Consider the following 230686-nt stretch of genomic DNA (forward strand, 5'->3'; position numbering starts at 1 on the left):
AAAATGATCTCGAGACATGGCTAAAAAAGCCACAGCCAACAGAGCGATAATTAACAAAATTCCGATAAATCCGTTCATGTGCCATGCATTTTTCTCTTTCAATTTTCGCTTCCCCTTCCTATTGGAATTTATATCAAAATGATATCATAATTTGAAATATATGTAAATCATAACAAATTTTCCGTAGAATGATTGAAATGAAAAAAGTCCTTATTTTATCAACGCCTTAAACTTTTTATCACGATAGGATGTCCACACCGCACCCGTTCATGATTGTGCGGTCTCATCCTTTTATTGTCACTGTCCTAACCATCCTGAGCAAGACAAACCATCTTCCATGAACAAAACACAAAAAATCGCCGCTTCATGGAAGCGGCGGCCTGTACGACGGCTGAATCAGCCTTTCTTTGTGATTGCATTTTTATTTAAATCACCTGTTCTTTTTCTTGCACGAATTCGATTTCAAAACCTAAATCGGCAATCATTTGATGGTCTGCGGTTGTTTCCTGGCCTTCCGTTGTCAAATAGTCTCCGATAAAAATCGAATTGGCCGGATAGAGTCCAAATGGCTGCAAACTGCGCAAGTTCACTTCTCTTCCGCCGGCGATGCGAATTTCCTTTGACGGATTGATATAACGGAATAAACATAGAACTTTTAAACAATAGAGCGGGTTCAACTCCCTTACTCCTTCGAGCGGCGTTCCCTCTATCGGATTTAAAAAGTTCACCGGTATCGAGTCTGCATCTAAAATATGCAAACTGCGGGCCATATGGATGACATCTTCTTTCGTTTCCTTCATTCCGACTATGACACCCGAACAAGGGGAAATTCCGCTTTCTTTCACCGTTTCAATGGTTTCTACGCGATCCTCGTACGTATGCGTTGTCGTGATGTTTTCATAGTGGCGCTCCGATGTATTGATATTATGGTTGTAACGGTCTACCCCCGCTTCTTTCAACCGCTTGGCTTGTTCCGGCTTCAATATCCCCAAGCAAGCACATATTTTCATTTGATATCGCTCTTTAATTTCTTCCACGGCGGCAGCAATGTGTTCCACTTCTTTATTGCTAGGTCCTCTTCCGCTCGCCACGATGCAGAATGTTCCGGCATTTAATTGCCGCGCCCTTTCTGCTCCTTTTAAAATCGTTTCTTTATCCATCATCCGATATTTTTCAATCGGTGCTGTGGATATGACGGATTGAGAGCAGTAGCTGCAGTTTTCCGGACAGAGTCCTGATTTTGTATTTAAAATCATATTTAATTTTACCTTGTTGCCGTAATAGTGGTGCCGTATCCGATAGGCTCCCTGAAGCAGTTCAAGCAATTCTGCATCGGGGCAATTCATTATATTCATCGCTTCCAAATCGCTTATTTCATAACCATTTAAAACGCTTTCAGCCAGTTCGATCCATCTAGACATTTTTTCCCTTCTTTCTATACATTTTGATTACGCAATTTGCTTTTGGAAAGTACAGTACGTTCTAACCGATAAGCAAGAAATCCGGCAAAAACAGATAAAAGGATATCTTTCGGAAGCGGGACTAACATCGTCAGCCAAGCGGCTTTATAAGAAAAAGCCGGCGGGGCATCTGCCCACAATTTCATCGCCATATACATCCAGTTCGTTCCGAAAAGATAATTGGCTGCCATACCGGCTAATGAGGCTATTACGCAGGCAGTCTGCGTTTTCTTTTTTTCGATTATCCAGCCTGTTATGTACGCAGCCAAAATAAAAGACAATATAAACCCAAATGTCGGGCTAAAAATCGTTTCGAAACCTCCTTTAAATTGGGCAAAAACCGGTACACCGATTATTCCGATAAGGGCATAAACAGTCATGGAGATAGCCCCTAGCCGTTTGCCGAGAACCGCACCAGCCAGAACGGCAAAGACCGTCTGCAACGTAATGGGCACCCCGTTAATGACCATAAAAGGTGCAAAAGAAGTAATATTTGCCCCGATCATCATCAATGCAGCAAACAACGCCATCATCGTCAAATCAATCGCCTTTATATTTCTTGGTTTCAACACCCTCTCCCCTCTCTGTTTTTATAAAATTAGCATAATCATAAAATTTCAAATTGTCAACTAATTTTATTTTTGGTTTACATAAAGTTTATCAAATGACTCCTTCTCTCCCAGATCCTTTAAGGTCCATCACAGGTTTATCGTCCGCACCGGATACATCATTTTATTTGAAAAACTCAAAGATTCAGTTATCTTTACCGCTCCAATTCAAACCATCCCATCTATCCCTTGTGACGATCATTTCTACAGGTTCAATAATTGAGTTTTAAGAAAAAATCCCCTTATAGCTGCTATAAGGGGACTTTCATGAAACGGAAGCTTCACTTTTTTACTGAGAGATGATCCGACTTCACAAATATTTCCGGGATCATGTTCTGAAGAGGTAAACATTAATACTAAACGAAATGGCCCTTTTTCTCAATAGATAAAAATAAAAACAGTTTTTGCGTACGACACTTTCTTCTTTCAGTTCTTCTTAAAACTTGAAAAAGCCAATAAGATATTAGCTTATGAAAGTGATTTTGGTAAATTTCCGTCCGGACTAATCAATGAAATGGCATATGGCTGCGAGAATAAGCGGTTTGCCAATTCATTGACCGACTGGATATCGACTTGATCAATTAGTTGGATGATTTCATCCAAAGAACGGTGCCGTCTCAACAATAATTCATTTTTGCCGTTTCGGCTCATACGACTGTTTGTGCTTTCCAGCCCTAGCATTAAATTGCCCTTTAGTTGTTCTTTACTGTTATGTAGCTCTTTCTCCGTGATACCCTGTTGCTTTAAGTGTTCCAGCGTTTCAAAAATCGTTCCAGTAAGTTGATCCAGCTGATCGGCCCCTGTACCGCCGTAGATGGCGATCATCCCGTTGTCACGGTAGGATGAATGATACGAAAAGACGGAATAAGCAAGCCCTCTTTGCTCTCTGACTTCTTGGAACAGTCTTGAAGACATGCTGCCGCCCAGCACATTGTTTAAAATGATGAGATTATAAATATCTTCATGTCCAACTTCCAATCCTTTGAAACCGATACATAAATGGGCTTGTTCGGTGTCTTTTGTTTTTGAAATCCGGTCAGCATGGAATGTGGGTTGAATGGATCCCCGATCACGTTTTCCACCTTCATAAGAGCCAAATCGTTTTTCCACTTCTTTTATAAACGTTTCATCGACGTTTCCTGCGATAGAGATCACAACACGATCCGGAGTATACATTTGATGCATATATTCTTTTAATTTTTGGCTAGTAAAGCTCTCCAAAGTCTCTTCCGTTCCAAGGATAGGATATCCTAAAGGATGCCGTCCGTATGCTGCTTTGCTTAACAAGTCGTGTACAAGATCGTCAGGAGTGTCTTCATACATTTTAATTTCTTCTAAAACGACATTTTTTTCTTTTTTTAATTCCTCTTCCTCAAATGTGGAATGGAAAAACATGTCGGCTAACAGTTCTAATGCATATGAGGCATGATTATCAAGAACTTTTGCATAATAGCACGTGTATTCTTTCGATGTGAACGCATTGACTTGTCCGCCTATGCTATCAAAACTCTCAGCAATTTCCTTTGCATTCTTGGATTCTGTCCCTTTAAAAAACATATGCTCTAAAAAGTGGGAAATGCCATTGTTTTCAGGGGATTCATCCCTCGAACCGGTTCCTACCCATATTCCGATGGCAACGGAGCGGACCGTAGGAATAGTTTCTAATACGATTCTTACTCCATTCTGACAAGTATAAGTTTTGATCAAATTGCATCCTCCTATCTTGCTGCTTCCATTATTAGTCATTTTTCTCATCTTCTATTGGAAAAATGCGTTCTTCGTTTAATAACTGCGACACCGTGTTGATCTTCAAATTCTTTTTTTGAATTTTTGTGATTAATCGTTCCAAAGAAGCTGCGGTGCTTTTTGTCGGATGCATGAGAACAATCGACCCCGGTCCGACATTGGAAATGACCCTATTAACCAATTCATCTGGGGCAGGATTTCTCCAATCAATGGTATCAACCGTCCACATGATTGTTTCCATCCCTAGACTGTCCGCAATTTTGACAACTTCATCGCGATAGCTTCCGCTTGGAGGCGCAAAGAGCGAAACGTTTTTTCCTGTCGTCGCCTCTATCACTTGATTCGTTTTGATCATCTCTTCCCTGATTCGGTCGGACGAGAGGGTTTTCATGTCAGGATGTGTGAAGGAATGATTCCCCACTTCATGTCCACCGTCTACAATCATTTTGGCTAAATCCGGATTTTTCTTTACCCATCGCCCCTCCAGAAAAAAAGTGGCATGAATATGATGCTTTTTTAAGACAGAAAGGATTTTGGGCAAATACTCATTTCCCCACGCCACGTTCACCGCAAAACTAACCATCGGCTTATTGGGATGACCGCGGTATATGGGAGCGGGAGGAAGATTATGTAAATGAACTTGGGGTTTCGTTTGATGAAAAACAAGTTTATCCTCATTAAACTTTCCGTCTTTTTTCATTCTTTCGTAAGAACGTTTCACATCCACTTTTATCCCATTATAACCGGGGATTTTCTTCCAAACCCGATCAATCACGGCATCTTGAGCTTTTCGGGAATATTTATGATCAGCTGCTTTAATTTGGTTATACAAAGATGTCTCAACTTTGGCATCTGCAGAAAGCGATTCTGTTTTCAAAGAAGATAAATATTGGGTCGTCATCGGGTTATCCACAATGAAAAAGGATAGCATACACAAAAACAGAATGCCAAAGATTCGTCTTAACTTAGCCACGGTTTTCCCTCCCCCTACACTACCATATGAAAAAAGGGGGACAGTTAGAACAGCGTTTCTTGAAAGCGTTCATGCAACAAAAAAGCCAGGGAACCCCTGACCTCTTTACTCATTATTTATAACATAGGATGAAAATCCGTTTCAATGGCTGGATGAAAATTATGCTTGTTCATTTTTTTTCTTTTGATCTCTTAACACCGCTTTTCGCGATAAATTGATCCGACCATGTTCATCAATATTGATGACTTTCACTAATATTTGGTCTCCTATCGACACGACATCTTCTACTTTTCGAATTCTTTCTTCCGCCAATTCAGAAATGTGGACTAAGCCGTCTTTTCCGTTGAAAATTTCCACGAAAGCACCGAATTTTTCAATCCGTTTAACAGTCCCAAGATAGATTTGCCCTGGTTCAACTTCTCGAACGATATCTTCAATGATCTTTTTGGCTTTATTATTCATTTCTTCATCTACTGAAGAAATAAAGATCGTTCCATCTTGTTCAATATCGATTTTAACTCCTGTTTCTTCGATGATTTTATTGATTTGTTTTCCGCTTGGTCCGATGACATCGCGGATTTTATCCGGATTAATGGTCATCGACAAAATTTTAGGAGCATACATCGATAAATGGGTGCGTGGTTTTGAAATGGTGCTCATCATATGTTCAAGGATTTTCAATCTTCCCCGTCTAGCTTGTTGGAGTGCTTCTTCCAAGATTTCACGATTTAGTCCTTTTATTTTAATATCCATTTGCAGAGCGGTAACGCCTTTTTCTGTACCGGCAACTTTAAAGTCCATATCGCCAAGATGATCTTCCATTCCTTGAATGTCTGTTAAGACCGTATAATGTTCTCCGGATTTCACTAATCCCATTGCAATTCCCGCAACCGGCGCTTTAATGGGCACACCGGCGTCCATCATCGCCAGCGTACTAGCACAAATACTAGCCTGAGATGTCGATCCGTTTGATTCCAAAACTTCAGAAACAAGACGAATGGTATAAGGGAATTCTTTCTCATTCGGAACAACAGGTTCCAGAGCTCTTTCTCCTAATGCACCATGCCCAATTTCCCGGCGTCCCGGTCCTCTCATTGGTCCAGTTTCCCCTACACTAAAAGGAGGAAAATTATAATGATGCATAAAACGTTTCGATTCTTCAATTCCGAGACCATCCAAGATTTGAACATCACCAAGCGCTCCTAATGTACATACGCTTAAAGCCTGTGTTTGTCCACGAGTAAACAATGCGGAACCATGTGTACGCGGCAATAAGCCAACAGCAGAAGAAAGCGGACGAATTTCATCGATTTTTCGTCCGTCCGGGCGAATTTTTTCGACTGTAATCAAACGACGGACTTCTTCTTTCACGATTTTATCCAGTATTTCTTTTACTTGTTTAATCGTTTCTTCCTCAATATCTTCTTTCTCTTCAAATTCCGCAACTACTCGGTCTTTTATCTCTTGGATGGCGTCATCCCTAGCATGCTTTTCTTTTACTTGAATGGCAGCCAACATTTCTTGTTCGCACATGGAACGAACTTGTTTTTCCAATTCAGGATCAATTTCATACAGCTGAACTTCCATTTTTTCTTTGCCAACTAATTTGACGATTTCTTCTTGGAAAGCGATCAACCGTTTGATTTCTTCATGACCGAACATTATCGCTTCTAACATGGTTTCTTCTGGTACTTCATTCGCTCCAGCTTCCACCATATTAATGGCATCTTTTGTACCGGCAACGGTTAAATGAATATCGCTTTTTTCCATTTGTTCCACTGTCGGGTTAATGACAAATTCACCGTCAACGCGCCCGACAATGACCCCGGCAATCGGTCCTTCAAAAGGAATATCCGAAATGCTGAGCGCAAGTGATGAACCAAGCATCGCTGCCATTTCCGATGAACAGTTTTGGTCAACGCTCATCACCATACTTACGACTTGAACTTCATTTCGAAATCCTTCCGCAAATAACGGACGGATCGGGCGGTCTATTAAACGACTTGCAAGAATGGCTTTTTCGCTGGGCCGGCCTTCCCTTTTAATAAATCCGCCTGGGATTTTACCAACCGCATACAATCTTTCTTCATAATTGACGGTAAGCGGAAAAAAGTCCACTGACTTCGGTTCTTTTGAAGCGGTTGCCGTACTTAAAACTACAGTATCACCATAATACACGAGCGCAGCGCCGTTCGCTTGTTTGGCAACCTGTCCAATTTCCACCGTCAGTTTGCGTCCAGCCCAATCTATAGAAAATGTTTGTTTCTCTTGCTCCATAAATGAACTCCTCTCTATTCAATCACATAGTTCCTAATGACGCACTCTTGCCTTTAAGAATATCATTGCTTTCAGGAAAAGTATAGACAAAAAATAATCTCCATGCTTTTCCATCGAGCCATGAAACACGAAACGGACAAACTAAGGGTGTCGTAAATGGAAGACCCATTAGAACAAAACTCTGTATTATGTATTTTTACCGAATTTAACATCTGTCATCCTGGAACATACAGGCTCAGCGCGGTCGACTTGCTTATATCACGCACTAAAAGCCACTTATTTTTCTGCTAACAAAAAAGCGGGAAAAATCCCGCTTTTTGCTGATTATCGGCGCAAACCAAGTTTTTGAATCAATTCACGGTAACGTTGCACGTCTTTTTTGCGTAGGTACGTCAATAAATTACGACGTTTCCCTACCATTTTCATAAGACCGCGACGTGAATGGTGGTCTTTTTTATGAACACGTAAATGATCATTCAATACATTGATTTGTTCAGTCAGGACAGCGATTTGAACTTCTGGAGAACCAGTGTCATTCTCGTGTGTTTTGAATTGATTGATGATCTCATTTTTGCGTTCTTGTGATAAAGCCATCCTTTTCACCTCCATTTTCTTTTCGATCCCCAATTACTGAGCAAGCGCCGGAGCAACGTCATGCCAAGTAATGGTTCTTTTTCATACGATAATTAGAATACTATGTTTTCAAACAAAAAGCAAGTCTATTCGGCTTCATTTTGAAAATATTTGATGGCCGATTGTTTATCTTTTTCAATTTGAGCGACCAATTCTTGAATACCGTTGAATTTGCGTTCTTGGCGAATGTGCTTGTACCATTCTACTGTCACTTCTTCGCCATAGATGGAGTGGTCAAATTCAAATAAATGAACCTCAATCGACATGAAACGTTCATCCGGGTGTTTAAAAGTAGGTCTATACCCAATATTGCATACACCATTCACCCATTTGTCTTTCACTTTCATTTTCACCGCATATACTCCCGTTTTCGGCAGATAATAGTCATCATCACATTCCACATTAGCTGTCGGGAATCCAATTTTTCTTCCCCGTTGGTCACCATGGACCACCGTCCCGGTAATTCGATAAGGTCGCCCTAAAAGACGATTGGCTTCTTCGATTTGCCCTTCCGTTAGTAAGCAACGAATTTTGGTGGAGCTGACTTTTTCTCCGTTATAAGCAAACTTATCCACTTTCGTGATCGTAAATAAACCACGAGAATGTTTTGAAAGCGTGTCCATCGTTCCATTTCCGCACCGGCCGTATGTAAAATCATAGCCTGCCACAACATGTTGGACATTTAAACCAATAATATATTGATCTATAAATTGCTGCGGCTCCAAGCGGGCAAAATCAGAAGTAAATCGAATGACAAACAAGTGATCGATACCTAACTGTTCTATCATTCGAATTTTTTCCTCAAGGGGAGTGATATACTGAATCTTTTCATGTTTTTTCCCCAACACGACGGAAGGATGGGGATCAAACGTCATCACTGCGCTTTTCCAGTTTCGCTCGTTCGCAATGTTTTTTGCTGTCTCAATGACTCGCTGGTGCCCCGCATGCACCCCGTCAAAAAATCCTAATGCCATTGCCATCGGGGGCAGTTCCTCTTTTTGGAAGGAATGCGGGTGATTCAACATCGTTACTTTCATTATTCTCACCTATCCCTCTTTCTTCCGCTTGTCTCTTCGCGGAATTGAACAGACGCGAAACAGTCTGTCCAGCCCTTGCCGACAATAGAGTCTGACATCTGTCCGTTATCTCATTCAGTCAAAACTTTCACTGGTTTTATGTATAGCTGTTTCGTAGGATGTGTTTGATAGATGGCCATCAGACGATTTTTGTAAAAAACCGCCACTTTCCCGTCATTTTCCGGCCAATCAATTGGTTTTTCCAATATTGCTCCGTTTTTTACTTTCTCCGCTACTTTATCACTAATATTCCATTTCGGCAAATGGGACACACCTTGTTCCAATGGAAAAAGGATTGTTTCCAGCTGATTTTTTTCAGCCAGCTTGGATAAATCTGAAAGCGTGACACAATCTGTTTTGGAAAAACCACCCGACGCTGTTCTCGTTAATTTGGACATATGGGCAGGATATCCAAGCTCTTGACCAATCATGACAGCAAGAGTACGAATGTATGTTCCTTTGCTGCAAACGACTCTAAATGGAATGGAGACAAATTCCCCAGAGAACCATTCACGGTCATCCAATAACTCCAGTTCATAAATGGTGACCGTTCTTTTAGGTCTTTCCACTTCCAACCCTTGTCTTGCATATTCGTATAGTCGCTTTCCATTCACTTTCACTGCCGAAAACATGGGCGGCGTTTGTTCAATGGTACCCGTCAACCGCTCGAACACTTCCAAAATTTCTTTCCGAGAAAAGGTTTTATCTACCTTTTTTACTTCTATGGTTTCTCCGTCAGCGTCCTCCGTTGTCGTGGAAAGTCCGATCGTTACTTCTCCTTCATATGTCTTTCCTGCATTCGTCATGTATTCGGCGATTTTAGTCGCTTTGCCTATACAGATAGGTAAAACACCGGACACATTCGGATCCAGCGTACCTGTATGGCCGACTCGTTTTGTTTTAAACAATTTTCGGATTTGAAAAACGCAGTCATGCGATGTCATTCCTCGTTCTTTCCAAAGTGCTACAATACCGTCCATCGATTCACATCCTTTTTTCTGTCACTAGACGGTTTCATTATCATTATGAAAATGATTTTTTACGAAAAGCTCTATATAGAAAAAGGGCTGATTACAGACCAATACAATAGAAATATCGATTTCCTTCGTTTGAATGGTTCAAAACTTTTTACACATCGTTTGAATAGTCATTTACATAATATGAACCTTTTTTAAGATCGTACAGAACCCTTAAAGAAAAAGGATAGACTTGTGGGTCTATCCCCTTCCTTTAATTCTCTTGATTGGATTCATTGCTGCTGATTTCTTTCAGCAGCGTTTCAATGCGATTGCCATAATCAATGGATTCATCAAATTCAAAAAGAAGATCGGGCGTTTTCCGCAGGCGAATTCGTTGGCCGATTTCAGAACGAATGAATCCTTTCGCTTTGGCAAGAGCTTTTAATGTATCCTTTTTTTGTTTTTCATCGCCTAACACAGAAATAAATACTTTTGCCTGCTGCAAGTCGCCTGTCAATTGCACATCCGTCACAGTGACAAAACCAATACGCGGATCTTTAATTTTTCTGCCGATGATATCCGACATCTCTTTTTTCATTTGTTCTCCGACTCGGTTTGCACGAAGGTTCACATTTATCACCTCTATCTCTATAACCATTCATAAGATGCGCTTAATCTTTCCCACTCAGGAAATGAATCCAAATAACGGAGGGCATTCTCCAATTGGCGTTCACAAGCTTGTCGTGACGATGCTACCGTCACAACCGCAATTCTTGTACGTTGCCAGACATCTTGATGGTCGATTTCAGCCACGGAAACATTCATTTTTTGCTTCAAACGTGTTAACACACGCTGAAGTACAGCCCGTTTTTCCTTTAATGACCGAGCATCCTGGATGAAAAATTCAACTTCCAGGCTGCCGATCGTCATTAACGTTCCACTTCTTTCATGACAAATGCTTCAATGACATCTCCTTCTTTAATGTCATTAAAGTTTTTAATGGTAATTCCGCATTCATATCCTTGATGGACTTCTTTTACATCGTCTTTAAAACGTTTCAAAGTATCAATCTCGCCTTCAAAGATGACGATGCCGTCACGAATGAGCCGAACTCCGCTATCACGGGTAATTTTTCCTTCCGTTACATAAGAACCGGCAATGGTACCAATTTTAGAAACTTTAAACGTTTGTCGAACCTCTGCTTGACCAATAATTTTTTCTTCATATTCCGGATCAAGCATTCCTTTCATTGCGGATTCAATTTCTTCAATCGCTTTGTAAATAATACGGTGCAGACGGATATCGACTTTTTCCGTCTCAGCCGCACGTTTAGCATTTACATCCGGACGAACATTAAAACCTATGACGATGGCATTGGAAGCACTTGCTAAAATAATATCTGATTCCGTAATTGCTCCAACACCCGTATGAATAATTTTTACATTTACGCCCTCTACATCAATTTTTTGTAAAGCAGCAGCCAGTGCCTCAACCGATCCTTGCACGTCGGCTTTTAAAATGATATTTAACTCTTTCATTTCCCCTTGTTTCATATGTTCAAACAAATTGTCGAGGCTGATCTTGGCTTTTTCGCTTCGTTGTGCCGCCAGTGCTTGTTGAGCCCTTGCCTCGCCAATTTGACGGGCTTTTTTCTCATCTTCAAATACAACAAAACGGTCACCAGCCTGAGGAACGTCGTTTAAACCAGTAATTTCTACCGGAGTAGACGGTCCAGCCGTTTTGACACGACGCCCTAGATCGTTTACCATCGCACGAACCCGACCGTAAGTATTTCCTACTACAATCGGATCTCCCACATGAAGAGTACCGTTTTGAACAAGCAATGTGGCTACAGGGCCACGGCCTTTATCTAGCTGCGCTTCAATCACCGTTCCGAGCGCCAGTCGATTCGGATTCGCTTTTAACTCCTCTACTTCGCTGACCAACAGGATCATTTCCAATAAATTATCGATGCCTTCTCCGGTTAAGGCCGATATTGGAACAAAGATCGTATCGCCGCCCCAATCCTCAGGAACCAATCCGTATTCCGTCAATTCTTGCATGACACGATCCGGATTGGCAGATGGTTTATCAATCTTATTGACCGCTACAATGATCGGTACATTAGCCGCTTTCGCATGATTGATGGCTTCAACCGTTTGCGGCATTACCCCGTCATCGGCAGCGACAACCAGCACAGTGATGTCCGTCACTTGTGCCCCACGTGCCCGCATCGTTGTAAAAGCAGCATGGCCCGGCGTATCCAAAAACGTGATTTTCTTTCCGTTCACTTCGACTTGGTAAGCACCAATATGTTGGGTAATTCCTCCTGCTTCTCCTTCCGTCACTTTTGTATGACGGATCGAATCCAGCAATGTCGTTTTCCCGTGGTCAACATGCCCCATAATCGTCACAACAGATGGCCGCTCTACTAAATCTTCCGGTTGATCTTCCGTAAAGTACACTTCCAGATCGGTTTCATCAATTTGGACTTCTTCTTCTACTGCCACACCGTATTCGTCCGCAATCAACTCAATGGCATCTTTATCTAATTCTTGGTTGATCGTGGCCATAATTCCTATCATAAATAATTTTTTAATGATTTCGGACGGCTCAACATGCAATTTTTTGGCAAATTCAGCAACTGTCATAGATCCTGAGAATGTTATTTTTTCAGGAAGTTCTCTTTTCTTGGCAGAAGGCTGTTGGGCATTGGATGGTTGATGCGCTTTCTTTCCTCTTTGATTTTTATGCTTGTTGTTTTTTGGCTTGTTTCCTTTACGGTCGAAGGCAGCAGTTTCTTTCGGACGGTGATCATGATGATCATGTTTTTTGCCTTCTCCGCCTTTTGATCCCGATCTTGGCTGTGATTTAACACGATTTTCTTTTGCGTTTTCCTCATTCGACTGCTTGAACTGAGGAGAAGCTTTCGATTGCGGCTTGTTTGACCTCTCCGGATTCTTCTCATGGCGATGGCCATGTTCTTTTTCTTTTTGTAATTGATCGAACGCTTTGTTCAGTTTTTGAATGGTTTCATCATTGATGGTCGTCATATGGTTGGAAACTTCAATATCTAATTCCTGAAGCTTAGAAATCACCTCTTTGCTAGACACATGCTTGGTCTTGGCATACTCATATATTCTCATTTTACTCATATGTTCACCCCCGTATAGTTTCGTCGAGCAGAAAATGCAGCTTTTTCGCAAAGCCTTCGTCCAGCACAGCCACCACGACTCTTTCCTTTTTTCCGATCGATTGCCCCAATAAATACCGGTTGGAAACTTCTTTTACAGGAACTTGATAATAAAGGCATTTATCTTTTATTTTTTTTATGGTGTTTTCCGAGGCGTCTTTCGACAAAAGGACGAGCTTTGCCCGACCCGTTCGAATTTCTTTCACTGCCAATTCTTCTCCGGAAATAATTTTCCCCGCTCTATTGGCCAATCCAAGAAGTGAAACCCACTTTTCCTGCTTCACTTACTTTTTCTCCTTTTCAATATACTCGATTAGTTCTGAGTATAAAGAATCGTCGATCTGAACATTTAAATGTCTGGAAAGCGCATTGGTTTTTTTGGCCAGAAGGACCGCTTCTTTATCTTTTGACAAATAGGCTCCTCTTCCGGATTTTTTGCCGGTTGGATCAATCGAAACCGTTCCTTCTTTCGAACGGACGATGCGAATCATTTCTTTTTTAGGTTTCATTTCACCCGTTGCAACACATTTACGCAATGGTATTTTTTTCTGAACAGCCATGATTCTCCACCCCTATTCGATTTTTTCAGATGAAAAATCAGTTGCTTCTGTACCCGTTTCTTGTGAATTCTCCACTTCCTTAAGCTGTATCATTTCTTCCGTCGTTTCAGATTCATCACTCTCGTTTATTTCTTCTTCCGAGTTTGCGGCAGCCCGAGGATAGATTCCAAGTTTTCTCGCTTCCGATTCACTTTTAATATCAATTTTCCATCCGGTTAGTTTAGCCGCAAGCCGAGCATTTTGACCTCTTTTGCCAATAGCCAGCGAAAGTTGATAATCCGGAACAACGACAGTCGTCGCTTTTCTTTCCTCATTCACCTGAACATCCAACACTTTGGAAGGGCTTAACGCATTGGCCACGAACACTACAGGATCGTCGGACCATTTGACAATATCGATTTTTTCTCCTTTTAGTTCGTTTACAACCGCCTGAACACGGGCGCCTTTAGGACCGACGCAAGCACCGACAGGATCGACATCCGGATTTTCCGCATACACCGAAATTTTTGAACGATCTCCCGCTTCACGAGCGACCGACTTAATTTCAACAGTGCCATCAAAAATTTCAGGAACTTCAATTTCAAATAGTCTTTTCAGCAAGCCAGGATGAGTACGCGATACATAGATTTGCGGTCCTTTTGTCGTTTTTTCTACTTTCGTAATATAGACTTTAATTCGATCATGCGGCTTGTACGTTTCATTCGGCATTTGCTCGTTTTGCGGAAGGAGCGCTTCAATCTTCCCTAGACTGACATAGATAAAACGAGAATCTTGCCGCTGCACAATCCCCGTCATGATATCTTCTTCCCGGTCAATAAACTCGGAATAAATAATTCCTCTTTCCGCTTCCCGAACTCTTTGCGTCACTACTTGCTTAGCGGTTTGGGCCGCAATTCTTCCAAAGTTTTTCGGTGTAACTTCCAATTCTACAATATCGCCGATTTCATAGGACGGGTTTATTTTTTTAGCCTCGTCCAGAGAAATTTCCAAACGAGAATCAAATACTTCTTCTACCACTTCTTTTCTGGCAAAAACTCTCATCGTTCCCGTTTCTACATTTAAGTCGACACGAACGTTTTGGGCTTGGTTAAAGTTCCGTTTATAAGCCGAAACAAGCGCGGCTTCAATGGCATCGACAATCACTTCTCTTGAAATCCCTTTTTCTTTTTCCAAAATAACAAGAGCATCTAAAAACTCTGTGCTCATTGTCGGTTCATCCCCCTTCAAGATCACAATTAAGCTCTATCATTATATGATAACGTTCATTCGAAAGCGGATCCCTCTCCACGGATTTTGTACAGTACAGACTGACTCGCTTTGAATAAAATCCGTTCTTAATTAAAAGAAGGAAACGGCTAAACGGGCTTTGGCCACTTTTTGGAACGGAATGATGACTTCTTTTTTCCGTGTTTTCACGCGGATTTCTAACACCAATTCATCATCACGAAACGATATCATTTTCCCTTCAAATTCTTTTTCGCCATCAATAGGTTCAAAAGTTTTAACATGAACGTGCTTTCCAACGGCTTTTTCGAAATCGCTCTTTTTTTTCAGCGGCCTCTCCGCTCCGGGCGATGAAACCTCCAAAAAATAATTATGGGAAATTGGATCCAATTCGTCTAATTTTTCGCTTAAACGTTCGCTGACCGTTCCGCACTCTTCTATGTCCACGCCTTCCTCTTTATCAATATAGACGCGAAGAAACCAATTTTTTCCTTCTTTTACATATTCGACATCGACTAAGTCGAGTTTCATATCGTCCAGTATGGGTTGGACTAGCCGCTCTACTAATTCTGTAATTTTACTCATAGAAACCTCCTGGCCGAAAAAAAATTTACCAAGAATGAAAAATAGGATAACAAACACGAAAGAGTGGGGACACCCCACTCTTTCAAAAGAGAGTTATTGTTAGTATTTCCACTAAAAATATACCATAACCATTAAAATTATGCAATAGTGCGGAATAATGGCTAAAACAAGGACAATTGATTTTGTTCAGGAAGAGCATCCAGGCAGCCATGTTGATCCAAATATTCCATGATCGTTTTCGAAACTTTTCCTCTTTGCTGCAAATCCTCTTTTGATAAAAACTCCCCTTCAGATCGTGCTTTCACAATATTTAAGGCCGCGCTTGTTCCAAGACCCGGGATGGCGTTAAACGGCGGAATGAGCGCATCGCCATCGATGATAAATTCAGAAGCGCTCGACCGTTCGAGATCAACCATTTTAAATTTGTAGCCTCTTTCACACATTTCAAGCGCCATTTCTAAAACCGTCAACAAGCTTTTCTCTTTTGGCGAGGCATCCAAACCTTTGGCATTGATTTCTTCGATTCGAGCACGGATAGCCTGAGAGCCGCGTACCATCGCATCAAGATCGAAGTCCTCCGCTCTTACCGTAAAATAGGCGGCATAGAATAATAGCGGATGATGAACCTTAAAATAAGCAATTCTGACAGCCATTAAAACGTAAGCGGTCGCGTGGGCTTTAGGGAACATATATTTTATTTTTTTGCAAGAATTGATATACCATTCCGGTACATCATGATTCCTCATTTCCGCTTCCATCTCTTCCGTCAACCCTTTACCTTTGCGGACGGATTCCATGATTTTAAAAGCAAAACTAGGCTCTAAGCCTTGATAAATCAAATAAACCATGATGTCGTCACGACAACCGATCACGTCGCTTAATTCGCACGTGCCATTTTGAATTAATTCTTCTGCATTTCCAAGCCATACATCCGTTCCGTGAGACAATCCGGAAATTTGCACAAGCTCCGAAAAAGTGGAAGGCTTTGTGTCTTCCAGCATTTGCCGAACAAATCGAGTACCGAACTCAGGAATGCCAAGCGTTCCTGTTTTACACATGATTTGCTCTTCTGTAACTCCCAACGGTTCAGGGCTTTGAAAAATTTTCATCACTTCCGGATCATCGGTCGGAATCGTCTTCGGATCAATTCCGCTCAAATCTTGAAGCATCCTGATAACGGTCGGATCATCGTGGCCGAGAATATCCATTTTCAGCACATTATCATGGATCGAGTGGAAATCAAAATGAGTCGTTCTCCATTCAGAAGACTGATCGTCAGCCGGATATTGGATCGGCGAAAAATCGTAAATATCCATATAATCCGGAACAATGATAATCCCTCCCGGATGTTGTCCCGTTGTCCTTTTTACACCTGTACATCCTTGAGCAAGGCGGTCGATTTCGGCCCCTCTCAATTGCAAATTGTGATCTTGGGCATATCCCTTCACATAGCCGTATGCCGTTTTATCAGCCACAGTGCCGATCGTTCCAGCTCGATACACATTATCTTCACCGAAAAGCACTTTTGTATAATTGTGGGCTCTAGGTTGATAATCTCCGGAAAAATTCAAATCGATATCCGGTACTTTGTCGCCTTTGAATCCCAAGAAAGTTTCAAAAGGAATATCATGTCCATCTTTTTTATATTTGGCTCCGCACTTAGGACAATTTTTGTCAGGCAAATCAAATCCTGATCCGACAGATCCATCGTTAAAAAACTCTGAGTGTTTGCAGTTTGGACAGACATAGTGCGGCGGAAGAGGATTCACTTCTGTAATTTCTGTCATCGTGGCGACAAAGGATGATCCTACAGATCCCCGCGACCCGACAAGATAGCCGTCGTCCAGCGATTTTTTTACGAGTTTATGGGAAATTAAATAAATAACGGCAAATCCGTGTCCGATAATACTTTGCAATTCTTTTTCCAAACGAGCTTCCACTATTTCCGGAAGTGGATCACCGTAAATTTGTTTTGCCCGATCATAGCTCATTCGCCGAATTTCTTCTTCTGCTCCCTCGATTTTCGGTGTGTACAGTTCATCTTTAATCGGCTTCACTTCTTCAATCAAATCAGCAATTTTATTGGTGTTTTCCACTACGATTTCTTTCGCTTTTTCTTCCCCTAAAAAGGAAAATTCTTCAAGCATTTCATCCGTCGTCCGAAAATGAACTTCAGGCAACTGATAACGATTCAGTGGATTAGCGCCGCTTTGTGACCGTACCAGTATTTCGCGATATATTTTATCGGTCGGATTCAAATAATGCACATTCCCGGTTGCTACTACAGGGATATGCAATTTTTCTCCGAGTTTCACGATATTGGCGATAATTTCCTCTAAGTCTTGTTCGTTCTTGATCAATCCTTGTTCAAGAAGCGGAGCATATACGGGTTTTGGATGAACTTCCAAATAATCATAAAATCGGGCCATCTCCTCTACTTCTTCAGGAGCTTTTTGCATCATTCCCACAAATACTTCGCCTTTATCGCAGCCGGATCCGACAATGATGCCTTCTCGGTATTGTTGCAACTTTGAGCGCGGAATCCGCGGAACCCGGTAGTAATAGTCGATATGGGCGATCGACACCAGTTTGAATAAGTTTTTTAATCCTTTTTGATTTTGCGCGAGCAGCGTGCAATGGAACGGACGGCTCCGCTTATAGGCCTCTCCTTCCCCCATATGCTCATTAAACTGGTGATGGTATTCAATTCCTTTTTCTTTGGCGTCCTTCAGCATTTTCAACAACAAATAACCGGTTGCTTCCGCGTCATAGATCGCTCTGTGATGCTGCGTCAATTCTACATCAAATCGTTTTGCCAACGTATTTAACCGGTGATTTTTCAACTCCGGATAGAGAAATCTGGCAAGTTCCAGAGTATCGATAACCGGATTTTTTGCTCGTTCCAGACTAATTTTTTGGAAACCGACATTTAAAAATCCCATGTCAAATGTAGCATTGTGGGCTACTAAAATCGAATCTCCTGCCCATTCAAAAAATTCTTTTAGAACGACCTCATCATCTGGTGCATTTTCCAGCATTTCATCCGTAATTCCCGTCAATTCGATCGTTTCCGCTGATAACGGGTGATGCGGATTGGCAAACCGTTCAAATCGATCAATAATTTCCCCATCACGAATTTTCACGGCAGCCAGTTCAATAATGGTGTCGTATACAGCTGAGAGTCCCGTCGTTTCCACGTCAAACACAACAAATGTATCATCAGCAAGCAGGCGATTTGCGTCGTTGTACGCGATGGGAACACCGTCATCCACTAAGTTTGCTTCCAATCCGTAGAGCACTTTGACGCCATGCTTTTTGCTGGCGCTGTATGCTTCCGGAAAAGCCTGTACGACGGCATGGTCTGTGACCGCAATCGCTTTATGACCCCATTTTTTTGCCTGAGCGATTAGGTCGGAAACACTGGTGACAGCGTCCATCTGACTCATTGGAGTATGAAGATGAAGTTCCACTCTCTTTTCATTTTCAGGAGCTTTGTCTTCCCGCACTACCGCTTTCACTTCATTAATATCATTGGCGATCATCACAAGGTCGCGGACAAACGTATCGTTTTGTACAGAACCGCGAACCCTGAGCCACATCCCTTTTTTCACCTTGTTTAACAGAGCAGCATCTTCTTTATCTCTTGAAAACATTTTGACTAAGATCGAACTAGTGTAGTCGGTGATTTTAAAAGTAAGAAGTGTTCTGCCGCTTCTCAACTCTTTTGTTTCCGCATCAAACACATAACCTTCGATCGTAACTCGACGTTCCTCATCTACGATATCTTCCAGCTTCCGGAAATCAGCATCATCTTTTATGGCATATCCGATCATTAGCGGACCATCATCTTCTGCACTTCCATTGGCCTCTTCATTCTTACGTTCTTCTCGTTTCCGCATTTTCGCAATGGCTTGCTTCGCTCTCTCTTCATCTTCTTTTTGTTTTTCCTGCAAAAATTGCGCATATTCTTGCATGTCTTGCTGCTGACTGATTTCGACATCCACCTGCAAAAGGGGGAATCCATAGTTTTGATAGTTTGCTTGAATGAAAGAACCATATTTTCTTTTGATCGTCAAAGCTTCCATTTCGCCGGGTGCTTGAATCAACAGTTTGTTTCCTTGAAGAACCGGTTCCTGGGTTTCAAGAATTTTTCTCACCGGCGGAGAGATTCCATCCATATTTCGAATACAATCTTGCCAGTATCCTCTTATCAAATCTTCTGTGAACGAAGGATCGAGCACTTTTGCAGAAAAGGTGACATTCGCGATTTCCCGAAAAGCAATGGATAGCTGCTGCTGCAGTTGTCTCCAAATGGCCGCCGGGATGATTCGCTCAAACGTAAAATGAAAATGCCACTTTTTTTCTTTCCTCAATACGGTTAATTTATCGATTTCAGCGTTGTAAAAATAGGTTTCAAGCTCTTGATTTTTCAAATTCAACTGCTCAAGAAGCAGCTGAAACCGTTGCTTTTTCCCTTCGGCCTTTTCATTCATTTGTGACCTCTCCCAATTTGTTTAAATTTCTTCATACTACTATCATCTTAAAAAAAGACCACTAGTCTTTCAATAGAAGGAAACTTTCCTTTCTATAAATTCCCCAATTCATTCCATTCAAAAGAGAAAAAGGCGCCTTTCAGGCACCTTATAGGTATCGACCGACTTGTCTAAAAGATTTTTTACAAGCGCTCAAAAATAGATGCAAGTTGAGAAACAATGTCAGATGCAGGGACTTCAAACGTTTCTTGTGTTTTACGCACTTTTACTTCGACAATGCCTTCAGAAGCTTTTTTTCCGACTGTTACACGAACAGGAAGCCCGATTAAATCAGCATCGGCAAATTTCACACCGGCACGTTCCGGACGATCATCAAACAACACTTCGTACCGCTCTTTTTGAAGCGATTGATAAAGTTGTTCCGCCAGTTCTCTTTGAACTTCATCTTTTGTATTGACCGCAATTAAATGTACATCGAACGGAGCAATTTGTTTAGGCCAAATAAAGCCTTTTTCATCATTAAATTGTTCTGCCACAGCTGAAACCGTTCTGGAGACTCCTATTCCATAGCATCCCATAATCATCGGTTGAGATTTTCCGTTTTCATCTAAATAGTAAGCCCCCATCGCTTCGCTATATCGCGTGCCAAGCTTAAACACGTGGCCGACTTCAATTCCTTTCGCAAATCGAATCGTTCCTTTTCCATCCGGAGAAGGGTCGCCTTCTTGAATAAAACGTAAATCTGTATAGGCTGTCACTTGAAAATCTCTTTCCGGATTCACATTGACAAAATGCCATCCATCTTCATTCGCACCACAAACTCCGTTGACAATAGCTTGGACTGCATGATCGGCAATCACTTGAATACCTTCTTTTACTTCTACAGGTCCGAGTGAACCAATAGGACAGCCTAAAACGGATTTCACTTCTTCGGGACTAGCCAATTCCACTACACTTGCCTGAAAATAATTTTTTACCTTGACGTCATTTACTTCGTGGTCTCCACGTACAAGCACAAGTACGTACTTATCATCCACTTTGAAAAGAAGCGTTTTAATGCAGCGTGTTTCTTCTACGTTTAACAACTTTGAAACTTCTTCAATCGTTTTGGCATTTGGTGTGGAAACTTTCTGCCTTTCTTTTAACGGTTCATCCGGTTTTTCGTATGTAGACACTACCGGCGCCATTTCTATGTTTGCTGCATAATCAGACGAGTCGGAGTAAGCAATAGTGTCTTCACCGATTTCAGAGAGCACCATAAATTCGTGCGTATCTTTTCCACCCATGGCCCCAGAATCGGCAATAACAGCACGAAAGTTCAATCCTAATCTCCTGAAAATATTAGAATAAGCTTGAAAAATACGATCATAGACTTCATCTAAACTTTGTGTATTAGAATGAAAAGAATAAGCGTCTTTCATGATAAATTCCCTGCCGCGAAGCAGTCCAAAACGAGGACGCTTTTCATCACGAAATTTCGTTTGAATTTGATAAACGATGAGCGGCAAGCGTTTATATGATTTGATTTCATCACGAACAATGCTTGTAACGACTTCTTCATGAGTCGGTCCTAGTGCGAATTCGCGGTCATGCCGATCTTTTAAACGCATAAGCTCCGGGCCATATGTATACCATCTTCCGGATTCTTGCCATAATTCAGCTTGTTGCAGGCTGGGCATCAACATTTCGACTGCTCCGGCTGCATCCATTTCTTGACGTACAATTTCTTCTACTTTCTTTAAAACTCTCTTCCCTAAAGGCAAAAAAGTATAAATTCCACTTGCTGTTTGGCGGATAAATCCCGCTCTAAGTAAAAGCTGATGGCTTTTTGTTTCCGCATCAGCAGGAATTTCTCTCATAGTTGGTATAAGCGTTTGACTTTGTCTCATCTTTAGCACCCCATCATTTCTAATACTTCTATCTTGTTTCAAATATCGCTGCTTCCTGCAGGGAGTCTCCTCATCAGGCAACAAACGATCGATCATTTTTTCATACATCCATGATTTTTCTATTGGTCGTGAATAAACTTTCAAACTTATTCTTTCGTTTCATCGCCTTTTGAGGAATTTTCATTTCGATTATGAAGCATTGATTTATAAAAAGAATCGTTGGATGTCATTCCATGTTACCACAATCATCAGCAGCATTAATAGAGCAAATCCGATAAAATGAACAAGTCCTTCTTTCTGTTGATCGATCGGTTTTCCTCTAACCGCTTCAATGGCAAAAAACATCAAACGGCCTCCATCCAACGCCGGAATGGGAAGCAAGTTCATAATGCCAATGTTAATACTTAGCACTCCCGCCCATTTGATCAAATAAATAATTCCTGATTTGGCGACGGTTTCGGTGGATGCGTAAATACCAACAGGTCCTGACAGCATGTTAATGGAAAAACCGCCCGTGATAAGTTTCCCTAACAAGTGAAAGATCTCAACGGTCCAAGAATACGTTTCTTCAGCCGCATAAGTAATAGTGCCGAACACTGACTTCTCAACAGGGTTATAAACGCCAATAACCCCAATCGTTTTCCCATCGATTTTCTTTGCTTCGGGAGTTACAGGAACTTCCAGCGTTTTCTTGCCTCGTTCTATGCTGAAACGAAGTTCTTGTTCCGGATGTTTTTGAATAATGGACACAATATCGTTCCAGCTGTTCGTTTCTTTTCCATTTATGCTCAGTACAACATCGCCTTCTTTTAAACCAGCTTGTTTTGCAGCGCCATTATCCGTTAATTTCCCCAATTCAGGTTGATTGGTTGGAACTCCTTGCAAGGCGGCAATTAACAAAAAGGCAATAAACGCTAAAACAAAATTCATCATAGGTCCGGCAAAAATCGTCATCGCTCTTTTGCCAAGAGACTTGGAAGCAAATTGACGGTCTAAAGGCGCAATTTGCGTTTCCATGCCATTTTCAACGATAACTGCTTCTCGATGGACAGGAAAAGTTTTTAACTCTTCTTCGCCGTCTTCATAGCCACGGATCACCAACTCTTTTTCCAAGTCAGCGTACTCTACTTCCACTACTTTTGCATTCGAATAGCGGTCTTTTCGATTTAATATGATTTTCACCGCTTCTCCTTTGTCATTAAGGATGAGACCGGCGCGATAACCAGGTTTTAATTCAACCGTTTCCGCATCTTCGCCGGCCATTCTGACATATCCGCCGATCGGCAATAAACGAATCGTATAGACGGTTTCCCCTTTTTTGTGTGCAAAAATCTTCGGACCAAATCCAATGGCGAATTCACGACAAAGGATACCTGCTCTTTTAGCAAAAATAAAATGGCCAAATTCATGGAAAAACACGAGAGCTCCAAAAATCACAACAAAGGCTAAAATTGTACTCAAATGAATAACCACCTTTTTATAATAGTGAGTCGATAAATCGGCGTGTTTCTCGATCGATGCATTGAATGGATTCTAAATCCGGGTCTTTTATTAGTGTATGCCATTCTAGCGCTTTTCCGATTAATTCTTCAATTTTCAGGAAAGAAATTTTTCCATCCAAAAAGGCTTTTACTGCCACTTCGTTTGCCGCATTCAACACAGTAGGCATGCTGCCTCCCGCTTTTCCTGCCTCATAAGCAAATGCAAGACAACGAAAACGGTCAAAATCCACTTCTTCAAAATGAAGAGACCCAATGGCTGCTAAATTGAGCCGCTTTGTAACAGGTAATGGAAGCCTTTCAGGATAAGTTAAAGCATATTGAATTGGAACACGCATATCAGGAGTTCCGAGCTGAGCAATGACAGAATGGTCCTGATATTCTACCATAGAATGAATAATACTTTCACGATGAAGTATAACATCGATTTGTTCATATGGCATTTGAAAAAGCCAGTGTGCTTCAATGACTTCCAATCCTTTATTCATCATGGTAGCCGAATCAATGGTGATCTTGGCACCCATCGACCAATTCGGATGGTTCAAAGCTTCTTCACGAGTAACGTGCCGCAGCTCTTCTCTCGTTCGATCACGAAAACTTCCTCCTGAAGCCGTTAATATGAGCCTAGCAACATTTTGGCTGTTTTCACCTTGAAGACATTGGAAAATAGCCGAATGTTCGCTGTCCACAGGCAATATATCGACATGATATTTTTGGGCAGCTCTCATCACCAAATGGCCAGCTGTAACGAGTGTTTCCTTATTGGCCAAAGCAATTGTTTTCCCCGCTTTGATCGCTTCCAACGTTGGAATCAGTCCAACGCTCCCCATGACTGCATTGACAACCGTATCCGATTCAGAAAAAAGGGCTGTCTCCGTTAAACCTTTTTCTCCGTATACGAATTGAACGAAAGGAAATTCTCCTTTCAGCCTTAAAGCATCATCTTTCTCCAATACGGACACAAGCTTTGGAGAAAATTCTTTAATAATTTTTCGCGTTTCCTCTATATTTCGTCCGGCTGAAAAAGACGATAATCGGAAATAGTCTGAATGCTGCCGGATAATATCCAATGTTTGCCTTCCGATAGAACCGGTTGCCCCCAATAGACTGATGTTCTTCAAAAAACTCATCTCCTTCATATTGTTCCGCCGTCTTATATGATGTGAAAAATATGTATCAACGGCAGAACAAACAGCCAGCTGTCACAGCGATCTAAAATTCCGCCATGTCCAGGCAAAATATTCCCCGAATCCTTAATATTATAATGCCGCTTCAGTGCGGATTCAACCAAATCGCCAATTTGTCCAAAAACAGCCATCACGAGAGCCGCTATCAAGAGCTTCGCTAAAGACACCTCCAAATGGATCGAGAACGCAAAGACAAAAGCGACTACACAGGCGGAAAGAATGCCGCCAAAAAAACCTTCGACTGTTTTTTTTGGACTGATTTCAGGCCACAATTTTTTCTTTCCAAACGATCTTCCTATTAAATAGGCGCCGATGTCAGTCGCCCAAATGATAAACAACGCCAAAAATACATAAGCCACTCCCGCATTTCTCGTTTCGATTAAATAATAGAACCCGAACCCTACATACAGTGCGGAAAGAACTCCAAACGCCACATCATCAAATGTAAAACGATTTTTGGTAACGACTGTATACATTAAATAAATCAACACCAAGAAAAGCAAAAGTTCAAGCTTATGATACCCCCATTTTTCTATGAGGTTCTCATACCGATTCGGAATGAGCAATAGCCATAACATAATGAAAGGGATCACGCTTTCAAGCGACAATAGCCGAATTTGTTTCATTTTCAGTGCTTCATAAAGCCCCACGGACGCCATTAAATACGTTAATATTAGAAACGGCCATCCTCCATAAAGAACAATAGGCAAAAAGATGGCTGCCGCTATGACACCAGTTATAAATCGCTGTTTCATACGATTGACTCCTCACTTTTCTCCATACCAACTTTGATTACATACGCAGCTATTTCATAAAAAAATCCCTTTATCACCGAATTCATCTTTCTACGTTATCTCAGACAATACCATTTTTAAAATGATTTCAAATGATTTTTTCAAGCTCTTCTATGATCTTCATTCCTTGATCGATGATCACGAATCTTTACAAACCGCTTTGCTTGATCATCCTCTTTAGTAAATGGACATTATCCTAATCCACCAAAGCGGCGTGACCGTTTTTGATAAGATTCCACCGCTTCAAGAAAATGGTGTTCTGAAAAATCCGGCCAAAGAGTATCTGTAAACCATAGTTCCGTGTAGGCCAGCTGCCAAAGCATAAAGTTGCTTAAACGGATTTCCCCGCTTGTACGAATCAACAAATCCGGATCAGGCAGCTGTTTCGTCATTAAATAGCGGGAAAAAGTTTCCTCATTTAAAAGCTTTTCGTTCATTACGCCGTTTTTAATGTCTTCCAGTACATGATGGACGGCTTCCATAATTTCTGCTCTGCTTCCATAATTCAAGGCAAAATTGAGAATAAGCCCGTTATTCTGTTTTGTATCATTGATCGCTTTTTTAATGGCATCTACCGTATAGGAAGGCAATTGCTGTTGGTTGCCCATCATTTGCACTTTTACATTTTCTTCAACCAGTTCTGGCAAAAACGTTCCAAGAAACTCTTGGGGAAGCTTCATTAAATAGTCCACTTCCTTTTTGGGACGTTTCCAATTTTCGGTTGAGAAAGCGTAAAGGGTTAATGCTTTCACGCCTAAACGATTGGCGAGCCGAGTGATTTTGCGAACGGTTTTCATTCCCTCGTGATGACCGGCAATTCTCGGTAAGGCGCGTTTTCTCGCCCATCTTCCATTTCCATCCATAATGATGGCGACGTGGCTGGGAATGGGGCCTTTTTTAACAATCTCCATTCGTTCTTCCAGTGAGAGATTGTTATGGGTTTTCCAAAGCTTGTTTTTATTAATCATATAACATCCTCCACTTCGCATCCTTACCAATCATTTATCGCGATAAGCGCTCATTGGTGTTTATTTTTCACACGGTGCAAATCTATAATACCAAAAACTTGTGACAGTATCTCTATTAATTACCGATCTTCCTCATTTTTTCGATGGAATTTCACAATCCATCCCAGCGATAGACACATCAATAAAAACGAAGTATGTATATAACGGAAAAACCCCCTTTTGGCAAGAGGGTTTTCACACGATCAAACTTCCATAATTTCTTTTTCTTTCTTTTTCGCCATGTCGTCAATCTTTTTCACATGTTCATCGGTAATCTTTTGGACATCTTCTGTATAGCCGCGTAAATCGTCCTCTGTAATTTCCCCGTTCTTCTCTAATTTTTTCAAATCTTCGTTTGCATCCCTGCGAACATTCCGTACTGCTACTTTCGCTTCTTCCGCTTCTTTTCGCACTAATTTCACTAATTCTTTGCGGCGTTCTTCGGTAAGCGGCGGAATCGTGATGCGAATGACGCTGCCATCGCTCGTAGGCGTCAATCCAAGATCCGATTTTAAAATCGCTTTTTCCACTTCTCCGACAACGGATTTGTCATAAGGCTGAATGACGAGCAATCTAGCCTCCGGAACTGAAATTGATGCCAGTTGATTCACCGGTGTAGGTGCTCCATAGTAATCCACTACTACTTTATCAAGCAGCGATGCGTTTGCACGCCCTGCCCGAATCGTCGCCAATTCCCTGGATAAAGCTTGAATTGCTTTTGACATTTTGTCTTTCGCTTGCTCAATCACTTGTTTTGTCATTCGGCTTTCCCCCTTATCATCGTTCCAATGGATTCTCCTAAAACAGCCTTTTTAATATTGCCTTTTTCCATAATAGAGAATACAATGAGCGGTATATCATTGTCCATACATAACGAGGAAGCAGTGGAGTCCATTACGGCCAGACCTTCTTTTAACATATCCAGATAGGAAATCTGATCGTATTTCACAGCCGATTTATCTACTTTTGGATCTGCAGAGTAAACACCATCCACATTATTTTTGGCCATTAAGATGACTTCTGCTTCAATTTCCGCCGCACGCAACGCAGCCGTCGTATCCGTAGAGAAATAAGGGTTTCCGGTGCCGGCGGCAAAAATCACAACCCGTTTCTTTTCCAAATGGCGAATGGCTCTTCTTCTTATATAAGGTTCCGCCACCTGTCTCATTTCAATGGAAGTTTGTACACGAGTTTCAATTCCAAGCTGCTCTAAGCTGTCTTGAAGCGCCATTGAATTCATAACCGTTGCCAACATTCCCATATAATCAGCGGTGGCACGATCCATTCCCATTTCGCTACCGGTTTTCCCGCGCCAAATATTTCCTCCCCCAACGACTACTGCCACTTCGACACCAAGTTCAGCAATTTCTTTCACTTGTTCCGCAATGGATTTCACGACTTCCGGGTGAATGCCAAAGCCCCGATCTCCAGCCAGCGCTTCACCGCTTAATTTTAATACAACACGTTTATATTTTGGAACGCTCATAAGAACCTCCGTATGTAAATCACTAGTTTTTTCGTTTAGCTGTGTACCCTCTTATTTAATGTCATGTCATTCTGAAAAAAAGGGAACACATTGTGTTCCCTCTATTCCCTCGATTTCCGAGAACAAAAAACATTCATCTTGTTTTCAAATAAGGCATAGTGAGTATCTTCTCACTCAGATATTCTTGGAAAGTTCGAAATTATTTTTTCATTTGATTCATTACTTCTTCAGCGAAGTTTTCTTGGCGTTTTTCAATTCCTTCTCCTACTTCGAAACGCACAAAATCTTTGACAGTTGCACCTTTAGATTCAACGAATTGGCGAACTTTTTGATCAGGGTTTTTAACAAAGGATTGTTCAAGCAGACAAATTTCTTCGAAGAATTTGTTAAGACGTCCTTCAACCATTTTTTCAACAATTTTTTCAGGTTTTCCTTCATTGAGAGCTTGCTGTTTTAAAACTTGACGTTCGTGCTCTACTTCTTCTTGCGGCACTTGGTCGCGAGAAACGTATTTTGGATTCAAGGCAGCAGCATGCATAGCTACATCTTTTGCTACACTTTCATCCGTCGTTCCACTTAAGAGCGCAAGAACGCCGATTCGTCCACCCATATGCAAATATTCACCAAAAACTTCATTTTCGCCTTTCGTCTTCACTTCGAAACGGCGAAGAGTTAATTTTTCACCGATTTTAGCGATGGCTTCATTGATGTATTCACTTACTTTTGCGCCATTTTCCATCGTTTGGTCAAGAGCTTCTTCGACAGTTTTTGGTTCATTTTTCAAAATATGTTGAGCCAATTCTCTTACGAGATTTTGGAAGCTTTCGTTTTTAGCCACGAAATCTGTTTCGGAGTTGACTTCTAAAATAACGGCTTTATTTCCTTCGCTTAACAGATAAGTTGTTCCTTCAGCTGCTACGCGGTCAGCTTTTTTGGCAGCTTTGGCCATTCCTTTTTCACGAAGAAAATCGATCGCTTTTTCCATATCGCCATTCGTTTCTGTCAGCGCTTTTTTGCAATCCATCATGCCGGCGCCCGTTTTTTCACGTAATTCTTTTACCATTTGCGCAGTAATTGCCATCTTTTTTTCCTCCTTAAGAATATATGTACTAAGCCGCAATAGCCGAAACAGCCATTCAGCTTTTGATTTCACCGTAAAATTTCTTAAAAAAAGGTGATAAGGGCCTTCCCTCTTATCACCTTTTCATTTTTATCTTGATTGGCGCTGGAGCTTATTCAGCAGCAACTTCTGCCGTTTCAGAAACTTCAGCTGTTTCTTCACCTTGTTTAGCTTCTAAAATAGCATCCGCCATTTTTGAAGTCAGAAGTTTAACAGCGCGAATCGCATCGTCATTCGCAGGAATGACATAATCAATTTCATCCGGATCACAGTTCGTATCAACAATACCGATAATCGGAATATTCAATTTCCGTGCTTCTGCTACTGCGATACGTTCTTTGCGTGGATCGATCACAAACAAAGCGTCAGGAAGTTCTTTCATATCTTTAATGCCGCCAAGAAATTTCACAAGGCGTTCATGTTCTTTTTTCAGCTGAACGACTTCTTTTTTAGGCAATACATCGAATGTGCCGTCTTCTTCCATTCTTTCGATGTCTTTCAGACGTTGAACACGTTTTTGAATCGTTTGGAAGTTGGTTAACGTTCCACCGAGCCAACGATGATTTACATAATACATCCCGGAACGCTCTGCTTCTTCTTTTACGGATTCTTGTGCTTGTTTTTTCGTACCAACAAAAAGAACTTTTCCGCCGTTAGCAGCCAATTCTTTAACGAATTGATAAGCTTCTTCTACTTTCTTCACGGTTTTTTGAAGATCGATAATATAGATGCCGTTGCGTTCTTGGAAAATGTATTTTTTCATTTTCGGATTCCAACGGCGTGTTTGGTGTCCAAAATGCACACCTGCTTCTAATAATTGTTTCATAGAAATAACAGACATTTTTTCTTTCCTCCTATGGGTTATTATCCTCCGTCCTCTTCATATTTAAACAGAGACTGACAAAAATCAGCACCCTCTGATTAAATCCGAGAACGTGTGTATTCACACCAAAAGTTACTATATCATAATCAAATCTAACTATCAAGCTTATCATTGCCCATTTGTTCGAAATTTTAAAAGCAGTTGTATTTCTGTTGTACCTTTATTTAATTTATGCGCAATTTCTTCAATCGTTAAACCCTTTTTTTGTAAAAACAATACATTTTCATATAAGTCGTCTTCCGTCCAATCCAATATGTCCATCTCCGTTTTGGATTCTTTAGGCCCAACGACCGACGGTTCTTGCTGGTATTTTTTCAACGCTTCTTTTTTCGAAACGATAGGCTGTTTGGACTGGGTCCATTTCCGTTCATCCTGTTTCGACTGAATCTCGAAACTTTCCTTTTTATGCTTATGATGCGGCTGTTTGGCCTCTATGGACGATATTTTTTTCAGAAATGCTTCATTTTCATCTTTCATTTGAAGAAGATAGGTTGATAACATTTCTTCCGTATCTTGAATCATTTTTTCTTGCTCCTCTTTTAATCCGAAAAGGCGGTTTTGTCTCATGTAAAGGAGCACAACAGCAAACAGTGTGATGACATTAAAAATAATGGATATGAAAAACAAAAAAGTTGACACCATGATTCCCACCTGAATTTCAATTCTTTTAGCAGCGAAAAGGGATGCCGCTGACTTTTTTTAGCTTGTTCCGCAATTTAAAAAGAGCTTTCGAATGGATCTGTGAAATTCGTGAAGTGGAAAGATTCAGAATCTCTCCAATTTCAGTCAATGTTAACTCCTCCTGATAAAATAGGCTCAGCACTAATTTTTCTTTCTCAGACAATCCCGCAATTTCACGGGATAACTCTTGGATTAACTCCTCTTTGACAACCTCTTCTTCAGGAGTAGAGATTCGGTCATCTTTGATATCGTAGCCTTTTCCATCCATTTCCTCTTGATCTTTTATTTGATCGTCCATCGATAATATGTTGGCCGTATAATATTCTGCCATGATTTGTTGAAGTTCCTCTTCGCTCATGTCTAGTTCGTTTGCGACTTCTTCCGCTGTGACATGTCTTAAAAATTGCTGCTCTAATTCTTCGATTTTGGCTTCGATTTTTTTCGCTTTTTCCCTCGTCCCTCTTGGAAGCCAGTCCTCTTTTCTGAGCCCATCTAATATCGCTCCTCTAATACGAAAAGAAGCGTATGTATCAAACTTTAAATCTCTGGACGGATCAAATTTTGTCAACGCATCCACCAAGCCTAAAAATCCGAGGCTTTTGAGTTCATCCCGGCTTACATTTTTCGGCATGTGAACAGAGAGGCGCTGAACATGATAACTGACAAGCGGAGTATATCGTTTGACAAGCAAATCCCCGGCATCCGGATCTCTTGATGTAAGCCATAAATCCCACCATTTTTTCTCCTCTACAAGTTGTACATCTATCATGATTCTCCTCCTCGAATGTTTCCCAGGGAAGTTTGTGATTCATAGCGAGGCTGATATTCGGTTTCGTACAACCATCATTTGTTTGCCTGAATGAATGCGGTAAAAATAGCAGAAAATAGATGATCTTTATTGCGACGGATGTGATTTCGAAACAAACAACAGTCGAGCGAAGCGAATGCAAAATCGTCTATTGCTCTTTGAGACAGTATCCGAGTATACGAAATGATAATACATCTAGTATTCTACTATTTTTTCGATCAGAAGTTTCCTTTTCCCGTCACACACATCTAAAATAACGAACCCTTTCGTCGCCCCTACACTTCGCTTAAAGACGGGCTTCTTTCGAAAAATGTTAAATGATGGACACGCCTTTATTCACGGTTCTGATTTCCAAAAGGCCAGTGGAAGGATCAAACTCAATGGTTCTTCCACTGTTTCCGCCAACGTCCTCGGCTACGATGGGAATATGTTCTCTGTTCAATTGTTTTTTCACTGCCTCGACATTTCTCGGTCCGATTCTCATTATTTCATTTTTGGACGAGAATTGGAACATTTGTGCTCCTCCGGCAATTTTTGCTTTTAATCGTTTACGCAGCGCACCTTCGTTGATTAACATATCCGTTAATTGGGGAATAGCTGTATCAGCAAATTTGGCTTTATTGAATGTTTCCGTCTTGGCAAGCGAAGAATCCGGCAGCATAATATGAGCCAACCCGCCAATTTTTGTTTTTTCATCAAATATGACAATTCCAACGCAAGAACCTAAACCAGCCGTTCGAATTCGATCGGGTGGGCGCACCACATTTAAATCAGCGATACCTACTTTAATGACTTTTACCGTCTCATTCATCTAGCGGCACTCCCAATGCATCCAAAACTTTCCAAAAGGAATTCGGGTCAGGCAAGAGAAAAAAATGTCCTTTCACGGAATCAGAGGCTTTTCCATCTGCTTCTTTCAAAGTCGTGTCAATAAAAATGGCATAATCGCTGTATTGGGATATTTCAAACAATCCATCACTCATTACGGCTCCCACCATATCAATGGCCAAGGCGGGTACGGACGGAAAAACATGCAGACCCGTAAAATCTCCCAAAGCAGACAAATACGAACCGGACAAAATATTTCCTAATTCTTGAAGCGCCGATAATGCCATTTCCGAATAGGGCGGATGGTCAAAAGAAAAAGATTGGTCGCCAGTCAGCTTTTGTATAAAAAGTGCTGCCTGTTCCAGCTGGAGGACGAAAAACATGCTTCCTTCAATATCTCCTTCAATCCGCAAAAAAACGCTTGCTACAATGTTGTCCGGTCCGCCCGCCATTTCCATCACTTCATTAAAGTGAAGAATTTGTACAGTGGGAACCACCATATTTATTTTTTTATTCATCAAAGTGGACAAAGCAGTGGCTGCATGGCCCGCCCCGATATTTCCAATTTCCTTGAACGTGTCTAAATGAGCGTTTTGTATCCGATCTAAGTAACTCATCAGCTTTCATCCTTATTTTTCTAGAATTTTTTCAAGACTTAATAAAATAAGAAGCCTTTTTTCCCATTTGGCAACACCCGTGATATATTCTGCTTCAATTTCCCCTACCATTTCAGGCTGGGGTTCGATGAACTCTTCGGAAATATCTAACACATCATTCGCTCCGTCCACAATGAACCCTACTTCCATTTCATTAAGCGTCGCAACAATAATTCTTGTACCATCATCAAACTCTTTTTCGGGAAGCCCAAATCGTGTTCTTAAATCAATGATCGGGGTGACCACTCCCCTTAAATTGATCACACCTTTGATAAACGGGACCGTCTTAGGGACTCGAGTAATAGGCATCAATCTTTCGATGGATTGGACTTGATGGATTGGCAGCGCATATTCGTTGTCGCCTAGTTGAAAGGCAATAACCTTCAAAACAGAAGGTGCTGATATTTTGCTCATTTTTTCTCTCCCCTTCCCTATTTGATCAGTGCGTTACAATCAATGATTAATGCTACTTGACCGTCTCCTAAAATAGTCGCTCCGGATATGGCAAATACGTTCGTTAGATAATTCCCGAGACTTTTCAATACCACTTCTTGCTGCCCAATAAAAGAATCCACGACCAATGCCGCCATTTTGTCGCCTTTTCGGACGATGACAACTGACAAGTAATCATCTTCCGCCTCTTCTTTCGGTACCTCGAAGAGCTTTTCCAAAAAGAGAAGAGGCACGACTTTCCCTCTAAAATCAATGACTTTTTTACTATGCGCACTTAAGATGTCTTCTTTTTTGATAATGGCTGTTTCGATGATGGAGGATAACGGGATGGCATATTTTTCATTTCCTACTTCGATCAGCATGACTGAAATAATAGAGAGTGTCAGCGGCAGCTGAATAGAAAAGACGGAACCTTTGCCTTCAACTGAGTTGATATTGATGGATCCGCCAATCGATTCAATCGTCGCCTTGACTACATCAAGTCCCACACCTCTTCCGGAAATATCCGTAATACGGTCGGCTGTCGAAAAACCGGATTCCATAATGAGGCCAAATACTTCACTGTCCGTTAATTTCTCCGCTTCCTCTTGAGATACAATTCCTTTATCAATGGCTTTTTTTAATACTTTCTCACGGTTGATTCCCGCTCCATCATCCTCCACTTCAATGAAAACATGGTTTCCGCTTGTATAGGCTTTTAACTTTACTGTACCTTCTATCGGTTTCCCCTTCGCTTTTCTTTCTTCTTTCGTTTCAATTCCATGATCAACAGCATTTCTGAGCAAGTGGACAAGCGGATCACCGATTTCATCTATAACCGTCCGGTCCAGCTCCGTTTCCGCCCCGATGATTTCTAAATTAATTTGTTTATCTAATTCGCGGGCTAGTTGACGAACCATCCGCGGGAAACGATTAAATACCGTTTCAACCGGAATCATCCGCATATTTAAAATAATATTTTGCAAGTCTCCGGAAATTCTGGACATCCGTTCCACTGTTTCAGTCAATTCAGGGTGATTTAACTCACGGGAGATTTGCTCAAGTCGTCCGCGGTCAATCACCAGTTCTTCAAATAAATTCATCAAGCTGTCCAAACGTTCGATGTTGACACGAATCGTTTTATTGGAAACATTTTTGGATTTTCTTTGTTTGCCTCCATCTGCTTGATGATCTTTCGCGTTTTTTTCTGCAGAGGCCTTTTTCTTTTCCTCCTTGTCGGAATGATCTGTTTCTTTTGAATGGTCGCTGGCTTGTTTTGGAGAATCTGCAAAAGGCTGAACGACCACTTTTTCTACTTCTGAAACTTTCATCACTTTCTTTTCAATCTCAGAAGCTTCGTCTTTCGTCACAATCGTTACCGTAAATCGATAATCAAAATGCTCTTCTTCCAACTCTTCTACTGCTGGAACAGATTTAATGATCTCTCCGCATTTTTCAAGAACTTCAAAAATCATATAAACCCGTGCCGCTTTTAACAGACAGTCTTCCTTTAATGTAACGATCACTTCGTAACAGGAAAATCCTTGTTCTTTTGACTGCTGAATAACGGTTGTTTCAAATTCGTCATATTGCACAGAATTCCCTTCACTTGAATGGCTTGGCTCCCGTACTTCACTTTTCTCCTTCTTTTCGACGTTCGATCCGCTTTCAATCGCTTTAAGCCGTGCCACTATCTCCTCTACATTTCTTTTGCCATCTCCACCAGAAGCAATATCTTGAATCATGGCCTCCAAATCATCCACCGAAGCAAAGACAACATCTAATACGTCTGGTGTAACTTTTATTTTATGGTTGCGGATGGCATCCAGAACATTTTCCATTTTATGAGTGAGGTTTGCTAAATCTTCAAATCCCATTGTGGCGGACATTCCCTTTAAAGTATGGGCAGACCGGAATACCTCATTGACGATCTCCATATCTTCCGGGTTTTTTTCAAGCTCAAGAAGATTTTCATTAATAGCTTGCAAATGCTCTTTGCTTTCTTCTATGAATATTTCAAGATATTGAGTCGTTTCCATCTGTTCCACCTCTTCCTAAGGCAAATATTTTAAGATTGATTGAGCGATATCTTGAATCGGTTTCACTTCATCAATGACATTCGCTTCAATTGCAGATTTTGGCATTCCAAATACAACGCATGAGTCTTTAGACTCAGCTATGGTATGTACATTGCCTTTTTCTTTTAATTTTATCAGACCATAAGTCCCATCTGAACCCATTCCAGTTAAAATAACGGCAATTTTTTTATAAAATTCCAATTTGCTAGCTGACTCAAAAAGAACATCTACAGAAGGCTTGTGACCATTCATTCGGGGAGATTGATCAAGCGAGATGGCAAGAGACCTTCCTACCTCCTTGATTTTCATATGAAAATTCCCGGGGGCAATATAGGCGACTCCTTTTTTCAACAGCTCACCGTCTTCCGCTTCTTTAACGTAGATGCGTGACAGTTGATTCAAACGATCAGCCAAGGATTTTGTAAATCCTGGAGGCATGTGTTGAACGATTAGAATAGGCGCTCCAATTTCCTTTGGCAGTTGCGGCAGCACTTCTTGAAGCGCTCTCGGTCCACCGGTGGAAGTGCCAATAAGCACTAAACTTTTTGCATATTCTTTCGTACTCCAATGGTTTAACTCCGACTCCCTATTGGACGTCATTAGGCCGCGATCCATCTCGTCTGTATGGACCCGCACGTTGCTTTTCATTCCCTTTTTTACCTTTGAAGCCAGTAAAAGTTTCGAGATCAATTCATTTTTTACCTTATCCAGATCCAGCGAAATCGGTCCGGACGGCTTTGCCACAAAATCAAAAGCTCCATTTTCAAGAGCTTTAATCGCATTTTCTGTTCCTTCCTTCGTCGTACTCGACAGCATTACAACCGGCAGCTGATATTGGCTAATGATCCATTTTAGCGCCTCGAGTCCGTTCATGACTGGCATTTCAATGTCCATCGTAACGACATCCGGACATAACGTCTTCACTTTTTCTATGGCATCTTTTCCATTTCTAGCTGTCCCGACCACTTCCAATTCAGGATGTTCGGAAACAAAGTCCGAGATCATTTTTCTCATGAATGCCGAATCATCTACTATGAGTACTTTCTTTTTACCCATCTCCAACACTGCCTTTCAGAAAAAACTGGCGAAGCTTCCCAATAAAACGACCCTTTTGGATGGTTCCCATTGCGTTCGATTGGGACAAATAAATTTCCACGATCGATTTTAATGAGCGGGAAATACTGGAATAAGGATTGTATCCTGAATCCGTGATGAATTGAAATCGACTTTGATTTTGTTGTAATTTTGATGGATTGATAATCCATAAAACCCTTTTTATGCTTATGACCTATGTCATCTCTATTTCCGAAAATGGAACAAATCTCTTTTTTAGGTATACGAACCAAAAAAATAGACAAAAAAGCACAGGGAGTGACGTTGGACATTAGTGCCCGAACATTCGTTCGTTATCTTACCTCTCTCCATTTCTGATAGACGTTCAGTAGGGGCTCGCTATAGCCACTCCTTCGCGTCAGTTTCATCCAGATCTGTCGTGATCGACGGACGAGTCGCCCTGCCATCGTGATCACCGTCTGAATAATCGTCTTGATGCGGCGGCGTTTCACTTTGTGGTGCAACGGATGTCTCGGATCGCTTAATAGATCTTGTCCAATCAGACGAAGAAGATTGTAAACGAAGGCTCCCATGACCAACACGAGCGCATTCGTTTTCATCTTCCCAGATGGAAGCCGCTCTAAATCTAAGTCGCTCTTCAGTTCGCTATGAAACTGTTCGCATGTCGCATGGTCATGATACAACGCGAGCACATCGCTCATTCGAACATGCTCGTATCCTTTGAGCCGCACCCAATAGCTTTCCACTTCATAATCAGGAACGAGCATCAGCTGTCCATTGCGTTCCATCGTCCGTTCCGTCACTTGGGTGACTTGAACGTACGTATACGTGTTTCCATCGATCGCTGCCTTCTGTGGAAGGCATAGCTCATAGGTTTGTACTCCTTCGCTTTGTCCATCATCGACACGTTTGCCCTTTTGCGAAGCGATCTGGAACCAAAGCGCTTTCGATTCTCGGCGTAAGTTTCGCTTGATGACAAAGTCCACGTCTTCCTTTAGGCATACGTGCACATTCGCTTCTGCATCGTTTCCTGCATCCATGCGAACAAGCAGACGAGATGAAGTCAGTTGACGAGCTCGACGGATAGCGGTGACTAAAAACGAGGGCATGTTGTCTTGCACATGTTGTTTCCCTGGACGCAACTCGGCATGAACGAGATACCCTTCCTTCCCTGCATACGCAAACAACGGTGTAAAACCGTCAAATCCTTTATACGTTCGACTGACTCCTTCTTTTTTCGTATCGGAGTTGTCAAATGGGGAACCATCTATATCAAGGGGAAGCCATGTCGTCTTTCCTTTGGTCCAACAAGGGGACAAAGTGGCATGTCGTTGAATCAACAGACGTATGGACTCCTCCCAAAGAATCGTTTCGGTCATCGGAAGACAAGCGAGCTGATCGAGTCGTTGTCGCAAGGTTGGAGAGGAAGGCACGTGCTGAATCCCCATCGATGCCGAAAAGATATCGTCCTGACGATACGCTTCGATATGATCGAAATCCGTTTTTCCTGTGGCAAGCAAGCCAATCATCGAGCGAATGACATCGCTATGGGAAATGTGCACTTCTCGACGAACCGTTGGAAGCCGAAGTGCGTTTACCCGTTTATCCAGTTTCGTTCGATGGAGTAAGTAGCCAACGAGAGCAAGCCCAGCACTTGGGGTAATCGCTTCATCTGTCAATACAAACCGAATCGGGAAATCTTTCATCACATCACCTACTTGATGAAAAATCGTCAACGTCGTTTTCCCTTATCGTATCAACGGTTTGCGACCATTGTAAAGATGTTTTGTCACGGATTCAGGTGTATAAAAAGAAAGGTGTCTGGCTTGCGACTGCATTCTTTACGATTTTATCTTCAGGCAATATTCCAAGTTTTGAAACCTCTTTATGCAAAAATTTCTCCATGGCCATCGATATACGTTCGAGCGTGACTTGTCCTTCTTGATTGGATTCAGCACGATTGCAAATCAAATAAAAATGTTTGTCTTGATCTCTCATTTGAATATATTTCATCATGGAATACGCGTCTGTCACAGCAGTCGGTTCAGGGGTCGTGATCACCAATAAATCATCAACAGACATCAACAGCTCCAAGCTTTCTTTTGATGCTCCGGCCCCCATATCAAACAAAATATAATCATATTCCCACTGCAATTTTGCTACGGACTCGATACAACGTTGAAAATCATTCTCAGACCATTCAAGAAGACGCCCAAGACCAGAACCGCCGAATATGTAGGAAAAGCCCCCCGGACCGGAAATGATCAGATCCTTCAATTCATATCCGTTTTCTATAAAATCTACAATCGAGCGATCCGCACTAATACCTGATAAAATATGAATATTCGCCATGCCAATATCCAAATCAAACAATAAAACTTTTTTTCCTAACTGCGCCAAAATGACAGCTATGTTCACAGAAATATTGGACTTTCCCACGCCCCCTTTACCGCTGATCACGGCAGCCGTTTTAGCAGGTGACTGATGCAACTCTCTCAATTTCAGCCTTAATCCTTCTGCTTGGTCTTTCATATGCTTACTCCCTCAATATTTCTTTCAAAATGATTTCAGGATTGCCAGTCAATAAATCGTCCGGGACGTTTTGTCCATTCGCCAGGAATCCTACTTTTTTCCTGTACTTGCAAACAAGATTGAACAATGAGCCTTTTCGCTTTGTTTCATCTAATTTCGTAAAAATAAATTGATCAAATGGAAGGTCTTGAAATTTTTCTATTATTTCTTCCAAATCTTCTGCTTTGGACGTAAGAGCCAGCACAAGATATGTCTCCATCTCTTCACGGACCGGAATGATTTCTTTTAATTGGTCGATATACTGATTTTCCCGATAATTACGTCCCGCCGTGTCAATCAAAACGAGGTCATAATCCAAAAATTTTTGCGTCGCCTTTTCAAAATCAGCAGAATTATAAACAACCTCTACAGGCACGTTCAGTAAATTGGCATAAGTTTTTAATTGTTCAATCGCGGCAATTCGGAAAGTATCCGTGGTGATAAAAGCGATTTTTTTCTTGTATTCCAGCACTGCTTTTGCCGCCAATTTCGCCAAAGTAGTCGTTTTTCCCACGCCGGTCGGCCCGACAACATTGATATATTTTTTAGCAAATAGCGGGTTGTCGGTTTGAACTGATTGAAGTTTTCTTTTTAAGTAATCAATGGCTCGTTTGCGTATTTCTGTTTCGCTCACTTCGCCCTTGGATTCAATATAAAACGCATATAGCTCGTCCCCGATGGTTCGCACATGGTCGGTTCCGATTTCTTTTTGCTCCAATTCTGACAGAATGGAATGAATCATTTCCGGGTATTTGGAACGATCCTCTTTTGATGTCAAAAGAGCGATCATCGACTTTAATTCTTCTAATTCCTGTTTGAGCTGTTGATTTTCGCCGTGGTCAGCTTGCTTTTGCCGTTCTGAAACATGGAGAGGCATTTTCGGCTGTTCCGCTTCCATCCTTTCCATCATTTCCAGTTCAGGATCCACAGCGGCAATCACTTCAAATTGTTTCTTTTTAAAAAAACCGAGAAAGCCTCCACCGTACGTAATCTTGGAATTCAGAATAACAGCGTGCTCGCCTAACTCCTTTCTAATTTTTTTCATGGCTTCCGGCATGGAAGGGGCTATAAATTTCTTCACTTTCATTCGATGGTCACCACCCCGACGCTTTGTACTTCCACATTTGGTTCAAGTTCGTTGAAAGATAGGATCGGTAATCGTGGAAAATATCTTTCCAACAGCTGCCTTACAAACATTCGAATTGCCGGAGAACATAAAATGACCGGCATTTGCTGCATGATAGAAACTTCTTCTACTTTTTTTGAAACGGCTTCTATTAATTTTTGCGAATTGACCGGGTCGATCGATAAATAATTTCCATGCTCTGTTTGTTGTACACTATCAGCGATCAATTTTTCCACCTGCGCTGACAAAGTGATCACTTTGATGGTTCCTTCATCGGCATATTGATTGGTAATTTGTCGTGATAAAGCTTGACGAACATACTCGGTTAACAAATCGGTGTCGGATGTTAATTTGCCGTAATCGGCTAGCGTTTCAAAAATGATCGGCAGATTGCGTATCGAAATATTTTCTTTTAACAGTTTTGCCAACACTTTTTGTATGTCTCCAACGGATAAAGGATTCGGTGTTACTTCTTCAACAAGAACAGGATACGTTTCTTTCATATGGTCAATCAATTGCTGAGTTTCTTGTCTTCCGAGCAAATCATGGGCATTTGCTTTCAATACTTCCGTTAAATGAGTGGAAACAACACTCGGTGGGTCGACGACAGTATAGCCCAGCATTTCTGCTTGATCTTTTACTTCTTCCGTAATCCATTTGGCAGGAAGACCGAATGAGGGCTCAATCGTATCAATTCCTTCAATCGAATCCTCTTCTTCGCCGGAATTCATGGCCAAATAGTGATCAAGAAACAACTCTCCTTTGGCCACTTCATTTCCTTTAATTTTAATTCTGTATTCATTCGGGGCTAATTGAATATTATCTCTGATGCGCACAACCGGAAGAATAATCCCTAATTCCATGGCCAGCTGTCTTCGGATCATCACAATCCGATCAAGCAAGTCGCCGCCTTGGTTTGCATCGGCAAGAGGGATAAGTCCATAGCCAAATTCAAATTCAATCGGGTCAATATTTAATAAATTGACGACATTTTCGGGCCGCCGCAATTCTTCTGCTTCGTTCTCTTCTTGAACCTCTTCCGTTTCCACCGGCTCATCCGGGACTTTTTGAAGCCTATATCCTCCGATCGCAAGCAGCGCCGCAACCGGAATCGTCAGCAAATCATTAATAGGCGTGGCAATTCCAAGCAAAAAAATGGTACCGGCCGTAACATATAACATTTTAGGATAGGATAACAATTGAGACATTACATCTTCGCCAAGATTGCTGTTTGAAGCGGTTCGAGTGACAATGATGCCAGTAGCGGTGGAAATTAATAATGCCGGTATCTGGCTGACAATTCCGTCCCCCACTGTCAACAATGAATAATGGCTGGCCGCATCTTGAAACCCCATACCTTGCTGGACCATGCCAATGACCATTCCAAAAATCAAGTTGATGATGACGATAATAATACCGGCGATCGCATCGCCTTTTACAAATTTAGTCGCACCATCCATCGCTCCGTAAAAATCTGCTTCCCGTGAAATATTTTCACGTCGTTCCCGCGCTTCCTGCTCCGATATCATTCCTGCATTTAAATCTGCGTCAATGGCCATCTGTTTACCCGGCATAGCATCTAAAGTAAAACGTGCTGCCACTTCAGAAACGCGTTCTGCTCCTCTCGTGATGACAACAAACTGAATAATGATTAATATGAGGAACACGACTAAACCAACAACCAAATTTCCGCCGACAACAAACGTTCCAAACGTTTCGACAACGCCTCCTGCCTCCCCTTTACTCAAAATAGAACGCGTTGTCGACACGTTTAAACCTAATCGGAATAAGGTTAATAGAAGCAGCAAAGACGGAAATACGGAAAATTGGAGCGCTTCTTTCATATTCATGGTTGTTAACAGCACCAATAACGCAAGAGATATGTTCAGGATAATCAAAATGCTTAATAGCCATGAAGGAAAAGGAATAATAAGCATTGCGACGATTAAAATGACTCCCAGTAACACCGAAAAATCTCTTACCTTCATGATGTTCTCTCCCAACTTTCAATAAGACCTACACTTTATTTTTTAATCGGTACACATACGCCAAAATTTCAGCGACCGCTTTGAAAAATTCTTCCGGTATCCTCTCTCCAATTTCCACCTGGGTGTACAGAGCCCTTGCCAACGGACGGTTTTCAACCGTTTCAACATGATTCTCTTTGGCGATGGCCTTAATCTTTTGCGCCAAATAATCTGCCCCTTTAGCGACTACAACCGGCGCATCCATTTTCTCCTCTTCATATTTCAGCGCAACGGCAAAATGAGTTGGGTTTGTGATTACGACGTCTGCGTTAGGCACTTCTTGCATCATTCTTCTCATCGCCATTTCCCGTTGTCTTTGCTTAATCCGTGATTTGATTTGCGGGTCGCCTTCTGAGTTTTTATATTCATCTTTAATGTCTTGCTTTGACATTCGGATGCTTTTTTCAAAATCGTATTTCTGATAAAGATAATCAAACAAGGCCAAAAACAACAGAGCGATCGAAGCAGAAATTCCCATTTGCACCGTTAACGTTCCTACCGTTTTCAATGAATCGGACAATGATTCAAAAGACAGGCCAAGTACTCTGTCCATATTCATCCACAAAATCACAAAGGTCACGGTTCCGACAATGGAAACTTTTAAAATGGACTTCAGTAACTCTACTAGTGCCTTAATCGAAAAAATCCTTTGAAATCCTTTCATAGGATCGATTTTTTCCAGCTTGGGAACCAACGTCTCCGTCGTAAACAAAAACCCAACTTGCAGATAATTGGCGGCTAAACTTCCCACTAAAGCGACAAACAGAAAAGGGCCGACCATATATGCAAAATCTTTCAATACATCTAAAACGATGGATTTTAAGTTTCCTTCCGTAATAGGCATGAGCATATAATCTTGAAAAGAACGTGAAAAGAGCCGCCTCACAATATTGCCAAGAAAAGAAGAAGCAAAATAGAGCGAGGAAAAAACAGCCAACAGATTGATTGCCGTAACGACCTCTTGGCTTTTTGCCACTTGACCTTTCTTCTTCGCTTCTTCCCTTCTTTTGGGTGTGGCTTTTTCCGTTTTCTCCCCCGCAAAAAACTGCAAATCAACGGTCAATAATCTCACTTTACGTCCCTCCGATGATTTTCATCACATCTCTCATCGCGTATAGCATCATTTCAAATAAATGTTGCACCACCGCGAAAATGGCACTCATCACCACGATCATGACAATAAAAGCCACGGCAATCTTCACAGGAAATCCGACAACAAAAATATTCATCTGCGGAACGGTGCGGGCAATAATCCCCAACGCGACGTCGACTAGAAATAGGGATGCAACCACCGGAACGGCCATTTGAAAGGCGATGACAAACATGGATTGGAAAGCATGAATCATATACTGCGCAAAAGAGCTGCTGCCAAGCGAAAACTTCCCTTGTTCCAGCGGTATGAGCTGATAACTGTAATAAATTCCGTCCAAGAGAAGATGATGCCCGTTTACAGAAAGCAAAAAAAGCAGAGCAAACATGTAAAAATATTGTCCCATGATCGGACTTTGCATTCCTGTGTGAGGATCAATGACATTGGCAATGGTAAACCCCATCTGAAAATCAATGAGAGCTCCGGCTACTTGAACCGCCGCCATCACCAACGCAGCTGTAAATCCAATCAACAGACCGACAAGCATCTCTTTTAATATTAATAAAAAGTAGGCGCCATCTATCGCGATCGGCGCAGTATTCATGGTATAGTACATCATCCAAGAAAGAACGAAAGAAACGCCCACCCGATGTATGGCCGGAATGGTCCGATACGAAAAAAGCGGCACGGTCACAAAAAAAGACGCTACCCGGACAAAAATGAGAAGAAACACGGAGAATTTCGGAACTAGCTGATCCATGCCATCATCCCACAAACTGTGTTAAATTCGATAAAATTTGCGAAGTATAAGAAATCATATGATGCAACATCCAAGGACCAAAAAATACCAATCCAACCAGCATCGCCACAATTTTAGGAATGAAAGCGAGTGTTTGTTCTTGAATTTGAGTCATTGCTTGAAAAATACTCACGACAAGTCCGACAATGAGCCCAATCAGCATGATCGGACCGGAGAGAATCAAAATCATATAAACTCCTTTTTCTGCGAGAGAAATGACCATTTCGGGATTCATGTACTCTTCACCTACTTATAACTTTGTAAAAGCGACTCAATCACTAAATGCCAGCCATCGACAAGAACGAATAATAATATTTTAAACGGCAATGAAATCATAATCGGAGGAAGCATCATCATCCCCATAGACATGAGTACACTGGACACCACCATATCGATGACAAGAAAAGGAATAAAAAGCATAAATCCCATTTGAAACGCCGTTTTCAATTCGCTGATCGCAAACGCCGGCACAAGCGCAGTTAACGGTATATCCTCTATGCTTTTTGGCCGTTTCGCATTCGAATATTGCAAAAATAAGTCCAAATCCTTTTCTCTAGTGTATCGACTCATAAAGTCTTTAAAAGGGACGCTCGCCCGATCATAAGCTTCTTCCAGATTGATTTCATTTTTAAAAAGAGGAGTCAAAGCTTCTTTATTGACCTGTTGAAACACCGGCGTCATGATAAAAAAAGTCAAAAACAAAGCAAGGCCCACCAATACTTGGTTCGGCGGCATCTGTTGCGTTCCCAAGGCAGTACGGACAAAAGACAGCACAATGATGATGCGCGTAAAACAAGTCATTAAAATCAAAATGCTCGGCGCCAGCGATAAAACGGTCAAAAGAAGAAGCAGTTTTACCGACAATGACACATTTTCCGGGGAGCTGTTATTAAAATAATGCATAAATTCATTCATCAGACTTCTTCTCCTTGGTTTCCAGCTGCTGGAGCGCTTGCTCCCTTGAAGTTTTTATTTCGTTTAACTGCTTTTCAAGCACACTTTTAAAAGGCGCTGAACCACCTTTTTTGACCGCTTTTTGTTTTCTCTCCTGCCATTTTCTCAAAGCGACCGTAAAAATATCTTTCGTATCCAGCAATAGATCCTTTTGTTGATTGTAAACTTGCAAAAGCTGTTTATATTCTTCTTGGTCGTTGATTTCTTTCAGCAATTCTATGTTTTCACCAACTCCCAAAATAAAAATGCGTTCTCCTATCTTTACCAATTGGATGGAGCGGTTTCCTCCAAGAGGAGAACCGCCCAAATGCTGAATCAGCTTCGAATCTTGAAAAGTTTGGCTTTTTTTATTGATAAATTTGATTAAAAAGTAGATTAATACAATCACAAAAAGGAGCGCGAACAGCATTCTTACATAATCCCAAGCACTGACTCCGGAAATGTCGTCCGTCGCAGCGCTTTTTTCTTTTTTAGATGTTCCTGAATCCTGACATTTATCAGGATGTTCGATACAATCTTTTACGTTTCCGCTCAAGGTTCCGGCGGCAGTGACGGATGTTCCGCCAATACCCAAGAGAAACAGGCTAGTGAATATGATCAAACACTTTTTGACTCGTTCCAGATTCAATCGAAAGCACCTTCTTAACATTAACCAAGCGTCTTTTTAATTGCTTCTATCACCCGATCCGCTTGGAAAGGCTTGACGATAAAGTCTTTTGCTCCAGCTTGAATCGCATCAATGACCATAGCCTGCTGTCCCATGGCCGAACACATAATGACTTTCGCATTGGCATCAATCGCTTTTATCGCTTTTAACGCTTCAATTCCATCCATCTCAGGCATCGTAATGTCCATCGTCACAAGGTCCGGCTGCAACTCTTTATATTTTTCCACCGCTTGATTTCCATCGGCCGCTTCACCGACCACTTCATAACCGTTTTTCGTTAAAATATCTTTGATCATCATTCTCATAAAAGCTGCATCATCTACGACTAAAATACGATTTCCCATTTTCATTCCTCCTCAAATGATTATTTTAATTGATGAATGCGTTCACTTTGGCTTTGTATTTCCGTTATACGAACACCGAAATTTTCATCTATAACCACAACTTCGCCCTTTGCTATCAACCTATTATTCACCAATATATCCACTGGTTCTCCTGCCAGTTTATCGAGCTCAATGATAGAGCCGGAGGAAAGTTCCAGAATATCCTTTACCGTGCGCACGGTTCTTCCGAGCTCGACAGTCACATTTAAAGGAATATCAAGCAATAAATCTAAATTTCTTGTTTCAACAGGAGGCGCGGTTGTCGGTTGAAACTCCGCAAAAGCGGCAGGCTCTACATGAACCATTGGTTCCGTTTTCCTGCTTTTTCCTACATTCTCTTCTTTCTGAACATCGGGTTGTGGTCGGTCGGTTTTCGACACAGTCTCTTTCCTTCCATCATCGATTGTTCCTTTTTGAACAGAACTTTTATCTGACACATTTTCTTCATTTGCCATTTGCGGCTCTTCCCCATTGGTTGAAGGGTTCACCAATTCTTCTACGAGACTTTTGGCAAATGAAATCGGCAATAATTGCATGATATTGGAATCAATTAAGTTTCCAATCGTTAAACGGAAGGAGATTTTGACGAACAGTTCGTGATCAGGTATAGCGTCAGTTCCTTCCCCGTTTTTTAAGTCCATTAAGACGAGCGAAGGCGGGGAAATATCTACCCGCTTTTGGAAGATGGTCGACATGGACGTGGCCGCCGAACCCATCATTTGGTTCATTGCTTCCTGGACGGCGCTTAGTTTGATGTCATCCAAAGTTTCGCTTGGATTCTCACCAGTTCCCCCTAGCATGAGATCCGCAATAATTGCGGCGTCTTGCTGTTTTATCACTAAAAGATTCACTCCGGCAAACCCATCGCGATATTCTACCAATATCGCAACGTACGGATGAGGAAATTCATCTTGAATTTTGCTCCGAGGGATAATCGAAACAGACGGTGTGGTAATATCTACTTTTTGGTTTAATAGACTGGACAAGGCTGTTGCCGAGCTGCCGAACGAGATATTGCCGATTTCACCTAAGGCATCTTCTTCAACCGGCGTTAAATAATCTTCCGTATGTATGATTGCCTGTTGTTCTTGTTTTCCTTGTTGAGTTTCCTCATCGGCTATCTCTTGATTCGGAGCGTCTGCGTCATTCAAAGTCCCTTTCAGCAAAGCGTCAATTTCATCCTGCGAGAGCATGTCATCATTTTTCATCGTTTTCTCCCCCCTCAATGGAATCTATAATTTGCACAGCCAGTTGTTTGTTGACTCTTCCCGGTTGGCCGATAAATTTAGGAACATCCCCTGTTTTGATTATCAATGGCTCGTCGATTTTTCTATCCAGTCTGATGACATCTCCCACATCCAACGTTAAAAATTCCTCAATCGTAATCTCAGAAGTTCCCAGTTCTGCCGTCACCGGAATTTGCGCATTTCGTAGATTCTTTTCTAAAATCTCCAATTCCCCGGGCTTGCGCTCTTTTTTTTCAGATGTTTGCATCCAATAGTGTACGGATAATTTCGGAAGAATAGGTTCCAACACTACATGAGGGATACAAATATTGATCATGCCCATCACTTCGCCAATGACCGTGTTCAAAGAAATGACAACGACGGTTTCATTGGGCGAAACCATTTGTAAAAACTGGGGATTTACTTCAAATTCAGTCAATGACGGATTGATTTCGACAATGTTTTCCCATGCTTCCCGATAATGATAAAAAGCTCGTTCAAACATATTCGACATAATATTCGTTTCGATTTCCGTCAATTTTTCAATTTTACTGGTCCCTGATCCTTTTCCACCCAGCAGACGGTCAACCAGCGCATAGGCGATATTCGGATTAATTTCCATAATAATCCTTCCGTCTAACGGCGGAACCTCAAATACGTTTAAAATCGTCAAATTGGGGATTGATCGTATAAATTCTTCATAAGGAATTTGGTCCGCTGAAGCAACAGATATTTGTACATAAGTTCGCAGCTGGGCAGAAAAAAACGTCGTCAATAACCGTGAAAAGTTTTCGTGCACCCGTGTTAAACTACGGATTTGATCTTTTGAAAACCGTAGCGCTCGTTTAAAGTCGTATACTTTTACCTTTTTTTCTTCCTCTTCTCTTTTTAATTCATCCGCATTCATTTCCCCGGCAGATAGAGCCGACAAAAGAGCATCTATTTCGCTTTGGGATAATACTTCCTCCGACAAAGAGCTTCACCTCCTTACGGTTCCATCAAGATTGTTGGATGATATAGGAGGTAATGTACACTTTGACGATTTTTCCTTCCTGCATCACCTCGTTTAATCTTGATTTCAACATTTCCGCCAGCTTTTCTTTTCCGGCTGCCCCTTTCAAATCTTCCGCTCTCATCCCAGATAATAATTCTATAATGATGTCCTTTGTTTGAAAATCACGTTTTTCGAGTTCTTGTTTTGCTTTTTTGCTGTCGGTTTGAATTTTAAAGGAAATGCGGATGAAGTCGTTTGAAGCCAAATTGGTTGTAATTTCCGGTACATCGACGGAACATTCCAGAACTTGATCAATATCCGGTTCTTTTCCTTGATGCCCGCTGTTCGACTTTAACATGATCACCAGCGCAACAGCACCGGCCAATGTGATGACGGTTAAAATAATAAGCATAATGGTCAGCAGTTTATTTCGACCTTGGCCAACCGCTTCATTTCCCATCGCCAGACACCTCCTTATCCAATTTTCCGAACAGTTGAATGCTCCGATAAAAATCCAGCACCAGCTTTTGCACCTGATCTTTGGATTCTTTCACTACATATTTGCGCCCATTCGTTAACGTAATTGTCGTATCCGGAAAAGCTTCGATCGTTTCTATGTAAAGTGCGTTTAACTGAAAGGGCCTTCCATTTAAGCGCGTTAATGTAATCATACTGTCAGAGGGCCGCTAAGAGCCATGCGGCCCCTCCCTCCTTTACTAAAATCTCAAACTCTATCGTTTTAAATTCACTAATTCTTCTAATATTTGGTCCGAAGTTGTTATGATTCGTGTATTGGCTTGAAATCCCCGTTGAGCAACTATCATTTCGGTAAACTCTTCCGATAAATCAACATTGGACATTTCCAAAGCACCAGGAACAATCGTACCGGCTCCATTTGTTCCCGGTGCAATGTTGTTCATTCCGCCCGAGTTGGTTGTGACTTGAAAAAGATTATTTCCGACTTTTTCTAACCCTTCAGGATTTTGTAACTTTGCTAATGCAATTTGTCCTGCTGTTTGCGGAGTGCTGTTTCCATCTACTACATAAGTTACTTTTCCATCCGCACCTATACTAATCGATTTAGCTGTATTGGGAATTTGAATTTTTCCGCCGCCTATTCCTATTACATAAAGTCCATCTTGATTGACAAGATAACCTTGGTTATCCAGATAGAAATTACCGGCTCTAGTTAAATAGTCATTATTTCCATCCCGTACAATAAAAAATCCATCACCGGAAATCGCCAAGTCTAGCGATCTGCCAGTTGTCTGCAAGCTTCCTTGCGTCTGAACCGTATCGATGGCGCCAAGCGTAGAACCTAAACCGACTTGTTTAGGGTTTGTTCCACCACGGGCTGCCGTCGCTGCACTTGCTCCGGAAATTTGCTGACTCACAAGGTCTTTAAAAATCGTACGTCCTTTTTTAAAGCCATAAGTGTTGACGTTGGCAATATTGTTCCCGATGACATCGAGTTTCGTTTGGAAATTTTTCATTCCGCCGATTCCCGAGTACATGGATCGAAGCATATCACATTTCCCCTTTCCGATTTTCTGCGACAGTTCATCGCTTGTCTCAAAGAGTCCCATAATAAGAGGCCGTTCTATTCATCATTTATTTCGTTTCCAGCTTCAAATGACGGCAGTTTCCGTCTTTATCGAGCCATGCACAGACTTTTTCAGGTTTTATCCGTACTAGGAGTTTCAGACGATGCTTGAATTTCTGAAATATTGGCAGGCTCCAATACTGTCCCATCCGTTAACACAAACTCAACGCTGTCTCCTGTAAATCGTACGGATGATACCACTCCATGTCCTTCCTGCACCACCGGGTCTCCATTTGGATCATCGCTGTCTTCCAGTTTGTGATAAGTGACGTTTTTCCCGACAAAAGAACTGTAAGCAATATATTGATTTTGCTGCTCCATATTCAAAAGTTTCTCTAAAGAAGAAGCCAAATTCGTGATTTGTTCCAACGTCGAAAATTGCGCCATTTGGCCGATCATCTCATTATTGTCCATCGGACTCAAAGGATCTTGATTTTGCATCTCGGCCATTAACAGTTTTAAGAAATCATCTTTTCCTAAAATCGAATTGTCTTTTCCATTCGTATTGGATTGATTATTAGTCGTCGGTAAATAAAGGCTTGGATCAATGGTATTTCCCATATTCTCACCTAAACTTCCATATTAATGAGTAGTTCTTCAAAGGAACGGTCGGATTCTTTTTCATCGTCCTTTTGTTTTTGCGGCTGCTGCCGCTGTTCTTGGCGCCCGCCTTCAGATGAATCGCGATGATATGTGTCTAATTCAGGCGGATGAAACACGATCTCCACTTTATCTACGGAAATATTTTGTTGAGTGAATGCCTGTTTTAAAGAAGCTATATTAGAATCAATCAATTCTTTAACGGTTTGAGCGGAAGCCAAAATTCGTGCTGTTACAACGCCATCTTTTTGCTGCAGCTCAATCCGCAGCGTCCCCAAATTCTCTGGATACAATTTAATCATTAAAGTATTCGCATTCGGTTGTTTAGCAAATTGCGACTTTTCTAAGATCTGTCTAAATTTATCAATAAACTGCTGCAAGTTCATCAGTTTCGGATTTGATTGCAACGGAACTGAAATCGTTTCCCCGGCCTTAGCCGTATTGGACTGCAATGAAGAATTAAAAGACGCTTCATGTTCATTCAACGGCTGAATTTCCTTTGCACTCTCTCCCCATTTAGCGACCGATTCAAGTCCTGACAGTTCCTTTTCTCCATCTGTCGTTTGCGTTTGCGGTTGAACATAATGGGAATAAGCCTTTTTCAAAATGGCCAGCTGCTGATTATCGGCTTCAACCGTTTCCGTCTCCGCTTTTTGGCTGATTTCACTTAAAAGCTTTTGAATCCAGTGCACAGACTCTGATACATTCGGTGATAACTGTGCTTTACTGTCGAGGTTCGTTAGCTGTTTTGCCGCTGCGAACAGTGGCACCATTACATTTGGATCTAGTTTTTTCCACTGATCGATGGGTAAAGCGACTAGCCCTTCTAACACTGCGATCAATTGTTCAACAGAATCCTTTTGTATCTTTGAATCGTTTTGTTCGATGTCAGGCGCTCCTGATCCCAGCCATTTGTGGAGGGCATCTGAAACCACAGCTTGAGCCTTTTGTAATAATTCAGACGGCAACACTAGATCTTTTAACGATTCGCCTTGCCACTCGATGGACGGTTTTTCCAAACCCTCCCCCGAGCCTTGACTGCCCTCAAGAATCTGCATAACACGAGCGATCCAGTCTTGCGAAGACGCATTGTTTTGCTGCGATGTGGTAACGGACTTTGATCCCTTTCCGCTTTCTTCCATAACTTGGCTGAACAAAGCAGCAAACGGTGCGCCTTCAGCCATTTGGAAATCAGGCAACTCTAATGCAGCCGTTGATTGGATCGCACCCAACAATGGCATTTTCATCATTCCTGCGTTTAAACTGGCCCCGTTTTTGCTCGAAAAGGGGATCATGCTCCCCAACAAGGGCATTTGTTTCATCCCTGCATTCAAACCCTCACCTCCTTTCCAGTTCCCATCGATACAGAAGAAATATCATTTACGGATTGGCCAACAATCTTGTGTATTTGGCGGCTGTATCTGGCGGGAGTTTTTCCAACACTTGAGCTTGTTGGTCCGTATTCAGCTGTGACAAAATGCTGACCGCTTGTTCATCCGTCATTTTCATTAATATGGCCGCTACATTTTGAGGCGACATCGTTTCGTACGTTTTCGCAACGTTTTTGCTCATTTGAGCTTTATTGGCTGCTTGTTTTTGCTTCGAGAGATTTTCCATCTCAATATTTAGTCGATCATTTTCTACTTGCAGATCCTCCATTTTTGAATTGGCAGAATCCAGCTGATTTTGCAATTGATCAATTTTCGATTGCTTTTTTTTCACTTCTTTCTCTAAGGAAGCAATTTTGTGCACATATTCATTCATCTTTTGCTTCTGCTCATGGGAAGCGGCCATTTGATCTAAAAACGGAATTTTGCCTCCCGCTTTTTTGATAGCATCAGCAAACGATACACCGGACACTGACATAACAAAATAAGCAATCACAGCAGCAAACACAAGCGGTATGATGCCAACAAATAATATCCATTGAAAAGCGCTATACCCTTTCTCTTCTTGGTCTTGTTTGCCGGATTTCTTGTTTTTTGCCATATGACTCACCTGTTTCTCCGATTCATAAACTGAATAACGGAAAGTTCATCCATTTCTTTGTTTTCCATTTGCCCTAACAACTTTTTATATTTCTGCCATTCTTTTTCTTTGATTTTTTCGTATTTTTTCACTTCTATGTTCTTTTCTTTCAGCTGGTTTTCAAACCAGAACATTCTATTTCGAGCGTTCATCACCAGTTGTTGCTGATAGTTAATCATCTTTTCCAAATTACTGATGAACAGCTGATAATGCTGGATTTCATACACCGGAAAGCCGGATGCCAATTGGGCCTCTTGAAAAGCCAGCAAATCTTCCTTTTTCTTTAATAACTCGTATAACTTCTCGGCGACTTGTTCAAATTGCCTTTTGGCGCGGTGATATCCCGATTGAATTTCTTCTTTTTCTCGTTCTTTTATTTGCAGGATTTTTTCGAACTTAAAATAGTATCCCATTACTGCCAGTCTCCTTTTTCACCTAATTGAATAAGCGAACGGATACTTTCTTCCATCGTCGACTTTTCATTCACATCTTGTTTCAAAAAGGAAACAATTTTTGGATAATAGTCAATCGCTTTGTCAATATCCTCGGATGAGCCTTTTTTATAGGCGCCGATATTAATTAAATCTTCGGCGTTTAAATATGTACTCATCATTTCTCTTATTTTTGCAGCAGCATGTTTATGGTCTTCGTCCGCCAACGTGTTCATCAAGCGGCTGATGCTTTTCAGTACATGAATGGCCGGGAATTGCCCTTTATTCGCAAGGTTCCGGTCCAAAACAATATGTCCGTCTAATATTCCACGAACGGTGTCTGCAATCGGTTCGTTCAAGTCATCACCATCTACAAGCACCGTGTAAAAAGCGGTGATGGTTCCTTTTTCGCTAGTACCGGTTCTCTCCAGCAATTTAGGCAAAATGGCAAAAACGCTTGGCGTATAACCCTTTGTCGCCGGCGGCTCTCCGGTAGCAAGCCCGATTTCCCGCTGAGCCATTGCCACGCGGGTGACAGAATCCATCAGCAGCATGACATTGAATCCTTTATCACGAAAATATTCTGCAATGCTTGTCGCCGTATAGGCCCCCTTGATCCTCATGAGGGCAGGCTGGTCGGAAGTTGCAGCCACTACAATGGAACGGGATAAACCTTCTGGCCCCAAATCTCGCTCAACAAATTCGCGCACTTCTCTTCCTCTTTCTCCTATGAGGCCGATCACGTTGAGATCCGCTTTCGTATTGCGGGCAATCATGCCAAGCAATGTGCTTTTGCCGACGCCGCTTCCTGCAAAAATACCGACACGCTGACCTTTTCCTACCGTAAGCAGGCTGTCGATTGCACGAACCCCTACTTCCAAGCGCTCCGATATAGGAGGGCGCTTTAAAGGATTGGGCGGTTCTTGATCGGTTGCGATAGACGAGAGACCTCTAGGCAACACCGAACCGTCCATCGGCATACCGAGCGGATCGACAATTTTGCCGATCAAAGCGGAGCCTACTTTAATTTCCAGCGGTTTCCCCTCAGATTCTACTAAACTTCCCGGCGCAATTTCACTCAAATGGGTATATGGCATTAAAATGACCATTTCATCGCGAAAACCGACAACTTCCGCCAGAATCTTCTTATTTGATTGTTTTTGTGAAGGGTAAATATAGCATATATCGCCTACCGAACAGTCGGGGCCTTGAGATTCGATCATAAGTCCGATTACCCGCTTGACTCGGCCATATTGCTGATAGGACGATATATTGGCGATTTTATGAATGAGATCAGCCGCTTTCAAGCAAGATCACCTTCAAACATTTCCATGAGCGTCTGCCTGATTTTAAACAATTGACTGTCAACGCTGGCGTCCAGCCTTCCATGTATAGTTTCGATAATGCAATCATTTATGTCTAAGTCTTCATCCGGATACAGATAAAGTTCAACGACAGCCGGAAAAATGGCCTCCAATTCTTCCTTTTGCGAAAGCAAAAACTCATAACGAGACGGATGAACGTGGATTTCAACTTCCCGTGAATCCTTAATTTCTTTAAAACTCCTTTTAACAAGAGACGAGAACAGTTCCTCATCTTTTTCTAAAACCGTCCCTAAAATCTTTTCCGCAGTTTTCATCGCCAGCTCCAAAATGACTTTTTCCGACTGAATAATATTCTTTTGAGCTTCCATTTTTGATTGTTCGACAACATTTTTCGCGGATTGAAGCAACGTTTTATATTCTTTGTAGCCATCCTGCCGTCCTTGTTCTATCCCTCGTTCATATCCTTCCTGATAAGCTTGCTCCATTAAAGATTCCTTTTCTTGTTTCCACGACAATTTTTCTTGTTCTAGTTGTTCCTTTAGCTTTTTTGCCTCGTATTCCGCTTTCTCCATGATTTCATCTGCTTCTTGCCTTGCCTTTACAAGTAGTTGCCCCTTGTCTAAGTCTGTGCCGGCAGCAGACTCTTCATTTAATTCGGTGGTGGAGACTTCTCTTATGTTGATCACTCTCGCGGATCGTTTTTGTTGGTAGCCCCACGAAGATTTCAATATTTTAGACAATAATATCATCTCCTCCGCCCCGGGCAATGATAATTTCTCCAGCATCTTCCAATTTCCGAATGACACCGACAATGCGCGACTGAGCTTCTTCGACATCACGAAGACGGACAGGACCCATATATTGCATTTCTTCTTTAAACGTTTCTGCCATTCTGGACGACATATTTCGAAAGACTACTTCTTTCACTTCCTCGCTGGCGACTTTTAATGCAAGCAACAAATCTTCATTTTCGCAATCGCGGATAACACGCTGGATCGAACGGTTATCTAATGTCACGATATCTTCAAATACAAACATCCTCTTTTTAATTTCTTCTGCCAGTTCCGGATCTTGAACTTCCAAAGTATCTAAAATCGTTTTTTCCGTCGAACGATCCACACCGTTTAACACTTCAACAACTGTTTCAATTCCTCCAGTTTGCGTGTAGTCTTGCGTAACGGTGGCACTTAATTTTCTTTCTAAAATCGCCTCAACTTCACTGATGATTTCCGGAGAAGTCCGATCCATTATCGCAATTCTACGCGCCACATCCGCTTGAACATCTTGAGGCAATTCTGACAGGATTTGCCCTGCTTGCTGCGGATCCAAATAAGAAAGTATTAACGCAATCGTTTGCGGGTGCTCATTTTGTATAAAATTTAAAATTTGACTTGGGTCCGCTCGCCGTGCAAAATCGAACGGACGGACTTGCAAGGAAGAAGTAAGCCGATTGATGATGTCCTGAGCTTGTTCTTTGCCAAGCGCTTTTTCAAGGATCGTTTTCGCGTAACCGATCCCTCCTTGAGAAATATAGTCTTGGGCCATGGCAAGTTGCTGAAATTCTTCCATCACTTCATCTTTTGCCTTTGAATCTACTTTTTTCACATTGGAAATCTCCAATGTTAACCGCTCAATCTCTTCTTCGGTCAAATGTTTGTAGACGGACGCCGAAACATCCGGCCCCATCGAAATAAGGAGAATGGCTGCTTTTTGTTTGCCTGTTAACTTGTTTTTCGTTCCGGCCAACCTTCACCCTCCTATTCCTCAGACAACCAAGTTCTGATTAGTTTTGCAAACTCTTCTGGCTTTTCTTTCGCCATTTTTTCTATCTGCTTCCTGCGCTCCAATTGCTCATTATTTTTTTCTTCTTCTTGTTGAATTTTTTCAGCTGCAAGTTCAGACTCCAACAGTTCTTCCTCTAATTCGTCCTCTCTTGCCATCCGCGAACGGATTAAGAAGAAAACAAGCAAGCCAATGATTAATAATAAGATCGCTCCGATCAAATAAGCCCACCACGGAAGGAGCGGCTGCTTTTGATCCTGAAACTTGATTTTGCCGTTAAACGGTTGAACAGAAACGGCAATTTTGTTTTGAATGTCATTATCCGTCAACTGTGTTCCTGTACTCTTGTCAATGGACGTGCTAACAACAGTTGACAATATTTTTTTATGTCGTCCACCCGGCTTTGCGGAAGAGACGCCGGATCATTCGCTTTTGGCGGCTCAACTAACACTTGAATACCTAAATCGCGAATTTTATAAGGGCTTTCTACAATTTGTCTATGAATGCGGTTGATCTCATAGTTAATCGTTTCTTCTTTATGTTCGGAATTTCCGCTGCCGGTTTGACCTTGAACATAAGTGGATCCTACTGTATCCGCTTGGTTTTGGGATTGAGGGGTTCCTCCTTGAGCAGCGTTTGTCCCAGTATATGTATCGGATATTCGTTGGGCGCTGATCTCAATTCCCTTCATATTTTCTTTATCAACAGGTTCTACCAATTTTTCGTCCCGTTTTTCTTTTGTAAAGTCGATATCGGCCGTAACAGATACGACTACTTTGTCTTGGCCCATCAAAGTACCGAGCATGGTTTGGACTTGCTGTTGGATGTCCCGTTCCACTTGCTTTCTCACATTCAATTGCTGTGCGAACTCATCGCCGGTTGTATCGTCATTATTTTGCAAATCATAGTACTCAAAATTTTGGTTCATAATGACAATATTATCTTCCGGCAAATTCGGAACGCTTTTGGAAACCAAATGATAAAGGGCTTTGATTTGTTTGTTATCAAATTGATATCCCGGCTCGGTTTGCAAAACGACAGACGCTGATGCTTCTTCGTTTTTATCACTGACAAACACACTTTTTTCCGGAAGATTGATCATGACTTTTGCATCTTTGACACCATCAATGCTTTTAATTAAGTTCGCAAGTTCGGTTTGCATGGCATCCAACTTCAATACGTTGAATTCATTGTCTGTCATTCCGAATTTTGCATTTTGGCTAAAAAAGCTGTAGTCAATCTGTCCCGTTTTAGGCAATCCTTCAGCCGCCAAGTCCACTTTCAAAGAATCCACCGAATCTGAAGGCACCAAGATGGTGGTTCCCCCGTCGGTAATTTCATACTTGACGCCGCGGGAATCCAAATCTTGCTTGATTGACCCGACTTCTTCCGGCGATAAATTGCTGTACAAAGGCTCCATTTTCGTTCTCGTTGCAAAAAAGGTGATAACACTCGCCAGTAGCACAATTAACGCTAAGCTGCTTAGAAAAATCGTTTTTTGTTTCTTTGAACGACTTTTCCAGAAATTTGATGCATTAGCAAAATATTGTTTTAATTTTTCGTTCATTATGATCCCCCGGTTATTTCTCTTAATCTCTCAACATAACCGTTTTATTAGACTTGCATTCTCATGATTTCCTGGTAAGCTTCGACCGCTTTATTTCTAACTTCTACCGCTAAATTCAGCGCTACTTGTGCTTTTTGGGAAGCAATCATGACTTCATGAAGATCTACATCATCACCAAGAGCCAGTTTTTGGCTAAGTTGATCGGCCTGCAATTGGCTGTCATTCAAGCTGTTTATGGAATCTTTTAATATATCACGAAAATTGGAGTCTTTTTGCTGGTTTGTATCAGCCTTTGTGAGTGTAGGGGCGGACGGCTTAAAAACGGACTCAACCGCGCCTATTGATTGAATCGCCATATTTGCAAAACTCCTTTCAGTGTGATTATAAGTTTATGAGCTTATTTTCCGATTTCCAAAGCTTTCATTAACATCCCCTTTGTGGCATTCAGTACGGTGACATTTGCTTCATACGAACGGGTTGATGACATTAAATCCACCATTTCTCTTAAAGGATCCACGTTGGGCATTTGTACATATCCGGCTGCATTGGCATCTGGATTTTCCGGATCATAAACAAGTTGAAAAGGTGTCGTCTGGTCTTCTACAATTTTCGTCACTTTTACGCCGCCGCCGGCAGTGGAGGCATTGCCGCCATTTATCGCTGCCTGCATGTAGGATGAAAAATTGGTCTGTTGCGGCTCTAAAACAACCATTTTTCTCCGATATGGCTCCCAATGTCCATTGACCATTTTCGCCCTTGTCGTATCCATATTCGCCATATTAGACGATATGACGTCCATTCTTACTCTGTCAGCAGTTAATGCAGAAGAGCTTATATTCAAGCTTTGAAAAATCGACATGACTATTTCCCACCTTTAATAACCGTATTTAAGGAAGAAAATTTTCCACTAATCAACTCGGCCATCGCATTATAATAAATTTGATTACTTGCAAGATCCGACATTTCTTTATCCATATCGACACTATTTCCATTCTCGTTATAGGAGGATGGACGGCTGAAAATGGCACTAGACAACGTATTTTCATTTGGAAACGGGAAATGTCTCCGATCCGTTCGATAGGCGGTTAATTGGTTGGACTTGGACGATTCCAGCAGTTTTTGAAAACTGACATCCTGGGCTTTGTAGTTGGGCGTGTCAACATTGGCGATATTATTGGCTATGACCTTTTGTTTTAATGCCGAATAGTTTAGCGCCTGTTCTAGCGTTGTGATTGAATTTGAAAAGAAATCCATTTTTTCACCCCCATCCCTTGAATTCTTTGTCTTAAAAACCGTCAAAATCCTCCCTCAATAAAGTTTATTTTTCTCCCGAATACTCGCTTTTTCTCAAAATTTCATAGACACTTAATAGAATACACACCTCATTTAATGGATATATGTTGAATTTTTTTAAATAATTTACATGGTAGGGGGCATCCTATCAACCAAATTGTATTTATTTGGTAAAAATAAGGTATAACCGTGCTTCATCATCTCCACATCACTCACGGTCGCTAACCCTCCCACATCTCTCCGGATTGAATTCCATACATTCCTTCGTCCTGCGTATCCATGAGGTGGAGGTTGGATATGCTCCTTTGCTGGGTCACATGCCCGTATGGAATAAATAAGCTCCAACTCTGCACTATTGGTGTTTGTCATTTGAGATAATTACGGTATTCTGAAATGATTTCATGAACTTAATAAAGCCTTAAGCTGCCTGTAATGAATCGATTTGAGGCAAACCTCTCAATAACTTTGAACCATCAAATTCACACTGTTTTTGACCAATGACAAATAAGACACGTAGTAATTTACAACACAAGGCAATCAGTGACTGCTGTTTCTTCAAAGGTCGATCAGGACGCTTTGTGTAGTATTGATGCAGGGCTTTAAACGTTGGATTATGGGCAACGAGTGGACGAATGGCCAAGTATAAAGCTCTTCGCAATCGACTTCGTCCTCGTTTTGTGATCTTGGTTTGCCCCTTAAACTTCCCGGAACTATGTTCACGTAATGACAGCCCTGCCAGATTTACTAATTGCTGGGGATGACTATACTTTGTTATATCCCCGACCTCAGCGAAGAATAGCGCGACTGTTGTAGGACCTAAGCCTTGAATATTGATCATTTCCTTCGCTCCAGGTATCGTTACTACAAGTGCTTCCAGATCCTTATCTAACTGTCCTAATTGCTCTTTGTATAGCTCATATTGATCGAGTAAATAATCCAATTCACGTTTAGCAAACTTGATACCAATTTGGATACCAATGCTCTTTTTCGCTGCTTCTATTAACTTTGTAGCTCGTTTGATTCCTACACCACGGTTTACTTCTTGTTTCCATTTCGCAAGAACTTCTTCTGATGTCATTTCTTTAATCTGAGAGGGGAATGGAAAGTTTCTTAATGTACAAAGAGCTGCCTTTCCTTCCCAGTCTTTAAATACATCGAAAAACTCCGGAAAGTAACGCTGGATGTGATTTTGAATACGACCTTCTGTGATCATAAGCTGCTGGATGAGCTGATCTCTTAATTTGACGCCTTCTCTTAGCTCTGCATAGATGCCATCTAAGAGATTTGGTACGGAGTATCGCCCATCTTTAATCAGCTGTGCAATCACACGTGCATCTTTCGTATCGTTTTTAGTTGGAGAGTTATCATCCAGCTCTTTAGTTTTTTTGACATGCATAGGATTGACCAAGACAAAGTCATAACCTTTAGCAGTCAAGAAATAGGCCAGACTCAGCCAGAAATGACCGGTCGGCTCAACACCAAAAATGACATGTGTTTTTTGGTGTTCCTTTTGATGCCTCGAAACCCAATCAAGCAGTTTTTGATAGCCATGTATGCGATTTTCAAAGATCAGTCTTTTTCCAAATTCGATTCCTCGATCATCCTGAGCTCGAGCGACGTGTTTGTCTTTGGCGATATCAATGCCTACAATTAATGTTGATGGTGTAATTTGCGAGATTTTACGATTTTGCGTATAATTCATCTTGAGTCCTCCTTGGTAATTATTAATTCGGGGTCAATGCATTGACACCCTGTACTATACCAAGAGGGCTCTTTTTGTTTCAAACCTCAAATTTCTTCATTACAGGAATAGCTTCTTTTTCGATAATTGATCATGTTTTTAGAATGATGGTGTCGCGGCCAATTCCAATGATGATGGACAAGACAAAAATCTCAACATCCTTTTACCAATAATAACCTATGGGACATATTTGTACCATGACCTATTAACTAAAAAATCCTACAATGTAAAATATATCATATTTTCCTTTGTCGAAACACTGGGACTTTTTGCTCTTAATATAGTTGTAATAATTCTGAATAGAAGGATAACGGCTATTATTTAGTATAACGCTTTTTTGTTGTACAAAAAATAATGTAGTTTTTTGTCGTTATCTCCTTTTCCTATCATACATTGGGCTTATACCGCTTTATATGAACGGATGAATCTTGTCATTTTTTGCACATCCACGTGAATACCGCCAGTTCCTTCATTGCATGACTGTTGTCAATGAAAGGAGAATTATACGACTTTTCCATTATGATAAAATCTGATTGTTCATTCATTTGAAATGTTACATTCGTCTTTTGTATTTATACTTATAAAAAAACCGCCGAAAAATCGGCGGTTGAACATGATTAATGAGATTTTAATTTTTCAAGTTCCACTAAAAATTTATCATTTAACACTTTAATATAAGTACCTTTCATTCCGAGAGAGCGTGATTCAATCACTCCGGCACTTTCCAGTTTGCGAAGGGCGTTGACAATAACAGAGCGGGTAATGCCGACACGATCAGCGATTTTCGAAGCCACTAACAGCCCTTCTTTACCGTCCAGTTCCTCAAATATATGTTCGATCGCTTCCAATTCACTGTAAGAGAGCGAACTGATAGCCATTTGAACAACCGCTTTGCTGCGGGCTTCTTCTTCAATTTCTTCCGTTTTTTCACGTAAAATTTCCATCCCGACTACAGTGGCTCCATATTCTGCCAAGATCAAGTCATCGTCTGAAAATTGTTCATTCAGGCGGGCAAGTATGAGAGTTCCAAGACGCTCTCCTCCGCCCACGATCGGCACGATTGTTGTTAAGCCGTTTCTGAACAAGTCTTTGTTTTCAACCGGAAAAGCTGTATATTCACTGTCGATATCCAAGTTTGGAGAAGTCTCTTTAATGTTGAACAAATTATTCGTATATTCTTCCGGAAAACGGCGTTCTTCCAGCATTTTTTTCATACGCTCATTTTCAATTTGCTGATGAACGGCAAATCCGAGCAATTTTCCTCGACGGCTTACCACAAACACGTTGGCCCCAATCACTTCGGCCATCGTGATCGCCATTTCTTTAAAATTCACAGGTTTTCCTGCAGCTTTTTGTAGCATCGCATTAATTTTTCTAGTTTTGGTTAATAGATCCATTACTGTTCCTCCTAATACTATTCAATTTTTATTTATGATATGAACGTTGCATTTTCCCTATTTTATAACTCTGTCAAGAAGATTCAAACTAGAGTATAAACTGGCTTAAATCCTTATCCTTTGAAATAGCTGCTAATTTTTCATCCACATATTGAGGAGTGATTTGGATCGTTTCCAAATTGATATCCGGTGCTTCAAAGGATAAGTCTTCCAACAATTTTTCCATGATCGTTTGAAGTCTTCTGGCTCCAATATTATCAGTATTTTGATTAACCTTAAATGCAAGTTCAGCGATTCTTTTTATAGCATCGTCAGAAAATTCTATTTTTATACCTTCCGTTTCCAATAATGCTTGATATTGTTTAATCAAAGCATTATCAGGCTCAACAAGAATGCGTTGAAAATCTTCTACAGACAACTTTTGCAGTTCTACCCTGATCGGAAAGCGGCCCTGAAGTTCCGGTATGAGATCAGACGGTTTTGCCATATGGAAAGCACCCGCTGCAATGAACAAAATATAATCCGTTTTAATTGAACCATATTTGGTCGTCACAGTCGAGCCTTCTACGATTGGCAAAATATCTCTTTGAACACCTTCTCTCGATACATCGGCAGAAGAAGAGGTTCCGTTTTTATTGGCGATTTTATCAATTTCATCAATGAAAATAATGCCAGTCTGTTCAGCACGATAGATGGCTTCTTGAACGACTTCGTCCATATCAATTAATTTTTGAGCTTCCTCATTGATGAGTACTTTCCGTGCTTCTTTCACCGGCATTTTTCGTTTTTTCTTTTTCTTTGGCATAAGGCTGCCAAGGGCCTCTTGGAAGTTTTGACCCATTTGTTCAATTCCGGACCCTTGCAGAAGGTCGAACATGGAAGGTTGTTGTTCTTCAATTTCAATGGTGACCAGTTCGTCTTCCAATTCCCCTTTTGCCAACCTTTCGGCAATTCTTTTACGCTTTTCGTGGATATTTTGATCATTATCCGTGTCGCCCGCTTGATTTGATTCCGATTCGGTGCTGCTGCCGAATATCATTTCAAATGGGTTTTTATAGTGATGGGAATTGTTTTTGCCGGGAACGAGCAGTTCAACAAGCCGTCTGTTTGCCGCTTCTTCTGCACGTTCTTTTACCCCCAGCATTTTTTCTTCTTTTACCATACGGACCGAAACTTCTGCCAGATCACGGACCATTGATTCAACATCACGTCCCACATATCCGACTTCCGTGAATTTTGTCGCTTCTACTTTAACAAATGGAGCTCCGACTATTCGGGCAATTCGTCGAGCGATTTCCGTTTTACCGACTCCTGTCGGTCCAATCATCAAAATATTTTTCGGAATAATTTCATCCCGAACATGATCCGGAAGCAAACTGCGGCGATATCGATTTCTCAGTGCCACCGCCACTGCTTTCTTCGCTTCCTTTTGCCCGATGATATATTGATCAAGCCGATCGACAATTTGTTTTGGCGTTAATTCCAGAGCGCTTTTTTTCAAGGAAACTCACCCCTTTACAGCTCTTCCACTATAATATGGTCATTCGTATAGACGCAAATTTCACCGGCAATTTCAAGAGCTGCTCTCGCAATTTCTTTCGCCGAGAGCTCATTACCGGAAAATCTTTTTAAGGCGCGGCCGGCAGCCAGTGCATAATTCCCTCCGGAACCAATCGCCAAAACACCGTCATCCGGTTCAATGACTTCCCCTGTTCCAGAGATGAGTAAAAGAACTTTTTGATCCATGACAATCAACATGGCCTCCAATTTTCGAAGCACTTTATCGCTTCGCCATTCTTTGGCGAGCTCCACAGCAGCCCTTTGCAGATTTCCATTATACTCTTGAAGCTTTCCTTCAAACATGTCGAATAAAGTAAAGGCATCCGCTACGCTTCCGGCAAAACCAGCAAGCACACGTCCGTTGAAAATTTTTCTGACTTTTCGAGCCGTGTGTTTCATGATTACGGCTTCGCCAAACGTGACTTGGCCATCCCCCGCCATTGCACATTGACCATTATGCTGTATGGCAAAAATGGTTGTCGCATGAAAATTGCTCACTGTCCTTCCTCCTTATCCGGACTAAGCCCGAGGATGATGATTTAAGTAACTCTTTCGCAAATGCTCATTCGTCACATGTGTGTACAACTGAGTAGACGATAAATGAGAATGGCCCAACAATTCCTGAACCGCTCGCAAATCCGCCCCATTATTCAACATATGCGTTGCAAAGGTGTGCCTTAACATATGAGGGTGAATTTTTCCTGATAATGATGCTTTTTTTATGATTTGATTTAAAATATGCCGTATGCCCCTGGGCGTTAATGGTCCACCGCGGGCATTCACAAATAAGGCGGAATGTTGATGGTCATTTTTTTGTATAAGTATGCTTCTAGATTTTTGTATGTAACGCTTGATGGCTTCTTCGGCAAAACTGCCAAAAGGGACATATCTTTCTTTTTTTCCCTTTCCTTTCACTAAAAGTGTACACAATTCGAAATCAATATCATTCATTTGAATATTAGCGCACTCGCTTACGCGAATTCCGGTGGCGTATAATAGTTCCAGCAACGCTTTATTTCGGATGGCAAGGGGTTCCTCGCCTTCACAAGCAGCAAATAAAGCTTGCATTTCTTCATCATAAAAAAAGTCAGGCAGCCTTTTTCCTTTTTTAGGCTGGGACACAAGTAAAAATGGATTTCCAGTAATCTTATTTTCTCTTTCTAAAAAGCGATAAAAACTTCTTAAACTGGATATTTTTCTAGAAACGGTCGTTCTAGCCATTTGCTCTTCATATAACTTCGTCAAAAAAAGCCGGGCATCTATATACTCCACATCCTCGACCTTTTTGATACTTTGCTCAATCATGAACTTATAAAACTGCTCGATATCACGGCGATAATTGTCAATTGTATATTCGGAGTAGTTTTTTTCTATTTGCAAATACTGCAAAAAGAACTTCAACTCATCTTCCATGTCGGACACCTCACAGGGCTACTAAATAGTAACATATATCAGCAGCCCTTGCAATGTTTCTACAAACTTTTCACAAAGTTATGAATTGTTTCTAATGCTCGACGTGCGTATTCCATATTTCTTTCTTTTTTATCACGAATTTTCTTCGGAAGTGCAGGAAACAATCCAAAGTTCGCATTCATCGGTTGAAAATGGTCCGGATTAGCAGTCGTAATATAATGTGCCATACTGCCAATCGCCGTAACAGCAGGAAATTCCACAGGGTCTAAGCCTTTCGCCAGTCTTGCAGCGTTTAATCCTGCCACTAATCCGCTGGCAGCTGATTCTACATATCCCTCTACCCCCGTCATTTGCCCGGCAAAGAATAAAGTGTCCCTATTTCGAAATTGATAGGTCGATTTTAGTACTTTTGGCGAGTTAATAAACGTATTTCGATGCATGACACCGTAACGGACAATTTCAGCATTTTCTAATCCGGGAATTAAACGGATCACTTCTTTTTGCGGCCCCCATTTCATATGCGTTTGAAAACCGACAATATTATACAATGTCCCGGCAGCGTCATCCTGTCTCAGCTGCACGACTGCAAATGGACGTTTATTGGTACGAGGATCTTCCAATCCAACTGGCTTTAGCGGCCCGAACAGAAGCGTCTTTTTCCCTCTTTGCGCCATTACTTCCACCGGCATGCATCCTTCAAAATATTTTTCTTCTTCAAACTCTCTTAATGGAACGGTTTCCGCCGCCAATAACGCTTCGTAAAAACGGTCAAATTCTTCTTCCGTCATCGGGCAGTTCAAGTATGCCGCTTCCCCTTTATCATAGCGGGATTTTAAATATACTTTGTCCATATCGATGCTTTCTTTCTCAATGATCGGCGCCGCGGCATCATAAAAATAAAGATAATCTTCGCCAGTCAGCTCTTTTAATTTTTCTGACAACGATGGGCTGGTCAGAGGACCGGTCGCAATAACCGTTATGCCTTCTGGTATTTCCGTCACTTCTTCCGTAATGACGGTAACATTCGGATGGTTTTTCACTCGATTTGTGACATTGGCTGCAAATTCATGTCGGTCGACCGCCAGAGCTCCCCCTGCAGGTACTCGGCAATCATCAGCAGAACGAATGATGACGGAGTTAAGTGTTCTCATTTCTTCTTTTAATACACCAACTGCATTAGTAAGAGTATCGGCACGCAATGAGTTGGAACATACCAGTTCCGCAAATTTATCGGTATGATGAGCCGGTGTTTGTTTGACCGGCCTCATTTCATAAAGATTGACCTTTATTCCCCGTTCTGCGATTTGGAACGCGGCTTCGCTTCCGGCAAGACCGGCTCCTACTACATTTACTGTTTGTGTCATATTTGTATTGCCTCCTGATAGATGAACCTTATCGTTTTACTGTCTCTTCTTTATCCCGTATGGATTTTACAACAGCTGAATCGTCAAAAAAAGCGTTTTGCTTACCACGAAGAAAGAGTGAGCGATTTTGCCCACCCTTCCGTGATCTTATTGGAATCTTAACATTCCTCACACGAGGCTGTTTTACGGACTGCTTTTGCTGCAGGCATTTTCGGAACGAAAGGACAAAGAACGCCCACATTCAATCATGCAGCCAAATTCCATTTATTGTTGCGGTTGTTCTTTATATTCACACTGTGTACATTGAACTTGCACACCTTTTTTTAATTTTTTTTCTACTAACAGTCCTTCGCATTTCGGGCATTTACGATCAATCGGTTTATCCCATGAAAGAAAATCGCATTCCGGATAACGGTCGCAGCCGTAAAAAATCCGGCTTTTTTTGCTTTTTCTTTCTATTATATTTCCTTTATGGCATTTCGGGCATTTCACTCCGATTTCTTTCACTATCGGCTTAGTGTTTCGGCATTCCGGAAAATTGCTGCAGGCCATAAACTTTCCGTATCTGCCCATTTTAAATACCATCGGGCTTCCGCATCGTTCGCAATCTTCCCCGGCATACTCATCTTTTATTTCTACTTTTTCCATTTCTTGTTCTGCTTTATCCAAATGTTTTTCAAAGCCTTTGTAAAAATCATCTATGACTTTGATCCACTCTACTTTTCCTTCTTCGATTTCATCCAATTCCTTTTCCATATTGGCCGTAAATTCCACATCTACAATTTCCGAGAAAAACTCAAGCAATAATTCATAGACAATTTCGCCAAGCTCTGTGGGAACAAAGCGTTTATTATCTAAAGACACATAGCCTCGTTTTTGTATCGTATCAAGAGTAGGAGCATAGGTGGACGGTCGTCCAATCCCAAGCTCCTCCAGCGTTTTCACTAAACGAGCTTCCGTATATCTTGGCGGTGGTTGTGTAAAATGCTGTACAGGTTCAATTTTTTCCGAATTTACTCTATCACCTTTTTGTAAATCAGGCAACCAATTTTCCTTTTCTTCTTTGTTATCGTCCGTTCCTTCCACATAAACTTTCATAAATCCCGGAAATTTTATTTTGGATCCATTTGCCCGAAACAGGACCCCATTTTGCAGAAGATCCACACTGATGGTATCCATGATCGCAGGAGCCATTTGACTAGCTACAAAACGCTCCCAAATCAGTTTATACAGTTTAAATTGGTCTCTGGTTAAATATTCTTTTATTTTCGCCGGCTCTCTAAATGTGCTGGTAGGCCGAATTGCTTCATGGGCATCTTGAGCATTTGTTTGCTTTCTTTCTTTTCGCTTTTCCGTTGGAGTATAGTTTTTTCCAAAATGTTCTTCTATATACTGTAAAGATTCTTTCTGAGCCACTTCCGATATACGTGTCGAATCGGTTCTCATGTACGTAATCAAACCGACCGTGCCTTCTTTTCCCAGATCAATCCCTTCATAAAGCTGCTGGGCGATCATCATTGTTTTCTTCGCACGGAAATTAAGCTTTCTGGCAGCTTCTTGCTGTAAAGAAGATGTGGTAAAAGGCGGAGCAGGGTTTCGTTTTCGTTCTTTTTTCGTAACGCTGTCAACCGTGAATTCTTCTCCGTTAAGTTTCGCTAAAATTTCCTTTACTTGCTCCTCTGATTTCACATCCTGTTTTTTTCCATCGATCCCGTAAAACGAAGCTTGAAAACGATCGCTATTTTTTCGAAAGACTGCTTCGATCGTCCAATATTCCTCCGGCTTAAAATTCTGAATTTCTTTTTCTCGATCGATGATAAGCCGAAGTGCAACCGATTGAACTCGGCCTGCGCTCAATCCTTTTTTTACTTTCTTCCAAAGCAGCGGGCTTATTTTATACCCTACGAGACGATCCAGCACCCTGCGCGCCTGCTGGGCATCGACCAAATCCATATTGATCGGCCGTGGATGTTTGAAAGATTCTTTAATGGCATCTTTTGTGATTTCATTGAAAACCACACGGCAGTCTGAGTCCATGTCGAGGTTTAGACTATGAGCCAGATGCCATGCAATGGCTTCTCCTTCACGGTCCGGGTCGGAGGCAAGATAAACTTTTTTCGCCTTTTTGGCTGCTGATTTCAGCTCTTTTAAGATGGCGCCTTTTCCGCGAATAGTAATATATTTTGGTTCAAAACGATTTTTTATATCAACTCCCATTTGGCTTTTAGGCAGATCGCGGACATGCCCCATGGAAGCCTTCACTTTATATTTTTTCCCCAAATATTTTTCAATGGTTTTTGCTTTTGCTGGGGATTCCACTATTACGAGATAATCTGACATGTGTAAACCTCCCCTAACGGGTAAAAATGGAAACATTTATACGAAAGATATACCCACTGATTAGAGGCATCTTCCGTTTGTAATGTTTTCTCTCGTTTTTCAGTTTTCATAATTTTGGAAACTTGTTTGCGAGTATTCTGTTGCACAATGTATAACAGAATGAAAAGAAATGCAACCTTTTTACATAAAAAATCTGTTTTTCATTCATAATCCGTTGTGGATGAAAAAATTCCTATTTTCATTTTTATGTTGAAATTTTTTTCTTTGCCTCCATTTAAAAAGCCTTTATAATATCTTCGGCGTTTCTAACAAGATGAGCTCCATCCGCAATTAAATCATGTGTGCCTTCGGAAAGGGGATCAAAAATGGCGCCGGGGACTGCAAACACTTCTTTTCCTTGCTCCAAAGCATGCTGAACGGTGATCAAAGATCCGCTCCGCTTTCCTGCCTGTATGACCACCGTACCAATCGTCATACCGCTAATAATTCGATTTCGTTCCGGAAAATGCCACTTTTTCGGTTTCCTATTTGGCGGATATTCTGAAATTAAAAGCCCTTTTTCCGCAATAAGTTTAGCTAAAGGAGCGTTTTCTTTCGGATAAAGATGAAAAAAGCCGCCGCCAAGTACAGCAATGGTTTTCCCGCCAGCTTGTAAGGCCGCTTGGTGGCTGAAGGAATCAATACCGGAAGCCAAACCGCTGACAATAATAAATTTTTCCTCTACCAACGGCGGTATAAACTCGGAGATGACTTTTTTTCCATAATCATTTCCTTTTCTGGATCCAACAAACGCAATCTTTTTCTCATCAGATAAAAGCCGGGAATCTCCTGCTGCATAAAGACCCCAAGGCGGGGTGGGGATTTGCTTTAACAAGCGAGGATAATTAGAATCATATATGGGAAAAAACTTAATTTGATAACGATTATATATATTCAACGATCGATGAATGTCAAAGGAATGGATTTCGTGATAAATCTGAAGAGATTTTTCCAAGGGGATGGACAAAACTTCACTGAAATGGCGGGCAGAATAAGAGTAGATATGTTTCAACGAAGGATCGGCCTTTAACAGGCGAAAGATTCTGTTCCAAGTCATCGACGGGCAATGAGATAAATGAAACAGTTTTTGCGACAATTCATCCATAAAAGTCCTCCTTTTTTGGTTCAACTAACCATCACCGGTCTCTTGACGGAAGTTTCCTTTATCGCACATGAACGGGCAGGAAGCCCCTTCTTCAATATTGGCAAGTCTGATATTGGTTCAATGGGGAAACTCTTCCGAATGTCTGATTGGTTCTTAATACAGCGTCCTTTTTACAAATTGGGGTCAATACATTGAGGCATCTAAAGGAACGGAACGGTAGAAAACGAACTTTTTACTAAATTAAGCACCGAAACAATCTTGTACTAAGAAATATTCTTACTCCTAGTTAAGCTTGATAAGCCGTTGGGACTTTTCAGCAATGGTTGGTTGCAGAACCACCGATTTCTTTTCCCAACGGCCGACTATTACAAGTATTTTGACAAAAAAAGATTGTCTGTTTAAACTTCATTTTGGTCAATGGGTCTTACATTGTTCGTACAGTCCTGCCTCTTTAATGGCTTCAATCAATGTTTCGCCTATTTTCGCCGGCGTATCCGCTATTTTAATGCCGCATTCTTTCATCACGCGGATTTTTTCATCCGCCGTCCCTTTGCCGCCTGAAATAATCGCGCCGGCATGACCCATACGTTTGCCCGGAGGAGCCGTCCTTCCGCCGATAAATCCGACAACCGGCTTTTTCATATTGGCCTTTATCCAACGGGCTGCTTCTTCCTCTGCGGTACCGCCGATTTCTCCAATCAGAATGACGGCATAAGTGTCGGGATCATGATTAAACTCTTTTAAAACATCAATAAAATTCGTTCCGTTGACAGGATCTCCTCCGATCCCGACAGCTGAAGATTGGCCAATACCGGCTTGTGACAATTGGTGCACAGCTTCATACGTTAAAGTTCCAGACCGGGAAACGACGCCGACATGGCCTTTTTTATGAATATATCCGGGCATAATGCCAATTTTGCATTCTTCCGGTGTAATAACGCCTGGACAGTTGGGACCAATTAACCGTGTTTTCTTTCCTTCCATAAATCGTTTTACTTGAACCATATCCAAAACGGGAATATGCTCCGAGATGCAGACGACCAATTCCAGTTCAGCATCTACTGCTTCCATAATCGCATCGGCAGCAAAAGGCGCAGGTACATAAATAACCGATGCGTTTGCCCCGGTGGTTTCGGCGGCTTCTTTCACAGTATTAAATACGGGAACCCCTTCTATTTCCGTTCCGCCTTTACCAGGAGAAGTACCGCCCACAATTTTCGTACCATATTCCAGCATTTGTTTTGTATGGAATCGAGCAGTAGATCCGGTAATTCCTTGAACAATGACTTTTGTTTCTCTATTCACATATACACTCATTTTTTCCCCGCCTTTCTTAACCTACTTGTTCCACTATTTTTTGTGCTCCATCCGCCATGGATTCTGCGGCTATAATATGAAGACCAGATTCATTTAAAATTTTCTTGCCTAGATCCACATTGGTTCCTTCGAGACGGACCACAAGCGGAACTTGCAAGCCAAGTTCTTTAGCGGCTTCGACAATACCCGTCGCGATGACGTCGCATTTCATAATGCCTCCAAAAATATTGACAAATATCCCTTTTACATTGGGATCAGATAATATAATCTTAAAAGCTTCCGTTACTTTCTCAGCTGTAGCGCCGCCCCCGACATCGAGGAAATTCGCCGGTTCACCGCCGTAATATTTAATGATATCCATGGTCGCCATCGCAAGACCAGCTCCATTTACCATGCAACCGATATTGCCTTCAAGAGAAATGTAGCTTAAATCATATTTAGAAGCTTCGATTTCTTTTGGATCTTCTTCGTCTAAATCGCGGTATTCAAGGATATCTTTATGACGATACAGAGCATTTGAGTCAAAGTTAAGCTTTGCATCCAACGCCATGACTTTTCCGTCTCCGGTCACAACAAGCGGATTAATTTCTGCTATGGAACAGTCTTTCTCAACAAATACTTTGTAAAGACCCAGCATGAAATTCGCCGCTTGATTCACCAGTTCATTTGGAATGTTGATATGGAAAGCAATCCTGCGGGCTTGGAAAGGTGTTAATCCCGTTAATGGATCTATCGTCTCTTTGAAAATTTTCTCAGGTGTCTTCGCAGCCACTTCTTCTATTTCCGTACCGCCTTCTTCTGAAGCCATTAATACAACGCGGGAAGCGGCACGGTCCAGCACGATCCCCACATAATATTCTTTCTTTATATCGCAGCCTTCTTCAATAAGTAATCGCTTTACTTCTTTGCCTTTTGGACCAGTTTGATGTGTGACAAGTGTTTTCCCCAACAATTCCTCCGCATATGTACGAACTTCATCTAAGTTTTTCGCAATTTTGACGCCGCCTGCTTTTCCACGTCCCCCAGCATGAATCTGCGCTTTCACAACCCAAACATCCGTCCCCAGTTCTTTAGCGGCTTCGACTGCTTCTTCCACAGAATAAGCCGCTTTGCCGTTTGGAACCGCCACCCCATACTTTCTGAGTATTTCTTTTCCTTGGTACTCATGGATATTCATTCATTCCATCCTCCTATTAACAACCAATAATGGACTGCGTATTTTTTATTTTATAAAAACTCTGACTATTTGTCTAGCTCTTCTCTCTTTTTATCAGCATTTATGTCTTTTTTTTGTATTTTATGTCCCTATTCTTCTCGTTTACTTTAATAATTGTACAAAAGAACCGGCGTTCCGCCGGTTCACTCATTATGCCCTTCTTCCTCTGCTTTATCCAACCGATAAATAAAGGCAAAAACTTCTGCAACTGCTTGATACAGTTCTTCCGGTATCGCTGTAGACAATTCCAGTTTGCAAAGCAATTCCACTAAATTACGGTCTTCTTGAATGGGAATATGGTTTTCTTTAGCTTTTTCAATAATCGCCTCAGCCGTTTTGCCCGACCCTTTAGCGATAAGAATTGGAGCTTGATGCTTATGAGGATCATAAGAAAGAGCAGCTGCTTGTTTTCGTTTTATTCCGTTTTCTTTTTTCATATCAAAATATTCACTCCGGTCGAAAATGGATCTTGCATCATTTCCCGAAGGATCATTTTCCCGTTTTTTTCATCTAAAGGTTTAAACTGGACAGAAGATAATTGGTAGCGAATCTGTTGCAATCCTTCTTTTAAGTTGGATAGAAGCGGAGAGGCAATCGTTTTTAATTCCGGGTTGTCGCTCATTATAAGGAGAGTGACGATACGGTTTTGAACTTGCATATCGACAACAACCTCCTTTAAATTTTTCAAATCCAAATAAAAAAGAATTCGGCAATAGTCCGGGTCAAGCTTTCCGTCTTTGTTCTTTTTTCCCGACCATTTTATGGTCAAATCTGTGTTGAGTCCGAAAAAAGAAAGAGGAAAATTCATGACAATGGTTTGAGCGGCTCCCAGATCGTTTGATAAAATCGGATATGCATTCAGCCTTGCCAACAGTTTTTCGGCGCTGTCTTTGATCTCTCCGGAAGCCTGGTCTTTTACAAGATCGGCCAGCTGTGGTTTTAAAACTTCTTTCCAATTTTCAGTGAAAGATAAAAGGTTGGATTCGTAATCGGCGCCCAATAATTTCATCATCGTTTTCAAGAGAGCAAAAGCATCCTTGCCTGTTAAATGATTTTCCGTCTCTTGTTTTACTTTTTCCCACAAGCCTTGAAACAGTTTTTCCCCTTCGCTTAAGCTATCTAAGGGAAGCTGTCTCGTACGGTCAGCCTCCTGTTCCACTAGTTTTAGCAGCCGGTCTTCCGAAACTGTCAGCAAAGCAGCTAGTTTCTTTAATGAGATTTCACCGTTTTCCGGAATGGATGCCGCCTCCTTCAGCAATGCCGAATAAACTTTTTCAGCCCATTCCGTTGTCTGCAACCGTTTCGATCCACTCTCACGCAAAATATCACGAACCAATTCTTGCTGGGCGGGATCCAGCCGGGATAAAAAGGATGAAAGCTGTTTTCTTCCAATCTCCCCCGATGAAAAAAGCCGTTGAAAGGAATCATCATCCGTTGAAGAAGAAAATAAAGAATTCAGCCATTTGATCGCCAAATCGGACAGACGAACACCGTTTTGTTCTTCTTTCGGCAAAAATCCCCACTTTTGAAGCAAATCAGCTGCGGCATCTTGTTCGGATGAACCGCCGCTTTCCAGAAGCGCAAGAAACTTTTGGAAAAACTTCATTGCCAATAATTTTGTGGAAGGATCCTTTATTTGATGAAGCGTGTTCATCAATGGGGGTACAAGATCTCCTTCAGGTGATGAAGACGCCATCTGTTCCCTTAATGCCGCCAACAATGAATGGGTGCTGTCCGTCTCCCCCATTACTGACATCAATGAATTAAAGACGCTTTTCGTAAATGGGAGGGAACGATCCATCATCAACTTTAAAATGTCAAGCCCTGCTTTTGTATCCGTCAGCTTCAGCCATTGGGCTGCATTTTCCATTTTTTCTTTTGTCAGCACCCATTGTTCAGCCGCCATTTTTTCTGCAATCGCCTTGATCTCCGGAGAAACGGGAAGAGAAAGTTTTTTCACAAGACTTTCGGCCGCAAGTTTAGGGTCTGTCCCCATTTCTGCTGCATTGGCAAGCACTTTTAAGTGCAAACCATTTTTCACCGTGGCTACTATAAACCAGTACCGTTCTCCGGCTTGGAGCGGAACTTCCATTTTAGCGAACATCTTTTGTCCTTTTATATTGATTTCTGCCATATTTTGCGGAAGCCACCGGACAATTTTGGCCGAAAACATTTCTCCTGTCTGAAAATGGACTTGTCTTTCCTGAGGGATTCCTTTTAGGGAAACAATACTTTGCAAAATATTCAATGAATCTTCTCCCCTTTTAGGCTCTCTACGATTTCTTTCACCGGAGAAAAGGATAGGCGATGGATGTCTGAAGGGCCGTATATTTTCAAACCATCGAGATGTTCCTTCGTTCCGTAGCCCATGTTTTGATCAAATCCGTAATAGGGGTACTTCCTTGCGAACTGTTCCATCATCCTGTCTCTTTCCACTTTCGCAACAATCGATGCGGCGGCAATCGAAGCGCTTTTACTGTCTCCTTTTATAATAGATTCTTGAGGAACAGAAAGCGGGAGAGTCATGGCATCGATCAGCAAATAATCCGGAGTTCGAGTGAGCGATTGTACAGCCATCTGCATTGCTTTTTTTGTCGCTTGATAGATGTTCAATTGGTCAATTTCCTTATGGTCCACGATCCCGATGCCTATATCTGCATGTTGTTTAATGTATGTATAATAGGATTCTCGTTTTGCTTTATTCAGTTTTTTAGAATCATTGAGACCCGGCAAATAAAAATCTTCCGACAAAATGACCGCCGCCGCTACAACGGGTCCGGCAAGCGGCCCTCTGCCAACTTCATCGATTCCGGCAATAATCGAATAACCCTTTTTTTTGGCTTTATTTTCATAAGTAAATAGTGATCGAAATTGTTCTTTTTCTCTCTGTTTCTTTTCTTGTTCTTTATACCAAGCCTGAATCAGTTTTTGCACTCCTTTTCGCTCATCACGCAGCCATTCCCGAAATAACGGGTCATCCTCAGACTCGATCTCTTTGATTTTTTCTTTGATTTCCCCAATTGTCAGGCTCATATACCGTCTCCTCCTTTTTGAAATGGAACGGAAATCTTTCAAAACTACTACTTCTATTCTAAGAATCCCTTTTCTTTCTATCCGGATAAAAGGACAGAATAAACATCCGAAACTTCGAATCGTCAGCTGAATTTCATCAGAAAATGCTCGATATTGGATAAGGGGCATGTCCCCTCTTTGTTTTATTATCGGCTTTTCACAATAAAAAATAAAGACCCGCTAAGAGGGTCTTGAGTCTGTCGTGGACATCGTCCGATTCATTTAACTTTGAAGAGTCCATATGGAAAAAATTCAGCAGTATTAAAAAGGCTTCGTCTTTATTCCTTCACAGGCCGGTTAAAAAAAGGGATTACGCCGCAAATATCTTTAAGAAAGGTGATTTTCCGGAAAATCAAATGTCAATTTCCCTAACTTTTCAGAACGGATATCGCGGATGATAATATCAGTTGTTTTATCGTAATCAATTTCTCCGCCTTTTAGCAGGCAGCCTCTCAGTTTTCCAATGGCATCAAACATTTCGATGATTTCCAAATGAGGGTCAATCTGGTATCGCTCTGTTAGACGCTCGGGATAATGCTCCTTTAAAAATCGCAGTCCATACGCTGCAACATCTTGCAAATTAATAATCGAATCTTTTATGGCCCCCGTTAGCGCCAATTTATAGCCTACTTCCTCATCTTCAAATTTAGGCCATAAAATACCTGGGGTATCTAAGAGTTCCAGTTCCTTCCCCACTTTTATCCATTGTTGGGCTTTCGTCACACCTGGGGTATTGCCTGTTTTGGCAATGTTTCGTTTAGCCAGCCGATTAATCAGAGTGGATTTCCCCACATTTGGAATACCGACAATCATCGCACGAACAGCTCGGGGTTTGATCCCCCTTGCTCTCATTCGATCAAATTTTTCTTTCAACAGCTCTTTTGTCTTATTCATTATTTGGGAAAGTCCCTGACCCTCTTGAGAGTTTATTGCAATGGCGGGCAATTGGCGACTCTTGAAGTAAGCGATCCATTCTTTCGTCCATTCCGAATCAGCCAAATCCGCTTTGTTCAATAAAACGATTCTAGGTTTTTGTTGGATGATTTCATCGATCATCGGATTTCGTGAAGACAGTGGCAAACGAGCATCTACCAGCTCAAAAACGATATCAATAAGTTTAAGTTTCTCGGTCACTTCTCTCCTCGCCTTTGCCATATGGCCAGGAAACCATTGTATCGTCATGATTTCACCTCCTATCTGAATGGTTTCTGATAAGCTTAGCTATTGAGATGAAGTGTTTTAATCAAGCCAAGCTTATTCCAACGAGAAATTCTAAGATTAATCCATGATTCGGGAAACAGGTGTTTAATGGAACGACAAAAAAAACATCCCTTTTGGTACAAAAAACGGGCTATTTGGCTATTCCGAAATCTTTAATCGGCCAATAAATAAACTTTGTCTCTCCTACTATTTTATCCATTTTGATCGTCCCGATATGGCGGCTGTCTTTGCTGAATCGGCGATTGTCCCCTAAGACAAAAATCTCTCCTTTTGGCACTGTATCGCGGCCAATAATTTCTTTCAAAGTAAAGTCTTGTGTTAAAGGGCCGTCCGTCACTTCTTTTTTGTATTTGTCTAAATAGGGTTCTTTATAATATTTTCCATTAATATACAATTTGTCGTTCTTATATTCGATTCTATCTCCCGGAAGCCCGATCACTCGTTTAATATAATCTTTTCCTTCCGGTGCGTGAAATACGACAATATCGAATCGTTTGGGTTTCGCAAGTTTATTGACAATCATACGGTCTCCGTTATGTAGTGTCGGCATCATCGAAAGTCCGTCAACCACAATAGGAGCAAAAACGAAGTAACGAATAATCGCCGCGAGAGCCACTGCGATTAAAAGAGCTTTTGTCCATTCCCATAATTCATTTTTCTGTTTTGCCAAATTGTCCACCACCCAATGCCTATATAGAATCAAAATTGCGCCTGCATGCTGTTTCCTCGGACCATTTGCCACACAAATTCCGAGGAAAAACGGCTTTTGTTTTTCTATTAATTCAAGCAGAGAAAACGGGAATATAATCTGATCGATACGTTTTCCTGCCGCAACTCTTACTATTTGTTGAAGCTTTATTCACACAGTGTACTTGGTCATCCTTAAAACGAAGCTTCGTCTGAAGAATCCATACATGGCATTTATTTTACTTCATTTAAACTATTTTTGCCACCATTTGGAACAGCATGTAGTATGTATTGGGACATAAAAAGGAGCTTGAATACAAGCTCCTTTTTGCAAAGATCGTTCTATTATCGAATTTCTTTAATACGAGCAGCTTTTCCTCGCAAGTTACGCAAATAGTAAAGTTTCGCACGACGAACTTTACCGCGACGCACAACTTCAATCTTCGCAATTTTTGGTGTGTGAAGAGGGAATGTACGTTCAACCCCTACACCGTAAGAAACTTTACGTACAGTAAAAGTTTCGCTGATTCCGCCGCCGCGGCGTTTGATTACAACACCTTCAAAAATTTGGATACGTTCGCGATTTCCTTCTACAACTTTAACGTGTACGCGTACAGTATCCCCTGGACGGAAATCAGGAATATCATTGCGAAGTTGTTCTTTTGTAATTTCATCAATTAAATGGTGCATCGTATTCAACTCCTTCCAACAGATGCTCTTGCAGATCGATCGTTTGCAGCGGAACATCGTTTTCAAACGAAAAGAACGAAATATTTCGTTCAAATCACAAGCTAAATCTTATCATATCGCCAACCGCAAATCAAGCAGCAATTAGAAATTTTGCCAGTACGTTTTTAAGAGTCGGAGGACGAGTAATTCCCCTTTTCCCATTCTTGCAGCCATTCCTTTTGCTCAGGAGTTAATGGAAAATTTTCTAACAAGTCAGGCCTTCTTTCCCAAGTTCTTCGCAGCGACTCCTTCATCCGCCATTGCTCAATCAATCGGTGATTTCCGGACAACAGCACGTCTGGAACTTTCAACCCACGAAAGTCGGCGGGCCTTGTATAATGAGGATGTTCCAGCAATCCAGAGGAAAAAGAGTCCATAATCGGTGAATTCTCATTGCCTAAAACTCCGGGAAGCAGTCTTACAACGCTGTCGACAACTGCCAACGCACCGATTTCGCCTCCAGTCAGCACAAAATCGCCAATGGAAATTTCATCGGTAACGATCGTCCGAATACGTTCATCATAGCCTTCATAATGTCCGCAAATCAAAATCAAATGGTCTTCTTCGGCAAGCTCTTCCGCTTTTTTTTGCGTATATCTCTCGCCTTGTGGGCACATAAGGATCACTCTTGGCTGAGTGTTTTCGCTTTTTTGTTTCAAATGGGCGACGGCGTCGAAAATGGGCTGTGGTTTTAATACCATCCCGGCACCGCCCCCGTATGGATAATCATCTACTGATTGATGCTTGTCATTCGAAAATTCTCTGAAATTGACTACATGATAGGTGACAATTTGCTTTTCTGCCGCTTTTTTTAGAATGGAAGATGACAAGACACCGTCAAACATTTCCGGAAACAATGTTAAAATATCAATCTTCATGACAGCAGTCCTTCCATTGGATGGATTATAATGATTTTTTCGTCAATATCTACTTTCTTCACGATGTCCTCAATATACGGAATATAATATTCTTTTCCATTGGAGTCTTTTACCACCCAGACATCATTGGCTCCCGGTGTAAGAATTTCCGTTACGATTCCCACCGGGTCGCCATCTTCCGTCTTTACTTGACAGCCAATGATTTGATGAAAGTAATATTCCCCTTCCTCCAATTCGTGTTGCTGGCTTTCAGGAATCTTTAACATCGCACCTTTAAACTTTTCCACATCGTTGATGCTTTCATAACCTTCAAATGAAAGAAGATCGAATGACTTATGAGTCCTATGACTATTCACCACGAGCGGAATTCCTTCCGTTTGTCCGGGGAGGAATAAATAGAGAGTATTGCCTTTTTTATAGCGTTCTTCCGGGAAGTCGGTACGGGAGAGCACCCGCACTTCTCCCTTGATTCCGTGTGTATTCACGATTTTACCGATATTGAACCATTTCTCCATTCTTTCACCCCTCACGAATGTCAATAATTATTCCGTCTTTCACGACAATCGTTTTCCCTTTTGCCACTTCATCCCAACGGTCTCCAATTTCCACTGTTACAATCGTCTCCAATTCCTGCTCTTTTATTTCGCTTCCAAGCGGCAATAAATCCAATTGTTGAAGTTGAAATTCATGTTGCTTGATTTTTTCTCTTCGTTTGTCGATTTCCTTTCCGAAATAGGCACGAACTTGCGCAAGGGAGAATTTTTTTTCTTTTTCTACCTTTTTTTGTTCAAATTGAAGCTGAGCACACTCCTTTTCCAGCTGCTCGATTTTTTCCGAGTATTTTTGGAGTAGCAACTCTTTGCTTTTTTCCGTTAATACTTGCTTAACGACCACTTTTTGGATAATTTCCATCGGGACACCTCCGAGATTGCCCCCAATAGGCTGACCACGAGTCCTATACAAAAAGGGAGGTTTCCCCTCCCTTTTTCGGCAATTTCCAAATATACTTTTTCCTTTATATCAGCACTAGCTGCCTAAAGAACAGTCCGAATGGTTTTCACCATACGTCCGTATTTTCCAACCACTTTTCCGGCATCAGCCGGTCCATTGGAAAGGCTAGAAACCTCTCTTCGCGGATCGACACGGAGCCTTTTCCGAGTGGTCCACGAAAGGTTGGTCAACGGCAAGAATGAATTCAATTATTCTTATTTGCCGTATTTAGCGTTGTGGAATTTTTCCATAATTCCTTTTTGAGAGAAAAGGTTGCGAACTGTGTCAGACGGTTTTGCACCGTTTTGCAACCATTTAAGCGCCAATTCTTCGTTAATTTCGACTTGAGCCGGTTGAGTCAACGGATTGTATGTTCCGATGGTTTCAATAGAACGGCCATCGCGAGGAAAACGAGAATCTGCCACTACAATACGATAGAACGGAGCTTTTTTTGCCCCCATACGTTTTAAACGAATTTTTACTGCCATGATTAATGCACCTCCGAATAGTTTCACACAAGATAGTATGTTATCAAAAAATCCTATTGCTTGTAAAGTGTTTTTTCTTAACACATGAATATTGCCTCAACAAACTTACTATTTAAAAGTGTTTAGATCAAGACCCGTAAAAGTAAAACATCATAGATCTCACATGAAAAGGGTGAAATAGTTACGGGCCGCTCATTGCTTTACATAAAAGGGAATTTGAAACCCTTTTTCTTTCCTTTTTGCATGCTGGTCATTTGTTTCATCATTTTTTTCATTTCTTCAAATTGTTTCAACAGCCGATTGACTTCTTGAATGGTTGTACCGCTTCCTTTTGCGATACGTTTTCTTCGACTGGAGTTGATAATTTCCGGATGCTCTTTCTCTTCTTTTGTCATTGAGCGAATAATCGCTTCCACATGGCTGATTTGCTTTTCATCGATTTGAATGTTGTTCAGCCCTTTGATCCTGTTCATTCCGGGGATCATTTTTAATAATTCATCGAGTGGACCCATCGAGCGGACTTGGCCCAATTGGTCAAGAAAATCATCGAGTGTAAATGACATCGTTCGGATTTTTTGTTCAAGCTGTTTTGCTTTCTCTTCGTCAACGGAAGCCTGCGCTTTTTCAATTAATGTCAGCACATCTCCCATTCCGAGAATGCGCGATGCCATTCGTTCCGGATGGAAAGGTTCAAGAGCATCCATTTTCTCGCCCATTCCGGCAAATTTGATGGGCTTACCTGTTACCGAACGAATCGATAAGGCTGCCCCTCCGCGTGTATCCCCGTCCAGCTTGGTTAAGATAACGCCGGTGATGCCAAGCTGTTCATCAAAGCTTTGAGCGACATTGACAGCATCCTGCCCTGTCATCGCATCAACGACAAGAAAAATTTCATCAGGCTTGGTCAAAGACTGGATTTGTTTTAATTCTTCCATCAAATTTTCATCAATATGGAGCCGGCCGGCGGTATCAATTAAAACATAGTCATAATGCTCTTCTTTTGCTTTTTCAATCGCCTTTTGGGCAATTTCCACCGGGCTGACTTGATCGCCGAGAGAAAAGACAGGCATATTCAGCTGTTTGCCGAGAGTTTCCAACTGCTTGATGGCGGCAGGACGGTAAATATCCGCAGCGACCAGTAACGGCTTGCGGTTGTATTTTTTCCTCAAAAGGTTAGCCAGCTTGCCTGTTGTCGTCGTTTTCCCCGCTCCTTGGAGACCGACCATCATTACAACAGTCGGAGGACGCTTCGCAACGGCTATTTGGCTCTGTTCACCGCCCATCAGCTCGGTCAATTCTTCCTTAACGACTTTGATGACTTGTTGGCCGGGAGTCAGACTCTTCATCACTTCTTGGCCAACGGCGCGTTCGCTCACTTTTTTAACAAATTCCTTTACAACTTTAAAGTTGACGTCTGCTTCCAAAAGCGCTAAACGAACTTCTCTCATCATCTCTTTCACATCCGCTTCGGATACTTTTCCTTTGCCGCGGATTTTTTGAATGGTGTTTTGCAAACGCTCGGCCAATCCTTCAAAAGCCAATGCTGCCGCCTCCTTTCTTTATAAAAAATCTACTCCAACTTCTCCAATTGTTCCACCAACTCGAGCAACTGCTCTTTTGAATGGTTGTCAGAAGAGATGGCATTCTTTAATTGTTGAAACAGTTCAGTCCTCATTTGAAACTTTTTGAATAAAGACAATTTTTCTTCATATTCTTCCAGCATGGCTTCTGTCCGTTTAATGTTATCATAAACCGCTTGACGGCTTATACCATATTCTTCTGCTATTTCCCCCAACGAGTAATCATCGAGGTAATAGAGGGCCATATAATTACGCTGCTTTGGAGTCAACAACGATTGATAAAAATCATACAAGAAATTCATTCTCGTTGTTTTTTCCAGCATGCCATTCCCCTCTTTTCGTTGTTAAGTGGAATTCCTTTACACTATTTCAGTGTACTTTGAATGACTTCAAATGTCAAGGAAATTCCCTTGCATGTGCCTGACGACAGAATATAAAGCGCTTTTTGGCGATAAAGGAACTCATGGAGCTCCCATTCCCCTTATTTCAAAAGTGAAAAACCGTTTGAGCCATAGACTGTTTATTTCCATCTGACCGGATAGTCCCAGCTGTGGCTCAAACGGTATTAGAAGAAGCCTTTATTCCTGCCTCTCCCCCAAAACGTCAGTTGGTGGAATCCTCTTTCATAAGGTCGGAAAATAATCCGTATACATACTTTTCAACATCAAACTCCTGCAAATCATCCATTTTTTCACCAAGTCCAACAAATTTTACCGGAATTTGCAATTCATTTCGTATCGCCAGCACGATGCCCCCTTTCGCCGTGCCATCCAGCTTGGTCAACACAATTCCTGTGACTTGGGTAGCTTCTTTAAAGGTTTTTGCTTGGATCAGTGCATTTTGGCCGGTTGTGGCATCTAAAACGAGAAGCACTTCATGAGGAGCCCCGGGCACTTCCCTTTCGATCACGCGTTTCACTTTTTCTAATTCTTTCATCAAGTTCACTTTATTTTGCAGGCGTCCAGCCGTATCGCAAAGGAGAACGTCCGCTTTTCTCGCTTTTGCTGCTTTGATGGCGTCAAACATGACAGCAGCGGGGTCCGAACCTTCAGTCTGTTTGATCACATCGACTCCGACCCTTTCCCCCCATACTTCCAATTGTTCAATGGCTCCGGCGCGGAACGTATCACCTGCAGCCAGAAGCACTGATTTTCCTTCATTTTTAAATTTATGGGCCAGCTTCCCTATCGTTGTCGTTTTGCCGACCCCGTTCACGCCGACAAATAAAATAACTGTCAGACTGTTTTCCTGGAGATTGAGTTCATGAAGGGTTTCATCTCCCCCTTGATAAATCTCCACGAGTTTTTCCACAATCACATCTTGCAATTCAGCAGAGTCTTGAATTTTCCGGCGTTTTGCCTCCATTTTCAGCTCTTCCACCAGTTCCATCACGGTTTGAACACCGACATCGGCACTGATCATAATTTCTTCCAATTCCTCAAAAAACTCCTCGTCCACTTTCCGATAGCGGGCGATCAAATCGTTGATTTTACTCGAAAATCCATTTCTTGTTTTCGACAAACCGCTCTTGAATTTTTCTGTTACAGTATCCGTTGATTTCGTAAATTTTGATTTTAGTTTTTGAAAAAAGCTCATCATTTCACTTCCTTTACTCATACTACCAGAGTCTTTGCGCTTCTTTTTACCTTCAAAACAAACCTTTGTATTCTGAATAAAAATCGAATTTGAACTTAAACAGAAGATTGCTTGATTCTTAAAAGAAAAAGTTCAAAATGAGACATTAAGAAAAAGTGTTTCTTACACTTTTAACAATTCCTTCGTTTCTTCCAACCGGACGGAAACCAGCTTTGATACTCCTGATTCTTGCATTGTGACTCCATACAGCACATCGGCTTCTTCCATTGTACCTTTTCGGTGAGTGATGACAATAAACTGTGTTTCTTCGCTGAATTGCTTTAAATAACGGCTGAAGCGATAGACATTGGCTTCGTCAAGCGCTGCTTCTACTTCGTCCATAATGCAAAATGGAACGGGACGTACTTTTAAAATCGAAAAGAGCAATGCAATGGCCGTAAGCGCCCGTTCTCCGCCGGAGAGAAGCCCCAAATTTTGCAGTTTTTTTCCTGGAGGCTGAGCAATTATTTCAATACCGGTAGTCAACATATGCTCAGGATCTGTTAATTTTAATTCAGCTCTTCCTCCACCAAACAATTGCGAAAAAACCGAGCCAAATTGTTTACGTACAGCAGTGAAGGTCTCTTCGAAACGTCGAGCCATTTCTTCATCCATCTCGGAGATCACACGATAGAGTGTTTCTTTCGCTTCTTGAAGATCATTTTTTTGTTCCAACAAAAAGGAATAACGTTCGGAAATCCGCTTATACTCATCTATCGCTCCCAAATTGACCGTCCCTAATTCCTCAATCGCCAATTTGATTAGTTTTAATTGCTTGCGAGCTTCTTCAATGGGAATCGTAAGCGGATAATGTTCTTTTGCCGCTTCAAATGTAAGCTTGTATTCTTGATTTAAAACGGAAAGACGGTTTTCTAGTTCGACATCCAAACGATTAATCTTTACTTCTTCATCTTGAACGACTTCGACAAGACCTTTATGAATTCGTTTTAATTCTTTTAATTCAAGTTCTTCATCTTCAATGATTTGCTGAAGCTTGAATCGTTCTTCCCTTCTCAATGAGATGAGACGTGCTGTCTCTTCCTTATCTTGGGATTTTTGCTTAGCAGCTGCTTCCACTTGAAATTCCCCGTCTTCACTGTTCACCATTTCGGACTGCAAATCGTTCAAATCGTTTTCCAATTGCTTTTGTTTGTTGGACGTTGCCTCAATCTCCGTTTCTACTCTTTGAAGTTCTTTTTTGCGTGCGTTAAGCTGCTCATTTTTAACCGCCAATAATGCTTTCAAATCGCTGATTTCACTTTGCAGTTTTTCTTTTGATTCTTTCTCATGATATTTCTGCTCTGTCAGACGTTCTAATTCAGCATTGATTTTCTTCAACGCAGATTCTGTATTTTCAAGAGATCGAAGCAAAGACTCTTTTCGCTCTGTCAACGCTTGTTTTTCCCGCTCGTATTCCGATTTTTCCAAATCGTACACGGCCAGCTTTTCATTTAGATTCTCAAAGGCCATTTCGTTTTCACGCCATTTGGCTTTCCATTCTTGCTGCTGCAAACGAAGCTTTTCCCCATCTTTTCGCATTTCTTCCAAATGAGCTTCGCGGGATTGGATTTCCGATTTTAATTCCTTTACCTTTTTTTCCGCCTCCGTTGTTTTTTGTTCCATGATTTCGATTTCCTGCTTTAAAGATTCCAGCTCATTTTTGCGACTTAAAATGGAAGCATTCTTTTGTTTAACTGCTCCTCCTGTCATGGAACCTCCGGGGTTGACGACATCGCCATCAAGCGTTACCATCCGCAATCGGTATCCAAGTTTTTTAGCCAGATCATTAGCTGCTTTTAAATCCGTTGTGATCACAACATTTCCTAACAAATTGGAAATGATGTCACGATATTTATCTTCACAACGAATCAATTCTGCCGCAATTCCGACAAAACGGCTATCCGATCGCAGCAAGGAAATCAGGTCATTGGAAATCGATTTGCCTTTTATGATATTCAACGGCAAAAAAGTCGCCCTGCCGTAATGATGCTTCTTTAAAAAACCAATAGCTTCACGGGCAGAACGCTCGTCCACCGTCACGATGTGCTGGGTAGCACTGCCGAGAGCTGTCTCGATAGCCTTTTCCAATTCTTTCGGGACTTCAATCAGTTCAGCCACCGCTCCTTCAATTCCATGAAGAACCGAATTTTTAGCTTTCAAAACTTCTTTTACGCCTTGGAAAAAGCCGGCATACTCTTCTTCCATCGTTTCGAGCATTTCTTTACGAGACTTGGCTTGCTGCAGAATTTTATAGGCTTGATATAAATTCGATTCCAATTTCGCATATTTTTGTTTCTGTGCTTCAATCGTTCGTTTTTCCGTTTGGAAAGACTGGATGTGCTGATTCAGCTCAAGTTCAATTCGTTTCAACTCGTTTTCTAAATTTTTTCTTTCGTTCTCAAATTCAGTACGAGTGCTTAAATATTTTTCGTTTTCCTTCGTCAGCCTTTGTTGGCGAGCTTCATATTGCTGCCATTGTTGTTCAATGTACTGCAGCTCATTTTTGATAGATGCTTGATTGTTTAAATGATCGATATAATCGGTTTTTAATGAATCAATCCGTTCGTCTACGTCGTCGGCCAGCTCGTTTAATTGTTTTTGTTTTTCAGCAAGTGATTGTTTTAAGGCGAGCGCTTCCTCTTTACAGTTTTCCGTTTCTTGTTTGAGAATCTCTTTTTCGTTTTGCAAAGATTGAAGACGTTCTGTAAGTTCGATAATATTTTGCCTTAATTGGCTTTCGTTTTGAGCCGCATTTTTCTTTCTTTCTATTAATACCTTTTTTTGCCCTTCCAGTTTCTCCAATTCTTCACTGGCCGCCAACAAGACATTTTGCAAATCACTGATGGATTCATCCAGTGCCGTCAGCTGATCTCTCAACTCCGCAAGCCTAGCTTCCTTTTTTTGAAGTTCGGCCGATCGAGCCATTTCCTCTTTTTTATGACTATCCAGCTCGCTGCTCAATTTTTCCCATCGCTTATGCAATTCTTCAATCTCATAAACGATGCAAGCCACTTCCACCTTTTCTAAATCCTCTTTTTTCTGAAGATAATCTTTGGCGATAGAAGCTTGAATTTTGAGCGGTTCTACTTGGTGTTCCAGTTCGTGCAAAATGTCATTGACCCTGTTTAGATTTTCTTCTGTTTCAGCCAATCTGGCCTCTGCCTTTTTTTTGCGCGTTTTGTATTTCAACACTCCCGCTGCTTCTTCAAAAATGCTTCGTCTGTCTTCCGGCTTGCTGTTCAAAATTTCTTCTACGCGGCCTTGTCCTATCATAGAAAAAGCTTCCCTGCCAAGACCGGAATCCATAAACAATTCGACAATGTCTCTCAATCGACATGGCTGTTTGTTAATAAAAAACTCGCTATCACCAGACCGAGTCACCCTTCTAGTGACACTGATTTCATTATATTCCAGCGGCAAAAATTCATCTTCATTATCGAGAACTAACGTAACTTCCGCAAAATTTAAAGCTTTGCGGGTATCACTCCCAGCAAAAATAACATCTTCCATCTTTGATCCGCGGAGCGACTTTGCAGAATGCTCTCCTAATACCCACCTGACGGCATCGGTAATATTGCTTTTCCCCGATCCGTTTGGCCCAACCACTGCTGTAATACCAGGAACAAAATCAATGGTGATTCTGTCAGCAAACGATTTAAAGCCAACGATCTCCAATCGTTTGAGGAACATTTATTTTCCCCCTGTCATTTCTGATTTTGTTTTAGTTTAGCCAATGCTTGTTCGGCGGCACGCTGCTCCGCTTCTTTCTTGGACCGCCCTGTCCCTACGCCGAGAACCTGACCGTTTAAGGCAACTTCAGAAACAAATTCCCGATGATGGGCCGGTCCTTTTTCTTGCAGTATACGATACGTTAAAATACCGTTTCCGTCCCTTTGAACCATTTCCTGAAGCTGAGTTTTAAAATCCATCACATGAGAAAAAGCACCGGCATCGATTTTAGGAAACACGATTTTTTCTAAAAACTGGACAACGACCTCTAATCCTTGATCAAGATAAAGAGCTCCTATGAACGCTTCAAACACATCAGCGAGCAAAGCAGGCCGCGTTCGTCCTCCAGTCAGCTCTTCTCCTTTTCCCAATCGAATGTATTGACCGAATTGCAGTTCGTTGGAGAATCCGACAAGGGAAGGTTCACATACAACCGCCGCACGCAGCTTTGTTAATTCACCTTCGCTCATGAAAGGATATTTGTTGAATAAATAATTGGATACCGTCAGTTCCAGCACTGCATCTCCTAAAAACTCCAACCTTTCGTTATCATCATTTGGCTTTTTTCGATGCTCATTCACATAAGATGAATGGGTAAAGGCTTGCATTAAAAGGCTTTGATCATGAAAATCAATTTCAAGCTTCTTTTGCAGCTGCCGAAATCGCTGCTCTTCTATTCTCTTGTCTTCTTTGGATTGTTTCCTCATTACAAAGTTCCTCCACTAGCATAAAATGAAAAACTTCTTAGTCTGAATGCCTCCATCTTCACTCACATAACAAGTTTAGACGAAATATCCTTTCAGCGCAAAATGTTTTCTCAATTTTCTTTTCGGCACAGAGCCTTCTGAAATAATTAGTGTAAAAGTGCAACTTTCATCAGAGTTAATGAAAAAAACTGATGACTAGTTGAACTTTTCGAGCATTATGGTCATGGACATTCAATCATTTGTTTTGGAAAGACGATCATCGTTGATCCTTCATGTGTTCTGACTAATGGAATGTGAAATGTCATTTCTTCCGTTAAACAATTGCCATTTGCGATATGTATACAGGAGGATTAGAAAAAATCGTATATGGGAATAAATGTGTTTGAAACAAAGATTCTTACAAAAAAAAGCAGCCGCCTCCTTTTGGAAGGACGAGCGACCGCTTTAAACTTCTGACGATTATTGTTTACTTTTTATGTAATTAACAGCATCACCGACTGTTACGATTTTTTCAGCTTCTTCGTCAGAAATTTCCATTTCAAATTCATCTTCCAATTCCATGACAAGTTCTACTACGTCAAGAGAATCAGCACCAAGGTCTTCTTTAAAAGAAGCATCAAGCGTCACTTGAGATGCTTCCACTCCTAGGCGGTCCACAACAATTTTAGTTACACGCTCTAAAACGTCGTCCATTCTACTCACCTCCCCTCAAATACTTCGACTTAACTCTTATATCACATGCCCATTCCACCGTCAACCCGCAATATTTGCCCAGTCATATAACTAGAATCAGGCGACGCCAAAAATAAGGCCACTCTTGCAATCTCTTTCGGCTCCCCTATTCGAGCAAGAGGAACTTGTTTGATCATGGCTTCTTTTACTTCTTCTGGCAGGTCTTCTGTCATATCAGTAGATATAAATCCAGGCGCGATCGCATTGACCGTAATTCCCCTCGAAGCAAACTCCTTCGCGGTGGTTTTGGTTAAACCGATTACCCCTGACTTGGCTGCCACATAATTCGCTTGACCTGGATTTCCAGTAATCCCGACAATAGAGGAAATATTGATAATGCGACCACTTCTTTTCTTCATCATGGCCCGTGCTGCTGCCTTTGTACATAAAAAGACACCTTTTAAGTTCGTGTTGATGACAGCATCCCATTCCTCTTCTTTCATTCTCAAAATCAAATTATCTCTCGTAATACCAGCGTTATTGACAAGGATATCTAAACCACCAAAGTAATCGACAACTGATTTTATCATATCTTGAACAGCTTGACTATCCGAAACATCACATTGAACAAGGAGTGCTTTTCTTCCCATTGCTTTAATTTCTTCGGCTACTTCACGGGCTTTTTCTTCACTGCCAGCGTAATTAACAGCTACATCGGCTCCTTCTCTTGCAAACTCAAGCGCTATTTCCCGGCCGATTCCTCTTGAAGCCCCTGTCACAAGGGCCACTTTTCCTTCTAATCTCACACTGTTCCCTCCTTCAGTTCTTGAACGGTGGACCGAATCGATTCTTCGTCCGAAACGGCGAATGTACGAACTCGGCGGTTCACTTTTTTAATCAAACCAGACAGTACTTTTCCCGGCCCAATTTCAATAAAAGTATCAACCCCCAGCTCCAAAAGTGTTTGAATGGTATCTTCCCACAATACAGGAGAATAAAGCTGTTCCAACAGCTTAGCACGAATATCGCTGGCAAGTTGAACCGGACGGGCGTCCACATTGGCGACTACCGGGACTTTGCAGTCATGAATCTCTATTTGATCCAACACTTTTTCCAGTTTTTCTGTAGCAGGCTTCATTAAACTAGAATGGAACGGCCCGCTCACTTGCAGTGGAATGACTCTTTTAGCTCCACGTTCCTTGGCCAGTTCTCCAGCTGTTTCGACGCCTTTTTTTGTCCCCGATATGACAATTTGCCCAGGACAGTTCAAATTGGCTAATTGGACACTATCCCCGCCTTGCGATACTTCTTCCGTCACTTTCAGCAGTTCTTCACGCTCCATGCCCAACACGGCAGCCATTGTCCCTACACCTGCCGGAACTGCTTCTTCCATATAACGTCCACGCATGTGCACAGTATAAACGGCATCTTCGAAACGGAGAGCTCCGGCATAAGTCAACGCAGAATATTCTCCCAGACTGTGTCCAGCGGCATAATCGGCATGAATTCCCTCTTTATTGAGCCTGTTCACTAGCGCCGAACTTACAGTCAATAAAGCCGGCTGAGCATTATACGTCAGTGTGAGCGTCTCTTGAGGGCCATTGAACATAATATCGCTTAACGAGTAACCAAGTTTTTCATCTGCTTTAGCGAAAAGGGCGGCAGCTTCCTGATCTTGTTGTGCCAATTCCTTCCCCATGCCAACTGTTTGTGATCCTTGTCCAGGAAATACAAAGGCTATTTTTCCCATTCTTGTCTCTCCTTACGCTTCTTGATTTTGCAGTTTTTCCGCTTCTTCCTTCACAATTCCGGTTATGTTGTATTTGACCATTTCCCGCGCCTGACGAAGGGCGTTATAAAAAGCTGTGGCGTTGGAAGATCCATGAGCCTTAATGACTGGTGCTTTCAACCCAAGAAGCCCGGCACCTCCATATTCCGAATAATCCATTTTCTTTTTCAGCCCTGATAATTCCGATTTCATCAAGCTAGCTCCCATTTTTGTTTTCCATGACGACAACATGACTTCTTTTATCATAGAAAAAACAGAAAGAGCCGTTCCTTCGATTGTTTTTAACACCATATTTCCGGTAAATCCGTCTGTCACAACGACATCCGCTGCCCCCTGAAGCAAATCTCTTGCTTCCACATTGCCCGTAAAATTGAGATTTGTATGGGACAATAGATCAAATGTCGACTTCGTCAGCTCATTTCCTTTTTTCTCTTCGGTTCCAATATTCAAAAGTCCTACCCGCGGACGGGATATTCCCCGAACTTTTTCAGAGTATATCTTCCCCATCAAAGCATATTGAAGCAAGTTCTCCGGTTTTGCTTCAGCATTGGCTCCTAAGTCAAGCATTAAAAAGCCTTTTCCGTCAACTGTCGGCAACGTGATGGCGAGAGCCGGACGGGAAATTCCCGGAATTCTTCCAACCACGAACAGTCCCGTGGCCATTAAAGCCCCTGTGTTTCCGGCAGACACGCACGCATCTGCTTCTCCTGATTTTACCGCTTCAGCCATTAAAACCATGGATGAATTTTTTTTCCTTCTAACTGCTTTTACGGGTTCATCCGTCCCCAGAATGACTTCATCCGTATGTACAATTTTCACTCGATCGCTTGCTTTTAAATACTGTTTAATCTCTTGTTCGTTTCCAAACAAAACAATTTCTAAATCTGAAAACTCTTCTAAAGCCCTGTTTGTTCCAAGCACTATTTCTTTCGGGGCGTTGTCACCGCCCATGGCGTCTACTGCTATTTTCATAGTTCTTCATCCTTTGTTGTTGATTTCGAACGAAACATAGTAAATTCTCCATAAAAAACCAGCTCTTGTCCAACATAACTTCTTACTTTCACAATCGCTCTTCCCGTTTCCGTTTGAGGATTTGATACTTTCGCCTTTGCTACTACCCTTTCTCCTTCTTTGACAGAACGGGTAAAGTGAATGTTGGCTTTTTCCGTAAGAGCAAGCTCATCATTGATCACAGCGACTGCAAGCGAATTGGCTTGGGCAAAAAGATGATGGCCTCTGGCAATTTTATTTCTGCTAAAAACATGTTCTTCTTTCACATCAAAAATGGAGATGGCGCTCTTATAGATGGCGCTCTTATCAAGTTCAATATCAACAATATCACCGATCACTTCTTCAATCGGGAGAGAACGGACTTCGTTCCGAAATCGCTCTTCTGCCACGTGTTTAATCCGTTCCCGCAACTCCGGGATGGAAAGTTCCATACGATCTAATCGAATGGTTTGCACACTCACACGAAATCGTTCTGCTAATTCTTCGTCGGTGATAAAAGGATTGTCTTCAATTGTCTCCTGGAGCCTTTTTTGCCGTTCTTTTTTGGATAATCTCATATTATACACCATCCGATATTAGTACTAGGTACTAACAGTAGTATATAATCAAAAAATATAGAATGCAAGATCATATTGGCATTCAGTCAGTAATTTGTAAACGTTTTTCTTCCTCAACCGAGACAATCATTCAAATCTTTCCTCCCGACGAGTGAGAGTAAAGGAGGCGGAAGGAAACGACCTCTCTTTTTTGGTTAATCCAGCTTTTCGCCAGACAGGACTCCCGACTCATGTAAATACGTGCGCAGCGGTTCGTATTCTTCGGTGGTCCAAAAAGCATCTGACTGGATAAGCTCGGCCGCATCTTTCCGGGCTGTTTCCAGCGCACGATAATCATGAACGACATCAGCCACTTTAAAATCTGGCAACCCGCTTTGTTTTTTCCCAAATAAATCTCCCGGTCCGCGCAATTCCAAGTCTTTTTCGCTTAAAACAAACCCGTTGTTCGTTTCCGTCATAATTTTCATACGTTCTTTACCTACTTCTGTTTTAGGATCAGCGATTAGAATACAATACGATTGCTCATTTCCTCGTCCAACACGTCCCCTTAATTGATGCAGCTGAGCAAGTCCGAAACGATCAGCATCATAAATCACCATAATGGTAGCATTTGGAACATTCACTCCGACCTCGACAACAGTTGTGGAAACAAGAACATGAATTTCATTGCGACTAAATGCATTCATTACTTGGTCTTTCTCCTCAGCACTTAGTCGTCCGTGCATCAGCCCGATGTTGTAGCGGTTATGAAAATAATGGGTTAATTGGGCATGAATATCGATAGCATTTTGCACGTCCAGCTTTTCAGATTCCTCAATCAGCGGGCAGATCACATATGCCTGCTTATTTCGTCGCAGCTCCTTTTCCATAAAGGCTAGAACACGTTCAAACATATCATGCTTTGCCCAATACGTTTCAATCGCTTTTCGTCCTTTTGGCATTTCATCAATGACGGACACATCCATCTCTCCAAAAGCGGTGATCGCCAGCGTTCTCGGTATCGGCGTCGCCGTCATAAACAACACATCGGGATTTTCTCCTTTTTCCCGCAACACTCTTCTTTGCTCAACTCCGAATCGATGCTGTTCATCCGTAATGACCGTGCCTAATTGTTTGAAATTCACATCCTCTTGTATGAGAGCGTGAGTACCTACCAAAATATCAATGTCTCCGTTTTCCAGCTGTTCCAATACCTGTTTTCTTTTCTTTCCTTTTACAGAACTTGAAAGCAGCTCAACGGTGACGTCAAAAGGTTCAAAAAGTTCACGTAAAGACGCCGTATGCTGTTCCGCCAATATTTCCGTCGGCACCATCAAGGCTCCTTGATTGCCTGCTGTAATCGTTGCATATAAACAAACGGCAGCCACGACAGTTTTTCCCGAACCAACATCTCCTTGAAGCAATCGGTTCATACGGTAAGGCGATTTTAAATCGGCGCAAATTTCATTGATCACACGTTTCTGAGCATTAGTCAGAGGAAATGGCAAATGTTGAATAAATTCTCTAAGTTTTTTCACATCATAATGTTGCTCTTGACCTTTTGAATGCTCTCTCTCAAATTTTCGCAACGCCTGTATTTTTAATTGGAAGTATAGAAATTCCTCGTACACAAAACGACGGCGCGCCTGTTTTAATTCCTGCGCGTTTTTCGGGAAATGCATCGCCCGAATGGCTTCCCGGCGACCCGGTAATTTATAATTTTCAAGAAATGCGGTCGGTAGATTTTCTCGAATATAATCTCCATATTCATTAAGGGCGGTTGCAATAAATTTTTTCAACATATTGGACGTGATGTTTCCCTTTAAAGAATATACCGGTTCAAATTCGCTGCGATATGAGTAGGGACCGAGATGATAGTGTTGCACAGTGATCGTTTGACGGTGGCGATCCCATTTTCCGGTGACTGTGATCGTATCGTTCAGTTTGATTTTTTTCTTTAAAAAGGGCTGATTGAAAAAGACCGCTGTCACTAAATAGCGATCTACAAGAAGTTTAAACGTTAAACGTGATTTTTTCCGACCGTAATACATGACAGAAGGATCACTGTGAACTTTCCCTTCGACCGTTACCCTCTCTTCATGAGGGACATCGGCCAAGTCTCTCAAGCGGTAATCTTCGTACCTGTAAGGAAAATATTCCAATAAGTCCTTAATGGAGTAAATGTTCATTTCCGCAAGCGAATGGGCTGTTTCTTTACCGATCCCTTTTAAAACACCAACGTCTCGAGAAAGCAGATTATTCACGGTTATTTTGCGATGTCTCCCCCCTTATTACGGACATCTCCGACAGGAGAGCCACCGCATACCCCCCTTCTGCTGTGACTATCTATTATCGTGAATGGCAAAGATACTTTTGACAGAGGCAGCACCTTTCTATCACTTTTTTACTTTGGCTAAAGCCTTCTGTTTCGTGATCGAATTCAAAAAGGGTCAATAGTCCCGTTTCACACAGCCGCCATATTCCATCTTTCCCAACGAAATCATTTTTTTAATCAAAATGAATTCCATACGAAATAGAAGGGGAATATCCCCTTCTATTCGTCGACTTCCCAATATTCGATTTAGTTCCTTTTCCTATTCAATCGAAATAATAAAAGAATAAAGCGGTTGCTTTCCATTATGAACTTCTATTTCCAAATCCTCATATTTCTCTTCAATGAAAGCAACGAGTTCTTCTGTTTCTTCTTTGGAAACATCTTCACCATAAAAAATAGTGATAATTTCACTATCTTCTTCCACCATATTCTCAATTAAATGTATGGCAGCTTCCATTTTATCCTTGCTAGTCGTTACAATCTTTCCATCTAAAATGCCCATAAAATCATTTTTAGCAATGGAAATGCCGTCAATCGCCGTATCTCGAACGGCATACGTAATTTGTCCCGTCTTAACATGAGCCATCGCTTCCGCCATAGCTGCCTGATTTTTCTCCAAACTTTGGTCTGGACGAAAAGCAAGCAGAGCGGCTATTCCTTGGGGAACCGATTTCGAAGGGACCACCACTACTTCTGCATCAATCATTTCTTTTGACTGTTCCGCTGCTAAAATAATGTTCTTATTATTTGGGAGAATGATGACTTTTTCAGCGTTAACTTCCTGCGCCGCTTTGACGATGTCCTCCGTACTTGGATTCATCGTTTGTCCGCCCGGAATGACTGCAGAAGCTCCTATGCTCTTGAACATTTCAGCAATTCCTTCTCCCATGGCAACCGTTACAATCCCATACGGCTGTTTCTCTTTCTTCTTTGTATCCGTATGCAGCTGTTGGTGAGTTTCCCCTACAATTTGACTATGCTGTTCACGCATGTTTTCGATTTTTATTTTAATGAAGCTTCCATATTGCTGTCCATATGTAAGCACTTCACCAGGTCGTTCCGAGTGAATATGTACTTTAGCCACTTCGTCATCTGCAACAACAAGCAGAGAATCGCCAAATTGGCTAAGGTCTTCCCGGAATTTTTCTTCTGAAAATGGATGATCTTTGAGTTTCTCTTTTTCCAAACGAACCATAAACTCCGTACAATAGCCATGCACAATGTCTTCTGTTTTCATGAAGCTTTGAGCTTTATGATGTTCCGCTTTGACGAGTTCGTCAAGCGTCGGTTCAATCGCAGGAGTTCCGGGTAATTGTTCCCCTTTTAAAGCGGCTAAAAATCCTTCATATACAAGGACAAGCCCTTGTCCCCCGCTGTCGACTACCCCCACTTCCTTTAACACCGGGAGCAATTCTGGGGTTCGTTTCAAAGAGCTTTTCGCTTCTTCCAGCAATGCTTCCGTCACTTTCACAATATCGCGCTCATGCTTAGCCGTTAGAACGGCTTTTTTTGCAGCATCTTTCGCAACCGTTAATATCGTTCCTTCTACCGGCTTCATGACCGCTTTATAAGCTGTATCTACTCCAGCTTCAAAAGCATTAGCGAATTCTTGGCTATTAATCCATTCTTTTTGTTCAATTGCTTTAGCAAACCCACGGAATAATTGGGAAAGAATCACACCTGAGTTGCCGCGCGCTCCCATCAATAATCCTCTTGCAAGGGAAGCCGCAGTCTTACCTACATGATCTGTTAAATGTTCTTGAACTTCCTTAGCTCCGGAAGTCATAGACAAATTCATGTTTGTTCCCGTGTCGCCGTCAGGAACAGGGAATACGTTTAATGCATTGACCATTTGTGCATTGGCAGCCAAGTTATTGGCACCGGCAATGATCATTTCCGCAAAACGCTTACCATCCAAAGATGTTATCGACACGTATTTTTTCCTCCTTACTAAGGGTTCGTCACCCTGACACCTTGTATAAAAATATTGACTGTATCAACTGATAGCCCAACTGTTTGATCAAGTGTATATTTTACTTTCGTTTGAACGTTATGGGCCACTTCGGAAATTTTCGTTCCATAGCTAACGATAATGTACATATCGATATGAATCCGATCGCCTTCTTGCCGAACAATCACGCCACGGGTGAAATTTTCTCGTCTCAAAATTTCCGTTAATCCATCTTTCAGTTGATTTTTGGACGCCATACCCACTATGCCGTAACAATCTACAGCAGCTCCACCGGCAATAGTGGCAATGACTTCATTAGAAATATCTACCGTTCCATACTTCGTTTTCAGCTCAATCGACATGAAAAGAGCCCTCCTTATCGGATTCTTCCTTAGTTACAAACATTTTACTATACATAGGGTCTTTTTAAAAGTGAACCTTCCGTTCTTATCATTCCAAATTAATCGATCAGCGTCAAGGTGTTTTTCTTGAAAGATATTTTGTTCCAGTTTTTGTCTCCTATTCGTAAATTCCTATCATATTAAAAATAAGTCCTCTTCCCTTCTGTCCTTGTGAATCAACCAAACCCAACTTATTTTATTACAAGAAGAGATGAGAAATGACTCTTTCATTCTTGCTTTTCCTTCCTTTTCTATCAAACAGATCAATGAACGTACAGACAGATGGCGTCTATTGAACATCAAATTTTGTGCATGAGTACAACAGACAGCTGTTTAATCCTTCAAAATCCATTTTAACTGTGAACAAAAGCTTTGGCTCCCATGATTTGGTCATTTTTTACATCTTAATAGCTAAAAAGCCAGAGATTCATCGGTGTCTTTTCCCTTCCTGATATTGCATTAACCAATATTCTATGTTAAACTATATTAGTGTCTGTTTGAAGATAAGGAAGTAATGAAATTGAACATTTTCAGCTTCTGCAGTTAGGAGGGAATCAAATGGCAAAACAATGCGTGATTACTGGTCGCAGAACGCGTACCGGAAATAGACGTTCCCACGCTATGAATGCCAACAAGCGTACTTGGGGAGCAAACTTACAAAAAGTGCGCATTCTAGTTAACGGTAAGCCAAAACGGGTTTGGGTTTCTGCAAGAGCTTTAAAATCCGGAAAAGTTGAACGTGTATAATGACAATAAGCACCCTCTCTCGGGTGCTTGTTTTTTATCCCGTCATATAATGAATGATCTGCAGCCATTCCATTTTCACTTCAACGGCCATTTCAGGTGACCTTTTTCGCTTCCCTCTCGTTTCTCTTTTTACGTTTTCACCCATTTATGTCTCATGAAAAGGGGGGTGATTCCAAAGGTCTGACTCACTCAAGACACGCTACGCCGGGCAGTTCATAGCATGCTGAAAAATCTGGCCTTCCGCCCGACGTCAGCCCCTTGGAAACCATTTCTCTTTTCTCTTTATCCTTTTTTAAAGGTACCAAGCATTGCCCGGACAATTCCGCCTAAAAATCTAGGCAATTTAATCGTATAAAATTTCATTCCATGTCCCTCCCCATTCATCTGAAGGATGATAATGGTCTATTCGCCATATTATATTCAAACAAAGGAAATAAGTACGTATCGTCCTAACGTGCCGGACTGATTGGCATTTCATCGGAACTTCTTACCATCATTAATATGCCGCTTGTAAAGGAAAAAGTACCTTTTTCTTCAATCAGTTCATTGCTTATGCATCGAGTCGATCCAAATATTGCCGTATAATTATGTAAAGGATATTTAAACCCTGTAAGCGTTAATCCTTCAACATGGCCGTTCACAGGAAGAAAAGAAACATATGGCTTATCAGGAAGTTTTCGTATTTCATATTTTTTCGGACGATGAACCGAGATGATATTTTGGCGATCGATGATCTTAAAATCTATAGAGCTTTTGCTCCATTTCTCATTCACAAGCAAACTGATATTAGCCAAAAAATGATCCAGCCTCCCGCCGGTGGCGCCAAACAGAGAGATGGTGTTTGGATTTTGCTTTACACCGTATTCGATGGCTAGCTCCATATCGGTTTCATCTTTTTCCGGTCTGTATTTTTTAATATTTCGCACTTTTTCCTTTATTCGCTTCCATTCGCTCTCTCGAATGGAATCAAAATCACCTACAGCGAGATCAGGCACAATTTGTTCATCCAGTAAATATTGCACGCCTTTATCAACCCCGATCCAATACATCTCTTGTTCATCAAACGTTTTTAAATCCGGTATACATATACGGGGACCGCCTGCCACAATGCCCACATTCATCCATATTCCTCCTATCGATTCCCATGAATGCATCTATAGCAATGAGTACTGATTTTAAATTCCTCCAAACGGAAACTGCCATATGTGCAAATATTTTTTCCCTCTACTTAGCGAATCAACCATTAAAAAAGGGAGGGATGTCCTCCGCCTTTTCTATGAAACTATTGAGTAAAAATATAAAAATGGAGGATACAAAATATCCTTTATCCATTATTGTTCCAGTCGTTTACGGATCAAGCTGATCGCTTTTTGGCGATCTTCCTGATTAAAAATGGCTGAGCCAGCCACTAACACGTTCGCGCCGGCATCGACGCATAATTTTGCTGTTTCTGCGTTGATACCGCCATCCACTTCAATTTCGACATCAAGACCGTTTTCACTCACTAATTGCCGCACTTGACGAATTTTCGGAAGAACAGTATCGATAAAGGTTTGTCCGCCAAATCCAGGATTGACGGTCATGACGAGAACTAAATCAACGTCATTTAGCACATGACGGATCATTTCTACAGGGGTAGCCGGATTGACCGCTACACCTGCCTTTACTCGCAGCGAACGGATGTGTTGAATCGTGCGATGAAGATGCGGACACGCTTCCACATGGACCGTAATATAATCAGCACCTGCTTTGGCAAATGTGTCAATATAAGCATCCGGGTTTTCAATCATTAAGTGGACATCCAGCGGCAGCTTCGTAACAGGTCGGACGGCTTCGACAATCAACGGTCCCATCGTAATGTTAGGGACAAAATGTCCATCCATCACATCCACATGAATGTAGTCGACCCCGCCTTTTTCAACTTCTTTCACTTCTTCCCCTAATTTCGAAAAATTGGCGGAAAGGATGGAAGGTGCAATTTTGATCATAGTCCATCAATACCTCGGCTTTCTCTCTTTTATTTCAACTAAAAACTGTTGGTAATGATCATAACGATAAGCGGGAATTTTCTTCATTTCCACCGCTTCTCTCACTGCACATTTTGGTTCATTCAAATGACGACACCCTCGGAACTTGCAATATTGACTTAGTTGATGAATTTCCGGAAAACAAGACGACAATTCATCAAGGTCCAAGTCTCCTAATTCAAGGGAGCTAAAACCAGGAGTATCGGCCACAAGACCATTATCTATTTCAATCAATTCCACATGGCGAGTGGTATGTTTTCCCCTTCCCAGCGAATCGGAAATATCTTTCGTCTCTAATTGTAAGTCTGGACGCAATGCATTCAAAAGCGAAGATTTACCGACACCAGATTGTCCAGCAAACACCGATGTTTTCTCTTGCAAAACAGCACGAATTTGATCTAAGCCGCTCCCGTTTTTAACAGATGTGGTAATGACTTGATAGCCGATTTCCCTGTAATCCTCACAGTATGAGTGGATTTTTTGTTCGTCTTCCGGCGAAAGCAAATCCATTTTTGTGAGGCATATGATCGGTGTGATCGCTTTAGATTCGATTAACACAAGGAAACGGTCCAAAAGCCCGAGATGAAAATTGGGACGCGCCACTGAAAAAACCAAAATGGCTTGGTCTACGTTCGCAATGGGCGGACGGATCAGCTCATTTTTGCGCTTCTCTATGCTTAAAATATATCCTTCCTGATTGCTTTCCAACTGATATTCCACATAATCACCGACAAGAGGGGAAATTTTTTGTTTTCGAAACACCCCTCTTCCTCGGCATCGAACCACTTTTTCTCCATCTAATACATAATAAAATCCGCTCAGCGCTTTAATAATTTTTCCATTAGCCATTGCATTCCTCCTTACTCAAAATGATTTTCTTACAGGTAAGACTTTTAAAGCCAACGGATCGCTCAAGAAAAATAGTTGGTCAAAGTTGTCGTTATGGACTTACTCGTCATCCGGAAAAGGGACCATTTCGTCAATGATGACTTTTTTATCTCTAACCACTTTATATCCTGCTTTTTTGCCACTGGCAATCGTCAATGAAATCGTTTTTCTCGTGTCTTCATGAATGAAAAAAGTCTCATATGGTACAGTCATGCTGTTGTTTGCGTCTTCGATGTAAATGACCACTTCTTGAGGCTTTCCTTCTTCATCCGGTTCATATGGAATGAACAATTCTTTTGTAACGGTTTTAGGCGGAATTTCTTTTTTGCCTTTTGACAGCACAACTTCCACTCTATCCCCTTTGTTTAACAGCGTACCGGCTGAAGGATTTTGAGAGATTACCAGCCCTTCCGGCACACTGTCAGAATAATCTCTTCTGACAATGTCCACTTTTAAACCGCTTGTGGCCGCATAATCTTTCAAACTTTTCTCGTTGTAATCAGTCAAATCAATCAGCGATACCTTTTCCGGACCCCTGCTTACCGTAAATGTCATCTCTGTTTCTTCCGGAACGACTTTTTCATTTGGCCCCGGATCTTGGTCTATGATGGTTCCCGGCGGGTGATCGTCATATATCTCTACTTTACGGATCCTTTTAAAATGTTCTTTTTCCAACATGTCGGCGATTTCATTATAATCCCGATCACGATAATCATCCAGTTTAAATGTTTTTTTCCCGGAGCTTACATACAGATCAACAGAAGATCCCTCTTTTACTGTTTGATTAGCACCAGGTTTGGTATAGATGACCTTTCCTGCCGGTACATGATCGCTAAACCTTTCGATCGTGTCTCCAACTTTCAATCCATCCGTCACCAATTTCGAAACGGCGTCATCCACCGTTTTCCCATGAACATCCGGCACCTTGATTTCTTTCGGTCCCAATAAATCCGGGATCACAAAGACGCTCCCCGCTGCCAACAACAAGAGCAAGAAAATTCCGATTACAATCCAAGGCCATTTTTTTCTTTTCTTTTTTTCCGGCTTGTCCGACCCACTGTTCGTTTCTTCTTTTAATGGGTAAACAGCCGTCGATTCTAAATCATCTACCGGAAGTGGACCTTTAATGGCAGGTATGACTTTTGTTTCTTCTTCGTCCACCAAAATGGTAAATTTCGGTTCATTCAGTCGGCTCGGTTCAAGAGCAGTCCTTATATCTTCTTCCATTTCTTCCACGCTGTTATAACGGTAAAAAGGGTCTTTGCAAGTAGCTTTCAGCACAATATTTTCCACACTTTGCGGAATTTCCGGAAATTTTTCCCGCAAAGAGGGGGTATTGGATTGCAAATGTTTTAAGGCGATGGAAATGGCTGTTTCTCCTGAAAATGGCAAATTTCCTGTCAGCAGTTCGTACATTACAATACCAAGAGAGTAAATGTCTGATTTTTTTGTTGCTACTCCTCCACGTGCTTGTTCAGGAGAGATGTAATGGACAGATCCGAGAAAAGAGTTGGTTTGGGTAATCGACGTCGCACTTAAAGCCATCGCAATGCCAAAATCGGTAATTTTGACATGACCATTGTGATCGATCAAAATATTCTGCGGTTTAATATCACGGTGAATAATCGAATTGCGGTGTGCGTGGGCGATAGCTGAAGTCAGCTGACTCATGATGTCTAGCACTTTCTCCACCGGGATAGGGGAATGCTGCATTATGTATTGTTTTAAAGTCATTCCATCCACATATTCCATCACAATGTAAAAAATATTGTCTTCTTCTCCCACATCATAAATATTCACGATATTCGGGTGAACAAGACTGGTTGCCGATTGAGCTTCTCTTTGAAAACGGCGGATAAATTCTTCTTCTTCGGCAAAATCCATTCTCAATACTTTTAGAGCCACATCTCGGTCCAATATGATATCTCGTGCTAAATAGACATGCGCCATCCCGCCTCCGCCAATCATTTCGATTACTTTGTATCTTCCGCTGATTCTCCTGCCGGCAAGCATTCCGATCACCCGCTTTCACTCCCGGCTGTCTGGTGTAAAATCACAATGGTGATATTATCCTCTCCGCCTTCTTGATTGGCTAAGTCAATGAGCGTTTGAGCTTTTTCCGCCAACGGAAGTTCCCCTTTAATCACTTCTTCCATTTTCGCTTCCGAAACTTTATTGGAAAGGCCATCCGAGCAGAGCAGCAAATAATCGCCATCTTCAAAGGTGATGCTTAGCACATCGGCAGCTACTTCCTCCTCTGTCCCAAGGGCTTTCGTCAAAACATTTTTGCGGGGGTGATGTTCAGCATCCTCTTTGGTAATTTGTCCTGTTCTTACAAGTTCGTTCACTAAAGAATGATCTTCCGTCAGCTTTTGAAAGCCGTTTTCATTCAAAATATAACAACGGCTATCCCCGATATTGGCAATCGTGCAGAAGCGGCTTGTGCAAACCGCAGCCACAATGGTCGTGCCCATACCCGAACATTCAATATTTTCCCTTGAGTGGGATAAAATCTTCTCATTCACTTTGACAATGGCCGTCTTTAGCCATTCTTCCGCCTTGTCAGGGGTGGAAATCATCTCTGTTTGCTGCCACTCTTTTTGCAATTCTTTGATCGTCATTTCACTGGCGACATCTCCAGCATTGTGGCCGCCCATTCCATCGGCCACAATGGCCAAGAGGTCACCGGATGAGTTGCGAAAAATTCCGCCGCTGTCTTCGTTATGCTGGCGGACTAATCCTTTATCAGTCTTAAACACTGACTCCATAAGCGGTCACCTCGTTTCTTCTTTCCGCTCCTTAGCGCGGAGTTGCCCGCAAGCAGCGTCAATATCATGCCCGTGTTCACGGCGAATCGTTACATTGATTCCGTGTTTTTTCAACGTTTTCTCAAATTTAAAGATTTGGCTTCTCGGCGTCCGAACATAATTTCGTTCCGGAACATAGTTCACTGGAATTAAATTGACATGACACTTTAGATCTTTGATCAGCTCGGCCAATTCTTCGGCGTGTTCAACCGAATCATTTACTCCGCCGAACAATCCGTATTCAAAGCTGACTCTTCTGCCTGTTTTTTCAATATAATACTTTACGGCTTCGATTAAATCCGGCAATTTGTATGCGCGGTTAATTGGCATTAATTTGCTGCGAAGCTCATTATTAGGAGCATGGAGGGAAATGGCGAAATTAATTTGCAAATTTTCATCGGCAAATTGATAGATTTTCGGTATGATTCCGCTTGTAGAAACCGTAATATGGCGAGCGCCGATATTGAGTCCTTTTTCATGGTTGATAATTTTTAAAAACGAAAGCATTTGATCATAATTATCAAACGGTTCTCCAATTCCCATAATGACGACGGAACTGACCCGTTCTCCCATTTCATCGAGCGCTTTTTGCACATGCACCGCTTGCGCCACGATTTCCCCTGCCTCTAAATTTCTTTTTAATCCTCCTAAAGTTGAGGCACAAAATGTGCATCCAATCCGGCATCCAACTTGTGTGGTCACGCAAACCGAATTTCCGTATCGATGACGCATTAGCACCGTTTCAATAGAAAATCCATCATGCAATTCAAATAAAAATTTAATGGTGCCATCTTGAGAAGTTTGTTGAACAATCGTTTTCAATGTGGTGATAGTAAAGTGTTCCGCCAGTTTATCCCGAAGGCTTTTCGGCAAATTCGTCATTTCTTCAAACGACGTGACCCGTTTCTTGTAGAGCCAATCATAAATTTGTTCTGCTCTGAAAGGTTTTTCGCCATGATGGCGGATCCATTCTTTCAACTCAGGCAGTTCCATTGAGTAGATAGAAGGCGGCCTGTCTTCTATCATTTTCTTAGATTTTTTCGTCATCGTGATTGTCTGTTCCATTTTTCATTCATCCTTCTTTCTAAAACAGCTGATAAAAAATCCATCTCCACCAAAATCTTGAGGAAAAATTTGAAGAAAATGTCCCGCTACAAACGGCTGCACCGCTTCCGGCAGATGATCCAACGGCTCGGGTTCAAATTCAGGATGGCGATCAAGAAATCGATTAGCGGTACCTTCATTTTCTTCTTGGTCCACCGTACAAGTACTGTAGACCAAAAGGCCGCCGGATTTCAGAAGAGGTGCCTGGGCGTCCAATATTTCCAATTGTATTTTCTGCAAAGACTGAAGATCTTCCTGTTTCTTGACATATTTTATATCCGGCTTCCGTCTTAAAACGCCTAGTCCAGAGCAGGGGGCATCGACTAAAATACGGTCGAAAGATTGCGGCGGGAACTTTTCTCCTCCTTTACGGCTATCAAGAGGGAGGGAGGAAATATTTTCAAGACCTAATCGAACTGCATTTTCTTCAATCAATTTGATTTTATGAGGATGTAAATCAAGAGCATACACTTTTCCTGTTCCCTGCATTTTTTCCGCCATATGGGTCGTTTTCCCGCCGGGAGCAGCGCAGGCGTCAAGGACAACCATTCCGGGTTCCAGTTTCATGGCGTGCGCTACCAGCATAGAACTTTCATCTTGAATGGTCATCAACCCTTTCTGAAAAGCGGACGATTGGGCTGCGTTCCCTTTCAAAACTCGAATGGCTTCCGGCAAAATCGGACTTTCTTCTGCTGAAAATCCTTCTTGGCGCAAGCTGATTAAAACTTCAGCCCTATCTGCTTTCGTTTCATTCACGCGCACCGTTTGAACAGGAACGGACAAATTGGTTTCACACATCGCTATTGTTTTTTCCAATCCGAATTGACGAATCCAGCGCTTGACAAGCCACTCCGGATGACTTGTCTCAATCGAAATTCGCTTGACTGGATCCGTGATCGCATCTAATGCTGGCAATCCCTTTCGTTGTATGGAGCGAAGCACGCCATTGACCATGCCGGCAATTCCTTTATGGCCCCGTTTTTTGGCTATTTCCACCGCTTCGAATATAACAGCCCGGTCAGGAACTTTGTCTAAATACACCATTTGGTACAAAGATAATCGCAATAAATTTCGTACCCATGATTTTAGCTTGTGTTTCAAAAACGGTGCCAAAAAATAATCCAGCGTAAATTTTCTTTGTATCGTCCCATATGTTAATTCTGTCAATAAACCGGCATCCGGACCTGTTAAATCGTATTTTTGAATAGCTGAATTCAGCAATAAATTACTGTAAGACTGATTTTGTTCGACTGCTTCCAACAGTTCAAGCGCAGCCTCGCGAACATTTTTCTTTTTTTTCTCCATTTCAATCTCCCAATTTCATTCCAATTTGCAGAGATCCGGCTCCTCTCAAAAACTGTTCCGCTTTCATCCTCTTTTTTCCGGCTGGCTGGAGCTCCGTAATCTTGATGCCTGTTTCATTTCCGGAAGCGACGAGAATGCCGTCATTTTCTATCGCCACGATGGTTCCGGGTTCTTGTTTTTCAGGGAGCGTTTGTTTTTCTCCCCACCAAATTTTCACTATATTCCCATCAAGTGTAGTATAGGCAACCGGCCAAGGATGCAAACCACGTATATGATTGTAAATATCCTCACCCGGCTTGGTCCAATCAATTTTTTCCTGCTCTCGCTTAATATTGTGGGCAAATGTCGCCCGACTCTCGTCTTGCTTAATCGGCGTGATTTCGCCATTTATAATTTTTGGAAGCGTTTTGGAAAGCAATTCGGCCCCTTCACTGCTTAATTTGTCATGCAAGATGCCGACATGATCCGTTTCTTCGATCGGCACTTCCACTTGGCTGATAATATCTCCGGCATCCAATTTTTCTGCCATATACATGATGGTGATGCCTGTTTTCTTTTTGCCTTGCATGATCGCGTAGTGGATCGGCGCTCCGCCGCGAAGTTCCGGCAAAAGAGAAGCATGAACATTTATACAGCCGTATTTAGGTGCTTCAAGCAGTTCCTTCGGCAAAATTTGTCCGTAGGCTGCAGTCACGACGATATCCGGCTTGAAACTCAATATCGTTCGCAATTCTTCTGAATTTCTCAATTTTTCCGGCTGGAGAACGGGAATGCCGTGTTTTTCTGCTTCTACTTTAACAGGAGGCGGAGTCAGTATTTTTTTGCGGCCAACAGGGCGGTCAGGCTGTGTCACAACCGCTTGAATTTCATAGCCGTCTTCTAGTAGCCTTCTTAGAATAGGGACAGAAAAATCGGGTGTTCCCATAAATACAATCTTGATCATTCAGCCTCATACCCTTCCAACGATTCTTCTTCTACATATTTATCCACTTTAGTAGTAAACAAAATACCATGAAGATGATCAATTTCATGTTGAATCGCCCTTGCCAAAAAACCATTGGCTTCGATGATGAAAGTTCGTCCTTTCCAATCTTTTGCCTTTACCTTCACGTAATAGGGCCTTGTCACTTCCCCGTATAGACCGGGAATACTTAAACAGCCTTCTATATCTGTTTGGGTCCCTTTTGTTTCCAAAATTTCCGGATTGACAAGTGCGATCATTCCATTTTCGTCTCCGATATCCACAACTGCTACCTGGAGATCGATCCCGACTTGAGGAGCGGCCAGACCAACCCCGTCCGCCTCTAACATTGTTTCGTGCATATCTTTAATCAATTTTTTTAAATGTTTATCAAAAGATGTCACTCGCTTGCATTCTTTTTCTAATATTTCTGCAGGATAAGTGACAATAGGTAATATCGCCAAAACTTTTCCTCCTAACTTACATCATCACAAACGGATTGATATCCACTGCTATTTGCAAATGAGAATAGGATCCTTGTCCGTTATACTGTTCCAATATCGATTTCAACGTATCGGAAAGCATTGGTTCATGCTTGTATTTTATCAAACATTGATAGCGATATCTATCATTGATCCGAGGAATGGGAGAAACAGTCGGTCCGAGAACAACCGTTTTATTGGAGAGCCGGCTGCGGATGAATTTCGTAATTTTTTCTGTTACGGAGGCTGCCACGAGCGGATCCTCATGGCTGACATTGACAAGGGCCAAATAATAAAACGGAGGATAACTTCCCAATTTTCTCATGATCATCTCCCGCTGATAAAAACGCTCAAAATTTTGTTGACCGGCAAGCTGTATGCTGTAATGTTCAGGGGTATAGGTTTGAACAACCACTTCTCCTTGCAATTCATGCCTGCCGGCTCGTCCGCTCACCTGGGTTAATAGCTGAAACGTTTTTTCTGACGAGCGGAAATCGGGAAGATGCAGCATCGTATCCGCACTTAACACCCCGACAAGTGTAATATTCGGAAAATCCAGCCCTTTCGCAATCATTTGCGTTCCTAGCAAAATATCGGCTTTTCCTTCTGAAAACTGGCGCAGAAGAGTTTCGTGAGCGCCTTTTTTTCGTGTCGTATCCACATCCATTCTAATGACTCTGGCCTCAGGCAGCAGCTTTCCCAATTCTTCCTCTACTTTTTGTGTTCCGGTCCCAAAATAGCGAATATATGGGCTGCCGCATTCCGGGCAAACAGACGGCGCTATTGTTTCATAGCCGCAATAATGGCATTTCATTTCATTTGAAAAATGGTGATATGTTAATGAAATGTCGCAATGCGGACATTGAACGACATAGCCGCAGTCTCGGCACATGACAAAGGAGGAATGTCCTCTTCGGTTTAAAAGCAGCACGGTTTGTTCGCCCTTTTCCACTCTATCTTTTAACTTTTCAAATAGAGACCTTGAAAATATCGAACGATTGCCAGCCCGCAGCTCTTCTCTCATATCGACAATTTCCACTTCAGGAAGATCGCGGTGATTCATACGGTTTTTCAGCGTTAATAAATGGTATACACCTTTTTGCGCCCTCGCGAAACTTTCCAACGAAGGAGTGGCGCTTCCTAAAATGACGGGACAATTAAAATGCTGTGCTCTTTTGATCGCAACGTCCCTAGCATGATATCGCGGAGTTTCTTCTTGTTTATAGCTTGTCTCATGTTCCTCATCAATGATGATGATCCCGATGTTTTCAAACGGCGCAAAAATAGCCGAACGAGCTCCCACCACTACTTTCGCTTCTTTTTTTAAAATTTTCCGCCATTCATCATACTTTTCGCCAATGGACAATCCGCTGTGCAAAACGGCTACATCATCACCAAATCGGCTTTTAAAGCGATGAACCATTTGCGGTGTCAGAGAAATTTCCGGTACGAGCACAATGGCTTCTTTTCCTTTTTCCAGTACCTTTTGGATCGATTGCAAATAAATCTCTGTTTTTCCGCTGCCTGTCACTCCGTATAATAAAAAAGTTTCATGCTTTTCTTCTTCCAAAGCTTCAATAATGGGGGAAATGGCTTTTCTTTGCTCATCTGTCAAAGGAAAGGGACTTGTTTTTTCAAAATCCGTTTGAGCGTAAGGATCGCGATATACTTCTTTTTGCTCTTCATACAAAATCCCTTTTTGGATCAGCGCCTGCAAACTGGATGACGTACTGTTTGCATTCTCCAGCAGTTCTTTTGCAGATATCATTTCTTCCGGATGTTGTTTAAACACATCGATCAGCCGTTTTTGTTTGACGGCATTCCCCTTTAAACGGGAAGCGGCTTCTGACAGTTCCTCGGCCGATAATCTCGTGCCAATCATCCGTACTGTCTTTTTGTTTCCCTTGCTTTTCACCTTATAAATCAATTCAACCGTTCCAGCTTTCACCTCTTTTTGTATAGAGGTTAAAAGTCCCGCCTTTTCCCCTTCTTCCCAAGTGATTTCCTTTTTATTCTTAAACAGCTCGGCTACCTTCTCATCCGCTATCTTCTCTTCGTTGACTGCCGCGAATCGCTTTTCGTATTTTGCTTTCATGGCAGCTGGAAGCATCGCTTGATAGGCCGAAACTTTAAAACAAAGCGTCGTTTTCGTCAACCAGTCAGCTAGATCCATCAACTCTTGATTCAGTACCGGAACAACGTCCATTGGCTCTCGAATGGCTTTTAACTGAGGAAAAGACGAATGGTCTTTTACTTTCACTACATACCCTTGCACATTTCTTGACCCGAAAGGCACGATCACTCTCATGCCTGGCTGGATCATTTGACTCCATTTTTCAGGAATCAAGTAATCAAATGGCCGGTCGGTTTGCATGGTTGGTACATCCACAATCACGCTTGCTATGTTCATTTTGATCTTTCCTCTTGAAGCGTTTTGACGATTTCACGAAAGATTTCTTTTGCCAATTCTTTTTTGGACATAAGCCCTAATCGTTTGTTTGAACCGTCTTTTTTATAGATTGTCACAATATTGGTATCTTCCTCAAAGCCGGCACCTTTTTCGTTCACATTATTAGCAATGATCATATCTGCGTTTTTCCGCTTCAATTTACTCATTGCATATTCATCGAGATTGGAAGTCTCAGCGGCAAAACCAACGAGAAACTGATGATCTTTTCTTTCGCCGAGCGTTTTTAAAATATCTTTCGTCCGTTCCATTTGGATGATCAAATCTCCATCCTGTTTTTTCATCTTTTCATTGGATACTTGTTTTGGACGATAATCGGCAACAGCCGCACTTTTAATGACAATGTCTGCGGACGGAAACTCCTCCAGTACGGCGTCGTACATTTCTTCAGCGTTTTCTATATATTTTACGTTCACACCGATCGGCGGATTTAACGAAACCGGGCCGGAAATAAGCGTTACATCAGCTCCTAATTGATGGGCCTCTTCCGCCAAGGCGTATCCCATTTTTCCGCTAGAACGGTTGGAAAAAAAGCGGACAGGATCCAAAATTTCGCGTGTCGGTCCCGCTGTTATGACGATTTTCTTTCCTTTCAAAGGCTGATTTTTTTCTTTTTCCCAATACGAGCTAATCAACTTGACAATGTTCTCCGGTTCCTCCATCCTTCCTTTTCCTACATATCCGCAAGCCAAATAACCTTCATTTGGTTCTACAAATTGATAACCGTAAGATTGCAGACGTTCAATATTTCGCTTCACCGCAGGATGGTCGTACATATGGACGTTCATTGCCGGCGCTATCCAAACCGGAGCAGTAGCAGCAAGTAAAGTCGTCGAAATCATATCATCCGCTATGCCGTTGGCAAGTTTTCCGATGATATTCGCTGTAGCCGGCGCCACGAGAACGAGATCGGCCCAATCTGCCAGGTCAATATGGGCGATCGATTCGGGATGCTTTTCATCAAATGTATCTGTATAAACATCGTTTCTAGACAGCGCTTGAAACGTTAAGGGCGTGACAAATTTTTGAGCTCCGTTGGACATAATGATTTTTACAGAAGCCCCCGCCTGCGTTAATTTACTGGTCAATGCCGCTGCTTTGTAAACGGCAATTCCACCTGTAACGCATAGTAAGATGTTTTTTCCTTTCAACATTATAAAACCCCCTTCTCTATACCATTTTACCGCTATTGGACAGAAAAACTTTGTTTTTCACTCGACTTTGTAAACGAAACATTCCGGATCAAGAAGCAAAACAAAAAAACCTCACGGAAATAAAATCGGTTAATGGGCGCCTACAGGTTAAAAGCATCTCTTCCTATTTCAAAATTCCTTCTTCGTATAAACGACTGACTTGTCTATGCTTTTATGTCACACGAATGAAAACCGCTGACATGATTCGACTTTTTTGATTAAGAAAAAATAACAACCTAATAAGGTTGTTATCCTTCATCGGAGTAAGTTGTACCTTCTGTTTTTTCTTTTAAGGTTAAATACTCGGCATCTATTTCTTCCAATGCTTTACCGACATATTTCTGTGAAACATAGGAATCTAAAAGTTCGTCTTCAGGATGATCTTGTAATTGACGCGCTCTTTTGGCGGCAATGCTGACAAGTGAGTATTTGGAATCAATTTTCTTTAATAAAGAGTCAATCGATGGATAAAGCATACTATTCTACCTCCAACATTTTTTTATAATGATGCTGAACTCTTTCACGTCGGCAATGCTCGGCAATAACGATGGCTTTAATGCGTTCGCATGCCTTTTCCACTTCATCATTTTCCACTACATAGTCGTATAAATCCATCATTTCGATTTCTTTGCGAGCCTTTTCCATTCGTCCGCGAATTCGTTCATCATCTTCTGTTCCTCTATTCACGATGCGATTATACAGTTCGGAAAGGCTTGGCGGCGCAAGGAAAATAAATAAGCCGTCGGGAATTTTTTCACGTACTTGTTTGGCTCCTTGCACTTCGATTTCCAGAAAGATGTCTTTTCCCGCTTCCAATGTTTCTTTCACATAATCAAGCGGAGTTCCGTAATAATTCCCCACATACTCCGCATATTCAAGCAACTTTCCTTCCTTTATAAGCTGTTCGAATTGTTCGCGGGTTTTAAAAAAATAATCTACACCGTCTACTTCACCTTCCCGAGGCTGTCTGGTCGTCATGGAAATAGAGTATTCGAATTCAACATTTGGGTCTGAAAAAATCGCCTTGCGCACCGTTCCCTTTCCTACACCGGACGGACCGGACAAGACAATCAACAATCCTTTTTCTTTCCTCATGAAATTATCCTTCCTCCAATTCTTCTTTTGAAACAATTCGATGCGCGACCGTTTCGGGCTGAACGGCTGAGAGTATAATATGACCGCTGTCCATAATAATGACAGCTCTAGTCCTTCTCCCGTATGTAGCGTCAATTAATGAACCTCTTTCGCGCGCTTCCTGAACCAACCGCTTAATCGGGGCGGATTCAGGACTGACTATGGAAATGATTCGATTGACAGAAACAATATTTCCAAACCCAATATTAATCAGCCTGATGGACATGCGGCTCCTCCAATCAATGTTTGATTTTGAACGTAGAAGTTCTGACCCATTACTCAATATTTTGTACTTGTTCTTTCATTTTTTCTAAACAGCTTTTTAATTCAATGACATTTGCCGCGATCTCTGAGTCATTCGCTTTGGAACCAATCGTATTGACTTCTCTGTTCATTTCTTGAATGATGAAATCAAGCCTTCTGCCGATCGGTTCATCTTTCTCCAAAAGCTGTGAAAATTGCTTTATATGGCTGGCTAATCTTACACATTCCTCATTAATATCCGCTTTATCAGCCAAAATAGCCACTTCCGATAAAATTCTGGCTTCATCCACCTCGTTATTGGACACAGCTTCTTTTACTTTCTTTTCAAGGCGTTCTTGATAATGCTTGGACACTTTCGGTGCAAGAGATTGAATTTTTTAATGACCGTCTGAATTTTATTTAATTGAATCAGCAAATCTTTTTCAAGCTGTTCCCCTTCTAATTTACGCATTTCCAACAAATTTCGAACAGCTTCTTCTATCGTTTGGAAAACAAGTTTTTCAAGTTCCTCGTTTTCTTCTTCTCTTTCTTCTATCGTAATTAATTCTTCTTTACGAAGAAAGTCGCTGATTTGGATTTCGCCATTTAACTGATATTTTTCTTTTATTTTTTTTATGAATTGATAATAATCCTCAATCAAATTCCAGTCAACATGTATTGAACGTTTAAGAGCCCCCGCTCCTTCGATGATCACAAAAATTTCAACACGCCCACGTTTTATGTATTGTCCGAGATATTTTTTGATTTTATCTTCCAGCTTTAATAACTGTCGGGGCATGCGTATCGTAAACTCGCAAAAGCGGTGGTTCACTGATTTCATTTCAACCGTAACCGCATGCTGAGCAGACTCTGCTTTGCTTCTTCCAAAGCCTGTCATGCTAACAACCATCGGTTTCACATCCTATCCAGCTATGAATTTCTCTTTTACGAACAACGTCTATCGAGGAGAGCATTTCACCCTCCCAAATGTCCTTCATCCACAAGGTAATCTTCCGGATTGCTGTCATTCAAGCTTTATGCATTTTTTGGACAGCTGACAAACGGACGCTACCTTCTTATTGATTCAGTCAATTACATATATTGACATGATGAAAAAGGGTCCATTTAAGATATACGTCTTTCTGCAAAAAGAAAAGGTATAGAGGAAAATCCCCTGATACCTTTTGGATTATATCACAAATCATTTTCTTTTTCTTGTATAAAAAGAGCCTGCCAAAAGAAATGTCGGTAATGCACTTAGCCCTAATATAAGCAGCCATTCCCTGGGAGGAAGGGTGACCGTTTGAAAAACCGGCTGCAGCGAAGGAATATAGATCACCGCCAGCAATAGAACGGCCGATGAGAGAACAGCCAGAACGAGCCAACGATTCTCAAACGGATTTCGAGAAAAGATCGAATGTTCGCTTCTACAATCAAATACAAGGATCAATTGACTAACGGTTAAAGTGGCAAAAGCAATCGTTTGAGCATAGGCTAAATTTTCCGGATGCTGTTTTCGAGCAACAATAAAAGCGATGATGGTGACAGCGCCAATTAAAAATCCTCTGGACAAAACCTTCCAACCAAGACCACGAGCAAATACCCCTTCTTTTGGATTTCTCGGTTTGCGCTTCATCACATCTTCTTCCGGATGGTCCAGTCCTAATGCCATGGCCGGAAGTCCATCCGTCACTAAATTGACCCATAAAATTTGAATGGGGACGAGTGGAAGAGGAAAGGCTAAAATCATGGCAAATAGCATCACTAAAATTTCCCCTACATTGGAAGCTAATAAATAGCGAATAAATTTGCGAATATTTTCATATATATTTCTTCCTTCTTGAATCGCTGACTTAATAGTGGCAAAATTGTCGTCCATGAGCACAAGCGAAGAAGCTTCTTTAGCCACATCTGTACCCGAGATCCCCATGGCAATCCCGATATCAGCAGCTTTGATGGCAGGTGCGTCATTGACTCCATCTCCCGTCATCGCCACAATGTGGCCATTATTTTGGAGAGCCCGAACGATTTTTAATTTATGTTCCGGGGAGACTCTGGCGAATACAGCTGTATCTTGAACTACTTCTTCCAGTTCAGCGATAGACATTTGATTAAGTTCCTGACCACTGACCACTTTGGAACGATTATCTAATATCCCTAATTGCTTGGCAATGGCTCTTGCTGTCATTACATGGTCTCCTGTAATCATAATGGTCTTAATGCCAGCTTCTCGGCACTCTTTGATGGCTTGTCTGACTTCCGGACGAGGCGGATCAATCATTCCTTCAATGCCAATAAAAATAAGCTCTTTTTCCGCTTCTTCTACATTTTGAATAGCTGATTCCCTCTCCTTAAGCGGTTTGTAAGCAACTGCAATATTGCGAAGAGCCATGCCAGCAAAATCACGGATTACGTTGTCTACGATCTTTTTATGATCGCGGGAAAAGTTTACCTTTTTCTCGTTCCATAGAATCGACGAACACTTTTGGATTAACACGTCCGGTGCTCCTTTGGTGATGACAAAACGCTGCCCGCTTTGATCTTTCACCACAACGGACATCATTTTTCGAATAGAGTCGAACGCGAATTCTTGTTCCACTGTGAATTGTTGCGACAAATTCTCCCTTGTCAGGCCCGCTTTCATCGCCGCCACCAATAAAGCCCCTTCCGTTGGATCGCCGTCAATAAAAAAATCACGCTTGTTTTGTTTTAACTCCGCATGATTACATAAAAGTCCGAATGTCAGCAGCTGATAAAGACTTTTTTCCCGTTGGGGTATGATCCGGACGCCATCTTCAAAAAATTCTCCATTCGGTGAAAAACCTGTTCCGCTTACGGTCCACGTTTTCCCATTCGACCATAAATGGGTCACGGACATTTTATTTTGCGTCATCGTTCCGGTTTTATCGGAACAAATAACGGATGCGCATCCAAGCGTTTCGACAGCCGGCAATTTGCGGACAACGGCCCTTTTTTTAATCATCCGCTGAACCCCCAATGACAAAGCGACTGTCACAATGGCCGGAAGCCCTTCCGGAATCGCCGCAACCGCCAGCGATACGCCAGCAAAAATCATTTCATAAAAACCATGACCTTGCAAAATCCCAATGCCCACCACTAACGCCGTTAAAAACAAAGCGGCGACAATTAATACTTTTCCCAGCTGTTCCAACCGCATTTGGAGCGGGGTAGAAAGGGTTTCGGCATTTTGAAGCAAATCGGCAATTTTCCCCATTGCCGTATTCATGCCGATTGCCGTAACAACTCCGATTCCGTTTCCCCTCGTAACCATTGTCCCCATGAAAGCCATATTCTCTAAATCCCCGATATTTAAATGTTCCCCGTGAATCGATTCAGCGATTTTAGGTACAGGGACCGATTCTCCTGTTAAAGCGGACTCTTCCAATTCTAAGTTATTCGCCTTTAAAATACGGACGTCGGCACCAATTCGGTCTCCGCTTTCGAATTTCATCACGTCCCCAATCACGAGCTCTTTTGAAGGAATTTTTATCCATTCACCGTTCCGGAGCACGTTTACTTTGGGAGCAGATAATTCCTTTAAAGCTTGCAAAGATTGTTCGGCTTTACGTTCCTGAAAAAAGCCAAGAAACCCATTCACGATCACGATGGCAACGATAGCGATCGCGTCCATATACTCCCCCAGCAATCCAGACACTAAGGTAGCTGCCAGTAAAACCAATATCATAAAATCTTTAAACTGAGAAATAAACAATTTAAACGCGGACTGGGATTCCCCTTCTTCCAATTCATTAACGCCGAATTGTTTTCTCCGTTTTTCTACTTCTTTTGAGTTCAATCCCTTTTCCAGATTAACATTCAATTTTTTTTCTATGTCCGGCCTTTCCATCTCATAAAATTTCATTTCTCTATCACACTCTCCCCTTAAACGTCGCTCTTATAGCAAGGTTATTCAGACTCGTCCAAAAAAATGATATGATTTATTAGAAAAGAGCACTTTTCACGCTTGGAGTTAGTTGTGATGGCAAAAACAAATGAAGGCTAATGGATTTTAATCCATTCATAATTCCCTTGCACAGATTTCTAACAACAACTCAATGAGAGTTTCCATTATAATAATAAAGATTCATTAAAAAGGACGCTCTTACAAGGAGCATTAAAATCATATATAGAAAAGGATGTTTCATTATGTCGTTTGACGGATTATTTACTCACGCCATGATGATGGAGCTGCAAAAAGTACTCACTGGCGGAAGAATTACGAAAATCCATCAACCTTATAAAAACGAAATTATTCTCATCGTCCGTTCCAAAGGGAAAAACTATAAACTGCTTCTATCTGCCCATCCTACCTATGCCAGGGTGCAGCTGACAAATGAGCCGTACGAAAATCCGAAGGAACCGCCCATGTTCTGCATGCTTTTGCGCAAGCACTTAGAAGGGGCTATTATCGAAGAACTGAAACAGAAAGAATTGGACCGTATACTGATTTTTAAGCTAAAAGGAAAAAACGAAATCGGCGATGTTTCTACTAAACAGTTAATCGTTGAAATTATGGGACGCCACAGCAATATTGTCCTGGTGGATCAGCCGACGCAGAAAATTATTGACAGCATTAAACATATTACGCCTGCCCTTAGCCGGTACCGAACCGTATTGCCTGGAAACGAATATTTATATCCGCCTTCCCAAAACAAGTTGAATCCACTGGAGGCAACCGAAGATGACGTGCTTCGTCTCCTCGATTTTAATGGCGGAAAACTCGACAAACAGCTAGTTCAGCACTTTTCCGGCGTTTCTCCGTTGTTCGCGAAGGAAGTGCTTCATGAAGCCGGGATTCCTAACCGCACGACAGTCCCAGCTGCCTTTATTCGCCTGCTGCAGCCGCTAAAAGAAGGGCTTTTTCAGCCAATGCTGTGGAAAGGAGACAAAAAAGAGCATTTTTACTGGCGAGATCTCAATCATCTTAAAGGAACAAAGCAACCGTTTCATTCCCTCAGTTCTCTACTTGACCGTTTTTATTTCGGCAAAGCGGAGCGGGACCGTGTAAAACAGCTGGGCAGTGATTTAGAACGGCTGGTGAAAAATGAATTAGAAAAAAATATATCCAAGCTAAAAAAATTGGAAAAAACGCTTCAGGAAGCGGAAAATGCCGATGAGTACCAAATACTCGGCGAATTGCTGACCGCCAATCTGTACGCCGTTCAAAAAGGAATGACGGAAATTGAAGTCATCAATTATTATGATGAAAACGGAGAAAAGGTCACCATTCCTTTGGACCCGAAAAAAAGTCCGTCGGAAAATGCCCAGTCTTATTTTTCGAAGTATCAAAAAGCAAAACATGCATTGGTCGTTGTAAACGAGCAAATCGATAAAACAAAGCAAGAAATTCAATACTTTGAAAATTTGCTTCAGCAGCTTGAATCCGCATCCCCGAAAGACATTGAAGAAATCCGCGAAGAATTAGAGGAAGAGGGCTATTTGCGGATGAAATCGAAAGCGAAGAGAAAACAAGGAAAAGAGAAACCAATGATCGATACTTACACAGCCAGTGACGGAACGATTATATTAGTGGGCAAAAACAATAAACAAAATGATTATGTCACAACGAAACTCGCTCGACGAGATGATATATGGCTGCACACAAAAGACATTCCCGGTTCCCATGTTGTGATTCGCCATAATAGCCCATCCGAAGAAACGCTGTTGGAAGCCGCCAACCTGGCCGCTTATTTCAGCAAAGCAAAACATTCCAGTTCAGTACCGGTAGATTACACGAAAATTCGTTATGTCAAAAAACCGAACGGTTCAAAACCTGGATTTGTCATCTATGACAATCAGCAAACCATTTATGTTACACCGGATCCTGATTTAGTGGTGAAATTGAAAAAATAAGGAAGAGACGCTCTCTTCCTTATTTTTTCATCTATGTATTACGATTGTACCATCGGCCAATGCTCAGGATTTTCCCGCCATTGACGAAGAGTCTCTAAATCCTTGGGTTGAATCGCTCCTTTTTCTAAAGCAACTTCCATTAGCGCTGAATAATTGCTTAAACTATAAGCTTTTAAATTGGCTTCATCAAGCAGCTGCTTTCCTATTTCAAGTTCATAAGTAAAAATCGACACGACTCCAAGCACCTCGCATCCTGATTCTCGCAAGACGTTAGCTGCTTGAATAGCGCTTCCTCCTGTCGAAATTAAGTCTTCTACGACCACCGTTTTAACGCCCGGCTGTACTTTGCCCTCTATTTGTTTCCCTTTTCCATGGCTTTTCGCTTTTGAACGAACATAGCACATGGGCAAATCGAGTAGATCGCTTACCCAAGCCGCATGAGGAATGCCCGCTGTCGCAGTCCCTGCAATGCATTGTACTTCTGAAAAATGTTTGTTAATCAAAGAAACGAGTCCTTTCGCAACTTCTTTTCGCACCGCCGGATAAGATAGGGTAAGACGATTGTCGCAATATATGGGCGATTTTATTCCTGAGGACCATGTAAATGGATCGTTTGGTTGCAAATAGATGGCTTCAATATTGAGAAGTTGTTCTGCTATTCTTTTACTTTGTATATGATCGTTCTGCATGTGACTGTTCTCCTCTCACCATTTTTACAGCTTTTTTTCAGATCTGCTGGTTTATAGACCAGAATTTCTAACAAGAGGCTTTGAATAATCATTCCATAGTTTTTTTACCTGTTGATATGCATGTAGAGGATCTGGAGCTTTAGCAATCGATCTTCCCACCACGATCATGCTTGCACCAAGTTGTCTGGCGGTTTTCGGATCTGCCACACGCCTTTGATCATGAGATTGATCTGTTTGCAAGCGGATTCCCGGTGTCACCTTTAGAAATTCAGCTCCACATGCTTCCGATATTTTTACTGCTTCATGTACAGAGCATACGACTCCGTTGCAACCAGCCGCTTTTGCCAGCTTTGCATAATGGACCACTGATTCCTCCAGCGAGACAGCAACAAGCTGTTCAGACTGCATCTCAAGTTCACTTGTTGACGTAAGCTGGGTGACGGCCAATAACAGTGGGCGCGATTTCCCTGCCGGCGTTCCGGCTTCTAACCCTTCCAAAGCCGCTTCCATCATCCGTCTCCCGCCCGCTGCATGCACGTTGACCATATCCACTCCAAGCTTCGCCAAGCCTTTCATCGCTTGTTTGACCGTATTAGGGATATCATGGAGTTTTAAATCCAAAAAAATTCGATGATTCTCTGCTTTTAATGCTTCGATGATGACTGGTCCATTCTGAAAATAAAGTTCCATTCCCACTTTTACATACAATGGCTTCCCGGAAAACGGCGCCAAAAATGCTTTTGTTTGATTCCAATCGGAAAAATCAAGAGCCAATATAGGTTCTGTTTCCATGCGACTTCCAGCTCCTTCCCGTCAATTCGCTGATATGATCAATTCCTTTAGAAGCCACATAGTCTTGCAGCTGATCAATGAGTTTCGGGCAAATAAACGGATCAACAAAATTCGCTGTACCGATGGCCACTGCGCTGGCCCCCGCATAAAAAAATTCGAGAATATCATCGAGCGAGGAAATACCGCCCATTCCAATGATCGGAATATGGACATGCTGGCTCACTTCATAGATCATCCGCACCGCAATCGGTTTGACAGCGGGACCTGACAAACCTCCGGTGCCGTTTGCCAATTGAGCCCTTCCAGTATGGATGTCTATCTTCATGCCTAAAAGCGTATTAATCATCGTAATACCGTCCGCTCCGCCTTCTTCTACTGCTTTTGCTATTTCCACAATATTGGTGACATTAGGAGACAATTTCACATATACCGGAACTTCGGATACTTCTTTCACTTTTTTCGTCAGTTCTTTTGCAATTTCCGGTACCGTCCCAAAAGCAATCCCGCCTGTTTTAACATTCGGACAGGAAATATTCAGTTCCAGCGCTTTCACGTTGTCCACTTGTGAGATGGCTTCAGCAACCGTTACATAGTCTTCCATTTCCGATCCGGCGATATTGGCGATAATCGGCACATCAAATTGTGAGAGCCATGGAAGCTCGTCGCTGATTACTTTTTTTAATCCCGGATTTTGCAGCCCAATGGCATTCAACATTCCCGAAGGGGTTTCTGCTACTCGCGGAGTCGGATTTCCAAACCTTGGTTCCGGTGTGGTCGCTTTGATCATAATCGCACCCAGCTGATTCAAATCATATAACTGGCTGAACTCTCTTCCAAATCCGAAGCAGCCTGAGGCCGGCATCACTGGATTTTTCAACTCTAAACCTGGCAATTGGACATGCAATGGATTCACAATACAACCTCCCCAATTGGGAACACCGGACCATCGCTGCATACTTTTCGATATTCCGTTCCCTTTGGATCGTTACTAGGATGGCAAACACAGGCAAAACAGGCCCCGATTCCGCAACCCATCCGCTGTTCAAGGGAAACGAACCCCCGATCGGCCGGATTTTCCTTTTCAAGAGCTTTCAGCATCGGGATCGGACCGCAAGCATATAAAACATCTCCTTTTACAGAAAACTGCTTGATGGCATCTGTGACAAATCCTTTTATTCCAAGCGAACCATCCTCTGTCGCCATATAGGTTTCACCTAAATCACAAAATTTTTCCATATAAAAAGCACTCTCTTGATTTTGAAAACCAAGAACATGAATGACATGAACATTTTTTTCTTTAAGTCGTCGCGACAAATCATAAAGAGGAGGCACTCCGATTCCGCCGCCGACTAGAACGGCGGTTTGACCAGATTCGATCGCTTCCAGCGGAAAGCCATGGCCGAGAGGGCCCAGGACATCGATTCTTTCCCCCGCTTTCTTTTCGGAAAGAAGTCGTGTCCCTTCCCCGCCCGCTCGATAAATAATGGTAAACTGTCCTAAATGTTGATGAACCGCAGCAACACTGATGGGCCGCCTCAAAAGGGGTGCGGTCCCGCCGTTGATACGGAGATGAACAAACCTTCCCGGTTCGTCCATCTCCTGAACCAATTCGCCTTCCATTGTTAATTCATAAATATTCTTGGCAATTTGTTGTTGAGAAACAATGGTCATAAGCTCTTGTTTGATCACGCCATCACCGCCTCGATGTGTCCTTTCATTTTTGTTTTCGGCATAGCTTCCATCGAAAAAGTCATCGATTCCAGCACTCTCAATATCGCTTCCGCTGTATCTAGCGACGTTAAACATGGAATGCCGTTTTCCACGGCTTCACGCCGAATTTTAAAGCCGTCGCGCTGCGGCTGCTTTCCTTTTGTCAACGTATTAATGATAAACTGCGCTTGTCCTTGACGAATGACATCCAAAATATCCGGATGTTTCGAGCCTATTTTTCCTACCGTTTCTGCTGAAATGCCTCCCATTTGCAAATATTTGGCTGTACCGCTTGTCGCCAGAAGTTTAAAGCCAATGGCCGCAAATCGTTTGGCTAGTTCCAATGTTTCTTCTTTATCCTTATCCGCAACGGTCAATAAGATGGAACCTTTTTGCTGAATTTTGATTCCGGAAGCAAGCAGCCCTTTATAGAGCGCTTTTTCCAATGTGACGTCTTTCCCCATCACTTCCCCGGTTGATTTCATTTCCGGTCCGAGTGTTGTATCCACTTGGCGCAGCTTCGCAAAGGAGAAAACAGGAACTTTTACATATACACCCTTTTGTTCTTCAGCTAATCCTGTAGAATAACCCATTTCTTTTAAATTCGTTCCCAAAATGGCTTTTGTCGCCAAGTTTGCCATTGGAATATTCGTGATTTTGCTTAAAAACGGCACTGTGCGGCTTGAACGCGGATTGACTTCCAGAACAAATACATCTTCCTTGGTCACCACATATTGAATGTTCAGTAAACCGATAATATTTAAACCTTTTGCTAATTTAATCGTATAATCGATGATTTTGTCTTTCTGTTCTTTCGTCAACGTTTGCGGCGGGTAGACAGCAATGGAATCACCTGAATGGACGCCGGCACGTTCGATATGCTCCATAATTCCCGGGATGAGCACATCGTTTCCATCCGAAACGGCATCGACTTCGATTTCTTTTCCTGTTAGATAACGATCAATTAGCACCGGATGTTCTGGATTGATCTTGACAGCATTTTTCATGTAATGAAGCAATTCCTCTTCATGATAAACGATTTCCATGGCACGACCACCTAACACATAAGATGGTCTCACAAGAACCGGGTAGCCGATTTCAGCTGCGATTTTCACTGCTTCTTCTGCGGAGAAGGCCGTCTTTCCAAGCGGTTTCGGAATGTTGAATTGATCGAGTGCGATTTCAAACTTGTCGCGATCTTCCGCACGATCAATGTCTTCTAGAGATGTTCCTAAAATGTTGACTCCCCTCTCCACCAATGAATCCGCCAAGTTAATAGCCGTCTGTCCTCCGAATTGGACGATAACTCCTTCCGGTTTTTCCAAATCAATAATATTCATGACATCTTCAATCGTGAGCGGCTCGAAATAAAGTTTATCCGAAATGCTGAAATCAGTGGAAACCGTTTCCGGATTGTTATTAATGATAATCGCTTCATACCCTGCTTCTTGAATGGCCCAGACAGAATGGACCGTCGCATAATCAAATTCCACTCCTTGACCAATTCGGATGGGTCCGGATCCGATTACGACCACCGATTTCCGACTGGTGACAATCGATTCATTTTCCTCTTCATACGTTCCATAATAATAAGGAGTTTCCGACTCAAATTCGGCAGCACACGTATCGACCATTTTATAAACCGGAACAATCCCGTATTGTTTTCTCCAGTCATATACTTCTTTTTCAGTCACGTTCCACAGTTTTGCAATAGTCGCATCGGCAAAGCCCATTTGTTTAGCTTTCTTAGTTTTTTCCACATCAAACGGGTGGGCTTTTAATACAGATTCATAGGATACAATGTTTTGAAGCTTCTTTAAGAAAAAGAGATCGATTTTGCTCCATTCATGGATGGTTTCAATCGAAATTCCCCTGCGAAGGGCTTCGCCAATGCAAAACAATCGTTCATCATCTGCTGTTTTAATTCGGGTCGCCAATGTTTGTTCATCCAGTCCCGCCAACTCTTTCCGTTCTAAATGGAACACATTGTTTTCCAGGGAGCGGACGGCTTTTAAGATGGATTCTTCAAACGTTCTTCCAATCGCCATTACTTCTCCAGTCGCTTTCATCTGCGTTCCGAGAATGCGGTTTGCCGATTCGAATTTATCAAATGGCCAACGCGGAATTTTAGAAACGACATAATCAAGGGCTGGTTCAAAACAAGCGTACGTTTTCCCGGTCACAGGGTTCTTTATTTCATCAAGTGTTAATCCAACAGCAATTTTTGCCGCCAATTTGGCAATCGGATACCCCGTTGCTTTTGAGGCGAGCGCCGACGAGCGGCTAACGCGTGGATTCACTTCGATGATATAGTAATGGAAACTGTTCGGATCAAGCGCCAGCTGGACATTGCATCCACCTTCGATTTCTAAAGCGCGGATAATTTTTAATGACGTATTGCGGAGCATTTGATATTCGCGATCGCTAAGTGTTTGGCTTGGCGCTACCACGATGGAATCGCCTGTATGAATGCCGACCGGATCGATGTTCTCCATGTTGCAGACAACGATGGCATTGTCACTGGAATCACGCATTACTTCATATTCGATTTCCTTATACCCGGCAATGCTTTTTTCTACCAAGCATTGATGAACCGGGCTTTTTTTCAGTCCTCCTGATACAATCTCAATGAGTTCTTCCTCGTTATGGCAAATTCCGCCGCCGGTCCCGCCAAGTGTATAGGCAGGACGAACAATGACCGGATAACCGATTTTTTCCACAAAGGAATAGGCTTCTTCCAAAGTATGGACAATCTCGCTTTCCGGAACCGGTTCACCCAATTCTTTCATCAGATTGCGGAACAATTCCCGATCTTCTGCTTTTTGAATGGCGGATAGCTTCGTCCCTAAAATTTCCACTCCGTACTGTTCTAACACGCCTTCTTTCGCCAATTCGACAGCTAAGTTTAAGCCGGTTTGACCGCCAAGCGTTGGCAAAATGGCGTCAGGTCGTTCTTTTTGAATCACTCGGGTCACAAACTCTAGAGTTAAAGGCTCCATGTACACAACATCGGCAATTTCAGTATCCGTCATAATGGTCGCGGGATTTGAGTTGACTAGAATGACACGATAGCCTTCCTCTTTCAAAGCCAAACATGCTTGTGTTCCTGCATAGTCAAATTCTGCTGCTTGACCGATAATAATCGGGCCGGATCCAATTACTAAAATGCTTTCAATATCTGTACGTTTAGGCATGAAGAGTCTCCTTTCCAACATGTTGATAGTTTTCCATCATGCGCATAAAACGATCAAATAACGAATTATCATCTTCCGGACCCGGTGAGGCTTCCGGATGGTACTGAACGGTAAAAGCCGGATAATCTTTATGCTTCAACCCTTCGATCGTTCCGTCATTCAGAGCAATATGAGTGATTTCCAATCTTGTATTTTCAAGAGAAGCCTCGTTAACGGCAAATCCGTGATTTTGTGAAGTTAAGGCGGTTTTTCCTGTTTCTAAATCTTTTACGGGATGATTGGATCCTCGATGGCCGAATTTTAATTTGAACGTATCTGCACCGCAAGCTAATGCAAATAGCTGATGTCCCAGGCAGATGCCGAAAACAGGTACTTTTCCAAGCAGTTTACCGACGGTTTCAATCGCTTCAGGAACGTTTTTCGGATCTCCCGGGCCGTTGGAAAGCATCACACCATCCGGCTTATATCGAAGAATTTCTTCTGCAGTTGTATTGTATGGAACAACGACAACATCACAATTCCGTTTGTTTAGCTCCCTTAAAATGCCGTGTTTCATCCCAAAATCCATCAGCACCACGCGAAATCCTCGACCAGGGCTCGGGAATGGAGCTTTAACCGATACTTGTTTTACTTGATCGGTTGACAGTTTCGTTTCTTTTAAACGAGCAATGACGCGATCAGGAGATTCGTTTTCGGAAACAATCGCCCCTTTTAATGTGCCGTATCGGCGGATAATTCGCGTTAATTTTCTCGTGTCCACTCCTGATATGCCGGGAATGTCTCTATGTTTCAAGTATTCATCGATCGACCATTCACTCCGCCAATTGGAAGGAAAGTCCGCGGCTTCTTTTACGATCAATCCTTTTACCGCCGGATGGATCGTTTCAAAATCATCTCGGTTTATGCCATAATTTCCAATGAGCGGATAAGTAAATGTAACGATTTGACCGCAATAAGAAGGGTCGGACAGCACTTCTTGGTAACCTGTCATTCCTGTAGTAAATACGACTTCTCCTATCGTTTCTTTTTCGCTTCCAAACCCTTCCCCGATCATGATGGTCCCATCTTCTAAAATAAGCTGTTTCTTCACGCGTAAATCCTTCCTTCCTGCCAAACTATTTTTCCGTTTACGATGGTTGCCACTGGCCAACCTTTGCATTTCCATCCTGCAAACGGAGTATTCCGTCCTTTAGAAGCAAAATGCTTTGGCTCAATTTTCTTTTCCAAGTTCAAGTCAATAATCACAAGATCTGCGGGAGCTCCTTCCTCAAGCTTCCCATATGGCAAATGAAACACTTCCGCCGGTTTAATCGTCATCCAATCGACTAGCTGTTTTAACGTAAAAATGCCTGTTTGAACAAATCGTGAATAAAGCAGCGGGAAAGCTGTTTCCAGGCCGACGATCCCGAAAGGAGCTTTTTCAATTCCTGCTTGTTTTTCCTCCATTGTATGCGGAGCGTGGTCTGTTGCTATACAATCAATGGTTCCATCTAAAAGCCCTTCAATTAAAGCTTCTCGATCTTCTTTGCTGCGAAGAGGAGGATTCATTTTAAAATTAGCGTCAAGCCCCGGAATGTCTTCCTCTGTCAACAACAAATGATGAGGCGTTACTTCCGCCGTCACATGAATACCCGCTTTTTTGGCATCCCGTACGGCTCTTACCGATTCTTTCGTACTGATATGGCAGACATGGTAGTGGCATCCCGCTGCTTCAGCAAGCAGCACGTCCCTTGCGATATGTACCGCTTCACATACGGAAGGGATTCCTTTCAAATGATGTTTTTTCGCAAACGTGCCGTCGTGGACGACTCCTCCGAAAATTAAAGTATTCTCTTCGCAGTGGGCGACAATCGATGCTTGAACAGCCGCCGCCTTTTCCATTGCCTTAAGCATCATTCCTGCATTTTGAACACCAACCCCGTCATCGGTAAAGGCAAATGCTCCTTCTTTTTGCAAACTTTCAAAATCCGTTAGTTCCTTCCCCGCTTCATTGACAGTAATCGAGGCATAAGGGAGGACGCGCACATAAGCTTTCTCCTTAATTCGCTTCTGCAATTCTTTCATCCGTTCCACCGTATCGGGAACCGGCTTTGTGTTAGGCATGGCGCAGACGGTCGTAAAGCCTCCTCGGGCCGCGGCGAGCGTACCGGTTTCGATCGTTTCTTTCTGTTCTCCGCCCGGCTCACGTAAATGAACATGGACATCGATAAAGCCGGGAGCAATCAAATTTCCTCCAGCGTCCAAAATGGTTTCATCGAAAGCGGTCAGATGCTCTCCCATTTCGGCTATTTTTCCGTCTTCCACGCGAATATCGACGATTTTGATTTTCCCGTTTTTACAAAGAATATTGCCATTTTTGATCAGCAGCTTCATTGGCCATTCTCCCTTCCAACACTTCTTTTAAAACAGCCATGCGGACATAAACTCCATTTTCCATTTGCTTAAATATTCTTGATCTTCTACATTCAACTAAACGATCATCGATTTCAACGCCTCGATTAACGGGAGCGGGATGCATGATGATGCTTCCCGGTTTCATTCTTTTCTCGCGTTCAACGGTCAGGCCGTACAATTCGTGATATTCCTCTGTTGAAAAAGTGGTATGTTCGTTATGACGTTCATGCTGAATTCTTAAAAGCATCAGCACATCCACCTCAGGAATCAAATCGTCGATCGCTGCAAATTCACCCGAATACAAGAAATCCTGATCAAACCATTCTTTCGGACCTGAATAAAAAACATTCGCTCCCAGTTTTCTTAATGCCTCTGCGTCGGAACGGGCAACTCGGCTGTGACGAATATCGCCGACAATTCCAATCTTCAATCCTTCAAAACTTCCAAACTCTTGCTGAATCGTAAATAAATCCAGCAAACTTTGAGTCGGATGCTGCCCGCATCCATCGCCTGCGTTAATAACGGGGATATTCACTTTTCCAATTAAGTGGCGATAGTATTCATCTTCTTCATGGCGAATCACAACCGCATCCACTCCTAGTGATTCCAAAGTACGGACTGTATCATAAAGAGTTTCTCCCTTTAATACGCTTGAACTTCCCGCTTCAAACGGTATCACTTCAAGTCCTAATTTCCTCTCGGCCATCTCAAAGCTGCTTTTTGTTCTTGTGCTCGGCTCAAAAAATAAGTTTGCGATAAAAGTTTGATTGTCAGGTTGCCAGCGATAGCCTTTGCTAAAATAATCGGCTTGCATTAATATTAACAAAATTTTATCTTTATGCAAATCCTTAATTGATACTAAATTTTTTAACATACGATCTGCACCCCTTAAATTTCGTTTTTTTGCTTGAATAAAAAAGTTTTTCTTTTTTCGTTCGAATCATCCAAAAATAGTGTGTTTTTTGATATTTGTTTTTTTATACAAGCATAAAAAACCTCTTTGCAGCTAAACGCCGACAAAGAGGTAAGCAAAATCATGCGCTCGCTGTTCGATCTCCCATACACGGTACCGAAATCAGCAGCGCCGTCATTCATTCTGCCCTTTGTCAGCCTCTCTGGACTGCATTTAAAAGGGAACTTATTTAGTTTTCAATCCGTTCATGGATCGTTACTCTCTCGTGTTGATCTACCTCCTCCAGCTCTACTACAATTTTTTCATGAATGGAGGTAGGTATGTTCTTTCCGACATAATCCGCTCGAATGGGCAATTCCCTATGTCCTCTGTCCACAAGAACCGCCAGTTGAATCTGAGCAGGACGCCCCATATCCATTAAAGCGTCCATCGCTGCTCTAACTGTTCTTCCCGTAAAAAGAACATCGTCTACTAATATCACTTTACGATCAGTGACGTCTGTCGGAATATCCGACCCTTTTACCTGAGGCTCCTTACGATTAGATTTATACGTGAGATCATCTCGATATAAAGTGATGTCCAGCTCTCCGACCGGAACACTCTGTCCCTCGATTTCCTCGATTTTTTTTGCTAGTCTGTTTGCGAGATAAATGCCTCTCGTCCGGATGCCGACAAGCAGGCAATTATGAATACCTTTATTTTTTTCGATAATTTCATGGGCAATTCGAGTCAAGGACCTGCGTATAGCAGGCTGATCAAGCACCATGGCTTTTTGCATCGGACTCACCTTCTCTCTTTTTTTGGAAACGGCACAAAAAAAACTCTCATCGTCAGGATGAGAGGATTCATTTCGAAAGCATATCTTGTCAAAGTGATTACGATCATTTCCGTTTCCTTCTCAGCCTCACGGGACTGGATTAAAGGTTCATATTCAACTGCCATTATGATACTCTTTTCAAAATGTACTGTCAACCTTCCGATCGCAAAAAAGTCAGAATTCGAGAAAAATCATCCGGTAATGGCGCTTTAAACTCTAAATATTCTTCCGTTCTCGGATGAATGAAGCCAAGTACCTCAGCATGTAAAGCTTGTCCTTCAATATTTAATGTTTTTTTGGGGCCATACTTCGGATCTCCGGCTAAAGGATGGCCGATGTATTTCATATGAACGCGGATTTGATGAGTCCTTCCCGTTTCCAACTCACATTCAATTAAACTATATTGACTAAAACGTTCCAAAACTCGAAAATGAGTGACCGCATGTTTGCCGTTATCGACAACCGCCATTTTTTGCCTGTCTTTTGGGTCTCTGCCAATGGGAGCATCAATCGTTCCAACATCATGTGGAATCACGCCGTGAACGATGGCTTTGTATTTTCTTGTAACCGTTTTATTAGAAAGCTGCTGAGAAAGCTTTTCATGAGCATAATCATTTTTGGCCGCCATCAATAATCCGGAAGTATCTTTATCAATGCGATGAACAATTCCAGGCCTTAGAACGCCGTTGATGCCTGACAAGTCTTTGCAGTGAGCCATCAACCCATTGACAAGAGTGCCTGACAGATGCCCCGGAGCCGGATGAACCACCATTCCACGCGGTTTATTGACAACGATGACATCTCGATCTTCATAGTAAATGTCCAAGTCCATTTTTTCCGGTGTGATTTCCAGTACTTCCGGTTCCGGAACGCTAACAACAATACGGTCATCTGCCTCACATTTATAATTTGCTTTCACAGTCGCTCCATTGACTGTTACACGTCCTTCTTTAATCCATTCTTGAACTTGACTCCGTGACCAATCTTCGTTCCATTGACTAAGAACTTTATCAATTCGTTGATGCTGTTCCTCTTCTGTGATGATATGTTCAATTCGTTCCATTCGCTTTCTGTCTTTCCCTCCGATCTTCTAATAACAGAGCAATAATCAAAAGCACCACCCCGATTGTGAGCGATGAATCGGCGAAATTAAATATTGGAAAATCATAATGGAAAATATACGTGTGGATAAAATCGACGACTTCTTTCCGGAAAAAACGGTCCAGAAAATTTCCAATCGCTCCCCCGAGAATAAAGGAAAAACCGATGGATTGAAGCGTTTTATCTTTTCCGTATTTTACCATGTAATAAATGATGCCAATGACAACAATGACGGTTAAGATATAAAACAGCCATAGCTGTCCTTGGAGCATTCCCCATGCTGCTCCTTTATTGCGATGGGAAGTTAAGTACAAAAGATTCGGCACGATCTCTATGCTTTGACCGACTTGCATGTATTTGACAATCAACCACTTCGACCATTGATCGATTATCACCACCACAATTGCTAAACCAAAGTAATACAATAAACGCACATTGGTTACCTCCACCTCTAAAGTGAATTGTTACCTTTGCATTTTAGCATAACCTTTTTGATTCAACAATTGTAGAATGAATTTATCCGTATATCCCTTTTCTGCCATATGTTAAAACGCATTTCTCCCATTCATCGATCGTTTCCATTGTAGGAATTTGTTTGATCCATTCAAAGGGAATCCATTCTCCGCTGATTTCGCATTTTCCAAAATCTCCCGACTCAAATTTTTTTAAAGCTTTTACAATATCCTTCTTTTCCTGCTCGATGTAACGATACACTTCTTCTTTTTGGGATCGTGAATTCATTAATTCTTGATAGACGATCTGCAATTCATGATAGATCTTATCATACGTTGCCATCTTCATCCCTCCGTTAACACCGATTGAAGTTTATTCCCGGGAAGTCTTATTGAAAACTGCATCAACGCGAAAACGCTCACTTCTGAATTTCTTGTTATCGTTAGTGTTCCTTTATGAACAAAATTATTACGATGAAAGAAAAAGAAGCTTTGGATAAATTATGATCCAAAGCTTCTTTCGAATTAAGCTAAATGGGAATAATGATTTTTCACCACATCCGCACAGCGCGGGCAAAGAGTCGGATGTTCCGGATCTGATCCAACTTCCGGCGTCACTGTCCAGCAGCGTTCACATGTTTCCCCTTCCGCTTTTTCGACCACAACGGCTGCCCGTTCCAGCTTTAAGGCGTGTTCAGGAGCGTCTTCCAACCGACCAGCTACTTCAAATCCCGACACGATGAACAATTGTTTTAAGTTTTCATGAATGGAATCAAGCAGAGCTTTCGTTTCATCGTTCACATAAAGTTTGACGTGGGCGGTCAGCGATTTTCCAATTATTTTTTCGTTCCGCGCCTCTTCTAGCGCTTTAAGAACATCATCGCGCAGTTTCATAAATTGATCCCATTTTTCTTCTAATTCTTTACTGTTAGGAATCTCTTTATAAACCGGCATGTCAGTTAACTGCACACTTTCTTCCGTTACACCCGGAATATGTTCCCACACTTCATCCGCCGTATGCGCCAGAATAGGAGCTATTAATTTGACGAGGGAAACGAGACATTCATACAAAACGGTCTGAATGGCCCGCCGTTCATAGAAGTTCATCGGTTCAATATACAGAATGTCTTTAGCAAAATCGAGATAGAACGAACTTAAATCAAATGTGCAGAAGTTATTAATTTCGTGATAAATCGCCGAGTATTCATAATGTTCATAATGATCGTGAACACTTTTAATTAAATGATTTAATTTTACAAGGATATATTGGTCGACTTCACGCAGGTTGTCATAAGAAAGCGAGTCTTTTTTCGGATCGAAATCGGCAAGGTTTCCTAAAAGGAATCGGAACGTATTGCGGATTTTGCGATACACTTCCGAAACTTGCTTTAAGATCGCATCAGACACGCGAACATCGGCTTGAAAATCAACAGAAGCTACCCAAAGTCTCAAAATATCAGCGCCGTATTGATTCATGACTTTTGCCGGTACAACCACATTGCCAAGCGATTTACTCATTTTTCGTCCTTCACCGTCTAAAGCAAATCCGTGGCTAAGAACGGCTTTGTACGGAGCTTTTCCCGTTACAGCGACAGCGGTTGTCAATGAAGAGTTAAACCAGCCGCGGTATTGGTCGGAACCTTCCAAATACAGATCGGCAGGACGGTTCAATTCTTCTCTTTCCAGTAAAACGGCTTGATGCGAAGATCCGGAATCAAACCATACGTCCATAATATCCGTTTCTTTTGTAAATTGACCGTTCGGGCTGCCAGGATGAGTAAATCCTTCCGGAAGAAGATCTTTAGCCTCTCTTTCAAACCATACATTGGAACCGTATTGACGGAACAATTCCGAAACATGCTGAATGGTTTCATCGGTAATAATAGCTTCCCCGTTTTCCGCATAAAATACCGGAATCGGCACTCCCCAAGCCCGCTGGCGGGAAATACACCAATCACCGCGGTCACGAATCATATTGTAAAGACGAGTTTCTCCCCATTCAGGCACCCAATTCGTTTCTTTTACGGCTTCCAGAAGCTGTTCTCTGAAGGCGTCGATAGAAGCGAACCATTGGGCAGTGGCTCTAAAAATGACCGGTTTTTTCGTACGCCAATCGTGTGGATAAGAATGGGTAATAAACGCAAGTTTTAACAGTGCGCCTGCTTCTTCCAATTTTTTCGTAATGGCTTTATTCGCATCATCGTAAAAGAGTCCTTCAAAACCTGGAGCGTCTTCTGTCATGCAGCCTTTATCATCTACCACTGATAAGACATCCAAATTGTATTTTTTCCCGACTAAGAAATCGTCTTCCCCGTGTCCAGGAGCTGTATGAACACATCCCGTACCTGAATCCGTGGTCACGTGTTCTCCCAGCATCACTAAGGAATCGCGTCCGTATAAAGGATGTTTGGCAACGACATACTCCAGTTCAGTGCCCTTTAATGTTTTCACTACACTTGGCTCATCCCATTCAAGCGCAGATGATACATCTTCAAGCAGAGCTTCCGCCACCACATATTTGTGGCCATTGACTTGAACTACCACGTAATTAATGTCAGGATGAACCGAAATCCCAAGATTGGCAGGTATCGTCCAAGGAGTGGTCGTCCAAATGACGATGCTTGTATCCGAATCCAGTACCCCTTTTCCATCCTTCACAGGAAAAGCAACATAAATGGACGGGGATCTTTTGTCTTTGTATTCGATTTCCGCTTCTGCCAAGGCCGATTCGCTGGAAGGAGACCAATATACCGGTTTTAAGCCTTTATAAATGTATCCTTTTTTGGCCATTTCACCAAAAACTTTAATTTGTTGGGCTTCATACTCCGGCTTTAATGTAATATAAGGATTCTCCCAGTCGCCTCGTACACCTAGTCTTTTAAATTGTTCACGCTGATTGTTAATTTGTTCGTAAGCGTACTGCTCACAAAGTTTACGGAATTCGGCCACGCTCATTTCTTTCCGATTGACGCCTTTATTCGTCAAAGCCTGTTCAATCGGAAGTCCGTGCGTATCCCAACCGGGAACGTAAGGGGCGTGATAACCGCTCATTGATTTATAGCGGACGATAAAATCCTTTAAAATTTTATTCAGCGCATGCCCCATATGAATATCTCCGTTCGCATAAGGAGGGCCGTCATGCAAAACAAAAAGGGGGCGTCCTTCCGTACGTTTTTGCACTTTTTGGTAAATATTCATTTCTTCCCATTTTTTTTGAATGGCAGGCTCTCTTTTTGGTAAATTCCCACGCATTGGAAAATCCGTCTTAGGCATTAACAGTGTTTCTTTATAGTCCATTCTTTTTACCTCCTTGTCCGTTCGTGAATGTAAATACAAAAAAACCTTCTCATCCCAAAAAAGGGACGAGAAGGTTGATGATTCCCGCGGTACCACCCTTATTGGCAAACAAACTGTCTGCCCGCTCTTTCATTCGTAACGTGAACAAACCGCTGTCTTCTACACATCCGTTTAGGATTTTCAAAGACAGGACTCAAGGGTGATCTTCCACTCTTCGCTTATACCGGCTTCCACCGTCCCGGCTCGCTGAACAATAAGCTAAAAGAATGTACTCTCCCCGTCATCGTTTTTCCCTTATACCTTTTACATTATAGAAATCGTACGTCTGCCAGTCAAGTCTTGCAACGGCACTCTCTTCCGGATAGAACGGTGAGACAATCAAAAATAAATCTTACTCCTCGTGTTCATCTTGCAGACTTTTAAGATCGGTTGCATCTACTTCAAATTCCATCAGCTGATCCCAATCGTCGTTGTTTAACAAATCCAGTTGGGCTTCCACAAGCATTTTAAAGCGCGTGCGAAATACTTTTGACTGTTTTTTGAGCTCTTCGATGTCAAGAGCAATTTTCCTCGCTTTTGATAAAGCTTCATTGACAATGCGATCCGCATTTTTCTCCGCTTCCTTAATGATTAGCTTAGCTTCTTTTTGAGCATTCCGCTTTACGTCTTCCGCGGCTTCCTGAGCGATCAAAATCGATTTATTGAGCGTTTCTTCAATATCTGAATAATGATTCAGACGTTCACGCAAAGATTCCAGCTGTTCTTCCAGATCTTTTTTTTCCCGCAATATCAGTTCGTAGTCTTTAATCACTTGATTTAGAAACTCATTGACTTCATCTTCATCATAGCCTCTAAATCCTTTACTGAATTCTTTATTATGTATGTCCAAGGGCGTTAAAGGCATACAGCCACCTCCATACCTATCTATGGACTTTATTATAACGGTTTTTTTTCCATTTGTAATGAATATCTTGCAATTTTCCCCAAATTATTTCAAAAGACCTAATGTAATTCGCCACTTCTCTTTTTTTGTTTTATCATCAATCGACAGCAGCTTGCACCTTCCTTTTCCACGCACGGAGAGAACATCCCCTTCTTCGCATAGAAAAGCAGGGTTGTCCACCACTTTCCAATTCACTTTGACTAAGCCGCTTTTGATCATCGTCTGCACTTTTTGGCGGGACAGTTTGGCATAAGCGGAAATCATAACATCTAAACGCAACGATGAGACGGTTGTTTGAACCGGTTGCCAGCTTTCTTCTGATTCAATCGCTTCTTCTAGTTTTTTTTCTTCCAATTGGACGGACGCTTTTCCCACTTGACGAAAATTTAATTTCACAAAACCAGCCATTTCCGCAGCAACTAAAAACTGAAAACGCCCTTCTTTAGCTAGAATATCGCCGAATTTTTCGCGTCGAAGTCCAAGACCCATTAAACTTCCTAATACGTCGCGATGATTTAAAACAACAAATTTTTGCGGGTAGAGAATTTCAAAAAGCGCTACTTGAAAGTCTTCTTGCTGTACAGAAAAGTAAGGCGGATAAAGGAGCGCCCTCTTTCGTTCCGCCTGTACCGTTCCTCCGAAAAACGACACGTTAACCTCGGTGTTTTTCCCCAGCAATGAAGACAAAATTTGCTGTTCCCGAGGATCTAAAAAATCCATCAATTTTGGTGCATATTTTTCTTCGACCTGTCGAATCGACTCGAGGACATCGTCAATAAATTCCTTCTCCTCCGGTCGAAAGTGCTGATAAATCGATGACATCGTTTACTCCTTTTCACTAACGAAATCGAAATAAATATTTAAATAACCTTTCTCTTCCGCACGATTGTTTGTCGATCATTATTAGCATGATTACAGAATTTTCCTTTCGCAACGATCACAAAAAACGTTGCGAAACGGAATTTTCAACTCTGCTATAACACCCAGTAGGCAAGCTGATGCAATCCCCGAGTAGCCAGGTTTAAAACAATGAACGCCACAATAGGGGAAAAATCTATCATCCCGATCGGAGGCACGATGCGTCTGAACGGTTCTAAATAAGGTTCACATATTTTAGCAAGAAACTGTCCGAAACCAGATTCTCTAGCTCCAGGCAACCAAGACATCAAAATGTAGATAATTAACGCCCATGAATAGATTTCAATGAGCCAAGACAAAGCATTAAAAACGAATACCATTCTTCTTATAACCACCTTGAATTATCCATATTTTCTTCTGACAATATTTCAGAAATAGAACCGGAAACCTCCACATTGTCAGGAGCGCAAAGAAAAATTTTCGGTCCTAAATGCTGAATGTCTCCACCAATAGCATAAACAGTTCCGCTCAAAAAATCCACAATCCTTTTGGCCTGGTCATGCTGGATTCTTTGCAAATTGACAATCACCGCTTTATGACTTTTTAAATGGTCTGCAATTTCTTGAGCTTCAGCAAAAGCACGCGGTTCTATTAAAATCACTTTAGATGATTTTTGCACACTTTGCAAACTGACAACATTTCGTTTTGGAGCTTCTTTTGACAGTTGTTTCGGCTCTTCCTGTACTTCGCTCTCCTCAACCGCTTCATAATCATCGTCCAGAAGGAAAAACGTTTTAATTTTTGACTTGATTCCCATCCTTCCAACCCTCCTTTATTCACCTACAAGAGCTGTTCCGATCCTGATAAAAGTTGCACCTTCTTCAATCGCGATGGGAAAATCATTGCTCATGCCCATAGATAGTTCCGTGCAAGGCGCATAAGGCAAATCGAGATTTTGAATTTCCAACTGCAATTGTTTCAATCGTCTGAAACAGTCCCTTATGATGAGCTCATCGGTTGTAAACGGGGCCATCGTCATGAGACCGACCACCTTAATCTTTGGAAATTCTTCCAATCGCTTGACAAAATCTTCAACCGCTTCAGGAGCTAATCCATGTTTCGTTTCCTCTCCTGACGTATTCACTTGGACGAAACAAGAGATTGGTTCATTCGCCCTCTTATCGATCTCTTTAGCGAGCGACAGTCTGTCCAAAGAGTGTATGTAGGAAACTTTATCTATAATGTTTTTTACTTTTCGGCTTTGCAGTGTGCCGATAAAATGCCACACAGGCTGATCTTTTAATGCTTCCCACTTGGAAAGAAGACTATCGTCTCGATTCTCGCCGAGATGAATGATCCCTGCATCCAGAGCTTCTTTTGCCCTCTCAACGGATACATATTTCGTAACGGCCACAATTTGAATTTCTGCCGGACTGCGACCTGAACGTTCACATGCTTCTTCAATCTGTTTTTGTATGTTTGCCAGCTTATCGGCTACTCTCAAGATGCGAAACCTCCTTATTCCATCCGATAAAACCAAGCATTCTCCCCGTCTTTCCATTATCGCGACGATGAGAATAAAACTCGTGATGACAGCTTGTACATAATGAAGTGACAAGGATGTTTTCTTTTGGCAATCCCGCATTTTCTAAAATAGTGCGGTTTAACGATTTTAAATCCAATTGATAACGCCCTTTTTCTGTTTCAACATATGGAATGTCGTCGTTAGGAGAAAGAACGGCATCGACTTGTTGAATGACACGATCATCCACTTGATAACAATTTTGACAGATAGAAGGTCCAATGGCCGCAAAAAGCTCAGTCGGATCGATTCCATCACTCAGCCATTTTGCCGCCATTTCCCCGGCAATTTTTTGGACGGTTCCTTTCCATCCGGAATGAACAATGCCGATTCTTTGCTGTTTAGGGGCAAGAAAATAGATAGGGACACAGTCAGCATAACACATCGTAAGCAAAACGCCTTTTTCCTCTGTGTAAAAACCGTCAGTGTCCTTTATGCTATCTTCATAACGAAGTGCGCCTTTTCCTCGATCATTTTGCGTGATGCGGCGAATATTTTTTCCGTGAGTCTGTTCTGCGCTTACCCATTGCTGAAGAGGAAACCCGATCTTTTTGGCTAATATACGGCGGTTTTCGCACACATCGTCGCTGTTGTCATTGACATGAAACGCCAAGTTCATGCTGCGAAACGGTTCGCTGCTTTTTCCTCCATTTCGCGTCGTAAATCCGGCTACGAGGCCGGAATTTTTCTTCATCCAGGAGTCAAGAATATAGAGGTCATTCATTAAACGAAAAGGTTCTGTCATAACGACAACTCCCGTTTTTTCTTTAGTTTAACATGATTACCAACAAACGTCACTGTTAAAGTGCTTTATTCTTTTGGTTCTTCTAATTTCGACTGAGTATAATAAGATCCGCGTGTTCGGACAAGAATCACATCTTCGCCGATTTTTACTATTTGGCTCCAAGGTATGACCGTTTCTTCTTCTTTTCCAAAAAAGCCAAGGACTTTTCCGCCGTTATTCATCACAATCGCATCAATTTTTCCAGTATCGAGATTAATTTCAATATCCGTTATATTTCCAAGCTTTTTTCCGTCAGAAACATTGACAACATCCTTCACTTGAAAATCAGAGACTCTTGCCATTATCTCTCCCCATTTCTTTTCCGTCTTATTGTTACAATATATGCTCTTTCTCCGCACAAAAGACCCCGCAAGCTGTTCGCTTGCGAGGTCCGTTTCTTATTGAATATTTTTATTCATTTGTCGGATGGCCGCTTTTTCCAATCTTGAAACTTGCGCTTGCGAAATGCCTATCTCTTCGGCCACCTCCATTTGAGTTTTCCCTTGGAAAAAGCGTTTCCTTATGATCATTTTTTCTCGTTCATTCAATCTCTTCATTCCTTCTTTAAGCGCGATCCCTTCAATCCACTGGCTGTCTAAATTTTTCTCGTCGCTCAACTGATCCATGACATAAATGGGATCTCCCCCGTCATTATAAATGGGTTCAAAAAGAGAAACGGGATCTTGAATGGCATCTAATGCGAACACAATTTCTTCATGGGGGACATCCAATTCCTTGCTGATTTCTTCGGCTGTTGGTTCCTTCGAGGTTTCACTGATCAGCCGTTCCCGTACTTGCAACGCTTTATAGGCGATATCTCGAAGGGAACGCGAAACACGGATCGGGTTATTGTCCCGCAAATAACGGCGAATTTCCCCAATAATCATCGGGACTGCATAAGTGGAAAATTTAACATTTTGACTTAAATCAAAATTATCGATCGATTTCATTAATCCGATGCAGCCCACTTGAAATAAGTCATCCACGTATTCACCGCGATTATTAAACCGCTGGATCACACTTAAAACAAGCCGAAGATTTCCATTAACGAGCTTTTCTCTTGCAGAAATGTCGCCTGCTTGCATTTGCTTAAAAAGCTCACGCATCTCCTCATTTTTCAATACAGGGAGTTTAGAAGTATTCACACCACAGATTTCAACTTTGTTGCGAGCCATTGATTCCCCTCCTTGCAGGAGCTGCTATTTCAAAGATCAGTATCTCCTTGGAAGGGAATTTTATGCACGCCTGAATCCATCTTCAAAACCTGTCGCCACCGCTTATCTGTAAAGCGATTGGCTCACATTTTTCGTTAGATCGCTTTTAAAATTTATTATTTCCATCTATTTTTTATTTTCCGACAAATGATCGGATGTCAATCGATCTTAACTGTTTAAACCATTTTATTAAACTCTTTTCGGAGTCTTTGAATAATTCGTTTTTCCAGTCGAGAAATGTATGATTGGGAAATTCCAAGCATATCTGCGACATCTTTTTGCGTTTTTTCTTCCTCCCCGTTCAGACCGAATCTCAGCTCCATAATTTGCTTCTCTCTGTCCGACAATTGATGCAATGCTTTAAACAACAATTTTTTGTCCACAGTCGATTCTAAGTCTTTCGTGATAATATCATCCTCAGTTCCAAGCACATCCGATAAAAGCAATTCGTTTCCATCCCAATCGACATTAAGCGGCTCATCGAAGGAAACTTCAGAGCGGATCTTATTGTTTCTTCTTAAATGCATTAAAATTTCATTTTCAATACAGCGAGAGGCATATGTAGCTAATTTGATTTTTTTCTCAGGATTAAAAGTGTTAACGGCTTTGATGAGACCAATTGTACCGATACTAATCAGATCTTCTATGTTAATGCCCGTATTCTCGAATTTTCGGGCGATGTAGACTACCAGCCTTAAGTTGCGTTCAATTAAAATGGATCGAGCGGCTTTATCCCCTTTTGGCAGCTTCTCGAGCAGCACTTTTTCCTCTTCTTTAGACAGCGGCGGAGGAAGGGCCTCGCTCCCCCCGATGTAATAAATTTCATCGGTTTTTAATCCTAAAGCAATCAATAATTTATACCACAAATACGTCCATCGCACTCTCCATTTTCTCATTTTTTGTCATCCCCCTTCTATTTTCGATCCATACGAGTATAGTAATAATACGTTAAGATGCACTTTCTTTCGGGGCAGTTGCCGCTAATTTCGGGTGAACAATACAAGCAAAAGCTTGATCTGCCGACAATTGTTGAACGGTAAAATGAATCAATGCTTTGCTGACAGTTCCTCTTGGTTGGTTTTGAATTTCCACCCCATCTGATTTAAAAGCCAGCAAAAGCTGACGAGTTTTTCCGACGCTTTGAGCTGGAATGAAATGGACCTGGTCCGCCCACTTTTGGTTTAATTCTAATTCCCCATTTAAAAACTTATCTGGTTCTTCGGCTATTTCCAATATTTCTCTAGGAAGAGTATTTTCCAGACCTTTGGTGGAAACAATCATAACGGGCGTTTTTGTCAAAGGATCGAAAAGGTGATTGCCACTGTCGACAAGCCCTTTCAATTCCAATTGGCAGCCGGCAAAATGAATCTTCACATCAACAAGTTGATCATATTGAATTTTGGCTGTTTCAAAATCTTCCAATCTTCGTTTAGAGAAATACCAAGCAACCGGAATCGTCAACATGACAAACACCCAGCTGATAGGATCGCCAAATCCTTTTAGATTTGCTAGAAGCGTGGCGGAGTGAAGATTGGAATCAAATGAAATAAAATAATGAATGCCTATTAAGATTCCCCCCAGAAGAAAAGTTGCAAAATACAATGTCAGTAAATTGGACAGAAAAAAGCGAAACCTTTTATAGCCGAACACCGCCAATACCATCCATATGGAGAACAGAACTTTCACAGCTGGATTTCCCGCGATCGGCGCAAACTTGGTTGCCAATAGAAGAACAAGGCAAGATCCGATTATCCCTCCGAGAAGAATACGAAAAAAGGACACTTGCCTTTTTAAAAAAAGCGCCGTCATCCATAACAACAAACTGTCCACCAGCAAGTTTAATAGCCATATCACATCGAGATAGACTACCAATGTTTTCCCCCTTTTTCTTCCCTTTTGTTATCGAAGTATATCCTACTGCACATCCAAAGTGTGTCATAATTTGGATTCGATAATAGGTTTTTTTTTAATGATATATTCGAAAATTGTCACCTTTATTCCTAAAACTGTTCTATGATCTTCTTTTGACGATCATTTCCGTAGAATGATGAGTTTAAAAGGAGTCGAAATAAAGGAGGATGCTATAAAACCGCCTATGATTTGTCACAATAGCCGGCAAGATTCGAAATTTAAATGAATCTTTATTCATGGATCGCACATTCCATCCCATTGCAGCATGTGGCTAACTTTCATTCTCCAAGAGCGGCTAAAAATACGATCTCTATCGTTTGATTACGCAGCACAAAAAATGACTGCCTCCAAAAACCGTAGATTACGGAATGGAGACAGTCATTTTCTTCATTTATGTTCATATCGTTTTTTCACTTATCTGCGGCGATTGCGATTGCGTAAAAATGTTGGAATATCAAGCGTATCTTCCAGCGGTTGAACATTGGAACGAGAAGGTGTTTCAAAGTGAGAGGCTTCTTCTTTTTTTCCTTCACGCTTGATATGACTGGAAGGAGCAGCACTCGCTTTGGCTTGTCCCAATCCGGTACGAATCGGTTTACCGTTTTGCGATGTATCTTCCTTAAATCCAGTCGCAATGACAGTGACGACAATTTCGTCTTTTAAATTCTCATTGATGACAGATCCAAAAATCATATTGACTTCTTGATCTGATGCAGAAGCTACAATGTCTGCTGCTTCTTGTACTTCATAAAGGCTTAAGTTTGTTCCGCCCGTAATATTCATGAGAACACCTTGTGCGCCATCAATGGACGTTTCAAGAAGCGGACTGGAAATAGCCTTTTTCGCAGCTTCTGCTGCCCGATTTTCACCGGAAGCCACTCCGATTCCCATCAAAGCTGATCCTTTATTAGACATGATCGTTTTGACGTCAGCAAAATCGAGGTTAATCAATCCTGGAACGGCAATCAAGTCAGAAATGCCTTGAACTCCTTGACGCAATACATTATCGGCTTCCCTGAAGGCTTCGAGCATCGGGGTGCTCTTATCAACAATTTCCAGAAGGCGGTCATTCGGAATCACAATTAACGTGTCCACCGCTTCTTTCATTGCCGCAATTCCCCCGGCTGCTTGGTTTGCCCGTTTTTTTCCTTCAAATGTAAATGGGCGCGTTACGACTCCAACAGTCAAAGCTCCTAAGTCTTTTGAAATTTGAGCGATGACCGGAGCGGCCCCGGTTCCTGTACCGCCGCCCATACCGGCCGTTACGAATACCATATCCGCTCCTTTGAGCGCTTCTTCAATCTGTTCTTTGCTTTCTTCAGCTGCTTTTTTTCCTACTTCCGGGTTGGCACCGGCTCCCAATCCTCGGGTCAGCTTGGCCCCAATTTGCATTTTGATTTCCGCTTTTGATAAATTCAACGCTTGTGCATCTGTGTTGACGGCAATAAATTCTACGCCTTGTACTCCATGTTCAATCATACGGTTGACCGCATTGTTTCCTCCGCCGCCAACACCGATTACTTTTATCGACGCAAATGAATCTACACTCATATCAAACTCCAACATGACAAATCCTCCTAATTCGTCGTTATTCCCTCAAGATGACTACTCATCAAAAAAGTAACCAAAAATTCTTTTCATTTTAGCAGTAAATTTTTCTTCTTTATGTTTGTCAGGCTTCACTTTTTCTTTCGAAGGTTGCGGTTCTATTTCTTTTTGAATTCTCGTGTCCGGCACCATGACCGGTTCCGGATTCGCACTTACCGTTCTTCCTTGCATTCTTGCAGTCTTGTAAGCGTACTGTATCAATCCAATAGATGTGATAAACTGTGGATTTCGAACACCAATGTAATCAGGAACTGCAATGCGTACTCGATTTTCAAAAATGCTTTGAGCTAATTCCATCACACCTGGCATATTGGCAACTCCGCCAGTAAGAACAATGCCGCCCGGCAAATCATGGACACCCATCCGTTTCATTTCTTGCCGTGCCAATTCAAAAATCTCTTCCAATCTAGCTTCAATAATATCAGAAATTTCTAATTGATTGAATTGCTGATGTTGGTCGCTTCCTATGATTGGCACACTGAAAACTTCGTCCTCCGAGGCAAGATCATAAAACGCATGGCCGAATTTTATTTTTATTTTTTCGGCATCTTCCGTATTGGTCCGAAGTCCAACGGATAAATCTTTCGTAATATGATCGCCGCCCACAGGAAAAACCGTAGTGGCTTTTATATGTCCTTGTTCAAATACCGTTAAGGTGGTTGAACCTCCGCCAATATCAATCAACGCAGTGCCTAATATTTGTTCGTCCCGTGATAACGCCACCGTTCCGGCTGCCAACGGCTGCAGGACGATTTCCAGAATCTCCAGTCCAGCTTTTTCTACACAACGCAATGTATTATGTAATAAAGTTTTGGATCCGGTTATTAAGATTCCTTCCATTTCCAAGCGGACCCCTATCATTCCTCTTGGATCGTTGATTTCATCCAATCCGTCCACGATAAATTGCTTAGGCAAAACATTGATTATTTCCCGATCCTGCGGAATCGGCATCACTTGGCAGGCGTCTATCACTCTAGCAACATCTTCATCTGTAATTTCACGATTCTCGCTAGATACTGCAACCACTCCGCTGCACGGCTGCAACTGAACTTGATTGGCCGGAATGCCAACGATCACTTGCTTGATCTCCATTCCAACCATTCTTTCAGCTTGTTCAACTGCGTTTTTTATAGAATGAACGGTTTCATCTATATCAATAATGGATCCTTTCTTAATTCCTTTCGATTTTACATTTCCGACACCGATGATATTTAATGAATCATTGACCATTTCGCCGATAATGACTTTAACTGTGGATGTACCGATGTCAAGACTGACATAAATCTCATTGCTGTTCATTCTCTGGCACCTCCTTTATCTTACATCCAGCGTAATCCGATTGTGAACAACAATTGACCAATTCTTGTAAATACCTTGTTAAGTTATTCGTCATTTTTTACTTATTTCCCTTTAAAAAATATGAATTTTTTTCATCGCTCATAGCTTTGCATCTTCATGAAAATTTTTTTAAAAAAGTTTCTTGCGATGCAATGGCAAAAGTATGCTAAATACAAGTCTACACTAAGATTCAAAGGGAGAAAAGCGAAATTTAGCTAAAGGATTTTCTCCTACGTCGTTTTTCTTTTTTCTTTCACTCCCGCCCATCCTTAAACTTTATGTCAGTTATCCACCCAGAACGCAATAGGACAGTAAAAAATAGTTTTTTCCATACGTTTCCATTCATTGATCGCTTTTTCCGAATTTCAACGGTACATAAATATTGTATTTTTTACGGAAACCATAGCAAAAAAAAATTTCTTTCATGAACAAAAATAGTTCTTATGGCCTAACGACCTTTCTTTCCTTTATCTATTGTTTTGTTTCTTTTCTCCTTTATAGGATTGAAAAAAAGTACCTACTTCTAAATCGATAACTCCTTTTACTTTCGGATCCAATTGACTAACAATGGAAGGATAATACACCATTTTTTTCGAAAACGTCTCAAGTGTTGCTCTTACTTCATAACCATCATTCATATAAAGCGTTATATGATAGCGATCCGTTTTTTTCGGTGTGTAGTGTATCTCTGAAATGGAATTGACGATTTCAACCGGCAATTCGTTTAACGATTTCACCATTTCTTTTAAAACATCATCTTTTTTAAAATCAAATAGAATGGGTAATTGTTTTGGAATCTTTACAGTTTTTTCTTTTATCACACGTCCGTTTTCCAGAACCGGTTCATATGTGTCGCCATTCGCGAGATAGCCGATTTGCTTCATTTCCTTGATTTTAATATGGACACGGTTCGGGAACCGGACGGATATGTCTGATGATTTAATTTCGGGTATTTTTTTTAGCCGTTTTTCGACATCGTCCTTGTTCAATTTCCAAATGCTCATTCCATTTTCAATATTGCTCCATTTGATAATATCTTTCGTTTTCAGCACATGGTTTCCAGAAACAGTCACTTCTTTTACATGGCTGATAGGCGACAAAAAATAGACCACTGACAACACTAATAAGAAAAAAAGAAAAAGAAGTAAAATCAGCCGGCGATTCGCCTTCCTTTTGCGATATTCTGTTAATCTAGGGATCCGATCCTCCAACGAGACGATTTTCCCATTTTCCACTCCATTCCCTCCCTGTTGTTGCTGAACAGATACTAGGAGCATGTTCCCTCTGCTCACCTTGTCCAAGGCCAGGAAACACACGGCGCATAGTACGTTGATTCATCCTATTTTCTTGTACGAACGCGCAGCTAGGATTAATCGGCCTTATTGGGGATCCGATGAGTTCGCCAGTTCAACCATTACTTGGTATAATCGATCAGATGCATCTGGAATTCCCAATTTGGAAGAAGCTTGCTTCATTTTTTTCAGTCGATTCTCGTTTGTTAAAACGGCATCCAGCTCCTTGACCAGCCGCTCCGGTGACAATTCTTTTTCTAAAAGCAATACTGCCGCTCCTTTATCGGCTAAAGTCCGAGCGTTTTTTTCTTGATGGTTGTTCGTCACATAAGGGCTCGGAATTAAGATGCTCGGTACTCCAAGCGCCGTTAGTTCTGCTAAAGTAGTTGCTCCGGCACGAGAAACAACCAAATCTACTTCTTTTAATATCTCCGGCATATTATGGACAAACGGAGCAATAGCGACATTGGACGGCTTTCCTGCTAAAGAGACTTCCTTTTTGACATTCTCAAAATGGATTTCTCCTGTTATATACAAAATTTGATACGGTTTGTTTCCTAACACAGGCAGCGATTTGACGACTGCTTCATTTAAAGGTCTTGCTCCCCTGCTTCCGCCAAAAATAAGCACAGTAGGAACATTTTCTTTTAATCCAAATGCACGCAAAGCCCCATTTTTCTCCGCAGAAACCACTTCGGAAGCCCGGGGATTTCCAGTCAAAATGACTTTTTCCCGTGGAAAAAATTCCTCGGCTGCCTCAAAACAAACCGCTATTTTATCAACATATTTGCTTAAAAATTTATTGGTTAAACCAGGAACGCTGTTTTGTTCGTGTATGATGGTGGGAATATGTAATTTCGACGCGGCGTATACGACCGGTCCGCACACATAGCCGCCGGTACCAATGACAATATCCGGCTTATACTCTTTCAGCCACTTCTTGCATTCTCTTACACCCTTTAGAAAACGAGCCACCGTTTTCACGTTTTCAAAAGAAAGAGAACGTTTAAAACCCGTAATATGAATAGAGCGAAACTCAATTCCTTCTCTCGGAACAAGCTTTGATTCTAATCCCTTCTCTGTTCCGATATACAAAAAAGAAGTTTCGGCATGTTTTTCTTTTATGGTCCTGATGAGAGCCAAAGCCGGGTAAATATGCCCTCCAGTACCGCCGCCACTGACGACGATTTTCATATTCTTTTCACCTCAAATTCTTCTTTCACTGTTATGTACATATTCATGATAGTCAATCCACATCCTGTTTCTTTTTCGGAAAACACGTTCACAAAGGTCGACTACATTATCATACTATATTTTAGCGAATGAATGTCCATGCGCAAATACAATTTAATAGAAATTGCAACATTGTAACATATCTTGTAAGCATTTTGTTAAATAACAAGGATTCTCGTCTTCTGAATGATGAAAGATGCCCAAAAAATACAAAAAACTGGAAACCTTAAAAGATAAGGTCTCCAGTTTTTAATATCGGGAATAACGACTTACATTTAAAAGAATCCCAATGGCTGCTAATACAAGCGTCAATGAAGAACCGCCATAACTCAAGAAAGGAAGGGTGATGCCGGTGACCGGCATCAATCCGGTCACCACGCCCACATTAATCATGACTTGGATGGCCACCATGGAAATAATGCCCACCGCCAAAAAACTTCCATACAAATCTGGAGCCCCCAATGCAACGCGTATGCCCCTCCATAATAAAAGCGTAAATAAAAGGAGCACAATGCTGCCGCCGATAAACCCCAATTCTTCCGCTAAGATGGCAAAAATAAAATCGTTTTGCGGCTCCGGCAAATAGAAAAATTTTTGCCGGCTTTCTCCCAAGCCCAGCCCAAATAATCCTCCTGGTCCAATAGCATACATCGATTGTATGATCTGAAAACCGGTTCCCAGTGGATCAGACCACGGATCCAGATAAGAGGTAATGCGGTTCATCCGATAAGGTGCCGAAAGAATAAGACCCGCAAAACCAATCAGCCCGACAAAAGCAAAGCCAGCGAAATGTTTGATTTGAGCACCGGAGATAAAGATCATCACAATGCATGTGCCCACCATGACAGTTCCTGTTCCAAGATCCGGCTGGAGCATAATGAGTCCAAAGGCCAAAAACACTAATGACAATGTAGGTACTAGCCCTTTTTTAAAAGAGGTAATGTACTTTTGCCGTTCTGATAAATATTTTGCCAAAAAAACGATCATAGCCAGTTTCATAAACTCAGATGGCTGGATGGAAAACGCACCGACCCCGATCCAGCTTCGAGATCCGTTTCTGACTGTTCCCACTCCCGGCACTAGCACAAGAATGAGCAATGCAAAACAAACAAGCAGAATGACTTTTGACCATGAACGCCATATCCAATACTCCACGTTCATGAGAAAGAACATCGCCATGACGCCAGCTCCGGCAAAAAGCAGCTGCCTTTTTGCAAAATAAAATGAATCACCAAACTTATAATCCGCCCAAACGGCGCTGGCGCTGTAAACCATGATGAGCCCAATGGCCAAAAGACTAAGTGTCAGTACAATTAAAACAAAGTCCGGGGAAGACTTTTTGTAAGACAAAGCCAACACCTCGATAGACATAGATTTGAGCTAATCAGCACGAAATTAGCCGATCGTAGGTGTTGATTCATTGTTGGGCCCGTGCATCCACTAGACAAGCTCTTACTTCAGTCTATGCACAGCCTCAATAAAAATATCACCGCGTTGTTCGAAAGTTTTATACTGATCCCAGCTAGCGCATGCCGGCGATAACAGAATAATGTCCCCTTTCTCTGATAACTGATATGCTTTTGGCACTGCATCGCTCACATTCTCCGCATGAACAATCGTTTTAATGCCCGCTTTGCGCGCCGTTTCGGAAATTTTTTCTGCTGTTTGTCCAAATGTGATGACAGCTTTCACATTTTTTAAATAAGGAATAAGATCGTCAAAACCGTTTCCGCGGTCCAGACCGCCTGCAAGGAGAATAATCGGGCTTTGAAAGGCGCTTAAAGCGGCTTTAGTCGCCAACGTATTCGTTGCCTTCGAATCGTTGTAAAATTTTCGGCCATTCACTTCACCGACATATTGAGTGCGATGTTTTACTCCAGCGAAAACTTTTAACACGTTTCGAATCGCTTCATTTCCCCCGCCGGCCAATTTAACGGCTGCAACTGCCGCCAGTATATTTTCTAAATTATGGGATCCCGGGAGAGCAATTTCCTCTGTATCGATCAATTTTTCACCACGGAAATAGACGATGCCGTCTTGGATATAAGCTCCGTCCTCAATCACCCGTTTAGTGGAAAATAGAACTTTTTTCGCTTTGGAAAATTTCGTTAGTTCAATTAGTTCTTCTTGATCGCCATTGATAATCAGATAATCGTCTTCTGTTTGATTTCTCGTAATATTCGCTTTCGCTTTTGCATATTCTTCTTTTGTTCCATGGTAATCAAGATGAGCCTCATACAAATTCGTAATAATGGAAATATGAGGCCTGAACGTCTCAATCCCCATCAGCTGAAAAGAAGACAATTCCATGACCACTATATTCTCTTCCGTTGCCTTTTGGGCAACTTTAGAAGCTACTTTTCCAATATTTCCGGCGATAAGCGGCCGCTTCCCATCCTTTTCTAACATCTCGAAAATTAACGTCGTTGTCGTTGTCTTGCCGTTCGTGCCGGTAATGCCGATAATAGGAGCTTCCGAAATTAAATAAGCCAATTCTATTTCCGTCAAAACCGGAATCCCACGTTCCAAAGCCCCCCGAACAAGAGGGTTCGAATAAGGAATACCGGGATTTTTGACGATATACTCATATCCCTCATCCAACAATTCGATGGGATGGGAACCCGTGATCACCTTTATGCCCTGTTCCAGTAAATCTTGGGCTTGAGGATTTTCCTGCAAAGGTTTTTTATCGTTTACTGTGACAAATGCGCCAAGCTTATGTAGAAGTGAAGCCGCGCTTGCTCCGCTTTTGGCGAGGCCCAATACTAATACTTTTTTATGCTGAAATTTAGTGATCGTTTTCAATTAGTCCCACACTCCGATATAGATTCCTAGTCCTGCACAAATAAGAGAGGCCGTCCAAAAAGTCACGACGACACGCCATTCTGACCAACCGCCGAGCTCAAAATGATGATGCAGCGGACTCATCCGGAAAATACGCTTGCCGGTCGTTTTAAAAGAAATCACTTGCAATATAACAGACAGCGTCTCTGCGACAAACACCGCACCGATGACCAGAAGGACGAGCTCAAGCTTCGTCAGCAAAGAAATGGTGGCAATCGCACCTCCAAGCGCCAACGAACCGGTATCTCCCATAAACACTTTGGCCGGGTGGGCATTAAAGACGAGAAATCCTAACACAGCTCCCACCACTGCCATCGCAAACACAGCTGTCTCATATTGCGATTGATTCCAAGCTAACACTCCGAACGCCCCGAATGCAATCGCGCTCGTTCCCGAAACAAGCCCGTCAAGACCGTCTGTCAAGTTGACAGCATTGGAAAAACCAACAAGCCAAAAAATGACAAACAATACATACAACCAGCCCAAATCGACCGATATATCCGTAAATGGAATGGACAGCTCCGTCGAATAATGATGCTGCTTGTAGAAAAGATAAAAAATAACGGAAATAATGATTTGACCCAACAATTTTTGCTTGGACGTCAATCCTAAATTCCGCTTCATCACAACTTTAATAAAATCATCTAAAAATCCAAGCAGACCAAATCCAACTGTCACAAAAAGCAATAGATAGGTTTCCACATTCGGTTTGGAAAACTTTCCGGTCATCACTAGAGTCGTAATGATGATAGACAGTAAAATAACGATTCCGCCCATTGTTGGTGTGCCTGATTTTTTCTGGTGGGATTTTGGCCCTTCTTTGCGAATGCTTTGCCCAAATTTTAATCTTCTCAAAAAGGGGATAAAAATGGGCGAAAGAAGCACAGTGATTAAAAACCCCATCAAGATCGTATAGAAAATCACTTGTTCCATCATCGTTATCCCCTCCTCTTCCCATATTGATTAATAGATGAAAACAGCTGTTCCATTTCCCTTTCATCATCTAGGTGGAATGGTAAATATTGATTGAATGATGGATCGTTTTGATAAAAAATAAAAGTTGTCATTTCTTTCCACTCTTCTTGTTCTATTTTTTTCTTGTAATTCGCAGCAATCATGTTAAAGGCATCAAATAAATCTTGTGTTTGAAAAACAGGAAAATCGTTAGGCACCGATCTCGGCAAAGGGCTGTCCGTGTTCCACAATGCCGCAATCGCTCCTTGTTCGATCGCCGCTAAAAAATTTGGATGTTCTTCAACAGGCAAATAAAGCCCTTTTGGCATCGATAACGAGGAAGTGATCGAAACCGTTTCAATTCGAACTTCCTCCATTTTTGCTCCTGCGACTTGCTTGAACCATCCGGCTATTTCTTTCATGAATAGCATGGATTTATCTCTCCTTCAAAGCTTCAATAGCTACTTCTCGATCATCAAAATGAAGCACTTGATCGCCGATAATTTGGTACGTTTCATGGCCTTTTCCCGCAATGACAACGACATCGCCGGCGGATGCTTTTTTAATCGCTTTGAAAATGGCCTCACGGCGATCCGGAATGATTTCGTATTTCTCTCCTTCAACCCCTTTTTCCATGTCCTTCAAAATAGCTAAAGGATTTTCACTACGGGGGTTATCCGAAGTAAAAATCGGATCTGTCGCATATTGACAAGCTACTTTCGCCATTAAAGGCCTCTTCGTTCGGTCCCTGTCTCCGCCACAGCCTACGACGACGAAAATCCGTTTGTCTGTCAACTGGCGCACCGTTTTCAGTACATTTTCAAGTCCGTCTGGAGTATGAGCATAATCCACGATAACAGAAAAATCTTGACCTTCATGAATCAATTGAAAACGGCCGGCTACTCCTTCGATGTCTCCTACCGCTGAAACGATCGTATCGAAGTCCACTTTCGCAACATATGCGGCAGCAATGCTCGCTAAAACATTATACACATTAAATTTTCCGGCAAGTTTCGTTTTTATCTGACATTCCCCGTCCGGATACACTAAATCAAACGTTGTTCCCGAAGGATGGAGTTCAATATTTTTGGCTTGAAATAAAGCCTCCCGTTCGATGCCGTACGTGACAATATGGGCAGCTGTTTCGCGGATAAAGTACTCGGAAGCCGGGTCGTCGATGTTCAGCACGGCAAATTTTTGTTTTTCTCTGTCAAAGGTATTTCCCAGCTGGGCAAATAACAGCCCTTTGGCTCTCCGATACTCATCCATCGTTTTGTGATAATCCAAATGATCTTGAGTTAAATTCGTAAAAACGGCAATATCATAATCACAGCCATGTACACGTCCCTCGACAAGGGCATGCGAGGAAACTTCCATTGCCGCCGCCGTGACTTGTTCTTTCTGCATTTGATGAAATACTTTTTGCAACGTTAAGCTATCGGGGGTCGTATTTTTGGTTTCCAGCGTTTTATCCCCTATTTTTATGTACATGGTGCCGATCAAACCAGCCTTTTCGCCCGCTTTCTGAAAAATTTCGTACAGCAAATGACTGGTCGTCGTTTTACCGTTCGTTCCCGTGATTCCGATTAATTTTAACGATTTTGTCGGCGATTGATAAAATGCATCGGCCAATACGGCCATCGCTCTTTTTGTATCTTTTACATATACGACAGGGACATCAACGTCAACAGGCTCCTCTGCCACGATCGCTGCCGCCTGTCGTTCCGCTGCTGCCTTCGCAAACTGATGACCATTTACCGTATACCCCTTAATACAAATAAAAAGGGAACCCTTTTTCACTTGGCGATGATCGTTTTCAATCGAAGTGATGTCTGGGTTTTCCTCGGAAGTAAGCTGATAAAAAGGCAATGATTTTATCAAACTTTGCAGTTTCATTATGTCCAATCCTTTCTAACAGTCGCATCCATCCTATGTATTTGGCTGTATGGCTGTTTTGCTCATTCAATCTTTACCATGATGGATACTTGGCCATGACAGCCCTCTTTTCTCATTTTAACGAAATTCCTGCGAGAATGCGAACCAATATCGAAGAAAATTGACTTTAAAACGGAGAGACAGAGTGAAAAAAATGTCGAGCTGTGGCAGTCACTTAATCATATTAACACAGAATGATAGGTTCTGCTTAACTTTTTGAAGAAGAAAGATGGGTAGGCGGCATATTGCCGCCTGCAGCTAATTCATAAAAATACGGACAGTAGCCCCCTCTTCTACTTTCGTTCCCGGTTTTGGAGATTGATTGACCACTTTATTTCCATTTCCGCTTACATCGAATTGTAATGGATATCGTTGTTCCAATAATTCTTTTTTTGTCATTCCTTCCAAATTAGGAATCTTGATTTCTTTCGGGTCGTTCCATTGTCGTTTTTTCTCGATTTGATTTTTTCTTGGTTTGACATTCATCGCTTGCAAACTGTCATCCATGATTTTGCCTACAATCGGGGCCGCGACGATTCCTCCGAATTGAATCGTGCCTTTAGGATTGTCGACTGCCACATAGACGACGATTTGAGGGTCATCCGCAGGTGCAAACCCGATAAAAGAAACGATATGGTTATTTTCTAAATAACGCCCGTTTTGTGCTTTCTGAGCCGTTCCGGTTTTTCCGCCCACCCGGTAAGAATCAACATAGGCGTTTTTTCCCGACCCTTTCGCAACGACACTTTCCAATGCATAGCGAACTTTTTTAGATGTCTCTTCCGAAATCACTCTTCTCTTTTTAACGGGAGTTTTTCTCATCAGAACCTCATGAGTGTTTGGATCAATTAATTCTTTTGCTACATACGGCTGGTACAAAATTCCTCCATTGACAGCAGCGGAAACAGCTGCTACCTGCTGAATGGGAGTAACGGAAACACCTTGACCGAAAGCGGTAGTAGCCAATTCAACTGGACCTACTTTATTCATAGGGAATAATAACCCTTTTCCTTCTCCTTGCAAGTCGATCCCGGTTTTTTCGCCAAAGCCGAAATCATGAATATACTTGAACAATTTTTCTTTTCCCAAACGTTCTCCCAATTCGACAAAACCGGGGTTGCAGGAGTTTTGGACCACTTCCAAAAATGTTTCCGTCCCATGTCCTCCCCGCTTCCAGCAATGTAGTGTGGCACCCGACACTTCAATATAACCGGGATCATGAAATTTTTCATGCTCCAAATCTACCTTTTTTTCTTGAAGCGCCGCAGCAAGAGTGATAATTTTGAATGTCGAACCAGGTTCATACGTGCTCCAAATCGGCAAATTTCGGTTGTAAATTTCCGGAGGGACCTCTTTATAGTTTGCAGGGTTAAAAGTAGGCCTAGAAGACATCGCCAAAATTTCTCCTGTATTGGGATTCATCGCAATAGCTATGATTCCGTCCGGATTATACTTGGCTTCTGCATTGTCCAATTCCCTTTCAATAATCGTTTGCACTTTTGTATCAATGGTCAGCACTAAATCTTCCCCGTCCATTGGAGGTTGGTAGTCGTCGGACATATTGGGCATTTTTTTGCCCTTAGCATCAGAATAATATTTCATCGAGCCTTTCTGTCCTCTCAACTCTTTATCATATGTCAATTCCAGTCCGGCTAACCCTTGATTATCGATTCCCGTAAAACCTAGTACATGCGACAAATAGCTTCCAAATGGGTAATAGCGCTTTGAATCCTCAGCAATAAAAACTCCTTTGATTCCTAACGCTCGAATTTCGTTTGCTTTTTCATAAGAAATTTTTCTGCCTTCGGGTAAGCGTTCAATAGAAGTTTTTTTCGTCAAATGCTTATACAATTTTTCTTCATTTGCATTCAGAACAGCCGCCAACTTTTCGGCAGCTTCTGCAGGATTTTCAATTTGCCGCGGCATGACATAGATGGTCGGAGCACTCTTGTTTGTGGCTAGTGCAACGCCATTTCGGTCGAGAATTTTTCCGCGCTCAGGCTCAAATGGTATATTTCGGCTCCATGAGTCTTTCGCTTTATCCGTGAGCATGTCTCCCATGGCAAATTGAACATAGCCAAGTCTAGCATCAATAATGGCGAATATAACCATCCCTGCAAGCAGCAAAAAGGTCAGACGTTTTCGAACTGTAACTTGAGATACACGCCTCAAGAAATCCCCTCCTTTCCAGGCTCCTTCCCAATATATGCTTGTTTTTTTTTAATAGAACGGACAAACCCGAAAGAGAAGTCTACTTGCTAACGCTGAAACAAAGCGAATAGGAGACGTTTACTATGCACGTTCATCTTTCATTTTTACAACGATGATAAACAATCTTGCAATGGGTTCTTATGAAGTTTTTTCGAATAGAAAAAGCCGGATCCCAGGCCCTGTTGTTTAGATGCCTTAGATCCGGCTGCACGGACTAAATATTTCTGCAGAACGTTTTTTCGTATCCGTCTTCTTGGTTTGCTCTCTTTTTTATTGCTGTTTAACGTAATTTTCCGGTCGTGTTAAATGGATGACAAGCTCCGTTCCTTTTTTAATAGTTTCATTCGGCTTTATGTTTTGTTTGATCACATAGCCTTTTCCGCTCACACTCAGTTTCAAGCCTGCCAGCTTCGCTACTTTCGCCACGTCGCGCAATGACCACCCCTTCAAATCAGGAATCGTCAGCGGCCCATCTGTTCGCAAAATGACTTTTTCTCCTTCGAGAAGGTCTGTGGACTTTTCTGGATCCTGACTTTGAACAGTGTTACCCTTTCCTAACAAAACAGGTTCCAATCCTGCCTCTTTCACTTTTTGAACCGCGTCTTCCGCCTTCATTCCCGTATAATCATCGACGGTTATCGTTTTGGCTGTAATCTTTCGTTGCGGTTTAATATTTAAATACTGCAAACTGTTTTTCATGACAGGATTAAAAATTTTAGCCACCGGGACTCCTCCCGTCTCATTTTTGAGATGAGGCTGCTGTACCGCCACATATACGATCAGCTGCGGATCATTTTTTGGTGCCATGCCTAAGAAAGAAAAAAGATAATTTTCGGCACCACTTAAATAGCCGCCGTTAGGGTTGGGCAGCTGAGCTGTTCCAGTTTTTCCTATCACATCATAGCCATCGATATTATAAATTTTTCCAGTTCCATTTTTCGCTGTGAGAACCGTACGCAAAATATCCCGAACTTCTTTTGCCGTGTTGGAGGAGATTGGTCTCCCTACCTCTTTCGGCTTTGTTTGCATAACGATTTTATTCGTATTAGGATCCACGATTTTATCAATCACATATGGTTTCATCATCTTCCCATTATTCGCGATAGCCGTAGCTCCTTGAACGAGCTGTAATGCCGTTACGGTCGTCCCCTGACCGAAGGCCGTCGTCGCCTTTTCCACAGGATACCGGTATAAGATATTTCCGGAAGCTTCATCAGGGAGTTCAATTCCTGTTTTCTTTCCAAATCGGAAGCGATCCAAATACTCTCGGAACGTATCCGATCCCATCATATCCAGCAAATGCACAAAGGCCACGTTGGAAGATCGCTGAACCCCTTCCAAATAAGTAATGGTTCCCCAACCTACGCCACCATTATGATCACGTATGACGCTTGTTCCCACTTTATAGCTTCCGGATTTATAGGTGGCATTTGGTGAAAATACTCCTTCTTCTACTGCGGCCGCAAGCGTAAAAATTTTCATCACCGACCCTGGCTCATAAGCAGATTCCACGATTTCATTGCGCCAGTTATCGGACAAACCTTCCCGCGAACCGGGATCGAAAGAAGGTCTTTGACCCATCGCTAATATTTTTCCGGTTTTCGGATCTGCAACAACAGCTAGGATTTTAGAAGGTTTGTATTCTTTTTCTACCGTGTTCAATGCATCTTCCAAAAATACTTGTATTTTAGAATCGATCGTTAAATAAATATCATCTCCGTTCTTCGGTTCTTTCACCATTTCTTTTTTATTCGGCAATAAATATCCCCATAAATCACTCTCATATTGAATTTTTCCATTTCTGCCGCGCAAAAATCGGTCATAAGCTTTTTCAATCCCTAATTGTCCAATACTTTGATCGGAATTTTCGTCTTTTCTGGCAAACCCGATTAAATGCGAAGCGAATTTGCCGTTCGGATAGAATCGAGTTGAATCTCGTAGAAAAACGATCCCGGGCAATTTTTCCTTTTCGATTTTTTCTTTTACATCGTAGGAAAGGTTACGGCCAGCATTGCCAAATTCAACTTGAAATACTCCTTTTTTCGTTAATCGCTTGTAAATTTCTTTTTCATCCATATCAATATATTTGGCGAGAATTCGGGCGGTTTTTTTGGGATTCGTGACATGATGTGGATATTTCGGATCGCTTGTCGCTCTTTTATCCAGAATAGCCGCAAGCTTATAAGTGGTCATATCCTCGGCAATCACGTCTCCATTTCGGTCATAAATGTTTCCGCGATGAGCGATCAAAGTATCAGTTTTCATATACTTTCTTAACGCTTCGTTCGCCAATACATGGCCGTCTACTTTTCCTGTGATTTCTATGTATAAAAAACGTACAAATAAGACAAAAAAGAGCAAAGCGAAAAAAACAAATAAAATCGCTGCTCCTTTTCGGATGTTTATTTGGTTACCATTCATGTTACTGCACAACCTTAATGTTTTGTTGATTCAAGTTTAGCCCTTGTTGTCTTGCCTTTTCCCAAATTTTTTTATATGTACTGTCTTCGCTGATTTGCATTTGTAAATCCTTGTTCACTTTTTGTTGATTTTTTACTTTTGCTTCGATCTGTTGGATTTCCTTATTCGTTTGATAAATGGCTGTTGCAGTTGAAATAATTTTCACGGACAGCACACAAAAAAACAATGCAAAAACAACGATCATCACTTTTTCACCCGGAGTAAGCCACCTTTTGTGGCGGCGTACTTTCTTGGGTGCTATCGGTTTCCGTAATTCCGGTTCCTCGAACACTTGTACTTTTCGCGCTACATTCGCCATCGTTTTCCCCCACTCATTTTAGATTTTTTCTGCGATTCTTAGCTTAGCCGAACGAGCACGGTTGTTGTTCATGATTTCTGCTTCATTCGGTACAATAGGTTTTTTCGTTATCACTTTTAATTTTGGTCTGTATTCTTCCGGAAGTATCGGCAAACCCGGAGGTAAATCCGGAGCTGAACTTAGCGATTTAAATATTTGCTTGCAAATACGGTCCTCCAATGAATGAAACGTAATGACACTAATTCGTCCTCCGGGATTCAATAATTCAATTGCATCATTCAACGACTGTTCAAATGCGGATAACTCATCATTGACGGCAATTCTAATCGCTTGAAATACCCGTTTAGCAGGATGTCCGCCTTTTCTTCGAGCAGGAGCCGGAATGGCTTCCTTAATTAGCTCCACAAGCTGGCCAGTTGTCTCAATTGGTGCTTTTTTTCGTGCTTCTTCAATTTTTCGGGCGATTGGCTTGGAAAATTTTTCTTCCCCGTATCGGAAAAAGATTCGGACTAGATCTTCGTATGGCCATTCATTGACGATTTCATATGCTGTTCGTTCCCCATCGAGATCCATCCGCATATCAAGAGGAGCATCATGGTGATAGCTGAACCCCCGCTCCGGCGTATCCAGCTGGGGAGAAGAAACGCCGAGATCATATAAAATTCCGTCTACTTTATAGCATCCAATCGATTCCAATTCTTGTTTGATGAATCGGAAATTGCTTTTGACAAAAGTGATTTGATCTCGATAATCAGCCAATTTTTCTTTGGCAAATTGCAGTGCCGTGACATCTTGATCGAATGCAATTAATCGTCCTCGTTCCGATAATTTCGACGCCAAATATTGGCTGTGTCCTCCACCACCAAGAGTGCAGTCCACATAAATACCGTCGGGCCGAACATTCAGTCCGTCCACTGCCTCTTTTAATAAAACTGTTTCATGCACAAAATTCATTTACATCCATCCAATCGAATCTAAATATCAAAATCAATCATATTCTCAGCAATCTCTGTAAAAGACTCTTCCGACTTTGCAAAATAGTCTTCCCAAATCGGTTTGCTCCAAATCTCAATTCGATTGGAAACTCCCAAAACTACACATTCCTTTTCCAATTGAGCGTATTGCAGAAGAGTCGAGGGAATATTGATTCTTCCTTGTTTGTCCAGTTCGCATTCCGTTGCTCCCGAAAAGAAAAATCTCGTGAAGCTTCGTGCGTCTTTTTTGGTAAGGGGCAATGCTTTTAATTTTTCTTCTAATATTTTCCATTCTTGAAGGGGATAGCCAAACAAACATTGATCCAATCCTCTGGTCAAAACAAACGTTTCACCAAGGTCTTCCCTGAATTTAGCGGGGATGATCAATCTTCCTTTTGCATCAATGCTATGCCGGTATTCCCCCATAAACATCACTGAGCCCCCACTTTCTAACCTAACTGTACCACATTCCCCCACTTTTCTCCACATCTAATTATTTCTTTAAACATTAAAGATTTCCTCTTTTTGAAAAAAAATTAATCACCAATTTATATTCTTGTCTATGAAAATAACTCGTTCACTCGTTTCACTATACTCACTTCACACTTATCCTCTCCGCTTCATGAAGAAAACGAAATGACATTCTAAATAAGTTTCGCTTGCTTTTCAACCAAAAGCGCGGCGCTTCTTTATTCCGAAGAATCGACAGTTTTGGCCGCTCCATACAAAATAAAAAAAACCGGCCAAAGCCGGTCGTTGTAAGCATCTAAATTTTGACTAGTTGATGGGTGCCGTCAAACGTGAACGGCAATTCCATTAGATCGTGAATAAAGGAAACACCGTATTGGTTCATAAAATAAAAGAGGTTCCACACTCTTTCTTGAGGACCGCCGTTCGGATGAAGGCTGTTTTCGATGCGATCGTACTTTTGGAGAATGGCTTGATGTTTGACCATAAGGTTTTGGTCGGTTTTTTTCTTAAGATAATCCAGCTGTCGAAAATGAAATTCAAGATTTTTTTCTATAAGAGAAAGGGGGCCTAAATTCATTTTGTGTGCTCTGTCTTTTATTTTTTCATAATGCTTCATTAAATCCTCTTTCGTCGTCTCGATCAAATCGTGGAAAGTATCGTCTCGAACAGTATCCCAATATTGATTCTTTTCGCTGGAAATGCCCGATTCTATAGCTGTTTTGACATCTATTCCCAGCACTTCAAGATCTCTTGCCACACTTCTTTCCAAAAGAGTGATATTCAGACGCGGAAGGATTGGCGGCACTTTCATATCCAGAAACTCAAAAGCTTGTTTTAATTCAGCCCAATAAGCGATTTCACCAGGCCCCGCTATAAATGCCAGCGTTGGAAACAACTGTTCTTGCATGATCGGTCTCGTGACCACATTGTTGCTAAAACATTGCGGAGCTGTTTTCAGTCGATCAAGCAAATGTTCAATTTCCAATTCGATTTCGCCATTTTTACCTGTAAAACGTTCTTTCTCTTTATTGTATTCAAGCAAAATTCGTTCTCCGCATTCGTATAGAAAAAGGTTTGCCGCTTCCTCACTCAATTCGATCATATTGGAAAATCCAGCTTGACGAATTATCGATTGCTGCTCTAACACTTTTTCCGTAATACTCTTATTCTCGAGGATCATATTTCGAAAATAAGGGGTTTCCAGTTTGCGCAGCGGCTCAAACGCTGAATCGATCAATAAAAGACCGTAATGGCAAAATAATCGGGCGATCAGGTAGCGAAAAAAATCAGTAATGGTTTCTGAACATTCAATGGCTTCCCGAAGCAAGTCAAGCAGACCGTTAGTATGCTCTGTCTCTCCGAACTGCCGTATAATCTCTTCGACCCACTTTTGCATCAATGCTTTATTAAAGCAAATATCAGAGACCATCTTTTTTCCTAAAACGCTTTCCGTATAAGAGAACTTTTCCATTTTCGTTCCTTTTTGCACATAGAGATGGTTCACTTCCAAGAAATCGTGATCTTCTCCAGCAATCCAAAAAACAGGCACTATAGGTACGCCTAGCTTTTCCTCCTGCAGACCGGCAAAGCGAATAACCGAAATGATTTTATGAATGGTATAAAGAGGACCTGTCATTAGCCCCGCTTGCTGTCCGCCCAAAACCACCGCCGAATGTGGGAGCTTCAACTTGTGAATGGATCGCTGAACAGCTGGAATATGTAAAAAATCTTCCATATATTTTTCCAGACAACCGGCTAATTCATATCGCAAAAAAGTCCGGTTTTCAAGTTCTCTTAGTCTTTTTTCAAAAACATAAGGATCAGATAAACGATAATGAAAAAAATCCACAACCGGTTTTTCTTGTTTTAAGTAAGATGAAGCAAATAAGTTGATCGCTGGAATTTGAATGTTTTCCAGTTTCATATATATGTACTCTCCTTCTTCAGGCATATCGTTTTCAAATACCACGTTTATAGCAAATTTGGAAAGGATCCTTAATCATTGATCGAGGCCCAAATGATTCTCAAGCCCTTTTATCATCCAATAAACGGTTTGAATCATAGGAGTGCTGATTTGTTCTTGTTCAGCTATCTTCAACACATATCCTAAAATGGCATCGATTTCTGTTTTTCTCCCATTCTCTAAATCCGTCAACATAGATGAACGGTTTTCCGCCGTCTTTTGAATAATTTCCAACACTTTGTTGAATGTGGCATCGGATTCATATTTTGGAAACACGGACACCAGTTCCGTAAACATGGCCGTTAACAGCTGATGATAATACGGATTTTTGATCAATTCTCCATTCGGAACTTTCAAAACAGCTGTTAGCGGGTTAATCATGGCATTAGCCAATAGTTTTGCCATCATCATGTTTTGATAATTTTGATGAAATTGGAAAGGGAACGACCCATTTGTCTGCGACACGAAATGCTCAAGAAATTGCCGGGATCCCCGATAAACCGACACATTGGTTATTCCCCTTCCCCTTACTTGGACGATAGTATCTTTTTCTTTCAAAACACCGTGTTCGACGGTTCCTAAAAAGACATTTTTTTGAGGAAGCTGTTCCAAAAGAAAAAGATGGCCCATCCCATTTTGCAAAAACAATAACGAGACATCCGGGGACAATTGTTGGAAAAACGGGACCATCCCTTGTAAATGATATTGTTTCACAGCAACTAATAAGAGATCCTCGTCAATCGAATCCGCCTCGGTCAATTGTTTGACCCGTACGATCGCTCTTTTCTCACGGCCATTTTCTCTTAAGGTGATTCCATTTTCTTGAATGGCTTTGCTTTGTCTGGATGTTCTTGTATAAAGGGTTACCGGAAACCATTTTGATAGATTGGCAGCATAATATAACCCGATAGAACCGCCGCCGATGACACCAATTTTCATTTCACTTTTTATGCTCATCATCCATTCCCCTTGTCTGCAGTCCTCTCTGCTTTCATGCTCTTTCATTTCGTTCATTTAAAACCTTTCCAAAGTCTGATTTCATCAACCAATATCATCTTTTCTTCACTTCATACACATTTTATCAGAATGCCAACTCTTTGATAACCATTTTCCTTGGCGAGATGGCCATCCCGGATCGCAGATGAGAAAACGTTTACTTATTTCAATCGAATCATATATAATAAAATTAAGAAAATAAACTCAAAATATCCCATATCGCTTTTTTCACCTGTATAGATGGATCATCCTTCAATAAACAAGGGGGTTTTCGCCTATGACAATAAAAGTGGAAAACTTAAAAGTAAATTTCAAAACATTAGAGGAATTCACTCAATTTAAGGAATACGGGCTTCAAGAACTTTCCATGCTGGAAGAATTGGAATATTCCTTAGTAGAAGACGCAGCGGCTTCTCCTTTTTACGGAATCTACTTTGGAGACAAATTGGTTGCACGCATGTGCTTATATGTGAAAGACGGCCACTTGGATGGCGCCATTCAAGAATATGATAAGCATTTGGAAATTTGGAAATTAGAAGTGCTTCCACAATACCAATTTAAAGGGTATGGACGAATGCTTGTGGACTATGCCAAACATTTCAATTTACCGATTGTGACAAGACCTCGTGTAAAATCACAAGATTTTTGGGTCAGAATGGGGTTCCAATCATTATCTGAAGACTCTTCCCGCCTTGTCTGGATACCCGATTCCATCAGCACAAAAAAAATAAGCTGATGAAAAGAAAGACGGATCAAGTGTTTCCCGGTTGATCCGTCCTTTTTTCATTTCGACGTTTAATTTCTTTCATCTACCGCTAATTTCCTTGCTCTTTCCATAATATACAGAAGCGAACGATAATCCTCTTCCAATTGATCATATTTTGTTTTCAGCTGTTCGAATTGTTTTTTTTCTTCATTCAATTGCGCCGTCAATGCCTCTATTTCCCTTCCTAGCAATTGTTTTTCTTTTACAACCTGATCATATTGGTCAGCCTTCTTTAGCTTTTCGGTCAAATAAACAATGATTTCGTCAGCCGTTTGTGTATCATTGCTTTTTAAATTAGAATTTTCTAAAGAATCGGTGCCTGCCTCATTTTCTTGCAAAAATTCTTTTTTTACTTGTTTTCGTTGTTTTTTGGCCAGTTCGATTCCCGATTGATATTGTTTCCTTACATAAGAGTTCCAACGAAAGCCACAAGCAGCGGCTGTTCTGGAAAGCTTTTTGCCAACTTCTTCAAAAGCCTTTAATTGCGTGCTTCCGTCACGAATATGCCGCAATACCACCTCCGCCAACAAAACATCTTCATCTTGAGTCCATGCATCTTGACGCATTGCAGACAAGTCTATCCCCCCACTATCAGTTTATAGAGCCTTAAAAACCGCAAAACCGGCTCTAAAAGTTTTTCCTTCGTAAAAAGCCGGTAGTAGTTCCGCTTTATAGTAATACATATGTTGGTAGTAGAAGTGATAGACTGTTTCACGTTCAAATTTCTTTTTTATTTTGAAAAGATAAGACCTGCACATTTTTAATCTGTTTTTCGTTTAAACAACCGGGAAGTAATTTAGCATGATTTCAAAAGCTAAGTCACCCCCTGAACACGTCAAAGAGTAAAGGAGGTCAGGAGTTTTATTCCACATCCCTCCAAAATCTTTATCACTGAGAACATTTTGGTTGAAAGCGAACCAGTCATTACACGGATTATAGAGCTCTCTTTGCAGCCATGCAAAAAACGCGAAGGATAAACTTCCTTCGCGTTTTTTGAAGATTATTTATTCACAACTTCTTTTCCTTTGTAAGTTCCGCATGATGGACATACACGGTGAGCAAGTTTCATTTCACCGCAGTTTGGGCATTCTACCATTCCTGGTACTTGCAATTTATAATGAGTACGACGTTTGTTTTTTCTTGTTTTAGATGTTCTTCTAAAAGGTACTGCCATTTTTCCCACCTCCTTACAGAGAGCTATAATCTATGAAGGCCAGAATAAGCTGGTTCTTCTCGGTTTATTTGTCATCAGCAAAAAGATCAGCCAGCTTTGCCAAACGTGGATCTATTTTTTCGCTTTCTTCTTGAAGAAGTTGATCCTCCGTCAACAGCTTCCAATCTTTTCCTGATGGAAGTTCTTTCTTCTTCGCATCTTCACTAATCACTTGCAATGGCACTTCTGCCAATAACATTTCCTTTATGACAGGCAACAAATCCAGCGTATCCCCTTGAACCTTATGGACATCTTCATCTTCCCAATCCTGTCCTGGCCATTCTTTCAAAACGTATATCTCGGTTGAATCGATCGCAAACGGGTACGGCACATCGACCAACGTCCGAGCGCACGGAAGAATAAATTGACCCGTGACATGAAGATGAAACGTCACTTTTTCTGAACTTATATCAGCTCTTCCCGTAATATGTACGGGGGAAAGATCGCGGATTTGTTCATCCATTTGTTTTAATTCCGGTATCTCTACCGTCTCGTCAATGATAAAGTCATCACGATTTTTTCGTAATTGAGCAACGGACCACTTCAAAAAAATCACCTCAAGGCAACAGAAATAATTATATATTCCACTTATATGATTGTCAACTTTTTTTCTTTACAGGATAAAGAAAACTATTCTTAGTATACCACTTTTTCATCTATTATCTTCTTTTTGTTGATCCATCCATCCTTCCCCGCTAGAATGAAAATAACAATTTGCTTTCAAAGGATGAGAAAACATGAAAAGTGCTGGAATTGTGGTTGAATATAATCCTTTTCATAACGGCCACCTGCATCATATTTTGCAAACGAAACGAATAACAGGCGCTGAAGTGCTGATCGCCGTGATGAGCGGCCATTTTTTGCAAAGAGGGGAACCGGCACTCCTTTCCAAATGGGCGAGGGCAAAAATGGCCCTGCATTCCGGAGTTGACCTTGTCGTGGAGCTCCCTTATTATTTTGCCACTCAGAAGGCCGAAACCTTTGCTTTCGGAGCCATTGCTCTTTTACACGAGCTCGGTGTGGACAGTTTTTGTTTTGGAAGCGAATCAGGGGATATCAAAACGTTTGAAAAAACGGCCAACTTGTTGGAAGAACAAAATGAACAGATTCAAAACGAAGTACAAAAATGGATCAAAACGGGCATAAGCTACCCAAAGGCTCAATCACTGGCCATGAAAAATGTTTTAAAAGACGTTTCTCTTTTAGATACGTCCAAGCCCAATAATATTTTGGGCCTTCAATACATCAAAGCAAAGAATCGACTGTCACCGGACATGAAAGCGTATACGATCTCTCGCCAAGGAGCAGGATACCACGATAAACAACCGAACAAGTCGATAGCAAGCGCTACCGGGATTCGCCATTCTATTTTTCATCCAAATGGTGTTCGGTTAGACGGTGTAAAACCCTATGTTCCGAACGCGACCTTTACCGAATTAAAAAAATATCTTTCCACTTTCGGAGTTCTCCATCATTGGGAATTGTATTGGTCCTATTTGCAATATCAATTGCTTTCTGCCAAGCCGGAAGAACTGCAGTCGATCTACGAAGTGGAAGAAGGAATTGAATATCGGCTGATCGAGGCGGCCCATCAATCCACTTCTTTTCAACAGTTTATGGAATCCGTCAAAACAAAGCGATATACATGGACACGCCTGCAACGAATGTGCGTACATATTTTAACTCATGCTTCAAAAGAACAGATGGCGGCTGAATCAGACTATCCTTCCTATATCAGAGTGCTAGGGATGACATCAAAAGGGCGGGAATATTTAAGAAATGTAAAAAAAACATTACAGATTCCATTGATCGCCAAGGCGTCCGCTTATCGGAATCTGCTGACAGCTGATATAAAAGCGACTAATATTTTCGCAATGGGATTGCCTTCAAACAAACGTTCAGCGCTGCTTAACAGCGATCTTCTCTTTTCCCCGGTCATCATCCCTTAATTGGTTATAACTTCACCAGAAATGAAGAGACAAACAGAAGACGGAATGAAAAACAGGTTTCCTTTTTTCGTTTGGAAGGTTTGTTTTTGGCCCTGATCCAAAACGATAAGGCATCCCGGTTCTCGTTCCATTTTTCGTATCTCATCATTCCTTTGGTTTTAGTTTCTGCAAATAGTCAAGGGCATCATCCAACGTTTTGACGGGAACAATTTTCATATCCGTTTTCGTATCTTTTGCCGCCTTTACCGCTTCTTGATAATTCGTTTGTATTTCCGGGTGCTTCTTCTTCCAATCTTTCGGGATTGGATCATTAGGAGCGAAAAAGATATCCGCTCCAGCTTTTTCAGCGGCCACAACTTTATAAGCAATTCCTCCAATTCGACCAACGGTTCCGTCCGGAGAAATGGTCCCTGTACCAGCGATTTTATATCCTTTTGTAATATCTTGTTTCACTAACTGATTATAGATTTCCAAACTGAACATGAGTCCAGCAGAAGGTCCGCCAATGTTTTTCGTGTTGATCGTCACTTTTGGATGAGTGGTCACTTTTATATCGTCCATTAATCCGATTCCAATGCCAGTTTTATGTTTCTGCATAGGGAATTTCATTGTACTGATCGGTTTTGTGATTTGTTTTTCTTTGCGAACAAAAGTGACTTTCAACTGTGCACCCGGTGGTTTAGATTGGACATATTTCATAAATTGTGAGGATGAAACTAAATTCCTGCCGTCTACCGCAATAATCCTATCTCCTGGCTTTAATACCTTTTCTGCGGGCATATCAGGAAAAACATCCAACACATACACTCCTTTAAAGTCAGTACGATACGGCCGTTTGATTTTATGGAAAGCGGCCATGATCGCATTATTTTTTGAGCTGTTCATATCATATAGTTGGCGGACATTGTATTCTTCATCTGTTTCCTCATCGCCAAACAATTCTTTTTCCGGGATAATGTCTTCATACTTGCGAATAGAAGCCAACAAATAAGTCGGAAGAGTGGCTTTTACAATCTTCACTGTAGTCAGCATCAGTTCTCCTTTTTCCTTTGTCCCGCCTTCGACCTTGATGACCGAATCCAGTTCATGGGCGATTCCCGGCTCCGTAATATAAAAAGGAAGAGGGAAAAATAGCACTGCAGCTAAACATAATCCTGTTATAAATAAAAAAAAGTATGACTTTTTAGTTCGTTTCACCCTCATGGTTCTCCTTCCAGTCGTCTATAATAGTTAAAATTTCAGGAATCTTTTTGCGGGCTTCATTTTCACCTGCTTGAATAATTTCTTGGATATTGGTAAAACTTCGCGAATTGAATTTTTCTACTGGTGGTTTGATCATGAGATGTGATTCTACCGTACGATTTTCCATCGCTTCTAGCTGTAAAATGTCGATGCTCTGAATGATGACGTCATAAATCGTCGAAATATCCGTCCCTTTTTTCACTCCCGACACATCAACCCCGATGATAATATCCGCCCCCATTTCCTTTACTACCGAAACAGGGACACGATCGACCACCCCACCGTCCACCAATAGTTTACCGTTCCATTTTTCTGGGACAAAGATTCCGGGAATGGAAATGCTCGCCCTTACGGCATCCGCTACAGGACCTTTCGTGAATACCACTTTTTCTGCTTGCTTCAAATCCGTGGCGACAATCGCAACGGGCAACATTAAGTCTTCAATATTTTTGCCATGAGTCAATAAACGAATCATGTCTTTGATTCGGTTGCCCGCAATCAATCCCATTTTAGGGACAGTAAAATCTAAAAAGAACTTTTTCCGAAACGCTAAGGAAAACTTGCTTAATTGCTCCATACTGTGGCCCGCACCATAAAAACTCGCGACAAGAGCACCCATACTGCTGCCTGCAATCATATCTATTGGAACGGAAGCCTCTTGAAATGCTTTTAATACCCCCACGTGGGCAAATCCCTTCGCTCCCCCGGATCCGAGAGCAAGACCGATCTTAGGTTTTGCCAAAACTTCTCCGACCTCCTTTTCTATCAGCTTCCACATTTCCGGTATTTCTTTTTCGGCTCAACTCATTTGTTATCATATGGTCTATTTCAAAAACGTATGAGTATATTGAATTATCAGGACAAGAATTTCACGGCAGTCATCTTTTTCCCTATCTTTTTACCTTTCCCTGCCATTTAAGAGCGAAACTTCAGATAGGAGGTACAGAACTTGACCCCTTCCAAATTAAAAACGGCTGTTTTAGCGCTAATGGCGACCATCTTTACGTTTTCTTTGATTGCGTTTCCAGAAGAGGCGTTTGAAGCATCCATTAGAGGATTAAATATGTGGTGGGAGGTAGTATTTCCTTCCCTGCTTCCATTTTTTATCATATGTGAAATGTTGATCGGCTTTGGAGTGGTCAAATTTATCGGTGTCTTGCTAGAGCCATTAATGCGCCCTTTGTTCCGCGTACCAGGTGCCGGTGGATTTGTCTGGGCGATGGGAATTGCATCCGGATTTCCGGCAGGGGCAAAACTGACAGCCAGGTTGCGCCAGGAAGGACAGCTGACTCGAAATGAAGCAGAAAGGTTAGTGTCTTTCACGAATTCTTCTAACCCGTTATTTATTTTTGGAGCCGTTTCAGTAGGATTTTTTTATAATCCCCATCTCGGCGTCATTCTAGCTCTCTCTCACTATTGCGGGAATTTTCTTGTTGGTTTAACCATGAGATTTTACGGAGAAGACCGGAGAGAAAAAAGAACAAAGAATAAGCAAACCTCTCTCTTAAAAGCAGCGTTTCACGCCTTGCATGAAACAAGAATAAAAGAAAACAGACCGATCGGAAAACTATTGGGAGATTCCGTTATGTCATCCATTCAAACTCTTTTGATGATCGGCGGATTTATTATTTTATTTTCCGTCGTCAATAAGCTATTGTACCTTCTACATATTACGTCTTTTGTCAGTCAAATCGTTCAAGCCATTTTTTCCCTGTTCGGGCTGTCTGCAAGCTTAAGCATCCCTTTTATATCAGGATTGTTTGAAATTACGCTTGGCAGCCAAATGATCAGCCAAGTCCCCCACGTACCGACGATTGAACAAGCAGTCCTTGTCAGCTTTATTCTGGCCTTTAACGGATTTAGTGTTCAAGCACAAGTGGCGAGCATCTTGGCGCAAACGGATATACGCTTTAAACCCTTTTTCTTTGCTCGTTTGCTTCACGGCATTTATGCTTCGACGATTGCTTTTTTGCTATGGCCGCTTTTATACGAGCACTTTTTCAAAAATGGAGAAACCCTTCATTCCCTTCCGGTTTTCAAAAGCGGAAGTCAGTCCATAACATTGCTTCACTGGTTTGAAAACAACGGCCCCTTCATCACCATTTGCGCACTAGTGATCTATTTATTTCTCTACGCTCGCCGTTCTTTTCCTGAACGAATACGTTAAGGCAAAGCCAGCCATTACGGAGGGATATCCCTTCCGCAATGGCTGGTTTTGTTCGCTACTTTTGACCGTTGTGCAATTTTTTGAATTTCTCCTTTAACGCCTTCTCTACCTCTTTTGGAACAAGAGCCGAAATTTCAGCATTATATTCTGCTGCTTCTTTAATAATGCTGGAACTCAAAAAGGAGTATTGGTTGTTTGTCATCATAAAAAAAGTCTCAATATTTTCATCGAGAAATTTGTTCATCGAGGTGATTTGCATCTCATATTCAAAATCAGAAACAGCTCGGAGGCCTCTTAGAATGACATTGGCATTGACGCTTTTGGCATAATCTACAAGCAAACCATGGAAAGAATCAATTTCCACATTCGGTATATGTTTTGTCACTTTACGGATCAATTCCATCCTCTCTTCCACTGTAAACAACGGTTTTTTTGCAAAATTGTGAAGTACCGCTACATATACCTTATCGAATACTTTCGCTCCTCTTTGAATGATATCCAGATGACCGTTTGTAATCGGATCAAAACTCCCTGGACATACGGCAATCCTAGTCATGTCTAATCCCCCTTTTCTTCTGTGTCCTCTGTCATTCGATAAATGGTGACCCCAATGATTCCATAAGTCTCATGTTTCCATTGCCGAAGATTTCCTGATCGGGCAGGGAGCGTGACTTCTTTACTGTGTTCACAAACGATAAAGCCATTTTCTTTTATGTATCCATTATTAAAAATACTCAAAAGCTCCTCCAATTTTTGTTTTCTATAAGGTGGATCCAAAAACACACCATCAAATCGGATTCCCCTTTTCTTTAGAACTTGCAAAGCTCGAAAAGAGTCATTTCGATATACTTCGCTTTGTTCCCGGAAACCACAAAAGTCGATATTGGCATGGATAGTCTGAATCGCTTTTGAATCTTTATCGACAAAAATCATTTTTTCGAATCCCCGACTTAAGGCTTCTATGCCTAACCCGCCGCTCCCTGCAAACAAATCTAGACCAATACCTCCGGAAAAATATGGTCCTACCATATTAAAAATCGCTTCTTTTACCTTATCGGTAGTCGGTCGAGTCGATTTTCCGGGAACAGCTTTCAATTGTTTTCCTTTACAAATTCCAGAAATAACTCGCATGTTTACTCACCATTGTTATAAAAATTCTTTCTCATGGTAACATAATTTGATTATCATCGCCACTAGGAAGCGTTTTCATTATCATTCTCATCGTTTCTTTTGGCAGATGCTTTCCATTCTTTACGTATAAATCGAAAGAAAACGGGAACAATAAAAGTGACAGCACCAAAAAGGAAGGTGTTGTTGTCAACCGCGGAGAAGACTTACGTTTCCCCATAAGTTCTTCCTCCGGTTTCTCCTCTCCCTTTACCTTCTGTCCTTTTACTAGGAATTAGAAGGGCCCTGCAGGAAATCCTGCAGGTTTTTTTCTGTTAACATTCTGCCGTCGATAAGCGCTCATAGTATTCTTGATGGACGTTTTCAACAAATATTTTTCAAATTCCTAAAACTAGCAAATTGTCCGCTTTTCTTGAAATCTCCGCGCTTTTCTCCTTTTCTCTTTTTTTGGATTCATCGTTTCTCCTCAGATTGTCATGTTGAGCTCTATAAGCAGTCGCGCTACAATGAAAGAGAATGACAACGAGAACGGAGGATGAAGATGATTCAACGATTTATTGAACTAGGAGAAGGCTATTCCGATCTATATGAATTAATTGAAATTGCGAAATCCAATCAGCACCGCTTAGCTCATTTAATGGCTTTCCACACGACCATTGATGACCGTCCCGCAACGTCCCTTGTCGTCGTATTGAATCCAACAGAACGAGGCGAGTTTCAGCCTTTGTATATTTGCAGAGAAGGCATTCCTCATCCTAGTCATAAATCTTCTCAACGATGGAATGATTTTAAAAGTGCGGCGACCTCGCTTGGGAAGGAAATCATTGAGTTAGATGTAAAACCGTCCACATTTTTTGCCGAAAAAGAACTGTTTTATCAATATCTTATCGGCATTTTGCGGATGAATCGCTATATTCCGCCTCTTCAATAAAAAATAGAAACAGGAAACCAAGAAAGACCTCGTTCAAAAGGCTTCTATGTATCTTGAAATTTTTTCTCTGCAGCGAATGCTGCAAAAAACGGATCGATGAATTAAAAAAGGGGAGGACTTCCCCTTTTTTCCCTTTATAAGCCTATCTTATAATCATATTCTTTTGCTTTATCCGGTTTTGAGTTTTCGAATTCCGTTTTTAAAAAAGGTTTAAAGGAAGGCTCTACTTTTTTGACAAAGGGTAATGTGGATATTTTTTTCATGCAGTCTTCTATTTCATCTTGGTTGCAGTACACAACCGCATACTTCATTTTTTTTGAGACATAATGGACATTCCCATATCTTCTTAACGTCTTGGCTTGTTTTAAACTATAGAGCCAAACGATCATCGCTTGTCTTGCTGTAAACATAGCATCTCCTCATTTTTCAGAATATTCACATTCAGTCTATCATAGTTTTTTACTGCAATCAATGTTCTGGACGCCTGTTTAAGGGATTCAAAAAGCAAAGCACGCGTTTGTTGCTTTGCTTTTTTGAATGTATGAAATTTACGCAGAGCAGCTGCAAGCTCCTCCTGAACCGCACCCGCAACCAGATGATTTCTCGAAAAAGGGGTTACCAACCGGTACTTTAATATGCGGTGACACGGAATGAGCAATCAACAAGCTGACCTCATCCAATAATTGTTGCAATGCATTTTCCGCTTTCCGAAAATTTGCGACATTTTCATCCAGATCCATTTCTCTTTTCGCTTCACGGATATTTTTCATCACATCCGCATAATCAGGATGATAGCGGCCAAAGCGCTGTACTTCTTCATATCGTTCTTTCAACCTGGAAAAACGGTTGATTTTTTCTTTAGTAGATGGAGTTGTATATAGTCGATCGTAACACTTTCGATATTGTTCGGCGATATCAGATTGAACAATCATCTCAGCCAATTTCTCGGCTTCTTCTATTATTTCAATCGTTTCTAATGTTGCAGCAAGCAATACAGCTCACCTCCGTGCCTTCATTTTATCACGTTTTTTGGATGGAAGGAAAGAATCAAGGCACGGTCACATAAAATTGCTTTCTTAATCCTAAAGGATGATTGTTAGTATCCTTTATTTCGATATTGATTAAATGTGTGCCGCTAGGAAGAGATTCGATTATAAAAGCGGCAGTTCTGTATTCTCCGTAGCGAACGCCATCGATGGAAACAACTGCTTTTCCTCGCTTTTTTTGATTAGATTTTGTCATAAAAGTAATATCAGGAACAAAGCATTCCACATAAAGATCATTTGATCGTACGACATGGCGGACAACAAACAGAGAAGGATTCTTTTGTCCGGCGGCCTTTGCCGACTGTTCTAACGAATGTGTTTTCGAAACATCCGGATTTTGCTGGCAAGAAGCAAGAATGAAAATGAAGCAAATGAAAACGATTTTCTTCATAAGAATCGTACAGGATCCCTCCGCTTGAGTTTGCAGTGGTCCACAACGTATGGAGGAACTATATGGATTTTGCATTCGCAAAAACACTTCCTGTACTTCCTCCCTCCTAGATATTGAATTCGTTAACATAGACTCGCAATTTTATGGCACTTTTCATCCCCTGGACATTGGTTGCATTAAGGAAGATCGATAAAGAAAACCGTTGAAGAGCTTTTTCAACACGAAAAACGAAATGGTCCAATTTAAGTTTGATTCAAGTCAAGATGACAACTGTATCTTCAGCCGTCGAGCTGTTCGTTTGTCTTCAAAGTGACTGAATGTAAACAAATTTACTCTCTTTATCGGACAACGGAAAACAATCATTCAGTGCAAGAGAAGATTCCTTTATTTCCCCTGACAAAGCTTTAACCGTCTATTCTCTTCCCTTCTTTTCCAATCAAAATGGCATCGATGATCATAATGAGTGCTTTTTTTATAGTTTTTACCAGCGATCTTCATTTATACAAAAAAGTTGAAAAGCTTTTCCGCTGTTGTTTTCTCTTACCAAGTAAACGTCTCGTTAAAACTCCATCATTTTCATTTTGGTGTATGACGACAGCAGGCAGGAACCGGCAAAATCATTAAAATAAAGAATGGAATTCCATTCACTTTCAGACATTTGAACGATCCAAATAAAAAGAACCGTTATCACTCCGCCGGTTCTTGGTTTCCATTATTCTGGATGAATGGCAGCATGCCCATCATCATCTTTGCTATTTGAATGCCGTTTGAAAATTTTTCCATTTGATGAGGGATCGTCCTTTTAAAATAATGAAGCGATTGAATCTCAAATTTTTCTAAATCCTCAGGTCTGCGGCTTAAAATTCGGTACCATTGGGGTTGTTCCCTCAAGAATTGCCTCAATTCACTTCTGGAATAAATATAATCAGCTATTTCTTTTCTCACAAACGTTCCCTCCTTTTTCTTCTAGTCTTTTCGAAAACCGAAGAAAGATTGTTCCGGTCTGTTGGGAGATTGTTTTGGAGATGGGGTTGCAGAAGAATTAGTTTGAAACTGCGCCAACAAATTTTGAAGCGCACCAATGGCCTGATTCATATGATAGAGATGCTCCTGAAGCTGATTGGGATCTATTTTTTTCAGCGATGTAAAAATTGTTTCCGTCCACTTGGAACTTTTTTGCTTTTCCGATTCCGAACGCTCAGCAGCCTTCTCTTTATATTTGTCCCAGAGAGGATCTTCTTCCCCGAGCAGATACCATTCCTCAAAAAATTCTTGGAGGGTTTTATCCTTATTGTTGACTTCCTGAATAATTTTCGGGTGCGCTTTGACAAATTCTTTAAATTTCAATACTTGAGGATGCAGCTGCTTTTGGCCCAAGGACCCATCACCTCCTGTTTTTCCCATTTACTACATCGTATGATTTTCACTTAAAAGAGTGATTCTCAAGATTTCTATCTCGTGATAAGATAGAAAAACAACAGTAAAACTTTTTCAGGGGGGATCGCTCAAAATGAAAGAACCATTGTTCCAGTTATTTCAACAAGTAATAGAGAAAACAAACGAAAAAGAAAAAACCATTCTTAAAGAGCTGTTGGAAAGATATGAGAATTATATCGGTTCCGATGAACCTTATTTAGGAAGATTGCTTGGAATGCAAAAAAACGTAACCGATTCCAATTGCGAAATTACGATACCTATTTCTGAAATTATTCATAATCATTTAGGTATCGTTCACGGGGGTATTACGGCAACTCTTTTGGACAGCGTGATGGGAACAATAGCAAGCCATGTTGCCCCTGATGGTCATGGAGCGGTCACTTCCAACTTAAACATTCATTATATCGCCCCAGGGAAGGGAGATAACCTTACCGCCGTTGCAAACGTAATACATAAAGGCACAAAAACGATTGTAGTAGAAGGGGAAGTCTATCTGGACAATAGAAAAAAAATTGCCCATGCTACTGGGACATTTTTTATCGTCAAGATTCAATAAAACGAAAGCGTTTTAATTAGGGGAATCATGAATGGGAAAGAAAAAGAGGAAGTTTGCAATATACTTCCTCTACCATTTTTCTTTTTGAATAAAATCCTGTGTATAGTAAGTTTTGTAAACCCCGACTCCTAAGTGCGAATAATTTTTCTCCAGAAGTGCTTTCCGATGGCCTTCCGAATTCAGCCATCCTTGTACGGCTGCAGGACCGTCAACGTAATGGGCAGCAATATTTTCACCCGCCATCTGATAAGGAATCCCTGCTGCTTTTAAACGCGTCGCTAAATCTCCTTGTGACGGTGAATCATGCGAAAAATAATTTTTATCGCTCATTTCTTTACTGTGCCCGAAGGCGACATTTGCCGTTTTTTCATCCCACTTCAGCGGCTCTAAATGAAACTCTTTTCGTATCATATTCGTTATATCAAAAATCTGTCGTTGCTCACCTTTTTCGATCATGTTCCATTGACCAGCCGTCGGATTCGGCCATTCAGGAAGTTCTCCTTGGTATATCAGCTCATACGGTTTTTGGCGAAGCAAAATTTCTTCATTGACAAATCGTACACTGGATAGCGTCCCTGAAAATTTATCCAAATACAATTGAACGTAAATCCCCCCCATTTTTACTAACGGCTGAAGGTTTAAATCCTCTTCCGACAGTTCAAATCGATAATTCCCCGCACTAGTTTTAATCACGATTTCAGGATTCATGGAATAGGTTCGAAAAATATCGTCGATCCGTTGTCCAATTTTAAACGGCTGTACGTTTGCATCATGGCCAATGGCATAGACAGCAACCACCTTATTTTGTTCGACGCCAAATTGTATATACGAATTTTGATTTTGATAAATCCACCAATGATACCCGTATTGCGTTGGATCGATGCGGACCGGTTTCCCAAATTTAGAAATGACTTGCTGTTCGGATTTTCCGATAAAAAAAGCTAAACTTTCTTTCGGCAATTTTTCAGCCACTTGTGTTTCTTGTGATCGTTTCTCTTCGCTTCCCTTCCATTTAAGAGAGTTGTCTTGCAGCGGCGGCTGTAAAAATCCCCAGTTCTCAGCATATTGATTTAAGTAAACTCCCAACACCAGAATGATGCTCAAAACCACAAGGACTCTCAAAATCGTTCGCAATCATTTCCCTCCTTCCAATTCTTTCAAGCTTGCAACAAGTAATTGTTCGGATGCCAGCCTTCATAACCAAGCCGTCTATCGAAAATCCCACTTTCGCTTTTGTGAGACTTTTGCTTTTGAAACTCGTCACAATCAAATATCATTATCCCGAACTAGTTGTCCTCAGTCGTGCAGAAAAGAACATTTTAAAGAGACGTTTCGCTTGTTCCAAACATTTACGGATATTCTTTTAATCACTAGAATCATACATGATCGCATTCGAAAAATCTACGTCTATTGTTCCACATTCAATGCAGAGAAAATCATTCATAAAATATTTTATTCGATAGAAAATAAAAAAGATGGATTGAATAAATGTCTTGGATATATTTGCAAGCAGAATTTTTTTCGACTATTATAAAAATAAGATGATGGACTTTTCGCAATTTTCTTTAAAACTCTTTTTTGGGGGGATTTGTCCATGAAATTTGAAAATGTTGGTTTAGAAAAATACAAAGCAGATTTAAACCGCTTGGACGAAATTATGGAAGAGCACCGATTGATTCGCGCAGGACAATGGGATTATGAACGTGTCACATACGATCGCAAATTTGAATTAAAAGAAGGCGTATATTATCTTCGCGTCCAAGGATATGCTGTGGAAGGCGATGTGGGGGCTCATGATGCCGTCATTCAGTTAATGACACCCATTCTTGGAAAACATTATTATCCGCACGGGATAGAATATGGTGACGACGAATATTATCCCGAATATTTGGTGAAAGAATGTGAATCCGTTCTTTCCGCCGTCAAAAAAGAGATTGAATCTTTCGCCGTGTAGAAAAAGCGCAAAGCCAACCTTCAGTCGGCTTTGCGCTTCTTTAGATTTCAGCACCTAAATAATGCTCAATACCCCAAGATCGCTTTTAGCATCGAAGTTGTTTCGCCGCCTTTGTAAAATACGTAAAGCAGCAAATACACAGCGATCCCCGTAATCGCTGTGAAAAACCAGATAACGCTCGTAACAGGTCCTATTTTCCGATGTTTTTCAAATTTGCTTTTGTAGCCGAGCCAAAGGGTAACAGCTCCAAAAATCCCCCCGATTGTAGCAAGGAAAATATGGAAAATCAAAAAAATCGTATAGTAAACTTTCACATTAGCGGGACCGCCGAAAGCTGTGTTGCCAATAAACAAAGTTCTGCTTAAGTAAATGATAAAAAAGGTCAACGCAAAAATGGCAGCTGCCGTCATCAATTTTTGATGAGTATCTCTTTTTCCTTGTACAATTTTGATCCAACCGATACCGATTAGTACGGCACTTATGACAATGCAAGATGTGCTAATGGTAGGTAAAATAGGAAGCGTCATTTCCTTTCTCCTCTCTTCTTAACCATTTTACTATGTACATAACCATTCGCATTTCTATTTAGGACTATGACAAAACTCTGGGAATGAACCGGATGATGTTTCGTTCCATCCGTTATGTTTTTTAAACCGGGCATTCTTTATGGTTCTATAAGAAAGGCTCCTTTTAAAAAGGAACAGACTCCCTTCTTGGGAATCTTCTTTCCGATTGAGCGTATTTCATTTAAGCTACCATTTCGTTTGGTGCTCACGAAGAGAAGCTTCCGTAATTTGATCGGCTTCAAGCTGTTCTTTTCGGTACCAATCAAAGAAAATTCGGGCCAGCACAATACCATAAACAACTTCTTGTATAATTTTCATCAACACTCCACCAAGCTGCTGATCTTCGATTACCGGCAAATTGGAAAACAGCTCGGGGCCGGAAAGTTCCAAACCATTTAGAGTGTTGGTTGGAACGCACAATTGCATCGATTGCAGCCAAGAAGACGGATCGCTGTACGTGTTATATAGGGGATGGCCGGAAAAAATAATCAATCCGCAAGCAGGGGTCAAAAGTACGGCATCAGCGATTAAATATCCGACCTTGCGTAATCCGATCAAATTCGAATGTTCGGGCAAATGATTCATCAGCGGCCACCACATAAAAAGGGCAAATCCAAATAAGACAACCGTGAAAAGCCCATGAAAGATCCCGCTCTTGTTAATCTTATCAAGAATAGCTGGAATATGGTAGAAGGAAAAAAGCCCGTTGAAAGCAATCGCTGCCATTAATGGTTTTGTCAATAACGAAAAAATCGGCTTGATGATTGGCAATTCAATTATGTATTTCCAAAACCATACCGGAATTCCTTTTATGAGGATCGGAGGCAGAACCAAGCAAAGAATGGCCATTTGAACCATGTGATATGAAAACATAATATGGCTCATTAAATCAACGGGAGAGCCTTTAATACCATACAAAATCACCATGGCCAGAATAAAATGCAATAATTCTTTTTTGGTCAAAGGTTTACTGTTCGGAAAAACATTTCTCCATTTGATCATCAGCAAAAGGTAAAAGACTGTCATCAAAAGTATGGCCATCAAAAAATACGGGCTCCACAACGCTTGAAACCCAAATATTGTGATTGGCATTGCTTCATCCCCTCATTCCCGTCAATTGCCCATAATATCATTATACTTTCTCTGCCAAACAGGAACAATGCAACAATTGACAAGTTTATGATTTTTCGCTGCCTTTGCGTTATGGTTTTACCGTTTTATCGAATGAGCCGAAAAGCCAACCGTTATGGCTGGCTTTTCGTTTCTTCAATCTTTCCCACACCGCATCCATCAAAAGATGAGTGAAACAGTAGGCCAATACAAAGTCCTACCATCAGGATAAAATAGTCATTCTTATCCGTCATTTTCACTTTTTAGATCCAAACAATCGTCGCAAACGTCAATACAGTTAAAAATGCGACGAAGACTGCGGACCAGAAAAATAGTGAAGGAGCTTCATGGCCTTTATGACTCATGTGCATAAAATAATATATTTGAAACAACACTTGTATGCAGGCCAGCAGCAAGACAAATGGCAGCACAAACCATTTCGATAAACCCGCCCCAACGGCCACAAACGCTATCAGCGTTAAAAAGAGCATCAGCGTGAAGGACACAATCTGCATTCTCATTTCTTCCGCATTTCTTCTTCTTCGAAACTTATAGTCGATTCTTGAATTTTCTTGATTGACAGGTTGATCCGTCATCATTCATCCCACCTTTCCCATCAAATATACGACAGTAAAGATAAACACCCACACGACGTCAATAAAATGCCAATACAAGCTGGCTACATAAAATTTCGGTGCATTGTAAAGAGTTAAGCCGCGTTTCGCATTGCGAATCATTAATGTCAAAATCCATAACAATCCAAAAGTAACATGGGCTCCGTGAAATCCGGTCAATGTATAAAAAGCCGAACCGAACGCACTGCTGGTAAAAGTATGATGAAATTCATGAACATAATGATTAAATTCATAAATTTCCGCTACCAAGAAGCCTATTCCAAGAAGTACAGTGATGAACAGCCAAGCCTGCATGCGCTTAAAATTGTAATTCCTCATATGGTAAATGGCATAGACGCTGGTAAGGGAACTTGTTAAAAGAAGCATCGTCATCGTAAATACGAGCGGCAATTCAAATAATTCTTTTGCATGCGCTTGATTAGGATTTGGAACTTTATCTTTTAAAGCGATATATGTTGCAAAAAGGGAGGCAAACATGACGGTCTCGCCTCCAAGAAACAACCAAAAGCCAAGAAATTTATTTTTCCCTTCAATGGTCGCTTTTTCAGGCAATTCGGGCCATGTTTGCGGCGTAAACTTTTGTTCCGCTTCCATTATGCCTTAACCCCCTTTTCCGAATCTTCCAACAATTCTTCTTTGTGAATATGGTAGCCATGATCGTCCTTCACGGAACGGATCAACATGGAACCGAATGTGATGGCCAAGCCAACGAACAACACTGGAATTCCCAACGGTGAATCAGCATGATACATTACGCCGAAAGAAGCAACAAATAAACCAAAAGCGATGAAGAACGGAAGTATGGATGAATTCGGCATATGAATATCACCGATCGGTTCAGCGGGCGTCAGTTCATTGCGCCCTTCCATTTTTTCCAGCCAATAAGCATCCAATCCACGAATCAGTGGTGTTTGTTTAAAATTATAATATGGCGCCGGCGAAGAAACGGCCCATTCAATTGTCCGTCCATCTCCCCACGGATCATTGCCGACTCTCTCTCCTTTGGCTGTGGAAGCGATGATGTTGAACAGTAAGATGAAAACGGCAATTCCCATCAAACCGGCCCCAATTGAGCTGACCAAGTTTGGAGTATCAAAGCCCTGATTAGGCAAATACGTCCATACTCGGCGCGGCATTCCCATTAAACCAAGGAAATGTTGAATAAAGAAAGTAAGATGGAAACCGATAAAAAAGAGAACAAATGTAATTTTCCCAAGAGTCTCATTTAACATTTTGCCAAACATTTTAGGCCAGTAAAAGTGAACAGCAGCCAACAAGGCAAATACAACGCCACCAACAATGACATAATGAAAATGCGCGACAATAAAGTAGGAATCGTGATATTGATAATCAGCCGGTGCAGCAGCTTGCATAACACCTGTAACCCCGCCAATGACAAATGAAGGAATAAATGCAATCGCATACAACATAGGAGTCGAAAAACGGATATTTCCTCCCCACATTGTCAAAAGCCAGTTAAATATTTTGATTCCTGTCGGAACAGCAATTGCCATGGTGGCAACGGCAAAAATCGCATTAGCGATCGGACCCAGCCCAACCGTAAACATGTGGTGAGCCCACACCATGAACCCCAAGAAACCGATTAAAACGACTGCAAATACCATTGACGAATAGCCAAAAAGCCGTTTCCTCGAAAAAGTGGCAAATATTTCTGAAAATATACCAAAGGACGGCAATATTAAAATATATACTTCAGGATGTCCGAAAATCCAAAAAAGATGTTCCCAAATAATCGTATTTCCACCGCCTGCAACATCAAAGAAATTAGTTCCAAACAAGCGATCAAACATCAATAAAAAGATACCCACGGTTAAAGGCGGAAAGGCGAATAATATTAGAGCAGAGGCAACAAACGTAGTCCATGTAAACAGCGGCATTCTCATGTAGGTCATTCCGGGTGCCCGCATATTAATGATGGTGGCAAGAAAGTTTATTCCAGAAATCAATGTACCAAATCCTGATACTTGCAAACCAAGAACATAGAAATCAATGCCATGGCCTTTTGACGCAAGAGAAAGCGAAGCGTAAGAAGTCCATCCAGCATCAGGCGTTCCTCCCAAAAACCACGATAGGTTTAAAAAAAGTCCTCCAAAAAAGAACAGCCAAAATCCCAACGCATTTAAAAACGGGAAAGCTACGTCACGAGCTCCGATTTGAAGCGGAACCACTGCATTCATAAAAGCAAACAACAGCGGCATGGCGGCTAAGAAAATCATCGTTGTGCCGTGCATCGTAAATAATTCATTGTATGTTCCAGCACTGACGAAATCGTTATTCGGCACAGCAAGTTGAATGCGGATGAGAAGGGCCTCTACACCGCCTATCAGAAAGAACAGTCCGCCGGCCATTAAGTATAGAATGGCAATCTTCTTATGATCCACAGTCGTTAAATAATCCCAAAGAGTAGCGCCGAAACCTTTTTTCTTGGCAGCTATTGTACTCAAAGATTAACCCTCCTTTTTTGATAACCCATTTAATCTTGCACTTTAAGCGTCATTAAGTATGTCGCCAGCTTGTCAATTTGATCTTCTGTTAATTGTCCATACGCACCCGTCATTTTATTTCCGGGTTTGTATTTTTCGGGATCACGTATCCAATTTTTCAACTCTTCTTTGTTGTGATCAAGGACTCCGGCAATACGAGAGCGCTCTCCAAAATTGGCGAGATTCGGAGCAGTTCGGGCTTGCTCAGGCCGATTGTCCTGTGGCGTGACCGCGTGACAGCTGAGGCATTTTTGTTTAAAAATCTCTTGACCTTGTGCAGCGACTGGATCAGAAGGGGTTGTCACTTTAGCTGCCTGCATATCTTTGACCCATTGATTAAATTCATCCTTAGGAATAGCCTTCACTTTGAAATCCATTAAAGCATGGGAAGGTCCGCAAAGTTCAGCACACTTTCCGTAAAAGAGGTTTCCTGCTTCTTTTGCTTTTTTACCATCAAACTCCAGCCAGAACGTATTGACATTGTCGACATTCGCATCCATTTTTCCACCAGCAGCCGGCACCCAAAATGAATGCTTTACGTCGCTGGCTTTCACGCGAAAATACACTTTTTCATCAGTAGGAACGACCAAGTCTTGGCTTGTAATAATCTTTTGATTCGGGTATTCAAATTCCCACCAATATAGATTGGCTCGCACATTGACGACCACCGCTTTTGGGTTCCCTTTTCCATCCTTATCATTTAAACCTTTATTATCGGCCAATTTAAAAGTAGCGGAAACCGTCGGCACGGCCAAAATCAAAAGAAGAATGATCGGAATAATCGTCCAAAGCAGTTCGAGTTTATGGCTCCCCTCCACCTGCTTCGGAATTTTGTCTTCATCCCCTTTTTTTCTTCGAAAGCGAAAAATGGCCACTACATAAACCACTACAACAACTAAAATAACCAATACCATAATGGCAGTGCTCAAAATCATCAAATCAAATTGCGTTTGAGCAACTTCGCCAGCTGGATCCAGAGCTGATAGAAACGGCTCCCCACAGCCGGAAAGTATCAGCCCCAAAACAGCTAAAACAGCAAACAGACGCCATTTTTTTAGCCTTGCTTTCATAGCCTCATCATACCCCTCTTTCATTGGATTCTAGTCAAGTTGACTAGTCCTCTATTTGGATTTCTTCGTGAAAAGAAAGAACTCCCAACCCCTTAGTTCGTCTTACACGACAGTCACAATCACCATCGTTACAAACAAAATCGTTAAGTAATTCAAGGAATAGATGAACATGATACGTGCCCATTTCAAACTGTCTTTCATTTTATATCCATAAATGCCAAGAATTAACCATCCCAAGTTTAATATAGTGGCAAAAATTACAAAAAAATGACCTAATGACGTCATGAAGAATGGCAGAGGCAACAAGGCCGCAACCCACAAAACAATATGACGCTTCGTTACGTCAAATCCCTTTACAACAGGAAGCATCGGTATACCGGCAGCACGGTATTCTTCGCAGCGCTTCATAGCCAAAGCATAAAAATGAGGGGGCTGCCAAATGAACATAACGACAAATAACATAAAGGCAATCAAATTCATATGGGGATCAACAGCGGTCCATCCGATTAACGGCGGAATCGCTCCTGAAATGCTGCCTACAACCGTATTGCTGACAAAACGTCTTTTCGTCCAGAGTGTATATAAAACAACATAGCTAAATACGCCGATGATTCCCAGCACTCCAGCAGTAAACGTTGTCATAAAAAGGCTAATCGTTCCCAAAATAATAAAAGCAAAGCTCATGACCAAGACTTTTCCACTGCTGATTTTACCCGTGACGGTTGGACGTGATTTCGTTCTTTCCATGAACGAATCGATATCACGATCAATATAATTGTTCAAACTTGCCGCCCCGGCAATGACCAAGGAAGTTCCTAACATCGTAAAAAAGATGGTATCGAGCTGGGTCAAAAAATGGATGTTATTGAAGTGGAACGCCAGCCACATTCCGGTAAACGTTGTAATTAAATTGGAATTTACAATGCCGATTTTGATCAACGCCATGAAATCCTTCAAGGCAGTTGTTTCAGGAGCAGTTTTAATGGCTCGAGTATTAGACACCGATTTTTCCTCCTTGTCAAAGAACAAAAATGTTCTTATTTTTTAATATAAATGATTATAGATGTTATTTCTAGCCATTCTTCTAAAATTTTGGAAATTCTCTTTCAAAATAGGTCGATCTCATTATGACTCCCACCCTAATAAATGATAAAAAGCCGTCAATATAATATTAAAACACAACGGTCAATCTTTTGTGAACAAATTATGAACTAAATATGGCTAATTTGTTACTACTACATCTAAAACATTTTCATCTTTCAAAATTTATAAGAAAATAGTAATGATTACAATGATAGATAATAAAGATCGGGGATGGTGGATTTCAAACAATATAATAGCTATACCTCTTGATCCATCATGATGCGAAAATGCGAAAATTTTCACATGATTTTTGGTCAAAAAAGTTTGATAGTTTCCTTAATCATTGTTTTTTCTTTCATTGTTCTGTATGATCGTTACAGTGATAAACATCAAAACAACATTTTAATACTGTTTTAAGAAGGTGAATAACATTGCATCGAGGATTAAAATGGTTGGCTGTTCTTTCTTCGCTCGGTATGCTTTTCGTGTTAATAGGAGGAGCGCTAGTAACCAAAACAAATTCCGGAATGGGATGCGGCCATTCGTGGCCATTGTGTAAAGGCCAAGTGATACCCGATCACATTACGGTTGCCACAGTGATAGAATTGGCTCATAGATTTGTAACTGGTGGAGTCGGAATCTTTGTAGTGGCTTTATCGATTTGGTCTTGGATCGCCATTGGCCATGTACGAGAAACCAAATTTTTAGCCATACTGTCCGTTTTGTTCTTAGTGCTGCAGGCATTAATTGGTGCCGCCGCCGTCGTTTGGGGACAATCTTCTTTTGTTCTGGCACTCCATTTTGGTATTTCATTAATCTCTTTTGCAGCCATATTTTTGCTGACATTATTGATATTTGAAGTAGATAAAAAGTTTGATGCCGCTACTTTGACAATCAGCAAAAAAATGAAGTGGAATATTATCGGAGTGACCATATACAGCTACATCGTTGTGTACACCGGAGCGCTTGTCCGGCACACAAACGCCAGTCTCATTTGCAAAGATTGGCCTTTATGCGTGAATTCGCAACCCGCACTTCCTGCCAACATGCACGAATGGATACAAATGGGGCATCGTCTCGCAGCTGCTGCCTTCTTCGTGTGGATTGCTTATATTGCGTATATCGCAGTAAAACATTATAAGAATCAGCGGGTGATTTATTGGGGTTCGATCTTTGCACTGAGTTTGATGACTCTACAAGTGCTTACCGGCGCTTTAAGTATTTATACCCGTTTAAATCTCTATATTGCACTCTTGCATGCCTTATTTATTTCTTGTTTATTTGCTCTTTTATGTTACTTAGTATTGTTAGTATTAAGAAGCAACGTGAAAGAACCGGGTATGTCACCGGCAAAAGAAAAAATGTCCACTACTCGTCCAACAACTATTTCATAATGAAACGACATAAAAAAGGCGGCAAACCATTTCGTTTGCCGCCTCAGAGTGTAGACAAAAGGCATCCGAATGTGCGCTTTCGGATGCCTTTTGTCACTTTTATGCTTTCAAATGTTTGGAATAGACCCCTCCAGGGGTCTATTTTATGTTATTGCTGGACTTTTCCATGTCCAGCAAGCCATCTTTTTCAAATTCATTGCAGCAAAAGTTAGCATCGCCTGCATGGACAATTTTTTTAAACCTCTTAAAGTTGTCCAACGCATACCATGCTTTTCCTTTGCATCAGCAAAAACACGTTCAATGGTTTCTTTCCGTCTTGCATAAATGCTCTTATTCTCTTGTGTATGCCGAAGATGATCAGCTTCCTCTAAATAAAATTCCCATACATGTCGCTGAATCAGTTTTTTATGCTCCTTACTTTGGGTGCACTTCGAAAGGAATGGACAATCTTTACACTGGACTGGATCAGAAAAATATTGACGATAGCCTTCCTTCGTCGTAGTTGCATATTTTAACACTTGTCCTTGCGGACAAAGATAACAATCGTAGTATTCATCGTAAACATACTCATGTTTTTTGAAATAACCATCCTTTGTACGAGGGCGAGTATAAGGTAAAGCAGGGGTCATATCATTTTCAAATATGTATTGGGCAACGGCGGGAGTTTTATATCCAGCGTCAGCAGCAACTACAACCGGTTTTCCATGTTTTTCGATGACTTTTTCAAGAAGTGGCTCCAATACGGAACTGTCATGAATATTCCCTGGCGTTACAATAGCCCCCAAAACAAAGCCATTTCGATCCGCAGCAGCATGGAATGAGTAAGCAAACTGTTTTGTTCGCTCGTCTTTTACGTAGTAACCACTTTCCGGATCAGTGGTACTTTCTTTTATTTCTTTATATTCTTCTTTCCCAAATTTATCTGGAGGAAATGGCTTTTTTCCATGTGCTTCTCGATCAGCATTTATCTCATCTTGTAGACGTGCTTGATAGGCTTTCGTTTCTTTTCGAACCACTTTCTTCTCAAATTTATGCTTATTCGCACTCGCTTTGACATGAGTAGAATCAATAAAGACATGCTCACTGCTTATCAGCTTCTTATCTGCAGCTTCTTTCAAAATGCGATAGAATATCTGTTCAAATAAGTCTGTATCCTTAAAGCGTCGCTCGTAGTTTTTCCCAAACGTTGAAAAGTGAGGTACCTTATCATAAAAACCAAATCCAAGAAACCAACGGTAAGCCAGATTCGTTTCGATTTCCTCTATAGTTTTTCGCATGGAACGAATACCGAAGGTATATTGGATGAAAGCCATTTTAATCAATACAACTGGATCAATACTTGGTCGACCTCTTTCCGATGAATACATGTCTTGAACAAGCGAATAGATAAATGAAAAATCAATAGCAGCGTCGATTTTACGAACCAAATGATCTGCAGGTACAAGTTGGTCTAAAGCTATCATTTCTATTTGATCACGATTCATCTGTGTATTTTTTGTTAGCACTTCATCCACCTCAATTCATTACGGTATCTTAATTATACAAAAAAAGACTGTCGGCAAATCCGGTTTTTTCGGATTTGTCGACAGTCTGAGGCGGCAAGGCGGCAAACCATTTCGTTTGCCGCCTTTTTGTCATGGATGAATCATTCAAAAAAGAAGCACACCCATTTTCCTTAAGATTTAAAATGTTTCGCTGTTTTTTTATTTCTTATTTTTGCAGCTCAATCAGTAAATCACCTGTTGAAATGGCATCGCCGCTTTTTACATAAATATCTTTCACAACGCCGGAAAAAGGAGCTTGAACCGTCGTTTCCATTTTCATTGCTTCCGTTATCATTAAATGGTCGCCTTTTTTAACTTTTTCCCCTTTCGAAACAATAACTTTCATCACCGTACCCGGCATCGTTGCAGCGATATGGTTTTTATTTTTCAAGTCTGCTTTTACTCTTGTAGCGACTGTTGATTTAATGCTTTCATCTTTGATGACCACTTCACGAGGCTGGCCATTCAATTCAAAATAGACAATTCTTGTGCCGTCGGCTTGAGCTTGGCCGATGGATACCAGCTTGACAATCAACGTTTTACCTCTTTCAATTTCTACTTCAATTTCTTCTCCTAATCTCATACCGTAAAGGAAAGTCGGTGTATCGAGAACTGATAGGTCGCCATATTTTTCCACAGCTTGAATATAATCCAAAAATACTTTTGGATATAATGCGTAGGCTATCACTTCATGAGCGGTTACTTGACGTCCAAGTTCATGGAATAGTTCATCCCTTAAAGCTTTGAAATCGACGCTTTCGAGCAATTCACCAGGTCTGACGGTAATGGGTTCTTTCTCTTTTAAGATGACTTTTTGCAGTTTTTCAGGAAATCCTCCATATGGCTGTCCGAGATATCCTTGGAAAAATTCAACAACAGAATCAGGGAAATCAATCGTTTCACCCTTTTCCAACACATCTTCTTCCGAAAGATCATTTTGCACCATAAATAAGGCCATATCTCCTACTACTTTCGAAGAAGGGGTCACTTTCACAATATCGCCAAACATCATATTAACCCGATGGTACATTTCTTTCACTTCATCCCAGCGATCTCCAAGACCAACTGCTTTTGCTTGTTGTTGAAGGTTGCTGTACTGGCCTCCGGGCATTTCGTGCTGGTAAACTTCTGTATGCGGCGCCACCATGCCGCTTTCGAAGTCTCTATAATATTTGCGTACATCTTCCCAATATCGGGAAAGTTGTTCAAGCCCTTCCACATCCACAATGGGTTCTCTTTCCGTCCCTTTTAGCGCATAGTATAAGGTATTCGCGCTTGGCTGTGATGTCAAACCAGCCATAGAACTGAGCGCTACATCCACAATATCGACCCCTGCTTCTGTTGCCTTGGCGTACATATAAATGCCGTTTCCGCTCGTATCATGCGTATGCAAATGGATGGGAATATCCACCGTTTCCTTCAATTCAGAAATTAATCTGTAAGCGGATTGCGGTTTCAATAAGCCGGCCATATCTTTAATGCCGAGAATGTGAGCGCCTTGATTTTCAAGCTCTTTAGCAAGATGTTTGTAATATTGAATATCGTACTTCGTTCGAGTCGGATCATCTATATCCCCCGTATAACATATGGCTGCTTCCGCAATTTTCCCGGATTGTCGAACCGCATCAATGGCTACTTCCATCCCTTTAACCCAGTTGAGGCTATCAAAAATTCGGAAAACATCAATTCCTGCATCTGCTGATTTTGCTACAAATTCACGGATGACATTGTCAGGATAATTTTTATAACCGACTGCATTCGATGCTCTTAACAGCATTTGAAATAAAATATTGGGAATTTCTTTTCTCAATTGCAGCAATCGATCCCACGGGTCTTCTTTCAAAAACCGATAGGCGACATCAAAGGTAGCTCCTCCCCACATTTCCAATGAAAACAAATTAGGAAGCAGTCGTGCTGTTGGTTCGGCAATGCGAACGAGGTCATTCGTTCTTACCCGAGTTGCCAAAAGCGATTGATGAGCATCGCGGAAAGTGGTATCTGTCAACAACAAATTCTTTTGATTTTTCACCCATTTGACAAGTCCGTCCGGCCCTTCTTTGTCCAGAATTTGTTTTGTTCCTGACTGTATTTCCTCGTAATGCTTAATTTTAGGGATCCGAGGTTTGTCAAATACCGGTTTTTTCTTTTTTTCAATGCCCGGGAATCCGTTGACAGTGATCGTTCCGATGTAGTTTAACATTTTGGTGCCGCGGTCTTTTCTTTTTGGAAAAATAAATAATTCAGGTGTTGTATCTAAAAAAGACGTGTCGTAATTTCCCGACAGAAACTTTTCGTGTTTCATGACATTTTCCAAAAATGGAATATTTGTTTTGATTCCGCGAATTCTGAATTCTTGAAGGTTTCGAACCATTTTTGCGGCCGCTTGCTCAAACGTTAGCGCCCAAGTAGACACTTTCACTAATAGCGAGTCGTAATAAGGTGTAATGACTGCTCCTTGAAACCCATTTCCTGCATCTAATCGTACTCCAAACCCTCCACCGGATCGATAAGCCATGATTTTTCCTGTATCCGGCATAAAATTGTTCGTTGGATCTTCTGTTGTCACACGTGATTGAATGGCATATCCATTAAGATGAATGTTTTCTTGTTTTGGAATCCCTATTTTTTCACTATGTAACGAGTACCCTTTCGCAATCATAATTTGGGTTTGTACAATATCGATGCCCGTGATCAGTTCAGTGATGGTATGTTCTACTTGAATGCGCGGGTTTACTTCAATAAAGTAAAAATTTTCGCCCGAAACTAAAAATTCGACCGTACCTGCATTTTCGTATTGAACGTTTTTCATTAACTGCACAGCTGCTTCACAAATTTTTTCGCGAAGTTCATCCGATAAAGAAACGCAAGGAGCCACTTCGACTACTTTCTGATGCCGGCGCTGTACGGAGCAATCGCGTTCATACAGATGAATGATATTTCCTTCTTTATCTCCAAGAATTTGGACTTCGATATGTTTCGGATTTTGGACAAATTTTTCAACATAGACTTCACTGCTGCCAAATGCGGCTTTCGCTTCCGACGCAGCTCGTTCGTAAGCTTCTTTCACTTCTTCACTGCTATGAACAATTCGCATACCGCGTCCGCCGCCGCCTAATGCTGCTTTAATGATGATCGGGTAACCATATTTTTCCCCAAACGCTTCAATCTCTTCATAGCCGGAAACAGGTCCATCGCTTCCTGGAATAACAGGAATTCCTGCTCGCTGCGCTTGTTTTCTGGCTTTTACTTTGTCGCCAAACATATCCAAATGTTCGGTCCGCGGACCTATGAAAATAATTCCTTCTTCTTCGCATCTTCTTGCAAATTCAATATTTTCAGACAAAAAACCGTAGCCTGGATGAATGGCATCCACTTCTGCGTTCTTCGCAATTTCAAGTATCCCTTCTATATCTAAATAAGCGTCTATCGGCTTTTTTCCTTCACCGACTAAATAGGCTTCATCCGCTTTATAACGATGGTAAGAACCGGAGTCTTCTTTTGAATAGATGGCCACCGTTCGAATATTTAATTCTGTGCATGCCCGAAAGACGCGAATGGCAATTTCACCCCTATTGGCGACAAGCACTTTCTCAATCTTTTTCATCATTTCTCTCCCCCAATGCAATCAAAATATTTATATATATCGTCTTATGAAACCTGCAACAAAATGGCTGATCGGTTTTGACAAGAATCTCCATGGTCAGAACCATGCAACCATTTTGCTGAATTTGGCTTATTATTGCCCTGCACTAATGAAAGGACCGATCACCCCCTATTCTTTTGTGCAGGACAACCTTTTCTATGTAACAAAAGGCGCGTGAACCGCTTTCACGCGTAATAAGCCACATTATTCTAGCCTTATTTCTTAAAGTGTTTCTCATAATAGTTAAACATGGAAATATTGACCAATATACCCATCGATAGGGCCAGCAAAATGAGGGAGGAGCCTCCATAGCTGATAAAAGGAAGGGGTACCCCAGTAATAGGAATCAATCCTAAAATACCACCGAGATTAATAAAAGATTGAATGGCAATCATGCTGGAAATGCCAACTGCCAACATGGATCCAAAAGGGTCCTGGCACTGTATGCCAGTATAAATTCCTCTCAGCACCAAAAAGGCGATCCCTCCCAATACAATCACTACTCCGGCAAGCCCTAATTCTTCAGCGATAACCGCCATTATAAAATCGGTATGGGGCTCCGGCAAATAACCTAATTTTTGAACGCTTTGTCCCAAACCAAGCCCCTTAATTCCTCCCGATCCGATAGCCAAATAAGAGTTAACTAATTGGTACCCTTGGTCACTTTTCTGTTTAAACGGATCTAGAAAACCTTCCACACGCCCCATTTTTTCAGGAGTAAAAATCTTGTCTTTTTTCAACAAAACAACAGGTGATAAAAGAAGGCTAATCACCAGACCCAGAAGGATCAATTTACCGATATTCTTAAATTTCATTCCTGACGTCAAAATGACCGTTGCGCCGATCATAAAGATAATGAATGCCGTTCCAAAGTCAGGCTGTAAAGCAATCAACAAGCAAATAAAGATCAATAATATAATTGGTGGTATGACACCCTTGTCAAAAGAGTTGATGTATTTCTGCTTTTTGGCATATACAGCTGACATATAGATAATGACAGCAAGCTTGGCAAACTCAGCGGGCTGAAGGCTGTTTGACCCCACTCGAAACCAGCTTTGCGCGTTATTGGAAACATGCCCGAAAAAAAATATAAGGATAAGCCCCGCTGTAATGGTGGCAATCATAGAGAATAAAAACTTGCTATTTTTTAAGGCTTTATAAGGAAAAAAAGCCATAATAGCAAACAGCAGAAAAGCAACCATAATATGCAATTTTTGTTTGGAATAAAAGTAGTCGCTTGGAACGCCATACCGTTGGACTGCAGTGACAGAACTAGCGCTGTAAACCATCACCAATCCAAACAGGCTAAGTATGATATAAACTATTATTAAGCTGTAATCAAAAGATTTCAAGATTTTCTTAAACATACTACTCTTCCATTCTATTATGTATTGTTCACAAATTCGACATGATATTGAAATTTCCTGCTTGTATCTACAAAAAAACTCAAACAAATACACTGCGTAATGTTTGAGTTCTTACTCATGTTTATTCCTTTGAGATCGCTTCATGAATGGCAGACAGCTCTTTTTCCAAAGAATCAAGCAGCTTTTTGCCATCTGCTTCATTCACCAATCCTAATCGAACTGCAAAATCTATTTCACGGGATAAGCCAAACATTTGAGTATCCAACACTTCCTCATAAAGAGGGCATTGGGGCATCGTTAAGTTTTCCATTTGTACTTTTATTAAACGCAAAATTTTTTCTGCGTCTGCTTTCAAAAGTGAGTAGGCCTTTTCCCGGTGATCCAAAGTCGTTTCCGACGCCATTACAATCCCCCCGTTTCCGAGCGATTCATCACTTATTATGAAATTTTATCGTTAAAATTCGTTTTTTGCAAGGGAAAGGAAGGAGGATGCTCTTTTCCGGGATGTTCCAATGCTCCTATTTCTCTTTTCCCCTACTCTATAATAGGAGCTCTAAAAGAATGTGACAAGACTTCTTTGAAAGGATATACTTAAGTTGAAGAAGAAAAGGAGGAACATGGTATGAACACGATCATTCCCTTTAAAGGAAAAGTGAAATATCCGGTTACGATGGATGCCGGTGTATGGATTTTCGATGATCGACGCATTGATTTAAATACATATTTTGATCAAGAAGATCAGCAAACAGAAGAAACGGAAGAAGATTATACGAAGAAAGTGTCGAAATATTGGGAACGGGAAATTCGTGAAGGCGCCGTCTCTCCGCCTACTATTAAAACCGAAAAAAAATTTGAAAAAGAAAAATTATTAACGGGAACATTCGGTATCAAGCTGGCCCCATTTTTAAAAAATGCCGAACCGGAAAAAGATGCAACGACTTTGGTCATCGAAACAGCAGAAGGAGAAGAAGCTGTTCCTTTGGAAAAAGCTTATGACTTAATCCTTTGTTTTTCCAAAAACGGCAAGCCATTGCGGGAAGATGGTCCTGTGCACATCTATTTTGGAGACGGTTCCAATAAGCAAAACCCGATCAAACATGTCAGAGCGCTTCGTGTAGAATAAATGGCTGTTCTTTTTCTCTGAAAAAAATTTTTCCAGTACAATCCGGCTGGACAGTAAAAGGGAACGATCCACGCCGATCCGTTTTGCTGTCCGTCCGCAGCGCAGTACTCCGTTGCATGCTCATACACCTTTTCAATGGTGAAATTCTTGTTTTTTTACAACAAATGAGCAGCGGCCTATGATAATCGTCCTTTTCTAACATATGCCGCTGCTAAGCTTTTTCAACCGAAAGATGTTATTTTTTTTGCAAAACGTTTGGAGCTCAAAAGACAAAAGACGAAAGTCGCGGACGAAAAATGGATGGCGAACGCTTTTTATAAAATATCCGCCGCTAATTGTGCAAGGTCAGAGCGCTCTCCTTTCATTAATTTAATATGTCCAGCCACTTTTTGATCTTTAAATTTTTCAACAACATAGGTTAAACCATTGTTATATTCGTCTAAATAGGGGTGATCAATCTGGGCGGTATCCCCCATTAGAACTATTTTGCTTCGTTCTCCAACTCTCGTTAATATGGTTTTGGCTTCATGTTTGGTTAAATTTTGCGCTTCATCGATAATAATAAACTGTTCTGGAATACTTCTGCCTCTTATATACGTCAGTGCTTCTACTTCAATGGAGTTCATTCCTGCCAGAATATTGTCAATTTCCCCCGGTTTTTTGGTATTGAATAAAAATTCCAAATTATCGAATATCGACTGGGTCCAAGGTCTTAGTTTTTCCTGTTTCTCGCCAGGCAAATAGCCGATATCTTTCCCCATAGGGACAATCGGTCTTGCAACGAGCATCTTTTTATACAAATCCATATCTTCTGTCTGCAATAATCCGGCAGCCAGCGCCAGCAACGTTTTCCCTGTTCCTGCTTTTCCCACCAGTGTGACGAGTGGAATATCTTGCCTTAGCAAAAGTTCCAATCCCATTATTTGCTGTACATTTCTAGGCCGAATTCCCCAAACCGGCTCTTGATTGTATTTAAGTTTCCTTACATGTTTTCCGTCTTCAGCCACTATTCCAATAGCCGATTGGGAACTTCCTAACGCATCTTTTAAGATGAGAAATTGATGTGGATAAAATGGATGCTGGGTTAATTCTGAAAGAGAAAGTTCGCCTTTTACATAAAATTGGTTTAAAGCTTCGTTGGAGATATAACACTCTAAAAACCCCGTATAAAGATCATTGAACTCAATCACTCTGTCATTCAGAAAATCTTCTGCCTGCAACCCAATCACATCAGCTTTTACACGGACTAAAATATCTTTGCTGACTAATATAACCGGGCGCCCATTTTCTTTTGCTGCCTCTTCAAGTGATAAATTTTTGGCTACGGCCAAAATTCGATTATCATTCGTTTTTTCCACAAAGATTTCTTGAAGTTGCTGAAATGAACGATGATTTAATTCGATTCTGAGCGTTCCGCGGTTTGGAAGACGAATTTTTTCATGGAGCTTTCCAGATTGTCGTAACCCATCAATTAATTTCGATACTTGTCTTGCATTTCTGCCAATTTCATCCATATTCCTTTTTTTCGAATCCAGTTCTTCGAGGACAACAGCCGGTATCACCACTTCATTGTCTTCAAATGAAAAAATGGCGTATGGATCTTGCAACAAGACATTGGTATCTAAAACATAAATTTTCCCCAAATCCATGCCTCCTGCTCCATTTTCTTGATACAGCTTTGATTGCCGCAAATTTCGGAACTGCAGTTTTCTGGCGGCTGCAGCTACAGAGTCGCAACATCCTCCTCTTTGACTTCAAACGACTGCAACAACGCAATTCATGAAGCTTCAACTCAAAACCTGATGTAGGCTTTAGCCGATTTTAAGATCGACATTCATATCCCTAATACGTAAAAAATTCAAGAATGTCGAGATAAAAACCCGCAAATTCAGTCGTTTTAGTTTGTTACTATTATATGAAGAATTTCTTGCTTCAGTTCAAAAAATTGGACTTCCTTTTCAAAAAATCACAGTCTTTTGAATAAAGTTGGAAGATCCCTGCAAAATAAAAACAGAACGAAAAAGATCAGAAAGATTTGAGGTGAAATCCATTGAAAACTTGGCTATTCCTTTTAGCCGTTCTATTATTGGCCTCTTGTTCCGGAAACAAAAATATAGCCGAAAACGAAAACCGTACGAATCCAAATCAAAATGCGCCACTCACGCAAGTGAAAAACAGCAATCCCCGTCCGCTGGACAGAGAAAGTGGGCAAAGAAAAGCGAATCACTTAGCTAATTTAGCGGACAGCGTACCAAATGTTGAAAACGCCCGAGCGGTTGTTCTCGGCCCCTATGCTGTTGTAGGAATAGATGTCAATCCTAATATTGACAGATCACAGGTTGGTTCCATCAAATATTCGGTAGCTGAAAGTTTAAAACACGATCCATACGGATCCAGAGCGGTTGTAGTAGCGGATCCCGACATGAACGCTCGTCTAAAAGAAATCCAAACGGATATTCGAAACGGTCGACCGGTTCAAGGGATTATGGAGGAATTATCCGATATTGTCGGCAGAGTCATGCCTGAAATTCCGAATCAAATTGTGGAACAAAAAAACCCCGACCGGGCAACCGAACATCCAAAAAGGAATTTGCCTGATCGACAGGACCACAAGTTGGAAAAAGAACAGCAAGATCAATCGAATCAAATGAAAAACCGCTGACACAAAGGAGAATGTTTTCATCCAAACGAATTCACATGATGACAGTCCATTTTTCCAAACATAGTTTAAACAAAGTTGAAAAGGGTCTCTATTCCAAACGAACACCGACCAAAGTGTCTTACTTTCCAAAAGAGACCTTCTCATCCATAACGAATACACTTTCTTTCATCAAATGAGATCACCGCATTCTAAGATGTAGATCTTTTTGACACATCATCAAACTAAATATAAACTAAAAATCGGCTCCTTCTTTTCTTCTTCCAAGGAGTTGATTTTTTTGCTGAAAAAAAGCACATAAACATCGTTGAAGTGAAGTAAAGTCATACTTAAAACGGCTTCTTAATTGAATAAAACGTTCGTTGACTCTATCTATTTAATTCCCTTTTCTTTTTAAAAATCCTCTTGAAAAAATAAGATTTCATTTTGAATACGATAACCCTCACGGACTTATTGTTCCATGACGCGTGCACCATTTTTCCTCGTGATGATCATGAATTTATATTGATCATAAAGAGATGCGACTCTATTTTTATTTACTGTAGATGAGCAAATTCGCTAACATAAATTTACAACCAAACAAAAAAGAAGACATGAACCCGATTCCTTGGTTAGAATAGATGTGCCACAACTACTCACAAGGGGGTTCATGTCTCATGAATAGATTAGCACATCACCTAGGAATCCACAAGTTTTTGACGATGTTGGGGTTGGCACTTTATTTCTCAAAACCTGTCATGAAGCATCTCGTTCATATCGTGGATGCGATGATTACAAAGGGCTTTTCGGGAACACTGACCGATCTACATCACGGGAGTTTTCATCCGAACCATCGCACGACACTCAGCCATTTTTTCACGAAAAGCCCATGGGAAGAAGAGACGTTGCTTCGCAAACTCCAGCAGTGGGTGCTTCATCGTGTCGAACGCAGCTCGAAACGAGAGAATCAACCCATTTTTGTTTCGATCGATGATACGATTTGCCAAAAAACGAAGCCCTCGTCACGGGCAACACACGCCATTCAAGGGTGTGATTGGCACTATTCTCACGCAGAGAAAAAGTCGATCTGGGGACATTCTCTCGTTTGGCTCATGGTTCATACGATGACCCAAGCGTTTCCTTTTGCCTTTCGCCTCTACGACAAGACGGCGGGGAAAAGCAAAGGGGAACTCGCGATCGAGATGCTTTCTTCGTTGGATGTGAGTCGACCCGTTTATGTGCTCATGGACTCTTGGTATCCATCGAAAACCCTCGTGGGAGCCTGCTTGAAAAAAGGGTTCCACGTCATCGCGATGCTCAAGACGAATCGGATTCTCTATCCAAAAGGGACGGCCATTCAAGCAAAGGAATTTGCCAAATCTATGGAGCCACGGGATACCCGCCTCGTCACGGTGGGAAAAGAGCGTTATCGGGTGTATCGCTACGAAGGTGCTCTGAACGGTCTCAAGGATGCCGTGGTGCTGCTCGCATGGAAAGCCGATCAGCCGATGACACCGAAACATCTTCATTGCGTCTTGAGCACCGATCGCGAGCTAAGCGATGAAGACATCTTGTGCTACTATGCCGAGCGTTGGTCGATCGAATGTTTTTTCCGTCAAGCGAAAGACCAGCTGAAACTCGATGGATACCGCGTTCGCGGGCGTCGGGCGGTGAAACGGTATTGGATCTTGGTGCAACTTGCGTATGTGTACAGCATGTTCGAGTCGAACAGTGATGTTTCGGATGGGCTCGATCTCCTGCGCAAGAGAAAAGGACATAGCCTCGTGGAGTTCATTTATCGTGCAGCAAAACAAAATATTCCCATTGATGCCGTGAAAAAACAGCTCCACGTGGCATAAGGGGTACCCCGTTTGTCTCTTTTTCGTATGGTAATCATTGTTAATAAAAATGCTCATCTACAGTTATTTATATAAAACTTGAAGCCATAAAATATTTGAACACTTTTAAATAAACATTCTTGACTTCTTGATAATTAGATTTATAATCGAAACAGATTAAATGAATTTCCTCGTTAGGCGAGGCTCCTATACAAACAAAAGCCACTGCCCAGAAACATCGAAAGATGCCATTGGGTAGAACAGGTTTGGTCGGATTAAGGCTTAACCCAATGTGGCTGAGAGCATGACTCTCTACGTTGTATAGTGCTAAAGCTAAACTAGGGGGAAAAAGGTTCTTGAACGTTCCCCCCTCATCTATTCGTGAGGGGGGTTCAATTATTTAAAAAGGAGTTGAGCTTTTATGGGTAGTCAAAATTCCAATGAACCGGACCCACCGAAAACCGAGGAAGCCATAAACCAGCCCCTCTATGTACGATTGATTACTCATAAAAGTTATCAATCCTTAAATTGGGATGGTTTCTGACTTCCTCAATCAAACTGAGGGAGGAAGAAAGCATTATGATGAATATTTATTACACAAGCGAACATGGAAACCTTATTGAAATAAATGAAATAAAAAATGGCTGTTGGATAAAATTAGTCTCTCCAACAGAGGAAGAAATTCAAAATGTCGTCCAAAGACTTGAAATTCCTTTAGATTTTATTAAGGACGCTTTGGATGAAGAAGAGAGATCCAGAATTGAAAAGCATCGCAATCAATTGCTGATGATCATTGATATTCCGCTGAAGAGTTTCAATCATTCTAAACAGAAACCTTTTTATGAAACGATCCCAATGGGAATCATCGTCACGGAAAAATGTTTTGTAACGGTTTGTTTAAAAGAAAATTCCGTTTTCGATGATTTTATTCAAAACAAAGTAAAAGAATTTTATACTTACAAAAAGACAAGATTTTGTCTCCAAATGCTATATAAAATTTCCACTTATTATTTATTGTATTTAAAACAAATTAATAAAAAAACGGATTCAGTTGAAGCCCAATTGCATCAATCGATGAAAAACCAAGAATTATATACGTTGTTGGATTTGCAAAAAAGCCTAGTTTATTTCACCACTTCGTTAAAGTCCAATAATCTTGTTATGCAAAAATTGTTAAATGGGAATTTTTTAAAAATGTATGAGGACGACCAAGAACTTCTCGAAGATGTGATCATCGAGAATAAACAAGCGATTGAAATGGCGGAAACATACACTTCTATCCTTAGCGGAATGATGGACGCTTTCGCCTCTGTCATTTCGAACAATCTCAATATTGTGATGAAGTTTTTAACCTCCATCACCATTATCTTATCGTTGCCTACAATGGTAGCCAGCTTTTTTGGAATGAACGTCTCCATACCATTCCAGCATTATCCACATGCCTTTACAATTGCCATTATGATTTCCGCTTTTCTTTCTTGCTTTACGGCGATCATTTTTTGGAAAAAGCGATTCTTCTGAGGCGATCATAAGCAAGCATGTAAACTTTTTCGGAATTGAAAGTGTCGATCACGACAGGCCTTTTATAAAAATTTTGGTTTATTTTAAAAGATCGGTATGAACGGATGTGGATTCAAAACAACGGTTTATTTATTTAAAGTGTTGGAAAAAGGGCTAAGTCTTCATTACAGCATGATCATAAGATAAAAGCATCAGTGACGACGTAAACATGATGAGAAACAGTGGTCGCAGACATCCACTTTTGGCCCTTACCTTTTACTTAAAAAAAATGTATACTTAAGAACAGTTGATTTGGTAATGAGGTGTTGAATTTGAGGGTAAAATGCATTTTATGCGACCGCATTGACCATTTGGATGACGATTCTGTGTTAGCAAAACGGCTAAGGAACCGTCCGATCCACACCTATATGTGCCAAGAGTGTCATGATCGGATTACAGAACGAACAAAAGCAAGAATCGCCACTGGGAAATTCCGTTTATACCGATCAGGAAAAATGAGCAACCATTCATAGTCTATGAATGGCAATCGAGTAGGAGGAGGTGGTGAACCTCCGTCCTCTCACACCACCGTACGTACCGTTCGGTATACGGCGGTTCAATCAATAAATGACGCTTTTCGCCATATTTACTGTACAGGCTTTACAGCCCTTGGCTACTCCAATAAGAGTTGCCAAGGGTTTTGTGTAATATGGGACTTTTAGAGATTCTCCAATATGATTTCCTCGAATTTCCCCATTCATATGCTTTATATGGTTGAACTCCGAGTTGTATAAGTTTCTTTATTTTCGTTTTCGGCTTCTTCCACTGTTTCCAGATAATCATTCGGAGCCTTCTTCTTATCCATTTATCAAGATTCTTATTGCGGCGGAATCCAAAGCTATTCTCTGAGAATCCCGGATCAAATATGGGTGTGAATGCTTGGTTTAAAGCCTGTTGAATGAAACGGTCTATCACAGTAGGGATACCTAGTTTCCGTTTACCGCCGTTCGGTTTCGGGATTTCGACTCGTCGGACTGGTTGCGGTTTGTAGGTTCCCTCCAGTAGAGACGTGCGGATTTCATGCCAATGTTCCATCATGTACGGTCGTAGTTCGGATACACTCATTCCGTCCACACCATGACTTCCTTTATTTCGTTCCACTCGGTGAAGTGCCTCTAGTAAGTTTTCACGTGATAAAACCTGTTCCATTCTCATAAATATGACTCCTTGCGTGTGTTTTCTATTCTCTTCCATAGACCTAATATAAGCTCCACCCTCTTGAAGTCCCTCGTGGGATTCACCACTACTCTCTTCAAGTAAGTCCGTTTCGGATTGTCTGTGTCATTGTTCCATTAGAATGTCCGAGTAGAAAACCCTCTTTGATTGTTCCGTCCTTCCAAATAAGGAGCGACCTTATTTGTACTATGACGTCTGCTGACTTCTGACGGTTCAGCCATCCATCGCTAGATGGGTTACCAACTCAGTTGGCGTGTCCGTCAGACCTCCCTGGGTAAGAGTACAGTCTTTCTCTCCATCTATCTGCTTCATTTACTCTGTAACATCTTCGGCAGTATGGACTTTATCTTGTTTTGCAGACTCATCCAATGTTACCTAGCCTTCTATGAAGTTCGTGTTCCGAGAGACCCTAAGTTTGCCGCTCGCTTCCTTCGGATTCCGTGTCACCACGGACACCCTTGCGTTAAGCTAACCACTACTACTGCCTTCGTGGCTCAGGACTTTCCCCCTATAGACTGCACCCATGCCAGGCGCACAAAAATAAAAAAGAAGTTCCTGTATTCGGAACTTCTTTTTTATTTTGATTGGCATGTCTGCCTGACGCCCAATTGCAATGACACACAATCTATTATTTTCGATAACCAACGGAAAATCGCATCATTCACTTTCCGCTTCTTTCTTGTTTCGACGGATTCGGTAAATGCCTAATACAATGGCTGCGACAAAAAGACTTTCCACAACAGGCAACTGATAGGATAATATCAACAAAATAAAAGAGCCCATGATCATGAGAACATAAATCACGATATTTTTCCCAAAAGAAAGCTTTCTGGCGAACCCGAGATTATACACAAGGATGGATAACACAATGATGATCACGAAGTACAACCAGACAGCCCCCTTCACCCCCACAAGCTGGATCAAGAGGGCCAAAAGCGGGCTGACATGTTCCATTCCTGCCACGTGTTTTCCCCCTTAAGAGCGTGTATCTGAATATTTTTTCTTTCTCTCCAATTTTTCCCGTTCGTTTTTATTCAAGATTTTTTTCCGTAGTCGAATCGATTCCGGCGTTACTTCACAATACTCATCTTCATTCAAATATTCCAAAGCCTCTTCCAAAGAAAGAATTCTTGGTTTTTTCAAAACGGTCGTTTGATCTTTCGTGGCTGAACGGACATTGGTTGCATGCTTCACTTTTGTGATATTAACAGCAAGATCATTTTCTCTAGTATGCTCTCCGACGATCATTCCTTCATAAATTTCTGTTCCCGGTTCCACAAAAATAGTGCCTCGGTCTTCCACCTGGCCAATTCCATACGGTGTGGCCGTCCCCGTTTCCATTGAAACAAGAACTCCTTGTCGGCGACCTCCTACTCTTCCAGGCTGCATTGGCTGGTAGCTGTCAAAGGTATGATTTAAAATTCCGTAACCTTTCGTCAATGTCATAAATTCGGTTGTATACCCAATTAATCCTCTGGCAGGAACCATAAAAATCAATCGTACTTGACCATTTCCGTTATTGATCATATCGAGCATTTCGCCTTTTCGGGATCCGAGAGATTCAATCACAGCGCCAGTATGCTCTTCAGGAATGTCGATTTGCACTCTTTCCACCGGTTCACATTTGACGCCATCAATTTCTTTGATAATGACTTCCGGTTTTGAAACTTGCAGCTCATAACCTTCACGACGCATATTTTCAATTAAAATAGACAAATGAAGTTCCCCGCGTCCAGACACTATCCACGCATCGGGAGAATCCGTGCTTTCCACCCGCAAGCTGACATCGGTCTGCAATTGTTCCATTAAGCGCTCTTCGATTTTTCTGGCAGTCACATACTTGCCTTCTCGACCGGCAAACGGACTGTTGTTGACAAGAAACGTCATTTGCAGCGTCGGTTCATCAATTCGTAATGGCGGCAATGCTTCCTGATGATCGATAGGACATACCGTCTCTCCAACGTTGATATCTTCCATTCCCGATACCGCTACTAAATCACCTGCATACGCTTCTTCAATTTCGACTCTTTTCAATCCGAAAAAGCCGAACATTTTAGTAACACGGAATGATTTCACCGTACCGTCCAGTTTCATTAAAGCGACTTGTTGTCCTACTTTCATGGAACCTCTAAAAATACGTCCAATCCCAATCCGGCCCACATATTCATTATAGTCAAGCAGAGCCACTTGAAATTGCAGCGGTTCATCACGATTATCTACAGGCGCCGGGATATGTTCGACGATCGCGTCAAACAGCGGCTGCATGTTTTCCCCTTGTTTGTCAGGAGTCGTGCTTGCCGTCCCGTTAATGGCAGAAGCATAAATGACAGGAAATTCAAGCTGATCGTCATTGGCGTCCAACTCGATAAACAGTTCAAGCACTTCATCCACTACTTCTTCTGGACGTGCAAATTCTCTGTCGATTTTATTCACCACAACGATAGGAGTTAAATTTTGTTCCAATGCTTTTTTCAAGACAAATCGGGTTTGCGGCATACACCCTTCATAGGCATCGACCACGAGCAATACCCCGTCGACCATTTTCATGATACGTTCTACTTCTCCTCCAAAGTCAGCATGGCCAGGAGTATCCAAAATATTGATCTTTACATCTTTGTATTGAACAGCCGTATTTTTTGCCAAAATGGTAATACCGCGTTCTCTTTCCAAATCATTCGAGTCCATCGCCCGCTCTTCCACATGCTCATTGGATCGGAAAATTCCTGATTGGCGAAGCAATTGGTCCACCAATGTTGTTTTTCCGTGGTCTACGTGGGCAATGATAGCAATGTTGCGTATATTTTCCCTTCTATTCAAAGTAATACTTCCTTTCTATTACCACAGCAATTTGCATTGTCTGTTTGCACGTTGAAATAAAAGTTTTTCCATTAACCCATCAATTATATCACAGAATGTAGAAAATTGAAAAAGAGTTATGTAAAATATGAGAGAGAAGGAGGCTTAACTGGTGATGAAAAACATTCAATGGATTTTCTTATTTTTTGCAGTAGCAGCAGCCGCCAGCATCATTGGCATTGGCATATTCATCGCAGAACAAAGCTTGGCCGGCATCATCATTTGTATTATTTTATTATTCGCCATCATGGGAACGGGCTTTAAATTAAAACGAAAAAGAAGAGAAGAAGGCAGACTGTAAACGTGACCGCTAAAAGTGCTGGATGGCAAGCACTTTTAGCGAATTTTTGTTTACGTTAAATATTTTGAAGGAATCGCTCCATAATTTCCGTATGCAAACCAGGTTTTGCTACAAATATCGTGTTATTCTCTAGCAAATTAAGCGGCTCCCCTTTTAAGTTTGTCACAATTCCACCTGTTTCTTCCACCAGAATTTTTCCGGCGGCAAAATCCCATGGTGAAAGCCTCATCGTGATATATCCATCTAATATGCCAGCTGCCACATAAGCAAATTCCAACGCTGCCGTTCCGTAAGACCGCGTTCCTCGCACCGTTTGGGCCAATGAAATGAGCGGCTTTGGATCCATTCTTCGATTTTGAACCAGCCATGTAGAATTTAAAGCAATAATCGCTTCTTCCACTTTAACAGGAGCCAGTTTTTTTAACGGCTTGCCGTTTAAAAAGGCTCCTTTCCCTTTTTCAGCAAAATAAAGCTCATCATGTGCCACATCATAAATGTATCCCAATCGACCGATTCCGTTTTCGAAAATCCCGATGGATATAGCGAAATGACGCTGCTGATAAATAAAATTCATGGTCCCGTCAATCGGATCAATAATCCACACGACCCCATCCAATGACTCAAGCTTATCGCCAAACCCTTCCTCGCCCAATATCGAATGATCCGGATAGTTTTGTTTAATTTTTTCGATAAAAAATTGTTCAGTCGCTTTATCCATGTTGGTTACTAAATCATTTGGATTTGATTTTGTTTGAATATCCAATGTTTCAGTGAACGATTTTCGTATATTGTCCCCTGCCTCCCGCAGCCATTGTTTCACCTTTGCATCTATTTCATTCCAATTCGTCATCTCGATTTCCTCCAAATCCGGATAAAAATACGATTGCAGTCAATAAAGGCAATTTATAATCCTTCTCATTGCCAACGTTCGATTATGTACTTAATTAAAAAGCCTCTCCGGCCAATTTCACAGCACAGTACTGTGATGATTCCAAGACTGTCGAAACGGATCCAAAATAAGTTCATGGAAATTCGGTTCTCCGGCCACAGCAGCGGGCTTGTTTTATTGATGAAAAAGAAGGTTGTTCTGGAATTACCATCAACAAAAGAATTTATAGTTACAACTCCAAGAGTTCCTATTGGAGTATATGTGGCGTACGAGATCTTCAAACATTGAGAAAAGTCATTCCGTCCCGCTGCTGTGACAAAATCCGTTGAAGCTTTTGTAAAAGCCTTGGAAGCCTACAGAATCTTATGTAAAGTATAAACTGAAAACCACCTTATTTTTCTGCAGGGTAGTTTCTTTTCATTTGCTACTCATTTTTTCTAATTCTTATTTCTTTCACTCATTTTAATACTTCTCTATGGCTTCTTCAATCAATATGTAACTGTAAAACGGTTTCTTTACGCAAATTTGTACATAACCTAAAACCGTTTAACTTCAATGATTATGTCTGGTCTCATTTTTTTTATTTGTTTTAAAAATAACGATTTGTCTTTAGGAGAAATGAAGATAAACTTCGATTTCTCATACACCACTAGTAAACGATCAAGTGATAGAGCAGGTGCAGCTAAGGGATTTTTTGACTCGGTAATCACTTCAATCTTTTCGAGAGGAATGGTCCAGCTAAAAATTCCTCCCCTCACTTTTAAGACTTTGTCCGTTAAAATGTAAAGTGTAAGCAACCATCCTGAAAGCAAAAAGAATGTAAATAAACTACAGATGACTGTTAATAAAATTTTGTCCGTAACAGTTAGATTCTCTGCTATAGTACCTAACTCTAAGTGGACAGCTATCGGCAATGCAATACTTCCAATGATTAACAGCCATGTCAGGATGGAACTAACGGGTCCTTTTTTCGAGTAAAATACCAACTTAATCCCGTTACAGAAAACTTATAAAAAGTTATAATTTCCTACAACTTTTATGTTTCATTACTTCTTCATCGTGTCTGCTTTCACGTCTATCTATTAAACAGATCGCTACTTGCATTTGGTGTAACACTCCAAAGTCGTAAATTCCCGACTAACGAATCGGTACATGTCTGCATTAACTTGCATTGTTAAGATGCAGATTCTAAAACATTTTCACCATATTTTTTAAGATTTATAGACGCTTGATAATCTCGATCAACAATATTTCCACATTCGCATTCAAAAGTTCTATCGGATAACTTCAAGTCTTTTTTAAGTTTTCCGCAGCAAGAACACAACTTAGAACTTGGAAACCATCTATCCGCCAAAATGAAGCGAATATTATTCCAATTTGACTTGTATTCAATTTGTCTTCTAAACTGTAGATGAGCAAATTCACTGACATAAATTGACAACTAAACAAAAAAGGAGACATGAACCGGACTCCTTGGGTAAAATAGATGTGCTCAAAACCCATTCACACAAGGAGGTTCATGTCTCATGAATAGATTAGCACATCACCAAGGAATCCACAAGTTTTTCTTCACGCTGGGGTTGACGCTGCAGCTTTCCAAACCGGTCATCAAGCATCTCATTCATATCGTCGATGCCTTGACCACCAAGGGATTCTCGGGAACATTGACTGATATTCATTACTGGAGCTTTCATCCGAATCATCGAACGACGCTCAGTCACTTTTTCACGAAAAGCCCTTGGAACGAGGAAAGGCTGCTTGGGAAGCTTCAAGAGTGGATCCTTTCCCAGGTCAAACGACTGGCCAAACGGAAGAATCAACCCCTTTTTGTTTCGATTGATGATACGATTTGCCAAAAAACGAAGCCTTCGTCACGGGCTGCGCACGCCATTCAAGGGTGCGACTGGCACTACTCGCATAAAGATCATCAATCGGTCTGGGGGCATTCGCTCGTTTGGCTGATGGTGCACACCTTCACGCAGGCGTTCCCATTTGCGTTCCGCCTGTATGACAAGAAAGCGGGAAAAAGCAAGATCGACCTGGCGATCGAGATGCTTTCCTCGCTCAAGGTGAAGCGGGCTCAGCCGGTGTATGTGCTCATGGATTCGTGGTATCCGTCCAAAAAGCTCATTGAAGCCTGCTTGAAACAGGGATTCCATGTCATCGCGATGCTCAAGACGAACCGGATTCTCTACCCGAAAGGCATCGCCATCCAAGCCAAGCAGTTCGCCCGCTATATCGAGTCCAAAGACACCCGCCTCGTCACGGTGGGGCAGGAGCGTTATCGCGTGTATCGCTATGAGGGGGCCATCCATGGCCTCGATGACGCGGTGGTGCTACTGGCTTGGAAGGCGGATCAGCCGATGGCGCCGGAACATCTTCATTGCATCTTGAGCACCGACCGGGAACTCGGGGACGAAGACATCTTGCGTTACTACGCCCAGCGCTGGACGATCGAGTGCTTTTTCCGGCAGGCGAAAGATCAACTGAAGCTGGATGGATACCGCGTTCGCCACATTCGGGCGGTGAAACGGTATTGGGCGGTGGTGCTGTTGGCCTGCGTGTACAGCATCGCCGAATCCCGACAAAACCTCTCCACCGGGCTGGAGCTTCTTCGGTCGCGGAAAGACCACAGCGTCGTCGAGTTCATTTATGACGCTGCAAAGCAAGATATTCCCATTGATGTGATCAAAAAACAGCTCCGTATCGCGTAAGGGGTACCCTGTTTGTCTCTCTAACCATGGAAATTATTGTAATGAAAAATGCTCATCTACAGTTCTAAATTCATGGAAACACTGTTGTTGAACAGATTCAGCTAAATGTTTATTTTTCATCATACCTTTTACATTCAAATCTTCTAAAACAATAAACATTGGTTTTCTGTTTACGATTTCAGAAGTGATTTGATGTATGTAGTTATGACGAATATTCGTTAGTCTTCGTGAAACTTTTAAAAGTTGCTTTTCACTTTTTATAATGTTGTTGGTTTTCCTGTAACGGTTTCCCTCCCTTCCTTTTTCATATTTTCTTGAAATTTTACGTTGCAACCTGCGCTTTTTCTTTTCTAATTGCCTAAACCCGTGGTGCTAGTTGAGTGTCAGCGCTCAACCAGCCCTAGTGTGACCAAGGAATAAGCCAACAAGATGCCATCGAGTGCCACTTCAAACCCGGCAATGGAATTCGCTCGAATGTCGGTGATCCGGTATTGGTCTACGAGAATCGAAAACACCGTCTCGATGACTTTGCGTTTTTTCCTGATCCATTCTTCCCATGCCTTGGATGGGCCGTGCTTTTGATTGTGTCGAGACGGTGTCCAGAACGCGGCTTGGTGTTCTTCGTACAGCTTTTCTCGAAGAGCGTGGCTGATGTACCCTTTGTCCCCAAAGTTGTAGGGATGAGGGATTTGAGTCATCACCGTTTCAGCGGCTTTGACGTCGTGGCAGGACGCTTCCGTCACGACATAGCCCATGGCCAGCCCTTGATTGGTCACTTGAAGATGCAGCTTGAAACCGTAGTACCATTGCTTTTTGGAAGCACAATACCCCATATCCGCGATCCCTCGAAACCGCTTGACGCGCTGCATTCTTGCGGGATGGCACAACGGAAGAGGCAAGCTGTCGACGACCGCATAAGCATGGTGTTGGCCACGTTTCGCCAGCTCATGACGGATCCATTTGATGGCGAAACCAAGCGCTCGGCAGCGGCGGTTGTATCGGGAGCGTTCAAGAAACGAGCCGTTTGTGAACAAATTTCCCGTGACAAAACGATGCCAGGCTCGTTCGGAAGAAAAGCCCAGCAGCTTCCCCAAAAGGTGAACCGCCATGACCACTTCGTCTTCTTGCTTGACCAAGTGACGGTTGCGGCGATGAAGATACATTTGAATCAACGACAGTTGGGCAGAAACAAAACAGAAAATAGCGGCATATTGTTTTTGAAGTTTGGCTGGATCTGTAGTAAAATGAAAGTGCTCTTGCATGGGGGATCTCTCCTTTCGAATGTTGGGTGACACTTTCATTCTACTGGAGATCCGCCAGCAAGGGCTATTTTTATGCTTGTCTGAGTTTTATCTAGCACCACGGGTTGCCTAATTCTTTTTGTTTTATTAATATTTCCATAAACTTTACCATCAGAACAAACAGCTAAATCTTTTATTCCTAAGTCAATACCTATCCCTTCTGTTTTTGAAGGAGAATAATCACTATCTGTTTCTATTCCAACAGATACCCACCAATTCAAACCATCAAATGTAAATCGAGGATTCATATACTTAACATTTTCACCAAATGGAATACGTCCTTTTTCTGCTAATCGAATCCAATTTATCTTTTGTTTATTCGACTTCTTACTTGAAGCAAATCCTTCTACTTTTACATGTGTTTTTGTGAATTTAATTTTCACATTGTCTTGATAAAAACTGGGTGTAGATTTCTTTTTACTCTTAAATTTTGGATATTTTGATAGTCCTTTAAAAAATCGTTTGTAAGCATCACAAGCATCTTTAATAGCTTGTTTCGTTACATTATTACTTACATTATTCAGCCAATTAAATTCATCAAGATTTTTCATTTGAGTAAACTGTTTTCTCAAAGTTGAATCATTGATGAATTTACCACCATTTTGATAATTTTCTTGTTGCTTTGCAATTGTCCAATTATAAGCAAATCTAGCTGTATTCGCATATAGAAATAATTTAGTTTTTTGCTTATTATTTGGTTTCAACATCACTTTTATTGACTTTATCATTTAGCAACTCCTCATTTTCCTCAATTAATTCATCTACTAACTTTCTAGTTTTATTAGCACGTTTTCCTTGTAATCTACAACTAAATACTGTAACAATCTGTATTAAATCTTCTACAAGTTCTTGTTCATCTGTTTTTTCAGTGCTATCTAAAACTTCAATCTCACACCCATTAAGGTTTGCCATATACTCAACCAATTCAAAACCAAATCTAAGAAGCCTATCTTTATGGAATACTACTATTTTATCTACTTCTTTGTTATTTATCATTTTGATTAGTTGACGCAAACCTTTTTTCTTGTAATTAATCCCACTACCAATGTCTTGAATGATTTCATATTCAACATTTAACGATTCTAAATATTTTTTCATATTTTCAACTTGTCTTTGCAAATCATCTTTTTGTTTATTAGAAGAAACTCTGCAATAACCAACCACTTTTTGACTAGTTTCTTTAATACCAAGTACCTCTTTAAGTTGATCGTGAGAATAATATCTATAGCCGTTTGAGCCAGTATGATGTGGTTTTAATTTTCCACTTTTGTCCCAATTTCTTAAAGTTTGTGGCGTTCGATTGATTAATTTGGAAAATTCATGAATGCTATAATATCTCATGCTATATTCCTCCTTAAATTAAATATAGCATGAAAAAATTATAAAGTCAATAAAAATTTTATAACTTTTTATAAGTTATTTAAAACTGTTTAAGCCCTCTTAACTGATACATCTGTCATCATTGTCATTTATCATGGATATTTATGAAAAACGATCTTTTCCTCATGGCAAGCGATTAGAATATCAAAGGTTTCCTGCCCCGCAAATCACCTCTTCAATCTCCTCTTTCGTTGATCTTCACCCGGGAAATGCATATGTTATTCCTGAATCCGTGATGAATTGAAATCGACTTTGATTTTGTTGTAATTTTGATGGATTGATAATCCATAAAACCCTTTTTATGCTTATGACCTATGTCATCTCTATTTCCGAAAATGGAACAAATCTCTTTTTTAGGTATACGAACCAAAAAAATAGACAAAAAAGCACAGGGAGTGACGTTGGACATTAGTGCCCGAACATTCGTTCGTTATCTTGCCTCTCTCCATTTCTGATAGACGTTCAGTAGGGGCTCGCTATAGCCACTCCTTCGCGTCAGTTTCATCCAGATCTGTCGTGATCGACGGACGAGTCGCCCTGCCATCGTGATCACCGTCTGAATAATCGTCTTGATGCGGCGGCGTTTCACTTTGTGGTGCAACGGATGTCTCGGATCGCTTAATAGATCTTGTCCAATCAGACGAAGAAGATTGTAAACGAAGGCTCCCATGACCAACACGAGCGCATTCGTTTTCATCTTCCCAGATGGAAGCCGCTCTAAATCTAAGTCGCTCTTCAGTTCGCTATGAAACTGTTCGCATGTCGCATGGTCATGATACAACGCGAGCACATCGCTCATTCGAACATGCTCGTATCCTTTGAGCCGCACCCAATAGCTTTCCACTTCATAATCAGGAACGAGCATCAGCTGTCCATTGCGTTCCATCGTCCGTTCCGTTACTTGGGTGACTTGAACGTACGTATACGTGTTTCCATCGATCGCTGCCTTCTGTGGAAGGCATAGCTCATAGGTTTGTACTCCTTCGCTTTGTCCATCATCGACACGTTTGCCCTTTTGCGAAGCGATCTGGAACCAAAGCGCTTTCGATTCTCGGCGTAAGTTTCGCTTGATGACAAAGTCCACGTCTTCCTTTAGGCATACGTGCACATTCGCTTCTGCATCGTTTCCTGCATCCATGCGAACAAGCAGACGAGATGAAGTCAGTTGACGAGCTCGACGGATAGCGGTGACTAAAAACGAGGGCATGTTGTCTTGCACATGTTGTTTCCCTGGACGCAACTCGGCATGAACGAGATACCCTTCCTTCCCTGCATACGCAAACAACGGTGTAAAACCGTCAAATCCTTTATACGTTCGACTGACTCCTTCTTTTTTCGTATCGGAGTTGTCAAATGGGGAACCATCTATATCAAGGGGAAGCCATGTCGTCTTTCCTTTGGTCCAACAAGGGGACAAAGTGGCATGTCGTTGAATCAACAGACGTATGGACTCCTCCCAAAGAATCGTTTCGGTCATCGGAAGACAAGCGAGCTGATCGAGTCGTTGTCGCAAGGTTGGAGAGGAAGGCACGTGCTGAATCCCCATCGATGCCGAAAAGATATCGTCCTGACGATACGCTTCGATATGATCGAAATCCGTTTTTCCTGTGGCAAGCAAGCCAATCATCGAGCGAATGACATCGCTATGGGAAATGTGCACTTCTCGACGAACCGTTGGAAGCCGAAGTGCGTTTACCCGTTTATCCAGTTTCGTTCGATGGAGTAAGTAGCCAACGAGAGCAAGCCCAGCACTTGGGGTAATCGCTTCATCTGTCAATACAAACCGAATCGGGAAATCTTTCATCACATCACCTACTTGATGAAGAATCGTCAACGTCGTTTTTCCTTATCGTATCAACGGTTTGCGACCATTGTAAAGATGTTTTGTCACGGATTCAGGTTATTTCTATCTTACCAAATATTAGACGGCTGCTCTCACTCTTTCAATCTTCATTTCTTTAAAATTATTTTTTCAATCAGAACTCCATAGCATTCATTTCTTTTAATTATCACTCCTTTAAAAGGAAAAATGTCGGTTGTGAAATTCACAAAAAAAGACCTTTAAACTCTCGTTTCGGGTCCGCCTTCTTTTCTTTTTATCTTCCCTGTTTTTTCACAGCAACGATTCTAACCGCACCAATTCTTCACGCAAAGCTCGTAATTTTGTTTTCACTTTGTCCATCTTTTCTTTATCATTTTGCTCCATAGCTTCAAACAGAACGGCTAATTCATAATCCAATTCCATACGAATAACGGCCAACTTTTCTTGTGTTTTCTTTTTCTTCGAGTCATTCACCAAATGTTTCATTGAAGAAACACTCCCTCGAAATCAACTTATGATTAGTACATCATATGAAATGGTATGATAACTTGTAACAAAAATGTCTCGCTGCCTAAAAGAAAATTTAATTTTCAAAGCCCTTTATGATAAAATATGTTCAATCTTTAAGGAGGGACAAAGATGAATTTTACCGGTTTTTCGAATGAAGATTTTCAAGTATTTCAAATTCCTGGCTTGGATGCCCGAATGGAGGCGATCAAAAGACTCGTTCGTCCAAAACTCGAATTTTTAGGGAAATACTTTGCACCGACGCTTAGCACCTTAACGGGAGATGAAATGCATTATCATGTGGCAAAGCATGCCCGCCGTACCATCAACCCGCCCAATGATACATGGGTTGCTTTTTCTTCAAGTAAACGTGGATACAAAAAACTCCCTCATTTTCAAATCGGCCTTTGGGAAACGCATTTATTTATCTGGTTCGCTGTCATAAATGAAGCTCCCAATAAAGATCAGATCGGCGCTTCTTTTCAAAATGAAATATCTGCGATTCGAAAACGGATCCCTTCGCATTTTGTATGGTCCGATGATCACACGAAACCAAATGCCATCCAATCGAACGAATTGTCCGACCAACAACTGGTTCAATTGTTTGAAAGACTCCAATTCGTCAAAAAAGCGGAAGCTCTTTGCGGTTTGCATATACCCAAAGATGAAGCCGTACATTTAAACAGCACAGACCTTTTGAATACGATTGAGGATGTCTTTGTACAATTAATCCCTCTGTACAAACTGGCACACAGACAAATGGCGATTTCACCTGACAAATAGTGTGCCGCATCCATACGAACCAGGATTGTTCGGCTTTAGCTAAAATAACAGTAAAACTGCTTATTCTGATTAAGAAAACGCGGTTTACATAATGATGTTGCGGTAAATCTGTTTATTTCAGACGAGAAAAAAGGAGACCCCATCACGCAAAAGTTTTCAATGATTCCTTTCAAATCCCCTAAGATGGACAAACACCTCATGATCGATAGGTTTAACATCACTACAAAGGGCTAAGCCCCTTCTACCAAAGTTGCAGGATCTAAAACGGTAGAATGGACGCCTAGCCCTTTTGTTATGACTACTTTTGGTCCATGAACACCTTATCGCCCGGTTTTAAAGCTTTCATTTTTTTGACGGCGTGATAAGAAGAATAGCCGCTCGATTCTTCAAATTCGTTGCAAAGCTTTTTTTCTTCCGATTTGCTCGGAACGATTTCTTTAAAGCGGCGATAAGCAGCCATCAGCTCTTCTCGTTCAATTCCCTTCTCATAAGCTTCTTCAATAGCTCGAAAAAATTTGATCACATCGATGACTTCCTGAGTGGACCAATCAAATGAAAACGGATAAGAATATTCCTTCATATTATTCCACCTGCTTATTCTGTTTTGCTAACTTTAGTATGCCCATTTTCGGCGAATGTCCTCCGCCTCTCCAATCATTCTTTCTATTAACTCTTTGACAGACGGAACGTCCTTGATCAATCCCATCACTTGCCCGGCCCAAGCAAAGCCGGAATCCGCTTTTCCTTCATATATAAAACGCTTATTGGCTTCACCGCTTATGTAATCTTTCAGCTGTTCATAGCCCCCATTTTGTTTTTCGATTTCTAAAATTTTTTCTGTCCAGCTGTTTTTAATGGCTCTTCCAGGCGCACCTAAAGTTCGTTTAATCACTACTGTGTCATTTTCAGTCCCTTGAATAAGGTAGTTTTTATATAATTCGGAGGCATGGACGCATTCTTTTGTCGCGATAAACCTTGTACCCATTTCAATACCTTCAGCTCCAAGACTGAGAGCAGCCATAAGCCCTCTGCCATCGCCAATTCCACCTGACGCAATGACCGGGATGCTGACGCTGTCAACCACTTTTGGCGTCAATACGAATGTTCCGATGTCATTCTTTCCTAAATGCCCTCCACCTTCTTGGCCGACGACCATGACTGCATCGGCGCCAAGTTCTTCCGCTTTTTGCGCCTGTCGTACAGCCGCCACTAAGACCAGCTTAATCACATCTACTCCCTTAAGCTGATCGAAAATAGGGGCAGGATTGCCGCCTGTCATGGTGATGACCGGCACTTTTTCCTCTACAGCAATCTCCAAAAAATGTGAAAAAGAACGATTGTGCTGCCCAATTGCAAAATTGACTCCAAATGGTTTATCAGTTAATCCTCTTACCTTCCGAATTTCCTCCCGTAAATCTTCCGGTTTTTCTAACGACATGGCCGTAATTTGACCTAATCCACCAGCATTAGAAACGGCGGCTGCCAGTTCAGAATAGGCAAGATGGGCTAATCCGCCTTGTATAATCGGGTATTGAATCCCTAACAATTTTGTTACACGAGTTTCCCAATTCAAGTTAATCCCTCCCGACACTTATTTATTCTACTTTTACCTTCAAAGTCCTTTTTCTTTTCACAATTGGTTACAAATAAAACTAGGAAAATCCCAACTCCCATGCTATAATTCATTTGTTTTAGCTTACATGAAGAGGTGATTGTTGAATTGTCCCAGTTTGATACACCATTGTTTACATCATTAGTCCAGCATGCCAAAAAAAATCCTGTACAGTTCCATATTCCCGGCCATAAAAAAGGAGCGGGAATGGATCCGAAATTCAGAGAATTTATCGGCGAAAATGCGTTATCCATTGATTTGATTAATATTGCCCCACTTGATGACCTCCATAATCCAAAAGGCGTGATTCATCAGGCGCAAAAGTTGGCAGCCGAAGCATTCGGAGCAGACTATTCCTTTTTTTCCGTTCAAGGAACAAGCGGCGCCATTATGGCAATGGTCATGAGCGTTTGTGGACCTGGCGATAAAATCATCATTCCTAGAAACGTTCATAAATCTATCATGTCCGCTATCATTTTTTCCGGTGCTGTTCCGATCTTTATCCACCCGGAAATTGATGGCCGTCTCGGTATTTCACACGGTATTACTGCCGATGCAGTGGAAAAAGCGTTAAAACAACACCCAGACGCTAAAGGGGTTTTAGTCATAAATCCTACTTATTTCGGCGTTTCCGGAGACTTAAAGAAAATTGTAGAGATTGCCCATTCTTACAACGTTCCCGTTTTAGTGGATGAAGCCCATGGCGCCCACATTCATTTTCATGACGATTTGCCTATTTCGGCCATGCAAGCCGGGGCAGATCTTGCGGCTACGAGCGTCCACAAATTAGGCGGTTCTTTGACACAAAGCTCGATCTTAAACATTCGGGAAGGATTAGTCTCCGTTAATAAAGTCCAATCGATCATGAGCATGTTGACGACAACGTCAACTTCTTATTTGCTGCTCGCTTCATTGGATGTCGCACGGAAACGTCTTGCGACCGAAGGAAAAGAACTTTTAGACCGAACGATCGCATTAGCAGAAAACATTCGTAAACAAATAAATGAAATTCCATATTTGTATTGTGTAGGCGAAGAAATTCTCGACTCAGAAGCTGTTTTTGATTACGACCCGACGAAACTGACTATTTCCGTAAAAGATTTAGGAATCACCGGACATGATGCCGAAAAATGGCTCCGTGAGGTTTATCAAATTGAAGTGGAGCTATCCGATTTATATAACATCCTTTGCATCATTACACCCGGCGATACAGAAAAAGAAGGAACCATATTAGTCAATGCGCTCAAACATTTATCCGAAACGTTTCAACATGATGCGGAAGAAAAGCATATAGAAGTATTACTGCCGGATATTCCCCATCTTGCCCTAACCCCTAGGGATGCTTTTTACGCGGAGACAGAAATCGTTCCTTTTGAAAAATCAGCGGGTAGGATCATAGCTGAATTTGTGATGGTCTATCCTCCAGGTATTCCTATTTTCATACCCGGAGAAATTATTACAGAAGAAAATTTAGCCTATATTCGAAAAAACATGGAAGCGGGGTTGCCTGTCCAAGGCCCGGAAGACCCGGAATTAAAAACATTAAGAGTCATCAAAGAATTCGAAGCTATACGGTAGATTCAACCTCAGTTTCAAATGGACCTTCACTTTACTGAAAAACGGCTATTTATTAAACAGCCGCCAATTAGACAGCAGCATAATAATTCGTAAATAACGTCAAAACGATAGCTGCTTTATGCGACAATGGACCCCGAAAAAGATAAATTTCGGTATTGGATGACGACTATTATGAAAGTCCATTCATTTCCTTTCTGAATGATCAGCGTTTAAAAACGGAAGGTGAAATGCCTTCCGTTTTTAAAAAAACCCCCTTTAAAAACCCCCACTTAAAGAAATCCATTTTCCAATCGATCGTTTTCACATCCGTTTGTTTCTGTTTGAACAGATGGAAATGACGTTCCTGTCCACATTTCTCTCATCTATTGTATCGTTGATTTAAAATTCGCCGGCACCATCAGCTTAACCTCTTAGCTTGACTGGGAAAAATGTATAGTGAAATTTGTAAATAGCGTTAGGTCGTACCATAGTCATAAACGTTTTCTTTTTAAAATTAGGTCGGCAGACTGTGTTAAAGCATTTCAGCCAAAGCAATTTCCACCACATAGCAGAAAAATGGGCAAAAAAAAGCCAGCATAAAATATGCCGGGCATTCTATGTGAAAGTAAAGGTGATGATGATAAATGAATGAAAAACTGAAATTAGAAGGGAATATGACTTAGTCGTCCAATTCTTCTTCTTCGTTGCAGCCACAATCAGAATATAAAACGGTTACTTTTTCATCTTCAAAATGATCAATGGTTGATAGGCAGGACTTGCAAACAATGGTCCCCATCTTCCAACTTCCTTTCGTGTAAGTTTGTAAACGGTTCATCTCTATGTATCTATAATAATATAACACATTTATTTTTTCAAGCCTATTTTGTATGTCATATTAAAAATAAATGTGTAGACCCTTTATGTGTTTCATAGTGTAAAAGGAGTTTGAAACACTATATCCAGAGCATATTGGATAAGCACAAATGCCGCTAGACTAGAGATTGTAACTAATATCACATTCTTATTGGAAGGAATAAATTTTTTCGCCACTAAAATCCCCAAATAGAGAAAAACCAAAAACATCAACCATTGAAAGCGAGCACGGTCACCTTCAGACAACCACGTCGCTAACATGTAACCGCTCCAAATGATTAATTGCAGCAAAAAAACGAAATAAAATGCCATGTTCGTCCACTCTTTTCTGTTACATACTGATACTTACGCCCTCTCGACTGTATTACTTTATTATATGAACGGAAAAACGATATTTCATTAAAACCTCTAGAAAAAAGAGAAAACCCTCAGCACATTGAACCGTGCTAAGGGTTTATCCGAACAGATTATCTGACAATATGAATTGGTGTGCCTAAAGCCACTTCTGCAGCTTCCATCGTAATTTCCCCTAATGTCGGGTGAGCGTGAATAGTCATGGCAATATCTTCTGCTGTTACACCAGCTTCAATCGCCAATCCTAATTCAGCAATCATATCCGAAGCTCCAGGTCCCGCAATTTGAGCACCGATGACAAGACCGTCTTCTTTGCGGGTAATTAATTTCAAGAATCCATCCGTGCTGTCAAGCGACAGAGCCCGTCCATTTGCTGCAAACGGGAATTTAGCGGCCACAATTTCGATTCCTTCGTCTTTCGCTTGTTGTTCAGTATATCCTACTGTTGCTAGTTCGGGATCCGAGAATACAACTGCAGGAATAGCTAAGTAGTCAATTTCATCCGGCTGTCCAGCAATAGCTGCAGCTGCTATTTTTCCTTCATAAGAAGCTTTATGTGCAAGCTGTGGCCCCGGAACGATATCTCCGATAGCATAAATGTTTGGAACATTAGTACGACATTGTTTGTCAATTTTGATAAGACCTTTTTCTGTTAATTCAATGCCGACTTGCTCAAGTCCTAATTCATCCGTATTAGGTCTGCGGCCCACTGTTACAAGTACGTAATCAGCTTCTATCGTTTTTTCTTCTCCCTTTACTTCATACGTAACTACGACGCCATCTTCTTTTTCTTCGACACCTTTTGCCAACGCATTTGTAAAAATTTCAGCACCTTTTTTCTTCAAATTGCGTTTGACAATGGAAGACATTTGTTTTTCGAAATTAGGAAGAATTTCGTCGCCGCCTTCAAGAATCGTCACTTTTGTTCCAAAGTTGGCAAATGCGTTTCCAAGTTCCGTTCCGATGTATCCTCCGCCGATGACAACCAATTTTTCAGGAACTTCTTCAAGTGCAAGGGCTCCAGTAGAATTTAACACGCGTTTTGAAAATTTGAAAGCCGGAATTTCGATCGGACGAGAACCTGTTGCGATAATCGCATTTTTAAATGTATATGTTTGGGCTGATTTCTCGTCCATCACCCGAACAGTGTGCGCATCGACAAAATACGCTTCACCTTTTACAATCTCAACCTTATTTGCTTTTAAAAGGGTTGAAACGCCGCCCGTTAATTTTTTGACAACGCTTCCCTTCCAAGATTGTACTTTGGAAAAGTCAACTGTCACATTTTCCGCTTTAATTCCAAGAGAATCGGAATGCAGCGCATCATGATAACGGTGGCTGGCTGAAATCAGCGCTTTTGAAGGAATACAGCCGACGTTTAAACATACGCCCCCCACATGCTCTTTCTCAACGATGGTTACTTTTTGCCCTAGTTGAGCAGCGCGGATTGCAGCGACGTACCCCCCAGGACCTGCGCCGATGACAATAGTGTCTGTTTCGATTGGGAAATCTCCTACTACCATTTTGATTACGCCTCCATTAGTAATAATTCTGGATCGTTCAATAGACGCTTCAGATGGTTCAGCGCATATTGAGCGGTAGCTCCATCAATCATACGATGATCGAAGCTCAATGATAATGCTAACACAGGTGCGGCTACAATTTCACCATTTTTAACTACAGGTTTTTCAGAAATTCTTCCAATTCCTAAAATAGCTACTTCTGGATGATTGATAACAGGCGTAAACCATTGTCCTCCGGCAGAACCGATATTCGTGATTGTGCAAGAGGCTCCTCTCATTTCATCTGGAGAAAGTTTTCCTTCACGGGCTTTTGTAGCAAGTTCTTGTATTTCAGCAGAAATAGCAAATATCGATTTGCGATCCGCATGTTTTACAACCGGAACAAGCAAGCCGCGTTCTGTATCAGCTGCAATACCGATATTGTAATAATGTTTATGGATGATTTCCCCTGCTTCATCGTCAAGAGATGTATTTAAAGCTGGAAATTCACGCAATGTGCTCACGAGTGCTTTAACTACATAAGGAAGGAATGTAAGCTTGATATTCTTTTCAGCTGCCACTTCCTTGAATTTTTTGCGGTGAGCAACAAGTTTGGTTACATCTACCTCATCCATTAAAGTCACATGTGGAGCAGTATGTTTGGAATTAACCATCGCTTTTGCAATCGCCTTGCGAATTCCGCTCATTTTTTCGCGAGTTTCAGGGAATTCTCCTTCCAAAACGACGGTTTGGGCTGGAGCGGCTGCTTCGACAGCTTTTTCTTCTGTTGTCGTTTGTTCTGAAACTGCAGGTTGTGCTCCTCCGCTTAAGAATTGATCGATATCTTCTTTCAATACGCGTCCATTTTTTCCGGAACCAGTTACTTGACGAATATCCACGCCTTTTTCACGAGCATATTTACGAACGGATGGCATCGCGATTACACGACGATCGGAATCCACTTTTTCAGGTTGGCCAGCAGGCTGAGGAGCCTCTTGTTTTGCTGCTGCTTCTTGTACGTTTTGAGATTTTTCAGCAGGAGTTTCTTCTTTTGATCCTTGATTTTCTTCTGATGCATTGTCATCGCTGTAACCTTCCGCATCAAATGTGATTAATACATCTCCAACAACCGCAACATTTCCTTCTTCAACAAGGATTTCTTTTACCGTTCCATCCACCGGAGAAGGAATTTCAACCACTGCTTTGTCGTTTTGCACTTCACAAAGTACGTCGTCTTCACTTACTTTATCTCCAGGTTTCACATACCATTTAACGATTTCACCTTCGTGAATCCCTTCACCAATATCCGGTAATTTAAATTGAAATGCCAATGTATTCACCCTCCTAAAAATTGTCTAGTTCCGTAAAAGAGGGGAGCATAACCCATCCTCATAACGGTCATCCATTAAAATTCGAGCACTTTTTTAGCAGTTTCGACAATGTCTTTAAAGTTCGGCAACCATACCGATTCGGCTTGTGAAAAAGGATATACAGTATCCGGAGCAGTTACACGAAGAACAGGAGCTTCCAAGCTGAGAATAGCTCTTTCATTAATTTCCGCTACAACATTTGCAGCTATACCTGCTTGTTTTTGTGCCTCCTGAACAACAATCGCCCGATTTGTCTTTTCAACGGAAGCCACTATCGTTTCCACATCAAGAGGGCTGACCGTTCTTAAATCAACTACTTCTGCAGAGTATCCTTCTTTTTCCAGTTCTTCAGCAGCTTTTAATGCTTCATGTACCATTGCTCCATAAGCGATGATGGAAATGTCTTTTCCTTCACGCTTCACATCTGCTTTCCCAAGCGGAATCGTATATTCACCCTCAGGAACTTCTTGACGGAAAGAGCGATACAGTTTCATATGTTCCAAGAATATAACTGGATCATTATCACGAATGGCTGAGATTAAGAGCCCTTTCGCTTCATAAGGTGTGGAAGGGATCACCACTTTCAGACCAGGTTGTTGGGCTACCAGCCCTTCTAAACTGTCTGCGTGCAATTCTGGTGTATGAACGCCTCCGCCGAAAGGAGCGCGAACGGTGATAGGCATAGAAAATTTCCCGCCGGAACGGTAACGATAACGAGCCATTTGTCCGCTCAGGGAATCCATTACTTCATAGACGAATCCAAAGAATTGGATTTCAGGAACAGGACGAAATCCTTGAAGAGCAAGCCCAATGGATAAACCGCCTATTCCGGATTCCGCTAACGGTGTATCAAATACCCGTTCCTCTCCAAATTCTTTTTGAAGGCCTTCTGTCGCACGGAAAACCCCGCCATTTACGCCGACATCTTCACCAAAAACTAGAACGTTCTCATCATTCTTTAATTCCGTACGCAACGCATCATTGATGGCTTGGATCATTGTCATTTGCGGCATGGCTTACTTCGACTCCTTTTCTTTATATAATTCATATTGTTCTTTTAAGTTATAAGGAAGCTCTTCGTACATAATAGAAATCAAATCGGTCACTTTTTGTTTTGGAGCTTCGTCCGCTTTTTTAATGGCAGCTTTAATTTCTTCTTTTGCTTTTTCGATTGTTTCATTTTCCATTTCTTCGTTCCATAATCCCTTGCCTTCAAGGAACTTGCGGAAACGTACAATCGGATCTTTTCTTTCCCATTCTGTATCTAGTTCAGATGAACGATAACGAGTTGGGTCGTCACCTGACATTGTATGGGGTCCGAAACGATAACAAATCGTCTCAATCAGTGTCGGTCCTTCTCCGTTAACGGCACGTTCTCTTGCATCACGCACAGCCGCATAAACAGCCAATGGATCCATTCCGTCCACTTGAATGCTTGGGATTCCTGCCGCAACCCCTTTTTGAGCTATGGTTTTAGCTGCTGTTTGTTTTTCTCTTGGCGTAGAAATCGCAAATTGGTTGTTTTGAACAATAAAGATAGCTGGTGCTTTGAACGCGCCCGCAAAGTTGATTCCTTCATAGAAATCCCCTTGTGAGGAACCTCCGTCACCTGTATATGTAACAGCTACAGCTTTTTCTCCTCTTTTTTTCAATCCAAGTGCAATTCCTGCCGTTTGTACATATTGAGCACCGATAATAATTTGTGGAGGAAGTGCACGAACTCCTTCAGGCATTTGTCCTCCCATATAATGTCCGCGAGACCATAGGAACGCTTGTGATAACGGAACACCATGCCATACAATCTGCGGTACATCACGATATCCAGGGGCAATCCAGTCTTCTTTTTCGAGAGCAAAATGGGAAGCAATTTGAGAAGCTTCCTGACCTGCCGTAGGAGCATAAAAGCCCAGCCGGCCTTGACGGTTTAAAGAAATGGAACGTTGGTCCAAAATGCGTGTAAATACCATCCGCCGCATCAGCTCTTGAAGCTGTTCATCCGTTAATTCAGGAAGCGCTGCTTCGTTAACGACCTTTCCTTCTTCATTTAAAATTTGAAACATTTCAAATTGATCTTCTATCGCTTTTATCTTCTTCTTCACATCAAGTGGTGCCTTGTTTGCTTTAGCACTCATTCGTGTCACCTCTTCCTTTCTTCCATAACAATGTTCATATTTAGTAACAGAATACCCCCAAATAACAGTTCCTAACCCCGACGATGACGATGGTTATGAGTGAATCTGCCTAAGTATGAAAAAGCACCGCAAACTGTACCATTCATTTTCCGTATTTTCATTAGTACAATTTTCATTTTACGAACCTAGTTTAAACCTTTTTTCTTTAAAAAGTCAAACAAAATAGCAGTTTTTCTTTCATTATTTCTTTCTGTATTATTCAAATATAATAATCTGTTTTATAAACACGGTTCGTTTAAATCTTTCTGTTATATAGAAGTAATACGGCGTTGTTTCCGGTTCAAAATCAGCTGTTGTACACTTCTTCCTCATTTCTGCCCATATATGGAGCCAAGGAAGAAATCTGGTTTCACTAGAAGCGTATACTGGTTTTAGAGGTCGTTTATCGACAGTGAGCGTTTATTAAATTATAATTGGTTGATTCGACCATTGAGAATTGAGAAGTATGGATAGAAATCGCTTTTCGCGCGGGACAAAACCATTAACAAATGAATAATCATTTGTTAGACTTAAATACGGCAGTTGTAAATTTCTGTCGAAAGGAGGAATTTGCATGATAACCATGAAAGATATCATTCGTGATGGACACCCAACTTTGCGAAAAGTCGCTGAGGAAGTTTCACTGCCGCCGTCCGATGAAGATAAAAAAATACTAGAGAGTTTAATCGAGTATTTAAAAAATAGCCAAGATCCGGAAATCGCCGAACGATACGGATTAAGGCCAGGGATTGGACTAGCAGCGCCGCAAATCAACGTTTCCAAAAGAATGATTGCTGTCCATGTGGAAGACGAAAATGAAAAACTTTACAGCTATGCGCTTTTTAATCCGAAAATTATAAGCCATTCAGTGGAAAGAGCGTATTTAGCTTCAGGAGAAGGCTGTTTATCAGTAGATAAACCGATTCCGGGCTATGTACCTCGATATGCAAGAGTGACTGTAAAAGGGTATGACTCGGACGGAAACGAAATCAAATTGCGGTTAAAAGGTCTACCGGCAATTGTTTTTCAGCATGAAATTGATCATCTTAACGGTATCATGTTTTACGATCATATTAATAAAGAAAATCCATTTGCACCTATTGACAATGCAGTAGCAATTACGCGCTGAAAAAATAAGATCAATCGTTACTGTTCAAATCAAAAGAAATTTCCGTTTAGAAAAACAGTCAAATTGTCAAAAGGCCAACCCTTTCCATGAAGACTGCGGATCATTTTTCATCCATAGCCAAAATGGAAAGGGTACAACCTTTTTTTAGAGGTCGACGTCAGTCGCCGTTTGGGAAAGATGATTTAAATAAGCTGCAACCTTTTTAATCCTTCATAAATTCCATCCTCGGCCACATCTTTCGTGACGATATCCGCTTGTTTTTTTACAGGAGGCAATGCATTTCCCATGGCAACGCCCGTGCCTACTGTTTGAAGCATTTCGATATCATTCAATCCATCACCGAACGCATAAACGTCTTCAATACGAAATCCAAGCTTTGCGATCAACTTTTTAATCCCTTCCGCTTTAGAACCGCCTGCAGGTAGTACATCCACTGAATACTCATGCCAGCGGATAAAACGAAAGTCGGAAAAACGTTCTTCGTAATAAGCCTCCTCACCTGGTTTGCAAAACAATAGCGCCTGGTAGATATCATGATTTCGATAATAATGAGGACTGTATTCCGGATGTGAAAATTTCAATGTGCCCAAGCTTTCTTCTATATAGCGATGATGGTGTATATTCGACTTCATCGTTTTGTCAGTCATAAATACGAGCGGATGATTTCTGCCATTTGCCTCTTTTTCCAACCGTTCCATCTGGTCAACAGAAAAAGGCCGATGATAGATCACTTCGTTTTCAAACACAACATACTGGCCATTAAAACTGACAAAAGATTCGATTTCTAATTCTTCCCTTAAATTGGCAAACATAAACGGAGCCCGCCCGGTTGCTATCGCAGTGTACACCCCGCTTTGCTTTAACAACTGAATCGCTTTTTTCGTATTTTCGGGTAGTTTTTTTTCATGGTCCAACAATGTGCCGTCTATGTCAAAAAAGACTATTTTACTCATCACTCAAACTCCTCACATAGAATCATTACTTGATGGTTAAGGTAAACTACAAGCACCATTTTGTCAAATAGGTTAAATGTTCCAACACGGGCAATGCAAATTTTTCGGTCAATTCCATATACTATCAACAGTATATAAACCAATGTGGGAGAGACGTAAATGACAATGCTGGCCATCTTAAGGGCGGCTTTTCCTTTGGACAAGTTTGTAGTACAATAAAGGCAAGGGAGTGATCCACTATGTTAAAGAAGCTTAAAAAAAAGCTCCTAAAACAGTGGAAAGACCTATTACGCAAAAAGTCTATCGCTTAGTTTTTGGCACCGCCCTTCTCTTTTGGGAGGGCTATCTTTATGAACAGTTTTTTCGTGTAAATTATTGGAAATGATTTAGCGCTATGAAAATGCATGAAAAAGTTAATAAGTTTTTATATAATAGAAAAAGTTACTAAAAACGGCAAAGGAGTGAGTACATTGATTTACAAAGTTTACTATCAAGAATCAAACACGGAGGTTCCAACTCGCGAAAATACAGTCGCTTTGTTTATAGAAGCAGACTCTGAAAGGGATGTACGCCAAAAATTAAAAGATCGCCCCATCAGTATCGAATATATTCAGCCGCTGGAAGGGGCCTATTTGGAATATGAAAAACAAAGAGAAGACTTCAAGGTGGAGAAATAGACATATATGAAATTTGTAAAAAATGATCAAGCAGCCGTTTTTGCCTTAGGAGGATTGGGCGAAATCGGAAAAAACACTTATGGCGTACAGTTTCAAGATGAAATCATCCTTATCGATGCCGGAATCAAATTCCCGGAAGACGAACTGCTGGGAATTGACTACGTCATTCCGGATTACAGCTATTTAGTCAAAAATGAAGATAAGATTAAAGGTTTATTTATTACCCACGGCCATGAAGATCACATCGGTGGCATCCCCTATCTTCTGCGGCAGGTAAATGTTCCGATTTACGGAGGAAAATTGGCTCTTGGTTTAATTCGAAATAAACTTGAAGAACATGGTCTATTAAGACAAGCGAAACTGCACGAAATTCGCGAAGATGACGTGATTAAATTTCGCAAAACGTCTGTCACCTTTTTCAGGACAACACACAGCATTCCGGATTCATACGGAATTGTTGTTAAAACGCCTCCCGGGAATATCGTTCATACGGGAGATTTCAAATTCGACTTTACTCCTGTCGGTGAACCTGCCAACTTAACCAAAATGGCGGAAATCGGAAAAGAAGGCGTTTTATGCCTGCTATCGGACAGCACAAACAGTGAAGTACCTGAATTTACAATGTCGGAACGGCGGGTAGGAGAAAGCATTGAGGCTATTTTCCGAAAAGTAAAAGGCCGGATTATTTTTGCCACATTCGCTTCAAATATTCACCGTCTCCAACAGGTAACTGAAGCAGCGGTTCAAAACGACAGGAAAATTGCCGTTTTTGGAAGAAGCATGGAATCGGCTATTGAAATCGGGCAAGAGCTTGGCTACATTCGCTGTCCGAAAGATACATTTGTTGACACTCAAACGCTTAATCGCCTGCCTGCCCATAAAGTCACCATACTTTGTACGGGAAGCCAAGGAGAGCCGATGGCTGCTCTTTCAAGAATCGCCAATGGAACCCATCGGCAAATTCAAATTCAGCCAGGAGATACGGTCGTATTCTCCTCTTCGCCAATACCGGGTAATACGATCAGCATTAACCGCACCATCAATTTGCTTTATCGAGCAGGTGCCGATGTGATTCACGGTTCCTTGAATAATATTCACACGTCCGGGCATGGCGGACAGGAGGAGCAAAAATTAATGCTCCGCCTTATTAAACCGAAATTTTTCATGCCGATCCACGGTGAATATCGGATGCAAAAAATGCATGCAAGACTGGCAATGGATTGTGGTATTCCGGAAGAAAATTGCTTCCTAATGGACAACGGTGATGTATTGGCTCTTGGAAAAAATTCGGCAACGATCGCAGGAAAAATCCCTTCTGGCTCCATCTATATTGATGGAAGCGGAATTGGAGACATCGGAAATATCGTATTAAGAGATCGCCGAATTTTATCGGAAGAAGGTTTAGTCATTGTCGTTGTCAGCATCAATATGAAAGAATTTAAAATCGCTGCTGGACCTGATATCATCTCACGCGGATTCGTCTATATGCGGGAATCCGGTGATCTTATCAACGAAGCTCAAGCGATGATCACGAAGCATATCAACAAAATGTTGGAACGAAAAACTTCTCAATGGTCGGAAATAAAAAACGAAATTACCGACACCTTGGCACCGTTCTTATATGAAAAAACGAAACGGCGCCCAATGATCCTTCCAATTATTATGGAAGTTTAAAACAAGCAAAAACCTCCTTTCAAAAAAGGAGGTTTTTGCTTGTTTTAAAGGGGCTCTGGACATTGTTCTGAGTCTCATTAAAAGCCAGTACAACGATTCTTATGAATAGCATCCTTACGTTCAATCACATTCATTTTTTCCCTCTTACATAATCCGCATCGAACAAAAATAGTCTCATAAGCAGAACTAAAGACGGGATTAAAAGCAAAAGCCCGAATATAAAAGCAACCACTAATGAGGTCCCCATTGCCGGATTGGTCACATTTTCATGCACGGTAATAAAAGGATATAAAATATACGGTAAATGTGAGACTCCATATCCAAAAAAGGCAAAGAAAAATTGCAGCATAACGAAAATAAATGCAGTGCCAAATCGTTTTTGACGGTAGATAAAATAAACAGCTGTCAGAAAGCAAATTAACGATAAGGCAAACATCCACCAATAATCAAGAGCTCTGTCATAATGAACAGGATTATGGACTTTAAGACCCCAAAATACGAGTAAGCTTGCTAAAATAGTCGGAGGGCTCCAAAAGAGAGCAAACTTTCTCAACAACGTTCTTGCCTTAAGGTCATTCGCCCGATCAGCATAGTAAGTCAAAAATGCAGCACTGATAAAAAGAACGGAAACAATGGCTAAAAAGACAACGCTCCATGAATACGGGCTGGCAAACAGCTTATTGGCCAAAAAATGCACTTTATGATCCTTCACCTCTATAAATCCGCCTTCTGAAATAGTCAACGTCGTCGATAAAGCGGCAGGAGACAACAAGCCGGTTGCACCGTATAAAAATGAATAAACGAGGCTTCTTCGCGATCCATAATTTCCAAATGCATAAAAAGAACCTCGAATCGCCAACAAAAGAATCGCAATGCTGCCCGGAATCAACAGAGCGGTGCCATAATAATAGGCTGCCGCCGGGAAAAATCCGACTAAGCCGACAAAGAAAAATACAAAGAAAACGTTTGTCACTTCCCAAACCGGCGATAAATAACGGCTAATGAGTGCATTCATGACATGTTCCTGCTTTGTAATTTTTCCATAGAAATCAAAAAACCCTGCTCCAAAATCAACGGAAGCCACTATTAAATATCCATATAAAAACGTCCATAAAACAGTGATTCCAACGATTTCTAGGCTCATTGCTCATCCTCCTTTCCCAATTCCCTTCTACTTGCATACATAAGTCTGAATGATGAAATGTTGAATGTAACACTTTCATTCTGATAGTCCTTTAAAAGGAGTAAACACACTGCATTCTCCCTTCATATTTGCTCTTAGAATAGACTTTGTCGATCAGCTGTCCATTTCGGAAACAATCAAACTCCAACGCTGAAACTATTTCGGATCTACATAAGGGAATCGCCGTTCCAATTCCACTTCTGCCGGATTATTTTTAAACATTTTACTCAGGACAAAACAGCACATAATGGTCAAAATGAAATACAAAATCGCAAACAATGTAAATGCCAGACCCACTCCATTTCCTTTTGTGGCCGCATCTGCCACTTTCATATACCCTCTTAAAATCCACGGCTGCCGACCTACTTCATCTAACATCCATCCTAGTTCGATGGCCAGCACTGCCAACGGACCGGAAGCCACGATCGCCCACAACAGCCATTTGTTCCACTCTTTTTTCTTAAAGGCCCATAAGAGAATATATAGAGCAGAAACAGCTGTAAGAAAAACACCAATCGCAACCATCAAATCGAACATATAGTGGATAATCAGCGGCGGTCTTTCATCCTTCGGAAAATCATTCAACCCTATTACTTTCGTATCAACAGAATTTCCGGATAAAAAACTTAACATCTTTGGAACGCGAATTTCATAATGGACATCATGATGGCGATCCAATGAACCAAACATGATTAAATCTGCACCTGTTTCCGTATTAAAATGCCATTCTGCCGCCGCCAATTTTTCAGGTTGCCGGTGCGCTAAAAATTTAGCCGATAAATCTCCCGCCAACGCCGTAAAAATAGAGAAAACGAGCGTGCATACCATGGTCATCCGCAGCGCCTTCTTTTCATATTCCCCCCTTTTTCCTCGCAAAATAGCAAAAGCGCTGATTGCGGCTAAAATCACTGCGCATGTAACATAACCGGACGATATCACATGCAGTACTTTGGAAGGTGTAGCAGGGTTAAACATCGCTTCGATCGGATTAATATTCACCGTTTTTCCGTTTTTTAATTCAAATCCTTGCGGTGTATTCATAAATGAATTTACAGTCGTGATAAAAAGTGCCGAAGAAGAAGATCCCACCATCACTGGTATGGAAAGCAGCCAATGATAAATACGGTTTTTAAAGCGATCCCACGTGTAAAGATAAATGCCTAGAAAGATCGCTTCAAAAAAGAAAGCGAACGTTTCCATAAACAGCGGAAGTGCTATCACCTGGCCGGCAACTTCCATAAATGAAGGCCATAGCATGGATAATTGCAAGCCTATAGCCGTACCTGTCACAACGCCAACGGCAACAGAGATCGTAAATCCTCTCGCCCAACGGCGCGCGAGCAGCAAAAAGTGAGGATCCTTTCGTTTGATCCCAATGAACTCAGCTAAGGAAATCATCACAGGCACGCCCACGCCTAACGTTGCAAAGACAATATGAAAGGAAAGCGTCATTCCAGTTAATAGACGGCTCAACATGACGTTATCAAATACCACTTTGACCCCTCCCTACTACATGTATGGCAACCTTACCAGCCAGATTGCCATCCTATGATTTTCATCATTGTTGGAAATTCATTTCCATACAATCCGCTTTCTTTTATATCTTTCCCAAATAAGCTCAAGCAAACCATAAAATCATACTGTGACGAGAAAAAAATCCCTGTTCTGTTGACAACGATAACAAACAAAAATACATTCAAAATTCATTATAAAAACCGATCTAGTAAGATCGGTTAATGTGTCGATGCATTTTTCCTTTCAATATATATGAATTATTATTCGGAATATTCAATCTAAAAAATAAACAGGTTGTCGATATAGCCGACAACCTGATTAAAATTTTTGAGCATGCAAGTACAGAACAACTGTCGCTAAATGCCCGATTGGTTCTATTGACCTAAGTGAAGATGAAACTTTACATTAATGATCATAGCTTCACTTTATTCGCTTTTTTCGGATTCTTCCAATACGCGATTCACGCGTTTTTCAAGCATTTTCATCCCACTTCCGCCAGCTTGGAAATGACGGAGTTTTCCTTCTTTATCAAATACATAATAAGCCGGTACGTATTGGTTTTGAAATGCATCTGTCAATTTATGTTCGTTATCAACAAAAATAGGCTGTGTAATTCCATGTTGTTCAGCCACTTCCTTAATTTGATCGATATCCAAATCTTTCTCGGAACGAGGCATATGGACAGCCACAACGTTTAATTTATCTTTATAACGGTCACGGAATTCGTTTACTTGTGGCATTGCTTCTTTACAAATATGGCAGCTTACAGACCAAAAATGGATTAAAGTAGGTTTTTCACCTACAAGTTGGTCTCTTGTCACCTGTCCGTTGAGCCAAGTCGTTGCACCGGTTAATTCCGGCATCGGTTCACGCAATTTCATGGATATATTCCTCCCTCAATAAAGTTTATTTTTCTCCCGAATACTCGCTTTTTCTCAAAATTTCATAGACACTTAATAGAATACACACCTCATTTAATGGATATATGTTGAATTTTTTTAAATAATTTACATGGTAGGGGGCATCCTATCAACCAAATTGTATTTATTTGGTAAAAATAAGGTATAACCGTGCTTCATCATCTCCACATCACTCACGGTCGCTAACCCTCCCACATCTCTCCGGATTGAATTCCATACATTCCTTCGTCCTGCGTATCCATGAGGTGGAGGTTGGATATGCTCCTTTGCTGGGTCACATGCCCGTATGGAATAAATAAGCTCCAACTCTGCACTATTGGTGTTTGTCATTTGAGATAATTACGGTATTCTGAAATGATTTCATGAACTTAATAAAGCCTTAAGCTGCCTGTAATGAATCGATTTGAGGCAAACCTCTCAATAACTTTGAACCATCAAATTCACACTGTTTTTGACCAATGACAAATAAGACACGTAGTAATTTACAACACAAGGCAATCAGTGACTGCTGTTTCTTCAAAGGTCGATCAGGACGCTTTGTGTAGTATTGATGCAGGGCTTTAAACGTTGGATTATGGGCAACGAGTGGACGAATGGCCAAGTATAAAGCTCTTCGCAATCGACTTCGTCCTCGTTTTGTGATCTTGGTTTGCCCCTTAAACTTCCCGGAACTATGTTCACGTAATGACAGCCCTGCCAGATTTACTAATTGCTGGGGATGACTATACTTTGTTATATCCCCGACCTCAGCGAAGAATAGCGCGACTGTTGTAGGACCTAAGCCTTGAATATTGATCATTTCCTTCGCTCCAGGTATCGTTACTACAAGTGCTTCCAGATCCTTATCTAACTGTCCTAATTGCTCTTTGTATAGCTCATATTGATCGAGTAAATAATCCAATTCACGTTTAGCAAACTTGATACCAATTTGGATACCAATGCTCTTTTTCGCTGCTTCTATTAACTTTGTAGCTCGTTTGATTCCTACACCACGGTTTACTTCTTGTTTCCATTTCGCAAGAACTTCTTCTGATGTCATTTCTTTAATCTGAGAGGGGAATGGAAAGTTTCTTAATGTACAAAGAGCTGCCTTTCCTTCCCAGTCTTTAAATACATCGAAAAACTCCGGAAAGTAACGCTGGATGTGATTTTGAATACGACCTTCTGTGATCATAAGCTGCTGGATGAGCTGATCTCTTAATTTGACGCCTTCTCTTAGCTCTGCATAGATGCCATCTAAGAGATTTGGTACGGAGTATCGCCCATCTTTAATCAGCTGTGCAATCACACGTGCATCTTTCGTATCGTTTTTAGTTGGAGAGTTATCATCCAGCTCTTTAGTTTTTTTGACATGCATAGGATTGACCAAGACAAAGTCATAACCTTTAGCAGTCAAGAAATAGGCCAGACTCAGCCAGAAATGACCGGTCGGCTCAACACCAAAAATGACATGTGTTTTTTGGTGTTCCTTTTGATGCCTCGAAACCCAATCAAGCAGTTTTTGATAGCCATGTATGCGATTTTCAAAGATCAGTCTTTTTCCAAATTCGATT

At 41.4% G+C, this 230686-nt stretch carries 217 protein-coding genes, 3 pseudogenes, 1 riboswitch and 1 other annotated feature (2 of these 222 cut by a window edge); of the genes and pseudogenes, 21 read left to right on the top strand and 199 right to left on the bottom strand.

What is annotated here, in order from left to right; translation table 11 throughout:
• From N1I87_RS10530 to N1I87_RS10985, 92 genes and pseudogenes are all read right to left on the bottom strand, one after another.
• A protein-coding gene (locus N1I87_RS10530; protein ID WP_341101626.1) for an SPFH domain-containing protein crosses the window boundary here: on the bottom strand, positions 1-102 show its start. It extends 741 nt beyond the left edge of the window; 102 of the gene's 843 nt are visible here — the first part of the coding sequence; the start codon lies at positions 100-102; its stop codon lies beyond the left edge, outside the window.
• 323 nt (positions 103-425) lie between these two features.
• Entirely contained in the window at positions 426-1421 is a 996-nt protein-coding gene (bioB, locus tag N1I87_RS10535) for a biotin synthase BioB (RefSeq protein WP_341101627.1), read from the bottom strand.
• Between the two features lie 14 nt (positions 1422-1435).
• Complete coding sequence (locus N1I87_RS10540) at positions 1436-2029, bottom strand: biotin transporter BioY (RefSeq protein ID WP_445285694.1); 594 nt, start codon at positions 2027-2029, stop codon at positions 1436-1438.
• A 507-nt stretch (positions 2030-2536) separates the two neighbouring features.
• Complete coding sequence (locus N1I87_RS10545; protein ID WP_341101628.1) at positions 2537-3775, bottom strand: M16 family metallopeptidase; 1239 nt, start codon at positions 3773-3775, stop codon at positions 2537-2539.
• A gap of 31 nt (positions 3776-3806) precedes the next feature.
• Positions 3807-4787: a polysaccharide deacetylase family protein gene (locus N1I87_RS10550; protein ID WP_270582990.1), complete on the bottom strand. Its 981-nt coding sequence runs from the start codon at positions 4785-4787 to the stop codon at positions 3807-3809.
• 159 nt (positions 4788-4946) lie between these two features.
• Complete coding sequence (pnp, locus tag N1I87_RS10555; RefSeq protein WP_327803052.1) at positions 4947-7064, bottom strand: polyribonucleotide nucleotidyltransferase; 2118 nt, start codon at positions 7062-7064, stop codon at positions 4947-4949.
• 324 nt (positions 7065-7388) lie between these two features.
• Positions 7389-7658: a 30S ribosomal protein S15 gene (gene rpsO / locus N1I87_RS10560; protein ID WP_003354630.1), complete on the bottom strand. Its 270-nt coding sequence runs from the start codon at positions 7656-7658 to the stop codon at positions 7389-7391.
• 125 nt (positions 7659-7783) lie between these two features.
• Entirely contained in the window at positions 7784-8734 is a 951-nt protein-coding gene (ribF, locus tag N1I87_RS10565; RefSeq protein WP_341101629.1) for a bifunctional riboflavin kinase/FAD synthetase, read from the bottom strand.
• A gap of 110 nt (positions 8735-8844) precedes the next feature.
• On the bottom strand, positions 8845-9753 hold the full coding sequence (truB, locus tag N1I87_RS10570; RefSeq protein ID WP_341101630.1) for a tRNA pseudouridine(55) synthase TruB: 909 nt from the start codon (positions 9751-9753) through the stop codon (positions 8845-8847).
• A gap of 250 nt (positions 9754-10003) precedes the next feature.
• A complete protein-coding gene (gene rbfA / locus N1I87_RS10575) occupies positions 10004-10363 on the bottom strand; it encodes a 30S ribosome-binding factor RbfA (RefSeq protein ID WP_341101632.1) in 360 nt (119 codons plus the stop codon).
• 17 nt (positions 10364-10380) lie between these two features.
• Complete coding sequence (locus tag N1I87_RS10580; protein ID WP_003354626.1) at positions 10381-10662, bottom strand: DUF503 domain-containing protein; 282 nt, start codon at positions 10660-10662, stop codon at positions 10381-10383.
• Positions 10662-12887, bottom strand: coding sequence for a translation initiation factor IF-2 (gene infB, locus N1I87_RS10585; protein WP_341101634.1), 2226 nt, complete (start codon positions 12885-12887; stop codon positions 10662-10664). The genes N1I87_RS10580 and infB overlap by 1 nt, the downstream gene beginning before the upstream one ends.
• Before the next feature lie 4 nt (positions 12888-12891).
• Positions 12892-13209 (bottom strand): YlxQ family RNA-binding protein, encoded by a 318-nt coding sequence (locus N1I87_RS10590; RefSeq protein ID WP_048623190.1) that lies wholly within the window; start codon positions 13207-13209, stop codon positions 12892-12894.
• Entirely contained in the window at positions 13210-13485 is a 276-nt protein-coding gene (gene rnpM / locus N1I87_RS10595; RefSeq protein ID WP_003354622.1) for an RNase P modulator RnpM, read from the bottom strand.
• A 12-nt stretch (positions 13486-13497) separates the two neighbouring features.
• Positions 13498-14691, bottom strand: a complete 1194-nt coding sequence (gene nusA, locus N1I87_RS10600) for a transcription termination factor NusA (RefSeq protein WP_341101635.1) — start codon at positions 14689-14691, stop codon at positions 13498-13500.
• A 132-nt stretch (positions 14692-14823) separates the two neighbouring features.
• The gene (gene rimP, locus N1I87_RS10605; protein ID WP_003354620.1) at positions 14824-15294 is read right to left on the bottom strand and encodes a ribosome maturation factor RimP; all 471 of its coding nucleotides are present in this window, start codon (positions 15292-15294) and stop codon (positions 14824-14826) included.
• A gap of 161 nt (positions 15295-15455) precedes the next feature.
• Positions 15456-19787 carry a PolC-type DNA polymerase III gene (locus N1I87_RS10610; RefSeq protein ID WP_341101636.1) on the bottom strand — a complete coding sequence of 1444 codons (4332 nt, stop codon included), beginning with the start codon at positions 19785-19787 and terminating at the stop codon, positions 15456-15458.
• Positions 19788-19969: 182 nt separating this feature from the next.
• The gene (locus N1I87_RS10615; RefSeq protein WP_048623187.1) at positions 19970-21676 is read right to left on the bottom strand and encodes a proline--tRNA ligase; all 1707 of its coding nucleotides are present in this window, start codon (positions 21674-21676) and stop codon (positions 19970-19972) included.
• A 204-nt stretch (positions 21677-21880) separates the two neighbouring features.
• Positions 21881-23137, bottom strand: coding sequence for an RIP metalloprotease RseP (gene rseP / locus N1I87_RS10620; protein WP_341101638.1), 1257 nt, complete (start codon positions 23135-23137; stop codon positions 21881-21883).
• Between the two features lie 16 nt (positions 23138-23153).
• The gene (gene dxr, locus N1I87_RS10625; protein ID WP_040341512.1) at positions 23154-24296 is read right to left on the bottom strand and encodes a 1-deoxy-D-xylulose-5-phosphate reductoisomerase; all 1143 of its coding nucleotides are present in this window, start codon (positions 24294-24296) and stop codon (positions 23154-23156) included.
• A gap of 32 nt (positions 24297-24328) precedes the next feature.
• On the bottom strand, positions 24329-25117 hold the full coding sequence (locus tag N1I87_RS10630; RefSeq protein ID WP_341101639.1) for a phosphatidate cytidylyltransferase: 789 nt from the start codon (positions 25115-25117) through the stop codon (positions 24329-24331).
• Positions 25118-25347: 230 nt separating this feature from the next.
• On the bottom strand, positions 25348-26124 hold the full coding sequence (locus N1I87_RS10635; RefSeq protein ID WP_048623184.1) for an isoprenyl transferase: 777 nt from the start codon (positions 26122-26124) through the stop codon (positions 25348-25350).
• Between the two features lie 242 nt (positions 26125-26366).
• The gene (frr, locus tag N1I87_RS10640; protein WP_003354612.1) at positions 26367-26924 is read right to left on the bottom strand and encodes a ribosome recycling factor; all 558 of its coding nucleotides are present in this window, start codon (positions 26922-26924) and stop codon (positions 26367-26369) included.
• Positions 26921-27649 (bottom strand): UMP kinase, encoded by a 729-nt coding sequence (gene pyrH, locus N1I87_RS10645; protein WP_048623183.1) that lies wholly within the window; start codon positions 27647-27649, stop codon positions 26921-26923. The genes frr and pyrH overlap by 4 nt, the downstream gene beginning before the upstream one ends.
• A gap of 199 nt (positions 27650-27848) precedes the next feature.
• A complete protein-coding gene (tsf, locus tag N1I87_RS10650) occupies positions 27849-28730 on the bottom strand; it encodes a translation elongation factor Ts (RefSeq protein WP_341101641.1) in 882 nt (293 codons plus the stop codon).
• Between the two features lie 151 nt (positions 28731-28881).
• Complete coding sequence (gene rpsB, locus N1I87_RS10655) at positions 28882-29610, bottom strand: 30S ribosomal protein S2 (protein WP_003354609.1); 729 nt, start codon at positions 29608-29610, stop codon at positions 28882-28884.
• Between the two features lie 150 nt (positions 29611-29760).
• Positions 29761-30294 carry a hypothetical protein gene (locus N1I87_RS10660; RefSeq protein WP_341101643.1) on the bottom strand — a complete coding sequence of 178 codons (534 nt, stop codon included), beginning with the start codon at positions 30292-30294 and terminating at the stop codon, positions 29761-29763.
• Between the two features lie 25 nt (positions 30295-30319).
• Entirely contained in the window at positions 30320-31102 is a 783-nt protein-coding gene (locus tag N1I87_RS10665; protein WP_341101645.1) for a FliA/WhiG family RNA polymerase sigma factor, read from the bottom strand.
• 352 nt (positions 31103-31454) lie between these two features.
• On the bottom strand, positions 31455-31952 hold the full coding sequence (locus N1I87_RS10670; protein ID WP_003354605.1) for a chemotaxis protein CheD: 498 nt from the start codon (positions 31950-31952) through the stop codon (positions 31455-31457).
• On the bottom strand, positions 31945-32586 hold the full coding sequence (locus tag N1I87_RS10675; protein ID WP_341101646.1) for a chemotaxis protein CheC: 642 nt from the start codon (positions 32584-32586) through the stop codon (positions 31945-31947). The genes N1I87_RS10670 and N1I87_RS10675 overlap by 8 nt, the downstream gene beginning before the upstream one ends.
• A 12-nt stretch (positions 32587-32598) precedes the next feature.
• A complete protein-coding gene (locus tag N1I87_RS10680) occupies positions 32599-33039 on the bottom strand; it encodes a chemotaxis protein CheW (RefSeq protein WP_003354603.1) in 441 nt (146 codons plus the stop codon).
• Between the two features lie 17 nt (positions 33040-33056).
• Positions 33057-35096, bottom strand: a complete 2040-nt coding sequence (locus N1I87_RS10685; RefSeq protein WP_341101648.1) for a chemotaxis protein CheA — start codon at positions 35094-35096, stop codon at positions 33057-33059.
• 15 nt (positions 35097-35111) lie between these two features.
• Positions 35112-36191, bottom strand: coding sequence for a protein-glutamate methylesterase/protein-glutamine glutaminase (locus N1I87_RS10690; protein ID WP_341101649.1), 1080 nt, complete (start codon positions 36189-36191; stop codon positions 35112-35114).
• A 350-nt stretch (positions 36192-36541) separates the two neighbouring features.
• Positions 36542-37915 (bottom strand): IS1380-like element ISGsp2 family transposase, encoded by a 1374-nt coding sequence (locus N1I87_RS10695; protein WP_339195758.1) that lies wholly within the window; start codon positions 37913-37915, stop codon positions 36542-36544.
• A 91-nt stretch (positions 37916-38006) separates the two neighbouring features.
• Positions 38007-38741, bottom strand: coding sequence for a MinD/ParA family protein (locus N1I87_RS10700; protein WP_341101651.1), 735 nt, complete (start codon positions 38739-38741; stop codon positions 38007-38009).
• A 4-nt stretch (positions 38742-38745) separates the two neighbouring features.
• A complete protein-coding gene (gene flhF, locus N1I87_RS10705) occupies positions 38746-39867 on the bottom strand; it encodes a flagellar biosynthesis protein FlhF (RefSeq protein WP_341101653.1) in 1122 nt (373 codons plus the stop codon).
• A complete protein-coding gene (gene flhA / locus N1I87_RS10710; RefSeq protein WP_341101655.1) occupies positions 39864-41894 on the bottom strand; it encodes a flagellar biosynthesis protein FlhA in 2031 nt (676 codons plus the stop codon). Before flhA ends, flhF begins: the two co-directional genes overlap by 4 nt.
• Before the next feature lie 28 nt (positions 41895-41922).
• Positions 41923-43005 (bottom strand): flagellar biosynthesis protein FlhB, encoded by a 1083-nt coding sequence (gene flhB, locus N1I87_RS10715; RefSeq protein WP_341101657.1) that lies wholly within the window; start codon positions 43003-43005, stop codon positions 41923-41925.
• A 1-nt stretch (position 43006) separates the two neighbouring features.
• Complete coding sequence (gene fliR, locus N1I87_RS10720; protein WP_341101661.1) at positions 43007-43783, bottom strand: flagellar biosynthetic protein FliR; 777 nt, start codon at positions 43781-43783, stop codon at positions 43007-43009.
• Between the two features lie 4 nt (positions 43784-43787).
• Positions 43788-44057 carry a flagellar biosynthesis protein FliQ gene (fliQ, locus tag N1I87_RS10725; RefSeq protein ID WP_341101663.1) on the bottom strand — a complete coding sequence of 90 codons (270 nt, stop codon included), beginning with the start codon at positions 44055-44057 and terminating at the stop codon, positions 43788-43790.
• Positions 44058-44068: 11 nt separating this feature from the next.
• Positions 44069-44737, bottom strand: coding sequence for a flagellar type III secretion system pore protein FliP (gene fliP, locus N1I87_RS10730; RefSeq protein ID WP_003354593.1), 669 nt, complete (start codon positions 44735-44737; stop codon positions 44069-44071).
• Entirely contained in the window at positions 44730-45404 is a 675-nt protein-coding gene (locus N1I87_RS10735; RefSeq protein WP_341101669.1) for a flagellar biosynthetic protein FliO, read from the bottom strand. The genes fliP and N1I87_RS10735 overlap by 8 nt, the downstream gene beginning before the upstream one ends.
• A gap of 20 nt (positions 45405-45424) precedes the next feature.
• A complete protein-coding gene (locus N1I87_RS10740) occupies positions 45425-45787 on the bottom strand; it encodes a response regulator (protein ID WP_003354590.1) in 363 nt (120 codons plus the stop codon).
• Between the two features lie 20 nt (positions 45788-45807).
• Positions 45808-47034, bottom strand: coding sequence for a flagellar motor switch phosphatase FliY (gene fliY / locus N1I87_RS10745; RefSeq protein WP_341101671.1), 1227 nt, complete (start codon positions 47032-47034; stop codon positions 45808-45810).
• Positions 47024-48025: a flagellar motor switch protein FliM gene (gene fliM / locus N1I87_RS10750; protein WP_270583013.1), complete on the bottom strand. Its 1002-nt coding sequence runs from the start codon at positions 48023-48025 to the stop codon at positions 47024-47026. Before fliM ends, fliY begins: the two co-directional genes overlap by 11 nt.
• A gap of 25 nt (positions 48026-48050) precedes the next feature.
• On the bottom strand, positions 48051-48506 hold the full coding sequence (gene fliL, locus N1I87_RS10755; protein ID WP_341094697.1) for a flagellar basal body-associated protein FliL: 456 nt from the start codon (positions 48504-48506) through the stop codon (positions 48051-48053).
• Positions 48496-48717, bottom strand: a complete 222-nt coding sequence (locus tag N1I87_RS10760; protein WP_341094700.1) for a flagellar FlbD family protein — start codon at positions 48715-48717, stop codon at positions 48496-48498. Before N1I87_RS10760 ends, fliL begins: the two co-directional genes overlap by 11 nt.
• A 60-nt stretch (positions 48718-48777) precedes the next feature.
• Positions 48778-49572 (bottom strand): flagellar basal body rod protein FlgG, encoded by a 795-nt coding sequence (flgG, locus tag N1I87_RS10765; protein WP_341101674.1) that lies wholly within the window; start codon positions 49570-49572, stop codon positions 48778-48780.
• Positions 49573-49721: 149 nt separating this feature from the next.
• Positions 49722-50210 (bottom strand): flagellar hook capping FlgD N-terminal domain-containing protein, encoded by a 489-nt coding sequence (locus tag N1I87_RS10770; RefSeq protein ID WP_270583017.1) that lies wholly within the window; start codon positions 50208-50210, stop codon positions 49722-49724.
• 8 nt (positions 50211-50218) lie between these two features.
• The gene (locus tag N1I87_RS10775; RefSeq protein ID WP_341101677.1) at positions 50219-51583 is read right to left on the bottom strand and encodes a flagellar hook-length control protein FliK; all 1365 of its coding nucleotides are present in this window, start codon (positions 51581-51583) and stop codon (positions 50219-50221) included.
• A gap of 46 nt (positions 51584-51629) precedes the next feature.
• A complete protein-coding gene (locus N1I87_RS10780; protein ID WP_327797868.1) occupies positions 51630-52238 on the bottom strand; it encodes a MotE family protein in 609 nt (202 codons plus the stop codon).
• Between the two features lie 5 nt (positions 52239-52243).
• Entirely contained in the window at positions 52244-52690 is a 447-nt protein-coding gene (fliJ, locus tag N1I87_RS10785) for a flagellar export protein FliJ (protein ID WP_341101680.1), read from the bottom strand.
• Positions 52690-54015 carry a flagellar protein export ATPase FliI gene (gene fliI, locus N1I87_RS10790; RefSeq protein ID WP_341101682.1) on the bottom strand — a complete coding sequence of 442 codons (1326 nt, stop codon included), beginning with the start codon at positions 54013-54015 and terminating at the stop codon, positions 52690-52692. The genes fliJ and fliI overlap by 1 nt, the downstream gene beginning before the upstream one ends.
• On the bottom strand, positions 54012-54773 hold the full coding sequence (gene fliH, locus N1I87_RS10795) for a flagellar assembly protein FliH (protein ID WP_341101684.1): 762 nt from the start codon (positions 54771-54773) through the stop codon (positions 54012-54014). Before fliH ends, fliI begins: the two co-directional genes overlap by 4 nt.
• Positions 54766-55779, bottom strand: coding sequence for a flagellar motor switch protein FliG (fliG, locus tag N1I87_RS10800; protein WP_341101686.1), 1014 nt, complete (start codon positions 55777-55779; stop codon positions 54766-54768). Before fliG ends, fliH begins: the two co-directional genes overlap by 8 nt.
• Before the next feature lie 11 nt (positions 55780-55790).
• A pseudogene (gene fliF, locus N1I87_RS10805) lies at positions 55791-57382 on the bottom strand (flagellar basal-body MS-ring/collar protein FliF).
• A 47-nt stretch (positions 57383-57429) separates the two neighbouring features.
• On the bottom strand, positions 57430-57738 hold the full coding sequence (gene fliE / locus N1I87_RS10810) for a flagellar hook-basal body complex protein FliE (protein ID WP_341101690.1): 309 nt from the start codon (positions 57736-57738) through the stop codon (positions 57430-57432).
• Positions 57739-57779: 41 nt separating this feature from the next.
• Complete coding sequence (gene flgC, locus N1I87_RS10815) at positions 57780-58241, bottom strand: flagellar basal body rod protein FlgC (protein ID WP_341101692.1); 462 nt, start codon at positions 58239-58241, stop codon at positions 57780-57782.
• A gap of 2 nt (positions 58242-58243) precedes the next feature.
• Positions 58244-58636, bottom strand: a complete 393-nt coding sequence (gene flgB, locus N1I87_RS10820; RefSeq protein ID WP_341101694.1) for a flagellar basal body rod protein FlgB — start codon at positions 58634-58636, stop codon at positions 58244-58246.
• 457 nt (positions 58637-59093) lie between these two features.
• Positions 59094-60377, bottom strand: coding sequence for an IS110 family transposase (locus N1I87_RS10825; protein ID WP_270584767.1), 1284 nt, complete (start codon positions 60375-60377; stop codon positions 59094-59096).
• 656 nt (positions 60378-61033) lie between these two features.
• On the bottom strand, positions 61034-61813 hold the full coding sequence (codY, locus tag N1I87_RS10830) for a GTP-sensing pleiotropic transcriptional regulator CodY (RefSeq protein WP_003354571.1): 780 nt from the start codon (positions 61811-61813) through the stop codon (positions 61034-61036).
• Positions 61814-61901: 88 nt separating this feature from the next.
• Positions 61902-63299 carry an HslU--HslV peptidase ATPase subunit gene (hslU, locus tag N1I87_RS10835; protein ID WP_341103367.1) on the bottom strand — a complete coding sequence of 466 codons (1398 nt, stop codon included), beginning with the start codon at positions 63297-63299 and terminating at the stop codon, positions 61902-61904.
• Between the two features lie 29 nt (positions 63300-63328).
• Entirely contained in the window at positions 63329-63871 is a 543-nt protein-coding gene (hslV, locus tag N1I87_RS10840) for an ATP-dependent protease subunit HslV (protein WP_341101699.1), read from the bottom strand.
• 21 nt (positions 63872-63892) lie between these two features.
• On the bottom strand, positions 63893-64786 hold the full coding sequence (gene xerC / locus N1I87_RS10845; protein WP_003354568.1) for a tyrosine recombinase XerC: 894 nt from the start codon (positions 64784-64786) through the stop codon (positions 63893-63895).
• Positions 64787-64845: 59 nt separating this feature from the next.
• Positions 64846-66150 (bottom strand): FADH(2)-oxidizing methylenetetrahydrofolate--tRNA-(uracil(54)-C(5))-methyltransferase TrmFO, encoded by a 1305-nt coding sequence (gene trmFO / locus N1I87_RS10850; protein WP_341101703.1) that lies wholly within the window; start codon positions 66148-66150, stop codon positions 64846-64848.
• A gap of 264 nt (positions 66151-66414) precedes the next feature.
• The gene (gene topA / locus N1I87_RS10855; RefSeq protein WP_341101706.1) at positions 66415-68490 is read right to left on the bottom strand and encodes a type I DNA topoisomerase; all 2076 of its coding nucleotides are present in this window, start codon (positions 68488-68490) and stop codon (positions 66415-66417) included.
• A gap of 274 nt (positions 68491-68764) precedes the next feature.
• Complete coding sequence (gene dprA, locus N1I87_RS10860; protein WP_327797880.1) at positions 68765-69634, bottom strand: DNA-processing protein DprA; 870 nt, start codon at positions 69632-69634, stop codon at positions 68765-68767.
• A gap of 414 nt (positions 69635-70048) precedes the next feature.
• Complete coding sequence (gene sucD / locus N1I87_RS10865) at positions 70049-70951, bottom strand: succinate--CoA ligase subunit alpha (protein ID WP_341101708.1); 903 nt, start codon at positions 70949-70951, stop codon at positions 70049-70051.
• Between the two features lie 16 nt (positions 70952-70967).
• Positions 70968-72128, bottom strand: a complete 1161-nt coding sequence (gene sucC / locus N1I87_RS10870; RefSeq protein WP_341094729.1) for an ADP-forming succinate--CoA ligase subunit beta — start codon at positions 72126-72128, stop codon at positions 70968-70970.
• A 182-nt stretch (positions 72129-72310) separates the two neighbouring features.
• Positions 72311-72604 carry an EscU/YscU/HrcU family type III secretion system export apparatus switch protein gene (locus tag N1I87_RS10875; protein ID WP_341101710.1) on the bottom strand — a complete coding sequence of 98 codons (294 nt, stop codon included), beginning with the start codon at positions 72602-72604 and terminating at the stop codon, positions 72311-72313.
• A complete protein-coding gene (locus tag N1I87_RS10880; RefSeq protein WP_341101714.1) occupies positions 72601-74415 on the bottom strand; it encodes a hypothetical protein in 1815 nt (604 codons plus the stop codon). Before N1I87_RS10880 ends, N1I87_RS10875 begins: the two co-directional genes overlap by 4 nt.
• Complete coding sequence (locus tag N1I87_RS10885) at positions 74412-75200, bottom strand: ribonuclease HII (protein WP_341101716.1); 789 nt, start codon at positions 75198-75200, stop codon at positions 74412-74414. The genes N1I87_RS10880 and N1I87_RS10885 overlap by 4 nt, the downstream gene beginning before the upstream one ends.
• Positions 75201-75566: 366 nt before the next feature.
• Positions 75567-76421 carry a ribosome biogenesis GTPase YlqF gene (gene ylqF, locus N1I87_RS10890; protein ID WP_341101719.1) on the bottom strand — a complete coding sequence of 285 codons (855 nt, stop codon included), beginning with the start codon at positions 76419-76421 and terminating at the stop codon, positions 75567-75569.
• Positions 76422-76590: 169 nt separating this feature from the next.
• Entirely contained in the window at positions 76591-77130 is a 540-nt protein-coding gene (gene lepB, locus N1I87_RS10895) for a signal peptidase I (protein ID WP_040341500.1), read from the bottom strand.
• Between the two features lie 362 nt (positions 77131-77492).
• Complete coding sequence (rplS, locus tag N1I87_RS10900; protein ID WP_003354556.1) at positions 77493-77837, bottom strand: 50S ribosomal protein L19; 345 nt, start codon at positions 77835-77837, stop codon at positions 77493-77495.
• Positions 77838-78001: 164 nt separating this feature from the next.
• Positions 78002-78754, bottom strand: coding sequence for a tRNA (guanosine(37)-N1)-methyltransferase TrmD (trmD, locus tag N1I87_RS10905; RefSeq protein WP_341101721.1), 753 nt, complete (start codon positions 78752-78754; stop codon positions 78002-78004).
• Positions 78751-79269, bottom strand: coding sequence for a ribosome maturation factor RimM (rimM, locus tag N1I87_RS10910; protein ID WP_327803103.1), 519 nt, complete (start codon positions 79267-79269; stop codon positions 78751-78753). Before rimM ends, trmD begins: the two co-directional genes overlap by 4 nt.
• Positions 79270-79273: 4 nt before the next feature.
• On the bottom strand, positions 79274-79666 hold the full coding sequence (locus N1I87_RS10915; protein WP_327797886.1) for a YlqD family protein: 393 nt from the start codon (positions 79664-79666) through the stop codon (positions 79274-79276).
• A gap of 293 nt (positions 79667-79959) precedes the next feature.
• Entirely contained in the window at positions 79960-80232 is a 273-nt protein-coding gene (gene rpsP / locus N1I87_RS10920) for a 30S ribosomal protein S16 (RefSeq protein ID WP_003354551.1), read from the bottom strand.
• Positions 80233-80432: 200 nt separating this feature from the next.
• Entirely contained in the window at positions 80433-81773 is a 1341-nt protein-coding gene (ffh, locus tag N1I87_RS10925) for a signal recognition particle protein (RefSeq protein ID WP_341101726.1), read from the bottom strand.
• Between the two features lie 29 nt (positions 81774-81802).
• Positions 81803-82135, bottom strand: coding sequence for a putative DNA-binding protein (locus tag N1I87_RS10930; RefSeq protein WP_341101728.1), 333 nt, complete (start codon positions 82133-82135; stop codon positions 81803-81805).
• Between the two features lie 280 nt (positions 82136-82415).
• A complete protein-coding gene (gene ftsY / locus N1I87_RS10935) occupies positions 82416-83408 on the bottom strand; it encodes a signal recognition particle-docking protein FtsY (protein WP_341101732.1) in 993 nt (330 codons plus the stop codon).
• Between the two features lie 162 nt (positions 83409-83570).
• Complete coding sequence (smc, locus tag N1I87_RS10940) at positions 83571-87137, bottom strand: chromosome segregation protein SMC (RefSeq protein WP_341101733.1); 3567 nt, start codon at positions 87135-87137, stop codon at positions 83571-83573.
• 14 nt (positions 87138-87151) lie between these two features.
• Positions 87152-87883 carry a ribonuclease III gene (gene rnc, locus N1I87_RS10945; protein ID WP_270582966.1) on the bottom strand — a complete coding sequence of 244 codons (732 nt, stop codon included), beginning with the start codon at positions 87881-87883 and terminating at the stop codon, positions 87152-87154.
• Between the two features lie 459 nt (positions 87884-88342).
• The gene (acpP, locus tag N1I87_RS10950) at positions 88343-88576 is read right to left on the bottom strand and encodes an acyl carrier protein (RefSeq protein ID WP_003354545.1); all 234 of its coding nucleotides are present in this window, start codon (positions 88574-88576) and stop codon (positions 88343-88345) included.
• 41 nt (positions 88577-88617) lie between these two features.
• Positions 88618-89361 carry a 3-oxoacyl-[acyl-carrier-protein] reductase gene (gene fabG / locus N1I87_RS10955; RefSeq protein ID WP_048623139.1) on the bottom strand — a complete coding sequence of 248 codons (744 nt, stop codon included), beginning with the start codon at positions 89359-89361 and terminating at the stop codon, positions 88618-88620.
• Positions 89358-90305 (bottom strand): ACP S-malonyltransferase, encoded by a 948-nt coding sequence (fabD, locus tag N1I87_RS10960; RefSeq protein ID WP_003354542.1) that lies wholly within the window; start codon positions 90303-90305, stop codon positions 89358-89360. Before fabD ends, fabG begins: the two co-directional genes overlap by 4 nt.
• A 12-nt stretch (positions 90306-90317) precedes the next feature.
• A complete protein-coding gene (gene plsX / locus N1I87_RS10965) occupies positions 90318-91316 on the bottom strand; it encodes a phosphate acyltransferase PlsX (RefSeq protein ID WP_341101735.1) in 999 nt (332 codons plus the stop codon).
• A complete protein-coding gene (gene fapR / locus N1I87_RS10970; protein WP_341101736.1) occupies positions 91313-91912 on the bottom strand; it encodes a transcription factor FapR in 600 nt (199 codons plus the stop codon). Before fapR ends, plsX begins: the two co-directional genes overlap by 4 nt.
• A 194-nt stretch (positions 91913-92106) precedes the next feature.
• The gene (gene recG, locus N1I87_RS10975; protein WP_341101738.1) at positions 92107-94155 is read right to left on the bottom strand and encodes an ATP-dependent DNA helicase RecG; all 2049 of its coding nucleotides are present in this window, start codon (positions 94153-94155) and stop codon (positions 92107-92109) included.
• 330 nt (positions 94156-94485) lie between these two features.
• Positions 94486-96159, bottom strand: coding sequence for a DAK2 domain-containing protein (locus N1I87_RS10980; protein ID WP_341101740.1), 1674 nt, complete (start codon positions 96157-96159; stop codon positions 94486-94488).
• 17 nt (positions 96160-96176) lie between these two features.
• On the bottom strand, positions 96177-96539 hold the full coding sequence (locus tag N1I87_RS10985) for an Asp23/Gls24 family envelope stress response protein (protein ID WP_003354537.1): 363 nt from the start codon (positions 96537-96539) through the stop codon (positions 96177-96179).
• Positions 96540-97136: 597 nt separating this feature from the next.
• Here N1I87_RS10985 and rpmB point away from each other — a divergent pair.
• Positions 97137-97325, top strand: a complete 189-nt coding sequence (gene rpmB / locus N1I87_RS10990) for a 50S ribosomal protein L28 (RefSeq protein WP_003354536.1) — start codon at positions 97137-97139, stop codon at positions 97323-97325.
• A gap of 282 nt (positions 97326-97607) precedes the next feature.
• Here the strand turns inward: rpmB and spoVM are convergent, their stop codons facing one another.
• The 17 genes and pseudogenes from spoVM to N1I87_RS11075 form a co-directional block, all read right to left on the bottom strand.
• Positions 97608-97688: a stage V sporulation protein SpoVM gene (gene spoVM / locus N1I87_RS10995; RefSeq protein ID WP_040341495.1), complete on the bottom strand. Its 81-nt coding sequence runs from the start codon at positions 97686-97688 to the stop codon at positions 97608-97610.
• Positions 97689-97774: 86 nt separating this feature from the next.
• On the bottom strand, positions 97775-98446 hold the full coding sequence (locus N1I87_RS11000) for a thiamine diphosphokinase (protein WP_003354535.1): 672 nt from the start codon (positions 98444-98446) through the stop codon (positions 97775-97777).
• A gap of 210 nt (positions 98447-98656) precedes the next feature.
• Entirely contained in the window at positions 98657-99313 is a 657-nt protein-coding gene (gene rpe, locus N1I87_RS11005; RefSeq protein ID WP_003354534.1) for a ribulose-phosphate 3-epimerase, read from the bottom strand.
• A 6-nt stretch (positions 99314-99319) separates the two neighbouring features.
• Positions 99320-100201 (bottom strand): ribosome small subunit-dependent GTPase A, encoded by an 882-nt coding sequence (gene rsgA / locus N1I87_RS11010; RefSeq protein ID WP_003354533.1) that lies wholly within the window; start codon positions 100199-100201, stop codon positions 99320-99322.
• A 99-nt stretch (positions 100202-100300) separates the two neighbouring features.
• Positions 100301-102253, bottom strand: coding sequence for a Stk1 family PASTA domain-containing Ser/Thr kinase (gene pknB, locus N1I87_RS11015; protein ID WP_048624423.1), 1953 nt, complete (start codon positions 102251-102253; stop codon positions 100301-100303).
• 5 nt (positions 102254-102258) lie between these two features.
• Positions 102259-103008: a Stp1/IreP family PP2C-type Ser/Thr phosphatase gene (locus N1I87_RS11020; protein WP_003354530.1), complete on the bottom strand. Its 750-nt coding sequence runs from the start codon at positions 103006-103008 to the stop codon at positions 102259-102261.
• A gap of 6 nt (positions 103009-103014) precedes the next feature.
• Positions 103015-104094: a 23S rRNA (adenine(2503)-C(2))-methyltransferase RlmN gene (gene rlmN, locus N1I87_RS11025; protein WP_371836613.1), complete on the bottom strand. Its 1080-nt coding sequence runs from the start codon at positions 104092-104094 to the stop codon at positions 103015-103017.
• Between the two features lie 21 nt (positions 104095-104115).
• The gene (rsmB, locus tag N1I87_RS11030; RefSeq protein ID WP_341101742.1) at positions 104116-105456 is read right to left on the bottom strand and encodes a 16S rRNA (cytosine(967)-C(5))-methyltransferase RsmB; all 1341 of its coding nucleotides are present in this window, start codon (positions 105454-105456) and stop codon (positions 104116-104118) included.
• Position 105457: 1 nt separating this feature from the next.
• Positions 105458-106399: a methionyl-tRNA formyltransferase gene (gene fmt, locus N1I87_RS11035; RefSeq protein ID WP_327797899.1), complete on the bottom strand. Its 942-nt coding sequence runs from the start codon at positions 106397-106399 to the stop codon at positions 105458-105460.
• On the bottom strand, positions 106396-106881 hold the full coding sequence (def, locus tag N1I87_RS11040) for a peptide deformylase (protein WP_003354526.1): 486 nt from the start codon (positions 106879-106881) through the stop codon (positions 106396-106398). The genes fmt and def (N1I87_RS11040) overlap by 4 nt, the downstream gene beginning before the upstream one ends.
• 16 nt (positions 106882-106897) lie before the next feature.
• Positions 106898-109309: a primosomal protein N' gene (gene priA / locus N1I87_RS11045; protein ID WP_341101743.1), complete on the bottom strand. Its 2412-nt coding sequence runs from the start codon at positions 109307-109309 to the stop codon at positions 106898-106900.
• Positions 109306-110520 carry a bifunctional phosphopantothenoylcysteine decarboxylase/phosphopantothenate--cysteine ligase CoaBC gene (gene coaBC / locus N1I87_RS11050; RefSeq protein WP_003354524.1) on the bottom strand — a complete coding sequence of 405 codons (1215 nt, stop codon included), beginning with the start codon at positions 110518-110520 and terminating at the stop codon, positions 109306-109308. Before coaBC ends, priA begins: the two co-directional genes overlap by 4 nt.
• A gap of 287 nt (positions 110521-110807) precedes the next feature.
• Positions 110808-111035, bottom strand: a complete 228-nt coding sequence (gene rpoZ / locus N1I87_RS11055) for a DNA-directed RNA polymerase subunit omega (protein WP_003354523.1) — start codon at positions 111033-111035, stop codon at positions 110808-110810.
• Between the two features lies 1 nt (position 111036).
• A complete protein-coding gene (gmk, locus tag N1I87_RS11060) occupies positions 111037-111654 on the bottom strand; it encodes a guanylate kinase (RefSeq protein ID WP_340403277.1) in 618 nt (205 codons plus the stop codon).
• Positions 111655-111658: 4 nt separating this feature from the next.
• On the bottom strand, positions 111659-111919 hold the full coding sequence (gene remA / locus N1I87_RS11065) for an extracellular matrix/biofilm regulator RemA (protein ID WP_003354521.1): 261 nt from the start codon (positions 111917-111919) through the stop codon (positions 111659-111661).
• 49 nt (positions 111920-111968) lie between these two features.
• Positions 111969-112846: pseudogene (locus tag N1I87_RS11070) on the bottom strand (YicC/YloC family endoribonuclease).
• 291 nt (positions 112847-113137) lie between these two features.
• Complete coding sequence (locus N1I87_RS11075; RefSeq protein ID WP_341101744.1) at positions 113138-115819, bottom strand: calcium-translocating P-type ATPase, SERCA-type; 2682 nt, start codon at positions 115817-115819, stop codon at positions 113138-113140.
• Positions 115820-116103: 284 nt separating this feature from the next.
• On the opposite strand from N1I87_RS11075, the gene N1I87_RS11080 reads away from it, so the two are divergent.
• A complete protein-coding gene (locus tag N1I87_RS11080) occupies positions 116104-117810 on the top strand; it encodes an Rqc2 family fibronectin-binding protein (protein WP_341101745.1) in 1707 nt (568 codons plus the stop codon).
• Positions 117811-117848: 38 nt separating this feature from the next.
• On the opposite strand, the gene pyrE is transcribed toward N1I87_RS11080, so the two are convergent.
• From pyrE to N1I87_RS11275, 39 genes are all read right to left on the bottom strand, one after another.
• Entirely contained in the window at positions 117849-118499 is a 651-nt protein-coding gene (gene pyrE / locus N1I87_RS11085; RefSeq protein ID WP_341101746.1) for an orotate phosphoribosyltransferase, read from the bottom strand.
• Positions 118500-118550: 51 nt separating this feature from the next.
• Positions 118551-119291, bottom strand: coding sequence for an orotidine-5'-phosphate decarboxylase (gene pyrF / locus N1I87_RS11090; RefSeq protein ID WP_341101748.1), 741 nt, complete (start codon positions 119289-119291; stop codon positions 118551-118553).
• Positions 119263-120204, bottom strand: a complete 942-nt coding sequence (locus tag N1I87_RS11095; RefSeq protein WP_341101750.1) for a dihydroorotate dehydrogenase — start codon at positions 120202-120204, stop codon at positions 119263-119265. The genes pyrF and N1I87_RS11095 overlap by 29 nt, the downstream gene beginning before the upstream one ends.
• Positions 120201-120980 (bottom strand): dihydroorotate dehydrogenase electron transfer subunit, encoded by a 780-nt coding sequence (locus tag N1I87_RS11100; RefSeq protein WP_341101753.1) that lies wholly within the window; start codon positions 120978-120980, stop codon positions 120201-120203. The genes N1I87_RS11095 and N1I87_RS11100 overlap by 4 nt, the downstream gene beginning before the upstream one ends.
• Complete coding sequence (gene carB / locus N1I87_RS11105) at positions 120977-124195, bottom strand: carbamoyl-phosphate synthase large subunit (protein WP_341101755.1); 3219 nt, start codon at positions 124193-124195, stop codon at positions 120977-120979. The genes N1I87_RS11100 and carB overlap by 4 nt, the downstream gene beginning before the upstream one ends.
• Positions 124188-125285, bottom strand: coding sequence for a carbamoyl phosphate synthase small subunit (locus tag N1I87_RS11110; protein WP_341101757.1), 1098 nt, complete (start codon positions 125283-125285; stop codon positions 124188-124190). The genes carB and N1I87_RS11110 overlap by 8 nt, the downstream gene beginning before the upstream one ends.
• Positions 125282-126568: a dihydroorotase gene (locus N1I87_RS11115; RefSeq protein WP_341101760.1), complete on the bottom strand. Its 1287-nt coding sequence runs from the start codon at positions 126566-126568 to the stop codon at positions 125282-125284. The genes N1I87_RS11110 and N1I87_RS11115 overlap by 4 nt, the downstream gene beginning before the upstream one ends.
• Positions 126531-127463 carry an aspartate carbamoyltransferase catalytic subunit gene (locus N1I87_RS11120; protein ID WP_341094778.1) on the bottom strand — a complete coding sequence of 311 codons (933 nt, stop codon included), beginning with the start codon at positions 127461-127463 and terminating at the stop codon, positions 126531-126533. Before N1I87_RS11120 ends, N1I87_RS11115 begins: the two co-directional genes overlap by 38 nt.
• A gap of 268 nt (positions 127464-127731) precedes the next feature.
• Positions 127732-128289 carry a bifunctional pyr operon transcriptional regulator/uracil phosphoribosyltransferase PyrR gene (gene pyrR, locus N1I87_RS11125; protein ID WP_255287916.1) on the bottom strand — a complete coding sequence of 186 codons (558 nt, stop codon included), beginning with the start codon at positions 128287-128289 and terminating at the stop codon, positions 127732-127734.
• Positions 128290-128470: 181 nt separating this feature from the next.
• Complete coding sequence (locus N1I87_RS11130) at positions 128471-129382, bottom strand: RluA family pseudouridine synthase (protein WP_327797914.1); 912 nt, start codon at positions 129380-129382, stop codon at positions 128471-128473.
• The gene (gene lspA / locus N1I87_RS11135) at positions 129369-129845 is read right to left on the bottom strand and encodes a signal peptidase II (RefSeq protein WP_048624422.1); all 477 of its coding nucleotides are present in this window, start codon (positions 129843-129845) and stop codon (positions 129369-129371) included. The genes N1I87_RS11130 and lspA overlap by 14 nt, the downstream gene beginning before the upstream one ends.
• A 91-nt stretch (positions 129846-129936) precedes the next feature.
• Positions 129937-130215, bottom strand: coding sequence for a hypothetical protein (locus tag N1I87_RS11140; RefSeq protein ID WP_003354502.1), 279 nt, complete (start codon positions 130213-130215; stop codon positions 129937-129939).
• Positions 130216-130397: 182 nt separating this feature from the next.
• Positions 130398-133169, bottom strand: a complete 2772-nt coding sequence (gene ileS, locus N1I87_RS11145) for an isoleucine--tRNA ligase (protein ID WP_341101764.1) — start codon at positions 133167-133169, stop codon at positions 130398-130400.
• 58 nt (positions 133170-133227) lie between these two features.
• Positions 133228-133462: a binding site (T-box leader), on the bottom strand.
• Positions 133463-133560: 98 nt separating this feature from the next.
• On the bottom strand, positions 133561-134073 hold the full coding sequence (locus N1I87_RS11150; RefSeq protein ID WP_327803135.1) for a DivIVA domain-containing protein: 513 nt from the start codon (positions 134071-134073) through the stop codon (positions 133561-133563).
• A gap of 84 nt (positions 134074-134157) precedes the next feature.
• The gene (locus tag N1I87_RS11155) at positions 134158-134934 is read right to left on the bottom strand and encodes a YlmH family RNA-binding protein (RefSeq protein ID WP_341101767.1); all 777 of its coding nucleotides are present in this window, start codon (positions 134932-134934) and stop codon (positions 134158-134160) included.
• Positions 134935-135086: 152 nt separating this feature from the next.
• Positions 135087-135350 carry a YggT family protein gene (locus N1I87_RS11160; RefSeq protein WP_003354496.1) on the bottom strand — a complete coding sequence of 88 codons (264 nt, stop codon included), beginning with the start codon at positions 135348-135350 and terminating at the stop codon, positions 135087-135089.
• 5 nt (positions 135351-135355) lie between these two features.
• Complete coding sequence (locus N1I87_RS11165) at positions 135356-135787, bottom strand: cell division protein SepF (RefSeq protein ID WP_341101770.1); 432 nt, start codon at positions 135785-135787, stop codon at positions 135356-135358.
• 15 nt (positions 135788-135802) lie between these two features.
• Positions 135803-136474, bottom strand: a complete 672-nt coding sequence (locus N1I87_RS11170; RefSeq protein ID WP_003354494.1) for a YggS family pyridoxal phosphate-dependent enzyme — start codon at positions 136472-136474, stop codon at positions 135803-135805.
• Positions 136458-137297, bottom strand: coding sequence for a peptidoglycan editing factor PgeF (gene pgeF / locus N1I87_RS11175; protein WP_341101771.1), 840 nt, complete (start codon positions 137295-137297; stop codon positions 136458-136460). The genes N1I87_RS11170 and pgeF overlap by 17 nt, the downstream gene beginning before the upstream one ends.
• Positions 137298-137362: 65 nt before the next feature.
• A complete protein-coding gene (locus tag N1I87_RS11180; protein WP_003354492.1) occupies positions 137363-137638 on the bottom strand; it encodes a YlmC/YmxH family sporulation protein in 276 nt (91 codons plus the stop codon).
• A 96-nt stretch (positions 137639-137734) separates the two neighbouring features.
• Positions 137735-138511: an RNA polymerase sporulation sigma factor SigG gene (sigG, locus tag N1I87_RS11185; RefSeq protein WP_003354491.1), complete on the bottom strand. Its 777-nt coding sequence runs from the start codon at positions 138509-138511 to the stop codon at positions 137735-137737.
• 215 nt (positions 138512-138726) lie between these two features.
• Positions 138727-139446: an RNA polymerase sporulation sigma factor SigE gene (gene sigE / locus N1I87_RS11190; RefSeq protein ID WP_003354490.1), complete on the bottom strand. Its 720-nt coding sequence runs from the start codon at positions 139444-139446 to the stop codon at positions 138727-138729.
• Positions 139447-139498: 52 nt separating this feature from the next.
• Positions 139499-140422, bottom strand: coding sequence for a sigma-E processing peptidase SpoIIGA (spoIIGA, locus tag N1I87_RS11195; protein ID WP_341101774.1), 924 nt, complete (start codon positions 140420-140422; stop codon positions 139499-139501).
• 453 nt (positions 140423-140875) lie between these two features.
• Positions 140876-142027 carry a cell division protein FtsZ gene (gene ftsZ / locus N1I87_RS11200; protein WP_003354488.1) on the bottom strand — a complete coding sequence of 384 codons (1152 nt, stop codon included), beginning with the start codon at positions 142025-142027 and terminating at the stop codon, positions 140876-140878.
• Positions 142028-142066: 39 nt separating this feature from the next.
• The gene (ftsA, locus tag N1I87_RS11205) at positions 142067-143368 is read right to left on the bottom strand and encodes a cell division protein FtsA (RefSeq protein ID WP_341101775.1); all 1302 of its coding nucleotides are present in this window, start codon (positions 143366-143368) and stop codon (positions 142067-142069) included.
• 506 nt (positions 143369-143874) lie between these two features.
• Positions 143875-144642 carry a cell division protein FtsQ/DivIB gene (locus N1I87_RS11210; protein ID WP_341101779.1) on the bottom strand — a complete coding sequence of 256 codons (768 nt, stop codon included), beginning with the start codon at positions 144640-144642 and terminating at the stop codon, positions 143875-143877.
• Positions 144643-144786: 144 nt separating this feature from the next.
• The gene (gene murG / locus N1I87_RS11215; RefSeq protein WP_048623104.1) at positions 144787-145893 is read right to left on the bottom strand and encodes an undecaprenyldiphospho-muramoylpentapeptide beta-N-acetylglucosaminyltransferase; all 1107 of its coding nucleotides are present in this window, start codon (positions 145891-145893) and stop codon (positions 144787-144789) included.
• A 288-nt stretch (positions 145894-146181) separates the two neighbouring features.
• Positions 146182-147282 (bottom strand): stage V sporulation protein E, encoded by a 1101-nt coding sequence (gene spoVE, locus N1I87_RS11220; RefSeq protein ID WP_340403307.1) that lies wholly within the window; start codon positions 147280-147282, stop codon positions 146182-146184.
• Positions 147283-147384: 102 nt separating this feature from the next.
• Positions 147385-148737: a UDP-N-acetylmuramoyl-L-alanine--D-glutamate ligase gene (murD, locus tag N1I87_RS11225; protein ID WP_327824481.1), complete on the bottom strand. Its 1353-nt coding sequence runs from the start codon at positions 148735-148737 to the stop codon at positions 147385-147387.
• The gene (gene mraY / locus N1I87_RS11230) at positions 148738-149712 is read right to left on the bottom strand and encodes a phospho-N-acetylmuramoyl-pentapeptide-transferase (protein WP_327797538.1); all 975 of its coding nucleotides are present in this window, start codon (positions 149710-149712) and stop codon (positions 148738-148740) included.
• Between the two features lie 2 nt (positions 149713-149714).
• The gene (locus N1I87_RS11235) at positions 149715-150161 is read right to left on the bottom strand and encodes a hypothetical protein (RefSeq protein ID WP_270582935.1); all 447 of its coding nucleotides are present in this window, start codon (positions 150159-150161) and stop codon (positions 149715-149717) included.
• A gap of 4 nt (positions 150162-150165) precedes the next feature.
• Positions 150166-151626, bottom strand: a complete 1461-nt coding sequence (locus tag N1I87_RS11240) for a UDP-N-acetylmuramoyl-L-alanyl-D-glutamate--2,6-diaminopimelate ligase (RefSeq protein WP_270582934.1) — start codon at positions 151624-151626, stop codon at positions 150166-150168.
• Positions 151627-151923: 297 nt separating this feature from the next.
• Positions 151924-153837 carry a stage V sporulation protein D gene (locus N1I87_RS11245; RefSeq protein ID WP_341101785.1) on the bottom strand — a complete coding sequence of 638 codons (1914 nt, stop codon included), beginning with the start codon at positions 153835-153837 and terminating at the stop codon, positions 151924-151926.
• A gap of 309 nt (positions 153838-154146) precedes the next feature.
• On the bottom strand, positions 154147-156297 hold the full coding sequence (locus N1I87_RS11250) for a penicillin-binding transpeptidase domain-containing protein (RefSeq protein ID WP_341101788.1): 2151 nt from the start codon (positions 156295-156297) through the stop codon (positions 154147-154149).
• Between the two features lies 1 nt (position 156298).
• Entirely contained in the window at positions 156299-156655 is a 357-nt protein-coding gene (gene ftsL / locus N1I87_RS11255; RefSeq protein WP_341101790.1) for a cell division protein FtsL, read from the bottom strand.
• Positions 156656-156673: 18 nt separating this feature from the next.
• Entirely contained in the window at positions 156674-157609 is a 936-nt protein-coding gene (rsmH, locus tag N1I87_RS11260) for a 16S rRNA (cytosine(1402)-N(4))-methyltransferase RsmH (RefSeq protein ID WP_003354474.1), read from the bottom strand.
• 20 nt (positions 157610-157629) lie between these two features.
• Positions 157630-158061, bottom strand: coding sequence for a division/cell wall cluster transcriptional repressor MraZ (gene mraZ / locus N1I87_RS11265; protein WP_003354473.1), 432 nt, complete (start codon positions 158059-158061; stop codon positions 157630-157632).
• 334 nt (positions 158062-158395) lie between these two features.
• Positions 158396-160024 (bottom strand): bacillithiol biosynthesis cysteine-adding enzyme BshC, encoded by a 1629-nt coding sequence (gene bshC, locus N1I87_RS11270; RefSeq protein ID WP_341101793.1) that lies wholly within the window; start codon positions 160022-160024, stop codon positions 158396-158398.
• Between the two features lie 75 nt (positions 160025-160099).
• On the bottom strand, positions 160100-161020 hold the full coding sequence (locus N1I87_RS11275) for a 2-dehydropantoate 2-reductase (protein ID WP_341101797.1): 921 nt from the start codon (positions 161018-161020) through the stop codon (positions 160100-160102).
• A gap of 316 nt (positions 161021-161336) precedes the next feature.
• Between N1I87_RS11275 and N1I87_RS11280 the strand changes: the two genes are divergently transcribed.
• Positions 161337-161795 carry an N-acetyltransferase gene (locus N1I87_RS11280; protein ID WP_003354470.1) on the top strand — a complete coding sequence of 153 codons (459 nt, stop codon included), beginning with the start codon at positions 161337-161339 and terminating at the stop codon, positions 161793-161795.
• Positions 161796-161854: 59 nt separating this feature from the next.
• Here the strand turns inward: N1I87_RS11280 and N1I87_RS11285 are convergent, their stop codons facing one another.
• The 3 genes from N1I87_RS11285 to N1I87_RS11295 form a co-directional block, all read right to left on the bottom strand.
• Positions 161855-162400, bottom strand: coding sequence for an RsfA family transcriptional regulator (locus N1I87_RS11285; RefSeq protein WP_003354469.1), 546 nt, complete (start codon positions 162398-162400; stop codon positions 161855-161857).
• Between the two features lie 425 nt (positions 162401-162825).
• Positions 162826-162999 carry a 50S ribosomal protein L32 gene (gene rpmF / locus N1I87_RS11290; protein WP_003354468.1) on the bottom strand — a complete coding sequence of 58 codons (174 nt, stop codon included), beginning with the start codon at positions 162997-162999 and terminating at the stop codon, positions 162826-162828.
• 64 nt (positions 163000-163063) lie between these two features.
• On the bottom strand, positions 163064-163585 hold the full coding sequence (locus N1I87_RS11295; RefSeq protein WP_048623091.1) for a YceD family protein: 522 nt from the start codon (positions 163583-163585) through the stop codon (positions 163064-163066).
• A gap of 190 nt (positions 163586-163775) precedes the next feature.
• Here N1I87_RS11295 and N1I87_RS11300 point away from each other — a divergent pair, with 190 nt between their 5' ends.
• On the top strand, positions 163776-164987 hold the full coding sequence (locus N1I87_RS11300; protein WP_341101801.1) for a nucleotidyltransferase: 1212 nt from the start codon (positions 163776-163778) through the stop codon (positions 164985-164987).
• 144 nt (positions 164988-165131) lie between these two features.
• On the opposite strand, the gene N1I87_RS11305 is transcribed toward N1I87_RS11300, so the two are convergent.
• Together N1I87_RS11305 and N1I87_RS11310 are read right to left on the bottom strand one after the other, a co-directional pair.
• A complete protein-coding gene (locus tag N1I87_RS11305) occupies positions 165132-166190 on the bottom strand; it encodes a SepM family pheromone-processing serine protease (protein ID WP_341101803.1) in 1059 nt (352 codons plus the stop codon).
• Positions 166171-166971 carry a patatin-like phospholipase family protein gene (locus N1I87_RS11310; protein ID WP_003354462.1) on the bottom strand — a complete coding sequence of 267 codons (801 nt, stop codon included), beginning with the start codon at positions 166969-166971 and terminating at the stop codon, positions 166171-166173. Before N1I87_RS11310 ends, N1I87_RS11305 begins: the two co-directional genes overlap by 20 nt.
• A gap of 207 nt (positions 166972-167178) precedes the next feature.
• On the opposite strand from N1I87_RS11310, the gene ylbJ reads away from it, so the two are divergent.
• On the top strand, positions 167179-168396 hold the full coding sequence (gene ylbJ, locus N1I87_RS11315; protein ID WP_341101805.1) for a sporulation integral membrane protein YlbJ: 1218 nt from the start codon (positions 167179-167181) through the stop codon (positions 168394-168396).
• A gap of 55 nt (positions 168397-168451) precedes the next feature.
• Here the strand turns inward: ylbJ and coaD are convergent, their stop codons facing one another.
• The 3 genes from coaD to N1I87_RS11330 are packed head-to-tail and all read right to left on the bottom strand — an operon-like array spanning position 168452 to position 169744.
• Positions 168452-168952, bottom strand: coding sequence for a pantetheine-phosphate adenylyltransferase (coaD, locus tag N1I87_RS11320; protein WP_003354460.1), 501 nt, complete (start codon positions 168950-168952; stop codon positions 168452-168454).
• 2 nt (positions 168953-168954) lie between these two features.
• Positions 168955-169527 carry a 16S rRNA (guanine(966)-N(2))-methyltransferase RsmD gene (gene rsmD, locus N1I87_RS11325; protein WP_048623089.1) on the bottom strand — a complete coding sequence of 191 codons (573 nt, stop codon included), beginning with the start codon at positions 169525-169527 and terminating at the stop codon, positions 168955-168957.
• A 31-nt stretch (positions 169528-169558) separates the two neighbouring features.
• A complete protein-coding gene (locus N1I87_RS11330; RefSeq protein ID WP_341101808.1) occupies positions 169559-169744 on the bottom strand; it encodes a hypothetical protein in 186 nt (61 codons plus the stop codon).
• 321 nt (positions 169745-170065) lie between these two features.
• Here N1I87_RS11330 and N1I87_RS11335 point away from each other — a divergent pair, with 321 nt between their 5' ends.
• Positions 170066-170455, top strand: coding sequence for a DUF7147 family protein (locus N1I87_RS11335; protein WP_048623088.1), 390 nt, complete (start codon positions 170066-170068; stop codon positions 170453-170455).
• A 134-nt stretch (positions 170456-170589) separates the two neighbouring features.
• Here N1I87_RS11335 and N1I87_RS11340 read toward each other — a convergent pair whose 3' ends face one another.
• From N1I87_RS11340 to ylbD, 5 genes are all read right to left on the bottom strand, one after another.
• The gene (locus N1I87_RS11340) at positions 170590-170865 is read right to left on the bottom strand and encodes a YlbG family protein (RefSeq protein WP_048623087.1); all 276 of its coding nucleotides are present in this window, start codon (positions 170863-170865) and stop codon (positions 170590-170592) included.
• Positions 170866-171003: 138 nt separating this feature from the next.
• Positions 171004-171447, bottom strand: a complete 444-nt coding sequence (locus N1I87_RS11345; RefSeq protein WP_003354456.1) for a YlbF family regulator — start codon at positions 171445-171447, stop codon at positions 171004-171006.
• A 55-nt stretch (positions 171448-171502) separates the two neighbouring features.
• Entirely contained in the window at positions 171503-171967 is a 465-nt protein-coding gene (locus N1I87_RS11350) for a hypothetical protein (RefSeq protein WP_341101812.1), read from the bottom strand.
• Positions 171968-172579: 612 nt separating this feature from the next.
• The gene (locus tag N1I87_RS11355) at positions 172580-172837 is read right to left on the bottom strand and encodes a YlbE-like family protein (protein ID WP_270584347.1); all 258 of its coding nucleotides are present in this window, start codon (positions 172835-172837) and stop codon (positions 172580-172582) included.
• Between the two features lie 21 nt (positions 172838-172858).
• Positions 172859-173269: a YlbD family protein gene (gene ylbD, locus N1I87_RS11360; RefSeq protein ID WP_270584348.1), complete on the bottom strand. Its 411-nt coding sequence runs from the start codon at positions 173267-173269 to the stop codon at positions 172859-172861.
• A 133-nt stretch (positions 173270-173402) separates the two neighbouring features.
• On the opposite strand from ylbD, the gene N1I87_RS11365 reads away from it, so the two are divergent.
• Positions 173403-173885 (top strand): PaaI family thioesterase, encoded by a 483-nt coding sequence (locus N1I87_RS11365; protein WP_341101815.1) that lies wholly within the window; start codon positions 173403-173405, stop codon positions 173883-173885.
• Between the two features lie 69 nt (positions 173886-173954).
• On the opposite strand, the gene N1I87_RS11370 is transcribed toward N1I87_RS11365, so the two are convergent.
• Positions 173955-175019 (bottom strand): CAP domain-containing protein, encoded by a 1065-nt coding sequence (locus N1I87_RS11370; RefSeq protein ID WP_341101818.1) that lies wholly within the window; start codon positions 175017-175019, stop codon positions 173955-173957.
• Between the two features lie 460 nt (positions 175020-175479).
• On the opposite strand from N1I87_RS11370, the gene N1I87_RS11375 reads away from it, so the two are divergent.
• On the top strand, positions 175480-175839 hold the full coding sequence (locus N1I87_RS11375) for a YugN family protein (RefSeq protein ID WP_048623081.1): 360 nt from the start codon (positions 175480-175482) through the stop codon (positions 175837-175839).
• A gap of 65 nt (positions 175840-175904) precedes the next feature.
• On the opposite strand, the gene N1I87_RS11380 is transcribed toward N1I87_RS11375, so the two are convergent.
• From N1I87_RS11380 to cyoE, 7 genes are all read right to left on the bottom strand, one after another.
• Complete coding sequence (locus N1I87_RS11380; protein ID WP_340403329.1) at positions 175905-176366, bottom strand: DUF420 domain-containing protein; 462 nt, start codon at positions 176364-176366, stop codon at positions 175905-175907.
• Between the two features lie 225 nt (positions 176367-176591).
• Positions 176592-177497: a cytochrome c oxidase assembly factor CtaG gene (ctaG, locus tag N1I87_RS11385; protein ID WP_328201490.1), complete on the bottom strand. Its 906-nt coding sequence runs from the start codon at positions 177495-177497 to the stop codon at positions 176592-176594.
• 281 nt (positions 177498-177778) lie between these two features.
• Complete coding sequence (ctaF, locus tag N1I87_RS11390) at positions 177779-178111, bottom strand: cytochrome c oxidase subunit IVB (RefSeq protein ID WP_048624417.1); 333 nt, start codon at positions 178109-178111, stop codon at positions 177779-177781.
• A gap of 3 nt (positions 178112-178114) precedes the next feature.
• Positions 178115-178744 carry a cytochrome (ubi)quinol oxidase subunit III gene (locus N1I87_RS11395; RefSeq protein ID WP_003354444.1) on the bottom strand — a complete coding sequence of 210 codons (630 nt, stop codon included), beginning with the start codon at positions 178742-178744 and terminating at the stop codon, positions 178115-178117.
• Positions 178744-180615 carry a cytochrome c oxidase subunit I gene (gene ctaD / locus N1I87_RS11400; protein ID WP_328201500.1) on the bottom strand — a complete coding sequence of 624 codons (1872 nt, stop codon included), beginning with the start codon at positions 180613-180615 and terminating at the stop codon, positions 178744-178746. The genes N1I87_RS11395 and ctaD overlap by 1 nt, the downstream gene beginning before the upstream one ends.
• 29 nt (positions 180616-180644) lie before the next feature.
• Positions 180645-181724 carry a cytochrome c oxidase subunit II gene (gene coxB, locus N1I87_RS11405; RefSeq protein ID WP_003354442.1) on the bottom strand — a complete coding sequence of 360 codons (1080 nt, stop codon included), beginning with the start codon at positions 181722-181724 and terminating at the stop codon, positions 180645-180647.
• A 102-nt stretch (positions 181725-181826) separates the two neighbouring features.
• Entirely contained in the window at positions 181827-182726 is a 900-nt protein-coding gene (gene cyoE, locus N1I87_RS11410) for a heme o synthase (RefSeq protein ID WP_341101822.1), read from the bottom strand.
• 512 nt (positions 182727-183238) lie between these two features.
• Between cyoE and N1I87_RS11415 the strand changes: the two genes are divergently transcribed.
• A complete protein-coding gene (locus N1I87_RS11415) occupies positions 183239-184201 on the top strand; it encodes a COX15/CtaA family protein (protein ID WP_341101826.1) in 963 nt (320 codons plus the stop codon).
• A gap of 143 nt (positions 184202-184344) precedes the next feature.
• On the opposite strand, the gene N1I87_RS11420 is transcribed toward N1I87_RS11415, so the two are convergent.
• The 4 genes from N1I87_RS11420 to N1I87_RS11435 form a co-directional block, all read right to left on the bottom strand.
• Positions 184345-185706, bottom strand: a complete 1362-nt coding sequence (locus tag N1I87_RS11420; RefSeq protein ID WP_048622333.1) for an IS1182 family transposase — start codon at positions 185704-185706, stop codon at positions 184345-184347.
• A 205-nt stretch (positions 185707-185911) separates the two neighbouring features.
• The gene (gene pyc / locus N1I87_RS11425) at positions 185912-189349 is read right to left on the bottom strand and encodes a pyruvate carboxylase (protein ID WP_341103370.1); all 3438 of its coding nucleotides are present in this window, start codon (positions 189347-189349) and stop codon (positions 185912-185914) included.
• A gap of 254 nt (positions 189350-189603) precedes the next feature.
• On the bottom strand, positions 189604-190755 hold the full coding sequence (locus tag N1I87_RS11430) for an FtsW/RodA/SpoVE family cell cycle protein (RefSeq protein WP_341103372.1): 1152 nt from the start codon (positions 190753-190755) through the stop codon (positions 189604-189606).
• A gap of 121 nt (positions 190756-190876) precedes the next feature.
• Complete coding sequence (locus N1I87_RS11435; protein ID WP_003354435.1) at positions 190877-191158, bottom strand: YlaN family protein; 282 nt, start codon at positions 191156-191158, stop codon at positions 190877-190879.
• Positions 191159-191377: 219 nt separating this feature from the next.
• Here N1I87_RS11435 and N1I87_RS11440 point away from each other — a divergent pair, with 219 nt between their 5' ends.
• Positions 191378-191878, top strand: coding sequence for a peptidyl-prolyl cis-trans isomerase (locus N1I87_RS11440; RefSeq protein ID WP_341094839.1), 501 nt, complete (start codon positions 191378-191380; stop codon positions 191876-191878).
• Positions 191879-192192: 314 nt separating this feature from the next.
• On the opposite strand, the gene N1I87_RS11445 is transcribed toward N1I87_RS11440, so the two are convergent.
• On the bottom strand, positions 192193-193521 hold the full coding sequence (locus N1I87_RS11445; RefSeq protein WP_040341485.1) for a PhoH family protein: 1329 nt from the start codon (positions 193519-193521) through the stop codon (positions 192193-192195).
• Positions 193522-193928: 407 nt separating this feature from the next.
• On the opposite strand from N1I87_RS11445, the gene N1I87_RS11450 reads away from it, so the two are divergent.
• The 4 genes from N1I87_RS11450 (at position 193929) to N1I87_RS11465 (ending at position 198387) form a co-directional block, all read left to right on the top strand.
• On the top strand, positions 193929-194540 hold the full coding sequence (locus tag N1I87_RS11450; RefSeq protein ID WP_341101830.1) for a YhcN/YlaJ family sporulation lipoprotein: 612 nt from the start codon (positions 193929-193931) through the stop codon (positions 194538-194540).
• Positions 194541-195193: 653 nt separating this feature from the next.
• Positions 195194-196375: an IS701 family transposase gene (locus N1I87_RS11455; RefSeq protein WP_003353085.1), complete on the top strand. Its 1182-nt coding sequence runs from the start codon at positions 195194-195196 to the stop codon at positions 196373-196375.
• Positions 196376-196537: 162 nt separating this feature from the next.
• Positions 196538-196706, top strand: a riboswitch (M-box (ykoK) riboswitch).
• Positions 196707-196933: 227 nt separating this feature from the next.
• Positions 196934-197875, top strand: a complete 942-nt coding sequence (locus N1I87_RS11460; RefSeq protein WP_270584469.1) for a magnesium transporter CorA family protein — start codon at positions 196934-196936, stop codon at positions 197873-197875.
• 311 nt (positions 197876-198186) lie between these two features.
• On the top strand, positions 198187-198387 hold the full coding sequence (locus N1I87_RS11465) for a YlaI family protein (protein ID WP_270584470.1): 201 nt from the start codon (positions 198187-198189) through the stop codon (positions 198385-198387).
• A gap of 352 nt (positions 198388-198739) precedes the next feature.
• Here the strand turns inward: N1I87_RS11465 and N1I87_RS18085 are convergent.
• The 3 genes and pseudogenes from N1I87_RS18085 to typA all read right to left on the bottom strand — a co-directional run.
• Positions 198740-199069 (bottom strand): annotated as a pseudogene (locus N1I87_RS18085) (group II intron reverse transcriptase/maturase); the annotation flags it as partial.
• Positions 199070-199747: 678 nt separating this feature from the next.
• Complete coding sequence (locus N1I87_RS11475; RefSeq protein ID WP_040341542.1) at positions 199748-200044, bottom strand: YlaH-like family protein; 297 nt, start codon at positions 200042-200044, stop codon at positions 199748-199750.
• A 21-nt stretch (positions 200045-200065) separates the two neighbouring features.
• A complete protein-coding gene (typA, locus tag N1I87_RS11480; RefSeq protein ID WP_340397080.1) occupies positions 200066-201907 on the bottom strand; it encodes a translational GTPase TypA in 1842 nt (613 codons plus the stop codon).
• 154 nt (positions 201908-202061) lie between these two features.
• Here typA and N1I87_RS11485 point away from each other — a divergent pair, with 154 nt between their 5' ends.
• Positions 202062-202247, top strand: a complete 186-nt coding sequence (locus N1I87_RS11485; protein WP_003354423.1) for a YlaF family protein — start codon at positions 202062-202064, stop codon at positions 202245-202247.
• Positions 202248-202302: 55 nt separating this feature from the next.
• Here the strand turns inward: N1I87_RS11485 and N1I87_RS11490 are convergent, their stop codons facing one another.
• The 3 genes from N1I87_RS11490 to N1I87_RS11500 form a co-directional block, all read right to left on the bottom strand.
• Positions 202303-203097 (bottom strand): inositol monophosphatase family protein, encoded by a 795-nt coding sequence (locus tag N1I87_RS11490; RefSeq protein WP_003354422.1) that lies wholly within the window; start codon positions 203095-203097, stop codon positions 202303-202305.
• Between the two features lie 575 nt (positions 203098-203672).
• Positions 203673-204122, bottom strand: a complete 450-nt coding sequence (locus N1I87_RS11495; RefSeq protein WP_003354420.1) for a PH domain-containing protein — start codon at positions 204120-204122, stop codon at positions 203673-203675.
• 188 nt (positions 204123-204310) lie between these two features.
• Entirely contained in the window at positions 204311-204577 is a 267-nt protein-coding gene (locus N1I87_RS11500; RefSeq protein ID WP_341101842.1) for a zinc ribbon domain-containing protein, read from the bottom strand.
• 85 nt (positions 204578-204662) lie between these two features.
• Between N1I87_RS11500 and N1I87_RS11505 the strand changes: the two genes are divergently transcribed.
• Positions 204663-205850, top strand: coding sequence for an IS701 family transposase (locus tag N1I87_RS11505; RefSeq protein ID WP_341101118.1), 1188 nt, complete (start codon positions 204663-204665; stop codon positions 205848-205850).
• A gap of 33 nt (positions 205851-205883) precedes the next feature.
• Here N1I87_RS11505 and N1I87_RS11510 read toward each other — a convergent pair whose 3' ends face one another.
• The 6 genes from N1I87_RS11510 to N1I87_RS11535 form a co-directional block, all read right to left on the bottom strand.
• Positions 205884-206183, bottom strand: a complete 300-nt coding sequence (locus N1I87_RS11510; RefSeq protein WP_341101844.1) for a transposase — start codon at positions 206181-206183, stop codon at positions 205884-205886.
• 50 nt (positions 206184-206233) lie between these two features.
• A complete protein-coding gene (locus N1I87_RS11515; protein WP_011231214.1) occupies positions 206234-207112 on the bottom strand; it encodes an IS982-like element ISGsp1 family transposase in 879 nt (292 codons plus the stop codon).
• Positions 207113-207147: 35 nt separating this feature from the next.
• Entirely contained in the window at positions 207148-207879 is a 732-nt protein-coding gene (locus N1I87_RS11520; RefSeq protein ID WP_341101847.1) for an RNA-guided endonuclease InsQ/TnpB family protein, read from the bottom strand.
• Positions 207842-208492: an IS607 family transposase gene (locus N1I87_RS11525; protein ID WP_270584269.1), complete on the bottom strand. Its 651-nt coding sequence runs from the start codon at positions 208490-208492 to the stop codon at positions 207842-207844. The genes N1I87_RS11520 and N1I87_RS11525 overlap by 38 nt, the downstream gene beginning before the upstream one ends.
• Before the next feature lie 469 nt (positions 208493-208961).
• The gene (locus tag N1I87_RS11530) at positions 208962-210335 is read right to left on the bottom strand and encodes an IS1380-like element ISGsp2 family transposase (RefSeq protein WP_044899598.1); all 1374 of its coding nucleotides are present in this window, start codon (positions 210333-210335) and stop codon (positions 208962-208964) included.
• Between the two features lie 309 nt (positions 210336-210644).
• Positions 210645-210839 carry a hypothetical protein gene (locus N1I87_RS11535; protein WP_270584189.1) on the bottom strand — a complete coding sequence of 65 codons (195 nt, stop codon included), beginning with the start codon at positions 210837-210839 and terminating at the stop codon, positions 210645-210647.
• Positions 210840-210992: 153 nt separating this feature from the next.
• Between N1I87_RS11535 and N1I87_RS11540 the strand changes: the two genes are divergently transcribed.
• On the top strand, positions 210993-211643 hold the full coding sequence (locus N1I87_RS11540) for a YktB family protein (protein WP_003354418.1): 651 nt from the start codon (positions 210993-210995) through the stop codon (positions 211641-211643).
• Between the two features lie 298 nt (positions 211644-211941).
• Here N1I87_RS11540 and N1I87_RS11545 read toward each other — a convergent pair whose 3' ends face one another.
• Together N1I87_RS11545 and N1I87_RS11550 are read right to left on the bottom strand one after the other, a co-directional pair.
• Entirely contained in the window at positions 211942-212223 is a 282-nt protein-coding gene (locus tag N1I87_RS11545; protein ID WP_340396503.1) for a UPF0223 family protein, read from the bottom strand.
• A 33-nt stretch (positions 212224-212256) separates the two neighbouring features.
• The gene (locus N1I87_RS11550) at positions 212257-213216 is read right to left on the bottom strand and encodes an NAD(P)H-dependent flavin oxidoreductase (RefSeq protein WP_341101853.1); all 960 of its coding nucleotides are present in this window, start codon (positions 213214-213216) and stop codon (positions 212257-212259) included.
• Positions 213217-213363: 147 nt separating this feature from the next.
• On the opposite strand from N1I87_RS11550, the gene N1I87_RS11555 reads away from it, so the two are divergent.
• On the top strand, positions 213364-214833 hold the full coding sequence (locus tag N1I87_RS11555) for an aminotransferase class I/II-fold pyridoxal phosphate-dependent enzyme (RefSeq protein WP_327803210.1): 1470 nt from the start codon (positions 213364-213366) through the stop codon (positions 214831-214833).
• A 658-nt stretch (positions 214834-215491) separates the two neighbouring features.
• On the opposite strand, the gene N1I87_RS11560 is transcribed toward N1I87_RS11555, so the two are convergent.
• From N1I87_RS11560 to pdhA, 6 genes are all read right to left on the bottom strand, one after another.
• Complete coding sequence (locus N1I87_RS11560; RefSeq protein WP_048623066.1) at positions 215492-215608, bottom strand: GapA-binding peptide SR1P; 117 nt, start codon at positions 215606-215608, stop codon at positions 215492-215494.
• Between the two features lie 131 nt (positions 215609-215739).
• A complete protein-coding gene (locus N1I87_RS11565; RefSeq protein ID WP_341101859.1) occupies positions 215740-215997 on the bottom strand; it encodes a hypothetical protein in 258 nt (85 codons plus the stop codon).
• 155 nt (positions 215998-216152) lie between these two features.
• Positions 216153-217562, bottom strand: a complete 1410-nt coding sequence (gene lpdA, locus N1I87_RS11570; RefSeq protein WP_270584182.1) for a dihydrolipoyl dehydrogenase — start codon at positions 217560-217562, stop codon at positions 216153-216155.
• A 5-nt stretch (positions 217563-217567) separates the two neighbouring features.
• A complete protein-coding gene (locus tag N1I87_RS11575; protein WP_270584181.1) occupies positions 217568-218872 on the bottom strand; it encodes a dihydrolipoamide acetyltransferase family protein in 1305 nt (434 codons plus the stop codon).
• Between the two features lie 74 nt (positions 218873-218946).
• Positions 218947-219924, bottom strand: a complete 978-nt coding sequence (locus tag N1I87_RS11580; RefSeq protein ID WP_003354409.1) for an alpha-ketoacid dehydrogenase subunit beta — start codon at positions 219922-219924, stop codon at positions 218947-218949.
• Between the two features lie 3 nt (positions 219925-219927).
• Positions 219928-221043 (bottom strand): pyruvate dehydrogenase (acetyl-transferring) E1 component subunit alpha, encoded by a 1116-nt coding sequence (gene pdhA, locus N1I87_RS11585; protein WP_040341479.1) that lies wholly within the window; start codon positions 221041-221043, stop codon positions 219928-219930.
• A gap of 613 nt (positions 221044-221656) precedes the next feature.
• Here pdhA and def (N1I87_RS11590) point away from each other — a divergent pair.
• On the top strand, positions 221657-222211 hold the full coding sequence (def, locus tag N1I87_RS11590; protein WP_341101862.1) for a peptide deformylase: 555 nt from the start codon (positions 221657-221659) through the stop codon (positions 222209-222211).
• 182 nt (positions 222212-222393) lie between these two features.
• On the opposite strand, the gene N1I87_RS11595 is transcribed toward def (N1I87_RS11590), so the two are convergent.
• The gene (locus N1I87_RS11595; RefSeq protein ID WP_003354406.1) at positions 222394-223164 is read right to left on the bottom strand and encodes a Cof-type HAD-IIB family hydrolase; all 771 of its coding nucleotides are present in this window, start codon (positions 223162-223164) and stop codon (positions 222394-222396) included.
• Positions 223165-223634: 470 nt separating this feature from the next.
• Between N1I87_RS11595 and N1I87_RS11600 the strand changes: the two genes are divergently transcribed.
• Together N1I87_RS11600 and rnjA are read left to right on the top strand one after the other, a co-directional pair.
• Complete coding sequence (locus N1I87_RS11600; protein ID WP_003354403.1) at positions 223635-223841, top strand: DNA-dependent RNA polymerase subunit epsilon; 207 nt, start codon at positions 223635-223637, stop codon at positions 223839-223841.
• A gap of 6 nt (positions 223842-223847) precedes the next feature.
• Positions 223848-225515, top strand: coding sequence for a ribonuclease J1 (rnjA, locus tag N1I87_RS11605; protein WP_003354402.1), 1668 nt, complete (start codon positions 223848-223850; stop codon positions 225513-225515).
• Positions 225516-225645: 130 nt separating this feature from the next.
• On the opposite strand, the gene N1I87_RS11610 is transcribed toward rnjA, so the two are convergent.
• The 4 genes from N1I87_RS11610 to N1I87_RS11625 all read right to left on the bottom strand — a co-directional run.
• Entirely contained in the window at positions 225646-226659 is a 1014-nt protein-coding gene (locus N1I87_RS11610; RefSeq protein ID WP_341101864.1) for a cytochrome d ubiquinol oxidase subunit II, read from the bottom strand.
• Positions 226660-226854: 195 nt separating this feature from the next.
• Positions 226855-228192 (bottom strand): cytochrome ubiquinol oxidase subunit I, encoded by a 1338-nt coding sequence (locus tag N1I87_RS11615; protein WP_341101867.1) that lies wholly within the window; start codon positions 228190-228192, stop codon positions 226855-226857.
• Between the two features lie 446 nt (positions 228193-228638).
• Positions 228639-229094, bottom strand: a complete 456-nt coding sequence (locus tag N1I87_RS11620; protein WP_003354399.1) for a TlpA family protein disulfide reductase — start codon at positions 229092-229094, stop codon at positions 228639-228641.
• 418 nt (positions 229095-229512) lie between these two features.
• A protein-coding gene (locus tag N1I87_RS11625; protein ID WP_270584767.1) for an IS110 family transposase crosses the window boundary here: on the bottom strand, positions 229513-230686 show its 3' portion. The gene runs 110 nt beyond the window's last position; 1174 of the gene's 1284 nt are visible here — the last part of the coding sequence; the start codon falls outside the window, past its right edge — the gene reads right to left on this strand; it ends in the stop codon at positions 229513-229515.

It is taken from the genome of Bacillus sp. FSL W8-0102 (assembly GCF_038007225.1).
In the GTDB taxonomy this organism is placed as follows: domain Bacteria; phylum Bacillota; class Bacilli; order Bacillales; family DSM-4216; genus Bacillus_O; species Bacillus_O smithii.

What these genes read in the sequence shown, in the direction of transcription:
- bioB (WP_341101627.1), bottom strand. Translation starts at nt 1,421, where the DNA reads ATGTCTAGATGGATCGAACTGGCTGAAAGCGTTTTAAATGGTTATGAA.
- pnp (WP_327803052.1), bottom strand. Translation starts at nt 7,064, where the DNA reads ATGGAGCAAGAGAAACAAACATTTTCTATAGATTGGGCTGGACGCAAA.
- rpsO (WP_003354630.1), bottom strand. Translation starts at nt 7,658, where the DNA reads ATGGCTTTATCACAAGAACGCAAAAATGAGATCATCAATCAATTCAAA.
- ribF (WP_341101629.1), bottom strand. Translation starts at nt 8,734, where the DNA reads ATGAAAGTAACGATGTTGAATCACCCGCATTCCTTCCAAAAAGAGGAA.
- truB (WP_341101630.1), bottom strand. Translation starts at nt 9,753, where the DNA reads ATGGACGGTATTGTAGCACTTTGGAAAGAACGAGGAATGACATCGCAT.
- N1I87_RS10580 (WP_003354626.1), bottom strand. Translation starts at nt 10,662, where the DNA reads ATGACGATCGGCAGCCTGGAAGTTGAATTTTTCATCCAGGATGCTCGG.
- infB (WP_341101634.1), bottom strand. Translation starts at nt 12,887, where the DNA reads ATGAGTAAAATGAGAATATATGAGTATGCCAAGACCAAGCATGTGTCT.
- rnpM (WP_003354622.1), bottom strand. Translation starts at nt 13,485, where the DNA reads ATGGCTGTTCAGAAAAAAATACCATTGCGTAAATGTGTTGCAACGGGT.
- nusA (WP_341101635.1), bottom strand. Translation starts at nt 14,691, where the DNA reads ATGAGCACAGAGTTTTTAGATGCTCTTGTTATTTTGGAAAAAGAAAAA.
- rimP (WP_003354620.1), bottom strand. Translation starts at nt 15,294, where the DNA reads ATGAGTAAAATTACAGAATTAGTAGAGCGGCTAGTCCAACCCATACTG.
- N1I87_RS10610 (WP_341101636.1), bottom strand. Translation starts at nt 19,787, where the DNA reads ATGAATGAAAAGGCCGAAGGGAAAAAGCAACGGTTTCAGCTGCTTCTT.
- N1I87_RS10615 (WP_048623187.1), bottom strand. Translation starts at nt 21,676, where the DNA reads ATGAGACAAAGTCAAACGCTTATACCAACTATGAGAGAAATTCCTGCT.
- N1I87_RS10630 (WP_341101639.1), bottom strand. Translation starts at nt 25,117, where the DNA reads ATGAAACAGCGATTTATAACTGGTGTCATAGCGGCAGCCATCTTTTTG.
- N1I87_RS10635 (WP_048623184.1), bottom strand. Translation starts at nt 26,124, where the DNA reads ATGATTAATAAAAACAAGCTTTGGAAAACCCATAACAATCTCTCACTG.
- frr (WP_003354612.1), bottom strand. Translation starts at nt 26,924, where the DNA reads ATGACAAAACAAGTGATTGAGCAAGCGAAAGACAAAATGTCAAAAGCA.
- pyrH (WP_048623183.1), bottom strand. Translation starts at nt 27,649, where the DNA reads ATGAGCGTTCCAAAATATAAACGTGTTGTATTAAAATTAAGCGGTGAA.
- tsf (WP_341101641.1), bottom strand. Translation starts at nt 28,730, where the DNA reads ATGGCAATTACTGCGCAAATGGTAAAAGAATTACGTGAAAAAACGGGC.
- rpsB (WP_003354609.1), bottom strand. Translation starts at nt 29,610, where the DNA reads ATGTCTGTTATTTCTATGAAACAATTATTAGAAGCAGGTGTGCATTTT.
- N1I87_RS10660 (WP_341101643.1), bottom strand. Translation starts at nt 30,294, where the DNA reads ATGGTGTCAACTTTTTTGTTTTTCATATCCATTATTTTTAATGTCATC.
- N1I87_RS10665 (WP_341101645.1), bottom strand. Translation starts at nt 31,102, where the DNA reads ATGATAGATGTACAACTTGTAGAGGAGAAAAAATGGTGGGATTTATGG.
- N1I87_RS10670 (WP_003354605.1), bottom strand. Translation starts at nt 31,952, where the DNA reads ATGAATGAGACGGTAAAAGTCATTAAAGTAGGTATCGCTGATTTAAAT.
- N1I87_RS10675 (WP_341101646.1), bottom strand. Translation starts at nt 32,586, where the DNA reads ATGAGTTACTTAGATCGGATACAAAACGCTCATTTAGACACGTTCAAG.
- N1I87_RS10680 (WP_003354603.1), bottom strand. Translation starts at nt 33,039, where the DNA reads ATGAGCAAAATATCAGCACCTTCTGTTTTGAAGGTTATTGCCTTTCAA.
- N1I87_RS10685 (WP_341101648.1), bottom strand. Translation starts at nt 35,096, where the DNA reads ATGGAAACGACTCAATATCTTGAAATATTCATAGAAGAAAGCAAAGAG.
- N1I87_RS10690 (WP_341101649.1), bottom strand. Translation starts at nt 36,191, where the DNA reads ATGGGTAAAAAGAAAGTACTCATAGTAGATGATTCGGCATTCATGAGA.
- N1I87_RS10695 (WP_339195758.1), bottom strand. Translation starts at nt 37,915, where the DNA reads ATGAAAGATTTCCCGATTCGGTTTGTATTGACAGATGAAGCGATTACC.
- N1I87_RS10700 (WP_341101651.1), bottom strand. Translation starts at nt 38,741, where the DNA reads ATGAAAGACCAAGCAGAAGGATTAAGGCTGAAATTGAGAGAGTTGCAT.
- flhF (WP_341101653.1), bottom strand. Translation starts at nt 39,867, where the DNA reads ATGAAAGTGAAGAAATTTATAGCCCCTTCCATGCCGGAAGCCATGAAA.
- flhA (WP_341101655.1), bottom strand. Translation starts at nt 41,894, where the DNA reads ATGAAGGTAAGAGATTTTTCGGTGTTACTGGGAGTCATTTTAATCGTC.
- fliR (WP_341101661.1), bottom strand. Translation starts at nt 43,783, where the DNA reads ATGGATCAGCTAGTTCCGAAATTCTCCGTGTTTCTTCTCATTTTTGTC.
- fliQ (WP_341101663.1), bottom strand. Translation starts at nt 44,057, where the DNA reads ATGAATCCCGAAATGGTCATTTCTCTCGCAGAAAAAGGAGTTTATATG.
- fliP (WP_003354593.1), bottom strand. Translation starts at nt 44,737, where the DNA reads ATGAATGAATTTATGCATTATTTTAATAACAGCTCCCCGGAAAATGTG.
- N1I87_RS10740 (WP_003354590.1), bottom strand. Translation starts at nt 45,787, where the DNA reads ATGGGAAATCGTATTTTAGTCGTAGATGATGCAGCTTTTATGAGAATG.
- fliY (WP_341101671.1), bottom strand. Translation starts at nt 47,034, where the DNA reads ATGAAAAATGATGACATGCTCTCGCAGGATGAAATTGACGCTTTGCTG.
- fliL (WP_341094697.1), bottom strand. Translation starts at nt 48,506, where the DNA reads ATGGGAAATGAAGCGGTTGGCCAAGGTCGAAATAAACTGCTGACCATT.
- N1I87_RS10760 (WP_341094700.1), bottom strand. Translation starts at nt 48,717, where the DNA reads ATGATTACATTAACGCGCTTAAATGGAAGGCCCTTTCAGTTAAACGCA.
- flgG (WP_341101674.1), bottom strand. Translation starts at nt 49,572, where the DNA reads ATGCTTCGATCCATGTACTCGGGAATCGGCGGAATGAAAAATTTCCAA.
- N1I87_RS10770 (WP_270583017.1), bottom strand. Translation starts at nt 50,210, where the DNA reads ATGGGAAATACCATTGATCCAAGCCTTTATTTACCGACGACTAATAAT.
- N1I87_RS10780 (WP_327797868.1), bottom strand. Translation starts at nt 52,238, where the DNA reads ATGGCAAAAAACAAGAAATCCGGCAAACAAGACCAAGAAGAGAAAGGG.
- fliJ (WP_341101680.1), bottom strand. Translation starts at nt 52,690, where the DNA reads ATGGGATACTATTTTAAGTTCGAAAAAATCCTGCAAATAAAAGAACGA.
- fliE (WP_341101690.1), bottom strand. Translation starts at nt 57,738, where the DNA reads ATGGCGATTCAATCAATAGGCGCGGTTGAGTCCGTTTTTAAGCCGTCC.
- flgC (WP_341101692.1), bottom strand. Translation starts at nt 58,241, where the DNA reads ATGTCGATTTTTCAAAGCTTGAATATAAGCTCTTCTGCATTAACTGCT.
- flgB (WP_341101694.1), bottom strand. Translation starts at nt 58,636, where the DNA reads ATGGATTTCTTTTCAAATTCAATCACAACGCTAGAACAGGCGCTAAAC.
- N1I87_RS10825 (WP_270584767.1), bottom strand. Translation starts at nt 60,377, where the DNA reads ATGAATTATACGCAAAATCGTAAAATCTCGCAAATTACACCATCAACA.
- codY (WP_003354571.1), bottom strand. Translation starts at nt 61,813, where the DNA reads ATGGATCTATTAACCAAAACTAGAAAAATTAATGCGATGCTACAAAAA.
- xerC (WP_003354568.1), bottom strand. Translation starts at nt 64,786, where the DNA reads ATGGAAGATGAGTTGAAGTTCTTTTTGCAGTATTTGCAAATAGAAAAA.
- trmFO (WP_341101703.1), bottom strand. Translation starts at nt 66,150, where the DNA reads ATGACACAAACAGTAAATGTAGTAGGAGCCGGTCTTGCCGGAAGCGAA.
- topA (WP_341101706.1), bottom strand. Translation starts at nt 68,490, where the DNA reads ATGTCAGATTATCTCGTAATAGTGGAATCCCCAGCAAAAGCAAAAACC.
- dprA (WP_327797880.1), bottom strand. Translation starts at nt 69,634, where the DNA reads ATGGATGAATTGTCGCAAAAACTGTTTCATTTATCTCATTGCCCGTCG.
- sucD (WP_341101708.1), bottom strand. Translation starts at nt 70,951, where the DNA reads ATGAGTGTATATGTGAATAGAGAAACAAAAGTCATTGTTCAAGGAATT.
- sucC (WP_341094729.1), bottom strand. Translation starts at nt 72,128, where the DNA reads ATGAATATCCATGAGTACCAAGGAAAAGAAATACTCAGAAAGTATGGG.
- N1I87_RS10875 (WP_341101710.1), bottom strand. Translation starts at nt 72,604, where the DNA reads ATGAAAAAAGAAAACGGAATAAAACGAAAACAAGCAGCTGCTCTTTCT.
- N1I87_RS10885 (WP_341101716.1), bottom strand. Translation starts at nt 75,200, where the DNA reads ATGAGCCTGACAATTGGGGAAATCAAAGAAAAAATCAAAGAGATCGAG.
- ylqF (WP_341101719.1), bottom strand. Translation starts at nt 76,421, where the DNA reads ATGACGATACAATGGTTTCCTGGCCATATGGCAAAGGCGAGGAGAGAA.
- rplS (WP_003354556.1), bottom strand. Translation starts at nt 77,837, where the DNA reads ATGCACCATTTAATTGATGAAATTACAAAAGAACAACTTCGCAATGAT.
- trmD (WP_341101721.1), bottom strand. Translation starts at nt 78,754, where the DNA reads ATGAAGATTGATATTTTAACATTGTTTCCGGAAATGTTTGACGGTGTC.
- rimM (WP_327803103.1), bottom strand. Translation starts at nt 79,269, where the DNA reads ATGGAGAAATGGTTCAATATCGGTAAAATCGTGAATACACACGGAATC.
- N1I87_RS10915 (WP_327797886.1), bottom strand. Translation starts at nt 79,666, where the DNA reads ATGGAAATTATCCAAAAAGTGGTCGTTAAGCAAGTATTAACGGAAAAA.
- rpsP (WP_003354551.1), bottom strand. Translation starts at nt 80,232, where the DNA reads ATGGCAGTAAAAATTCGTTTAAAACGTATGGGGGCAAAAAAAGCTCCG.
- N1I87_RS10930 (WP_341101728.1), bottom strand. Translation starts at nt 82,135, where the DNA reads ATGCTGGAAAAAACAACGAGAATGAATTTCTTGTATGATTTTTATCAA.
- ftsY (WP_341101732.1), bottom strand. Translation starts at nt 83,408, where the DNA reads ATGAGCTTTTTTCAAAAACTAAAATCAAAATTTACGAAATCAACGGAT.
- smc (WP_341101733.1), bottom strand. Translation starts at nt 87,137, where the DNA reads ATGTTCCTCAAACGATTGGAGATCGTTGGCTTTAAATCGTTTGCTGAC.
- rnc (WP_270582966.1), bottom strand. Translation starts at nt 87,883, where the DNA reads ATGAGGAAACAATCCAAAGAAGACAAGAGAATAGAAGAGCAGCGATTT.
- acpP (WP_003354545.1), bottom strand. Translation starts at nt 88,576, where the DNA reads ATGGACGACGTTTTAGAGCGTGTAACTAAAATTGTTGTGGACCGCCTA.
- fabD (WP_003354542.1), bottom strand. Translation starts at nt 90,305, where the DNA reads ATGGGAAAAATAGCCTTTGTATTTCCTGGACAAGGATCACAAACAGTT.
- plsX (WP_341101735.1), bottom strand. Translation starts at nt 91,316, where the DNA reads ATGAAAATAGCAGTAGACGCCATGGGCGGTGACAACGCCCCGAAAGAA.
- fapR (WP_341101736.1), bottom strand. Translation starts at nt 91,912, where the DNA reads ATGAGATTATCCAAAAAAGAACGGCAAAAAAGGCTCCAGGAGACAATT.
- N1I87_RS10985 (WP_003354537.1), bottom strand. Translation starts at nt 96,539, where the DNA reads ATGTCGATTGAGCTGAAAACGAAGTATGGAACGGTAGATATTTCTAAT.
- rpmB (WP_003354536.1), top strand. Translation starts at nt 97,137, where the DNA reads ATGGCAAAACAATGCGTGATTACTGGTCGCAGAACGCGTACCGGAAAT.
- spoVM (WP_040341495.1), bottom strand. Translation starts at nt 97,688, where the DNA reads ATGAAATTTTATACGATTAAATTGCCTAGATTTTTAGGCGGAATTGTC.
- N1I87_RS11000 (WP_003354535.1), bottom strand. Translation starts at nt 98,446, where the DNA reads ATGAATGTGGGCATTGTGGCAGGCGGTCCCCGTATATGTATACCGGAT.
- rpe (WP_003354534.1), bottom strand. Translation starts at nt 99,313, where the DNA reads ATGATCAAAATTGCACCTTCCATCCTTTCCGCCAATTTTTCGAAATTA.
- rsgA (WP_003354533.1), bottom strand. Translation starts at nt 100,201, where the DNA reads ATGGCTAATGGAAAAATTATTAAAGCGCTGAGCGGATTTTATTATGTA.
- pknB (WP_048624423.1), bottom strand. Translation starts at nt 102,253, where the DNA reads ATGCTTGCCGGCAGGAGAATCAGCGGAAGATACAAAGTAATCGAAATG.
- N1I87_RS11020 (WP_003354530.1), bottom strand. Translation starts at nt 103,008, where the DNA reads ATGGAGTCAGTGTTTAAGACTGATAAAGGATTAGTCCGCCAGCATAAC.
- rlmN (WP_371836613.1), bottom strand. Translation starts at nt 104,094, where the DNA reads ATGACGAAAAAATCTAAGAAAATGATAGAAGACAGGCCGCCTTCTATC.
- rsmB (WP_341101742.1), bottom strand. Translation starts at nt 105,456, where the DNA reads ATGGAGAAAAAAAAGAAAAATGTTCGCGAGGCTGCGCTTGAACTGTTG.
- fmt (WP_327797899.1), bottom strand. Translation starts at nt 106,399, where the DNA reads ATGATCAAGATTGTATTTATGGGAACACCCGATTTTTCTGTCCCTATT.
- priA (WP_341101743.1), bottom strand. Translation starts at nt 109,309, where the DNA reads ATGAACATAGCAAGCGTGATTGTGGATGTACCAACCATGCAAACCGAC.
- coaBC (WP_003354524.1), bottom strand. Translation starts at nt 110,520, where the DNA reads ATGTTGAAAGGAAAAAACATCTTACTATGCGTTACAGGTGGAATTGCC.
- rpoZ (WP_003354523.1), bottom strand. Translation starts at nt 111,035, where the DNA reads ATGCTTTATCCATCGATTGACTCTTTATTAAAGAAAATTGATTCCAAA.
- gmk (WP_340403277.1), bottom strand. Translation starts at nt 111,654, where the DNA reads ATGAGGAAAGAAAAAGGATTGTTGATTGTCTTGTCCGGTCCGTCCGGT.
- remA (WP_003354521.1), bottom strand. Translation starts at nt 111,919, where the DNA reads ATGTCCATCAGGCTGATTAATATTGGGTTTGGAAATATTGTTTCTGTC.
- N1I87_RS11075 (WP_341101744.1), bottom strand. Translation starts at nt 115,819, where the DNA reads ATGAAATTTTATGAGATGGAAAGGCCGGACATAGAAAAAAAATTGAAT.
- N1I87_RS11080 (WP_341101745.1), top strand. Translation starts at nt 116,104, where the DNA reads ATGTCGTTTGACGGATTATTTACTCACGCCATGATGATGGAGCTGCAA.
- pyrE (WP_341101746.1), bottom strand. Translation starts at nt 118,499, where the DNA reads ATGCAGAACGATCATATACAAAGTAAAAGAATAGCAGAACAACTTCTC.
- pyrF (WP_341101748.1), bottom strand. Translation starts at nt 119,291, where the DNA reads ATGGAAACAGAACCTATATTGGCTCTTGATTTTTCCGATTGGAATCAA.
- carB (WP_341101755.1), bottom strand. Translation starts at nt 124,195, where the DNA reads ATGCCTAAACGTACAGATATTGAAAGCATTTTAGTAATTGGATCCGGC.
- N1I87_RS11115 (WP_341101760.1), bottom strand. Translation starts at nt 126,568, where the DNA reads ATGAAGCTGCTGATCAAAAATGGCAATATTCTTTGTAAAAACGGGAAA.
- N1I87_RS11120 (WP_341094778.1), bottom strand. Translation starts at nt 127,463, where the DNA reads ATGTTAAAAAATTTAGTATCAATTAAGGATTTGCATAAAGATAAAATT.
- N1I87_RS11130 (WP_327797914.1), bottom strand. Translation starts at nt 129,382, where the DNA reads ATGGAACGAATTGAACATATCATCACAGAAGAGGAACAGCATCAACGA.
- N1I87_RS11140 (WP_003354502.1), bottom strand. Translation starts at nt 130,215, where the DNA reads ATGGCAACGTATGATAAGATCTATCATGAATTGCAGATCGTCTATCAA.
- ileS (WP_341101764.1), bottom strand. Translation starts at nt 133,169, where the DNA reads ATGGACTATAAAGAAACACTGTTAATGCCTAAGACGGATTTTCCAATG.
- N1I87_RS11150 (WP_327803135.1), bottom strand. Translation starts at nt 134,073, where the DNA reads ATGCCTTTAACGCCCTTGGACATACATAATAAAGAATTCAGTAAAGGA.
- N1I87_RS11155 (WP_341101767.1), bottom strand. Translation starts at nt 134,934, where the DNA reads ATGTCATCGATTTATCAGCACTTTCGACCGGAGGAGAAGGAATTTATT.
- N1I87_RS11160 (WP_003354496.1), bottom strand. Translation starts at nt 135,350, where the DNA reads ATGGTATTCGTTTTTAATGCTTTGTCTTGGCTCATTGAAATCTATTCA.
- N1I87_RS11165 (WP_341101770.1), bottom strand. Translation starts at nt 135,787, where the DNA reads ATGGGAATCAAGTCAAAAATTAAAACGTTTTTCCTTCTGGACGATGAT.
- pgeF (WP_341101771.1), bottom strand. Translation starts at nt 137,297, where the DNA reads ATGACAGAACCTTTTCGTTTAATGAATGACCTCTATATTCTTGACTCC.
- N1I87_RS11180 (WP_003354492.1), bottom strand. Translation starts at nt 137,638, where the DNA reads ATGGCAAGAGTCTCTGATTTTCAAGTGAAGGATGTTGTCAATGTTTCT.
- sigG (WP_003354491.1), bottom strand. Translation starts at nt 138,511, where the DNA reads ATGGCTCGCAACAAAGTTGAAATCTGTGGTGTGAATACTTCTAAACTC.
- sigE (WP_003354490.1), bottom strand. Translation starts at nt 139,446, where the DNA reads ATGAGAAAATGGAGAGTGCGATGGACGTATTTGTGGTATAAATTATTG.
- ftsZ (WP_003354488.1), bottom strand. Translation starts at nt 142,027, where the DNA reads ATGTTGGAGTTTGATATGAGTGTAGATTCATTTGCGTCGATAAAAGTA.
- ftsA (WP_341101775.1), bottom strand. Translation starts at nt 143,368, where the DNA reads ATGAACAGCAATGAGATTTATGTCAGTCTTGACATCGGTACATCCACA.
- murG (WP_048623104.1), bottom strand. Translation starts at nt 145,893, where the DNA reads ATGAAAATCGTCGTCAGTGGCGGCGGTACTGGAGGGCATATTTACCCG.
- mraY (WP_327797538.1), bottom strand. Translation starts at nt 149,712, where the DNA reads ATGATGGAACAAGTGATTTTCTATACGATCTTGATGGGGTTTTTAATC.
- N1I87_RS11235 (WP_270582935.1), bottom strand. Translation starts at nt 150,161, where the DNA reads ATGCTATTCATGAAAGAAATAGCCGGATGGTTCAAGCAAGTCGCAGGA.
- N1I87_RS11240 (WP_270582934.1), bottom strand. Translation starts at nt 151,626, where the DNA reads ATGAAACTGCAAAGTTTGATAAAATCATTGCCTTTTTATCAGCTTACT.
- N1I87_RS11250 (WP_341101788.1), bottom strand. Translation starts at nt 156,297, where the DNA reads ATGAATGGTAACCAAATAAACATCCGAAAAGGAGCAGCGATTTTATTT.
- ftsL (WP_341101790.1), bottom strand. Translation starts at nt 156,655, where the DNA reads ATGGCGAATGTAGCGCGAAAAGTACAAGTGTTCGAGGAACCGGAATTA.
- rsmH (WP_003354474.1), bottom strand. Translation starts at nt 157,609, where the DNA reads ATGAATTTTGTGCATGAAACAGTTTTATTAAAAGAGGCAGTGGACGGA.
- mraZ (WP_003354473.1), bottom strand. Translation starts at nt 158,061, where the DNA reads ATGTTTATGGGGGAATACCGGCATAGCATTGATGCAAAAGGAAGATTG.
- bshC (WP_341101793.1), bottom strand. Translation starts at nt 160,024, where the DNA reads ATGAAACTGGAAAACATTCAAATTCCAGCGATCAACTTATTTGCTTCA.
- N1I87_RS11275 (WP_341101797.1), bottom strand. Translation starts at nt 161,020, where the DNA reads ATGAGCATAAAAAGTGAAATGAAAATTGGTGTCATCGGCGGCGGTTCT.
- N1I87_RS11280 (WP_003354470.1), top strand. Translation starts at nt 161,337, where the DNA reads ATGACAATAAAAGTGGAAAACTTAAAAGTAAATTTCAAAACATTAGAG.
- rpmF (WP_003354468.1), bottom strand. Translation starts at nt 162,999, where the DNA reads ATGGCAGTACCTTTTAGAAGAACATCTAAAACAAGAAAAAACAAACGT.
- N1I87_RS11300 (WP_341101801.1), top strand. Translation starts at nt 163,776, where the DNA reads ATGAAAAGTGCTGGAATTGTGGTTGAATATAATCCTTTTCATAACGGC.
- N1I87_RS11305 (WP_341101803.1), bottom strand. Translation starts at nt 166,190, where the DNA reads ATGAGGGTGAAACGAACTAAAAAGTCATACTTTTTTTTATTTATAACA.
- coaD (WP_003354460.1), bottom strand. Translation starts at nt 168,952, where the DNA reads ATGACTAGGATTGCCGTATGTCCAGGGAGTTTTGATCCGATTACAAAC.
- rsmD (WP_048623089.1), bottom strand. Translation starts at nt 169,527, where the DNA reads ATGCGAGTTATTTCTGGAATTTGTAAAGGAAAACAATTGAAAGCTGTT.
- N1I87_RS11330 (WP_341101808.1), bottom strand. Translation starts at nt 169,744, where the DNA reads ATGGGGAAACGTAAGTCTTCTCCGCGGTTGACAACAACACCTTCCTTT.
- N1I87_RS11335 (WP_048623088.1), top strand. Translation starts at nt 170,066, where the DNA reads ATGATTCAACGATTTATTGAACTAGGAGAAGGCTATTCCGATCTATAT.
- N1I87_RS11340 (WP_048623087.1), bottom strand. Translation starts at nt 170,865, where the DNA reads ATGTTTACAGCAAGACAAGCGATGATCGTTTGGCTCTATAGTTTAAAA.
- N1I87_RS11350 (WP_341101812.1), bottom strand. Translation starts at nt 171,967, where the DNA reads ATGCAAAATCCATATAGTTCCTCCATACGTTGTGGACCACTGCAAACT.
- N1I87_RS11365 (WP_341101815.1), top strand. Translation starts at nt 173,403, where the DNA reads ATGAAAGAACCATTGTTCCAGTTATTTCAACAAGTAATAGAGAAAACA.
- N1I87_RS11375 (WP_048623081.1), top strand. Translation starts at nt 175,480, where the DNA reads ATGAAATTTGAAAATGTTGGTTTAGAAAAATACAAAGCAGATTTAAAC.
- N1I87_RS11380 (WP_340403329.1), bottom strand. Translation starts at nt 176,366, where the DNA reads ATGACGCTTCCTATTTTACCTACCATTAGCACATCTTGCATTGTCATA.
- ctaG (WP_328201490.1), bottom strand. Translation starts at nt 177,497, where the DNA reads ATGCCAATCACAATATTTGGGTTTCAAGCGTTGTGGAGCCCGTATTTT.
- ctaF (WP_048624417.1), bottom strand. Translation starts at nt 178,111, where the DNA reads ATGACGGATCAACCTGTCAATCAAGAAAATTCAAGAATCGACTATAAG.
- N1I87_RS11395 (WP_003354444.1), bottom strand. Translation starts at nt 178,744, where the DNA reads ATGGAAGCGGAACAAAAGTTTACGCCGCAAACATGGCCCGAATTGCCT.
- coxB (WP_003354442.1), bottom strand. Translation starts at nt 181,724, where the DNA reads ATGAAAGCAAGGCTAAAAAAATGGCGTCTGTTTGCTGTTTTAGCTGTT.
- pyc (WP_341103370.1), bottom strand. Translation starts at nt 189,349, where the DNA reads ATGAAAAAGATTGAGAAAGTGCTTGTCGCCAATAGGGGTGAAATTGCC.
- N1I87_RS11430 (WP_341103372.1), bottom strand. Translation starts at nt 190,755, where the DNA reads ATGTTTAAGAAAATCTTGAAATCTTTTGATTACAGCTTAATAATAGTT.
- N1I87_RS11435 (WP_003354435.1), bottom strand. Translation starts at nt 191,158, where the DNA reads ATGGCGTCGGAAACGACTTTGGATCACCGGGAAAAGGCCTACTCACTT.
- N1I87_RS11440 (WP_341094839.1), top strand. Translation starts at nt 191,378, where the DNA reads ATGAACACGATCATTCCCTTTAAAGGAAAAGTGAAATATCCGGTTACG.
- N1I87_RS11455 (WP_003353085.1), top strand. Translation starts at nt 195,194, where the DNA reads ATGAATAGATTAGCACATCACCTAGGAATCCACAAGTTTTTGACGATG.
- N1I87_RS11460 (WP_270584469.1), top strand. Translation starts at nt 196,934, where the DNA reads ATGATGAATATTTATTACACAAGCGAACATGGAAACCTTATTGAAATA.
- N1I87_RS11475 (WP_040341542.1), bottom strand. Translation starts at nt 200,044, where the DNA reads ATGGAACATGTCAGCCCGCTTTTGGCCCTCTTGATCCAGCTTGTGGGG.
- N1I87_RS11485 (WP_003354423.1), top strand. Translation starts at nt 202,062, where the DNA reads ATGAAAAACATTCAATGGATTTTCTTATTTTTTGCAGTAGCAGCAGCC.
- N1I87_RS11490 (WP_003354422.1), bottom strand. Translation starts at nt 203,097, where the DNA reads ATGACGAATTGGAATGAAATAGATGCAAAGGTGAAACAATGGCTGCGG.
- N1I87_RS11505 (WP_341101118.1), top strand. Translation starts at nt 204,663, where the DNA reads ATGAATAGATTAGCACATCACCAAGGAATCCACAAGTTTTTCTTCACG.
- N1I87_RS11515 (WP_011231214.1), bottom strand. Translation starts at nt 207,112, where the DNA reads ATGCAAGAGCACTTTCATTTTACTACAGATCCAGCCAAACTTCAAAAA.
- N1I87_RS11520 (WP_341101847.1), bottom strand. Translation starts at nt 207,879, where the DNA reads ATGATAAAGTCAATAAAAGTGATGTTGAAACCAAATAATAAGCAAAAA.
- N1I87_RS11525 (WP_270584269.1), bottom strand. Translation starts at nt 208,492, where the DNA reads ATGAGATATTATAGCATTCATGAATTTTCCAAATTAATCAATCGAACG.
- N1I87_RS11530 (WP_044899598.1), bottom strand. Translation starts at nt 210,335, where the DNA reads ATGAAAGATTTCCCGATTCGGTTTGTATTGACAGATGAAGCGATTACC.
- N1I87_RS11535 (WP_270584189.1), bottom strand. Translation starts at nt 210,839, where the DNA reads ATGAAACATTTGGTGAATGACTCGAAGAAAAAGAAAACACAAGAAAAG.
- N1I87_RS11540 (WP_003354418.1), top strand. Translation starts at nt 210,993, where the DNA reads ATGAATTTTACCGGTTTTTCGAATGAAGATTTTCAAGTATTTCAAATT.
- N1I87_RS11545 (WP_340396503.1), bottom strand. Translation starts at nt 212,223, where the DNA reads ATGAAGGAATATTCTTATCCGTTTTCATTTGATTGGTCCACTCAGGAA.
- N1I87_RS11560 (WP_048623066.1), bottom strand. Translation starts at nt 215,608, where the DNA reads ATGGGGACCATTGTTTGCAAGTCCTGCCTATCAACCATTGATCATTTT.
- N1I87_RS11565 (WP_341101859.1), bottom strand. Translation starts at nt 215,997, where the DNA reads ATGGCATTTTATTTCGTTTTTTTGCTGCAATTAATCATTTGGAGCGGT.
- lpdA (WP_270584182.1), bottom strand. Translation starts at nt 217,562, where the DNA reads ATGGTAGTAGGAGATTTCCCAATCGAAACAGACACTATTGTCATCGGC.
- N1I87_RS11580 (WP_003354409.1), bottom strand. Translation starts at nt 219,924, where the DNA reads ATGCCGCAAATGACAATGATCCAAGCCATCAATGATGCGTTGCGTACG.
- pdhA (WP_040341479.1), bottom strand. Translation starts at nt 221,043, where the DNA reads ATGAGTGCTAAAGCAAACAAGGCACCACTTGATGTGAAGAAGAAGATA.
- def (WP_341101862.1), top strand. Translation starts at nt 221,657, where the DNA reads ATGATAACCATGAAAGATATCATTCGTGATGGACACCCAACTTTGCGA.
- N1I87_RS11595 (WP_003354406.1), bottom strand. Translation starts at nt 223,164, where the DNA reads ATGAGTAAAATAGTCTTTTTTGACATAGACGGCACATTGTTGGACCAT.
- rnjA (WP_003354402.1), top strand. Translation starts at nt 223,848, where the DNA reads ATGAAATTTGTAAAAAATGATCAAGCAGCCGTTTTTGCCTTAGGAGGA.
- N1I87_RS11610 (WP_341101864.1), bottom strand. Translation starts at nt 226,659, where the DNA reads ATGAGCCTAGAAATCGTTGGAATCACTGTTTTATGGACGTTTTTATAT.
- N1I87_RS11620 (WP_003354399.1), bottom strand. Translation starts at nt 229,094, where the DNA reads ATGAAATTGCGTGAACCGATGCCGGAATTAACCGGTGCAACGACTTGG.